This window comes from Massilia sp. GCM10023247 (assembly GCF_042653325.1).
Classification (GTDB): domain Bacteria; phylum Pseudomonadota; class Gammaproteobacteria; order Burkholderiales; family Burkholderiaceae_D; genus Telluria.
This window is the reverse complement of record NZ_JBHSIB010000011.1, coordinates 168353-397880: the sequence shown is the minus strand read 5'-3', so window position 1 is coordinate 397880 and position 229528 is coordinate 168353. Positions and strand designations below refer to the sequence as shown.

Annotated in this window: 185 protein-coding genes and 5 tRNA genes (2 of these 190 cut by a window edge); 92 read left to right on the top strand and 98 right to left on the bottom strand. The window is 68.4% G+C overall.

The window, feature by feature from the left end; translation table 11 throughout:
- The 8 genes from ACFPAH_RS12120 to ACFPAH_RS12085 all read right to left on the bottom strand — a co-directional run.
- Positions 1-392, bottom strand: the 5' portion of a protein-coding gene (locus ACFPAH_RS12120; protein WP_379745286.1) for a DNA internalization-related competence protein ComEC/Rec2. 1954 nt of this gene lie to the left of the window's left edge; the window shows 392 of its 2346 coding nt (coding positions 1-392); it begins with the start codon at positions 390-392; its stop codon lies off the left edge, out of view.
- 170 nt (positions 393-562) lie between these two features.
- On the bottom strand, positions 563-2296 hold the full coding sequence (locus tag ACFPAH_RS12115; RefSeq protein WP_379745283.1) for a T6SS immunity protein Tli4 family protein: 1734 nt from the start codon (positions 2294-2296) through the stop codon (positions 563-565).
- Positions 2293-4032, bottom strand: a complete 1740-nt coding sequence (locus ACFPAH_RS12110; protein ID WP_379745280.1) for an esterase/lipase family protein — start codon at positions 4030-4032, stop codon at positions 2293-2295. The genes ACFPAH_RS12115 and ACFPAH_RS12110 overlap by 4 nt, the downstream gene beginning before the upstream one ends.
- Positions 4033-4057: 25 nt before the next feature.
- Positions 4058-6844, bottom strand: coding sequence for a type VI secretion system Vgr family protein (locus tag ACFPAH_RS12105; RefSeq protein ID WP_379745277.1), 2787 nt, complete (start codon positions 6842-6844; stop codon positions 4058-4060).
- A 209-nt stretch (positions 6845-7053) separates the two neighbouring features.
- Positions 7054-7854 carry a TatD family hydrolase gene (locus ACFPAH_RS12100; protein WP_379745274.1) on the bottom strand — a complete coding sequence of 267 codons (801 nt, stop codon included), beginning with the start codon at positions 7852-7854 and terminating at the stop codon, positions 7054-7056.
- 4 nt (positions 7855-7858) lie between these two features.
- Positions 7859-8581: a lipoprotein-releasing ABC transporter ATP-binding protein LolD gene (lolD, locus tag ACFPAH_RS12095; protein ID WP_379745271.1), complete on the bottom strand. Its 723-nt coding sequence runs from the start codon at positions 8579-8581 to the stop codon at positions 7859-7861.
- Entirely contained in the window at positions 8574-9848 is a 1275-nt protein-coding gene (locus ACFPAH_RS12090) for a lipoprotein-releasing ABC transporter permease subunit (protein ID WP_379745268.1), read from the bottom strand. The genes lolD and ACFPAH_RS12090 overlap by 8 nt, the downstream gene beginning before the upstream one ends.
- A 7-nt stretch (positions 9849-9855) precedes the next feature.
- Positions 9856-11148, bottom strand: coding sequence for a lipoprotein-releasing ABC transporter permease subunit (locus ACFPAH_RS12085; protein WP_379745265.1), 1293 nt, complete (start codon positions 11146-11148; stop codon positions 9856-9858).
- Between the two features lie 228 nt (positions 11149-11376).
- Between ACFPAH_RS12085 and ACFPAH_RS12080 the strand changes: the two genes are divergently transcribed.
- Entirely contained in the window at positions 11377-12405 is a 1029-nt protein-coding gene (locus ACFPAH_RS12080) for a hypothetical protein (protein WP_379745262.1), read from the top strand.
- A gap of 16 nt (positions 12406-12421) precedes the next feature.
- Complete coding sequence (recJ, locus tag ACFPAH_RS12075) at positions 12422-14116, top strand: single-stranded-DNA-specific exonuclease RecJ (protein ID WP_379745997.1); 1695 nt, start codon at positions 12422-12424, stop codon at positions 14114-14116.
- Positions 14117-14160: 44 nt separating this feature from the next.
- Here the strand turns inward: recJ and ACFPAH_RS12070 are convergent, their stop codons facing one another.
- Positions 14161-14619 carry a YybH family protein gene (locus tag ACFPAH_RS12070; RefSeq protein ID WP_379745259.1) on the bottom strand — a complete coding sequence of 153 codons (459 nt, stop codon included), beginning with the start codon at positions 14617-14619 and terminating at the stop codon, positions 14161-14163.
- Positions 14620-14740: 121 nt separating this feature from the next.
- Between ACFPAH_RS12070 and ACFPAH_RS12065 the strand changes: the two genes are divergently transcribed.
- The 4 genes from ACFPAH_RS12065 (at position 14741) to ACFPAH_RS12050 (ending at position 18058) form a co-directional block, all read left to right on the top strand.
- Positions 14741-15187: an antitoxin Xre/MbcA/ParS toxin-binding domain-containing protein gene (locus ACFPAH_RS12065; RefSeq protein ID WP_379745256.1), complete on the top strand. Its 447-nt coding sequence runs from the start codon at positions 14741-14743 to the stop codon at positions 15185-15187.
- A 2-nt stretch (positions 15188-15189) separates the two neighbouring features.
- The gene (locus ACFPAH_RS12060) at positions 15190-15873 is read left to right on the top strand and encodes an RES family NAD+ phosphorylase (RefSeq protein ID WP_379745253.1); all 684 of its coding nucleotides are present in this window, start codon (positions 15190-15192) and stop codon (positions 15871-15873) included.
- 42 nt (positions 15874-15915) lie between these two features.
- Complete coding sequence (locus tag ACFPAH_RS12055) at positions 15916-16236, top strand: DUF2288 domain-containing protein (RefSeq protein WP_379745250.1); 321 nt, start codon at positions 15916-15918, stop codon at positions 16234-16236.
- A gap of 205 nt (positions 16237-16441) precedes the next feature.
- Positions 16442-18058 carry a methyl-accepting chemotaxis protein gene (locus ACFPAH_RS12050; RefSeq protein WP_379745247.1) on the top strand — a complete coding sequence of 539 codons (1617 nt, stop codon included), beginning with the start codon at positions 16442-16444 and terminating at the stop codon, positions 18056-18058.
- 3 nt (positions 18059-18061) lie between these two features.
- Here the strand turns inward: ACFPAH_RS12050 and ACFPAH_RS12045 are convergent, their stop codons facing one another.
- Positions 18062-19654, bottom strand: a complete 1593-nt coding sequence (locus ACFPAH_RS12045) for a methyl-accepting chemotaxis protein (RefSeq protein WP_379745244.1) — start codon at positions 19652-19654, stop codon at positions 18062-18064.
- A gap of 233 nt (positions 19655-19887) precedes the next feature.
- Here ACFPAH_RS12045 and ACFPAH_RS12040 point away from each other — a divergent pair, with 233 nt between their 5' ends.
- Positions 19888-20607 carry a GAF domain-containing protein gene (locus tag ACFPAH_RS12040; protein ID WP_379745241.1) on the top strand — a complete coding sequence of 240 codons (720 nt, stop codon included), beginning with the start codon at positions 19888-19890 and terminating at the stop codon, positions 20605-20607.
- A gap of 227 nt (positions 20608-20834) precedes the next feature.
- Here the strand turns inward: ACFPAH_RS12040 and ACFPAH_RS12035 are convergent, their stop codons facing one another.
- A complete protein-coding gene (locus tag ACFPAH_RS12035) occupies positions 20835-21212 on the bottom strand; it encodes a tetratricopeptide repeat protein (protein ID WP_379745238.1) in 378 nt (125 codons plus the stop codon).
- Between the two features lie 53 nt (positions 21213-21265).
- Complete coding sequence (locus ACFPAH_RS12030) at positions 21266-23278, bottom strand: bifunctional 2',3'-cyclic-nucleotide 2'-phosphodiesterase/3'-nucleotidase (protein WP_379745235.1); 2013 nt, start codon at positions 23276-23278, stop codon at positions 21266-21268.
- 138 nt (positions 23279-23416) lie between these two features.
- On the opposite strand from ACFPAH_RS12030, the gene prfB reads away from it, so the two are divergent.
- From prfB to lysS, 3 genes are all read left to right on the top strand, one after another.
- Positions 23417-24521 (top strand): peptide chain release factor 2 gene (prfB, locus tag ACFPAH_RS12025; protein WP_379745232.1). Its coding sequence is split into 2 segments (ribosomal slippage): positions 23417-23497 and positions 23499-24521, totalling 1104 coding nucleotides; the frame shifts between segments, so codons are not numbered across the junction.
- A gap of 1 nt (position 24522) precedes the next feature.
- Positions 24523-25185 (top strand): HAD family hydrolase, encoded by a 663-nt coding sequence (locus ACFPAH_RS12020; RefSeq protein WP_379745229.1) that lies wholly within the window; start codon positions 24523-24525, stop codon positions 25183-25185.
- A gap of 25 nt (positions 25186-25210) precedes the next feature.
- Positions 25211-26761 carry a lysine--tRNA ligase gene (lysS, locus tag ACFPAH_RS12015; protein ID WP_379745226.1) on the top strand — a complete coding sequence of 517 codons (1551 nt, stop codon included), beginning with the start codon at positions 25211-25213 and terminating at the stop codon, positions 26759-26761.
- Between the two features lie 171 nt (positions 26762-26932).
- Here lysS and ppnN read toward each other — a convergent pair whose 3' ends face one another.
- Positions 26933-28303, bottom strand: coding sequence for a nucleotide 5'-monophosphate nucleosidase PpnN (gene ppnN / locus ACFPAH_RS12010; RefSeq protein WP_379745223.1), 1371 nt, complete (start codon positions 28301-28303; stop codon positions 26933-26935).
- Between the two features lie 360 nt (positions 28304-28663).
- On the opposite strand from ppnN, the gene ACFPAH_RS12005 reads away from it, so the two are divergent.
- From ACFPAH_RS12005 to ACFPAH_RS11995, 3 genes are all read left to right on the top strand, one after another.
- Complete coding sequence (locus tag ACFPAH_RS12005; RefSeq protein WP_379745220.1) at positions 28664-30166, top strand: peptide MFS transporter; 1503 nt, start codon at positions 28664-28666, stop codon at positions 30164-30166.
- Between the two features lie 102 nt (positions 30167-30268).
- A complete protein-coding gene (gene udk / locus ACFPAH_RS12000; protein WP_379745217.1) occupies positions 30269-30922 on the top strand; it encodes a uridine kinase in 654 nt (217 codons plus the stop codon).
- A 436-nt stretch (positions 30923-31358) separates the two neighbouring features.
- The gene (locus ACFPAH_RS11995; RefSeq protein ID WP_379745214.1) at positions 31359-31799 is read left to right on the top strand and encodes a hypothetical protein; all 441 of its coding nucleotides are present in this window, start codon (positions 31359-31361) and stop codon (positions 31797-31799) included.
- Between the two features lie 148 nt (positions 31800-31947).
- Here the strand turns inward: ACFPAH_RS11995 and ACFPAH_RS11990 are convergent, their stop codons facing one another.
- Complete coding sequence (locus ACFPAH_RS11990; RefSeq protein WP_379745212.1) at positions 31948-34218, bottom strand: OPT family oligopeptide transporter; 2271 nt, start codon at positions 34216-34218, stop codon at positions 31948-31950.
- 185 nt (positions 34219-34403) lie between these two features.
- On the opposite strand from ACFPAH_RS11990, the gene ACFPAH_RS11985 reads away from it, so the two are divergent.
- Positions 34404-36815 carry a penicillin-binding protein 1A gene (locus ACFPAH_RS11985; protein ID WP_379745209.1) on the top strand — a complete coding sequence of 804 codons (2412 nt, stop codon included), beginning with the start codon at positions 34404-34406 and terminating at the stop codon, positions 36813-36815.
- Between the two features lie 18 nt (positions 36816-36833).
- On the opposite strand, the gene ACFPAH_RS11980 is transcribed toward ACFPAH_RS11985, so the two are convergent.
- Complete coding sequence (locus tag ACFPAH_RS11980; RefSeq protein WP_379745207.1) at positions 36834-37484, bottom strand: glutathione S-transferase family protein; 651 nt, start codon at positions 37482-37484, stop codon at positions 36834-36836.
- 67 nt (positions 37485-37551) lie between these two features.
- Positions 37552-38778: an AMP-binding protein gene (locus ACFPAH_RS11975; protein ID WP_379745204.1), complete on the bottom strand. Its 1227-nt coding sequence runs from the start codon at positions 38776-38778 to the stop codon at positions 37552-37554.
- A gap of 176 nt (positions 38779-38954) precedes the next feature.
- Between ACFPAH_RS11975 and ACFPAH_RS11970 the strand changes: the two genes are divergently transcribed.
- The 7 genes from ACFPAH_RS11970 (at position 38955) to ACFPAH_RS11940 (ending at position 44914) form a co-directional block, all read left to right on the top strand.
- Positions 38955-39341: a PAS domain-containing protein gene (locus ACFPAH_RS11970; protein ID WP_379745201.1), complete on the top strand. Its 387-nt coding sequence runs from the start codon at positions 38955-38957 to the stop codon at positions 39339-39341.
- Positions 39338-40759 (top strand): sensor domain-containing diguanylate cyclase, encoded by a 1422-nt coding sequence (locus ACFPAH_RS11965; protein ID WP_379745198.1) that lies wholly within the window; start codon positions 39338-39340, stop codon positions 40757-40759. Before ACFPAH_RS11970 ends, ACFPAH_RS11965 begins: the two co-directional genes overlap by 4 nt.
- Entirely contained in the window at positions 40722-42530 is a 1809-nt protein-coding gene (locus ACFPAH_RS11960; RefSeq protein ID WP_379745195.1) for a putative bifunctional diguanylate cyclase/phosphodiesterase, read from the top strand. Before ACFPAH_RS11965 ends, ACFPAH_RS11960 begins: the two co-directional genes overlap by 38 nt.
- A 109-nt stretch (positions 42531-42639) precedes the next feature.
- Positions 42640-42879: a hypothetical protein gene (locus ACFPAH_RS11955; protein WP_379745192.1), complete on the top strand. Its 240-nt coding sequence runs from the start codon at positions 42640-42642 to the stop codon at positions 42877-42879.
- A gap of 125 nt (positions 42880-43004) precedes the next feature.
- On the top strand, positions 43005-43340 hold the full coding sequence (locus ACFPAH_RS11950) for a hypothetical protein (RefSeq protein ID WP_379745189.1): 336 nt from the start codon (positions 43005-43007) through the stop codon (positions 43338-43340).
- A gap of 230 nt (positions 43341-43570) precedes the next feature.
- Entirely contained in the window at positions 43571-44323 is a 753-nt protein-coding gene (locus ACFPAH_RS11945; protein WP_379745186.1) for a DNA-binding protein, read from the top strand.
- A 132-nt stretch (positions 44324-44455) separates the two neighbouring features.
- A complete protein-coding gene (locus tag ACFPAH_RS11940; protein WP_379745183.1) occupies positions 44456-44914 on the top strand; it encodes a hypothetical protein in 459 nt (152 codons plus the stop codon).
- 4 nt (positions 44915-44918) lie between these two features.
- On the opposite strand, the gene ACFPAH_RS11935 is transcribed toward ACFPAH_RS11940, so the two are convergent.
- Positions 44919-45386, bottom strand: coding sequence for an Lrp/AsnC family transcriptional regulator (locus tag ACFPAH_RS11935; RefSeq protein ID WP_379745180.1), 468 nt, complete (start codon positions 45384-45386; stop codon positions 44919-44921).
- A 294-nt stretch (positions 45387-45680) separates the two neighbouring features.
- Here ACFPAH_RS11935 and ACFPAH_RS11930 point away from each other — a divergent pair, with 294 nt between their 5' ends.
- The 7 genes from ACFPAH_RS11930 to ACFPAH_RS11900 all read left to right on the top strand — a co-directional run bounded on the left by ACFPAH_RS11930 (position 45681) and on the right by ACFPAH_RS11900 (position 54589).
- Positions 45681-46547, top strand: a complete 867-nt coding sequence (locus tag ACFPAH_RS11930) for a DMT family transporter (protein ID WP_379745177.1) — start codon at positions 45681-45683, stop codon at positions 46545-46547.
- 102 nt (positions 46548-46649) lie between these two features.
- Positions 46650-50096 (top strand): transcription-repair coupling factor, encoded by a 3447-nt coding sequence (mfd, locus tag ACFPAH_RS11925; protein ID WP_379745174.1) that lies wholly within the window; start codon positions 46650-46652, stop codon positions 50094-50096.
- Between the two features lie 17 nt (positions 50097-50113).
- The gene (gene serB, locus ACFPAH_RS11920; RefSeq protein WP_379745171.1) at positions 50114-50965 is read left to right on the top strand and encodes a phosphoserine phosphatase SerB; all 852 of its coding nucleotides are present in this window, start codon (positions 50114-50116) and stop codon (positions 50963-50965) included.
- Between the two features lie 211 nt (positions 50966-51176).
- The gene (locus ACFPAH_RS11915; protein ID WP_379745168.1) at positions 51177-52475 is read left to right on the top strand and encodes an SGNH/GDSL hydrolase family protein; all 1299 of its coding nucleotides are present in this window, start codon (positions 51177-51179) and stop codon (positions 52473-52475) included.
- A 75-nt stretch (positions 52476-52550) separates the two neighbouring features.
- Positions 52551-52967 carry a hypothetical protein gene (locus ACFPAH_RS11910; RefSeq protein WP_379745165.1) on the top strand — a complete coding sequence of 139 codons (417 nt, stop codon included), beginning with the start codon at positions 52551-52553 and terminating at the stop codon, positions 52965-52967.
- A 360-nt stretch (positions 52968-53327) separates the two neighbouring features.
- Positions 53328-54242 carry an EamA family transporter gene (locus ACFPAH_RS11905; protein ID WP_379745162.1) on the top strand — a complete coding sequence of 305 codons (915 nt, stop codon included), beginning with the start codon at positions 53328-53330 and terminating at the stop codon, positions 54240-54242.
- A gap of 26 nt (positions 54243-54268) precedes the next feature.
- Entirely contained in the window at positions 54269-54589 is a 321-nt protein-coding gene (locus ACFPAH_RS11900; protein ID WP_379745159.1) for a hypothetical protein, read from the top strand.
- 127 nt (positions 54590-54716) lie between these two features.
- On the opposite strand, the gene ACFPAH_RS11895 is transcribed toward ACFPAH_RS11900, so the two are convergent.
- Genes ACFPAH_RS11895 through ACFPAH_RS11885 form a run of 3 tightly spaced genes read right to left on the bottom strand, consistent with a single transcriptional unit; the run spans position 54717 to position 56683 of the window.
- Positions 54717-55097 (bottom strand): hypothetical protein, encoded by a 381-nt coding sequence (locus tag ACFPAH_RS11895; protein WP_379745994.1) that lies wholly within the window; start codon positions 55095-55097, stop codon positions 54717-54719.
- Between the two features lie 34 nt (positions 55098-55131).
- Positions 55132-55911, bottom strand: coding sequence for a Mut7-C RNAse domain-containing protein (locus ACFPAH_RS11890; RefSeq protein WP_379745156.1), 780 nt, complete (start codon positions 55909-55911; stop codon positions 55132-55134).
- Positions 55912-55921: 10 nt separating this feature from the next.
- Positions 55922-56683 (bottom strand): DUF72 domain-containing protein, encoded by a 762-nt coding sequence (locus ACFPAH_RS11885; RefSeq protein ID WP_379745153.1) that lies wholly within the window; start codon positions 56681-56683, stop codon positions 55922-55924.
- A gap of 135 nt (positions 56684-56818) precedes the next feature.
- Between ACFPAH_RS11885 and trxC the strand changes: the two genes are divergently transcribed.
- The 3 genes from trxC (at position 56819) to ACFPAH_RS11870 (ending at position 58745) form a co-directional block, all read left to right on the top strand.
- Positions 56819-57253 (top strand): thioredoxin TrxC, encoded by a 435-nt coding sequence (gene trxC, locus ACFPAH_RS11880; protein ID WP_379745150.1) that lies wholly within the window; start codon positions 56819-56821, stop codon positions 57251-57253.
- An 89-nt stretch (positions 57254-57342) separates the two neighbouring features.
- Positions 57343-57705 (top strand): DUF4870 family protein, encoded by a 363-nt coding sequence (locus ACFPAH_RS11875; protein ID WP_379745147.1) that lies wholly within the window; start codon positions 57343-57345, stop codon positions 57703-57705.
- A gap of 80 nt (positions 57706-57785) precedes the next feature.
- On the top strand, positions 57786-58745 hold the full coding sequence (locus ACFPAH_RS11870; RefSeq protein WP_379745144.1) for a chemotaxis protein: 960 nt from the start codon (positions 57786-57788) through the stop codon (positions 58743-58745).
- Positions 58746-58820: 75 nt separating this feature from the next.
- Here ACFPAH_RS11870 and ACFPAH_RS11865 read toward each other — a convergent pair whose 3' ends face one another.
- From ACFPAH_RS11865 to phaC, 7 genes are all read right to left on the bottom strand, one after another.
- The gene (locus tag ACFPAH_RS11865; protein WP_379745141.1) at positions 58821-60176 is read right to left on the bottom strand and encodes an HlyD family type I secretion periplasmic adaptor subunit; all 1356 of its coding nucleotides are present in this window, start codon (positions 60174-60176) and stop codon (positions 58821-58823) included.
- A gap of 114 nt (positions 60177-60290) precedes the next feature.
- On the bottom strand, positions 60291-67709 hold the full coding sequence (locus ACFPAH_RS11860) for a VCBS domain-containing protein (protein ID WP_379745138.1): 7419 nt from the start codon (positions 67707-67709) through the stop codon (positions 60291-60293).
- Positions 67710-67773: 64 nt separating this feature from the next.
- The gene (locus tag ACFPAH_RS11855; RefSeq protein WP_379745135.1) at positions 67774-69957 is read right to left on the bottom strand and encodes a peptidase domain-containing ABC transporter; all 2184 of its coding nucleotides are present in this window, start codon (positions 69955-69957) and stop codon (positions 67774-67776) included.
- A gap of 242 nt (positions 69958-70199) precedes the next feature.
- On the bottom strand, positions 70200-71366 hold the full coding sequence (locus ACFPAH_RS11850) for a cystathionine beta-lyase (RefSeq protein WP_379745131.1): 1167 nt from the start codon (positions 71364-71366) through the stop codon (positions 70200-70202).
- Positions 71367-71373: 7 nt separating this feature from the next.
- Positions 71374-72804 carry a 30S ribosomal protein S12 methylthiotransferase RimO gene (gene rimO / locus ACFPAH_RS11845; protein WP_379745128.1) on the bottom strand — a complete coding sequence of 477 codons (1431 nt, stop codon included), beginning with the start codon at positions 72802-72804 and terminating at the stop codon, positions 71374-71376.
- 261 nt (positions 72805-73065) lie between these two features.
- On the bottom strand, positions 73066-73629 hold the full coding sequence (gene phaR / locus ACFPAH_RS11840; RefSeq protein WP_379745125.1) for a polyhydroxyalkanoate synthesis repressor PhaR: 564 nt from the start codon (positions 73627-73629) through the stop codon (positions 73066-73068).
- A gap of 204 nt (positions 73630-73833) precedes the next feature.
- Positions 73834-75576, bottom strand: a complete 1743-nt coding sequence (gene phaC, locus ACFPAH_RS11835) for a class I poly(R)-hydroxyalkanoic acid synthase (RefSeq protein ID WP_379745122.1) — start codon at positions 75574-75576, stop codon at positions 73834-73836.
- A 44-nt stretch (positions 75577-75620) separates the two neighbouring features.
- Between phaC and ACFPAH_RS11830 the strand changes: the two genes are divergently transcribed.
- Positions 75621-75884 carry a hypothetical protein gene (locus tag ACFPAH_RS11830; RefSeq protein WP_379745119.1) on the top strand — a complete coding sequence of 88 codons (264 nt, stop codon included), beginning with the start codon at positions 75621-75623 and terminating at the stop codon, positions 75882-75884.
- 24 nt (positions 75885-75908) lie between these two features.
- On the opposite strand, the gene pgeF is transcribed toward ACFPAH_RS11830, so the two are convergent.
- Complete coding sequence (gene pgeF, locus ACFPAH_RS11825) at positions 75909-76685, bottom strand: peptidoglycan editing factor PgeF (protein WP_379745116.1); 777 nt, start codon at positions 76683-76685, stop codon at positions 75909-75911.
- Entirely contained in the window at positions 76685-77731 is a 1047-nt protein-coding gene (locus ACFPAH_RS11820; protein ID WP_379745113.1) for an RluA family pseudouridine synthase, read from the bottom strand. The genes pgeF and ACFPAH_RS11820 overlap by 1 nt, the downstream gene beginning before the upstream one ends.
- Before the next feature lie 64 nt (positions 77732-77795).
- Between ACFPAH_RS11820 and ACFPAH_RS11815 the strand changes: the two genes are divergently transcribed.
- Entirely contained in the window at positions 77796-78623 is an 828-nt protein-coding gene (locus ACFPAH_RS11815; protein ID WP_379745110.1) for an outer membrane protein assembly factor BamD, read from the top strand.
- A gap of 70 nt (positions 78624-78693) precedes the next feature.
- Here the strand turns inward: ACFPAH_RS11815 and yaaA are convergent, their stop codons facing one another.
- The gene (gene yaaA / locus ACFPAH_RS11810; RefSeq protein ID WP_379745107.1) at positions 78694-79464 is read right to left on the bottom strand and encodes a peroxide stress protein YaaA; all 771 of its coding nucleotides are present in this window, start codon (positions 79462-79464) and stop codon (positions 78694-78696) included.
- 43 nt (positions 79465-79507) lie between these two features.
- On the opposite strand from yaaA, the gene ACFPAH_RS11805 reads away from it, so the two are divergent.
- Both ACFPAH_RS11805 and ACFPAH_RS11800 read left to right on the top strand, forming a co-directional pair.
- A complete protein-coding gene (locus tag ACFPAH_RS11805; protein WP_379745104.1) occupies positions 79508-79975 on the top strand; it encodes a putative toxin-antitoxin system toxin component, PIN family in 468 nt (155 codons plus the stop codon).
- Between the two features lie 26 nt (positions 79976-80001).
- The gene (locus ACFPAH_RS11800; RefSeq protein WP_379745101.1) at positions 80002-81159 is read left to right on the top strand and encodes a pyridoxal phosphate-dependent aminotransferase; all 1158 of its coding nucleotides are present in this window, start codon (positions 80002-80004) and stop codon (positions 81157-81159) included.
- Between the two features lie 3 nt (positions 81160-81162).
- Here the strand turns inward: ACFPAH_RS11800 and ACFPAH_RS11795 are convergent, their stop codons facing one another.
- The 16 genes from ACFPAH_RS11795 to ACFPAH_RS11720 all read right to left on the bottom strand — a co-directional run bounded on the left by ACFPAH_RS11795 (position 81163) and on the right by ACFPAH_RS11720 (position 97794).
- Positions 81163-82482 (bottom strand): tetratricopeptide repeat protein, encoded by a 1320-nt coding sequence (locus tag ACFPAH_RS11795; protein WP_379745098.1) that lies wholly within the window; start codon positions 82480-82482, stop codon positions 81163-81165.
- Complete coding sequence (locus ACFPAH_RS11790) at positions 82479-83387, bottom strand: ExeA family protein (protein WP_379745095.1); 909 nt, start codon at positions 83385-83387, stop codon at positions 82479-82481. Before ACFPAH_RS11790 ends, ACFPAH_RS11795 begins: the two co-directional genes overlap by 4 nt.
- Positions 83387-85168, bottom strand: a complete 1782-nt coding sequence (gene mshL / locus ACFPAH_RS11785) for a pilus (MSHA type) biogenesis protein MshL (RefSeq protein WP_379745093.1) — start codon at positions 85166-85168, stop codon at positions 83387-83389. Before mshL ends, ACFPAH_RS11790 begins: the two co-directional genes overlap by 1 nt.
- A gap of 42 nt (positions 85169-85210) precedes the next feature.
- Positions 85211-85594, bottom strand: a complete 384-nt coding sequence (locus tag ACFPAH_RS11780) for a hypothetical protein (RefSeq protein WP_379745090.1) — start codon at positions 85592-85594, stop codon at positions 85211-85213.
- Positions 85579-86250: a hypothetical protein gene (locus tag ACFPAH_RS11775; protein ID WP_379745088.1), complete on the bottom strand. Its 672-nt coding sequence runs from the start codon at positions 86248-86250 to the stop codon at positions 85579-85581. Before ACFPAH_RS11775 ends, ACFPAH_RS11780 begins: the two co-directional genes overlap by 16 nt.
- Positions 86247-86909, bottom strand: a complete 663-nt coding sequence (locus ACFPAH_RS11770) for a PilN domain-containing protein (RefSeq protein WP_379745085.1) — start codon at positions 86907-86909, stop codon at positions 86247-86249. Before ACFPAH_RS11770 ends, ACFPAH_RS11775 begins: the two co-directional genes overlap by 4 nt.
- Positions 86906-87847: an agglutinin biogenesis protein MshI gene (locus ACFPAH_RS11765; protein ID WP_379745082.1), complete on the bottom strand. Its 942-nt coding sequence runs from the start codon at positions 87845-87847 to the stop codon at positions 86906-86908. The genes ACFPAH_RS11770 and ACFPAH_RS11765 overlap by 4 nt, the downstream gene beginning before the upstream one ends.
- A gap of 138 nt (positions 87848-87985) precedes the next feature.
- Complete coding sequence (locus ACFPAH_RS11760; RefSeq protein ID WP_379745079.1) at positions 87986-91162, bottom strand: DUF6701 domain-containing protein; 3177 nt, start codon at positions 91160-91162, stop codon at positions 87986-87988.
- A gap of 5 nt (positions 91163-91167) precedes the next feature.
- On the bottom strand, positions 91168-91632 hold the full coding sequence (locus ACFPAH_RS11755; protein ID WP_379745076.1) for an agglutinin biogenesis protein MshP: 465 nt from the start codon (positions 91630-91632) through the stop codon (positions 91168-91170).
- Positions 91629-92516: a prepilin-type N-terminal cleavage/methylation domain-containing protein gene (locus ACFPAH_RS11750; RefSeq protein WP_379745073.1), complete on the bottom strand. Its 888-nt coding sequence runs from the start codon at positions 92514-92516 to the stop codon at positions 91629-91631. Before ACFPAH_RS11750 ends, ACFPAH_RS11755 begins: the two co-directional genes overlap by 4 nt.
- The gene (locus ACFPAH_RS11745) at positions 92513-93142 is read right to left on the bottom strand and encodes a type IV pilus modification PilV family protein (protein ID WP_379745070.1); all 630 of its coding nucleotides are present in this window, start codon (positions 93140-93142) and stop codon (positions 92513-92515) included. Before ACFPAH_RS11745 ends, ACFPAH_RS11750 begins: the two co-directional genes overlap by 4 nt.
- Positions 93132-93638: a prepilin-type N-terminal cleavage/methylation domain-containing protein gene (locus tag ACFPAH_RS11740; RefSeq protein WP_379745991.1), complete on the bottom strand. Its 507-nt coding sequence runs from the start codon at positions 93636-93638 to the stop codon at positions 93132-93134. The genes ACFPAH_RS11745 and ACFPAH_RS11740 overlap by 11 nt, the downstream gene beginning before the upstream one ends.
- A 67-nt stretch (positions 93639-93705) precedes the next feature.
- Positions 93706-94248: a type II secretion system protein gene (locus ACFPAH_RS11735; protein WP_379745067.1), complete on the bottom strand. Its 543-nt coding sequence runs from the start codon at positions 94246-94248 to the stop codon at positions 93706-93708.
- The gene (locus tag ACFPAH_RS11730; RefSeq protein WP_379745064.1) at positions 94245-94820 is read right to left on the bottom strand and encodes a hypothetical protein; all 576 of its coding nucleotides are present in this window, start codon (positions 94818-94820) and stop codon (positions 94245-94247) included. The genes ACFPAH_RS11735 and ACFPAH_RS11730 overlap by 4 nt, the downstream gene beginning before the upstream one ends.
- Positions 94817-96055 (bottom strand): type II secretion system F family protein, encoded by a 1239-nt coding sequence (locus ACFPAH_RS11725; RefSeq protein ID WP_379745061.1) that lies wholly within the window; start codon positions 96053-96055, stop codon positions 94817-94819. The genes ACFPAH_RS11730 and ACFPAH_RS11725 overlap by 4 nt, the downstream gene beginning before the upstream one ends.
- Positions 96056-96090: 35 nt before the next feature.
- A complete protein-coding gene (locus tag ACFPAH_RS11720; protein ID WP_379745058.1) occupies positions 96091-97794 on the bottom strand; it encodes a GspE/PulE family protein in 1704 nt (567 codons plus the stop codon).
- 297 nt (positions 97795-98091) lie between these two features.
- Between ACFPAH_RS11720 and ACFPAH_RS11715 the strand changes: the two genes are divergently transcribed.
- The 3 genes from ACFPAH_RS11715 to ACFPAH_RS11705 all read left to right on the top strand — a co-directional run bounded on the left by ACFPAH_RS11715 (position 98092) and on the right by ACFPAH_RS11705 (position 101171).
- Positions 98092-98796, top strand: coding sequence for a histidine phosphatase family protein (locus ACFPAH_RS11715; protein ID WP_379745055.1), 705 nt, complete (start codon positions 98092-98094; stop codon positions 98794-98796).
- A gap of 90 nt (positions 98797-98886) precedes the next feature.
- Positions 98887-99936, top strand: coding sequence for a phosphotransferase (locus ACFPAH_RS11710; protein WP_379745988.1), 1050 nt, complete (start codon positions 98887-98889; stop codon positions 99934-99936).
- 8 nt (positions 99937-99944) lie between these two features.
- On the top strand, positions 99945-101171 hold the full coding sequence (locus tag ACFPAH_RS11705) for an acyl-CoA dehydrogenase family protein (protein WP_379745052.1): 1227 nt from the start codon (positions 99945-99947) through the stop codon (positions 101169-101171).
- A gap of 187 nt (positions 101172-101358) precedes the next feature.
- Here ACFPAH_RS11705 and ACFPAH_RS11700 read toward each other — a convergent pair whose 3' ends face one another.
- The 15 genes from ACFPAH_RS11700 to ACFPAH_RS11630 form a co-directional block, all read right to left on the bottom strand.
- Positions 101359-101826 carry a MaoC family dehydratase gene (locus ACFPAH_RS11700; RefSeq protein ID WP_379745049.1) on the bottom strand — a complete coding sequence of 156 codons (468 nt, stop codon included), beginning with the start codon at positions 101824-101826 and terminating at the stop codon, positions 101359-101361.
- Positions 101823-102962, bottom strand: coding sequence for an acyl-CoA dehydrogenase family protein (locus ACFPAH_RS11695; RefSeq protein WP_379745046.1), 1140 nt, complete (start codon positions 102960-102962; stop codon positions 101823-101825). Before ACFPAH_RS11695 ends, ACFPAH_RS11700 begins: the two co-directional genes overlap by 4 nt.
- Before the next feature lie 9 nt (positions 102963-102971).
- A complete protein-coding gene (locus ACFPAH_RS11690) occupies positions 102972-104207 on the bottom strand; it encodes an acyl-CoA dehydrogenase family protein (RefSeq protein ID WP_379745043.1) in 1236 nt (411 codons plus the stop codon).
- A 152-nt stretch (positions 104208-104359) separates the two neighbouring features.
- Entirely contained in the window at positions 104360-104743 is a 384-nt protein-coding gene (locus ACFPAH_RS11685; protein ID WP_379745040.1) for a PEP-CTERM sorting domain-containing protein, read from the bottom strand.
- 333 nt (positions 104744-105076) lie between these two features.
- Entirely contained in the window at positions 105077-107341 is a 2265-nt protein-coding gene (locus tag ACFPAH_RS11680; protein WP_379745037.1) for a carboxy terminal-processing peptidase, read from the bottom strand.
- Positions 107342-107500: 159 nt separating this feature from the next.
- Positions 107501-108049 (bottom strand): hypothetical protein, encoded by a 549-nt coding sequence (locus tag ACFPAH_RS11675; RefSeq protein ID WP_379745034.1) that lies wholly within the window; start codon positions 108047-108049, stop codon positions 107501-107503.
- A 5-nt stretch (positions 108050-108054) separates the two neighbouring features.
- Positions 108055-108606, bottom strand: coding sequence for a thymidine kinase (locus tag ACFPAH_RS11670; RefSeq protein ID WP_379745031.1), 552 nt, complete (start codon positions 108604-108606; stop codon positions 108055-108057).
- Positions 108607-108711: 105 nt separating this feature from the next.
- A complete protein-coding gene (locus ACFPAH_RS11665) occupies positions 108712-109263 on the bottom strand; it encodes a sugar O-acetyltransferase (protein WP_379745028.1) in 552 nt (183 codons plus the stop codon).
- 8 nt (positions 109264-109271) lie between these two features.
- Positions 109272-111503 carry a penicillin acylase family protein gene (locus tag ACFPAH_RS11660; protein WP_379745025.1) on the bottom strand — a complete coding sequence of 744 codons (2232 nt, stop codon included), beginning with the start codon at positions 111501-111503 and terminating at the stop codon, positions 109272-109274.
- A 45-nt stretch (positions 111504-111548) separates the two neighbouring features.
- On the bottom strand, positions 111549-112337 hold the full coding sequence (locus ACFPAH_RS11655) for a hypothetical protein (RefSeq protein WP_379745022.1): 789 nt from the start codon (positions 112335-112337) through the stop codon (positions 111549-111551).
- A 343-nt stretch (positions 112338-112680) separates the two neighbouring features.
- Positions 112681-112765 (bottom strand) — tRNA-Leu (locus tag ACFPAH_RS11650).
- A gap of 94 nt (positions 112766-112859) precedes the next feature.
- Positions 112860-114887 (bottom strand): methyl-accepting chemotaxis protein, encoded by a 2028-nt coding sequence (locus ACFPAH_RS11645; RefSeq protein WP_379745019.1) that lies wholly within the window; start codon positions 114885-114887, stop codon positions 112860-112862.
- A 15-nt stretch (positions 114888-114902) separates the two neighbouring features.
- Positions 114903-115691: a TorF family putative porin gene (locus ACFPAH_RS11640; protein WP_379745016.1), complete on the bottom strand. Its 789-nt coding sequence runs from the start codon at positions 115689-115691 to the stop codon at positions 114903-114905.
- 241 nt (positions 115692-115932) lie between these two features.
- Positions 115933-116130 (bottom strand): hypothetical protein, encoded by a 198-nt coding sequence (locus ACFPAH_RS11635; protein ID WP_379745013.1) that lies wholly within the window; start codon positions 116128-116130, stop codon positions 115933-115935.
- Between the two features lie 34 nt (positions 116131-116164).
- Positions 116165-116569, bottom strand: a complete 405-nt coding sequence (locus ACFPAH_RS11630) for a hypothetical protein (RefSeq protein ID WP_379745010.1) — start codon at positions 116567-116569, stop codon at positions 116165-116167.
- A gap of 99 nt (positions 116570-116668) precedes the next feature.
- Here ACFPAH_RS11630 and ACFPAH_RS11625 point away from each other — a divergent pair, with 99 nt between their 5' ends.
- Positions 116669-117349: an SOS response-associated peptidase gene (locus ACFPAH_RS11625; RefSeq protein ID WP_379745007.1), complete on the top strand. Its 681-nt coding sequence runs from the start codon at positions 116669-116671 to the stop codon at positions 117347-117349.
- Between the two features lie 45 nt (positions 117350-117394).
- On the opposite strand, the gene ACFPAH_RS11620 is transcribed toward ACFPAH_RS11625, so the two are convergent.
- The 3 genes from ACFPAH_RS11620 to ACFPAH_RS11610 form a co-directional block, all read right to left on the bottom strand.
- Positions 117395-117577: a hypothetical protein gene (locus ACFPAH_RS11620; protein ID WP_379745004.1), complete on the bottom strand. Its 183-nt coding sequence runs from the start codon at positions 117575-117577 to the stop codon at positions 117395-117397.
- 550 nt (positions 117578-118127) lie between these two features.
- Positions 118128-119525 carry a DUF4214 domain-containing protein gene (locus ACFPAH_RS11615; protein ID WP_379745001.1) on the bottom strand — a complete coding sequence of 466 codons (1398 nt, stop codon included), beginning with the start codon at positions 119523-119525 and terminating at the stop codon, positions 118128-118130.
- Positions 119526-119864: 339 nt separating this feature from the next.
- A complete protein-coding gene (locus ACFPAH_RS11610) occupies positions 119865-121055 on the bottom strand; it encodes a right-handed parallel beta-helix repeat-containing protein (RefSeq protein WP_379744998.1) in 1191 nt (396 codons plus the stop codon).
- A 232-nt stretch (positions 121056-121287) separates the two neighbouring features.
- On the opposite strand from ACFPAH_RS11610, the gene ACFPAH_RS11605 reads away from it, so the two are divergent.
- Positions 121288-121659 carry a DUF1566 domain-containing protein gene (locus tag ACFPAH_RS11605; protein WP_379744995.1) on the top strand — a complete coding sequence of 124 codons (372 nt, stop codon included), beginning with the start codon at positions 121288-121290 and terminating at the stop codon, positions 121657-121659.
- Between the two features lie 88 nt (positions 121660-121747).
- Here ACFPAH_RS11605 and ACFPAH_RS11600 read toward each other — a convergent pair whose 3' ends face one another.
- The 3 genes from ACFPAH_RS11600 to ACFPAH_RS11590 all read right to left on the bottom strand — a co-directional run bounded on the left by ACFPAH_RS11600 (position 121748) and on the right by ACFPAH_RS11590 (position 125382).
- Entirely contained in the window at positions 121748-122485 is a 738-nt protein-coding gene (locus ACFPAH_RS11600) for a type 1 glutamine amidotransferase domain-containing protein (RefSeq protein ID WP_379744992.1), read from the bottom strand.
- 198 nt (positions 122486-122683) lie between these two features.
- Positions 122684-124114: a M20/M25/M40 family metallo-hydrolase gene (locus ACFPAH_RS11595; protein ID WP_379744989.1), complete on the bottom strand. Its 1431-nt coding sequence runs from the start codon at positions 124112-124114 to the stop codon at positions 122684-122686.
- Between the two features lie 119 nt (positions 124115-124233).
- Positions 124234-125382 carry a metallophosphoesterase gene (locus ACFPAH_RS11590; protein ID WP_379744987.1) on the bottom strand — a complete coding sequence of 383 codons (1149 nt, stop codon included), beginning with the start codon at positions 125380-125382 and terminating at the stop codon, positions 124234-124236.
- 208 nt (positions 125383-125590) lie between these two features.
- Between ACFPAH_RS11590 and ACFPAH_RS11585 the strand changes: the two genes are divergently transcribed.
- From ACFPAH_RS11585 to ACFPAH_RS11565, 5 genes are all read left to right on the top strand, one after another.
- Positions 125591-126085 carry a glycine zipper domain-containing protein gene (locus ACFPAH_RS11585; protein ID WP_379744984.1) on the top strand — a complete coding sequence of 165 codons (495 nt, stop codon included), beginning with the start codon at positions 125591-125593 and terminating at the stop codon, positions 126083-126085.
- 149 nt (positions 126086-126234) lie between these two features.
- Complete coding sequence (locus ACFPAH_RS11580; protein WP_379744981.1) at positions 126235-127206, top strand: protein kinase domain-containing protein; 972 nt, start codon at positions 126235-126237, stop codon at positions 127204-127206.
- Positions 127206-129554 (top strand): FtsW/RodA/SpoVE family cell cycle protein, encoded by a 2349-nt coding sequence (locus tag ACFPAH_RS11575; RefSeq protein ID WP_379744978.1) that lies wholly within the window; start codon positions 127206-127208, stop codon positions 129552-129554. The genes ACFPAH_RS11580 and ACFPAH_RS11575 overlap by 1 nt, the downstream gene beginning before the upstream one ends.
- A 3-nt stretch (positions 129555-129557) precedes the next feature.
- Complete coding sequence (locus tag ACFPAH_RS11570; RefSeq protein ID WP_379744975.1) at positions 129558-131135, top strand: hypothetical protein; 1578 nt, start codon at positions 129558-129560, stop codon at positions 131133-131135.
- 5 nt (positions 131136-131140) lie between these two features.
- Positions 131141-131590, top strand: coding sequence for an SH3 domain-containing protein (locus ACFPAH_RS11565; protein ID WP_379744972.1), 450 nt, complete (start codon positions 131141-131143; stop codon positions 131588-131590).
- 11 nt (positions 131591-131601) lie between these two features.
- Here the strand turns inward: ACFPAH_RS11565 and ACFPAH_RS11560 are convergent, their stop codons facing one another.
- Entirely contained in the window at positions 131602-132060 is a 459-nt protein-coding gene (locus tag ACFPAH_RS11560; protein ID WP_379744969.1) for a GNAT family N-acetyltransferase, read from the bottom strand.
- Between the two features lie 71 nt (positions 132061-132131).
- Here ACFPAH_RS11560 and ACFPAH_RS11555 point away from each other — a divergent pair, with 71 nt between their 5' ends.
- Both ACFPAH_RS11555 and ACFPAH_RS11550 read left to right on the top strand, forming a co-directional pair.
- Positions 132132-133088: a PP2C family protein-serine/threonine phosphatase gene (locus ACFPAH_RS11555; protein ID WP_379744966.1), complete on the top strand. Its 957-nt coding sequence runs from the start codon at positions 132132-132134 to the stop codon at positions 133086-133088.
- A gap of 95 nt (positions 133089-133183) precedes the next feature.
- Positions 133184-134833: an FHA domain-containing protein gene (locus ACFPAH_RS11550; protein WP_379744963.1), complete on the top strand. Its 1650-nt coding sequence runs from the start codon at positions 133184-133186 to the stop codon at positions 134831-134833.
- Positions 134834-135028: 195 nt separating this feature from the next.
- Here ACFPAH_RS11550 and ACFPAH_RS11545 read toward each other — a convergent pair whose 3' ends face one another.
- The 7 genes from ACFPAH_RS11545 to ACFPAH_RS11515 form a co-directional block, all read right to left on the bottom strand.
- Positions 135029-137332: an SUMF1/EgtB/PvdO family nonheme iron enzyme gene (locus tag ACFPAH_RS11545; RefSeq protein WP_379744960.1), complete on the bottom strand. Its 2304-nt coding sequence runs from the start codon at positions 137330-137332 to the stop codon at positions 135029-135031.
- 10 nt (positions 137333-137342) lie between these two features.
- Positions 137343-139430 (bottom strand): hypothetical protein, encoded by a 2088-nt coding sequence (locus ACFPAH_RS11540; protein WP_379744957.1) that lies wholly within the window; start codon positions 139428-139430, stop codon positions 137343-137345.
- 155 nt (positions 139431-139585) lie between these two features.
- The gene (locus ACFPAH_RS11535) at positions 139586-140602 is read right to left on the bottom strand and encodes a hypothetical protein (RefSeq protein ID WP_379744954.1); all 1017 of its coding nucleotides are present in this window, start codon (positions 140600-140602) and stop codon (positions 139586-139588) included.
- Positions 140599-141660 carry a hypothetical protein gene (locus ACFPAH_RS11530; protein ID WP_379744951.1) on the bottom strand — a complete coding sequence of 354 codons (1062 nt, stop codon included), beginning with the start codon at positions 141658-141660 and terminating at the stop codon, positions 140599-140601. The genes ACFPAH_RS11535 and ACFPAH_RS11530 overlap by 4 nt, the downstream gene beginning before the upstream one ends.
- Positions 141657-142214 carry a hypothetical protein gene (locus tag ACFPAH_RS11525; RefSeq protein WP_379744948.1) on the bottom strand — a complete coding sequence of 186 codons (558 nt, stop codon included), beginning with the start codon at positions 142212-142214 and terminating at the stop codon, positions 141657-141659. Before ACFPAH_RS11525 ends, ACFPAH_RS11530 begins: the two co-directional genes overlap by 4 nt.
- Positions 142215-143528: a hypothetical protein gene (locus tag ACFPAH_RS11520; protein WP_379744945.1), complete on the bottom strand. Its 1314-nt coding sequence runs from the start codon at positions 143526-143528 to the stop codon at positions 142215-142217.
- Positions 143529-143643: 115 nt separating this feature from the next.
- A complete protein-coding gene (locus ACFPAH_RS11515; RefSeq protein ID WP_379744942.1) occupies positions 143644-146832 on the bottom strand; it encodes a penicillin-binding transpeptidase domain-containing protein in 3189 nt (1062 codons plus the stop codon).
- A gap of 216 nt (positions 146833-147048) precedes the next feature.
- On the opposite strand from ACFPAH_RS11515, the gene ACFPAH_RS11510 reads away from it, so the two are divergent.
- Entirely contained in the window at positions 147049-147288 is a 240-nt protein-coding gene (locus ACFPAH_RS11510; protein ID WP_379744939.1) for a hypothetical protein, read from the top strand.
- Between the two features lie 211 nt (positions 147289-147499).
- Entirely contained in the window at positions 147500-148108 is a 609-nt protein-coding gene (locus ACFPAH_RS11505; RefSeq protein ID WP_379744936.1) for a YXWGXW repeat-containing protein, read from the top strand.
- Between the two features lie 62 nt (positions 148109-148170).
- On the opposite strand, the gene ACFPAH_RS11500 is transcribed toward ACFPAH_RS11505, so the two are convergent.
- Positions 148171-150105: a prolyl oligopeptidase family serine peptidase gene (locus ACFPAH_RS11500; protein WP_379744934.1), complete on the bottom strand. Its 1935-nt coding sequence runs from the start codon at positions 150103-150105 to the stop codon at positions 148171-148173.
- A gap of 122 nt (positions 150106-150227) precedes the next feature.
- On the opposite strand from ACFPAH_RS11500, the gene ACFPAH_RS11495 reads away from it, so the two are divergent.
- Positions 150228-150896, top strand: coding sequence for a ribonuclease HI family protein (locus ACFPAH_RS11495; protein WP_379744931.1), 669 nt, complete (start codon positions 150228-150230; stop codon positions 150894-150896).
- 172 nt (positions 150897-151068) lie between these two features.
- Positions 151069-151938 (top strand): flocculation-associated PEP-CTERM protein PepA, encoded by an 870-nt coding sequence (pepA, locus tag ACFPAH_RS11490; protein ID WP_379744928.1) that lies wholly within the window; start codon positions 151069-151071, stop codon positions 151936-151938.
- 75 nt (positions 151939-152013) lie between these two features.
- On the opposite strand, the gene ACFPAH_RS11485 is transcribed toward pepA, so the two are convergent.
- The gene (locus ACFPAH_RS11485; protein WP_379744925.1) at positions 152014-154227 is read right to left on the bottom strand and encodes a TonB-dependent receptor plug domain-containing protein; all 2214 of its coding nucleotides are present in this window, start codon (positions 154225-154227) and stop codon (positions 152014-152016) included.
- A 229-nt stretch (positions 154228-154456) separates the two neighbouring features.
- Between ACFPAH_RS11485 and asd the strand changes: the two genes are divergently transcribed.
- A complete protein-coding gene (asd, locus tag ACFPAH_RS11480) occupies positions 154457-155308 on the top strand; it encodes an archaetidylserine decarboxylase (RefSeq protein ID WP_379744922.1) in 852 nt (283 codons plus the stop codon).
- A gap of 75 nt (positions 155309-155383) precedes the next feature.
- Here asd and ACFPAH_RS11475 read toward each other — a convergent pair whose 3' ends face one another.
- The gene (locus tag ACFPAH_RS11475; RefSeq protein ID WP_379744919.1) at positions 155384-156283 is read right to left on the bottom strand and encodes a LysR family transcriptional regulator; all 900 of its coding nucleotides are present in this window, start codon (positions 156281-156283) and stop codon (positions 155384-155386) included.
- Positions 156284-156393: 110 nt separating this feature from the next.
- Between ACFPAH_RS11475 and ACFPAH_RS11470 the strand changes: the two genes are divergently transcribed.
- The 3 genes from ACFPAH_RS11470 (at position 156394) to ACFPAH_RS11460 (ending at position 158495) form a co-directional block, all read left to right on the top strand.
- Complete coding sequence (locus tag ACFPAH_RS11470) at positions 156394-156987, top strand: FMN-dependent NADH-azoreductase (RefSeq protein WP_379744916.1); 594 nt, start codon at positions 156394-156396, stop codon at positions 156985-156987.
- A 52-nt stretch (positions 156988-157039) separates the two neighbouring features.
- Complete coding sequence (locus ACFPAH_RS11465) at positions 157040-157912, top strand: pirin family protein (protein WP_379744913.1); 873 nt, start codon at positions 157040-157042, stop codon at positions 157910-157912.
- Positions 157913-158021: 109 nt separating this feature from the next.
- Complete coding sequence (locus ACFPAH_RS11460) at positions 158022-158495, top strand: hypothetical protein (protein ID WP_379744910.1); 474 nt, start codon at positions 158022-158024, stop codon at positions 158493-158495.
- Here the strand turns inward: ACFPAH_RS11460 and ACFPAH_RS11455 are convergent.
- Positions 158476-159612, bottom strand: coding sequence for an acyltransferase family protein (locus ACFPAH_RS11455; RefSeq protein ID WP_379744907.1), 1137 nt, complete (start codon positions 159610-159612; stop codon positions 158476-158478). The genes ACFPAH_RS11460 and ACFPAH_RS11455 overlap by 20 nt on opposite strands.
- A 105-nt stretch (positions 159613-159717) precedes the next feature.
- Here ACFPAH_RS11455 and ACFPAH_RS11450 point away from each other — a divergent pair, with 105 nt between their 5' ends.
- From ACFPAH_RS11450 to ACFPAH_RS11440, 3 genes are all read left to right on the top strand, one after another.
- Entirely contained in the window at positions 159718-160692 is a 975-nt protein-coding gene (locus ACFPAH_RS11450; protein ID WP_379744904.1) for a succinylglutamate desuccinylase/aspartoacylase domain-containing protein, read from the top strand.
- Positions 160693-160732: 40 nt separating this feature from the next.
- Positions 160733-163615 carry a PAS domain S-box protein gene (locus tag ACFPAH_RS11445; RefSeq protein ID WP_379744901.1) on the top strand — a complete coding sequence of 961 codons (2883 nt, stop codon included), beginning with the start codon at positions 160733-160735 and terminating at the stop codon, positions 163613-163615.
- 150 nt (positions 163616-163765) lie between these two features.
- Positions 163766-164014 (top strand): DUF3297 family protein, encoded by a 249-nt coding sequence (locus ACFPAH_RS11440; protein WP_379744899.1) that lies wholly within the window; start codon positions 163766-163768, stop codon positions 164012-164014.
- Between the two features lie 127 nt (positions 164015-164141).
- Here the strand turns inward: ACFPAH_RS11440 and sugE are convergent, their stop codons facing one another.
- Positions 164142-164462 carry a quaternary ammonium compound efflux SMR transporter SugE gene (gene sugE / locus ACFPAH_RS11435; RefSeq protein WP_379744896.1) on the bottom strand — a complete coding sequence of 107 codons (321 nt, stop codon included), beginning with the start codon at positions 164460-164462 and terminating at the stop codon, positions 164142-164144.
- 263 nt (positions 164463-164725) lie between these two features.
- On the opposite strand from sugE, the gene pepN reads away from it, so the two are divergent.
- Together pepN and ACFPAH_RS11425 are read left to right on the top strand one after the other, a co-directional pair.
- The gene (pepN, locus tag ACFPAH_RS11430; RefSeq protein WP_379744893.1) at positions 164726-167368 is read left to right on the top strand and encodes an aminopeptidase N; all 2643 of its coding nucleotides are present in this window, start codon (positions 164726-164728) and stop codon (positions 167366-167368) included.
- Positions 167369-167375: 7 nt separating this feature from the next.
- The gene (locus tag ACFPAH_RS11425) at positions 167376-168152 is read left to right on the top strand and encodes a hypothetical protein (protein ID WP_379744890.1); all 777 of its coding nucleotides are present in this window, start codon (positions 167376-167378) and stop codon (positions 168150-168152) included.
- Positions 168153-168230: 78 nt separating this feature from the next.
- Here the strand turns inward: ACFPAH_RS11425 and ACFPAH_RS11420 are convergent, their stop codons facing one another.
- Positions 168231-168560, bottom strand: a complete 330-nt coding sequence (locus ACFPAH_RS11420) for a hypothetical protein (RefSeq protein ID WP_379744887.1) — start codon at positions 168558-168560, stop codon at positions 168231-168233.
- 110 nt (positions 168561-168670) lie between these two features.
- On the opposite strand from ACFPAH_RS11420, the gene ACFPAH_RS11415 reads away from it, so the two are divergent.
- The 3 genes from ACFPAH_RS11415 (at position 168671) to ACFPAH_RS11405 (ending at position 171388) form a co-directional block, all read left to right on the top strand.
- Entirely contained in the window at positions 168671-169525 is an 855-nt protein-coding gene (locus tag ACFPAH_RS11415; RefSeq protein ID WP_379744884.1) for an endonuclease/exonuclease/phosphatase family protein, read from the top strand.
- Between the two features lie 94 nt (positions 169526-169619).
- Entirely contained in the window at positions 169620-170099 is a 480-nt protein-coding gene (locus ACFPAH_RS11410) for an acyl-CoA thioesterase (RefSeq protein ID WP_379744881.1), read from the top strand.
- A gap of 122 nt (positions 170100-170221) precedes the next feature.
- The gene (locus ACFPAH_RS11405) at positions 170222-171388 is read left to right on the top strand and encodes a right-handed parallel beta-helix repeat-containing protein (RefSeq protein WP_379744878.1); all 1167 of its coding nucleotides are present in this window, start codon (positions 170222-170224) and stop codon (positions 171386-171388) included.
- A gap of 147 nt (positions 171389-171535) precedes the next feature.
- Here the strand turns inward: ACFPAH_RS11405 and arsC are convergent, their stop codons facing one another.
- Positions 171536-171883, bottom strand: a complete 348-nt coding sequence (arsC, locus tag ACFPAH_RS11400; RefSeq protein ID WP_379744875.1) for an arsenate reductase (glutaredoxin) — start codon at positions 171881-171883, stop codon at positions 171536-171538.
- Positions 171884-172076: 193 nt separating this feature from the next.
- On the opposite strand from arsC, the gene ACFPAH_RS11395 reads away from it, so the two are divergent.
- Positions 172077-172706 carry a 1-acyl-sn-glycerol-3-phosphate acyltransferase gene (locus tag ACFPAH_RS11395; protein WP_379744872.1) on the top strand — a complete coding sequence of 210 codons (630 nt, stop codon included), beginning with the start codon at positions 172077-172079 and terminating at the stop codon, positions 172704-172706.
- Positions 172707-172791: 85 nt separating this feature from the next.
- Here ACFPAH_RS11395 and ACFPAH_RS11390 read toward each other — a convergent pair whose 3' ends face one another.
- The 3 genes from ACFPAH_RS11390 to ACFPAH_RS11380 all read right to left on the bottom strand — a co-directional run bounded on the left by ACFPAH_RS11390 (position 172792) and on the right by ACFPAH_RS11380 (position 176843).
- Positions 172792-173322, bottom strand: coding sequence for a GNAT family N-acetyltransferase (locus ACFPAH_RS11390; RefSeq protein ID WP_379744869.1), 531 nt, complete (start codon positions 173320-173322; stop codon positions 172792-172794).
- Positions 173323-173477: 155 nt separating this feature from the next.
- Positions 173478-175112, bottom strand: a complete 1635-nt coding sequence (locus ACFPAH_RS11385) for a SulP family inorganic anion transporter (protein WP_379744866.1) — start codon at positions 175110-175112, stop codon at positions 173478-173480.
- A gap of 252 nt (positions 175113-175364) precedes the next feature.
- Positions 175365-176843 (bottom strand): sensor domain-containing diguanylate cyclase, encoded by a 1479-nt coding sequence (locus tag ACFPAH_RS11380; protein ID WP_379744863.1) that lies wholly within the window; start codon positions 176841-176843, stop codon positions 175365-175367.
- 166 nt (positions 176844-177009) lie between these two features.
- On the opposite strand from ACFPAH_RS11380, the gene ACFPAH_RS11375 reads away from it, so the two are divergent.
- The 5 genes from ACFPAH_RS11375 to ACFPAH_RS11355 all read left to right on the top strand — a co-directional run bounded on the left by ACFPAH_RS11375 (position 177010) and on the right by ACFPAH_RS11355 (position 181866).
- Positions 177010-177975: an SDR family oxidoreductase gene (locus ACFPAH_RS11375; RefSeq protein WP_379744860.1), complete on the top strand. Its 966-nt coding sequence runs from the start codon at positions 177010-177012 to the stop codon at positions 177973-177975.
- A gap of 11 nt (positions 177976-177986) precedes the next feature.
- Positions 177987-179048 carry a Ku protein gene (locus ACFPAH_RS11370; RefSeq protein WP_379744857.1) on the top strand — a complete coding sequence of 354 codons (1062 nt, stop codon included), beginning with the start codon at positions 177987-177989 and terminating at the stop codon, positions 179046-179048.
- Positions 179049-179051: 3 nt separating this feature from the next.
- A complete protein-coding gene (locus tag ACFPAH_RS11365; protein ID WP_379744854.1) occupies positions 179052-179285 on the top strand; it encodes a hypothetical protein in 234 nt (77 codons plus the stop codon).
- 332 nt (positions 179286-179617) lie between these two features.
- Entirely contained in the window at positions 179618-180247 is a 630-nt protein-coding gene (locus ACFPAH_RS11360) for a hypothetical protein (RefSeq protein ID WP_379744851.1), read from the top strand.
- Between the two features lie 155 nt (positions 180248-180402).
- A complete protein-coding gene (locus ACFPAH_RS11355; protein WP_379744848.1) occupies positions 180403-181866 on the top strand; it encodes a catalase in 1464 nt (487 codons plus the stop codon).
- A 60-nt stretch (positions 181867-181926) separates the two neighbouring features.
- On the opposite strand, the gene ACFPAH_RS11350 is transcribed toward ACFPAH_RS11355, so the two are convergent.
- Together ACFPAH_RS11350 and ligD are read right to left on the bottom strand one after the other, a co-directional pair.
- On the bottom strand, positions 181927-182532 hold the full coding sequence (locus ACFPAH_RS11350) for an RBBP9/YdeN family alpha/beta hydrolase (protein ID WP_379744845.1): 606 nt from the start codon (positions 182530-182532) through the stop codon (positions 181927-181929).
- A gap of 69 nt (positions 182533-182601) precedes the next feature.
- On the bottom strand, positions 182602-185301 hold the full coding sequence (gene ligD / locus ACFPAH_RS11345; protein WP_379744842.1) for a DNA ligase D: 2700 nt from the start codon (positions 185299-185301) through the stop codon (positions 182602-182604).
- Between the two features lie 221 nt (positions 185302-185522).
- Here ligD and ACFPAH_RS11340 point away from each other — a divergent pair, with 221 nt between their 5' ends.
- Complete coding sequence (locus ACFPAH_RS11340; RefSeq protein ID WP_379744839.1) at positions 185523-185870, top strand: hypothetical protein; 348 nt, start codon at positions 185523-185525, stop codon at positions 185868-185870.
- A 112-nt stretch (positions 185871-185982) separates the two neighbouring features.
- Positions 185983-186930 (top strand): D-2-hydroxyacid dehydrogenase, encoded by a 948-nt coding sequence (locus tag ACFPAH_RS11335; RefSeq protein ID WP_379744836.1) that lies wholly within the window; start codon positions 185983-185985, stop codon positions 186928-186930.
- A 20-nt stretch (positions 186931-186950) separates the two neighbouring features.
- On the opposite strand, the gene ACFPAH_RS11330 is transcribed toward ACFPAH_RS11335, so the two are convergent.
- A complete protein-coding gene (locus tag ACFPAH_RS11330) occupies positions 186951-190952 on the bottom strand; it encodes a two-component regulator propeller domain-containing protein (protein WP_379744833.1) in 4002 nt (1333 codons plus the stop codon).
- 110 nt (positions 190953-191062) lie between these two features.
- On the opposite strand from ACFPAH_RS11330, the gene ACFPAH_RS11325 reads away from it, so the two are divergent.
- The 5 genes from ACFPAH_RS11325 (at position 191063) to ACFPAH_RS11305 (ending at position 192837) form a co-directional block, all read left to right on the top strand.
- Positions 191063-191139: transfer RNA gene (locus tag ACFPAH_RS11325), tRNA-Arg, on the top strand.
- Between the two features lie 134 nt (positions 191140-191273).
- Positions 191274-191350: transfer RNA gene (locus tag ACFPAH_RS11320), tRNA-Arg, on the top strand.
- A gap of 173 nt (positions 191351-191523) precedes the next feature.
- A tRNA-Arg gene (locus ACFPAH_RS11315) sits at positions 191524-191600 on the top strand.
- Between the two features lie 137 nt (positions 191601-191737).
- Positions 191738-191814: transfer RNA gene (locus tag ACFPAH_RS11310), tRNA-Arg, on the top strand.
- Positions 191815-192249: 435 nt separating this feature from the next.
- Positions 192250-192837 (top strand): FxDxF family PEP-CTERM protein, encoded by a 588-nt coding sequence (locus tag ACFPAH_RS11305; protein ID WP_379744830.1) that lies wholly within the window; start codon positions 192250-192252, stop codon positions 192835-192837.
- Between the two features lie 97 nt (positions 192838-192934).
- On the opposite strand, the gene ACFPAH_RS11300 is transcribed toward ACFPAH_RS11305, so the two are convergent.
- Positions 192935-194827, bottom strand: a complete 1893-nt coding sequence (locus ACFPAH_RS11300) for an ATP-binding protein (RefSeq protein ID WP_379744827.1) — start codon at positions 194825-194827, stop codon at positions 192935-192937.
- On the bottom strand, positions 194827-195450 hold the full coding sequence (locus ACFPAH_RS11295) for a YfiR family protein (protein ID WP_379744824.1): 624 nt from the start codon (positions 195448-195450) through the stop codon (positions 194827-194829). Before ACFPAH_RS11295 ends, ACFPAH_RS11300 begins: the two co-directional genes overlap by 1 nt.
- 708 nt (positions 195451-196158) lie before the next feature.
- On the opposite strand from ACFPAH_RS11295, the gene ACFPAH_RS11290 reads away from it, so the two are divergent.
- The 4 genes from ACFPAH_RS11290 to ACFPAH_RS11275 all read left to right on the top strand — a co-directional run bounded on the left by ACFPAH_RS11290 (position 196159) and on the right by ACFPAH_RS11275 (position 202057).
- Complete coding sequence (locus tag ACFPAH_RS11290) at positions 196159-196779, top strand: 2-hydroxychromene-2-carboxylate isomerase (RefSeq protein WP_379744821.1); 621 nt, start codon at positions 196159-196161, stop codon at positions 196777-196779.
- A gap of 152 nt (positions 196780-196931) precedes the next feature.
- Positions 196932-197741 carry a response regulator gene (locus tag ACFPAH_RS11285; RefSeq protein ID WP_379744818.1) on the top strand — a complete coding sequence of 270 codons (810 nt, stop codon included), beginning with the start codon at positions 196932-196934 and terminating at the stop codon, positions 197739-197741.
- A 161-nt stretch (positions 197742-197902) separates the two neighbouring features.
- Positions 197903-200938 carry an ATP-binding protein gene (locus tag ACFPAH_RS11280; protein WP_379744815.1) on the top strand — a complete coding sequence of 1012 codons (3036 nt, stop codon included), beginning with the start codon at positions 197903-197905 and terminating at the stop codon, positions 200936-200938.
- Between the two features lie 132 nt (positions 200939-201070).
- The gene (locus ACFPAH_RS11275) at positions 201071-202057 is read left to right on the top strand and encodes a diguanylate cyclase domain-containing protein (RefSeq protein WP_379744811.1); all 987 of its coding nucleotides are present in this window, start codon (positions 201071-201073) and stop codon (positions 202055-202057) included.
- Positions 202058-202205: 148 nt separating this feature from the next.
- Here ACFPAH_RS11275 and ACFPAH_RS11270 read toward each other — a convergent pair whose 3' ends face one another.
- Positions 202206-202655: a hypothetical protein gene (locus ACFPAH_RS11270; protein WP_379744808.1), complete on the bottom strand. Its 450-nt coding sequence runs from the start codon at positions 202653-202655 to the stop codon at positions 202206-202208.
- 259 nt (positions 202656-202914) lie between these two features.
- On the opposite strand from ACFPAH_RS11270, the gene ACFPAH_RS11265 reads away from it, so the two are divergent.
- Positions 202915-204537, top strand: coding sequence for a response regulator (locus ACFPAH_RS11265; protein ID WP_379744805.1), 1623 nt, complete (start codon positions 202915-202917; stop codon positions 204535-204537).
- 115 nt (positions 204538-204652) lie between these two features.
- Here ACFPAH_RS11265 and ACFPAH_RS11260 read toward each other — a convergent pair whose 3' ends face one another.
- The gene (locus tag ACFPAH_RS11260) at positions 204653-205120 is read right to left on the bottom strand and encodes a hemerythrin domain-containing protein (protein ID WP_379744802.1); all 468 of its coding nucleotides are present in this window, start codon (positions 205118-205120) and stop codon (positions 204653-204655) included.
- Positions 205121-205290: 170 nt separating this feature from the next.
- On the opposite strand from ACFPAH_RS11260, the gene ACFPAH_RS11255 reads away from it, so the two are divergent.
- Positions 205291-206007 (top strand): sensor histidine kinase, encoded by a 717-nt coding sequence (locus ACFPAH_RS11255; protein WP_379744799.1) that lies wholly within the window; start codon positions 205291-205293, stop codon positions 206005-206007.
- 16 nt (positions 206008-206023) lie between these two features.
- On the opposite strand, the gene ACFPAH_RS11250 is transcribed toward ACFPAH_RS11255, so the two are convergent.
- Both ACFPAH_RS11250 and ACFPAH_RS11245 read right to left on the bottom strand, forming a co-directional pair.
- A complete protein-coding gene (locus ACFPAH_RS11250) occupies positions 206024-207328 on the bottom strand; it encodes an NAD(P)/FAD-dependent oxidoreductase (RefSeq protein ID WP_379744796.1) in 1305 nt (434 codons plus the stop codon).
- Positions 207329-207438: 110 nt separating this feature from the next.
- A complete protein-coding gene (locus ACFPAH_RS11245) occupies positions 207439-207921 on the bottom strand; it encodes a hypothetical protein (protein ID WP_379744794.1) in 483 nt (160 codons plus the stop codon).
- A 196-nt stretch (positions 207922-208117) separates the two neighbouring features.
- Here ACFPAH_RS11245 and ACFPAH_RS11240 point away from each other — a divergent pair, with 196 nt between their 5' ends.
- Positions 208118-208243 carry a hypothetical protein gene (locus ACFPAH_RS11240; RefSeq protein WP_379744791.1) on the top strand — a complete coding sequence of 42 codons (126 nt, stop codon included), beginning with the start codon at positions 208118-208120 and terminating at the stop codon, positions 208241-208243.
- 145 nt (positions 208244-208388) lie between these two features.
- Entirely contained in the window at positions 208389-209636 is a 1248-nt protein-coding gene (locus ACFPAH_RS11235) for a DEAD/DEAH box helicase (protein ID WP_379744788.1), read from the top strand.
- A 193-nt stretch (positions 209637-209829) separates the two neighbouring features.
- Here the strand turns inward: ACFPAH_RS11235 and ACFPAH_RS11230 are convergent, their stop codons facing one another.
- From ACFPAH_RS11230 to tssF, 4 genes are all read right to left on the bottom strand, one after another.
- The gene (locus ACFPAH_RS11230; protein WP_379744785.1) at positions 209830-212511 is read right to left on the bottom strand and encodes a GNAT family N-acetyltransferase; all 2682 of its coding nucleotides are present in this window, start codon (positions 212509-212511) and stop codon (positions 209830-209832) included.
- Between the two features lie 186 nt (positions 212512-212697).
- Positions 212698-212904: a heavy-metal-associated domain-containing protein gene (locus ACFPAH_RS11225; RefSeq protein ID WP_379744782.1), complete on the bottom strand. Its 207-nt coding sequence runs from the start codon at positions 212902-212904 to the stop codon at positions 212698-212700.
- Between the two features lie 137 nt (positions 212905-213041).
- A complete protein-coding gene (gene tssG / locus ACFPAH_RS11220; RefSeq protein ID WP_379744779.1) occupies positions 213042-214145 on the bottom strand; it encodes a type VI secretion system baseplate subunit TssG in 1104 nt (367 codons plus the stop codon).
- On the bottom strand, positions 214109-215941 hold the full coding sequence (gene tssF / locus ACFPAH_RS11215) for a type VI secretion system baseplate subunit TssF (RefSeq protein ID WP_379744776.1): 1833 nt from the start codon (positions 215939-215941) through the stop codon (positions 214109-214111). Before tssF ends, tssG begins: the two co-directional genes overlap by 37 nt.
- A gap of 406 nt (positions 215942-216347) precedes the next feature.
- On the opposite strand from tssF, the gene ACFPAH_RS11210 reads away from it, so the two are divergent.
- From ACFPAH_RS11210 to ACFPAH_RS11175, 8 genes are all read left to right on the top strand, one after another.
- Positions 216348-218804 carry a putative bifunctional diguanylate cyclase/phosphodiesterase gene (locus ACFPAH_RS11210; RefSeq protein WP_379744773.1) on the top strand — a complete coding sequence of 819 codons (2457 nt, stop codon included), beginning with the start codon at positions 216348-216350 and terminating at the stop codon, positions 218802-218804.
- 31 nt (positions 218805-218835) lie between these two features.
- A complete protein-coding gene (locus ACFPAH_RS11205) occupies positions 218836-220395 on the top strand; it encodes a sensor domain-containing diguanylate cyclase (RefSeq protein ID WP_379744770.1) in 1560 nt (519 codons plus the stop codon).
- A gap of 241 nt (positions 220396-220636) precedes the next feature.
- Positions 220637-221587 carry a LysR family transcriptional regulator gene (locus ACFPAH_RS11200; RefSeq protein ID WP_379744767.1) on the top strand — a complete coding sequence of 317 codons (951 nt, stop codon included), beginning with the start codon at positions 220637-220639 and terminating at the stop codon, positions 221585-221587.
- Between the two features lie 51 nt (positions 221588-221638).
- Complete coding sequence (locus ACFPAH_RS11195) at positions 221639-223894, top strand: GNVR domain-containing protein (protein WP_379744764.1); 2256 nt, start codon at positions 221639-221641, stop codon at positions 223892-223894.
- Between the two features lie 8 nt (positions 223895-223902).
- Positions 223903-225159 carry a hypothetical protein gene (locus ACFPAH_RS11190; protein WP_379744761.1) on the top strand — a complete coding sequence of 419 codons (1257 nt, stop codon included), beginning with the start codon at positions 223903-223905 and terminating at the stop codon, positions 225157-225159.
- A 329-nt stretch (positions 225160-225488) separates the two neighbouring features.
- Positions 225489-226664 (top strand): MraY family glycosyltransferase, encoded by a 1176-nt coding sequence (locus tag ACFPAH_RS11185; protein ID WP_379744758.1) that lies wholly within the window; start codon positions 225489-225491, stop codon positions 226662-226664.
- 23 nt (positions 226665-226687) lie between these two features.
- Entirely contained in the window at positions 226688-228958 is a 2271-nt protein-coding gene (locus ACFPAH_RS11180; protein WP_379744755.1) for a DUF535 family protein, read from the top strand.
- A gap of 27 nt (positions 228959-228985) precedes the next feature.
- Positions 228986-229528, top strand: the 5' portion of a protein-coding gene (locus ACFPAH_RS11175) for a glycosyltransferase (protein WP_379744752.1). The gene runs 3 nt beyond the window's last position; only the first 543 of its 546 coding nucleotides appear in the window; its start codon is at positions 228986-228988; the stop codon falls past the right edge of the window.

The following is a 229528-nucleotide window of genomic DNA, read 5'->3' as shown; positions in this document are numbered from 1 at the left end:
AGCGACCGGCCCTGGCCGTCGCCGCGGTACCAGGACAGTGCCAGCTTGGGCGGGACCTTGACCTCCCGCGTCAGCACGGTCTCGACTTGCAGGTGGAAACGCACACCCTGGCCGAAGTCGTGCGGCAGGTTGTCGACCCTGCCGACCAGGTCGATGTCGCGCCCCTCGTCGGCCTTGTCGAGCTGCGTCGAGAGCGCGGCGTGGGCAAGACAGGCGGCCCAGCAGAAGCCGAGCAAGGCGCCGGCCAGCGCGGCGGATGGGGGCTTGCGCGAGACCAGCAGCAGGACGAAGGCGGCCAGCGCGCAGGCGAGCAGGCGCCAGGCATCGGGCAAGGTCGCGCTGGTTTGCAGCAGCGATGCGCCGGCGACGAAGCCGAGGATGGCGGAGCGCATCGTGCGCTGGCGGTGGCGGTGACTTCAGGCTGCGCGCGCTGGCGGCGTCGGCGGGGGATGCCGGACTCCGTTTGAGGCGGCGCCGCGAGAGAGGACTTCGCCGATAGCCCCGGCGGCAACCAAGTCCCCGATCAGCATCCCAACCAGCGCTTTCGCCATTTCCGGACGCGTCATGCCGGGTCTCCGTCGCTGTCGCTGCCGGACTGCTGCGGTGCACTTGCCAGCCGCACGAGGCGCCACGCGCCACGACGCTCGATCGACTTGGCCGAGTTCGCCGAGCGGCTGAAGCCACCGGGCGGGAGGGCAAACGTTGCCGGCGGCAACAGGCTGCCCTGGGCGAACCAGCGCGTCCCGTCGAGCGCGCGCGGGTCTTCGCACAGCCACCAGCCGCTGGCCGGGCATGGAACCCCGGTAGCTGCGAAGCTGCCGACCGCTACGCCTTGTTGTTCCATCGTGGATGGGCCGGAACCGGCGGAAGTGACGGTGGCTGCTGCTACCGGCGTTGCCTGCGCTAGCGGCACGGGCGACGGCACCCGTTCGCGGCTGCGCTTGTCGACCAGTTTCCACGAGGTTTGGGTCTTGGATTCGTAGCTCGGCTGCACGCCCCTCAGCTTTTCCCACAAGCTTTGCGGGGGCAGCAGCAAGGCCTGCGGCATGCGCTCGCCCTTCCTGATGTACTGGCGCTGGCCGCCCAGGACGCCAATACCCTTGCCGCCGTCACTGCATTGCCACCAGCCGCTTTCGGGGCAGCGGTCGCCGGCCCAGGCGTAGCTGCCCAGGAGCGTGTTGGGCGGTTCAGCAACGGCATGTTTAGGTGGCTCTGTAGGACGCACGCGGATACTGGACGAAATCCTGTCCCAAAGCGCCATGGCAGCGTCTTGCGATAATGACGAAGGCACTGGTCCATGGTCACCCTCTCCGGTATCCATCTGAAAAACGAGATGCGGTACAAAAACGTTGTCGGTTGTTCCAGCCACCTCCCACCAGAAGCTGTAGACGACTGAGTCGTTCTCCTCGTTAACCCGTCTGATCAGCTCCTCTCCAGGGAGGCCGCCAATCGTGCGAGGCGCTGCACGCAGCCTGGAGAGGCGCGTCCTCTCAGGCAGCGACAGCCGTTCTTCGGACGCAGCGCCGCGCTCAAGAAGACCTTCCTTATCGGGCTTAATGCCGGCGGCCAGAATGAGTACGAAGCGGATGTCAGGGTGACTTGGCAGACGGGCGAACATCGTGATCTGTTCGCCTTGTTCAGCGGTGAGCGGGTCACGAAAATACGCGTTGTCGAAACAAAAACCAGGACTGGCAGGGACTTTATTGCCCGGATTGGGCACGAGCTTAACGGCAAGCTTTAGAAGGTTCTCGACCCGATCCGGGAAGTAGAAGTCTGACGCCAGATCGATGCTGACACCATTACCATTTACTAAGGCCTCGACAGCAACGCCCTCGTAGCGGTAGCGCTCCACCTCCAACCCGTTCGCTGCAGTACCTTCAGTCACTTTCCGGCTGTGCACGAAAAGCTTGCCGGCGATGCCACTTTGAGCCTTGACATCCTTGGTCAGTTCGAGGTTCCGATTTCCGCCCAGCCGATCCGGCTTGGCTTTGATTTGCGCTTCACGCTCCGCAAGACGTGCTTGAAACTCAGCTGGGGTTTCGGGGAACGCCGAAACTTCGAATCCATCAATACGGGGATCGGTGAGCTCAATGCGGGTTTCCTCCGGCAGATCGACAAGGAACCTCCCGACGCACACTGTTTTCATTTTTTCTGTCATCCGCGCCACCTCGTGTTTATCCACACGCGTCATTTCGTGTTTATTCAGGACCTTGCCCACGGCCCAAGCGGTCGCCAAACCTGCGATAACGATCGCGACCAGCACTTTTGCCGGCCTATTCTGGGTCCAGCGCTTCACGACATCTCCTGGACGATCTTCACGACCAAGTGAAGCGTCAGCTTCAGCATGTCTTCATTCTTATACGATCCCTGATGGTCATAGCCCCGCGTCGCGAACACCTGCTTCACGTGGCTAGCCACCCCGGCGCCCGACAGACGGGGAACGGTCCCGTCTCCACCGACATCCTGTCCCTCCGGATCGAAATGCAGCTCAGCTTTGCCTTCGACAAGAACTCGCCGCTGACCACTGGCCGTATGGCTAAGAAAGGTTGCAGCCGCGAGGTTGGCGGTGGTCAACGCGCAAGCTGAGCCCGGGCCTTGCCGTGCGACCCACCGGACTTGTCCGTATGACAGTTCATTTGGATCGTCACCATAAAATGCGTAAGTGTTGGGGTGATAATAATTTCCCAACGTGCGGTGAAATGTTTCGGCAGTCGCAATTGCTGATCTGATTTCGAGCTCTACACCACCGGGCTTTTTCGCAAACCTTCCAGCAGGGTCGGCAAGTAATGGATTGATAAGCCGGTACCAAGACTTGAGGTCTCGATATAGCTCGTATGGATTTGGCGAGCGCGCGTTGGGTAGGTGCAGATAGTCGGCAGAGGTTTCCTTGAACCGAACCACATCATCCCTTGCGGCATAGCCTGCCGCTCGAGGCGGGCCAGACGACTTGATTACCCGGACATGTAGCCAGGGCTGGGGGTAAAGGTGGTTTGGCAGCAGCTCCAGCGCCCCAGGCGACGTCGCTAGCACAGGAGTTGTTTTGTCGGTTGTTTGTCCCAGGATCATTGCGACTCTGGACGCTTCAAAATTCGCAATAGCGCCGTTCCCGGGACTCGACGCTTCAGTTCCACAGGCGATTCGACGGTAAGCAGCAGGTGCTCCCAGGGCGGGCATTACGGCGTGAATTACTCCTGCAATTTGGTCGGGAATACGCTTGGCGCAGGCTCTCGCCACCAACCCTCCCATGGAGTGCGTAACAAGAATAACTTTGTCGCAGCGCCGTTTCGTCTTCCTCCACGATTCGAGAATTGCCTGGATGCGCTTTTCCAACACCTCCGACGACCTTTCACAGTCGTGGAGCCAGCAATATCCCACCGCATACACGGGAAAGTAGTAATTAGCGTGTTTTCTAAGCTCATTTTCCGTTAGCGGCGCACAGTCGCGGAGCCCCCACTTTTTTGGGTCACAGGCGATCACATCCTGCCAATGCTTTTTAACGAAAGGCTTTTTTTTCTGATAATCAAATCCAAACGTCTGGTTCAGACACGTTTGCAGCGCGTAAAGGAGAGGTCCGTAGGATTCAGCGTGAACTTCGCCCCAACCGCGCCGGCGCACATCGTCTTCTTTCAGAACATATTCGTTATCCGAATTCGGCAGCACGACAGGACCACTACCGTCAACCTCCAAAGTCGGAGCGTCCAAGAGCAATTGCCGATCCGTTGACGTATAGCCGTCCCATTTCGTGGCTGCTCGCAGCCCTTCGACCTTGCCGTTCGGCGGGCGCCAGACTGGCTCGCCGGGCTGGGCCCGCTTATTCGTTTCCTCGCCTTGCCCGTCCCGCCGTTGTTTTCTTTTCGCCCTGAGATTCGTTCCCATGATTCCAGGGACAACGATAACCGGAACAATATTATTGGGCGGCAGGAGAGCCAAGCCACGCAGGGTGTACTCCGTCGAAGACATGAGCGAATCAACCTCCCACCCGCCGTTCGGCAACGGCTTGGGAGGCGCCAGCGGCCTGGTCTTCTCGCTCATGACGTCGCTGCCCGTCTACCGGCAATCAAGGAAGCAGCTCGAAGCGCACCGGCCCCAGCGTGGCGCTGTGCAGGAGCGAGGTGCGCCCGTCCGTATCGCTGACCCCGTCGACGGTGCTGCCATCCTCCAGATGCGCGATGTAGCGCTGGTTGGGAATCGGTTCGCGCGTCTGCAGGTGGCGCAGCACCAGGCGTTCGTCGGTGCGGATCCTGGAGCTGGCGAAATCGAGGGGGGCCGGGGTGCCGCCGCCGGCGCCGGAGTGCACCACCTTGCTGGCCTTGACGAATTGCTTGTCGGCGCTCTGCTGGGTGATGGTGCCGTCGGCCCATTCGGTCTGCGCGCCCTTCGAGACGATGCGCACCAGCGGCGCCTCGATGTGGATCGCTTCCGACGAGATCAGGCTGATCCGGCCGGATGACTTGAGCGCGATCCGCCCCTGGTGGGCCTCGACCGCCACGTCGCCGCGCCCGGCCACGAGCTTGATGCCCAGGGCCTGCGCGAAGACGCTGATCGCGCGCGCCGCGCGCACGAAGACGTTGCGCCCGGCGGCGACTTCGGCGTCGCCGCCGCTGACCACGTCCACCTTTTTTTCGGAGCCGAGCGCCACGTTGTCCTGGCTGGCCAGCACGATGCCGGCCGGCGCGGTGACGGCGACCATCGGCGCGCCGCCGCCGCCGCTGCTTGCGGCCACGTTGCTGCCCGCATCCCAGGCCTTGAGCTTGTCGACCAGTTCGGCCAGGCGCCCGTTGCTCGCCTCGTCGCCGGCATGCTCCGCCGCCAGCCTGGCCATCTCGTCGGCAACGCTCTGCATCAGCGCGGCCAGGCCGCTCAAGCCCTCGCGCGCCAGTTGCGTGCCCTCGGCTGCCGGCGAAGCTTCCGCGGAGACCAGCACGCCTTCGCGGCCGCGGATGGCGACGGCGCGCTCGCTGCGCAGTTCCGCGCCCTCGCCGCGCGGCGCGGCGGCGCCGTTGGCGCGCGGGCGGGTCAGCCAGCCCAGGTTCAGTTGCGAGGCGCCGTGGTCGCTCGCCAGTTGCGCGCTGATCTCGCCGCGGGTGTCGTCGAAGCGCAGCTGGCTGCCGCGCTGGCCGCCGATCTCGCGGCTGCGCAGGCCCGACAGGTAGCGGTTGCCCGGCAATTCGCCGTCCGCGCTCAGCGCCGGCGGCACGGCGCGGCTGTTGAACAGCTGCGACAGCACGATCGGACGGTCCGGGTCGCCGCCGAGGAAGGCGACCAGCACCTCGGTGCCCACGCGCGGCAGGCCGAGGGCGCCGCACTGGCGCTGGCTGCCCGGGCCGTTGCCGGCCCAGTTCGAGGCGACGCGCACCCAGGCCGAATCGGCCGGCGCGCCCGAGACCCCGGCGCCGTTGGCGTGGCCGTGGTCGCTCGGGCGCATGCCGGGAAAACGGATCTTCACGCGGCCCAGGGCGTCGCAGTGCACTTCCTCGTTTTCGGGCCCGACCACGAGCGCGCTTTGCAGTTGCGGATGCGGCAGGTCGACGCGCGGGTCGTAAGCCGGCACGAAGGTAACGCCGCGCCGCACCGCCGTGAAACGGACGTGGACGCGGGCGGCGCCGAGTCCGGCGGCGCCCTGCTGCCCGCCGTGGTCCCAGCGGCTGCGCGCGAGCAGGCGTTCGATGCGCGCCGACAGGTCGCCCGGCAGGTTGTTGGTCACGCTCGCATGCAGCTCGGTGATGACGAACTGGCGCTCGGCCGGCGGATGGGCGTCGATTTCCGGGTGGCCGGCCAGGGTGAAATACTGCCCGGCGCAAAAGTCGCGCACGCTGCCTTCGCCGTGGAAGCACTTCGCTTCCAGTTCGTGGCGCTGCATGCGCAACTGGCCAAGGCGCCAGTGGTCCTCGAAGTCGTTGCCGGCGTGCGGCGCCTCGACCAGGTAGTCGTCCAGGCTGGCGGCAAAGCCGCTGCCCCAGCCGCCCTGGTCGCTCCCGGTGCGCGCGCTGGCGGCCATGAAGTGGGCGCCGCCCGGATTCTTGTAGTCCCAGCTGTGGCGCGTGGTGCTGCCCGGCTGCAGGCTGCGCGCGCCGCCCCAGGAGGTGATGGTGTCGCGCTGCTCGGTGGCGTCGTCGCGGTGGTAGCGCACGGTGCCGGCCGTGTTTTCGGGCAGGTTGGCGGCGTCGGCGAACAGCACCAGCGTGTGCGCCGGGACGCGGTCGTGCGCGGCGTCGACGCTGCTGGTGCGGCTGCGGCCGGCGCGGACGGTCCACGAAATGCCGCGCCGGCGCAGCAGGCGGCGTACGAAGGCGGCGTCCGACTCGTTGTACTGCATGGTCTGCTCGCGGCGCGGGTAGCGCTCGGCGTCGAGCAGCGGATCGAGTTCGTATTCGAAGGCGCCGGCCAGCACCGTGTTCGCATGGCGCCACTCGTCGAACAGGACCTGCACGATATCGAGTTCGTTCAGCTGGCGGAAGATGCGGCTGTTGACGCGCTTTTCCATGATCGACAGCGCGTCACGCAGCACCAGCTGGTAGGTCGCGAGGCCGCCGTCGCTGTCGCCGGAGCGCGCTTCGGTGACGATGCCGCAGATGCTGCGCAAGCCGCCGCGGTCGAGCACGACCTGCACTTCGGCCGGCAGCGCGATGAGTTCCTTGAGCGGCAGGGCCGGGTCGCTGGCCACGCAGGAGACGCGGTATTCGATCCCGCCGCAGACCGACTCGCTGCCGCTCAGGCGCTGCGGCAGCAGCAGGTCGTCGAACATGCCCTCGGCATGGTGCAAACGCAGGCGCAGGACCCGGTGCGCGGTGCTCAGTGACTGCTCGTGCCGCAGCACGCGGAGGAACTCGCTCGCGCTATCCACTTACCGTCTCCCAGGCCGAAAAAGCCATGGTCGCATGAACCCGACAATTCCAGATTGCGCTGACTCACAGTGTCCAGGGCGAAACGAGCTGAACTTAAAACGGCATCGCCCACTCGCCTGTACGCATGCACAGGTGAAGCGCGCACACGTGGCGCGACCGCGACACCGGCAAACCCGGGCGCTCCTGCCTCACCAAACGGAACGGGGAATCAGGCCAGCAGCGCAGCCAGCCGCGGTATCGCCGCGATCGAACTGCGCCAGGCAGCCTCGCGCACCTGCCCGGCATCGAGGCCGCGCAGTCCGGCCAGCGCCGCGCCGATCGCCGGCAGCTGTTCCGGGCTGTTGCGGCCCGGGTGGACCCAGGCAGGGGCAATATCCGGCGCGTCGGTCTCGAGCACGATCCGGTCCAGCGGCAGCCCTGTCGCCAGGCGCCGGATCTGGAGCGCGCGGGTAAAGGTCATGGCGCCGCCGAAGCCGAGGTGCATGCCGAGCTTGATGAAGGCAGTTGCCTGCTGCTCGCTGCCGTTGAAGGCATGCGCGATGCCGCCCGGCGGGGTCACCTGGCGCAGGTGCTTCAGCACCTGGTCCTGCGAGCGGCGCACGTGGGTCAGCACCGGCAGCCCGAAGTCGCGCGCGATGCGCAGCTGCTCCCGGAAGAAGCGCTCCTGCTTCTCGCGCATGGCCGGCTCGCACAGCATCGGGATGAAGAAGTCGAGGCCGATCTCGCCGATGGCCACGAACCGCGGGTCGCCCATCGCGGCTTCCGCCTGGGCGCGCAGCGCGGCCAGGTCGTCGTCGCTGGCCTGCGGCACGCAGATCGGATGGATGCCCAGCGCATAGCAGGCGTTGGGCGCGGCGTGGGCGAGGTCGGCGACCGCCCCGAAGTTGCCGCGCTCGACGGCCGGGATCACGATCATCGACACCCCGGCCTGCCCGGCGCGCGCCGCGACCTCGCGCGCTTGCGCGCCGAACTCGTGGGCGTCCAGGTGGCAGTGGGTGTCGATCCACATGGCGCTAGGCTTCCATCGGTTGCAGGCCGTGCTCGGTCAGGCGCAGCGCGCGGTCGCAGCGCCGGGCCAGTTCCATGTCGTGGGTGACGATCACAAAAGCGGTGCCGAGGGTGCGCGACAGTTCCAGCATCAGGTCGAAAATGACGAGCGCGGTCGTGTGGTCGAGGTTACCGGTCGGCTCGTCGGCCAGCACGCAGGCCGGCTCCGTCACCAGGGCGCGCGCCAGCGCCACCCGCTGGCGTTCGCCGCCCGACAGCTCGCCCGGGCGGTGGATCACGCGCTTGCCCAGGCCCACCCGTTCGAGGATGGCCTGGGCCTTGCGCACCGCCTCCGCATGCTTTTCGCGGCGGATCTTCAAGGGCATCGCCACGTTGTCGAGTGCCGAGAATTCGGGCAGCAGGTGGTGGAACTGGTAGACGAAGCCGAGCGAGGAATTGCGCAGGTCGCCGCGGCGGGTCTCGGACAGGGCCGCGAAGTCCTCCCCGAGCAGGGTCACCGAACCGGTGCTCGGCGTATCCAGGCCGCCGAGCAGGTGCAGCAGCGTCGATTTGCCGGAGCCGGAGGCGCCGACGATGGCCACGCGCTCGCCGCGCCGGATCGCGAAGTCGACCTGTTCCAGCACCTGCACCTGGTAATCGCCCTGCTTGAAGGTCTTGCCCAGGCCGCGGCAGGCCAGCACCGGGGTGTCGGTTGCCGCCGCCGCGACAGTTTTCAATGCTTCACTCATAGCGCAGCGCCTCCGCAGATTTCACGCGCGAGGCGGACCAGCTTGGATAGAGCGTGGCGACGAAGGCCAGCACGACCGCCACGCCGCCGATTTTGAAGACGTCCGGCCAGCGCAAATCCGAGGGCACGGCGCTGAATTGGTAAATATCCTTGGACAAGAACTGCACTCCCAACAAATGTTCAATGAATGGAACGATGACATCGATGTTCAGCGCGACCAGCACGCCGCCGCCCACCCCCAGCGCCGTGCCGAGCAGGCCGGCCACCGCGCCCTGGACCATGAAGATCTTCATGATCGAGCTTGGGGAGGCGCCGAGCGTGCGCAGGATGGCGATGTCGGGCTGCTTGTCGGTCACCGTCATCACCAGCGTCGAGACGAGGTTGAAGGCGGCCACCGTGACGATCAGGGTCAGGATGATGAACATCATCTTCTTTTCGGTCTGTACGGCGCCGAACCAGACGGCGTTCAGTTTCGACCAGTCGCGCATCACCAATTGGCCCGGCGCGCCCGACATCGATTTTTCCAGCTCGGCCGCCACCTGGGGCGCGGCATGCATGTCGGCCACCTTCAGGCGCAGGCCGGCCGGCGCCGACAGGCGCTCCATCTTCTGCGCATCCTCGATGCCGATGAAGGCCATGCCGCTGTCGAACTCCATGTGGCCGGATTCGAAGATGCCCGACACGGTGAACGAGCGCATGCGCGGCAGCATGCCGGCCGGGGTGGTCTGGGCCTGGGCCAGCAGCATGGTGACCTTGTCGCCGACCTGCACGTTCAGGCCGGCCGCCAGCGCGTAGCCGAGCACGATGTTGAAGCTGCCGGGCGTGAGCGAATCGAGACTGCCCTGGCGCATGGTGTTGGCGATTTCCGAGACCTTGCGCTCGGCGCTCGGGAGCACGCCGCGGATGGTCACCGGGCGCATGGCGCCGTTCTTTTGCAGCAGCCCCTGCGACTCCACGAACGGCGCGGCGGCCAGCACCTTCGGGTTGCGCAGCGCTTCCCGCTCGGCCTCGCGCCACTGCGGCATGTCGCCGCGCGCGTCGAACACCTCGATATGGGCCAGCACCGACAGCATGCGGTCGGTGACCTGCTTCTGGAAGCCGTTCATCACCGACAGCACGATGATCAGCGCGGCCACGCCAAGGCCGATCCCGGCCACCGAGATGAGCGAAATGAAGGAGATGAAGCCGCTGCGGCCCGTGCCCTTGCCGGCGCGGGTGTAGCGCAGGCCGACCAGCCATTCGAAGGGCAAATTGTGGATGATGCTCATGGTGTCTTCATTCGTAACGGAGGGCTTCGGCCGGCTTCACGCGCGCGGCCGCCCAGCTCGGGTAGATGGTGGCCACGAAAGCCAGCAGCACGGCGACGCCGCCGATGGTGCCGACGTCGGGCCAGCGCAGCTCGGACGGCATCTCGCTGATCAGGTAGACCTCCTTCGACAGGAACTGCACGCCGAGCACGCGCTCGATGAAGGGGACGATCACGTCGACGTTGAGCGCGACCGTCACGCCCAGCGCCACGCCGAGGGCCGCGCCCAGCACGCCGACCAGCGTCCCCTGCACCATGAAGATCTTCATGATCGAGCGCGGCGACGCGCCCAGCGTGCGCAGGATCGCGATGTCGGCCTGCTTGTCCTTGACCGTCATCACCAGGGTCGAGACCAGGTTGAAGGCGGCCACCGCGATGATCAGGGTCAGGATGATGAACATCATGCGCTTTTGCGACTGCACGGCGGCGAACCAGATGGTGTTCACCTGCGACCAGTCGCGCAGCACCAGCTCCTCGGGCATGCTGCGGCGCAGCTCGGAGGCGACGCGGGGCGCCTGGTGCAGGTCGCGCAGGCGCAGGCGCACGCCGATCGGGCCGGCCACCCGGGCCGCCTGGGCGGCGTCGTCGATGTTGGCAAACACGAGGGCGGAATCGAATTCGTAATGGCCGGCCTCGAAGATGCCCGACACCACGAAGGACAGGGTGCGCGGCATCGCGTTGGCCGAAGCTTCGCCAGAAGCCCCCGGGGTGGCCTGCGGATCGCTGGCCGCCATCAGCATCGCCAGGCGGTCGCCGACCTTGACGTCGAGCGCGGCGGCCAGGGCGCTGCCCAGCACCACGTTCATCGAACCGGGCGTGAGCGAATCGAGGCTGCCCTGTTTCATCTGGCCCGCCACGTCCGACACCTTCGCCTCGGCGCCCGGCAGCACGCCGCGCATCAGCACCGGCTTCATGACGCCGTCGCGCAGCAGCATGCCCTGGGCCTCGACGAAGGGCGCGGCGGCAACCACCTCGGGGTTGCGCGCAGCCTCGCGCTCGACGGCGCGCCAGTCGGGCATGGCGCCGCGCACGTCGAAGATCTCGACGTGGGCCAGCACCGACAGCATGCGGTCGGTGACTTCCTTCTGGAAGCCGTTCATTACCGACAGCACGACGATCAGGGCCGCCACGCCGAGCGCGATGCCGGCCACGGAAATGAGCGAGATGAAGGAAATAAAACGGTTGCGTCCGCTACGCTTGCCGGCGCGCGTATAGCGCAGGCCGACCAGCCATTCGAACGGCAAATTGTGGACGATACTCATGAAACTCCGGTTGCAAACGATGACGCCGCGGCCAGGCGAGCGAGGGCCACGATGCGGATTTCCAAAATTCTAACACCTCGGCCGCACGCGCGACGCCAACTCGACGGTAAGCTTGCACGGGCGTCCCACGGGCATGCTGTGGCGCGCGCGGCACGCCTGCGCGGCGCGGGAGGTCGCGCGCCGGACGCCGGCCCATCGCTTGCGGCCCGGATGGACTAAAATTACGGTATGGCCCACATCACGCTCGTCCTGCCCTTCGCCCTTCCCGTCCCCGAATTTGCCCCCGACCTCGTGCGCGCGCTCGAGGCGCCGGCGCTGGCCGCCCTGCTCTCGCGCACCAGCAGCTATGAGCGGATCGCCGTCAACGACGCCGTGCGCGCGCTGCCGCACGAGCAGTGGCTGGCCGGGGCGCTCGGGCTGGCGGACGGCGGCCGCCCCGCGCTGGCGGCCGCTGCCATGCGCGGGCGCGGCATCGCGCCGGCCGAGGGCATCTGGTTCATCGTCAACCCGGCCCACGTCGAAATCGCGCGCACCCACCTGTTGATGGCCGACCTGCGCCACCTGCAGTTGAGCGAGGCCGACAGCCGCGCCCTGTTCGACGCGGCCCAGCCGTATTTCGAGGAAGCCGGCCACGCCCTGGCGTGGGGCGACGCCCAGACCTGGTACATGCGGGCCGACGACTGGGCCGGCCTGGACACGGCCACCCCGGACGCCGCAGTCGGCATGGACCTGACCGACTGGATGCCGGCAGGCAGCAAGGCCGCCGCGTTCCGGCGCCTCCAGAACGAGGTGCAGATCCTGTGGCATACGCACCCGGTGAACGCGGCGCGCGAGGCGCGCCGGCTGCCGCCGGTGAATGCCTTCTGGCTGTGGGGAGCGGCGGACGCGATCCGCGTGCGCGAGCGCGAGCCCCGGCTGGCCGCCTTCGACGCGGCGCCCTGGGTCGAGGCCCTGGCCGACGAGCATCCGCGCGACTTGCCGGCGTTTGTCGAAGGCCTGGCGCAGGACACGATCCTGGTCTGCGGCAGCGCCGCCGCGCCCGCCATCAGCGCCGACTGGGGCGGCTGGATCGCGCAGATGGCACAGCTTGAAGCTGCGCTGTTCGCACCCATCTTGCATGCACTGACGAAAAACAGCGGCCGCGTGCGCAGCGTCAGCCTGGTGCTGAGCCACCGCGACGCCCATGCCGCCTGCACCACCAACGCCATGGCGCAACGCAAGTTCTGGCGCCGCCCGACCCTGGACCGACTGCTTTGAAGAGACCCGTGCTTTGATTACGCGCATCACCACCCGCCCCTGCCCGTTCCGCCAGTCCGAAATGCTGCGCCAGGGCGGCGTGCACCCCGTCCTCGCCCGCATCTATGCCGCGCGCGGCCTGTCCGACCCGCGCGAACTGTCGAGCGAGCTGGCCGCCCTGGTGCCGCCGTCCGGCCTGCGCCACATCGACGCCGCCGCCGTGTTCCTGGCCGACGCGATCGCGGCCGGCAAGAACATGACGATCGTCGCCGACTACGATTGCGACGGCGCGACCGCCTGCGCCGTCGCCTTGCGCGGCCTGCGCGCGATGGGCGCGAAGGTCGACTACATCGTGCCCAACCGTTTCGAATACGGCTATGGCCTGACGCCCGAAATCGTCGAGCTGACCGCGCGCGAAAAGTCGCCCGACGTCATCATCACGGTCGACAACGGCATCGCCAGCATCGAGGGCGTGCTGGAAGCGAACCGGCGCGGCATCGAAGTCGTCGTCACCGACCACCACCTGCCGGGCGACGCGCTGCCGCCGGCGCGCGTGATCGTCAACCCGAACCAGCCCGAATGCGGCTTCCCGAGCAAGCACCTGGCCGGTGTCGGCGTCGTGTTCTATGTGTTGCTGGCCCTGCGCGCCGAACTGCGCCGGCGCGGCGTGTTCGACGCCGCGACGCAACCCAAGCTCGACAACCTGCTCGACCTGGTTGCCCTGGGCACGGTGGCCGACGTCGTGAAACTCGACGCCAACAACCGGATCCTGGTCGCGCAAGGCATCAAGCGCATGCGCGCCGGACGCATGCACGCGGGCGTGGCCGCGCTGTTCCGGGTCGCCGGGCGCGAAGCGCGCTGCGCCTCGCCCTTCGACCTCGGCTTTGCCGTCGGCCCGCGCCTGAACGCGGCCGGCCGGCTGGAAGACATGTCGCTCGGGATCGAGTGCCTGACCACCGACGACGAAGGCCGCGCCTGGGCGATCGCCCAGCAGCTCAACGAGATCAACCTCAAGCGCCGCGAGATCGAGGCCGAGATGCAGGACACGGCGCTGCTGCACCTCGATGCTTTTCAACCTACCAACAGCAGCACCATCGCCGTCTTCGACGAAGGCTGGCACCAGGGCGTGATCGGCATCGTCGCCTCGCGCCTGAAGGAAAAATTCTTCCGGCCGACGATCACCTTCGCGCCGGGCGGCCCAGGCCTGATCAAGGGCTCGGGGCGCTCAATTCCCGGCTTTCACATGCGCGACGCGCTCGACCTGGTCTCGAAGCGGGTGCCGGGCCTGATCGACAAGTTCGGCGGCCACGCGATGGCGGCCGGCCTGACCATCAGGCTCGACGCTTTCGAGTCCTTCCAGCAGGCCTTCGAGGCCGTCGGCCGCGCCTGGCTGACCCAGGCACAGCTGGAACGCGTGGTCGAAACCGACGGGCCGCTCGAGGACGAGTTCTACTGCACCAGCTTCATCGAACTGATGGACGGCCAGGTCTGGGGCCAGGGTTTCGCGCCACCCGTGTTCTGCGACGAATTCCGCGTGCTGAGCCAGCGCATCCTGAAGGAAAAACACCTCAAGCTGCTGCTCGAGAAGAACGGGCGCCGCTACGACGCCATCTGGTTCGGCCGCACCGACGGCCTCGGCGACCGGGCACGGGTCGCGTTCCGGCTCGATGCGAACGAGTACAACGGGGTGACCAAGGTGCAGTTACTGGTGGAGCACGCGGAACCGGCGTAGGGTGGAGTCATGGATGCCGGGGGCATCCATGACACGTCCACGCGTTACGGACCGCAGTCGCAGCCCTTGTCGAACACCACCCGCCAGGTCCCCGGCCCTTCCAGCCGCCACACGGAATGGAAACGTCCGACCTGCTTGCCGGCCGCGTCCTTCACCGGCCCGCTGCTGAAGGCCAGCGTGCCCGAGGCCAGCACTTCGACCTCGTCCGGCTCCCACGCAAACGGCGCCTGCGGCTTGTCGAAGTACGGCCGCCAGGCCTGCGCCACGGCGTCCTTGCCGCGCTGCGCGCCGCCGGCGCCCATGAACACGGCCTCGCGCGACAGGAAAGCGGTGAAGGCGTCGAAGTCGCGCCGCGCCATCGTTGCGGCAAAAGCGCGCTCGGCGTCGACCACCTGCTGGCGCAATTCGCCGGGTTCCACGCGCGAGCCGCGCGCGAGCACGAGCGCCGCCGCACCGGCGACCATCGCCACTACCAGAAGAAGACCTGCCGAGCGCCAACGCATGGAATAACCTTTTCTTTTTAGCAATTCGGCAGCGATTCTGGCACGCGTGCGCCCGATTGACAACTATCCGTTGCATCAGGTCCTAAAACGGAGTATAAATCCTCCAGAATCGGAGGAAACAATGAGCCCTGCCCACTTTGCCTATTCCTATCCGAGCAGCCGTTACGAACCGGCCGTGCTGGTCGACCTGCATTCGCGGGCCGAGCGCGAGCGCCTCTCGAAATCGGCCCTGACCGGCTTCTTCAAGCTGGCTGCCGCCTGGCAGCTGCGCGACGACGATGCGCGCGAGCTGCTCGGCGGGCTGTCGGCCTCCAGCTACTACGACTGGAAAAAGAACCCGGACCGGCTGCTCGAGGTCGACCGCATCACCCGCATTTCCTACCTGATCGGCATCTACAAGGCCCTGCACATCCTGTACGGCGACAAGCTGGCCGACGAGTGGGTGTCGCTGCCCAACAGCAACGTGATTTTCGGCGGGCGCACCCCGCTCGCCGTGATGCTGGGCGGCGGCCTGCTGGCCATGCAGACGGTGCGCAAGCTGCTCGACGCGCGCCGCGGAGGCCTGTGATCTTGCCGGTCGTTCCCAAACTCACCAGCCTGCGCCAGTTCGACACCTGGCGCCTGATCCCTTCGCGCTTTGCCGACCTCGCCGATTCGGTGCTGGCCCCCCTGGCGGACGACGACGCCACCCTGAACGACCTGTTCGAACTCGACAACGCGACCAACGAGCGCCTGCGCCGCGAAGCCGACCTGCTGCCCGGCATCGGCGTCCACGAACTCGTCTTCGGCGTCCCGCAATTTCGCGTCATTAATGCCGCATTCACTTATGCGCGCCCGGAAGGCAGCCGTTTCAACGACGGCGAGCGCGGCGCCTGGTATTGCGCCTTCGAGGCCGAGACGGCGCTGGCCGAGGTCTGCTTCCACAAGGCGGTCGAGTACCAGGAAATCAATCGCTTCGACGATAGCGTCACTTACCAGGCCCTGCTGGCCGACTTCAACGCCCCGTTCCACGACATCCGCGGCGTGCGCAGCTTCGCCAAATGCCTCGATCCGCGCAGCTACGTCGCCTCGCAGGAGCTGGCGGCCACCTTGCTCGAGGCCGGCTCGACCGGCATCATCTACCCCAGCGTACGGCGTCCCGAGGGCACCAACCTGGCCTGCTTCCGCCCCGCCCTGGTGGGTAACGTGCGCAAGGGAGCGGCCTATCGGTTAACATGGGCGGGTACGCCGATCCCGACGGTCGAGCCCATTTGACGTATCACGACCACGAATCCCGACCACGCATCACGAGCACGCATGAAAACCAATCCCGAAAACGATACCGAGCTGCACGACAAGATCAACCGCGAAACCGGCCGCATCCGCTGGGACGAGCTGGAGCGCCACTTCGCACAGGGCAACGTGATTTATGTCAGCGAAGAGCTCGACCTGATCGACGTCGCGATGCGCGTCTCCCACGACGACAAGGAGAGCATCACGCGCTGGATGCGTGACGGTAAGGTCGCCAAGGTGTCGGACCTGCAGGCCCAGACCTGGGCCGCCGGCGACATCGCGCTGTGGGCCTCGGTGGTGCATCCCTTCATCCTGGTGCAGCCGGAGAAAAAACAGCTCCACTGAAGCAACCCGGCCGCGGCGCCGCCCGCGGCCGGCCCCCGCATCCTTGCGCGACGGGCAAGCGCACATGTTGCAGATTTGCCTCAAAGCATCTTTTAGCAAGGCACCGGCTGGTATACTCCTGCCATCGTTCCCTGCGACATACATCCCCAGGCATACCACCCAGTCACCGGCGTGCACCAGCCGCGCCTCCCCGAAGGAAACCCACGTGAAGAACCTCAAGATCGGTGCCCGGCTCGGCATCGGATTCGCCGTCGTGCTCGCCCTGCTGCTGGCCGTGACCCTGGTTGCGCTGGCGCGCATGCAGGCCGCCGGCGACTTGACCGCTCGCCTAGTCGACACCAGCATCCAGAACCAGCGTAACGTTGCCGAATGGGGGAAGTTCATTGAACTCAACAGCGCCATGCTCCAGACCGTTTACGTCTCGAACGACCCCGCGATCACCCAGGCCGTCGAAGCGCACATGAAATCGGTGTCGGCCCGTTCGACCGAACTCCAGAACACCATCGAAGCGTCGCTGCGCGACCCGGCAGTGCTGGAGCAGTTCCGGATCGTCAAGGCGAGCCGCGTGCCCTATCTCGACGCCAGGACCGCCCTGTTCAAGGCCAAGGCCGACGGCGACGCCGTCCTGGCCGCCAAGGTGTACAAGGAGCAACTGGTCCCGGCCAGCACCGTGTTCCTGCGCGAAATGAACAAGCTGGCCGCGCTTCAGATCCAATCCGCCGATAGCGTCGCCGCCGGCATCCTCGCCTCCTACGAAAACACCCGCGCCTTGCTGGCCGGCCTCGGCCTGGCCGCCCTGCTGCTGGGCGCCGCCTGCGCCTGGGCCATCACGCGTTCGATCACGGTGCCGCTGCGCCATGCCGTCGGCTTCGCCCAGCGCGTGGCGCGCGGCGACCTGACCAGCCGCGCCCGCAACGAGCCGCGCGACGAAACGGGCGACCTGCTGCGCGCGCTGGCCGGCATGACGGCGGCGCTGGCCGGGATCGTCGGCCACGTGCGCAGCAGCACCGGCGCGATCGGCCTTGCCGCCAACGAGATCGCCAGCGGCAACGCCGACCTGTCGAGCCGCACCGAGCAGCAGGCCGGCTCGCTCGAGGAAACCGCCTCCTCGATGGAAGAACTGACCTCGACCGTGCGCCAGAACGCCGACAATGCGCGCCAGGCCAACACGCTGGCGCGCCAGGCCGCGGCCATCGCGGGCGAAGGCGGCGCGGTGGTGGCCGAAGTCGTCGCCACGATGGGCTCGATCAACGATTCTTCGCGCAAGATCGTCGACATCATCGGCGTCATCGACGGCATCGCCTTCCAGACCAATATCCTGGCCCTGAACGCCGCGGTGGAAGCGGCGCGTGCCGGCGAGCAGGGCCGTGGCTTCGCGGTCGTTGCCGGCGAGGTGCGCAACCTGGCCCAGCGTTCGGCGGCCGCGGCCAAGGAAATCAAGGCGCTGATCGACGATTCGGTGAACACGGTGGCCGCCGGCGCCAGGCAGGTCGACCGCGCCGGCACCACCATGGGCGAGATCGTGCGCAGCATCGAGCACGTCACCGCGATCATGGCCGACATCGCCGACGCCAGCGAGGAACAGAGCGCCGGCATCGAGCAGGTCAACGCCGCCATCGTCGACATGGACCGCGTCACCCAGCAGAACGCGGCGCTGGTCGAGGAAGCGGCGGCGGCGGCCGAATCGATGCAGGAACAGGCGGCGCGCCTGGCCGACGTGGTCAGCACGTTCAAACTCGACGACGCGCCCGGCACGCAGCGTGCCCCGCAGGCGGCACACGCCCAGGCAGCCGGCGCGCGCCTGGCGCTGGCCGGAAACTAAGGATCAGGCTGGGAGCCGGGCCGGAGCCGCGCGCCGGCCGCGGCCCGGCATTTCCTCGAGCTGGAAGGTATTCACGACCCCCGCCAGCTCGTCGGCCTGCTCGCGCAGCGACTGGGCGGCCGCCGACGCTTCCTCGACCAGCGCCGCGTTTTGCAGCGTCATCTCGTCCAGGCGCACGATGGCGCCGTCGACCTGCTCGATGTCCGCGCGCTGGACCCGGGTGGCGCTCGAGATCTGGCCCATGATGCTGCTGACCCGCTGCACGCCCTCGACCACCTTGCGCATGGTGTCGCCGGCCTCGCCGACCATCGCCGTGCCGGTGCCGACCTTGGCCACGGAATCCTCGATCAGCGCCTTGATCTCCCTGGCCGCCGCCGCCGAGCGGTGCGCCAGGCTGCGCACCTCGCCGGCCACCACGGCGAAACCGCGGCCCTGCTCGCCGGCCCGCGCCGCCTCGACCGCGGCATTCAGGGCCAGGATATTGGTCTGGAAGGCGATGCCGTCAATGACGGCGATGATCTCCTCGATCTTGCGCGACGAATCCTGGATCAGGTTCATGGTCGCGACCACGCCCTCGACCGCCGCGCCGCCCTGCAGCGACACCCGGGACGCCTCGTCGGCCAGCAGGCTGGCCTGGGCCGCGTACTCGGCATTCTGGCGCACCGAGCCGATCAGCTGCTTCATGGAGCCGGCGATCTGCGCCAGCGCGGCCGCCTGGGTTTCGGTGCGGTTCGACAGGTCGAGGTTGCCCGAGGCGATCTGGGCCGAGGCCGAGGCGATCGCCTCGGTGCCGCCGCGCACGCGCGCCACGATGCTTGATAAGCTGTCGCGCATGGCGCTCATCGCATACAGCAGGCTGGCCGGACGGGCGCGGCCGGTGTCGACCGGGTGCTGCAACTGGCCCTGGGCGATGGCGCGCGCCACGTCGGTGGCGTAGGCAGGCTCGCCGCCGAGCTGGCCCACCAGGCTGCGCGACATCGCCAGTCCGATCGCGGCGCACAGCACGGCAGCCAGCAGGCTCAGGGCCATGATCCAGTAGCGCGCCCCGGATGCCTCGGCGGCGGCGTCGGCGGCCGCGCGCGTGGTGCGGGCCTGCAGCTCGGTGAGCAGGACGTCGATGTCGGCCACGATCTGGCGCCGCAGCGGGCTGCACTCGTCGACCAGGAAGGCCGCGAACGCCGCCTTGTCCTGGGCGGCGTGGAAGCGGCGCGGACGCTCCAGCTCGGTGGCCATGCGCAGCATCGACGCGCGCACCTTGTCGTAGCCGGGGTTGCCCTTCAGGAGCGGGTCGAGCCGGGCCAGCGCGGCGAGATAGGCGGCCTTGTTAGCGTCGACGAGGTCGAGCTCACGGGCAGCCGCTTGCGCATCGTCGAAGATATACGCGTTGCGGGCGGCGATGCCGGTCTGGGCCAGCGCCTCGCGCGCCTGGTAGAGCGGCTCGAGTTGCGTGCTGCGGAACGATTCGGCATTGTCCAGCGTGGCCTCGATGCTGTTGACGCGCGTGACCGCGAACACGGCCAGGGTCAGTGTGACAAGCAGGACAAGCGCAAACGCGGTGGCGAGCCGGGCCGCGAGGCTGGACTGGGTTAACTTCATTGTTTCTCCTGATGGGGATCGCGGCGACAAGACTCTGCGACCACATTGACGAAATGGCTCGCATTCTGCCCCACTTATTGCTTAGATGCAACATTTCTTTGAGTCTTTTATCGCTTTCGTCATCATTTCTGGCCGATTCGCAACGAAGCTTAGTTACATTCATCAAATCGGCTATACTTCCATAAACAGTGGGAATATTGATGAACAGCAATTTCACAGAAGAAGACCCAATTTTGACCACGAGCGAGGCCGCGCGCATGCTTGGCGTGGCGACCAGCACGGTCCAGCTCTGGATGGAAAGCGGCGCGATCGAATCGTGGAAAACGCCGGGCGGCCACCGCCGCACGCGCCAGAGCCACATCCGCGCCCTCATGAACAAGGTCAGCGGCCAGTCGGCCGGCGAAGAGCGGCGCGTGCTGCCGACGCCGACCGATCCAGAATTCCTGCCGCTGCCGGACGCCTCGTTCCCGCAGATCGCCGACGAGGCCCAGCGCCTGGCGGCCCTGGCGGCCTCGAACCTGGTCGACACCCCTGCGGAAGAACGCTTCGACCGCATCGTGCGCCTGGCCTCGATGGTGACCGATTCGCCGATCGCCCTCATTTCGCTGCTGACCTCGAAGCGCCAGTGGTTCAAGGCGCGCATCGGCCTGGCGCCCCAGCAGACGCCGCGCGAATGGGCATTCTGCTCGCACGCGATCCTGAAAGACGCGCCCTTCGTGGTCGAAGACGCGATGGCCGACGCCCGCTTTTCCGGCAACCCGCTGGTGCTGGCCGACCCGCACATCCGTTTCTATGCCGGCGTGCCGCTGCGCGACCGCTCCGGCATGGCGATGGGCACCCTGTGCGTGATCGACCGCGAGCCGCGCAAGCTGCGCGCGGCCGAGCTGCAAGCGCTGGTCGACCTGGCGGCGATTGCCGCCGACGAGATCGGGACGCCGCCGGAACGCAATTAATCCCGGGCAGCGGCGACAAGCTTGCCGGGAACGGCGCACAGACCCGTAGGGTGGACGGCTCCGCCCAAGCGAATGTGCAGCCTGCGACAGTGGCGCCGCCCACGCGTTCGAGCGACAGGTGATCTGTCGCGAAATTTCGCGCGATTGTTGAACGCGTGGGCGGCGCGGAGGGCGAGTATGCGCGCACTCCCGAGTGGAGCCGTCCACCCTACGTGCCTGATCTCGCCTTATTGCCCGGGCCCCCTATGCTGCAAGGCATGCGCCGCCTGCCGCATCAGCAGCTCCGCCTTGCGCGGATCGGGCTCAGTCAATGCCAGTTGCTGCAAAGCGGCCGGATGGCCGAGCGCCGCGGCATCCGCCAGCCAGCGGCGCGCGGCGGCGGCGTCCGCCGTCATCCCCTCGCCCGCGGCCAGCATGTTCGACAACGTAAACATCGCCGCCGGCACCTGGCCCTGCGCGGCCAGCGTCATCAGTTGCCCGGCGCGCACCGCATCCTGTTCCACGCCCGTCCCGTTCCGATACTTCAGTGCGAGGCGCCAGGCCGCTTCGGCGCCGCCTGCCTGCGCCTGCGCCGCCGGCACGTCCGGGGCTTCGGACCAGGCCACGGCACGTCCTGCGCACAGCGCCGCCAGCAAGGCCCCCAAAGACGCCGCGCGCCTCATTTCGACAGGTCGACCGCGTACAGCGCAAAACCCTTGCCGCGGCCGTCGTCGGCGCGCAGCAGGCTCACGTTGTCCAGCCCCGCCTCGCGGGCCAGGCCGAGCATGCCGGGCGCCGAATGGAAGACCACCGGGCCGCTCGTCGCCACGCGCTTGAAACGCCAGCTGCGCGCCGCGCCGTGCTCGGCGCGGGTCAGCTTCTTCACGTCGCGGATGTACCCGATCAGCACGTCGCGGCTGGTGTCGGGCGAGGCAAGCACGGTCTTGCTGCCGTCCAGTCCCGGGAAGTTGCCGCCGCCGCTGGCACGGTAGTTATTCGTGGCGACGATGAATTCCTGCTCGGGCGTCACCGGCACGCCGCGCAGCGCCAGCTTGTCGATGCGCTGCCCCGGCGGACGGGTGAGGTCGATCTCGTAGCTGATCTCGCTCGAGGTGAGCGTGTCGAAGTTATAGCTCGGGAAGGTCGGGTCGACCAGTTCCTGCGGCTGCGGGTTCGACGGGTCGATCGTGTTGAAGCGCCGCGCCGCCGTCTCCAGCCAGTCCTTGAGGCCGGCGCCGTCGACCTTCACCGCATACAGCGCATTCGGATACAGGTAGAGGTCGGCCGCATTGTTCAGTGCCAGGTTCCCGGCGCGCACGTCGGTGAAATCGAAGGCGCCGGCCGAGCCGCTCTTGAACGGCGCCGACACCGACAGCACCGGCAGCTTCGCGTACTGCGGCAGGTTCGCCTGCACATACTTTTTCACGTAGGCTTCCTGCGCCGCGTTGACGACCGCGATGGCCGAGGTGTCGCCGACGTCGGCAAAATAGGTCGTCATGCGGAAGTCGGTGCTGCCGACCGGCGTCTTGACATAATCGATGGTCGCTTCGTGCTCCTGCCTGACCAGTTCCAGCACCTTCGGGTCGGCGGCGACGAAACGCTTGTCGGCGCGTTGCGCGCTGCGCGCCTCGACCAGCGTCTTGTCCTTCTCGATAACCCAGCCGCGCCCGTCGGCGCGCAGGTGCAGCGCGATCACGCCCAGGTGCTTGCCCCACAGGTTGGCCATCACGGTCGGCACGCCATGCACCAGGCCCCTGGCCTTGTCGACCCCGGGCAGCTGGAACTGGGGCGCGCTGCTGGCCGCGTTCGGGAACAGCTGGTGCGAATGCCCGAGCAGCATCGCATCGACGCCCGGCACCTGCGCCAGGTACCAGTTCGCGTTTTCCATCTGCGCCGTGTAGGGGCTGGCGTCCAGGCCGCCGTGCGAGATCGCCACCACGATGTCGGCGCCCTTGCGCCGCATCTCGGGCACGTACTTGCGCGCCGCTTCGACCACGCCCGTCGTGTAGACCTTGCCTTCGAGGTGACGCTTGTCCCAGGACATGATGGCCGGCGGCGTGAAACCGATGATCCCGACTTTCACCAATGCGCTGATCGGACGCCCCTTTGCATCGTGCGCCTTTACGCGCTTCTCGATGATCCGGTACGGCTCGAACAGGGGCTGTTTCGTCTTGACGCTGTAGACATTCGCCAGCACCTGCGGGAAGGCGGGGCCGGCGCAGGCCTTCGGCTGGTCGACGCCGGCCACCTGCAGGCGCTTGCCGGTCACCTGGCTCAGGTAGGCCAGGCCGTAGTTGAACTCGTGGTTGCCGATCGAGGAGCCGTCGTATTTCAGCGCGTTCATCACTTTATAGATGCCCAGCGTCTGGTCGCAGCGCAGCGGTTTCACCAGCGCCTGGTAGTCGGCCAGCGCATTGCCCTGGATGGTGTCGCCGTTATCGAAGAGCACCGTGTTGGCGTACTCGGCGCGCGCCTGGGCGATCAGGCTGGCGGTGCGGTCGAGGCCGATCGAAGGCTCGGCGGCCAGCTTGAAATAATCGTAGCCGACCACGTTCGAATGCAGGTCGGTGGTTTCCAGCACGGCCAGCACGGCGGTCGCGCCCTTGGGCGCGGGCTGGGCGGCAAGGACGGGGGCGGCAAGGACGGCCGGCAGCAGGACGATGCCGATCTGGTAAGAGAAAAAGGGGCGCATGGGGACGGAGGCAATGGGAACCGGGCGATGATACGGCAGGCGCCCGGCCGGCAGCAAGGCGCATGCAGGCCTCGCCACGGGCCGATATCGGCTAAGGTATAATCGAAGGTTCGATTCAACTCACTCAAAACCACCATCATGGAAGCTGAACGCATCAACGCCATCTCCGCCCTGCTGAACGACCTGACCGGTCGCGAAGCCGAACTTCGGAGGTATCTTTGACTTCGATCGGAAGTCGGAGAAACTAGAGCAGGTCAACGAAGAACTCGAGGATCCGACCGTCTGGAACGACCAGAAACGGGCGCTGGACCTCGGTAAAGAGAAAAAGGCGCTGGAAGGCGTGGTGCTGACGCTCGAGAAGGCGAAAGCCGACCTCGCGGATGCCGCCGACCTGTTCGAGATGGGCCGCGAGGAAGGCGACGACGACACCATGGAAGCCGTCGCCGCGGACCTGGAAGGCGTGAAGGCGACCATCGAGCAGATGGAGTTCCGCCGCATGTTCAGCAACCCGATGGACCATGCGAACTGCTTCATCGACATCCAGGCCGGCGCCGGCGGCACCGAAGCCCAGGACTGGGCCTCGATGCTGCTGCGCCAGTACCTGCGCTATTGCGAACGCAAGGGTTTCAAGGCCGAGATCCTGGAACAGTCCGACGGTGAAGTTGCCGGCATCAAGACCGCGACCATCAAGGTCGAGGGCGAGTACGCCTACGGCCACCTGCGCACCGAAACCGGCGTGCACCGCCTGGTGCGCAAGTCGCCGTTCGACTCGGCCAACGGCCGCCATACCTCATTCACCTCGCTGTTCGTGTATCCGGAAGTCGACGAGTCCTTCGAGATCGAGATCAACCCGGCCGACGTGCGCATCGATACCTATCGCGCATCGGGCGCGGGCGGCCAGCACATCAACAAGACCGACTCCGCGGTGCGCCTGACGCACGCGCCTTCGGGCATCGTGGTGCAGTGCCAGAACGACCGCTCGCAGCACCGCAACAAGGCCGAAGCCTTCGACATGCTGCGCGCCAAGCTGTTCGAACTGGAGATGCGCAAGCGCATGGCCGAGCAGCAGAAGCTGGAAGACTCGAAGACCGACGTCGGCTGGGGCCACCAGATCCGCTCCTACGTGCTCGACCAGTCGCGCATCAAGGACTTGCGTACCGGTTTCGAGACCGGCAATACCAAGAACGTGCTCGACGGCGACCTCGACGACTTCATTTCCGCTTCCCTGAAGCAGGGCGTCTGAGATGGCTGGAGCACAACGCGCGCTGATCTTCGACATGGACGGCACCATCGTCGACAACATGGGCTTTCACACCCGGTCCTGGATCACCTTCTTCGAACGGCGCGGCCGCGCCATCGATGCGGACGAATTCTTCCGCACCACGGCCGGCCGCCAGGGCAAGGAGATCATCCGTTCGCACCTGGGCGAGCACCTGCTCGACGACGAAGTCGCGACCCTGAACCACGAGAAGGAAGCGGTCTACCGCGAGCTGTACGCGCCGCACCTGAAAAGCGTGGCCGGCTTCGAGGACCTGATCGCCGATGCGCGCTCGCAAGGGATCGCGCTGGCGGTCGGCACCGCCGCGCCGCCGGCCAACGTCGAGTTCACGCTCGACGGGCTGGACCTGCGCCGCCATTTCGACGCCATCGTCGGCGCCACCGACGTCCCGCGCGGCAAGCCCCATCCCGACGTGTTCCTGGAAGCGGCGCGCCGCTGCGGCGCCGCCCCAAGCGACTGCATCGTCTTCGAGGACGCGCCGCTGGGCGTGGAAGCGGCGCGCCGCGCCGGCATGCGCTGCGTGGTGATCACCACCACCCTGCCCCGCGAAGCCTTCGCCGAATTCGACAACGTGATCGCCATCGTTTCCGATTTCTCGGCCCTGTCGCTCGACGCCCTGTTCGCCTGATCAAACCAAATAAACAACACTCATCATGACTACGGAAAACCAAGAGAACGCGCCAGCCGCGGCGCCAGTGACGGCGGCCGCCGACGAAAACAAGATCATGGCCGAGCGCCGCGTCAAGCTGGCCTCGATCCGCGAGCAAGGCGTCGCCTTCCCGAACGACTTCAAGCCGCAGCACAAGGCGGCCGAACTGCACGAGCAGTACGGCGGCTTGACCCGCGAAGAGCTGGAACAGAAAGCCATCCCGGTCGTGCTGGCCGGCCGCATGATGCTCAAACGCGAAGCCGGCAAGAAGGCAGCGTTTGCCACCCTGCAGGACGCCTCGGGCGCGCGCGCCGACGGCCGCATCCAGATCTACGTGACCCTGGACGCGACCGGCGAAGCCGCCATGGAAGCCTTCCGCAGCTACGACCTGGGCGACATCCTGGGCGTGGAAGGCACGCTGTTCAAGACCAAGGTCGACGAACTGACCATCAAGGTCACGAAACTGCGCCTGGTGACGAAAGCCCTGCGCCCGCTGCCGGACAAGTTCCACGGCCTGGCGGACCAGGAAACGAAATACCGCCAGCGCTACGTCGACCTGATCATGAACGAAGAGACGCGCCGCACCTTCAAGGCGCGCACCGCCGCGCTGTCGTCGATGCGCCGCTTCATGGAAAAGAACGGCTTCATGGAAGTCGAAACCCCGATGCTGCACCCGATCCCGGGCGGCGCCGCGGCCAAGCCTTTCATTACCCACCACAATGCGCTCGACATGCAGATGTTCCTGCGCATTGCGCCCGAGCTGTATTTGAAGCGTCTCGTCGTCGGCGGCTTCGACCGCGTGTTCGAGGTCAACCGCAACTTCCGCAACGAGGGCGTGTCAATCCGTCACAACCCGGAATTCACGATGATGGAATTCTATGCGGCCTACACCGACTACACCTGGCTGATGGACTTCACGGAAGCCGTGATCCGCCAGGCCGCGGTCGACGCCCAGGGCACGGCCGTGCTGTCGTATGGCGGGCGCGAGCTGGACCTGTCCAAGCCCTTCCAGCGCCTGACCATCGTCCAGGCGATCAACAAGTATGCGCCCGGCTACACGGCCGAGCAGCTGAACGATGCCGAATTCATCAAGGCGGAACTCAAGAAGTTCGGCGTCAAGCCCTTCGCCACCGCGGGCCTGGGCGCGCTGCAGCTGGCCCTGTTCGAAGAGACGGCCGAGTCCCAGCTGTGGGAACCGACCTATATCATCGACTACCCGGTCGAAGTGTCGCCGCTGGCGCGCGCCTCGGACACCCGTCCGGGCATCACCGAGCGCTTCGAGCTGTTCATGGTGGGCCGCGAGATCGCAAACGGCTTCTCGGAGCTGAACGATCCGGAAGACCAGGCGGCGCGTTTCCTGTCCCAGGTCGAAGCCAAGGATGCCGGCGACGAGGAGGCGATGTACTACGACGCCGACTACATCCGCGCCCTCGAATACGGCATGCCGCCGGCCGGCGGCTGCGGCATCGGCATCGACCGCCTGATCATGATCCTGACCGATTCGCCGAACATCCGCGACGTGCTGCTGTTCCCGCACCTGCGCAAGGAAGACTGAGCGCTTGTGATTGGATGAAGAACGGGGCGCACGATGCGCCCCGTTTTTTATTGTTGGCCTCGAATCGCCGTAGGGTGGGCGGCTTCGCCGCGCACGCGTTCAGGCAGCCCCCGAACAGCCGCGCGATCGATCCGGCGCCAGTTGGACGCGTGGGCAGGGAACCTGCCCACGCTACTTGACGATGGTATAGCAAGGCACATACGCCTTGCCCGGCAGCTTCATCCGGCTCTGCTCGACGAAGGAGGCCAGCAGCGCGTCCATCGGCCCCATGATCTCGCTTTCGCCGTGGATCTCGTACTTGCCGAACTCCTCGATCGCGCGGATGCCCTCTTCCTTGACGTTGCCGGCCACCACGCCCGAGAAGGCGCGGCGCAGGTTGGCCGCCAGCAGGTGCGTCTCCTGGTTCTTGTGCAGCTTCAGGTTGCGCATGTTCTCGTGGGTCGGCTTGAAGGGCTTCTGGAATTCGCGGTCGATTCTCAAGAGCCAGTTGAAGTAATAGGCATCGCCGCGCGCCTTGCGGAATTCGCGCACCTGGCGGATCCCGGCCTGCATCTCCTTCGCGACCGCATCGGGGTCGTCGACGATGATCTTGTAGCGCGCCTGCGCCTGGGCGCCCAGGGTCTGCTTGATGAAGCCGTCGATCTGCTCGAAGTACTCGTGCGATGTGGCCGGGCCGGTGAAGACCAGCGGGAACGGCATCTCGGCATTGTCCGGATGGAGCAGGATGCCGAGGATGTACAGGATCTCCTCGGCGGTGCCGGCACCGCCCGGGAACACGCAGATCCCGTGGCCGGTGCGGACAAAGGCCTCGAGGCGCTTTTCGATGTCCGGCATGATGACCAGGTCGTTGACGATCGGATTCGGCGACTCGGCGGCGATGATGCCCGGCTCCGAAATGCCGAGGTAACGCCCGCCGCCCAGCCGCTGCTTCGAGTGGCCGATGGTCGCGCCCTTCATCGGGCCCTTCATCGCGCCCGGACCGCAGCCGGTGCAGATATCGAGCTCGCGCAGGCCAAGCGCATAGCCGACCTCCTTCGAATAGTTGTATTCGACGCGGTTGATCGAGTGCCCGCCCCAGCAGACGACCAGGTTCGGGTTGCGCTGCGGCTCCAGCACGCCAGCGTTGCGCAGGATGTGGAACACCGCGTCGGTGATGCCTTCCGGCTTGCTCAGGTCGAATTTCGGATTGCCCGTCACTTCGAAGTCGACGTAGACGATGTCGCGGAGTACCGCGAACAGGTGTTCGTGGATGCCTTTGATCATCTTGCCGTCGACGAAAGCCATCGCCGGCGCGCCGCGGATGTCGAGCTTGATGCCGCGCTCGCGCTGGATCACCTTGATGTCGAAGCTGCTGTAACGTTCGAGCAGTTCCTTGCCATCGTCGATCGAGCTGCCGCTGTTGAGCACGGCGAGCGCGCATTTGCGGAAGATGTTGTACAGGCCGCCCTGGCTGGTGTCGAGCAGTTTGGCCACCTCGGCCTTGGAGAGGACTTCCAGTTGGCCTTCCGGCGAAATCAGTGTGTCGACGACTTCGTAGTTCATGCGGGTCTTCCCTTTCTTCTGGTAGGCCAGGCATTCGGGAAACCGTCGCGCCGAGGGCGTGCCGCCGGCGGCGCCGGGAAAGCCCGGCGCGTACTGCGGCAACCGACGCGCGGCGGGTTTACGGATGTGCCCGGCAACGGATCTGGCTGTTTCACCAATATACGACAACTAAGGTCGGGACGCCTGCCCGGATGCGCAAGAACTGCCAGGCAAAGTTTGTGCGCAGGTATTTACCACAATGGCAAAAAGTTTTCTTGCGGTCAGCAATTTCCACTAAAATGCGTCCCAATTGGAAATTCGGGCAAGACCTGCGTTCCATCAAAACAGACTTTCTTAAAACACTATTTCGGGAGGAACCGCATGAGCGGTGCAGCTATTTCCGCCGACAAGGGGACCATTCCAGAATTCAAACAGTTCATGGGACATCCAGCTCCGCTGTGGATGTTGTTCATGACCGAATTCTGGGAGCGTTTCGCTTTCTACGGCATCCGTTGGGCCCTGGTGCTCTACATCGTCGCCCAGTTCTACGACGGTGCTGCCGTGGGCCAGGCTGACGCCAACCTGACCTACGGTTCCTACCTCGCGCTGGTGTATGCCGGCGCCGTCTTCGGCGGCTTGATCGCCGACCGCGTCATCGGCTACCAGCGCTCGATCCTGATCGGCGCCGTCTTCATGGCGGCCGGCCTGTTCATGATCACGGTCCCGAACCAGGACGTGTTCAAGCTCGGCCTGGCCACCATCATCGTCGGTAACGGCATGTTCAAGCCGAACATCTCGACCATGGTCGGCAAGCTGTACGCGATCAACGACACCCGCCGCGATTCCGGCTTCACCATCTTCTACATGGGCATCAATGCCGGCGCGCTGATCGCTCCGGTCCTGACCCAGATCCTGGCACAGGAATACGGCGACGGCACGACCCCGGCCTACAAGGTGGTGTTCTTCGTCTCGGGCATCGGCATGCTGATCAGCCTGGTGTGGTTCTACATCGGCCGCCGCACCCTGGCCGGCATCGGCGCACCGGAACCGCAGGCGCAAGGCCGCGGCCGCGCGCTCGCCGTCATCGTCGGCAGCGTGATCGTGATTCCAGGCGTGTACTTCCTGCTGAAACTCGGCGCCGGCACCCTGCAGGTCATCCTGACCGTGCTGTTCATCGGCCTGGCACTGATGCTGATGATCGAAGGCTTCCGCAACGGTAAAGTGGCGCGCGACAAGACCATCGCCATGATGATCATCTTCTTCTTCAACATTCTGTTCTGGATGTTCTTCGAGCAGGCGGGCAGCTCCTTCACCTTCCTGGCCGACCAGATCGTCGACCGCGACTTCTCCGGCTGGATCTTCCCGGTCGCCTGGTTCCAGAGCGTGAACTCGGTCGCCATCATCGTCTTCGCGCCGATCATCGCCGCGATCTGGGTGATGCTGGGCCGCCGCAACGCGAACCCGTCGATCCCGCGCAAGTTCGGCCTCGGTCTGATCTTCAACGGCCTGGCCTTCGGCCTGCTGATGTACGCGCTGTCGACCCTGGTCGACGACATGGGCAAGATCCCGTTCTGGACCCTGTTCACCGTCTACTTCATCCAGTCGGTCGGTGAGCTGTGCCTGTCGCCGATCGGCCTGTCGATGGTCACCAAGCTCGCTCCGGTGCGCCTGGTCGGCCTGGGCATGGGCGGCTGGTTCCTGTCGACCGGCATCGGCAACAACCTGTCGGGCATCTTCGCTTCGCACGTCTCGGGCGACACCGGCATGTCGATCGGCTCGGCCCTCTCCGGCTACACCTTCGGCTTCTGGTCGCTGGTGGGCGGCGGCGTGCTGCTGTTCCTGATCGCACCGCTGATCCAGAAACTGATGCACGGCGTGAAGTAATCCGCTGTTTCAGCGTCGATCCAGACGGCAGCTTCGGCTGCCGTTTTTCATATCCGGACGCTGCCCCTGTCGGTTCGGCGGCCGCTCCGGTATCATGCGGGGATGAATCAGAATTCTTCCCAACCGTCTTTCCAGCCATTCGTCATTGGTGTCGCCGGCGGCAGCGGCAGCGGCAAGTCAACCGTATCCCAGCAGGTGCTCGCGTCCTTCGGCGCCGACATGGTCTCGATCGTCATGCAGGACGATTACTACCGCGACCAGTCCGACCTCGCCCCCGACGTGCGCCGCAAGCAGAACTACGACCATCCGCAGGCCTTCGACTGGCCGCTGCTGGTGCAGCACGTCCAGGCCTTGCGCAACGGCGAAACCATCGCCATGCCGGAGTACGATTTCACGATCGACAACCGTTCAAGCAAGACCATTCCCGTCAAGCCGGCCCCGGTGATCGTCATCGAAGGCCTGTTTGCGCTGTACGACGCGGACCTGCGCGACATGATGTCGCTAAAGATCTTCGTCGACACCGCCCCCGACGTGCGCTTCATCCGCCGCATGCAGCGCGACATCGCCGAACGCGGCCGCTCGCTCGAGAGCATCGTCGGCCAGTACATGGACACGGTGCGCCCGATGCACAAGCAATTCATCGAGCCGACCAAGCGCCACGCCGACGTCATTCTGCCGCACGGCGCGAATGGGCCGGCGGTCGACGTAATTACCACCAAGGTGGCGAGCGTCATCGGGCAGCTCAAGCGGCCCTGATCGAAATCCCTTGTTTTTGCTTCGACATCACGGCAGCTTCGGCTGCCATTTTTTATGCTCGGTCATGTCGAAGATGTGACAAAGTGCGCTTATCCTGACTGTTTCGTTTGGTAACCTAATGCACACCTACGTCAACCGCGCGAGACCAGCAAAAATGAAAACGACGACGATCAGCATCCTGCGTGGGAGTGGAGTCGGGGCCGGCGTCGGTACCGCACTCGGAATCGCACTGAACAGCCCGGTGTTGGGGATGGCAGTTGGTGTCGGGGTAGGCGTCGCGCTTGCCTGGGGCGGAGTAAGGCGTACGCGAAAAGCGTAGCAGAACGGTTTAGCCAGTCCGCTCCATCGTTTGCTTCCGCTGGCTGGAAGCAAACGCTACCGAACGACAGCGAGCGGCCAGAACCGGATGTTCAGCGAATAGCCTCGATGGAGCGTCATGCCAAAACACGTCAACCTATTCCTCGTCGCCGGCGCGCTGCTCAGCGCGAGCGCGGCGATTCTTCACCTCTTGATGATCGCTGGCGGGCCGGATTGGTACCGCTTCTTCGGCGCCGGCGAGCGCTTTGCGTCGGCGGCGGCGCGGGGACGTTACTACCCCGCCCTGGTCACGGCCTGTATCGCAGCCGTACTGGGCGTGTGGTCGGTGTACGCATTGGCAGGAGCGGGCGCGATCCACGGATTGCCGCTCCTCCGGCCTGTGCTGCTCGGCGTCACGGCCATTTACCTGGTGCGCGGGATTGCGTTCGCGCCCGCAGTGCTCGCCGGGGGTGGCCGGATGACGCCGTTCGTGCTCTGGAGTTCCGCCATTTGCCTCGGACTCGGCGTGATCCACCTGGTGGGATTGGTCCAGCGTTGGCCGGCACTGCGGCCGGCCTGATCGCGTTACTGCTCCAGGGCGCGCGGCAGGTGGACATTGTTTTCGGTACGCGTGTGCCGCGTGCACGCGTGGACTCGGGAGTCCACCCTACGAGGCCAAGCGCTGAACGCGCGGGCAGCGGGTCGCCCCGGTGCCCGGAAGAACCGCCCTATTTCGGCGCGGCCGCCTTCTCGCGCGCGACCCAGTACAGCAGCAGGACGATCGCCGCATACGGAATCAGGGACAGCAGGTCCGCATTCGGCCCCGACACGAAGGGATTCGAGCCGGCCGCCCATTTCGCCATCATGCTGTCGAAATTGGTCATCACGCCGGCCGTGATGGCGATCACGATGCCGGCCAGCGCGCCGCCGGCGATGTAGCCGGAAGCGAGCAGCGTGCCCGAGCTGCGGTCGCCGGCGGCGGTGCGCTCCTCGGCGTCGAGCTTGGCGTACTGCGGCAGCTTGTTGTTGCGGCGGTCGGCCAGCCAGCGCACGGCGCCGCCGACGGCGATCGGCAGGGTCGACACCAGCGGCAGGTAGACCCCGACCGAGAACGCCAGCGCCTGGATGCCGGCCATTTCCAGCACCACCGAGATCATCACGCCGAACAGCACCAGGGTCCAGGGCAGCTCGCGGTCGAGGATGCCCTTGATGATGTAGGACATCAGCACGGCCTTGGGCGCATCGTATTTCTTGACCTCGGTGCCGTCCGGGCGCTTGTCGTAGTGGCCGTTGATGCCGGGGTCGACCAGGTAGGCCAGGCGGCCGTCCTCGCTCACCAGGTACTTGCCGGCCGGGCCGCCGACGGCGTCCGGCTTGCGCCACACTTTATAGGTGTTCGCATCAAGCTCGGCCTGCGGACCCTGGAGCTTAGCCGTTTCCGTCAGCTTCGAGGCGTCCACCACCACGCCGGGCGCGACCTGGGCGGCCGGCACGTACACGGTGCCGGCGTCGTTCAGCTTCAACAGGATCGGCCCCAGGATCAGGGCCGAGGCAAAGGCCCCGCACAGGATCGCGTACTGCTGCAGGCGCGGGGTCGAGCCGACCAGGAAGCCGGTTTTCAGGTCTTGCGAGGTGGTGCCGGCGTTGCTGGCGGCGATGCAGACGATGGCGCCGACCGACAAGGCGGTGACGTAATACTGGCCGCCGGTCCAGCCCATCACGAGGAAGATCAGGCAGGTAAACAAGAGCGTGGCCACGGCCATGCCGGAGATCGGGTTCGAGGACGAGCCGACTTCGCCGGTCAGGCGCGAGGACACGGTGGCGAACAGGAAGCCGAACACGAGGATCAACAAGGCGCCCAGCAGGTTCATGTGCAGCGGCGTGGCGAAGGTGATGATGGCGATGATCGCCAGGCAGCCGATCGCCACCCACTTGAAGGGGATGTCCTGGTCGGTGCGCAGGCTGGTCCCGGCGGCGGCCTTGCCCTTGTCCTTGCCCATGCCGGCCAGGCCGCCCTTCAGGCCATTCCAGATCGAGGGCAGCGAGCGCACCAGCGAAATCAGGCCGCCGGCCGCGACCGCGCCGGCGCCGATGTAGAGCACATAGGCGTCGCGGATGTCGTCCGGCGACATGTCCTTGATGAGCATGGTCCCGGGCGACAGCGGCACGGTGAGCAGCTCGCCGAAGAACTTGATCATCGGGATCAGCAGCAGATAGGACAGCACGCCGCCGGCCGCCATCGTGAAGGCGATGCGCGGACCGATGATGTAGCCGACGCCGACCAGTTCCGGCGACACTTCGGCCCCGGCCGAACCGGCCTTCAGGGGCGCGCCGAACTCGAAGTTGGCGACGTCCTTCCAGCCCTTGAGCGACACATTGAAGACCTTGTACAGCAGGCCGACGCCGAAGCCGGCGAAGATGATGGCGGCGCGGCGCTTGGCATCAAGCGCGGCGCTGGAGCCGGCCTCGCGCACTTCGCCGGCGGCGGCGCGCGAGGTCTCGGTGGCGGCGGCCTTGAGCACTTCGGCGCAGGCCGTGCCTTCCGGGTATTTCAGTTCGCGGTGCTGCTCGACGATCATGGTGCGGCGCATCGGGATCATCATCAGGATGCCGAGCAGGCCGCCCAGGATGCCGACCAGCATGACGCGCGAGATTTCCAGGTCGAAGCCGAGGATCATGATCGCCGGCATGGTCACGCCCAGGCCGAAGGCGAGCGACTCGCCGGCCGAGCCCGCGGTCTGGGTGATGCTGTTTTCCAGGATGGTCGATTCGCGCCCGCCCATCTTCTTGAACATGCCGAACAGGGTGATCGCGATCACGGCCACCGGGATCGAGGCGCTGACCGTCAGGCCGACTTTTAATACCAGGTACAGCGAGGAGGCGCCGAACACCATGCCGAGCACGACACCCATCACCAGGGCGCGGATAGTGAACTCGGGCAATTGCGCATCCGCCGGGATGTAGGGCTTGACGCTGGCGGGATTCGGATCGTAAGGCATCGGCTGGTGTCCTTGTGTGTCTTGTAATGGCGGCTTAGTGCGTGCTTAACTGCGCCGAGGCGAGACTATGGCACAGGCTTGACAGGAAGAAAAGCGGATTATAATGCCCCGCCCGGCTCGCCTTTTTGCGCGGGCCCCAGCAGGAGAACACTGTCTTGACCAAGCCCTTCCAGCCCGGAGCGTCCATGCCGCGCGCCCTCCCCAGCCGTGCGCGACCGCAGGGCGGTTTCATCTTCTTCATCCTCGCCGCCATCGTGCTCGCCATTGCCGGCGTCGCCGTCTGGTTCATGTTCGCGATCGTGCCGAACGTGCCCTCGATCGGCGCCGTCACCGACTACAAGCCGAAGATCCCGCTGCGCGTCTACACGGCCGACAATGTCCTGATCGGCGAATTCGGCGAGGAGCACCGCGACTTCGTGCCGATCGCGCAGATCCCGCCGATGATGAAGAACGCCGTCCTGGCGATCGAGGACGCCCGCTTCTACGAGCACAAGGGCATCGACTGGATGGGCGCGGCGCGCGCCGTGGTCTCGAACGTGCGCGGCGGCTTCGGCGCGGGCGGCGCCTCGACCATCACCATGCAGGTGGCGCGCAACTTCTTCCTGTCGCGCGAAAAGGTCTTGTCGAGGAAACTCAACGAAGTGCTGCTGGCCTGGAAGATCGAGGATGCGCTGACCAAGGACCAGATCCTCGAGCTGTACATGAACCAGATCTACCTCGGCCAGCGCTCCTACGGCTTTTCGAGCGCGGCGCGCAGCTATTTCGGCAAGAAGCTCGACCAGCTGACGATCGCCGAGACGGCGATGCTGGCCGGCCTGCCGCAGAACCCCTCGCGCAGCAACCCGGCGGTCAACATGAAGCGCGCCAAGGCGCGCCAGGAGCAGGTGCTGCGCCGCCTGCGCGAACTCGGCCACATCGACCAGGCGCAGTACGCGCAGGCCGTCGCCGAGACCATGCGCGTGCACGCCAAGCCTAAGGAATTCGGTACCCACGCCCAGTACGTGGCCGAACTGGCGCGCCAGGCGGTGTTCGCCCAGTACGCCGAAGAATCCTATACGCGCGGGATCAAGGTCACCACCACCATCATCTCGCGCGACCAGGAGACGGCCTACGATTCGGTGCGCCGCAACGTGCTGGCCTATGACGCCCGCCACGGCTACCGCGGCCCGGAAGCGCGCATCGAGCTCCCGCCCGGCGAGCCGGAACGCGAGGAAGCCATCGTCGAGGCCTTGCAGAAGCGCCCGTCGAGCGACGGCCTGGTCCCGGCGCTGGTGCTGGAAAGCTCGGCCACCCGGGTCAAGGTGACGACCCTGGACGAGGACGAGATCACGATCAGCGGCGCCGGCCTGAAGTTTGCCGCGGCCGGCCTCTCGGGCAAGGGCAAGGCGGCGCAGCGCATCGCGCCGGGCGCGGTCATTCGCATCACGCGCTCCGGGAAAGGCGCCGGCAAGGACGGCGCCAGGGCCGAATGGGCCATCACCCAGGTGCCGCAGGTGGCGGCCGCCTTCGTCGCGCTCGACGCCGACACCGGTGCCTACCAGGCGCTGGTCGGCGGCTTCGACTACAACCTCCAGAAGTTCAACCACGTCACCCAGGCCTGGCGCCAGCCCGGTTCGGCCATCAAGCCCTTCGTGTACTCGGCGGCGCTGGCCAAGGGCTATTCTCCGGGCGCCCTGATCCTCGACGGGCCGCTCGACATGCCGGGCGAGAACGCCGGCGCGACCTGGTCGCCGCAGAACGACGACGGCCAATACATGGGACCGATCACGATCCGCCAGGCCCTGACCCGGTCCAGGAACGTGGCCAGCGTGCGCCTGCTGCGCGCGGTCGAAGTGCCGTATGCCCACGATCACCTGGGCAGGTTCGGTTTCGACATGGCGCGCCATCCGAAGAACTACACCATGGCGCTCGGCACCGGCGCCGTCACGCCGGAACAGATGGCGAGCGCCTACGCGGTGTTCGCCAACGGCGGCTACGCCGTGAAACCCTACCTGATCGCGAAGATCGAGGATGGCGACGGCACCGTCCTGTTCCGCGCCGAGCCGCCTGCCCCGCGCCAGGACAGCGCGCGCGTGCTCGATGCCCGCAACGCCTGGCTGACCGACAGCATGCTGCGCGACGTCGCCCACCTCGGCACCGGCGCGGCCGCCGGCAAGCGCCTCGGGCGGGCCGACGTCGCCGGCAAGACCGGCACCACCAGCGACGCCGTCGACGGCTGGTTCGCCGGCTATGGCGCGAACGTGGTGGCGGTGGCCTGGATGGGCTACGACGAGCCGCGCTCGCTCGGCGGACGCGAGTTCGGTTCCACCCTGGCCCTGCCGATCTGGCTCGACTACATGGACGTGGCGCTGGCCAAGCGCCCCGAGACCGAGCGCCCCGCACCGGAAGGCCTGCTGCAGGAGAACGGCGACTGGGTCTACGCCGAGTTCGCCGGGATGCCGGAGCTGCGCGCGATCGACATCGACCCCGAACTGCTGCCGACGGAGCCGGAACCCGACGATGCGGAGCCGGAACCGGAAGAAGAGGAACATCCGCGCACCGACAGCATCTTCACGCCCGCGCCAGCGCGCCCCGACCCGGTCTGGATCTCGCGCTGAGCCGGCGCCGTGCGATCGTCAGGCCGCGGCGCCGGCCTGCCAGGCCGCCAGCTGGTCCGCGAACGCGCGCCCGTACGCAGGGCGCGCCTCGCCGCGGGCGACATAGGCGGCCAGGTTCGGGTAGCCGTCCAGCAGGCCGGACGGCTTGAGCCTGAGCAGCACCGACACCATCATCAGGTCGCCCGCGCTGAACGCCCCGTCGAGCCAGTCGGCCTCGCCCAGGCGGCGCGACAGCTGCGCGAGCCGGGCGCGCACGCGCTCCTCGACCAGCGGCAGGCGCGCCTGGTACCAGGGCTCGCCGCGCTCGAGGATGCGGGCGTTGGCCAGCTCGAGGATAGGCGGCTCCACCGTATTGACCGCCGCAAACATCCAGCCGACCGCACGTGCCCGCGCGTTTGCATCAAGCGGCAGCAAGCCGGGGTGGCGCCCGGCGATATGCAGCACGATCGCCCCCGACTCGAACAGGGCCAGCCCGTCCTCCTCGTAGGTCGGAATCTGGCCGAAGGGATGCAGCGCCAGGTGCGCGGGTTCCTTCATGGCGGCGAACGACAGCGGGCGCACCGTATAGGCCTGGCCCGTTTCTTCCAGCGCCCAGCGCACGCGGGTGTCGCGCGCCAGTCCCTTGCCGCCGTCGGGCGAGTGTGCAAAAGCGGTAATCGTGATGCTCATCGTGACTCCTTTTCGTGGCTGCGCCGAACCGGCCTGCCCGGTGTGCGGCGCGGGTGAATGCGCTGCGCTAGTCCCAGGCATCGATGATCCAGTCGGCCGGCTTGCCGTTCGGCTGGCGCGGCAGCGCCGGGCCGAAGGACCAGGCGGCCGGGCGCTCGGCGCTCCCCAGGCGCTCGGCGATCCAGGCGGCGAGCGCCTGGCGCAGGGCCGCCGGGTCGCTTCCTGCCTCGGCCGGCACCACGAAGGCCTTCAGCCGGGCGCCCTCGTCCGGCCGCATCGGGCGCACCGCGCATGCGGCGACCGCCGGGTGCATGTGCACCACTTCGGCGACGTAGGCCGGGAACACATTCGTGCCGCCGACCTGCACCGCGTTGTCGATGCGCCCATCGGGGACGAAGCGGTCCGGCCCGCTCCACGCCAGCCGGTCCTGTGGGCAGTGGCGCTCCGGTCCTGCCGCGCCGTCGCGCCCGATGATGCCGTCGGCTTCGGTACGGCGCCAATACGGCAGCAAACGATACGGCTGGTCCGGCGCATCGCGCCAGCCGACGCCGGCCGTCTCCGAGCTGCCGTAAACCTGCAGCAGGCGCAGGCCCTGGGCTTGCAGCGCCCGGGCGACGGCGGGCGGGCACGGCGCGGTCGACGTCACGCCGGTCACGTCCGCCGCGAAGCCGGCCTCCAGCGCCGCCACCTGGGCCCAGAAGTCCGGATGGCCCACCACCAGGTCCCCCGGCGCCAGCCGTGCCGCCAGGCTTGCCGGCGACTGGCCGCGCACATCGACGACCGGCACCGGCGCGGCGCCGGCCTGGGGCAGCAGCACGGTGAACAGGAAACCGTAGATATGGTGCGCCGGCACCGCGCTCAGGATGCGGCGCCTGCCCGGCAACAGGCGCGCCAGCTCGTCGACCTCGCGCCACAGGTTCGCCAGCGAATGATGGCAGCGCTTGGGCGAGCCCGAGCTGCCCGAGGTGCGAAACACCAGATCGGCGTCATGGCGCGCCAGGCTGGCGCGGGCTGCCTCGACCCAGCCGGCGAACAGGGTCCGGGCCAGCAGCGCATCGTCCATCCCGGCGCGGCCGAAACCGAGTAGGTCGCCCAGCGCCGTGCCGGCACCCATCAGGTCGAGCGAATCGGCGCCGAGGTCGGCCACCAGGTCGAGCCCGGCGGGCCACGGGGGCGGCAGCGGCAGCGCGCGTCCGGGGCGCGCCTGCGCCAGCTCGAAGGCGACCAGGTCGCCCACCACGCGCTCCAGCGCGCGGTCGTCGCGCCACCATTGGACATGTCCCGCAGCTGCCATCGTTTCCATTTGAGCAAATAAATGTGGCCGATGGTGACAGCGGCGAGACGTTCCTGTCAACCGCGGGCTAAAATCGCCGATTCCGTCCCGCGCGCGATTGACACCTGTGCGGGGCCATGCCAACATTTACTTTCCGCAAATCAATTATTTTCGGTTTGCTCACGCCGAGGCCTCCCATGACCAGTATTTCACCCATCTTCGACGCGCGCGGCCTGGCCGACCTGCTCGACGCCTGCAGCCAGGACCAGCTCGACACGCTCGGCTTCGGCGTGATCGGCTTCGATGCCGACACCGTCGTGCGCCGCTATAACACCGTCGAGTCGCAGGCGGCCGGCCTGTCGCCGCAACGCGTGATCGGCGAGCCGCTGTTCACGAATGTCGCGCCCTGCCTGAACAATTTCATGGTCGCCCAGCGTTTCGAGGACGCCGCCGCCGACGCGAGCGAGCTCGACGACACGATCGACTACGTGCTGACCCTGCGCATGCGTCCGATCAAGGTCAAGCTGCGCCTGCTGGCCAGCGCCGGCGGTACCATGCGCTACGTCCTGGTGCAGCGCCGATGAACGCCGTCGACGGCGCATCCGCGCTGCGGATCGACCACCAGGCGCTGCTGGCCGAACACACTGCGCTGCGCGCGGAGCACGAAGCGCTGATGCAATTCCTCTACCTGTCCCCGGTCGGGCTGGTGCAGTCCGGGATGGACGGCGAGATCCTGATGATCAACCCGATCTCGGCCCAGCTCCTCATGCCGCTCTCGCCCGATGGCAACCTGACCAACCTGTTTACGGCCCTGGAAGAGGTGGCGCCCGACCTGCGCCTGCAGTGCGCGCAATACGGCGCCAGCCACGGCATGGTGTTCGAGGGCCTGCACATCCACCTGCGCGCCGGCAGCCAGGTGCGCGGCATGCCCCAGATCCTGTCCTTCACCCTGCTCAAGCTCGACCAGACCCGGCTGATGGCGGTGATCCAGGACGTGACGGCCGAGGTGCGGCGCGAGCGCCAGCTGCGCCAGAGCGACGCCTGGCTGAACGCGATCCTGACCCGCATCAGCGACTATGCGCTGGCCGCGCTCGACCGCCAGGGCCGGCTGTGCGACTGGAACGACAGCATCGCGCGCGTGACCGGGCACGGCGAGCACGTGATCGGCGCGCCCTACTCGGTCTTCTATCCGGACGACGCGATGACCGGCGAGCACCTGTTCGACCGCCTGCGCGAGGCCGACCACAACGGCTGGAGCATGGACGAGGGCCTGCGCCTGCGCGCCGACGGCAGCCAGTTCTGGGGCAGCGCCCTGATCGCGCCCCTGCCCGACCGCGAGGCCTTCGCGCTCGCCGGTTCCGCCGACGAGGCGCAGGCGCCGGCCTACTGCCTGATCCTGCGCGACATCAGCGACAAGCGCGCCGCCAGCGAAAAACGGCGCCAGGCGGCCTATTGCGACTACCTGACGGGCCTGGCCAACCGGCGCGCCTTCTTCGAGGCGGCCGAACTGGAATTCGAGCGCGCCGGTCACACCCCGCGCCCGCTGGCGCTGGTGCTGTTCGACGCCGACCATTTCAAGCGCATCAACGACGGCTACGGCCACCCGGCGGGCGACCGCGTGCTGTGCGACCTGGCCGCCAGCCTGGGCGACACCTTTCGCGCGGTCGACACCGTCGCGCGCATCGGCGGCGAGGAGTTCGCCGTGCTGCTGCCCTCGACCGGCCTGGCCGAGGCGCTCGCGATCGCCGAGCGCCTGCGCGCCAGGGTCGCGGCGCGGCCGGTGGCCGCGGACGGCGCCGAGATCGCCTACACCGTCAGCGCCGGCGTGGCCGTGCTCGAGGCCGGGGCCGATGCGCAAGCGGCCGGCATCGACCTCCTCCTCAAGCGCGCCGACGAGGCGCTGTACCTTGCCAAGACCAGTGGGCGCAACCGCGTCACCGCCTGGTCCCCCGACTTGTCCAGCCATGAAAACACTCCACAGCGAAGCCGACATCCAGGTTGAGCAGATCGACGCCTACGAGGCGCTGATCCAGTTCCTGTACCGCGCCCCGATCGGGCTGGTGCAGACCGACCTCGCGGGCACCGTCGACATGCTCAACCCGATGGCCTCGAACCTGCTGATGCCGCTCGCGCGCGACGGCGGCCTGGACAACCTGTTCGCCGTGCTCGAGCCGGTCGCGCCCCAGGTGCGGCAGCTGGCCGAGGCCTTCGGCGAACCCTCGGGCGTGGTCTGCGACGCCCTGCGCGTGCCGCTCGATGCGGCCAGGGCGGCCGGCGCCCCGCAGGTGTTGTCGATCAGCCTGATGAAACTCGACCCCGAGCGCCTGATGGCGGCGATTTCCGACGCCACGCTGGAGATGCAGCGCGAGCAGGAAACCCTGCGCCGCCGCCTGCGCAGCGCTGCCCGCACGGACGCCCTGACGCGGCTGCCGAACCGCGCCGCCGCGCGCGACCAGGTGCAGGACCTGCTCGACCATGGGAAGCCGCAGGACGGGCCTGCCGACTCGTTCGCCCTGCTGTTCCTGAACTGCGACCGCTTCCGCCAGATCAACGACACGCTCGGCCAGGCGCTCGGCGACCGGCTGCTGAACGCGATCGGCGACCGCCTGTTGACGGCGCTGGCCGACCGCATGCGCGCCGGCGGGCTGCCGGCCAATGGCCTGGTCGACCCGTCGGCCGGCGGCGCCGGCCTCGTGGCCCGGGTCGGCGGCGACGAATTCGTGGTGCTGCTGTCGCACCTGCGCCATCCGGACGAAGCCGAGCGGCTCGCCCTGCGCCTGCTCGACGCCCTCGCGCGGCCGCACGAACTGGACGGCCAGGAGGTGCCCTGCCGCGCCAGCATCGGCGTGCTGTGGGGCGCTGCCGCCGAAGGCGATGCCGACGCGGCGCTGCGCGACGCCAGCATCGCCATGATCGAAGCCAAGCGTGCCGGCGGCGCGCGCCATGTCGTGTTCGAGCGCGCCATGCGCGAGCGCGCCGCGCGCCGCGCCGACATCGAAGCCCAGCTGCGCCTGGCGCTGGCCGAGGAACAGCTGTTTGTCGTCTACCAGCCGGTGGTGGGGCTGTGCGCGGACGGCGGGGTCGACCACGCGGCCGGGGTCGAGGCGCTGGTGCGCTGGCAGCATCCGCAGCGCGGCCTGGTGCCGCCCTTCGACTTCATCGGCGTGGCCGAGGAATGCGGCCTGATCGACCAGATCGGCGACTTCGTGCTCGAGCGCGCCTGCGCCGACTTCATGCGCTGGCAGGACCAGCTGGGCGCCGATGCGCCGCGCCTGATGGCGGTCAACCTGTCGCGCGCCCAGCTGGCCCAGCCCGACTGGACCGCGAAGGTGGCGGCGACGCTGGCGCGCACCGGCATGCCGGCCGCCTGCCTGCAACTGGAGGTGACCGAGAGCCTGGCGGCCCAGGACGAGCAGACCCAGCTGCGCCTGCATGAGCTGAAGGCGCTCGGCATCCAGCTTGCGCTCGACGATTTCGGGACCGGCTACTCGTCCCTGTCGAGCCTGCACCTGTTGCCGGTCGACACCGTCAAGATCGACCGTTCCTTCGTGAGCCGCGCCGACACCAGCCAGCACCACCGGGTGCTGATCGAGGCGACCGTCAAGGTCGCGATGAGCCTGGGCATGAACACGGTCGCCGAAGGCATCGAAACCGCCGCCCAGCTCGACGCCGTGCGCGCCCAGCAATGCGCCAAGGGCCAGGGCTACCTGTTCAGCCGGCCGCTGGTGGCGGACCTGCTGGTCGAGTGGATCCGGGAGCAACGGGGCGCCTGACGCCGCTGCCTGTCCGGGCTATCCTACACAGGCACCGGGCCCGATCCTATGGCGCGCCCGCGCGCGCCGCCGCATCATGAAAACCTGTCATCACCCTGAGAGGATAACCATGAAGCAATTCACGACAGCCGTCCTGCTGGCCGCTTGCGGCGCCCTGGCCGCCTGCAATACCACCCCGAAAGGCGATGCGATGGACACCAGCGTGTCGGGCAGCGCAAGCGGCTCGATGACGAGCGGCAGCACCGGCGCCGCGGGCGCCAACCCGACCTCCGGCACCACGGGCGGCACCGATGCCAAGGCCGGCAGCGTCGAAGGCGCCAACGCGGCGACGAGCGGCGAACGCCGCTGAGTTCTACCCACCGCAGATATAAACTGTCCGGTTTCTCCTACACAAACGCCCTCTTCCTTCCTATAGTGAACGGAACAGAGCGCTCCCATGATGAAGACCTCAATCAACCTAGGAGGGAAAACAAGATGAAACGCACCACTCTGAGCGTCATGCTGGCTGCCTTGATGGGCCTGGGCCTGGCCGCCTGCAAGTCCACGACGAACGATATGGACAGCAGCTCGGGTTCGATGGGCACCGGCACCTCGGGTTCGATGGGCACGGGTACCTCGTCGGGTACCACCGGTACCAGCGGCAGCTGGGGCACGGGCACCGGCACCTCCGGCAGCGGCACGACCGGTACTACCGGCACCACCGGCACCACCGGCACGACGGGCACCATGGATGGCACCACCGGCACCACCGGCACCGCCACCCCGCCGGCCACCACCACTCCGCCTAGCACGACCGGCACCGGCCGCTAAGCCTTGCGTCAAGCGCGGCATGCCATCCGGGCGTGCCGCCGGGCCGGGCCTGCGGGCCCCGCTCCTGCTTTCTCCATCAACCGTCTTCCTGTCCTGCCGGGCGCCCTGCCCAGGCAAGCCAACACGGTGCCGCCTGGTGTCGCAAATCCGCCCCATCCGGACCGGCAGCGCTGGCGCCCGCTTTGTGTCGTCGCGTATCATGTTGCCTCACATCAACGACGCATCCCTCCATGAGCACCACTTCGCAGCAAGTCCCCCCCGATTTCGACGCCGTCGCCGCCGCAGCCGCTTCCCTGCAGGCCGAGGGCAAGCCCGTGGCCATCGACACCCTGAGCACGGTGCTTGGTAACGCTTCGGCGAACGCCATCGCCCGTCACCTGGCAAGCTGGCGCCTCGAACACGGCGCGCCGCCGGCGCCGCCTGCGCCGGAAATTCCGGCCGCCATCCTGGCTGACCTGAACAGTTGGGCCCAGCGCTACGCGGAGGAAGCCGGCGCCGGGACGCGCGCCGCGCTGGCCCAGGCCGAGCGCGACATGGCCCTGCTTGCCGCCGGAGGCGAAGAGCTGGAAGCCGAGCGCGACGGCCTGCGCGACGAGGTCGAGGACGCCGCCAGCGCGCGCGACGCCGCGCTGGCCGCCGCCGCCGAACGCGACGAGGAGATCGAACGCCTGAACGCCGAGCTGCGCAACGCGCGCCAGATCGCGATGGATGCGCTGGTCGGCAAGGCCAAGGACCAGCTCGCCATTGACGGCAAGGATGCGCAACTGGCCGACCTGCGCTCCCAGCTCGAGAAGAATGTGGCGGCCTCGGCCGCGCAATCGGATGCGCGCCTGGCCGCCGAGATGGAACTGGTCGGGGCCGTGACCGCGCGCGACAGCATCGCCGCCGAGATGGAAGCGCTGCGCAGCCAGCTGGCGGCCAGCCTGTCCGAACGCACCCGGCTGCGCGCCGAAGTCGAAACGCTGCGCGGCCGCGCCAAATAGCCTGCGCCGAGGCTGGCACGCTACACTCCGACCACGGCCGGGTTGACGCAGGCGGGGCCCGCTGCGAAATCCCGCGCGGCCGGGCTGGCGCCGCCCTAAGCTTGGAACACATCCATGGCTGACGGAGCAAACATGCGGACACTGGCGGGACTGCTGATCTTGCTTGCCACGGGCACGGCCTGCGCCCAGTCGCCCCCACACGCCGAGGCGGTCGCCTTCTGGACCTCCGGTTACGCCGGGGCGGACATCGCCGGCGGCGACAACCATTGCCCGGCGCCCGCCCTTCCCGCCATTTCGACCGCGTACCCGCCGCCGCGCGGCGTGCGCAAGGCCATCCTCGACTGGGAAACATGCCACGCCGGCTACCTGGCCGGCCTGCGCGCGACGCCGGCCGCGTCACGCATTCCCGCCGCCGTGCTGGCCGCGATGACGCCGCACCAGCGCGCCCGCGCACTCGCCCATGTGGGCGCCGTCCAGGCCAGGGTCATGGCGGCGGCGCAGGCGGACGGGGCGGCGCTGGCGGCGCGCCATGCGAGCTGGCTGGGCGCCCGCGTCGAACGCCTCGGCCCTGCGCGCCCCATTCCCAAGTAAGCACCTAGAGCGTGACCGAGGGCGTGCGCTTCAGGCAGCGCAGCGTAAACGTCGAGCGCGTGTGGGTGACGCCCGGCAGCTTGTAGAGCTTCTGGCGCAGGAAGCGCTCATAGCCTTCGGTGCCGGAGACCGCCACCTTGATCAGGTAATCGTATTCCCCCGACAGCAGGTAGGCTTCCATCACCTCCGGCAGTTCGGCCAGCGCGTCGGAAAAGCGCTGGAAGATCTCGTCGTCGTGGCGGTCGACCGTGACTTCGATGATCACGGTGTCGGGCAAACCCAGCGTGCGCTGGTCGAGCACGGCGGCGTAGCCGCTGATGTGACCCGACTCTTCCAGTGCGCGCACGCGGTGCCAGCAGGGCGTGGGCGACAGGCTGACGGTGTCCGCCAGTTTCTGGTTGCTGATGCGGCCGTCCTGGCTGAGCGTACGCAGGATCTTGCGGTCGATCTCGTCGAGTACACCGTCTTTCATTCTTGACATTCCTTTCGCATCGCGCCACCCCGCTAGATAATCCTTACCTATTTTAGCCGAAGCATAGGAGATTCTTTACAGATCGTGGCAAAACGCCCCGGGGAACGAAAGAACATTCTTTGTGCGCTGCAGTAAAATATTGCTTTGTCATTAGCAGCGAACCGATCATCGCCCCGCAACGGGGACCACGGCGGTTTGTGCGCTTGCAGCATTCGTTTCGGAGTCATTTTGTCAGAAGCAGTTTCACGGGCGGGATTAGGCTACGGGGATGACCTGTCCGCCGAGTTGCCGCTCATGCTGGTCACCCCCGCCATGTTCGCCGCCAACCTGCTCGTCGCACGCTGGGCCGAGAGTGCGGCCATCCCGCCGCTGTTCCTCGCCTTCGGGCGCTGGGCGCTCGCGTTCGCGATCCTGCTGCCCGCGGTCGGCCCGCGCCTGTGGGCGCTGCGCCATGTGCTGCGCGCCAACTGGCCGCGCCTGATGCTGCTGGCGGGGCTGGGCATGGGCCTGGCGGTCGGCCCCCAATACATCGGCGCGCGCCATACCAGCGCGGCCAACATCGCCATCATCTTTGCCGCCTGCCCGGCCCTGGTGACGCTGCTGGAAACCGTGGTCTGGAAAGCGCCGCTGTCGCGCAAGCAGGCCGGCGGCATGCTGCTGGCCATCCTCGGCATCCTGATCGTGCTCGCCCGCGGCGACGTCGCGGCGCTGGGCGGCCTGGCCTTCGGGACCGGCGACCTGTGGGTGGTGCTGGCCGCCTGCGGCTGGGTGTTCTACACGGTGCTCGGCCGGCGCATGCCGCTGCCGCCGATGCCGGCCACGGTGAAACTGGCGGCGCTGATCGGCGGCGGCGCCCTGGTGCTGGCGCCCTTCGCCGCGCTCGAGGCGGTGGGCGGCGCCCGGCCCGACCTGCTCGATGCGCGCCTGTATCTGGCGCTCGCCTTCCTGGCCGTGGTGCCGAGCCTGGGCGCCTACTTCTGCTTCGACCGCCTGGTGGCCGTCGCCGGCCCGGCGCGCGCCAGCATGTCGGTCTACCTGATTCCGCTGTTTGCGACGCTGGCGGCCTGGCCGCTGCTGGGCGAGGCGCCGCACCTCTACCATGTCGCCGGCTTCGGCGTGATCCTGGCCGGCGTCGCCTTGTCGAGCATGCGTCGGCGCTAGGCGCCGGCAGGCGAGGTGCGCCCGGTGCAGCACGCCGGCGTGACGCGGTCGGTTCGTCTATAATCAACAACCCATCGGCCCGACTGCACACTGCCCGCCTGCATGCCTTTCGACCTCAACAAGCACCTCCCCAAGCCCGGTAACCGTTTCGTCCTGCCTGCCCTGTCCGGCTCGTCCGACGCCTATGCCTTGTCGGTCGCCGGCCTCGCCTTCAAGCAGCACAAGCAGATGCTCACCGTCATCGTGGCCAACGCCAGCGACGGCCAGCGCCTGCTCGACGAAATCGCCTGGTTCGCCGACGGCAAGCTGGCCTGCCACCTGCTGCCGGACTGGGAAACCCTGCCCTACGACGCCTTTTCGCCGCACCAGGACCTGGTCTCCGAGCGTCTGGCGACCCTGCACGAAATCCAGAACGGCCAGTGCGACGTGCTCGTCGTGCCGGCCACCACGGCCCTGGTGCGCCTGGCCCCGCCTTCCTTCCTGGCCGCCTACACCTTCTTCTTCCGCCAGGGCGAAAGCCTCGACGAAGCCAGGCTCAAGGCGCAGCTGACGCTGGCCGGCTACAGCCACGTGTCGCAGGTGATGTCGCCGGGCGAATACTCGGTGCGCGGCGGCCTGATCGACCTGTTCCCGATGGGCTCCGTCCTGCCCTACCGGCTCGACCTGTTCGGCGACGAGATCGAAACCATCCGCACCTTCGATGCCGACACCCAGCGCTCGCTCTACCCGGTCAAGGAAGTGCGCCTGCTGCCGGGCCGCGAATTTCCGATGGACGAAGCGGCGCGCACGCGTTTTCGCAGCCGCTGGCGCGAGCGTTTCGAGGGCGATCCCTCGCGCTCGCCGGTCTACAAGGACATCGGCAGCGGCATCGCCTCGGCCGGCATCGAATACTACCTGCCGCTCTTCTTCGAAGAGACGGCCACCCTGTTCGACTACCTGCCCGCGGACGGCCCGCTGGCCCTGGTGGGCGACATCGACGCCGCCATTGCGCGCTTCTGGACGGATACCGAATCGCGTTACCGCTTCCTGAAAAGCGACCGCGAACGCCCCTTGCTCGAGCCGCGCGAGCTGTTCCTCTCGAGCGAGCAGTTCTTCACCTGCGCCAAGCCGCACGGGCGCTGGAACATCGCGCGCGACGCGCAGGCGCCGGCCTCGGAGCTCTCGAGCCCGATCCCCGACATTGCCGTGAACCGCCGCCTGGAAGACCCGCTGGCGAACCTGCGCGCCTACCTGGCGCGTACCGGCTGCCGGGTGATGATCTGCGCCGAGTCGAACGGGCGCCGCGAAACCCTGCAGCAGTATTTCAACGAATACAAGCTGGAACTGGCTCCGGTCGAGGGCTTCGAGGGCATGCTGGCCAGCGACGCCAGGGTGGCGCTCGGGGTGGCCCCGCTGCAGGCCGGGTTCGAGCTGATGGAAGCGTCCAGCGGCTGCATCGCCTTCATCACCGAGACCGAGCTGTATGCCGGCTCCGGGCGCCGCGCCGGCAAGAAGAAGCAGGAAGCGACCAGCCAGGTCGAATCGATGGTGCGCGACCTGTCCGAACTCAAGATCGGCGACCCGGTGGTGCACATCAACCACGGCATCGGCCGCTACATGGGCCTGGCCAGCATGGACCTGGGCGAAGGCGAGACCGAATTCCTGCACCTGGAATACGCGAAGGACACCAAGCTGTATGTGCCGGTGTCGCAGCTGCACGTAATCTCGCGCTATTCCGGCACCTCGCCAGAGGACGCGCCCCTGCACTCGCTCGGTTCCGGCCAGTGGGACAAGGCCAAGAGAAAGGCCGCCGAGCAGGTGCGCGACACCGCCGCCGAGCTGTTGAATCTGTACGCGCGGCGCGCCGCGCGCACCGGACACTCCTTCGAGTACTCGCACATCGACTACGAGAACTTCGCCCAGAGTTTCGGCTTCGACGAGACGCCGGACCAGGCCGAGGCAATCGCCAACGTGATCAAGGACATGACCTCGGGCCGGCCGATGGATCGCCTGGTGTGCGGCGACGTTGGCTTCGGCAAGACCGAAGTGGCCCTGCGCGCCGCCTTCATTGCCGTCATGGGCGGCAAGCAGGTGGCGATCCTGGCGCCGACGACCCTGCTGGCCGAGCAGCATGCGCAAACCTTTGCCGACCGCTTCGCCGACTGGCCGGTGAAAATCGCCGAGCTGTCGCGCTTCCGCACCGGCAAGGAGATCAACAACGCGATCAAGGGCATGGCCGACGGCACCCTCGACATCGTGATCGGCACCCATAAACTGCTCTCGCCGGACGTGAAATTCACGCGCCTGGGCCTGGTCATCATCGACGAGGAGCACCGCTTCGGGGTGCGCCAGAAGGAGGCCCTGAAAGCCTTGCGCGCCGAGGTCGACGTGCTGACGCTGACCGCGACCCCGATCCCGCGCACGCTCGGCATGGCTTTGGAGGGCCTGCGCGACTTTTCGATCATCGCCACCGCCCCGCAGAAGCGGCTGGCGATCAAGACTTTTGTCCGCAGCGAAGACGGCTCCGTGATCCGCGAGGCCTGCCTGCGCGAACTGAAACGCGGCGGCCAGATCTACTTCCTGCACAACGAAGTCGAGACCATCGAGAACCGCCTGGCGATGCTGCGCGAGCTGCTGCCGGAAGCACGCATCGGCGTCGCCCACGGCCAGATGCACGAACGCGACCTGGAAAAGGTGATGCGCGACTTCGTGGCCCAGCGCTTCAACATCCTGCTGTGCACGACCATCATCGAGACCGGCATCGACGTGCCGACCGCGAACACGATCATCATGCACCGCGCCGACAAGTTTGGCCTGGCCCAGCTGCACCAGCTGCGCGGGCGCGTCGGCCGCTCGCACCACCAGGCCTATGCGTATTTGCTGGTGAACGACGTATCGAACCTCACCAAGCAGGCGCAGCGCCGCCTCGACGCGATCCAGGCGATGGAAGAACTGGGCAGCGGCTTCTATCTGGCCATGCACGACCTGGAGATCCGCGGCGCCGGCGAGGTGCTGGGCGAGAACCAGTCCGGCGAGATGCTCGAAATCGGGTTCCAGTTATATTCGGATATGCTCAACGAGGCGGTGCGCTCGCTGAAGGCCGGCAAGGAGCCGGACCTGGCGGCGCCGCTGTCGACCACGACCGAGATCAACCTGCACGTGCCGGCCCTGCTGCCGGCCGACTTCTGCGGCGACGTGCACGAGCGCCTGTCGATCTACAAGCGGCTGGCCAACTGCGAAAGCCAGGGCAAGGTCGACGATATGCAGGAAGAGCTGATCGACCGCTTCGGCAAGCTGCCGGAACAGGTCAAGGCCCTGATCGAGACGCACCGCCTCCGCATCGCCGCCAAGACGGTCGGCATCGTCAAGATCGACGCCCACGGCGAGGCGGCCAGCCTGCAGTTCATGGAGCAGCCGCCGATCGACCCGATCAGGATCATCACCCTGATCCAGAAGAACCGCCACATCAAGCTGGCCGGCCAGGACAAGCTGCGCATCACCGCCAGCATGCCGGACCTGGCCGCGCGCGTGCTGCAGGTGAAGCAGACGATCAAACAACTGCTGGCTTGAGACTTTACAAAAATACGATGACGATGAACCTGGTAGTACAAAGCCCGACCGCCGCGCCGGCGGCACTCGAAGCCGTGGCCGCCCTGGCCCGCCCCGCCCGCATGGTCTTCCTGGGCGACCAGGCCTTGCGCGCCGAGGACGTGATGCATACGCTTGAAGTGATCGAGGCGGTGCAGGCGGCGGCGCTGGCCGCCCAGGCCGATGCGACCTTCGTCGCGCCCGGCCGCAGCCTGTCGGACTTCGCCCTGGTGGCGATGGACATGGACTCGACCCTGATCACCATCGAATGTATCGACGAGATCGCCGACATGCAGGGCCTGAAGGCCGAGGTGTCCGAGATCACCGAGGCGGCGATGCGCGGCGAACTCGATTTCGCGGCCAGCCTGACGCGCCGCGTCGCCCTGCTGGCCGGACTGGAAGCGGCGGCCCTGGAGCGCGTCTACGAGGAGCGCCTGCGGCTGTCGCCGGGCGCGGTGGAGATGCTCGCCGCGGTGCAGGCGGCCGGCCTCAAGACGCTGCTGGTGTCGGGCGGCTTCACCTTCTTCACCGACCGCCTCAAGCGCCGCCTGGCGCTCGACTACACGCACGCCAACCTGCTCGAGGTCGAGGACGGGCGGCTCACCGGGCGCGTGATCGGCGGCATCGTCGACGCCGAGGAAAAGATGCGCACCGTGCAGCGCGTGTGCGCCGAACTGGGGGTCGGCACCGAGCGGGCGATCGTCATGGGTGACGGCGCCAACGACCTCAAAATGATGGGCGTGGCCGGCCTGTCGGTGGCGTTTCGCGCCAAGCCGGTGGTGCGGGCGCAGGCGGACGTGGCGCTCAATTTCAGCGGGCTGGACGGGGTGCTGGCGGTGCTGGCCTCCTGAATTACGTAGGGTGGCGCGGGCGGCGAACCGCTCCCGACTCCACGCGTGCTTTTTTCAAGCAATAAATTGCTCAACCGCAGTACAAATCTCATCCATTCCTGCGCTGGCGCAAAGCTCCTGTCGCGCGTCCCTTGAGTCGCCCCTGCCGCCGTTTTAGATTGGACTGGACGCGCACGCATGTGCGACCAGTCCAACCTGCCAGGAGCCCTTCATGAAACAGGTCACTGCCCAGTTTGCCGAGCGGCGCCTTGCCGGCGCGACCCGGCGCCAGTTCCTCGTGGCCGGCCCGGCCATCGGCGCGGCCCTGGCCCTGCCCTCGCTGCCCGCGCGCGCCCAGGCCAGCCCGTCCGAACGCTGGTGCGCCACCTGGGGCACGGCGCCGGCCGGGCCGCCGCCCTCGAACAACGTGCAGAGCTTTTCCGGACAGACCCTGCGCCTGGTGGCACGCGCCAGCATCGGCGGCAGCCGGGTGCGGGTGCGCATCTCCAACGAAATGGGCAGCACGCCGCTGCGCATCGGCCGCGCCAGCATCGGCCTGCGCACCAGCGGGGCCTCGATCGCCACGCCGCGGCCGCTGACCTTCGGCGGGCTGGAGGCGATGACGGTTCCGGCCGGCGCCCCGCTGCTGTCGGACCCGGTCGACCTGGCGGTGCCGGCGCAGGCCGACCTGGCCGTCAGCCTCTACCTTCCCGGCTCGGTGCAGGCCACCACCATCCACGACGCCGCCTTCCAGACCAACTATCTCTCCAGCGCCGGCGACTACACCTCGACGCTCTCGCTGCCGGTGGCGCGCACCATATCCTCCTGGCCCTTTCTTACCGAGATCGACATCGCCGCGCCCGTCCCCGCCATCGTCGCGCTCGGCGACTCGATCACCGACGGCGCCCGCAGCACCACCAATGCCAACCGCCGCTGGCCCGACTACCTGGCGCGGCGCCTGCAATCGGCGCTGGGCGCGGCCGGGCGCATCGGCGTCGTCAACCGCGGCATCAGCGCCAACTTGCTCCTCAACGATTATCCGACCGCCCTGCTCGCCGGCCGCGACACACTCGAGCGCTTCGACCGCGACGTGCTGGCCACGGCCGGCGTGCGCTACCTGATCGCCCTGATCGGCATCAACGACATCTGCTACAGCTCCGGATCGAACCCGATCCCGGTGGCCGAGCTGATCGCAGGCTGGCGCCAGCTCATCGCGCGGGCGCGCGCGCGCGACATCGGCGTGATCGGGGCCACGCTGCCGCCCTTCGAAGGCTTTGTCTACTACACGGCCGCGCGCGAGGCGGTGCGGCGCTCGGCCAACAACTGGCTGCGCGCCAGCAGCGAATTCGATGGCCTGGTCGACGTCGAAACCACGCTGCGCGACCCGGCCAATCCGGGCCGCATCCTGCCGGCATATGACAGCGGCGACCACCTGCATCCGAACGATGCCGGCTACCAGGCGATCGCCAACGCGGTCCCGCTGGCGCCCTTCGTCGCCAACAGCACGACCGGGGAAACGCTGTCCGGCTGAGCGTGTGTAACAAGCTGTAATTCCACGCCAAAATGGATACAAGAACACTATCATGGCGACATCAGGAGGACCGTCATGAAAAAACTCGTATTCGCCATCGCCGGCGTGGCCGTGCTCGCGGGCTGCGCTGCTCCCGGGCCCGGCCCCGCCAATTACGGCACCCGCGGCTACGCCCAGTCGGGCGACCCGGGCGAGTGGCAGGTGGTGTCGGTAACGCCGGTGCCGCTCGGCACCGGCGCGCGTGCCGGCGACGCCGGCGTCATCACCAGCTCGAACGTCGTTCTCAATCCGGCGCCGCCGGGCGCGCCCGTGTATGGCTCGCAGCCCGTGTATGGCGCGCAACCCGTTTATGCGCCGCAGCCCGTGTACGGCTATCCGCCGGTGATCGTCCAGGATCCCTACTGGTATCCGCCGGTATCGATCGGGCTCGGCTTCAGCTTCGGCCGCAGCTGGGGCGGCCACCACCACCGGGGCCATTACCGCCGCCGTTGAGCGCGGGTACGGCAGGCGCTGCCGGCAAGAACGTTCTGGAAGGAGGGCCGCACGCTTGTGCGGCCCTTTTTTTCGCGCCTGCGTCCGGCTGCGGGCGCTGCCCGGCGCAGCCGGCGCGGGGCAAGGCGGCGCAACGAGCGGTTGCCCTTATCCAACTACCAACATAGAATGACTTGTCGATGGGCACAGGCGCCGAAACCGGCCTGTTCCAGCGGCGCCAGCACCTGGACCACCTTGATGAGGGCGCCGCGCCCTCGCGAACATGAGCCCATTCGACGACCCGCCGCCACTGCCCTGTACTACGCTGCCCTGCTGCACGCTGCCCTGCGCTCGTCCTTCGGCCGCGCAGGCCGCGCACGCATGAGCGACTCCGCCTCCTTCTCGGGACGCGACTACGCGGCGGCCCTGTGCGTGATCCTGGTCTGGGGCACCAATTTCGTCGCCATGAAACTGGCCCTGCGCGAGCTGACGCCCTTCCAGTTGGGCGCCGGCCGCTACCTGTTCGCGCTGCTGCCGCTGCTGCTGTTCGTGCGCCCGCCCGCCATTGCGGCGCGCTGGGTGCTGCTCTACGGCCTGTTCCAGGGCGTCGGCCAGTTCGGCCTGCTGTTCCTGGCCTTGCGCGCGGGGATGTCGGCTTCGCTGGCGCCGGTGGTGCTGCAGATGCAGGTATTTTTCACCGCCTGGTTCGGCAGCCTGGTGCTCGGCGAAAAGGTCGGGCGCAGCCTGCTGGCGGCGATGGCGATCGCGGCACTCGGCCTGGCCTGCTTCTGCACCGACATCTTCCAGGCCGGGGCGTCCGGGGTGACGCTGGCCGGCTTCCTGCTCAACGTGGCCTCGGCAGCGATGTGGGCGACCTCCAACATCGTGGTGCGCATCGCGCGGCGCGAAGCGCCGCAGTTCGACGTGCTGCCCTTCATGGTCTGGAGCAGCATGGTGCCGATCCTGCCCTTCGCCCTGTTGTCGCTGGCCTTCGACGGCCCCGCCGCGCGCCTCGACTGGCAGGCCGTATCAAGCACCGCCTGGGCCTCGACGGCCTATCTCGGCTGGTTCGCCACGATCCTCGGCTACGCGCTGTGGACCAGCCTGCTCAAACGCCATCCGGCCAACCGCGTGTCGCCGTTCGGCCTGGCGGTGCCCACGGTCGGCATCGCCGCCGGCATGCTCGGCCTGGGCGAAGTCGTCACGCCCTGGCAATGGGCCGGCACCTTCCTCGTCGTGCTGTCGCTCGCGCTGGTGCTGTTCGGACCGCGGCTGCGCCGGGCCGCGCCGCTATAATGCCCAGTTTTACGCTTGCTTACGCCATGGACACGACAAAATTTTCGCGGTATCCCGGTTCCCGGGCTTTCTGGTTCCTGTTCGGCGTCGGCCTCGGCGGCCTGGGCCTGTGGAGCGGCATGCAGCGCGGCCTGATCGGCGAAACCCTGTGCGGCATCGGGCTGATCCTGCTGGGCGTCCAGGGCCTGCTGCGCCCGGTGGTGCTGACCCGGGTCGCCAAGATCAGCAAGGACGAAATGACGCGCGAGGTGTCGGTCGGCTCGGACGTGCTGCACGGCGCGCTGTCGCTGGCCATGGCCGCGGCGCTGCTGGTCGGCATCATCCTGAAGTACATCGTCAAGATCTGAGCGCCAATCCATGGAGCGCCTACGCTCTAGCGCCTGACAACACCTCCAGGGCAAGGCGCGGCGTCGAAGACAGTACGCCTGTACGGCGAGACGCTGCAACGCAGCCATGGAGGTTTTGTCAGGCGCTCTACGCGCCGAACAGGTCGTGCGCGTCCAGGATGGCCCAGGCAATCTCGGGCCGTTCCTGCAGGCGCCTGCGCACGGCCGCCGGCACCGACTGGCGCAGCTTCTTGCACAGGCCCGGCTTTTCCTCGAGCACGATGAGGATGCCGCGCATGCTGCGCACCTCGTTCGGCCCGGGCTCGATGCGCAGCTCGGCGCCGATGTTTTTGCGGATCAGGGCCTGCACGTGGCGCAGGTCCTCGTAGCTGTCGACGCGCTCGATGCGCGCGATCAGGTTCTGCTCCTGCTTGCGGTCGATGGCGAGCGGGCGCAAGTCGCCCCCAAGCGTGGCCAGCAGGCGCTCGCGCTCGCAGACGCAGGCGCCGGGCGGGCACTCGGCGCGCATCGGAAACGGCAGGTTCGGGACGGTCTCGCTCACGCTAGCAGCCATCAGGTTGGGGAGGCGCCGTCGATTCTACCGCAGCCGGCGCCCCTGCCGGCGCCACGCCTTCCAGCATCGCCGCCATGCGCCGGTGGTGCGTGCCTTTCCAGTAGACGCGGCCGCAGCGGTCGCAGGTGGTGAACTCGTCGTGCTGGAGGCGCACCGATTCGGGCAGGCGCGCGAGCACCTCCGACTTCGGGCTTGGGCGCAGCGGCAGGTTGCAGTGCAGGCACAGGCTGAAGGGCCGGGCCAGCGGCGCCAGGCCGAGCCGCCGGTACAGTTCGCGCAACTGGGCCTCCGGCCGGATCGCATGCAGGTAGCAGCCGTGTTCGACCGTGCGCCGCTTGAGCAGTTCGCGGTCGCGCGTGAGCAGCACGCGCGCGTCGGCGGCGGCGATCGCGGCGATCGCCTCGTCGGCATAGGCATTGTCGTAGAGGGTGTCGAAACCGGCCATGCGCAGCAGCCGCGCCAGGCCGCCGAGGTGGGCGTCGGCGACGAAGCGCGGGGCCTGCGGCGCTTGTGCCGATGGAGACGGCTCGAAGGGGTCGCATGTCGGGTAGACGGCGACCCGGTCGCCGTCCGCCAGCATCCGGTCCAGCCCGGCCGGCTCGCCGTTCACCAGCACCCGCGCGACCTCGGTGTGCGGCACGCCCAGCGCCTCGATCATGTGCTTGGTGGTCGCGGCGCGCGCGCAAGGCAGCGCGAACTCGCCCGCTCGCCGCGCGCGCGGCAGGAAGGCGTTCAGTTCACCATGAAAGCGGAAGGTCGCCGTGACCATGGCTTGTGTATCACTCCCGGATCGGCGCTTCGCCGCGGCATGCGCGCAGCACCTCGAGGGCGTTCGGCACGGCCTCGCCCGCAGCCGTATTATCGAAGATGCACCAGACCTTGCGGCCGGCGGCCCGGTGTTCCTCCAGCTCGCGTACCAGCGCCGCGAGGAAAGCGGGCGAATAGGACGAGTAATAGATGCGCGGCGCCCCGTGCAGGCGCATGTAGACGTCGTCCGTGGTCGGCACGTGCGGCCCGGCCTGGCCGGCGGCCGGGTCGGCGATCACGCGGGTGACGCCGCGCTCGCGCAGCAGTTCGGTAGCGGTGTCGCTGAACCAGCTGGGGTGACGCCCCTCGCAGGCGATCATGCAGCCGAAGCGGTCCTGCAGGCGCAGGAAGAAGTCGCGCGCCGTCTCGTCGTGGAAGCCGAACTTCGGCGGCAGCTGCACCAGCAGGCAGCCGAGCTTGTCGCGCAGCTCGCCGACCTCGCCGGCAAAGCGCGCCAGCAAGTCGTCGATGTCGCGCAGTTGGGCATCGTGCGTGATGGCGCGCGGCACCTTGACGGCGAAACGGAAGTCGCGCGGCACGCTTTCGGCCCAGCGCGCATAGGTTTGCGGGCGGTGCGGCTTGTAGAACGAGGAGTTGATTTCCACCATGGGGAACACCGCGGCATAGCGCTCGAGATGGCTGCCTGCCTCCGGGAAGGCTGCGGCTGCTTCCTTCGGGATGTTCCAGCCGGCACAACCGATCAGATGCGGGCAATGGTCGATCGTTTTTTTCATCGGGATCCGGGTAGGTTATTCGACAAGATTGTACGCTCGCCGCCCCCCTTGCGTCGCATGCTTGAGCCGTGCGGGATGGCGGCTATCCGGCCCGGCGCTTAAAATAGACTTGTGCCAACAGAGGAGGAGCCCGCCGTGAGCGACCCGATCCACATCGTTTGTCCCGCCTGCGACGCCGTCAACCGGCTCGACCAGGCGCGCCTCGCCGACAACCCGGTCTGCGGCAAGTGCGCGCAGCCCTTGTTCGCCGGCCGCCCGCTCGACGTCTCGTCCGAGCGCTTCGCGCGCCATATCGCGCGCAACGATATTCCCGTGCTGGTCGATTTCTGGGCCGAGTGGTGCGGCCCATGCAAGATGATGGCGCCCGCCTATGCCCAGGCCGCGGGCCGGCTCGAGCCGCGGGTGCGCCTGCTGAAGGTGGACACGGAACGCGCCCAGGACCTGGCGGCGCGCTTTGCCATCCGCAGCATCCCGACCCTGGCCCTGTTCAAGGGCGGGCGCGAAATCGCGCGCCAGCCGGGCGCCATGGACGCGGGCAACATCGTCGCCTGGGTGCAGTCCAAGCTCTAGGAGTCTGCGCGCGTTTGGCAAAGTTGGCGAAATCGCCACGGATGGCTGTTACAATCCGGGCAAGCGGGGTCGTCCCGCAAGGAGCCACTATGTCGCAGCAACTCGTTCTTGACCGCGGAACCGAAGACGCCAAGCAGCTGGCGCGGATCCTTTACCTGGTCCACGCTTGCACCTTCTTCTTCTCGCTGGGGATGCTGTCCTTCCTGCCGCTGATCGTCAACTACATCAAGCGCCCGGATACCGCCGGCACCCTGGTCTACAGCCACCACAGCTGGATGATCCGTTCGTTCTGGTTTTACTTCCTGTGGATGGTGGTCGGCGGTGTCGTCTTCGCCACGATTATCGGCATCCCCTTCGCCTGGCTGATCTGGGCCGTCGCGTGGGTGTGGAAGGCCTATCGTCTAATTCGTGGTTTTTTGGACCTGAACAGCAACAAACCCATGCCAGTTTGATGTCCAGTTGACGTATTTCCGCTTTTTCGCAGCTAGAATACTTTCCTGACGGCACTAGCCTCCACTCATCAGGGCGAAAAATGAAATCGGTTCAACAGGAAGTCGACGAGCGCAGCTCACTGGCGGGCACCAACAAATTCGAATTGCTGCTGTTTCGCCTCGGCGGCGACGACAACGGCAATCATAGCGAGCTGTTCGGCATCAACGTGTTCAAGATCCGCGAGATCGTGGCAATGCCGGCGATCACCGCGGTGGCCGGCTCGCCTGCGCACGTGCTCGGCGTGGTGAACCTGCGCGGCCAGATCATCCAGGTGCTGGACCTGCCGGCGATCGCCGGCGTCAAGCCCAAGACCGGGCTCAACATCATGCTGGTCACCGAATTCGCGCGCACTACCCAGGCCTTCGCGGTCGAGAGCGTCGAAGAAATCGTGCGCCTCGACTGGAGCCAGGTGATGTCGGCCGAGAGCAGCGCCGGCAGCGGCATGGTCACCAGCATCGCCCGCCTCGACGGCGAGAACGGCGAGCCGGGCCGCCTGGCCCAGGTGCTCGACGTCGAAACCATCCTGCGCAACATGCACCCCGAACCCGCGCCCGGCATCAACCCGCAGAGCGTGGGCGCGAAGATCCAGATCAAGCCGGGGTCCATCGTCCTGGCGGCGGACGACTCGGTGGTGGCGCGCGCCCTTATCGAGCAGGGCCTGGAAGCGATGGGCCTGCCCTTCGTCATGACCAAGAGCGGCAAGGAAGCCTGGGAGCAGCTGGGCACGATCGCGAACGCCGCCGAAAGCGAAGGCAAGACCGTCTACGACAAGGTCGCCCTGGTGCTGACCGACCTCGAGATGCCGGAAATGGACGGCTTTACGCTGACCCGCAACATCAAGAAGAGTGCGCGCCTGGCCAAGCTGCCGGTGGTGATCCACTCCTCGCTGTCGGGCACGACCAACGAGGAACACGTCAAGAACATCGGCGCCGATGCGTATGTCGCCAAGTTTTCGGTGGAAGACCTGTCGGGCGCGCTGCGCCGGGTATTGAACCAGTAAGCGCACGGTACCCGGGGCATGCGACAAAACGGGAGCGTCGAACGCTCCCGTTTTTCGTTGCCGCGCCCTGCCGGATCAGCGTTCGCGCGCCGCCTCGTGCCAGGCCTTCTGCACCGGCGAAAGCAGGTATTCGAGCACGGTGCGGGTGCCGAGCAGGATCTCGGCATTGGCCTGCATGCCTGCACTCAGCGGAAAGCGGGTGCCGTCCGCTTCGAGCGAAGCGCCCTTGAGCGCCACCAGGGCTTTAAAAGTGGCGGCCGGCGCCGCGCCCGGCTGGTCCTGGCTGCCCTGCTGTTCCTTCTCCACCGAATCGGCGCCGATGTGTTCGACCGTGCCCTCGAGCATGCCGTATTTCTGGAACGGGAAGGCCGCGAACTTCAGGCGCACGCGCTGGCCCTGCTTCACGAAGCCGATGTCGTCGTTGGTGAGCCAGACCTCGGCGCGCAGCGTCTCGTCGAGCGGCACCAGGGTGAGCAGCACCGTCCCCGGCTGCACCACGGTGCCGCTCGAGTGGGTGGCCAGCTCCTTGACCACGCTGTCCTGGGTCGCCTTCAGTTCGAGCAGCTCCTTGCGGTGGGTCTGCTTCGCCAGTTCCTGCGACAGCTGGTCGAATGCGCGCTGGGCCTCGCCGCGCTCGACGTGCAGCTGGCGGCGGTAGTCGGAATCGATCTGGACCAGCTTCATTTCCGACTGCTGCACGCCGGCCCTGGCCGACTCGATCATGTGGCCCTGGGTCGCCAGCTCCTGCTCCTTCTCGATGCGCTCGCGCCGCTTGTCGCTGACCAGCACGCCGCCGGCGAAACCATCCTTGCCGAGCTTCTCGAAAGCCTTTTCCTGTTCGCGGTAGTGCGGCAGGACGGCGCGGAACTTGCGCTGGATTTCGAGGGCGGCCGCCAGGTCCTGGCGCGCCTTGGCCAGGCGGCTGCGTTCTTCGGCGAGGGCAGCCTGGAAGGCGGCGCGGTTGGCCCGGTACTGCGACTGGGCGGCGGCCGCCAGGTGCGGCGGGTCGCCCGCCTGCAGCCGGAACGGGGCGTCGGCCAGCTCGGCGTCGACCCGGCGCAGCGCCAGGCGCTTGCCCTGCAGGTCGGCCTGGATCGAATTCGCATCGGCGTCGGTGATCAGCGTGTCCATGCGCATCAGCACCTGCCCGGCGCGCACGGTGTCGCCCTCCTTGACCAGGATCTCCTTGACGATGCCCGATTCCGCCGGCTGCACGATCTTCACATAGCTCTGCGGAACCAGCTTGCCCTGCGCGACCGCGACGATGTCGAGCTTGCCGACGACCGCCCAGGCCGCGAACAGCACCAGCAGCACCAGCAGGAACCACACGACCTTGCGGCCGAGCGGGTTCGGGGCCGACTGCTGCAGGCGCAGCAGGGGCGGCGAAAAGTCGAGTGCGCCCGAGGCCGCTTTGGTCGTGGTTTTTTTCACGATGGATGGTCGATGAGTTGATCGGAAGACGGTCATCGCGGCGGCCTGGAACGGATATTCCCGGTTCCAGGCCCGCCACCCGTCATTAACGGCTGGACCGCCAGCCCACTTGAATTACTTGAGCGCCTTGGTACCCTTGCCCAGGCCTTCGAAGCCCTTCAGCTCGACGCCCGCGCTGCCCGCCAGCGACAGGCCGGCGCCGCCGAAGGCGGTGGTCGAACCGAGGAAGCCGGCGGTGGCCTTGGCCAGCACGCCGGTATCGGCGCCGCTGCGCTCGTCGAGCCAGGTCAGCGACTTCTTCTCGGCCAGCGCTTGCGATACCGCCAGGTCCACCTTCAGCCAGGCGCCGAAGCTCTGCGCCGAGGTCGTGTTGCCGATGCTGCTGGCCGGCAGGCTGAACTCGACCATCTTGCTGGCGCTCAGCAGGGTCGGCAAGCCCAGCGACGCGGGCAGGCGGCTCGATTCGGCTGTCGCGGTCACGGCAATGGCGGCCGTCCCGTTCGAGGCGCTGATGCCGACCTCCAGGCCGAATCGCTTGCCGCCCTTCGCGCCCGGGTTGCCCGGCGCGGTGCCCGGTCCGTCGTTCTGGTTACCGTCGTGGCCGCCCGGAGCGGCATCCTCGCCGTTGCCGACGCCTTCGTTGCCGTGGCTGACCGACAGCGTGAACACGTCCGAGACCGACAGGCTGCCGGCGGTGCTCCCCGTGGCACCGACCTGGTCCGTCGCCGTGACACGCACCTCGATCGCGCCGACCTGCTTCGGCGTGGTGCCGGAGAAGGTGCCGCTGGCCGCGTCGAACTTCAGCCAGGACGGCAGTTCGGTGCCGTCGGCCAGGGTCGCCGCATAGGTCAGCGTGTCGCCCTGGTCGATGTCCTTGAAACTGTCGGCCGGCAGCGCGAACGAGAAGGCCTTGTTGAAGGTGAGCTGGCGGTCGGCCAGCGGCGCCACCACGATCGGCGCGTCGTTGGTGCCGGCCACATCGATCTCGAGCGTCGAACTGGCGGAGGCGATGCCGTCGGTGACGCCGTAGGTAAAGCGCTCCACGGCGCGCGCATCGCGGCCCATCGACTGCACGGCGGCCGAATCGAGTTCATACACATAGCTGCCGTCGGCCTCCAGCGCCAGGCTGCCGTAGCGGCCCTGGCTGGTGCCGGCGGAGACGCTCAAGCTGGTGCCGGCATCGAGGTCGCTGTCGTTATCCAGCAGGTTGCCGCTCGCCACAGGCGCCGCGTCTTCCTCCACCTGCGCCGTGTCGGCCGCCAGGACCGGGACGTCGTTGCTGCCGGTGATCGTGATGTCCAGGGTCGACTGCACCGCTGCCCGGCCGTCGGTTGCCGCATAGCTGAAGCTGTCGACCACCGACTGGCCCGCCGCCAGCGCCTGCACGCCGGCCGCGCCGTTGTCCAGGCGATAGGTGTAGCTGCCGTCGGCGGCCAGGGTCAGGCTGCCGTAGGTGCCGGCGTATACGCCCGGCGCGGCGACTGCCAGTTCGGTGCCGGTATCGAGGTCGCGGTCGTTCGCCACCACGTTGCCGCTGGCGGCGAGCAGGCCGTCTTCGCTCACCTGCGCCGTGTCGGCGCTGACGACCGGGGCGTCGTTGCTGCCGGTGATCGTGACCTCCAGGGTCGAGGCGACGCCTTCGATGCCGTCGGTGGCGACGTAGACGAAGCTGTCGGTCACGACTTCGCCGGCGTTCAGTCCCTGCACCTGCGCCGCGGCGTTGTCCAGGCTGTAGGTATAGCTGCCGTCCGCGGCGATGACGAGGGTGCCGTAGGCGCCGGCATAGCTGCCCGGCGCCGCTACCTGCAGCACGGTGCCGCGATCGATGTCGCTGTCGTTGGCGAGCACGTTGCCGCTCACCGCGGTGAGGCCGTCCTCGGCGACTTCGGCCGTATCGGCGAGCGCCACGGCCGCGTCGTTGGTGCCGATGATCTGCACGTTCACGACCGCGGTCGAGGTCTCGCCCATCTCGTCGGTGATGGTATAGGTGAAGCTGTCGTTGACGACCTCGCCCTGCGCCAGTTCCTGGAAGCGGTCGCCGATGTCGTAGCTGAGCTGGCCGTTGCCGTCGAGGCCGACGCTGGCGCCGATGCCGGACTCGCCGACGGCGATCACGGTCAGCACGTCGCCCGCGTCCGGATCGGTGTCGTTGGCCAGCAGCCGGGTGACCGGCACGGTTACTACGCCGCCGTCCTCGAAGACCGCGAACCCGTCGTCGGCCGCGACCGGCGCGGCATTGAGCAAGGCCGCCATGCCGCCGCGGTCGAGCGTGCTGCCGTCCCCGAAGACGATTTCGGTCACCCCTTCGCTGTGCGCGAGCCAGTCGACCAGCACCACGCTGTCGCCGGTGGCGGCGATCGTCAGCACCAGGTCGCTGTCCGACTGCTCGGCGAGCAGGTCGGCCTGGGTCAGGCCGTCGCGCAGCTTGAGGGTGCCCTTGCCTTGCGCGTCGACGATGCGGTCGGCGCCGTCGCCGATGCCGAACAGGTAGGTGTCGTCGCCCGCGCCGCCCAGCAGCAGGTCGTTGCCGGCGCCGCCAATGAGCACGTCGTTGCCGTCCATGCCGGACAGCTGGTTGTCGCCGTCGTTGCCCGTGAGGACGTTGTCGAGCGCATTGCCGGTGCCCGCCAGGTTGGCGCTGCCGGTCAGGACCAGGTGCTCCACGTTCGCCGCCAGCACGTGGCTGACGCCGGCCAGCACGGTATCGGTGCCGCCGCCGGCTGCTTCGACGACGGTGTCGCCGGCGTGGTCGACCAGATAGGTATCGTCGCCGCCGCCGCCCTGCATCAGGTCGGCATCGAGGCCGCCGTCGAGCAGGTCGTTGCCGTCGCCGCCGAGCAGCGTGTCGTTGCCGGCCCCGCCAAGCAGGACGTCGTCGCCGGCGCCGCCGTCGAGGGTGTTGGCGCCGCCGTTGCCGGTGATGCTGTTGGCGCCGGCATTGCCGGTGCCGTTCAGGTTGGCGCTGCCGGTCAGGACCAGGTGCTCGACGTTCGCCGCCAGCACATGGTGCGCGCTCGAGAGCACCGTATCGACGCCCTCGCCCGCTGCCTCGACCACCAGGTCGCCGGCGTTGTCGACGATATAGGTGTCGTCGCCCGCGCCGCCCAGCAGCGTATCGGCGCCGAGGCCGCCGTCGAGCAGGTTGGCGCCGGCGTTGCCGCGGATCGTGTTGTTCAGCGCGTTGCCGCTGCCGGCCAGGTCGGCGTCGCCGAGCAGGACCAGGTTTTCCAGGTTGGCGCCGAGCGTATAGCTGTGCGCTGCGTGCACGGTATCGTTGCCGCCGGCGGCGGCCTCGACGATCGTATCGCCCGCATCGACCAGGTAGGTATCGTCGCCGGCGCCGCCGATCAGGGTATCGTTGCCGCCCGCGCCGCTCAGGAGGTTGTTGCCGCCGTTGCCGGTGATGATGTTGTCGAGTTCGTTGCCGGTGCCGGTGACGGCATTGCCGGCCAGGGTCAGGTTCTCGAGGTGGGCGCCGAGCGTGTAGTCGATGCTGGAGACGACGGTGTCGTTGCCCTCGCCGCTGTGCTCGACGACGACGTCGCCGGCCTCGTCGACCCGGTAGCTGTCGTTGCCGGTGCCGCCCAACATGGTGTCGGCCCCGCTGCCGCCGTCGAGGGTGTCGTTGCCGGCGCCGCCGATCAGCAAGTCGTTGCCCGCCATGCCGGAGAGCAGGTTGTCGCCGCCGTTGCCGGTGATGGTGTTGTCCTGGGCGTTGCCGGTGCCGCTGATAGCGGCGGCGCCGGTCAGCACCAGGTCCTCGACGTTTGCCGCCAGCGTGTAGCTGGCGCTGGCCCAGGCGGTATCGTGGCCGGCGCCGGCCGCTTCCACGATGGCGTCGCCGCTGGCGTCGACGATATAGGTGTCGTCGCCGGCGCCGCCGATCATCGTATCGACGCCCGCGCCGCCGTCGATCAGGTTGTTGCCGGCATTGCCGGTAATCGTGTTGTTGAGCGCGTTGCCGGTGCCGGCCAGGTGCGCGCTGCCGGTCAGGACCAGGTTCTCGACGTTGGCGCCCAGGGTGTAGTCGAGCGAGGCGCGCACGGTGTCGGTGCCGGCGCCCGCGGCCTCGACCACGACGTCCCGCGCATGGTCGACCACATAGGTATCGTTGCCGATGCCGCCCAGCATGGTGTCGGCGCCGCTGCCGCCGTCGAGGACGTCGTCGCCGCCATTGCCGACCAGGGTGTCGTCGCCGTCCTCGCCGCTGAGCACGTTGTTGGCATTGTTGCCGGTGATGACGTTGTCGAGTTCGTTGCCGCTGCCGTTCGTGGCGGCGCTGCCCGTCAGCACCAGGTTCTCGACGTTGGCGGCGAGCGTGGTGGTGATCGAGGACTGGACGGTGTCGAGGCCTTCGCCGGCCGCTTCCAGCACCTGGTCGCCCGCGTTGTCGACGACATAGGTGTCGTCGCCGCTGCCTCCGAGCATGCTGTCGGCGCCCGTGCCGCCGTTGAGCAGGTCGTTGCCGGCGTCGCCCTGCAGGCGGTCGTCGCCGCCATCGCCGTTGAGGATGTCGTCGCCGTCGCCGCCGATCAGCAGGTCTGCGCCGAGGTTGCCGTTGATCGTGTCGTTGCCGCCGCGTCCGTCGAGGACGTTGGCGCCCGTGTTGCCGTTGATGATGTTGGCCAGCTCGTTACCGGTGCCGTCGATGTCGGCGCTGCCGGTCAGCGTCAGGTTCTCGACATGGTCGGTCAGGGTGTAGGTGATGCTCGAGTTGACCAGGTCGGTGCCTTCGCCGGCCAGCTCGATGACCAGGTCGCCTTCGTCGTCGACGACGAAGTTGTCGTCGCCCGCGCCGCCCGCCATCGTGTCCGCGCCCAGGCCGCCGTTGATGGTGTCGTTGCCGGCATCGCCGAACAGCGTATCGTCGCCCGCTTCGCCATTGAGCACGTCGTTGCCGTTGCCGCCATACACGAGGTCCTTGCCTGCGCCCGCATGGACGGTGTCGGCGCCGTCGCCGGCATACGTGGTGTTGTCGCCGCTGTTGCCGATGATGATGTTGTTGAGCGCGTTGCCGTGGCCGACCAGGTTGTCGCTGCCGAGCAGGGTCAGGTTCTCGACGTTGGCGGTCAAGGCATAGTCGATTTCCGAGCGCACCGTGTCGATGCCTTGGCCGGCCAGCTCCTCGACGCGGTCGCCCGCGTTGTCGACGATATAGGTATCGTCGCCGGTGCCGCCCTGCATCAGGTCGGCGCCGAGGCCACCGTCGAGGGTATCGTTGCCGCCCAGGCCCGCCAGGGTGTCGTCGCCCGCCATGCCGTACAGGACATTGGCCGCGTAGTTGCCGGTGATGAGGTTATCGAGTTCGTTGCCGGTGCCGCGCGCGGTCGCGCCGACCAGGGTCAGGTTCTCGACATCGCTGGTCAGCGTGTAGTCGACGCCCGCTTGCACCAGGTCGATGCCCTCGCCCGCGTTTTCGATGACCAGGTCGCCCGCATTGTCGACGACATAGGTATCGTTGCCGGTACCGCCCAGCATGACGTCGAGTCCGATGCCGCCGTTGAGCAGGTCATTGCCGCTGTCGCCCTGCAGGTAGTCGTTGCCGGCATCGCCGTTGAGGGTATCGTCGCCCTCGCCGCCGATCAGCCGGTCGGCGCCGAGGTTGCCGTTGATCGTGTCGTTGCCGCCCCGGCCGTCGAGCACGTTGGCGCCGAGGTTGCCGTTGATGACGTTGGCCAGCTCGTTCCCGGTGCCGTCGATATCGGCGCTGCCCGTCAGGGTCAGGTTCTCGACATGGTCGGTCAGGGTATAACTGATGCTCGCATTGACCAGGTCGGTGCCGGCATTCGCGGCCTCGACCACCAGGTCGCCCTCATTGTCGAGGAAGTAGACGTCGTCGCCGGCGCCGCCTTCCATGCGGTCGGCGCCGAGCCCGCCGTTGAGGACGTCGTTGCCGGCCTCGCCGAACAGGATGTCGTCGCCGGCGTCGCCGCCCAGCGTATCGTTGCCGTCGCCGCCGAAGACGAGGTCATTGCCGTCGCCCGCATTGACCGTATCGTTGCCGCCCCCGGCGCTGAACGTATTGTTGCCGGCGTTGCCGGTCATGAGATTGTTGAGCGCGTTGCCGGTGCCCTTCAGGTCGTCCGTCCCGGTCAGCACCAGGTTCTCGACGTTGTCGACCAGCGTGTAGTCGATGCTCGAGCGTACCGTGTCGTTGCCGGCACCGACCGCCTCCACCACCACGTCGCCATCCTGCTCGACCACATAGGTGTCGTCGCCGACGCCGCCCTGCATCAGGTCGGCGCCGCTGCCGCCGTCCAGCGTATCGTTGCCGCCGTTGCCGATCAACACGTCGTCGCCGTCCAGGCCGCTCAACAGGTTGTGGCCATTGTTGCCGGTAATAACGTTGTCGAGTTCGTTGCCCGCGCCGCCGATGCTCGAGCCGCCGCTCAGGGTCAGGTTTTCCACGTTGGCGGCCAAGGTGTAATTGACGCCCGCGATCACCTTGTCGGTGCCCTCGCCTTCGCGTTCGACCACGGTATCGAGGACGTTGTCGACGATATAGGTGTCGTCGCCACTGTCGCCCTGGAGGACATCGGCGCCGGCGCCGCCGTCGAGGGTGTCGTTGCCGGCGCCGCCGAACAACCGGTTGGCGCCGGCGTTGCCCTGGATCACGTTGTCGAGTGCATTGCCGGTGCCGTCGATGGCGGCCACCCCGGCCAGGGTGAGGTTTTCGACGTGCTCGCTGAGGGTGGTCGTGATGCTGGACTGGACGGTGTCGGTGCCCTCGCCTGCCGCTTCGATCACGCGGTCGCCCAGGTCGTCGACGACATAGATGTCGTCGCCCAGGCCGCCTTCCATGCGGTCCGCGCCAAGTCCGCCATTGAGGGTGTCGTTGCCGGCGCCGCCGGCGAGCGTGTTGGCGCCGGCATTGCCGGTGATGACGTTGTCGAGCTGGTTGCCGTTCCCGTTCAGGTCGGCCGTCCCGACCAGCACCAGGTTCTCCAGGTTGTCGCCGAGCGTGTAGTCGATGCTCGAGCGCACCGTGTCGTTCCCGGCGCCGGCTGCCTCGGTCACGCGGTCGCCGCTGGAGTCGACCACGTAGGTGTCGTCGCCCGCGCCGCCCTGCATGTCGTCGTCGCCGGCACCGCCGTCGAGGGTGTCGGCGCCGTTGCCGCCGATCAGGGTGTCGTTACCGTCGAGGCCGCTCAAGACGTTGAAGCCGCTGTTGCCGACGATGACATTGTCGAGCGCATTGCCGGTGCCGCTGATGTGGCCGCTTCCGGTCAGCGTCAAGTTCTCGACGTTGTCGGCCAGGGTGTAGCTGACGCTCGCCTGGACGGTATCGGTGCCCTCGCCCGCCATTTCGACCACCCGGTCTCCCGCATTGTCGACCACATAGGTGTCGTTGCCGGCCCCGCCGATCAGCGTATCGGCGCCCGTGCGGCCGTCCAGTATGTTCGCACCCGCGTTGCCCGTGATCGTATTGTTCAGCGCATTGCCGGTGCCGTTGATGTCGGCGCTGCCGGTCAGGACCAGGTCGTCGACGTTCGATGGCAGGGTGGTGGTCACGGACGAGTTTACAGTTGTCATTATTTTTCCTCTTGTTAGCGGGGTAGCGGCTGGGGAACTGCGATCAGATGGCGTTCAGGATGGTTCAGGCGGCCGGGGCCGGGTTGGAAGGGGGCACCACCTGCATCATCGGTGCGGCCTGGGTACGTGCCCGCGCCGCTGCATGCGTCGATGCCTGCGCGGACTTGTCGAAGCTGAAGACCTCGTCGACCTGCAGGCCGCGCGGGATCTGGTGGGTGATGAAGACCATCGTGACCTTGCCCTTGAGCCCGTTCACGGTGCGGGCGAATTGTTCGGCCGTCTGCTGGTCGAGGTTCGAGACGGCTTCGTCGAAGACCAGGATGGCCGGTTTGCGCAGCAAGGCGCGGGCGATCGCCAGGCGCTGGCGCTGGCCGCCGGACAGGCCGGTACCGCGCTCGCCGATCTCGGTCTGGTAGCCCTGCGGCAGCTTGTCGATGGTTTCGTGGATTTCGGCAGCCTTGCAGGCGGCGATCACCTCCTCGAAGCTGGCGTGCGGGTAAGCCATGACCAGGTTGTCGTAGATGGTGCCGGAAAACAGCACGGTTTCCTGGGGCACGACGCCGAAGGCCTGGCGCAATTCGTTGGCGGCCATGAAACGGATGTCGCGGCCGTCGAGCTGGACCTGGCCATCGCCGGGCTGGTAGAAGCCGAGCAGCAGCTTGGCGAGCGTGCTCTTGCCGCAGCCGGACGGGCCCATCAGGACGCTCAGGCGGCCCGGCTTGAAGGCCAGGTTCAGGTTGCGGTACAGCCAGGGATGGTGCTCGGAATAGCGGAAAGAGACGTTGACCAGGTCGAGCGCGCCTTGCCCCTTGGCTTCGCGGCTGGGCGTCAGCGCATACGGTTCGGCCGGCATGTCCATCATGTCGCCCAGGCGCTTGACGGCGATGTTCGCCTGCTGGAATTCCTGCCACAGGCCGGTCAGGCGTAGCATCGGCTGGCTCATGCGCGAGGCAAACATCTGGAAGGCGACCAGCATGCCGACCGTGAAGCCGTCGTTGCCCATCACCAGCATGGCGCCGACCAGCAGGATCGCCAGCGTCATCACCTGCTCGACCGCGTTGGCGGCCACGTTGTAGGTGTTGCCCACCTGTTTGGTCGAAAAGCCCGCGGCCAGGTACTGGGCCAGCAGGTCGCCGTACTTGCGGTCGACGTCCGGCTCCATCTGCAGCGATTTCACCGTGCCCATGCCTGCCAGGTATTCGGTCAGGAAAGCCTGGTTGCGCGCGCCCAGCATGAACTGCTTGTTGAGGCGCTCGCGGAACAGCGGCGTCACCGCCAGGCTCATCAGCGCGATGACGCCCAGCAGGCCCACCGCGATCAGCGACAGCTGCCAGCTGTAGCTGAACATCACGGCCAGGAAGATCAGCAGGAAAGGCAGGTCCAGGATCAGGGTGACGGCGGCGCCGGAAATGAATTCGCGGATGGTCTCGACGCCCTGCAGGCGCGCCACCAGGGTACCGGTCGGGCGCTGCTCGAAATACGGCAGCGGCAGGCGCAGCATGTGGCGGAACACTTCGCTCCCCAGCACCGCGTCGATGCGGTTACCGGTATGCAGCACCAGGTATTGGCGCAGCCAGGTCATGCATGAGGTAAACACCATGAACATCAGCAGGCCGACGCCGAGCACGAGCAGCGTGTTCCGGGTCTGGTGGACGATCACCTTGTCGATGATGGCCTGGGTGAACAGGGGCGTGGCCAGGCCGACCAGCTGGATCGCCAGCGAAGCGAGCAGCACGTCGCGCCAGATGCTCTTGTGCTTGAGGAGCTCGGGCACGAACCAGCGGAAGCCGAAGGCCTTTTTCTCCTGCGTGAAGCCGGCGATGTCCTCGTCCTCGCCGCCGGCGCCGACCGTGGCTTCCTTGGCAAACAGGAGGATGCTCGGGGCAAAGCGCAGGGCCGCGTCGTCGACTGCGATGGTCTCGGGCTCGCTGGAGCCGGCGCGGAAGAAACTCAGGAGCGTGCCGTCGGTCTTGAGCACCAGCACGGCGGCCGCCTGCCCAGCTTCGTCGGTGGGAGCGAGGAAGGCGACGGCCGGCAGCGGCAGCTGCTGCCAGTCGACGCCGTCGAGCGCGCAACTGCCGCTCTTGATGCCGAGCGCGCGTGCCATCTCGTGGAAGCTGCCGAGGGTGTACGGGGGTGGAAACTGCTGGGCGACCAGGGCGCCGTCGAAGGGAATACGATACAGGCCGCACAGGCTCCCAAGAGCCCATAAGACGTCTTCACGCCGAACAGTGTCGGTAAGCGACATAAACCGTTTTTCCCGTAGTGTTGGAGCTGCGCCGGTGTTAGTTATTCGTCACCAGTCTTGCCATAGGGAAAGAGTTTATCACGTCAGTTGCCGTGTGGAAATAGTTAAACGCAAATCGCTTTCGGGTTAACGTAGCCTCAGCCGTGATCTGTTGTGAAGGATCAACAGGCGCAAAAAGGACAAAAAAAACCACCGCAACGCGGTGGCTCGTCAGCTGGCAACAAGGCCGGTTGGCGTCGGGTTTAGCCCTGCAACTGTTCGAATGCCCGTGCGATGTCGGCGATCAAGTCGCTCGGATCTTCCAGCCCGATGTTGAAGCGCACGAGAATGCCCTTGCCGTGCCAGTCGCGGCGGATTGCGCTCATCCGGTAAGGCATCACCAGGCTGTTCGCGCCGCCCCAGCTATAGCCCAGGCCGAACAAGGCCAGGGAATCGACGAAACGGTCCGTCTGTGCTTCCGTGTAGCGCTCGTCGAAGATCACCGAGAACAGGCCGCCGGCGCCGGTAAAGTCGCGCCGCCAGGTGGCGTGGCCCGGGCAGTCCTCGAAGGCCGGGTGCAGCACGGCCGCGATTTCGGGCCGCGCCTTGAGCCAGGCGGCGACCTTGCGCGCCGAGGCGTCGTGGGCCTCGAAGCGCAGCTTCATGCTCGGCAGGCCGCGCATCACCAGATAGGCGTCGTCGGCGCTCACGCCCAGGCCGAGGCGCATGTGCGCCAGCGCCAGCCGGTCGTGCAGGGCCTGGTCGCGGGTGATCACGGCGCCCATCAGCACGTCCGAGCCGCCGGACTGGTACTTGGTCAGCGCATGCATGACGATGTCGACGCCGAGGTCGAAACCCCTGAGCGCGAGGCCGGCCGACCAGGTATTGTCGAGCGCGACCAGCACGCCGCGCGCCTTGGCCGCCGCGCAGATGGCGGGCAGGTCCGGCACTTCCATCGACACGGAGCCCGGCGCCTCGGTCCAGATCAGCCGGGTGTTCGGCTGGATCAGGTCGGCGATGCCGGCGCCGATCATCGGATCGTAATAGCGCGCCGTGATGCCGAAATCGGCGCTGAGCCAGCGTCCCAGCTCGCGGTTCGGGTTGTAGACGTTCTCCGGCAGCAGCACGTCGTCGCCGGTCTTTAACAGGGCAAAGTCGACCATCGCGATCGCCGCCAGGCCCGAGGGCGCCAGCAGGCACCGGTTGCCGCCCTCGATTTCGGCCAGGCGCGCTTCCAGCGTGAAGGTGGTCGGGGTGCCGTGCAGGCCGTAGGTATAGGCGCTCTTGTCCTTCCACTGGCCCGAGCGCATCGCCGCCACGCTGTCGAACAGCACCGTGGAGGCGTGGTGGATCGCCGGCGGGTAGGCGGCAAAGCCGCCCGGGGCCGTGTAATCGGTGTGGACCAGGGTGGTCTGGATCGACTTCTTCATGGCTGGATTACGCCAGGGTGGCCCACAGGTCGTGGGCGTCGGCCTTGGTGACGAGCACGTCGGCGAACTGGCCCACGGCCAGCTTGTTCTTGCCCGGCACCAGCGGCCGCTTGATGTGGACCACGCCGTCGATTTCCGGCGCGTCGGCGCTCGAGCGGCCGATCGCTTCGCGCGGGCCGACTTCGTCGACCAGCACGCGGATCGTCTTGCCGACTTTCGCCTGCAGGCGCTTGAGCGAAATCTCTTCCTGCAGCAGCATGACGCGCGCACGGCGTTCCTCGCGCACCTCTTCCGGCACCGGATTGTCCAGCAGGTTGGCGGTCGCGCCCTCGACCGGCGAATAGGCGAAGCAGCCCAGGCGGTCGATCTGCGCTTCGCGCAGGAAGTCGAGCAGGTATTCGAACTCGGCCTCGGTCTCGCCCGGGAAGCCGGCGATGAAGGTCGAGCGGATCGTCAGGTCCGGGTTCATCTTGCGCCAGGCCAGGATGCGGTCGAGGTTCTTTTCGCCGCTGGCCGGGCGCTTCATGCGTTTCAATACGTCCGGATGGGCGTGCTGCATCGGGATGTCGAGGTAAGGCAGCACATGGCCGTCGCCCATCAGCGGGATCACCTGGTCGACGTGCGGGTACGGGTACACATAGTGCAGGCGTACCCAGGCGTCGTACTGGCGCGCCAGCTGGCCCAGCGCCTCGGTGAGCTGGGTCATGTGGGTCTTGATCGGGCGGCCGTTCCAGAAGCCGGTGCGGAATTTCACGTCCACGCCGTAGGCGCTGGTGTCCTGCGAAATGACGAGCAATTCCTTGACGCCCGCCTTGAACAGGTTTTCCGCTTCCTTGAGCACCTCGTGGATCGGGCGCGAGACCAGGTCGCCGCGCATCGACGGGATGATGCAGAAGCTGCAGCGGTGGTTGCAGCCTTCGGAAATCTTCAGGTAGGCGTAGTGCTTGGGGGTAAGCTTGACGCCGTGGTCCGGCATCAGGTCGATGAACGGATTGTGGGTCATGGGCAGGTGCTGGTGCACCGAGTCCATCACCTCGGCCATCGCATGCGGACCGGTCACGGCCAGCACCTTCGGGTGCACCTTGGTGATGATGTCCTCGCCCGCCGCATCCTTCTTCGCGCCCAGGCAGCCGGTGACGATGACTTTACCGTTTTCGGCCAGCGCCTCGCCGATCGCGTCGAGCGACTCCTGCACCGCGGCATCGATGAAGCCGCAGGTGTTGACGATCACGAGGTCGGCGCCGTCGTAGGACTTGGCGGTCTGGTAGCCTTCGGCGCGCAGCTGGGTCAGGATCTGCTCCGAGTCGACCAGCGCCTTCGGGCAGCCGAGCGAGACGAAACCGACCTTGGGCGCGGGGCCGGCGGCTGCGGCGGAGCTCGCTGCGGCGGCGTCAGTGGTGGCGGTGGCAGGTGCGGGATTACGGCGGAGTTCGAGCATGGAGGATGGGGTCAGAATGTTCTGGGCAATCCGCGATTGTACCCGAAGCGGACATTCCGGGACATGCCCGGGCCCGGTTTTGGCGCCCCGGAGCGGCGCGCATGCAACGCCGCCCTTGCCTCCCCTGCACCTGGCGTAGGGTAGGCGGGTCCCCCGCCTACGCGTCCAACCAGCGTGTGCATGGCGGAAGAACACAGCCGAAAAACACGATACCCGGCACATGGCCGGGTATCGACAACGCACAGCGCCCGGCGCTTGCCCTTACTTCTTGTCCGTCGGCGGCGTCGCCGGCGGGAACGGGAAGGCGGAAAACAGCGCCTTGCTCTGGTTCTGCATCTGCTCCTGCATCTGCACGAACAGGTTCTTGCTCTGGTCGATGTAGTTGTTCATCATGCCCTGCATCATCGGGCCCTGGACGTTCATGAACTGGGTCCACATCTCCGGGCTGAAGGGCTTGCCTTCGATGGCGCCGGCGGCGTTGGCCGTGAACTTGTTCTGGATGTCGGTGAATGCCTGGACGTTCTTTTCCAGGTAGGAACCCATCATCCCCTGCATGGCGTGACCGTAGTAGCGGATGATCTGGGCCAGCACCGCGCTCGAGAACATCGGCGCACCGTTCGCCTCCTCTTCCAGGATGATCTGGAGCAGGATGCTGCGAGTCAGGTCCTCGCTCGTCTTGGCGTCGACGACCGTGAACTCGTCGGCATCCAGGACCAGTTGCTTTACGTCCGTCAAGGTGATGTAGGAACTGGTCTGGGTGTCGTAGAGGCGACGGTTCGGGTATTTCTTGATCAGGCGTTCAGTACTGTTTTTTGCACTACTCATCTCAAGTTCCATAAATTGCGTCACAACCATGCATGGGCGGAACGCTTTTAATAATCACCAAAAAGCGGGCATCGCTCGTGCCGGTTGGGCGAGCCGCCCTCAACCGGACAAACCGACTAAAAATACCACGTTCATTACGCAGGTGCAGCAATTATTATGATCCATGCGGCAAGAATGCACCAAATTGGTGCATTCTTGCCAAGCTTACTCCGCCCTCGCCTTCACGTAGCGTCCTGGCGCCGGTTCCGACGGCAGGTGGCGCTCGTTGCCGGGCTGGGCCGGGGCCGGCACCTCGGCGCCGCCATTTTCCTGCAGGAAGCGCGCCCACTCCGGCCACCAGCTGCCCTTGCGCTCTTCGGCGCCCGCGAACCAGTCGTCGGGCGTGCGCGCACGGGTCTTGCCGTTCTTGTCGTTCACCCAGTAGCTGCGCTTGTTCTTCGAGGCCGGATTGATCACCCCGGCAATGTGGCCCGAGGCGCCCAGCACGAAGCGGTTGGCCTTGGCCTTCTTCGGGTTGAGCAGGTTCATGGAGGCGAACGCGGCCTGCCACGGCACGATATGGTCTTCCTTCGAGCCGTAGAGGAAGACCGGGCAGTCGATGCGGCCGAGGTCGACCGGCACGCCGCACACGTTCAGCTTGCCCGGCTGCTTGAGCTTGTCCTCGAGGTACATATTGCGCAGGTAGGAGCAGAACATCGGGCCCGGCAGGTTGGTGCTGTCGGCGTTCCAGTACAGCAGGTCGAAGGCCGGCGGCGCCTTGCCCCTCAAGTAGTTCTGCTGGACATAGTTCCAGATCAGGTCGTTCGGACGCAGGGCCGAGAACGTGGTCGCCAGGTCGCCGCCCGGCATGATGCCGCCCTTGCCCAGCTTTTGTTCGCGCAGCGCCACCTGGGTCTCGTCGATGAACACCTCGAGCACGCCGGGGTCGGAAAAATCGAGCAGGGTCGTAAGCAGGCTCAGGCTGGCAGCCGGCTGGCGGCCGCGCGCGGCCAGCACCGACAACGCGTTGGCGGCGATCGTGCCGCCGACGCAGAAGCCGAACACGTGCACCTTGTCCTGGCCGGTGATGTCGCGCGCGACGTCGATCGCCTCGATGGCGCCGCGCTCGACGTAATCGTCCCAGGTCAGCGAGCCCATGGATTTATCGGGATTGCGCCACGAGACCATGAACACCGTATTGCCCTGTTCGACGACATAGCGCACCAGGGAATTCTCCGGCTGCAGGTCGAGGATGTAGAATTTGTTGATGCACGGTGGAATCATCAACAGGGGCACGGCGCGCACCGTCGGGGTCGCCGGGCTGTACTGGATCAGCTGGAACAGCGCGTTCTCGTAGACGACGTGGCCGGGCGCGGTGCCGACGTTGACGCCGACCTCGAAGGCGGACTCGTCGGACTGGGAAATGCGGCCTTTCTGCAGGTCGGCCAGCATGTTCTGCAAGCCCTTGGCCAGGCTTTCGCCCTTGGTCTCGATGAGCTTGGCCTGGACTTCCGGGTTCGTCGCCAGGAAGTTGGCCGGCGACATCGCATCGACCATCTGCTGGACCGTGAAGCGGATCTTCTGGCGCTCGCGCGGGCCGGTCTCGACCGCATCGGCCAGGGCCAGCATGAATTCGCCGTTGAGCAGGTAGGAGGCGGCGGTGAAGGCCGAGAACGGGCTGGCCGTCCACTCCGAGCTCGAGAAACGCTTGTCGTGCAGCTCCGGGGTCTTGCCGGACATGAAGTCCTGCCACAGCTTGCCGGCCTTGTGCAGGTAGTCCTGGCGCAGCGCGTCCAGCCGCGCCGGCGAGACGGTCACGCCGAAGTCCTTGAACACGCCGGCCAGCGGGTTGGCAGCGCCAGGCTGGGGGGCGCCCGCGCCCTGCGGCAGCCAGCCCTGCCAGGCGGACGGATCGGTAAGCTGGTTCATCCAGGTGGCGGCAAAAGCTTGGGGGTCGGGCATGTTCATGTCGGCGTCCGTTGTTAGAATCGGGTTGTCAACTGGAGAAAAGCATGTGGATTGTTGCGATTGGCTGGATCTATGTCGTCATTTTGATGGCGGCGACGGAAACCTCGGTCACTGCCGGAATCATGACATTTTTAATTTACTGCATGATACCCCTGTCTTTGCTTTTTTACCTCACCGGTTCGAAGCGGCGCCGGGCACGGCGTGCTATGGCAGAGGCTCAAACCCGGGCCCAGGCCCAAGCGGGCACGCGCCCGGACGGCGCGACCGACGCCGCGGCGCCGGCGGCACCCGGGAATGGCGGGGACTAGAAGTATTGATGACGCCGGAGCGCGTCACTTGAGCCAGATCAAACTCGCCTGACGGCCGGTCACGCCATCGCGGCGATACGAATAAAAGCGGTCGCGCTCGATGGCCGTACAGTGCAGGCCGCCGGAGACGCTGGTGATGCCGTCTTGTTCCAGCATCCGGCGCGCCAGCGAGAACATGTCGGCCGTGTACTTGCCGCGCAGTTCGGGATGGCGCACGAAGGCAAAGCCGACGTCGATCCCGGGCAGGGCCGCGGCAAACGCATCGTACACGTCCTGCCCGACCTCGAAGGCGGTCGGGCCGATGGCCGGTCCCATCCAGGCCGTGATCTCGCCCGCGCCGCGCGCGCGCATGGCGGCCACCGTCTGTCCCAGCACGCCGCCGGCCAGCCCGCGCCAGCCGGCATGGGCGGCACCCACCACCTTGCCGTCCAGGTCGGCGAACAGCACCGGCAGGCAATCGGCCGTCAGGATGGCGCACACCAGGCCGGGGCCGGTGGCGATGCTGGCGTCGCCGGTGCGCACCGGCTGGTCGGCGCCGACCGTGGCGGCATCGACCACGGCCGCGCCATGGACCTGGGCGATCCAGGATGGACGGGCCGGCAGCAGCGCCTGCAGGCGCGCCCGGTTTTCCTGCACGGCCTGCGGGTCGTCGCCCACGTGCAGGCCGAGGTTGAGCCCGCCCGCGCCGCGCCCGTCGCCGTAGGGACCGAGCGAGACGCCGCCCTGGCGGGTCGTTGCCAGCGCCTGGACATTGGCCGGCGCATCCGGCCACTCGGGGATCACGAGGCAGGCCCTGTCCATTACACCGCTTCCGGTTCCGCGATGCCGGCGCGCGCGATCAGCTCGGCAAAGTCCTGCGCCAGCGGCACGACCCATTCGCATTGCTGGCCGCTGTCCGGATGCACCAGGCCGAGGCGCCGCGCCTGCAGCGCCTGGCGGTGGAACACCGGGCTCAGGTGCGTCTTGCCGTACACCGAGTCGCCGACCAGGCCGAAGCCGATCGACAGCATGTGCACGCGGATCTGGTGGGTGCGTCCCGTCTCCAGGCGGCACTGCACCAGGCTGACCGGACGGCGGTCGAGCATGCCTTCGGCCACCCGCGTGTAGTGGGTGATGGCCGGCTTCGCGCCCAGGCTGGTCGAGACCGCCATCTTGACGCGGTCCTTCGGGTGGCGCCCCATCGGCGCATCGATCGTGCCCGACAGTTGCGGCGTGCCCCAGACCAGCGCGAAGTATTCGCGCTTGACGGTGCGCGCCTGCAACTGGCGCACGAGGTCGGTCTGCGCCGCCAGCGTCTTGCCGACGACCATCAGGCCGCTCGTGTCCTTGTCGAGGCGGTGCACGATGCCGGCGCGCGGCACCGAGGCCAGCTGCGGCGCGTGGTGCAGCAGGCCGTTGAGCAGCGTGCCGGTCCAGTTGCCGGCGCCCGGGTGCACGACCAGGCCGGCCGGCTTGTTGATGACGAGGATGTGCTCGTCCTCGTAAACAATATTGAGGTCAATAGCCTCGGGTGCGAAAGCCGTATCCTCGGGTGCCGGCTGGGGCGCGACGACGACCGTCTCGTCGCCGTAGGCGGTGTCCTTGCCGCGCGCCGGCTTGCCGTCGACCAGCACGTTGCCCTGTTCGAACCACAGCTGCAGGCGGCTGCGCGAAAACTGCGGCACCAGGCCGGCCACGACCTTGTCGAGGCGCTGGCCGCAGGCCTCTTCGCCCAGATGCAGGGTGATCGGGGAAAGGTCGATGCCGCTGGCGCCCAGGGGCAGCGCGGGAAACTCGGCGTCGATTTCATCGTCGAAATCGGGGTCCAGGGGCAAATCCGCCGAATTCGGCGCGGTTGTTAATATCACGTCAGTCCCATCGGCTATAATCAGCCGTTCGTTGAATCTCGGTAAAACTTTTCTGCAAAAAGCTATGCAAAAAAAACTGTTGGTGGTGGTTGCTACAAGTGTCCTGCTGGGCCTGTCCGGTTGCGGCCTTCTGCCGGAGCGTGCTGACGAGACCCAGAAGTGGTCAGCGGAGAAATTATACGCTGAGGCACGCGGGGAGATGAGCAGCGGCCAATACGAAGCGGCCATCAGGCTGTTCCAGCGCCTCGAATCGAACTACCCGTTCGGCACCTACGCCACCCAGGCGCAGATGGAGATCGCCTACGCCCATTATAAGGCGCAGGACCAGGCCGAAGCGATGGCGGCGGTCGAGCGCTTCATCAAGCTGCACCCGAACCACCCGCAAGTCGACTACATGTACTACCTGCGCGGCCTGATCAACTTCAACGACCAGGTCGGCTTCCTGAGCGTGATCTATTCCCAGGACCCGACCGAGCGCGACCCGAAAGCGACGCGCGAAGCCTTCGCCGCCTTCAAGGCGCTGGTCGACAAATTCCCGAACAGCAAATACGCGCCGGACGCGATCGCGCGCATGAACTACCTGGTCAACGCGATGGCCGCCTATGAAGTGCACGTGGCGAACTACTACTACCGCCGCGGCGCCTACCTGGCCGCCGTCAACCGCGCGCAAAATGCCGTGGCCGACTACCCGGACGCGCCGGCACGCGAGGAAGCCCTGTTCATCATGCTGCGCGCCTACGACAAGATGGGCATGACGACCCTGCGCGACGACACCCGCCGCGTGTTCCTGCTCAACTACCCGCACAGCCGCTTCATGAATCCGAACACGGGCGGCGACGCGCCATGGTGGCGGTTCTGGGGCAAGCCGGCGCCGAAAGACGCGATCAAATAACTGCGAGCGGTGATCCCGCGTGGGCACTTGTGCCCACGCGGACGCACCGCCTCCCGACCGGCGCCCGGGTTCAGGCCCCTTCCTTGCGCCGGAACACCCAGCTGCGCTCGCTCGACTCCGCCGGCACGAACGCATACCCATCGACGTCGAACGCCTTCAGGTCTTGCGGGTCCGTGATGCCGTTCTCGATCGCAAAGCGCGCCATCATGCCGCGCGCGCGCTTGGCGAAGAACGAGATGATCTTGTATTTCCCGTTCTTCCAGTCCTCGAACACCGGCGTGATCACGGGCACGGCGAGCAGCTTCGGCTTGACCGATTTGAAGTATTCTTCCGAGGCCAGGTTCACCAGCGCCGTCGATCCCGTCTCGGCCAGTTCGGCGTTCAGGGCAGCGGTAATCGACTCGCCCCAGAAGGTATATAAATCCTTGCCGCCCGGATTGGCCAGCCTGGTGCCCATCTCCAGCCGGTAGGGGTGGATCAGGTCGAGCGGGCGCAGCAGCCCGTAGAGGCCCGACAGGATGCGCAGGCGGCGCTGGGCGAAGGCGAGCCCGCCGGCATCGAGGCTGCGCGCATCCAGGCCGGCATACACGTCGCCATTGAAGGCCATCACCGCCTGGTGGCCCTCGCTGTGATCAAGCGTCCAGCTGGCGTAGCGCGCCACGTTGAGCGCGGACAGCTGGTCGGAAATGTGCATCAGGTCGCCGACCTGGCCGGGCGACAGGTCGCGCAGCACGCCGATCAACTGGGCGGCGCGGTCGGCAAAGCGCGGCAGGGACTTTTCGGGGGTCGGGCTTGGGGTATCGAGGTCGAGGGATTTGGCGGGCGATAAGACAATCAGCATAGAGACTCAAACAAGTAAAACACGTAATCAAAAAATTTCCCACATGATACCCGCTTCCCTCCCCGACCGCGCCCAGCCCCTCGTCATCGACACCAATGTCTGCCTCGACCTGTTCGTCTTCCACGACCCGCGCTGGGCCAGCCTGCTGGCGGCGCTCGAAGCCGGCGCGGTACGCGCCGTGACCCGCGCCGACTGCCGCGACGAATACCTGGCCGTGCTGCACTACCCGCACCTGCCGCTCGACGACGACAAGCGCACGCAGGCGGTCCGGCGCTTCGACGCCCTGATCGCCGTGGTGGCGCCGGACAGCAAACCGGTGCGCCTGCCCGTCTGCAGCGACCGCGACGACCAGAAATTCCTGGAGATCGCGCGCGATGCCGGCGCCGCCATCCTCGTCACCAAGGACAAGGCCTTGCTCAAGCTCGGCCGCAAGACGGTCCAGGGCGGCCTGTTCCGGATCATGCTGCCCGAGGCCTGGGTGAAGACACAGGCCGAGGCCACGCTAAAATAAGCGCGTCCCAGCAAATCCTCCGCGCCATGACCACCCCTGCCCTGCGCTCGCGCCTGCCCGCCGTCGGCACCACCATCTTCTCCACCATGTCGGCGCTCGCCAGCGAGCACGGCGCCGTCAACCTCGGCCAGGGTTTCCCCGACTTCGGCTGCGACCCGCGCCTGCTCGACCATGTGAACGAGGCCATGCGCGCCGGCCACAACCAGTATCCCCTGATGACCGGTGTGCCGGCGCTGCGCGAAGCGATCGCCGCCAAGATCGCCCGGCTCTACGGGCACGGCTACGACCCGGCGCGCGAGATCACCGTCACCGCCGGCGCCACCCAGGCGCTCACCACCGCGATCCTGTGCTGCATCCATCCGGGCGACGAGGCGATCGTCATCGAACCGGCCTACGACAGCTACGCGCCGACGGTGACGCTGGCGGGCGGCGTGGTGGTGCCGGTGACGATGGAGCTGGGCGAAGCCGGCTACCGGCTGCCCTGGGACAAGGTGGCGGCCGCGGTGACGCCGCGCACGCGCCTGATCGTCATCAACTCGCCGCACAACCCGACCGGCTCGATCCTGCGCCGCGCCGACCTCGACCGGCTGGCCGCGATCGTCGAGGGCAGCGACATCCTGGTGCTGTCCGACGAGGTCTACGAGCACATGGTCTACGACGGCCAGCAGCATGCCTCGGTGGCGAGCCACCCGCGGCTGGCCGAGCGGGCCTTCGTCGTCTCGAGCTTCGGCAAGACCTTCCACGTCACCGGCTGGAAGGTCGGCTATGTCGCGGCGCCGGCGGCGCTCATCGCCGAGTTCCGGAAAGTGCACCAGTACAATGTCTTCACGGTGAATACGCCGATGCAGCATGGCCTCGCGCGCTACCTGGAGGACCCGCGTCCCTATCTCGACCTGCCGGCCTTCTACCAGCGCAAGCGCGACCTGTTCCGCGCCGGCCTGGCGCGCACCCGCCTGCGCCTGTTGCCGGCCGACGGGACGTATTTCCAGTGCGTGGAGTATGCGGGCGTCTCGAACATTCCCGAGGCCGAATTCGCCCAATGGCTGACGGTCGAATGCAAGGTCGCCGCGATTCCCGTGTCGGCCTTCTACAGCCAGGCCAGGGAGTCGGGCATCGTGCGCTTCTGCTTCGCCAAGGAGGACGCGACGCTGCGCCTCGCCCTCGAGCGCCTGGGCAGGCTGTAGGAACTAGCGCGCCAGCTGCTGCAGCTTGCGCTCGACGAAGCCCTGCAGCTCGCCGGGCAAGCTGCCGAGCGCCTTGGCCTGGCGGAAGGCGTCGAGCGCCTCGGCGTGGCGCTTGTCGGCCTGCAAGGCGATCCCCAGGCCCATCCACCAGACCGCATTGCCCGGCGCGCTGCGCAGGGCCGTCTGGTATTGCTCGGCCGCCTCACCGTAACGCGCCTCGCGCTGCAGGGCGCCGGCCAGGAAGGCGTGGTAATCGCCCTTGCCGGCCGCATACGGCAAGCTGCGCAGCAGCGTCTCGATGCCGCTCTTGCCGCGTTCGATCTGCAGCCGTGCCAGCAGCATCGCCAGGGCCGGCTGGCGCGGGTCGAGCGCCAGCGCCTGTTCCAGCTGGCCCATCGCCTCGTCGCCGCGCTTGCTTTCGATCAGCAGACTGACCAGGGTCTGGCGCGCCGCCTCGTGTTTCGGATGCGCGCGCAGCGTGGCCTGCAGCCCGGCGATCGCCTCGGCCACGCGGCCCTCTTCCAGGTGCGCCAGCGCGCGGCGATAACTGTTCTCGGCCTGCTGGGCGCCGCTGTCGAGCCGGCCCTGGGCTGCCGGCGGTGCTTCTTGCGGCGCGGGGCCGGTCCCCGCTTCCCTGCGCTTGAGGGCGGCCAGCCAGGCGGCATCAAGCCTGGCCCGCTCCGCCGCGCGCGCCTGCTCTTCGCGCAGGCGGCGGGTCGGCGCGGCCCGCTCGGCCTGCGGCAAGGCCGCGATGCGCGCCTGCTCGGCGTGCCAGCGTTTCGCCAGCCGCGCCTGCTCGGCGAGGGCGCGCTCGTTGGCGACCGCCCAGGAAGTTGTCTCGTGCGGCGCCGCCTCGGTGCGCGGCGCAGCTGGCGCCGGGGCGGGCTGTCGCGTTTCGGATCGCGCTTTCGCGGCGGGCGCAGCCGGAGCGACGGGAGGCGTCGCCGGCGCCTGGGCCGCCGCCAAGGGCGCCTCGGCCTGCACGCTGGCCGGCGCGGCGGGCGCAACCTCGGCCACGCTGACGGGGGGCGCTTCGGGGGGCGCTGCGGGGAGCGCTTCTGGGGGCGCTTCGGGAACCGCTGCGGGCACGGCCGCAACCGGGGCCGCCGGCTGTACCTCGAAGGTCTTGCCCTTGAGCGGAAGCATCACCCAGGCGGTCGCGCCGAGGGCCAGCGCGAGCAGGGCCGCGGTGACGGCCGCGATGCGCCGCGGCGGCAGGCGGCGCGCCGCGGGCGCCACCGGCTTGATCTCGGGCGGCACCTCGCCGGCGCGCGCATTGCCGCGCGCATCGAGGTCCTGCAGCATTTTATTAATCAGGCTCATCGTGCGAAGGTCCAGGCAAGTCCGGCCGCGCTTGCGCCCAGCGCGGCCAGCGCACCGAGGCCGGCCAGCCAGGACCAGGCGCGCCGCTTCGAGGCCAGCGTGTCGCGCGCGGCGGCGGCCACGTGGGCGGCCGTCACCTGCTGGCGGCCTTCGCCGTAGCACAGCATCATGGCCTTGTGCGCCAGGATGTTGACCAGGCGCGGAATGCCGCCGCTGGCGCGGTACAGGCGCGCCAGCGCGCCCTTGGAGAACAGCCGCGCGCCGCCGAAACCGGCCACCCGCAGGCGATGCGCCACGTAAAAGTCGAGGTCGTCGCGGCTGAGCGGCCCCAGGTGGTAATGGAAGGTGATGCGCTGGGCCAGTTGGCGGATCGCGTCCAGTTCCAGCTTGCGGTTCAGTTCGGGCTGGCCGAACAGGACGATCTGCAGCAGCTTGCGCTTTTCGGTCTCGAGGTTGGTCAACAGGCGCAGCGCTTCCAGGCTCTCGATCGGCATCGCCTGGGCTTCGTCCAGGCACAGCAGGACCTGTTTACCGGCGCCGGCCAGCTCCAGCAGGCGCTGCGTGAGCGACTTGAGCAGCTGGTGCTGGTCGAGCGGCTGGCCCTGCGGATCGAGCGCCACCTCGAGTTCGTCGGCCAGCGCCAGCATCAGCGTGCGCGGCTCGAGGAAGGGATTCGGGATGTAGGCGGTGACGAAGCCTTCGCCCAGCGTCGCCATGAACTTGCGGCACAGCAGGGTCTTGCCGGTGCCGACTTCACCCGTGATCTTGATGAAGCCTTCGCCGCTCCTGGCGGCCACCAGCAAGGTGTTGAGCGCTTCCTGCGAACCCGGACTGCCGAAAAAGAAACTCGTGTCCGGCGTGATGCCGAACGGCAGTTCGCGCAAGCCAAAGTGCTCTGCGTACATTACTTGCGCCCCTGGGTGCGCGGGTCGAGGCCCTCGATGCGGCGCGTCGTGTCGAGCAGGTCCTGGCTCCAGTTGGTGGCGCTGTCGACGATGGTCGGCTTGATCAGCACCACCAGTTCGCGCTTCTGGCTGACCTTGTTCTTGTTGCCGAACAGCGCGCCCAGCACCGGCACCCGGCTGGCGCCCGGCAGCCCGCTGCTGTCGTTGGTCGCGGCCTGGCGCATCAGGCCGCCGATGGCCACCACCTGGCCGTCGCGCCCGCGCACGATGCTGTCGAGTTCGGAAGTCGACGAGGCCGCCAGCGGCAGCGTCAGCGAGCCGGCCGAACCGAGGTCGATGCCCTTGGTGATGGTCGTCACCTGGCTCACCGAGGGGTGCACGTGCAGCAGGATGTTGCCCTTGTCGTCGATTTGCGGGGTCACGTCCAGCACCACGCCGGAAAAGAAGGGCTGCAGCGTGACGCTCGGCGTGACGGTGTTGCCGGCGGCGTTCGAGTTGGTGGTGGTGGTCACGCCGGTGACGAAGAATTCGTCGGTGCCGATCTTCAGCACGGCCTTCTGGTTGTTGACGGCGGCGATGCGCGGGCTCGACAGCACATGCACGCTGCCCTGCTGCTCCAGCAGCGAAATCAGGGCCGCGAAATTATTCGTCTGGAAGGCGAAGCCGAACAGCGCCCCGGCCGCGTTGGCCGCGTTCGACAGCGAAAAGCCGGTGCTGGCGGCCAGGCCCTGGCCGTTGGCGATCAGGGGCGGCTGGCCGCCGGTATAGGGCAGCGGCGCCAGCGCGGCGCCAGGGCCGATCAGGCCGCTCGAAACCCGGTTGCCGTGCGAACTGTTGATCGAAGCGAAACTGGCCCAGTTGATGCCGCTCTGGAACTGGTCGTTCAGCTCGACTTCCAGGATCTTCGCTTCCAGGATCACCTGGCGGTCCACCGAGAGCTGGGTCGCCTTCAGGTACATGTCGACGTTGCGCAGCTCGTCCGGCATGGCGCGGATCACCAGCACCCCCGATTGCGGGCTGATCACGACGCTGCGCCCGCCCTCTTTCGAGCCGACGATGGCCTCGATGGCGGCCTTCAGGTCGACCCAGAAGTCGTTGCTCGACAGGGTGTTGACGTCGGTGCTGTCGCCCTGGGTGGCGCCGTTTCCGTCCGGGCCGTTGCTGCCATTGTTTCCGCTGTTGCGGTTCTGCGGCAGGTTCTGGTTCTGCCCGCCCTCCTGGCCGCCGCTGCCGCTGGTGCCGGCATTCGCGACCGAGGTCGAGCTCACGCGCAGGTTCGAGGAGCCGCGCCGGCTGCCGATCAGGTAGTTCACGTGGAACATGCGCGTCTGCATCGTCAACGGACGGATCGTGATCCGGGTGCCGTCGATCTTGTACTCGTAGCCATACATCTCGCGCACGGCTTCCAGCGTTTCGGGCAGCGTCACGTCCTTCAGGTTGGCGCTGATGTTGCCGGCGACCTCGGGATGGACCAGCATGTTGTAGCGGGTGCCGGCAACGATCGAGCGGAAGAACTGCTGGGCCGGCACATTGTTGAAGGACACGTTGAAACGCTCCTCGAGCGCCGGCCGCGCCTTCGGCAATTCGCGCGCCAGGCTGGCCGCGGGCGGCAGCAGCGCATTCGCGACGGCGTCGTCGACCGGCGGCGCGGCACGGCTGGCGGCGCTTGCCGCGGCCACCTCGCGCTTGATGGCATCGTAGGTGGCGTGCGGCGGCGCCGAGCGGCAGCCGGCCAGCAGCGCGGCGGCCACGGCCAGCGCCAGGAGGGAGGTGTGTCGCATGGTGGTCGTATCCGTCATGGCGTAGTCGTCATTGGTAGGGCCTCATTCGGTGCCGGCGCGCCCGGCGCTGCGCATCCCGCTGGCGAGCGGAGGGTGCAGCATCAGGACCTGGCGCGATCGTCCGCGCACGAGCTCGACTTCGTCTTGCTCGATGCGCGCCACCCGCGCGCCCTTGTACAGTTCGCCCAGGCGCAGCGTCTCGCCGTCGATGACGGCAATGTGGCGTCCGCCCGGCTGGCGCGCGATCAGCACCGACTGCAGCTGGGGCGCGCGCGCTTGCGTCACGGCGGCCGCGCCGGCGCCGTCCTCGCGCGCGATCAGCCCGGCCGGCGGGCGGGTCGGGTCCTGCAGCGGCTGGGCGCCCGCGTGTGCGCCGGCGAGCAGCAGGGCCGCGCAGAGGGCGCGGGCGATCAGAGTGTCATCCATTTCGGGTCCAGGCTCAGGGTGTACAGGTTCAGCGTCAGGCGCGAGGACGGCCAGGTTTCCGCCTCGAGCTGGGCGCGTCCCCAGAACAGGCGGGTCGGCATCGCTTCCAGCGCCGCCATGTAGGCGACCATGTCCAGGTAATTGCCGCGCACCGTCACTTCGACGCCATGCCGGTACAGCAGGGCCGCGGGTGCCGGCGCCGTCTCGCCGGTCCCCGCCGGCTGCGCGCCCGTGACCGGCTCGGCCGCCAGGGTGCGCATCGACACCAGCTGCAGCCTGCCGTTGGCGCGCAGGATCGCGTCGACCAGCGGCGCCATCCGCCCCGGCGGCACCAGGCCATGCTGCATCGCGCGCAGCTCGCCGGCGAGCGCCTCGGTATCGGCCCGGACCGCGGCGATGCGCGCGCGCGCGGGCGCGTCCGGATCGACCTGGGCCGCCTCCACCTTGGCGCGCAGCTCGGCGTCGAGCCCTTCGATGTGGTTCTGTTGCTGGACGATCTGGGCGCGCAGCGCGTCCTGGCGCGCGAACATCGGTTTCAGCCCGAGGTAAAACGCGACGAACACGATCCCCGCCGCGGCTGCCGCGAAGACCAGCGCCCGTTCGCGCAGGGTCAGCGCGTCGAGGCGCGCGGCCATCCGGATCAGGGCGTTCTTCATGGCTTGGCGCCCTCCATGGCCGACGACAGGCTGAACTCGACGTAAGCCGGCGCGGCGGCCGGCGCCTTGGCCCCCGGGCTGCCCCCCTCGACCGGCGCCGCGCCCTGGATCTGCATGCTGGCGAACGCCTTGCCCTGCAGTACCGGCTCGCGCGTCAGGCGGTTCAGGTAGCCGGGCACCCGGTTCGGATCGAGCGCGCGCCCGTGCACGGCGATCGCGCCGGGCTCGCCGGTCTTGCCGTCGCCGCCGACGCTGACCCCGGTCAGCCAGAGGCCGTCCACATGCTGGCGCGCCAGCGCGCGGAAGGTCTCGGCGTGGCCCCGGGTGTTGCCCAGTTCGCCACGCTCGAGCACGCCGGAGACCTGGCGCAGCGCGGCCAGCTGGCGCTCGGCCTCGGCCAGTTCGTTTTCCAGCGCCGGGTTCTTCTGGCGCGGCGCAAACTCGGCCGTGACGGCCGCCAGGCGCGCCTCGGCTTTTTTCAACTGGTCGGCGCCGGTGTCGGCCTGGGCCTGGAGCGCGTTCACCCGGGCGTTGCCATACAGGTGGAGCGCGGCCACCCCGAGCACGAGCACGCCGAGCGCCAGCGCCATGGTGCGCGCCGAAAACATCTTCTTTTGTTGCAGGAAGACGGGGTTGAACAGGTTGATCTGCTGGCTCACAGCGCCGTCCCCTCGTGGCGCAGGGCCGCGCCCAGCGGCACCAGGAAGCGCTGCTGCTGCAGCGGGTCGGCCAGGTGGGGGGCGCGCGCGAAGTCGAACAGGGCTGCCAGGTCGAGCGTCTCCACCGGCGTGTACAGGTTGCTCGACAGGTAGTCCTCGAGTCCCGCTATCGCGGACGGCGCCAGCACCAGCTTGGCCACGCTGATGAAGGAATACTGGCGTTCGAAGTTGTCGAGCGAGCGCTGCAGCTCGAGCGTGACGCGGTCGAAGCTCGCGTGGCGCCGCTCCAGCTCGGCATCGAGCAAATGGTCGAGCCCGATGTCGATGCGGCGCGCCAGGTACAGTTCGCCCCGGTAGGAAATCGTCAGCAGCCCGCCCTCCTCGCCGAACGAGAGCATGGCCACGCCACGCCCCGGCGGCTCGACCAGGGCCGAGATATTGCGCTGCGCCGTCTCGGGGATGTCGATCACCGCCAGCTCGACCTTGGCCGCCGTGAACAGCTTCTGGCGCGCCTCGATGACGCTGTTGCGCGCCGCGATGGCGAACATCGAATGCTGGGCACGCACGGCGGCGTTCGGATCGACCGGCAGGTCGAGCACGTCGATGGTGGCGTCGTCCACGTGGAAGTCGAGCATGTCCTTCAGGCGCCAGCGCACCGCCGTGCGCAGTTCGTCGGGCGCGACATTCGGCGCGTCGACCGACACCACCTGGTATTCGCCGCCGGCGAGCACCGTGATCGTGCGGTAGGCATGGGTGTGCAGGTCGCGGCCCGCCTTGTCGAGCAGGTCGGCGAAATCGCTGCCGGGATAGAACCCGGCCTGGCGCACCTGGGGACGCATCCCGGCAGCGGTCTGCATGCTGACGGCGGCAAGGCCGTCGCGCTGCAGCGCGATGGCGAGCCAGCCTTCTCTTTTCTTTGCTTTTCTAAAAAAACGCATGCAGACCGTGGGGAATGGGACGAATCGCGGACGTATTGACCGTAAAAGCTTGATTATATTCAAGATCGACGGAAAGATAGGAAAAAATCGCCGGATAGCAACATTGTGTTGCCTCCGGCACGCACTCTGGCGCCGCGGCTAAAAATACAGCTCGCGCATATAGATCACGGGGCTGCGGTGGCTGCCATAGCTGACCCTGCCGATGGTGCTCGGCAGCCAGGGCCAGCCGGCAAATTCGAGCGTGACGCTGCCGCTGCGCGCAACGCCACCCGGCCGCTTGCCGGGCGCGAGCAGCCACAGGACGGCGCGCCCCTTTTTCATCTCCACCGGCGCCCTGGTGGAGGCAGCCAGGATGCCCGTGTCGCAGCTGCCGTCGCTACGGGCAAACTGCTTCGAGCAGACCAGGAAGCGGGTCGCCCCGGCCCCGACACCGGGCGCATCGGCAAACTCGGGATTGAACAGCCAGCCGCTCGCGCCGCCCCAGTATTCGGCGCGCAGGCCGAGCGCCGTGCGCAGGATGTCGGTGCCGAGGGCGTTCGGCACCTTCAGGCGCCCGTTCAGGACCAGCACCCCGCCCTCGTCGGACACCTCGTTGCTGCGCAGCGAGCTGACCACGATCTCCGGTTTGCCGTCCTCGGTCAGGGCGGTCTCGGCGGCCGTGGCGCGCACGAACACCGCGGTCGGCGCGCTCAGGTTGGTCGCGCGCGGCTCGGCCTGCTTATAGCCGGCCGCCAGGCGGTACGGCGCCTTCGCCTGCATGAGGGGCGCGTTCGCGTCGGTGATGGCGACGCTCTGCTTGCCCGGCTCCGGCACCAGGTCGGGCGCGAGCGGCTGGCCGCCGGGCTTGTTCACGGCGCTCAGCGTCACCGGCCTGAACCAGGCGCCGGTAAAGTTCTGCAGGCGCTCGTTGTTGTCGTTGAAGGCTTCCACCGTGATCGTGAACGGCTGCCCGGAATACACGGCGCCGCGGTCGTCGCGCGGGCAGGCATAGCCTGCCGGCAGGCTGGCCGGGCACTCGAAGGGTCCGGTGACGATGGTCTTGAAATAGGCCGGATAGAAGCGCCCGACCGCTACCGTGCTGCCCCCGACCGGCACGCCGAGATACAGGTTGCTCCGGCTCGCGTCGTCGGGATGGCTGGCGTCGACCAGGCCGGTGACGAAGGCGATCGCGCCGACTTCGCTCCACGAGGCCGTGGCCGACATGATGCCGTCCTTCCAGCCGCGGCTGCCGGTCTCGAACAGTTCGCCCACGCTGGCGAGCGCGATGCCGTCGATCGCGGCGCGGCCGAGGGAGATGCCGGGCCGGACCTTCTCGTTGCCGAAGTTGGGCGCGAACCCGGCCTCGTCCGCCAGCCACGCGCCGATCTCGACCGTCAAGGGCGCGCCGGCCGCCGCGAAGCCGAGACTGGCCGGCGCCGTATTCCCGGGGTTGGAGATGCTGCCGTTGCGGATGTCCCTGAACGCGATCCGCAGCGGGGCGCTGACGAAGTCCCCGGTGGCGGCCGTGTTACCGCTCTCCTTCAGGCTGAGTCGGATCTGGCCGACGTCCTTGTAGATGAAGTCCAGCTTGCGCGATACGGTGCCGGCGGCAAACGCGATGGCGACCGGGGCCGACCAGGCCAGGGGCTGGCCGGCTGCGGCGCAGGCCGGGATCGCGGCGCCCGCATAGCTGGCGCCGACCGTGCCGGCGACCGGGTTCAGGCATTCGATGGCGAACTGGATCGAGGCGGTGGTCGCGCTGGCGGGGGCGCCCGGTATCCCGTCGTTGGTTGCGGTGATGAAGATCGGCGCCTTGCTGCCGCCGACGATGGGCGCCGCGTAGCGCTTGCATGGCTGGCCGGGCGCGCCGATGGCGATGCCCGGGGCGCACAGGCTGTCGGTGAAGACATAGGGATTGAGCGTACCCGGCGTCGGATTGGTGGAGACGTCGCGGTCGATGGCGGTGTCGGTCAGGGACGCCGCATTGTTGGCCGGGTTGTCGTCGCCGGTGCCGGTCACCGTCACCGTCACGGTTTTCTGGCCGGTGGTATCGACCGCGGCCGTGAGCAGCAGCGGCGGCGCGCTGGCGCCGGGCGCGAGCGCGCCCTGCCAGCTGCAGCTGCCGTTCGAACCGTTCGCGGCGCAGGTCCAGCCGGTGCCGCTGCCCGCGAGGTAACGCATGCCGTTCGGCAGCGCGATGGCGACGCTGATCCGGCCGGTCTCGGTGTACGGCCCGTGGTTGGTCACGGTCGCCGTGTACTCGGCAGGCAGGCCGACCTGGAAGCTGCCGGAGCGGGCGAGCGCGATCGACAGGTCCGACACCGGGGCCGTCGGCACCACCAGCACCTCGACGTTGAGCAGCACCAGGTCCTGCCCGGTGCGATACCGGGTGGTGACGGTGGCGTCGTCCATGGTCCAGTCGCGCACCTCGGTGTCGTAGGCATCGAAGTCGATCCCGTAGGAGGCGCTGTCGTTGTTGATGTTGCTGCGCGAATTGAACTGGTTGCCCGGCGGGTTGAGCGCATCGGACAATTCCTTGCCCTCGAACAGCAGGCTTTCGCCGCCCTGCTCCAGCGTCGGGTCGCCTTCCCAGGTGATGTGGCCGACGCGGGCGCGCTCCCTGACCGCGATCAGCGGGCTCTTCCAACGGAAATTGTTGGCGTTCACGACGACTTCGCTGTTCTGCACGTGCTGGAAGCCTTCGTAGATGTTCAGCACGCGCTCCGGCTCGGCAGCATGGGAATAGACGACGAGCAGCGAGAAGCCGCCGAGCACGGCCTGCGACGCGCACCAGGGGTCGCCCGTTTCGACCGTCAGTCCGGAGAAGTCATAGGTGCCGCTGCCCTTGGCCCGGACCACGCTCGTCACGTCGGCGGCGCCGCCGAAGTAGTTCAAGCCGCCGCCGACGGTGCGCGAGACGTACTTGCGGGCGGCCGTCACGTTGCGGCCCTCGAAGCTCACCGTGCTGTCGCTGGGACCGGAGCCGGCCCAGTACAGCTGGGCCGACAGGACGGTCGCGCCGGAAGGCAGCACCAGGGCCGCCGTGCGGTTCGTGCTCGGCGCCGTGACCGTGCAGGCGTTGACCTTCTTGTTGCCGTTGTTACCGTTCTCCAGGCAATTGCCGTTGTTGCCGTTGCCGTCGCCATTGCAGTTCTTGCCCTTGTCCGTGTTGCTGCCGGTGCGCAGGGTGACCTGGGTGCCGGCGAAGTTGACGCGGCCGTCGAAGGCCTTCCACAGCGTGATCGGCGTATTCGCCTGCGCGGGGAGCGCGAAGGACAGGAGCAGCAGGCAGCAGGCCAGCAGTGCTCCCTGCGCCAGCCACTTGAGGCCGCTCATGCGCCTCATATCTGCACCTCGATCACGCGCCGCACATAGTCGGGATCGGCCGAACCCGGCGGGCAGGCATTGCCCACCGCCGGGGCACAGGCGACCGAGCGGATGATCCAGCGGTCGAGCGTGACCGCCGGGTCTTCCGACTTCGGCCCTTCGACCAGGGTACAGGTGACGCTCACCGTGAAACCGCCCAGCACCTCCCCGGACAGCGCCACCGGATGGGCCGCGCCCGGCGCGCAGGCGCCGCCGTCCGGCCTTCGCAGCCGCTGGAACAGGCCCCATTCGATGCCGGCGCGCGCGGCCTGGTAAGCGCGCACGCCCTGCTCGTCGAGCAGGATGCCCTGGCGCTGGCTGCCGAAGATGGCGACCAGCGCCACCGCGAGGCCGGCGAGGACCACCAGCAGGAAGATCGCCGTGACGAGGCCGGCGCCGGCGCTGCGGCCGCGGACCGGGGCGGGAGGGACAGGCTTCATGGCGTGTTGTCGACGTGGACTTGATGGACGAGGCGCACGCTGCCGCCGGCCGCGTCGCCGTGATTGCGGGTGTGCAGGGCCAGCGACAGCAGCACCAGGGCGCTGCGGCGCAGTTCGACGTCGGTTTCGTCGTAGCGGAAGACGTTGCGGCAATCGGCGACGCGCCGCGCCAGCACGGCGCTGGCCGTGCCCGCCGGAGGATCGGCCATCTCGCGCGCGATCGGGTAGCCGGCATAGCGCCGCAGCACCAGGTGCTCGCCCTCGGCCTCGCAGCGCAGCATCACCGGGCCGTCGACGACCTGGAAGCGCCGGCCCGGCGAGGGCATCGGCTCGTCGCGGTTGCCGAAGGGGTTGTCGGCCAGCGTGATCTCGGTGCCGCCCGCCGGCGCGCGCTCGCGCACGCGGGCGATGTTGCGCGCGGGCTGGCCGAACCCATAGGCATCAGCCGGCGCCATGCCGGGACCGAGGTTGTAGACGACCACGTACTGGTTCGGCAGCACCTCGGCCTGCAGGCCGCCGACGACGGTGAAGGTCGGATTGGTGCCGACGAAGTCGAGCGGGGTGCCGGAGGTGGCGGCGTCGTCGACGTCGAGGTAGCGTCCGCCGGTGGTGGTGAGCAGGAATTCGATGGCGTCGCCGCTGCTCGACACGCGCACGCTGTTGGGCAGCGCCAGGCGGATCTCGCGCGCCATGCGGCGCAGTGCCAGGTCGGCTTCGTCGCCGGCCTGGGCGCGCGCGACCGTGTCGGTGTAGCCCAGCATCGGCACCCGGATGAAGACGGCGACGATGGCGCCGATGATGCCGATGACGACGATCACGACGACCGCCTCGACCAGGGTGAAGCCGCGCGCGCGGCGGCGCACTGCCTGCGGGCGCGCCATCATTCGCCCCTCGCGATCGGCGCGTAGCGCGCGCGGTAGCCGTCCAGCAGCACCGGCTCGCCGCCATCAAAGCTCACCGCGATGCGGATGCGCAGCGCCTCGCTGTCGGCGGCCGTGCTGCCGGCGGCGATGTCGCCCAGCCGCTCCGGCACGATGGTGACGGTGGCCCGGTAGCCGTCGACGCCGAGCGGGCGGCCGAGGGCGTCGGCCAGGACCCCGGCGGCGTTGTCGAAGGGCGCCGCCGGGGTGCCGGCCGCAGCGACGTAATCGTTGACGTTGTCGAAGGGACGCACGAAGCTGGATGCGCCTTCGTTGCCGAAACCCTCGGCCAGCGTGCACTCGGCGCTCTGCTGCGCGCTGTCGGCGTTCTCGTCGCGCGGGTCGCAGAAGGTGAAGCCGGCCAGCTGCACTTCTTCGAGCAGCCCCTCTGCGATCATCAGTGCCTGCTTGCGCCGCAGCGGGTCGGCGCTGTTGGCCGTGGTAAAGCTCATGACCCCGATGATGCCGGCCAGGGCCAGGCCGATGACCATGATGAACATGACCAGTTCGATCAGGGTCACGCCGGCCTGGCGGCGGAAGGTCACGAGCGCGCCGGCCTGGCGGCGCGGGCGGGCCGCCTCAATCGACATAGCCGGTCTCCGCTTCGATGCCGATCGTGCGCGTCACGCCATCGCCCTCGACGGCGATGGCATACCTGGCGCCGGCGGGATTGCCGGCGCTGGCGCGGCCCAGGCCGTCGAAGCGGATGGCGGCGGCCGGCACCGTCACGGCCAGTCCGGCAGGTGCCGCTTCGCACATCCAGCTGTCGGAACCGCAGGCCTCGCGGGTGGCGTCGGAGCCGCTGTTGGCGCCGCCCGGCGCCCGCACCTGCAGCGCCGGCGGACAGTCGGCCTGGGCGGCGAAGCACAGGGCGGCCCGTTCGGGCGCGAGCAGGACGAACACGGGACGGTTCTGGGCCACGGCGATCTTCTGGCCGTGGCGCAGCATGGATGTGAGCTGGTCGGCCCAGGCGGCGGCATCGAAGGCGCCACGCTCGAAAAAGCGGGAAACGGCGACCGTGGACACGATGCCGATGAGGACGATCACGACGATCAGTTCCACCATGGTGAAGCCACGGTGGCGCACGCCGCGGCCGGGTGCGCGACGGGTTCGTCGCAAACGCAGGCCGGCCACGGGTGTCAGGGGAGGGAAATTACTCGCAGGCGGCCGCGCGCTGGGCGTTGGTCGCGCCGACGGCGCCGACGCGGTAGGCCGGCGGCGTGTTCACGGCACGCGACGGGGTGTAGATCAGCGCGCAATTGATTGCGCTCGGGGTGCCGACGACGCTGGCCGGCACGATCGCCATTTCGCCGACGGTCGCGTTGATGGTCGGGCGGTTGGTGCCGTTGGCGGTGTAGACGGTGTAGTCGGCGGTGGTCAGGCCCGAGGCGTCGGCCAGGGCGCGTGCCTGGGTGGCGCTGGCAACCGATGGGTAGCCCGAAGTCGCGTTCATGGTCACGGTGAAGCCTTCGACGGAGACCGACGGGGCTTTCGTCACGAGCCACTTGCCGTGCGTCAGTGCCGAGGTCGCCGACAGCGCGCCCTTGGCGGCGTTCAGGCTGGCCAGGCGGGCTTCGCCGCTGAGGCTGGCGAAACGCGGCAGCGCGGTCGCGGCCAGGATGCCGAGGATGACGATCACGACGATCAGTTCGATGAGGGTGAAGCCGCCTTGCTGCCCTTTGATGCTTTTATTCATTGTGTTTTCTCCGAGTAGTGTCGACGCGGCACCATCACCGCAATATTATTCAAGGCAAGAGACTGATCGTCGAGCTGATCAAGCAACAGGCCGGTGGTAACCTCCCGCCGTCCACTTGTCATGACCGGATCAGTTACACCCAACAATTTTACCTTGAACAATAGTATTTTTTGTATCCCTGAAGAAAAACTTTTGTGACCGGAAGGCAGATAAACCAGCGCATGCACGCTGCGGTCGAAGTACCAGTTCCCTGCCGGCAGCGCGTCCTCGCGCACCGCATAAAACTCCCCGAGATAGTTTTCTGGCGCCTTCTGCAGCCAACGGATGGGATTTTGCCGTGCAAGTGCCGCCAACTCGGCCTCGCCGCCGCCTGCGATGGCTGCCGCGGAGCGCACCGACAAGGCCGTCCGCAAGGAACTGACCAGTTGTTTAACCGCAACGCGCTCTGCCTCGGCCTGGTAAGCAATGAGGCGATCCAGCAACACCCCGGCCAGCAGCGCGGTCACGATGGCGGCGATGGCCAGCTCCAGCCGTGTCGCCCCGCCCTGCCCGCGCCCGCCCGCCGTCCTCATCCGCGTTGCAGGGCGGTCTTGCCCAGGTCCCAGATCGGCAGGAAGATACCGAGCGCCATGACCAGCACCAGGACCCCGAGGAAGGTGATCAGGATCGGTTCGATCTGGCTTGATAGCGTCTTGAGTTCGTAGTCGACTTCGCGCTCGTACATGAGGGCGATCTCGTCCATGAGGTCGTCGAGCGAACCGGTCTCCTCGCCCACCGCGATCATCTGCAGCACGATGGGCGTGAACACGTTGGCGGCGGTCGAGGTGCGCAGGATGCTCTCGCCGCGCTCGACGCCGTCGCGCATCTGCTCGATGCGCGCGGCCAGGTAGGCATTGTCGGCCGTCTGCGCCACCACACTGAGGGCCTGCACCACCGGCACGCCGCTGCGCATCGACAGGGCGAAGCTGCGCGCAAAGCGTGCCATCGTCGCCTTGAGCATGATCTTGCCGGCGATCGGGAAGCCCAGCTTGCGCCTGTCCCATTTGTAGCGCCCGGCGGCCGTCGCGACCCAGGCCCGGAAAGCGACGAAGCCGCCCACGGCGAGCGCGCCGAGCAGCGGCCAGTAGTCGACCGTGAAGCGCGAGGTCGCCATCAGGATGCGGGTCATCAGCGGCAGCGTCGCGTGCATGCTGGCGAACACCTTGGCGAACTGCGGGATCACGAACAAGTTGACGATCACCATCGCGATCACCATCGCGGTGACCACGAAGCCCGGGTAGCGCAGCGCCGATTTGACGCGGTCGCGCATGTCGCGGTCGAATTCGAGGTGGTCGAACAGGCGCAGGAACACCTCTTCCAGGCGGCCAGTCATCTCGCCCACGCGCACCATCGACAGGTAGAAATTGCTGAAGCACTCAGGGTGGCGCCGCATCGCGCTCGATAACTCGCGCCCCGCATCGAGCGACTCGCGCAGGTCCTTGATGACGCGCGCAAAGGCCGGGCTGGTGGCCGACTCCTGCAGGCCGCCCAGGCCGCGCATGATCGGCACCCCGGACTTGAGCAGCGTGTGCATCTGGCGGCTGAACAGCTGCACGTCCATCGACGTGACCTTCTTTTCGCGCAGCCGGCGCCAGGTATCGGACACGCCGGCGCCGGACGCGCTCTTGCGCCTGGTCGCGACGATCTCGACCGGCGTGACGCCGGTGCCGAACAGCTGGTCGGCCACCGCGCCGGCGTCGAGCCCCTCCAGCACGCCCTGCATCAGTTCGCCGCGCGCATTGCGGCCCTTGTAGGCAAAATATGGCATCGCTCAGTCGTCCATCCGCTCAGTCATCCATCTGCTCAGTCATCCATCTGATTACTGATGCGCATCGCCTCGGCGATCGTGGTACGCCCCTGCACCGCCAGCTGCACGGCATGGCGGCGCAAGGTCTCGCCCTGCATCTCCGTGTGCGCGACCTTCAGGAAGTGGCCAGGGTCGGGATGGTTGGCGGCGTCGAGCACGGCGCGCGTCATCTCCAGCAGCTCATACACGCCGGTGCGTCCGCGGTAGCCGGTGCCGTTGCAATGCGAGCAGCCCTTGCCGTGGAAGAACTGAGCCTGCTCCACGAAATCGCCCAGCTCGGCGCGCAGCCAGGTCCGTTCCGGCGGCGTCGGCGGGTAGACGGTGCTGCAGCTTTCGCAGATCACCCGCACCAGGCGCTGGGCCAGCACGGCCTGCAGCGAGCCGCCGACCATGTAGCGCGGCACGCCCATGTCCATCAGGCGCAGCGGCGTCGAGGCGGCATCGTTGGTATGCAGGGTGGATAAGACCAGGTGGCCGGTCATCGCCGCGCGCAGGCCGATCTGGGCCGTTTCCTGGTCGCGCATCTCGCCGACCAGCACGATGTCCGGGTCCTGGCGCAGCGCCGAGCGCAGCACGCGGGCGAAGGTCAGCTCGATCTTGTCGTTCACCTGCACCTGGTTGATGCCCTGCAGGCGGTATTCGACCGGGTCCTCGACGGTGATCAGCTTCTTTTCGACCGAGTTCAGTTCGGCCAGGGCGCTGTAGAGCGTGGTGGTCTTGCCGCTGCCGGTGGGCCCGGTCACCAGCACCAGGCCGTTCGGGCGCTGGACGATGGCGCGAAAGCGCTCCAGCAGCTTTCTCGGCATGCCGATCGCTTCCAGGCGCAGCGTGTTGCCGGCCTGGTTCAGCAGGCGCATGACGACCGACTCGCCGAACTGGGTCGGCATGGTCGAGATACGCACGTCGATGCGCTGGCCCTTGACCTTCATCGCGAAGCGCCCGTCCTGCGGCAGGCGCTTTTCCGAGATGTCGAGGTCGGCCATCAGTTTCAGGCGCAGCGCCAGCGGCGTGGCGATCTTGATGTCGGCCTCGGTCTGCAGGTGCAGTACGCCGTCGATGCGAAAACGGATCTGCAGGCGCCCTTCCTGCGGCTCGATGTGGATGTCGGAGGCGCGCACCTGGGTCGCGTCATCGAACACCGACTGCAGCAGCTTCACGACCGGCGCTTCTTCCAGCCCCGGATTGGCCGCCATGGCGCCGAAGTCGACGAAGGCGTCGCCAATGTCGGCCTCGACTTCTTTTGCGAAATCGGTGATCTCGCCGGTGCGGCGGTAGATGCGGTCGATCGTGTGCAGCACCTCGGTCTCGTTGACCACGGCCAGTTCGACGGTCTTTTTCAGCAGGCGCGCGATCTCGTCGTAGGCGAACAGGTCGGTCGGGTCGGACACGCCCACCAGCAGGCTCTCGACGCGGTCTTCCAGCACCAGCGCCCGAAAGCGCCGCGCGGCCGTCTCGGGCAGCAGGCGCACCAGGGCGTCGCTGATGTTGTAGAACTTGAGGTTGATGTAGGGGATGTTCAGCTGACGCGCCAGCGCGCCCGAAATCTGCTCTTCGGTGACGAAGCCGTTCTCGACGAAGACCCGCCCCAGCTTGCGCCCGGTACGCTTCTGGTCGGCCAGGGCCTGGTTCAGCTGCTCCTCGGACAGGAGCTTCTGCTGCACCAGGATTTCGCCGAGTCGGACTTTTTCTGGCCTGGCCATGACACCCTCTGCAATGAATCGTGTGAATAAGAAATCATTTTAAAGGAGAACGGGCCAATATTTACTGGTGGAATTGCTTTTGTGGCGCTTTGGCCGCGCCCGGCGGTGGGAGGCGTGTAAGATAAACAAGACGCGGCAGGCGTACGGTGCCTGAACGGATACCGTAGGGTGGACGGGTTCCCCGTCCACCCGTCCAAACCACATTCGAATGCCTGCGCGGCTGATCAACGCCCGGTTGAACGCGTGGACGGCAAGGCCGTCCACCCTACGTTCCGCCGGTCAAATTTGGAGCGATGCATGCACGACCAAGCCAGTGCGCGCCGGCGCATCTACCTGATACGCCATGGCAGCGTCACCTATTTCGATGCCGCCGGCAAGCCGGTCCTGCCCGAGCAGGTGGCGCTCAACGCAGACGGCCGGACCCAGGCCGACGCCGCCGGCGCCGCCTTTGCCGCGGCCGGGGTGCGCTTCGACCGCGTGCTGGTTTCCGGCCTGCCGCGCACGGTCGAAACCGCAACGCGCGTGCTGGCCGTTACCGGGCAGCAGATCGGCCTGGAAACCCGGCCCGAGCTGGCCGAAATCCGCGGCGGGCGCCTGTCGAGCATTCCGACCAGCGAACTGAAACGCGCCTTCACCGGCGCCTTCGACGGCCTGGTCGACCCCGGCCAGCGCTTCCTCGGCGGCGAATCGGTCGGCGAGCTGATGGACCGGGTGCATCCGGCCGTCGAACGGCTGCGCGCCGACCAGGACTGGGACACGGCCCTGCTGGTGCTGCACGGCGGCGTCAACTGCGCCATCCTCTCGCTCGCCCTGACCGGCCAGCGCCTGTTCCTGGGCGGCCTGGCGCAAGGCGCGGGCTGCATCAACGCGCTCGACGTCGGCAGCGCAGCGGGCGACTGGGTCGTGCGTTTCGTGAACCACCTGCCGCCCTCCCCCCTGCAGCCGGAGGCGCACAGCACGACCATGGAACAGCTGTTCGAGCAATACCGGCGCGCGCGCTGATGCCGCCGAAAATAAGTACGATCGTGCGTTTCATCGGCTACAATCGTCCGACAACCTGCACAGGAGGAGACGCCAGTGTTTGAAGAAATGATGGGCACCAAGCCGGTGTCCGAGCGCCAGCGCTTCGATGTCGACGCCCTCGACGGCTGGCTGCGCGCCAACGTGCCGGAGTATCCCGGCGGCCCGCTCGAGGTCGAGCAGTTCAAGGGCGGCCAGTCGAACCCGACTTTCAAACTGCGTGCCGGCGCCAGCCAGTACGTGTTGCGCACCAAGCCCGGCCCGGCCGCCAAACTGCTGCCCTCGGCCCATGCGATCGACCGCGAGTTCCGCGTGATGCAGGCCCTGCATGGCGCCGGCTTTCCGGTACCGCGCCAGATCGCGCTGTGCCTGGACGAAGCCGTCATCGGCCGCGCTTTTTTTCTCATGGAATTCGTCGAGGGCCGGGTGCTGTGGGAGCAGTCGCTGCCCGGCATGACGCCGGCCGGGCGCGGCGCCATCTACGACGAGTTGAACCGCGTGATCGCCCAGCTGCACACGACCGACTACGCCGCCATCGGCCTGGCCGACTACGGCAAGCCCGGCAATTATTTCGCGCGCCAGATCGAACGCTGGACGAAGCAGTACCAAGCCTCGCAGACCGAGCAGATCGACGCGATGGACCGCCTCATCGAATGGCTGCCGCGCAATATTCCGCCGGGCGAGGACACGTCCATCGTGCACGGCGACTTCCGGCTGGACAACATCATCTTCCACCCGCATGAACCCCGCATCCTCGCCGTGCTCGACTGGGAACTGTCGACCCTCGGCCATCCGCTGGCGGACTTCTCCTACCATTGCATGAGCTGGCACATCCCGCCCGGCAAGTTCCGCGGCATCGCCGGGCTCGACCTGGCCAGCCTCGGCATCCCGGACCAGGCCTCGTATGTCGCCCGCTACTGCGAACGCACGGGCAAGACGATCCGGCCGGAGGACTTCAATTTCTACCTGGCCTACAACATGTTCCGCCTGGCCGGCATCATGCAGGGCATCATGAAACGCTATGTCGACGGCACCGCGTCCAGCGCCCAGGCGCTGGAAAACGGCAAGGCGGCCCGCCCGATGGCCGAGATGGCCTGGCAATTCGCGAACCAGACGAGCTAAGGAGCGACATGGACTTCGACTATTCCGACCGTTGCAAGGCATTACGCGAGCGCCTGCTCGCCTTCATGGACGAGCATATCTATCCGAACGAAAAGGCGTTTACGGAAGAGGTGGAGCGCAACGGCGCCGCCGGCAACCGCTGGGTACCCCTGGAACTGATCGAGCGCCTGAAACCGCTGGCGCGCGAACGGGGCCTGTGGAATCTGTTCCTGCCGAAGTCGGCGCGCGCGCCGGAGGGACTGTCCAACCTCGACTACGCCCCGCTGTGCGAGATCATGGGCCGCGTGCCCTGGGCGCCCGAGGTCTTCAACTGCTCGGCGCCCGACACCGGCAACATGGAAACCCTGGAGCGCTATGCGAGCGAAGAGCACAAGCAGGAATGGCTCGAGCCCCTGCTGCGCGGCGAGATCCGTTCCGCCTTCGCCATGACCGAGCCCGAGGTCGCCTCGTCGGATGCGACCAATATCGCGACGCGCATAGAACGCACAGGCGGCGACGGCGGCGAGTACCTGATCAACGGCCACAAATGGTGGATCTCCGGCGCGGGCGACCCGCGCTGCCGGATCTTCATCGTCATGGGCAAGACCGATCCGAACGCCGCGCGCCACCAGCAGCAGTCGATGATCCTGGTCCCGGCCGACACGCCGGGCATCACCATCAAGCGCCCGCTGCCCGTGTTCGGCTACGACGACGCCCCGCACGGCCACTGCGAGATCCTGTTCGAGAACGTGCGCGTCCCGGCCGCCAACATGCTGCTGGGCGAAGGCCGCGGCTTCGAGATCGCCCAGGGACGGCTGGGGCCGGGCCGCATCCACCACTGCATGCGCGCCATCGGCGTCGCCGAGCGCGCGCTGGAACTGATGTGCCGCCGGCTCGAGGGGCGGGTCGCGTTCGGGCGCAAGATCTCGGAACAAGGGGTCTGGCGCGAGCGCATCGCCGAGGCGCGCATCCGCATCGACACCGCGCGCCTGCTGACCCTGAAAGCGGCCTGGATGATGGACACGGTCGGCAACAAGGTGGCCCAGGCCGAGATCGCGATGATCAAGGTGCTGGCGCCGACGGTGGCCCAGGACGTGCTCGACTGGGCGATCCAGGCCCATGGCGCGGCCGGCGTGTCGAGCGACTTCCCGCTTGCCTACCAGTGGGCCGGCAACCGCACCCTGCGCCTGGCCGACGGGCCGGACGAGGTGCACCGGAATGCGATTGCCAAGCTGGAGCTGGCCAAGTACGCGTAGAGCACCGACGGCGTGTCCGTAGGGTGGGCGGCTTCACCCGGAGGGGTGCACAGCCTTGACCTCCATGCCGCCCACGCGTTCAGATGACGGCAAAATGCCTGCCCCGCTATTCCAGCCGAAGTCGAACGCGTGGGCGGCGTCCGTGCCACGTTTGTCCGAACGCCCGGGTCGAGCCGACCACCCTACGTCAAGCCGCCGGCCTGCGCCGGAACATGGCCATCCCGTCGACCGTGCAGACCGTCTCGCCGCGCTGGTTGGTCGCGATCCAGGTCGACCAGACGATGCCGCGGTCCGGCTTCGAGTGCGAGGCCTTGACCTTCGTCGTCAGGTAGCGCACCGACAGCGTGTCGCCGGCGCGCACCGGCTGCAGCCAGCGCACCCCGTCCAGGCCCGGCGATCCCATGCTCGCCTCCTCGCAGCGCATGCCGTCGACCACCATGCGCATCATCATCGCGCAGGTATGCCAGCCGCTGGCGATCACGCCGCCGTAGATCGAGGTCGCCGCCGCTTCGCGGTCGATGTGGAAGGGCTGGGGGTCGAACTGCGCGGCAAAGGCGATGATCTCCTCTTGCGTGACGCCGCGCTCGCCGAGATCGATCTCCTGGCCGGGCGCGAAGTCCTCGAAATACCACTGCTGCAGTTTCCCGCCCTTCATGCGGCTTCCCGGAAGCCCGGCTGGGCGATGAAGCGCGCCAGGTGGTGGTCGCCGTCGCCCAGCGTCAGTTCGATCGCCGCCAGGCGCTTGAAGTAATGGGAGGCCGGCAGCTCGTCGGTCACGCCCATGCCGCCGTGCAGCTGGATCGCCTGCTGGCCGATGAAGCGCGCCGCCTGGCCGACGCGGTACTTGGCGGCGGAGACGGCGCTGCGGCGCTCGGCCACGTCGCCCGAGGCCAGCTTCACCGCCGCCAGCAAGGCCATCGAATGCGCCTGCTCGAGGTGGATGTACATGTCGGCCATCCGGTGCTGCAGCGCCTGGAACTTGCCGATCGGTACGCCGAACTGCTGGCGCGTCTTGAGGTACTCGAGCGTCGCCTCGAACAGGGCCTGCATGGCGCCCAGCGCTTCGAAGCACAGCAGGCCGGCTCCATAGTCGAGGGCGGCGTCGAGGATATCGGCGCCCAGGCCGGGCGCCCCGAGCAGGCTGGCCCGTGGCGCCTGGACGTTCTCGAACCGGATGTCGGCCGCGCGCAGGCCGTCGAGGGTGCGGTAGTCGACGATGGCGATGCCCGGCGCGTCCGCGGGCAGGACGAACAGCGACACGCCTTGCTGATCGCGCTGGCTGCCGCCGCTGCGGGCCGAGACGACCAGCATCCCGGCCTGGGCGCCGTGGATCACGACCTTCTTTTCGCCGTTCAACACCCAGCCATCCTGCCCCGGTTCGGCCCGGGTCGCGATGTCGAACAGGTCGTGGCGCGACTGGCGTTCGCCGAGCGCGCAGGCCAGCTTCAGCTCGCCGGCAGCGACGCGTTCGAGCAACGCGCCGTGGCTGCCCGCCAGGCGCAGGAATTCGGCGCCCAGCATGGTGGCGAAATAGGGCTCGACCACGAGGGCCCGCCCCAGCTCCTGCATGACGACGAACATGTCGATCGCCGTGCCGGCGAAGCCGCCCTGCTCTTCGGGCACCGGCAGCGCCGTCATGCCCAGCTCGGCCAGCGTGGCCCAGGCCGCGTCGAGGGTGCCGCTGTCGGAACGGACGATCGCGCGCCGCGCCTCGAAGCCGTAGTCGCGCGCGGCCCAGCGCTTGAGGGCGTCGGCGAACTGGAGCTGCTCGGGGTTGAAATGGAAGTCCATGCGCTCTCCTTACAGGCCCAGGATCATCTGGGTGATGATGTTACGTTGGATCTCGTTCGACCCGCCGTAGATCGAGGTCTTGCGATAATTGAAGTAATGGGCCAGCAGCGGCGCAATCTCGTCTTCCCCCGCATCTTCCCCTGAGTCTTCCCCATCACCGCCGGCCACGCTGTGCGCGCGCTTGCCGTCCAGGTAATCGGGATCGAAGGGCAGCGCCAGCGGACCGGCCGCCTCCACCATCAGCTCGGTGAGCGCCTGCTGGATGTCGGTGCCGCGCACCTTCAGCACCGACGCTTCCGGGCCCGGCGCCGCATCAGGACGGGCCAGTACGCGCAGCACCGTCATCTCGAGCGCCATCAGTTCGATCTCGAGGCTGGCGAGCTTGCTGGCGAACAGCGGGTCCTCGATCAGCGGCTTGCCGTTCCTGGTTTCGCGCGCCGCCAGGCCCTTCAGGAACGCCAGCTCGCGCTTGGAGCGGCCGACGGCGGCGATCCCGGTGCGCTCGTGGCCGAGCAGGTATTTGGCATAGGTCCAGCCGCGGTTTTCCTGGCCGACGAGGTTCTCGGCCGGCACCCGCACGTTGTCGAAGAAGACTTCGTTCACTTCATGGTCTTCGTCGAGCATGATGATCGGGCGCACCGTGATGCCGGGCGTATGCATATCAATTAAGAGGAACGAAATGCCTTCCTGCTTGCGCCCGCCGCTGTCGGTGCGCACCAGGCAGAAGATCATGTCGGCGTGCTGGGCCAGCGTGGTCCAGGTCTTCTGGCCGTTGACGATGTAGTGCTCGCCCGCCTCGTCCGTGCGGCGCACGGCCGTGGTCTTGAGCGAGGCCAGGTCGGAACCGGCGCCCGGCTCGGAATACCCCTGGCACCACCAGTCCTCGCAGGACAGGATGCGTGGCAGGAAATAGTCTTTCTGGGCCTGGTTGCCGAAGGCCATGATGACGGGCGCGACCATGTTGATACCGAAGGGCATCACGCGCGGCGTGCCGGCGCGCGCGCACTCGTCTTCGAAGATGTGCTGCTGCACCGGCGTCCAGCCGGGGCCGCCATACTCGACCGGCCAGCCGGGCGCCACCCAGCCTTTGGCTGCGAGAATCTTGTGCCAGCGGACAAAGTCGTCCTTGCTCAGGCGCAGGTGCTGGCGGACCTTGTGCTGCAGGTCGGCGGGCAGGCTGGTAGCGAGGAAGGCGCGCACCTCGGTGCGAAACGCCTCGTCCCCGGCTGAATAGTTCAGGTCCAATTCGGTCTCCTCGTTAGCGTCGGGCCGTAGAAAAAGCACGATCGTTCACAAGGATTGTACCCGAAAAAAGCGCCTTGTTATCAAATCAAAAAGGGCGGCCAGGCCTCGCCTCGCCGCCCTTCGCTACACAGGGCAAAGCCCTGCGCCAGGCCTTATTTGGACCGGCGGCGGCGCAGCGCGCCGGCACCGAGCACGCCCGCCAGCAGCAGCGCGATGCTCGACGGCTCCGGCACCTCGGCCGGCACCTCGGCCGCAGGCGGCAGGTCGACGGCGATCGGCGACGGAGGAATCGCCGGGATCGCCGGGGTGGCCGGCGTGGCCGGGACCGCCGGCGACACGCCCGGCACGGCCGGGGTTGCCGGGGTTGCCGGCTTGGCAGGCACGGCAGGCACCGCCCTGTCTAGCGTCAGCTGCGCTGGCATCGGGGTGTTCACGCCGTCCGGCCTGGCCGCGCCCTGCGACGTGACGACGTCTGCATGGGCGGCACCGGCGCCGGCGAGCAGGCCGGCAATGACGAGGGGGGCAATTTTTTTCATGGTGGCTCCTTCTTCTATAGTTACTGTATCAAGAACCTATCCCAGTAGGGAATGAGTCGCATTCGGCGCGCCTGACAAGCGGGGGCGGCGTTGCTCGTCGTTGCATGGCTCGCCATGCGGCCTCCTCGCGCCTTGCCCGCGCTTGCCAGGCATCGCCGCCAGCTTCCTCCTCCCTACCGGGATAGGTTCTAATGTCGCAGTTGCAAGTTCATGCTAACACGACCGTCAATACCGTGTTTTCCTATCGAATTGTATGCCGCAAAGAAAGAAAGCTTCCAAAAGGAAGCTTTCTTGTGGGATTTATTGCCCTTTGCTACTTCGCGTTTCTACGCCTCAATTTCCGCGTGCGCTAGGCATATACGGCATGACGCGCGAGGCCATGCGGGTGTCGGTCTTGAGCATGGCTGCCTCGTCGGCCAGGATGTGGGCAGCCTCCTGCAGCAACACGTCCTTGGCGTCCTTGGCCGCCTTCTCGGCCGCCAGTTCCGCCGACAGCGCGCGCTCGTCCGCCTGCAGGCCGTCGTCGCGCAGCGGCGTGTTGCGTGCCGCGACCACCGCTTTTTCCGGACGGGTCGGCGTCGGCACCTTGCTGCGTGCTTCCTTGCCGCCCGGCGCGGCGGCCGGTTCGTCGGGGGTGGTGGCCTTGGCGCCGGCCAGGCGCGCTTCGCGCATCTTGGCCCGCGCATCCTGGGCGTCGCGTTCCTTGCGGCGCACCGCTTCGTTCAGGGAGATCGCATTTTCCTTGCGCAGTTTCATCACCTCGGCGATGTCCTCGCGCAGGTCCTGGAAATCCTTGTCCTTGGCGATGCGCGCTTCGTGGCGCTGCTGCAGCGGCGCGATCAGTTCCTTCAGGTCGCCGGAGGGCAGGAAGGTCGCCGGCTTGATCGATACCCATGGCAGCGCATTGTCGAACGAGGACTCGCCGAAGCTCTCGATGTCCGAGGTCACCGGCAGCTTGATGTCCGGCACCACGCCGCGCAACTGCGTCGTGCCGCCATTGACGCGGAAGAACTGGGCAATCGTCATCTTGAGTTCGCCGTAACGCACTTTCTCGGACTGCGAGAAGCGGTCGAGGTCGATCAGGGTCTGGACCGTGCCCTTGCCGAAGCTCGGTTCGCCGATCACCAGGCCGCGTCCGTAATCCTGGATCGCGGCGGCAAAGATTTCCGATGCCGAGGCCGAGCCGCGGTTGATCAGGACGCCCATCGGGCCGTCCCAGGCCAGGCCGGGGTTGGTGTCGCTCTCGACCTCGACGCGGCCTTCCGCGGTGCGCTGCTGCACCACCGGGCCCTTGTCGATGAACAGGCCGGTCAGTTCGACCGCCTCGATCAGCGAACCGCCGCCGTTGTTGCGCAGGTCGATCAGGACATTGTCGACCTTGTCCTTCTTGAGTTCGCCCAGGATGCGGGCAACGTCGCGGGTGGCGCTCTTGAAGTCCTTGTCACCCTTGCGGCGCGCCTCGAAGTCCTGGTAGAAGGTCGGCAGCGAGATGACGCCGATGCGGCGCGTGACGCCGCCGTCCTTGACGGAGATGATCGACTTCTTCGCGGCCTGCTCTTCCATGCTGATCTTCTTGCGCACCATCGACACGCTCACGTGCTTGGCGTCGACGCCGGCGTCGCCCGGGATCACGTCGAGACGCACGGTGCTGCCCTTCTCGCCGCGCACCAGCTGGACGACGTCGTCGATCCGCCAGCCGAGCACGTCGGTGAAGGGGCCGTTACCCTGGGCCACGCCGACGATCCGGTCGCCGACCTTCAGCTTGCCGGACTTGTCGGCCGGGCTGCCCGGCACTATTTCGCGAATCACCGTGTATTCGTCGCGCGACTGCAGCACCGCGCCGATGCCCTCCAGCGACAGGCGCATCGCGATGTCGAAGTTGTCGGCCGAACGCGGGCCGAGGTAGTTCGTGTGCGGCTCGATGGCCGTGGCGTACGCGTTCATGAACATCTGGAACACGTCTTCGTTGTTCAGTTTCTGCAGGCGCGTGATGTAGCCGGCGTAGCGCTTGTCGAGCGTTTCGCGGATCGCCTTTTCGTCCTTGCCGGCCAGCTTCAGGCGCAGCCAGTCGTTCTTGACGCGCTTGCGCCACAGGTCGCGGATTTCGTCCTCGTTCTTGGCCCACGGGGCCTTTTCGCGGTCGAGCTGCAGGGTTTCGTCGACCGTGAAGTCGAGCTTGGTCTTGAGCAGGCTGCGCGCGTAGTTCATGCGCTCGCCGAAGCGCTGCTGGTAGAGGTTGAAGACCGCGAACGGCATCGCCAGGTCTTCGTTGTTGATGGCGTCGTCGAGCTTGGTGCGCATCGGGCCGAAGCGGTCGATGTCGGCCTGGGTGAAGTAGAGCTTCTCGCCGTCGAGCGTTTGGAAGTAGTTGTCGAAGATCTTGACCGACATCGCGTCGTCGAGCGGTACCGCCTTGTAGTGGTAGCGGCCGAGCACGCGCGACGCCCACAGCGCGGCCTGCGTCTGCGCGGCGACCGGTTTCATGGGCACCGATACCTGCGTGGAGACTTGCGTGGAGGCGTTTTTTTCTGGCTGTGCGGTTACTGCGGGGGCGGACATGGCGAACGCCAGGGCAACCATCAACATCTGCTTCTTCATGTAGTCGTTCTCCGAACGTGAACTTATTGTCTGCCGGCATGTAGCGGATACTAGCGGTACCGACGGCGTGCGAACCCATTCTACAGGATAGCGCGGCGGCGCAGAGGCGGCGTCAACGGGGCGTGCGTACCGGATTAAGGCTGGCTTAAGCGCATGCTGTCAGCTTCTTACAAACTGAAACAGGAGTGCATGCCACTCCCAGGCCGCCCAGGCCGCCCCGCCGATGGGGAGCCAGGGCCAGGAGCGGGCCGCCAGGCGCCAGTCCACCGGCGAGGGCCAGAACGACAGGAACTGCGGCGCCAGCAAGGGGGCGAGCGCCAGGTCGAGCGGACCGAACTGCCAGCCTGGCCCGGTGCGCCAGGCAGCCGCGCCGAGCGGCACCAGCAGCACCAGCAGCGGCGCGAGCGCGGCCGGCGCCGCGTTATACCAGCGCAGGTTGGCAAAGGTGACCGAGCCGAGTTCCCAGACCCGGCCGCGGCGGCGCGGCAGCATGTTGATCCCGACCGGCTCGGCATTGCTGAGCAGGCCGACGCCGAAGTGGGCGAGTTCATGGCACAGGGTGCCCGGCGCGGTCAGCAGGAAAAAGGCCGGATGGGCACCGGACAGCATCCAGAACAGGAAGGCCAGCGCCAGCGACGGCAGCAGGTAGAGCAGGATGTCGGCATGCGCGCACAGGAAGGCCGGCGCGACACTTGCGCAGGCGGGCAAGACGCTCAGCCGGCGTAGAAGCAGCGGCCGCAGGCCTGGCGGTAGCTTTCGTTGCCGCCGATGCTCACCTGCTCGCCCTCGCGGATGCGTCGCCCCTCGCTGTCGACGCGCACGTTCATCGTCGCCTTCTTGCCGCAGGTGCAGATGTTCTTGATTTCCTCGATGTCGTCGGCCAGCGCCAGCAGGTAGGCCGAGCCCGGGAAGGGATCGCCGCGGAAGTCGCTGCGCAGGCCGTAGCAGATGACGGGCACGCCGCGCACCTGGGCCAGCTGGTGCAGCTGCTGGACTTGTTCCTTCGACAGGAACTGGGCTTCGTCGACCAGCACGCAGGAAACGCTGGGCGCGGCGGCCAGGAAATCGGTGCCGCTATCAAACGTGGCGACTTCGCGCTGGGGGCCGAGGCGCGAGGTGATCAGGCCGACGCCGTAGCGGTTGTCGATCGCGGCGGTGTACAGCTTGACCTGCTGGCCCTGCTCTTCGTAGTTGTGGGCGACCTGCAGCAGGGCGGTCGATTTGCCGGCGTTCATCGCCGAATACCTGAAATAGAGTTTAGCCACTGCCCTGCCCTGTGCGCCGGTTGTAAATCGCGAAATTATAGCAAGCAGGAAAGCAGGAACGCCAGCGGCCGATGCGCGCTTTCAGCCGCGCTGTCGACCGCGCCGTCAGTTGATCACGCGCGCCGGATTGCCGGCCACCGTGGCGCCCGCCGGCACGTCGCGCGTCACGACAGCGCCCGCGCCGACGATCGCGTCGTCGCCGATCGTCACGCCCGGCAGCACGATCGCGCCACCGCCGATCCAGACATTGCTGCCGATCGTCACCGGCTTGCCCGACTCGAGGCCGCTGCGGCGCACCAGCGGATCGCGCGGATGGTCGGCCGTGTAGATCTGCACGGCCGGCCCGATGCGGGTGTCGGCGCCGATCGTCACCCGGCCGCCGTCGAGGATCACGCAGTTATAGTTGAGAAAGACATTGCTGCCGAGGTGGATGTTGTAGCCGTAGTCGCAATAGAAGGGCGGACGCACGATCGCGCCCTCCCCGGCCGTCCCCAGCCGTTCCGACAGGATGGCGTGCCAGGCTTGCGCGTCCTCGCCCATGGCCGCGTTGTAGCGCGCCAGCCAGGCCGCGCAGGCGACCAGGTCGGCCTGGATCTCGGGGCTGCTGGGGTGAAACAGCTCACCGGCCAGCATTTTCTCCTTTTCGCCGCGCTCCATGTCTTCCTTTATTGTCCAGGATGGTATTTGCGCTCGAGCGCCTTCTCGATGTCTTCCTTGTAGAACAGCACGTCCTTGAACTCGCCGCGGGCATACATCGCCGCCTGGTCGGCAAAGTGCTTCGATTGTGGATTGCTGCTCTGGCCGCCGGCAAGGATGCTCTTCGCGCGCACTTTCGGACCGAACTCGACGGCAGCGACGAAACTGTTGCCGCGGTCGCCGTAGATGCGCTTGGTCTTTTGCTTGGCAACCATGCCGAACGAGGCCAGCGAGCCCCAGTGGGCCGAGGTGAAGGCGACCGGCCAGCTCGGCTTGCTGTCATCGTACTGCTGGTCGATGTCGCCGCTGATGCGCTGGAAGCGGTTGATCTCGCCCCAGGGGGTCTGCCAGGTGCCGAAGTCGGCCGTCAATTTGGCGCTGGCGCGCGCCAGGGCATCGAGGCGCTCGCCGGATCCGATGCGCGTCGTGATGTAGTCGACCGTCGGCAGGCCGGCGGCCCGTGCTTTCGGCGCCGCGGCGGAAACCATTTCCTGGCCCCAGTAGACGGCCAGCGCGGTCGGCACCGAGTCGGCCCCGAAGCGCAGGTTCCAGCCGCGCAAGGCCGCCACTTGCGGCCCCAGGCTGGCGCGGCGCGCATCGTTCGCCGGCAGCGCGTCGAAGTCGCGGGCCAGTTGCGGCACCAGCGGCTCGAAGGCGGTGAGATAGCTGTCGTAGGCGGCGGCGATCAGGCTGTCGAGGGTCAGGCCCCTGGCGTCCTTCAGCACCCGCTCGGCGTGCACGCCGCGCGCGTTCTCCGGCAGCGACCACATGTAGTCCGGATAGTCGGCGCGCTTCGGGCTGTTCGCGCCGGAAGCGCTGAACGGCCAGTTGTTCGTGTTCGAGATGTAGCCGCTGGCCGGATTCAACAGCGTGATGGTTTCCTTGATCTCGTGCAGGCCCTGCCATTCGGTGGCCGGATTGCTGCCGTCGACCGGTTTGCTCCAGTCGAAACGCGGGTCGCGCTTCGGAATGAAGTTGCCGTGGAAGTAGGCGATGTTGCCGTCGGCATCCGCATACACGGTGTTGTTCGAGGAGTTGGTGCGCAGCTCCATCGCCTTGTAGAAGGCGCCGTAGTTTTTCGCCTTGGTGCGCGTGTAGGACTGGGTCAGCGCTTTTACGGGCTCGTCCATCATCCTGACGGCGACCCATTTGCCATTCTCGGCGCGCACGATCGGGCCGTGGTGGCTGAAGTAGGCCGTTACCGAGCGGCTGCCCATGCTGCCGTCCGGCTTCTTGTAGGGCAGCGTGACCGGCACCGCGCGCAGCGCGCGCTCCTCCTTGCCGTATTTGTAGAAGAACTTGCCGTCGCGCTCGACGACCGTTTCCAGGTACTCGTCGATGACGTCGCCGCCGCCCGAGGTGTGCATCCAGCCGGCCTTGTCGTTGAAGCCCTGGTAGATGAAGAACTGGCCCCAGGTCACGGCGCCATAGGCGTTCAGGCCCTCTTCGCTGACCATGTGGATCTCGGGGCGGAAATAGAAGGAGGTATGCGGATTGATCAGCAACAGCGGACGGCCGGAGGCCGACAATGCCGGCGCGATGGCGAAACCGTTCGAACCGCGCGGCTCGGCGTCAAGCACATTGAGATTGTCCGCAAGCCGGGGCTTCGGCGCCTTGCCGTAGAAGGCTTCCAGCTCCTTCAGATCGATCGATTCGATGTCGCCGCCGATGCTGCCCTCGCTGAACGAGAGCGCCATCCAGGGCTCGAAACGCGTGATCAGCTTCGGCTTGACCTCTGGATGGGTGTGCAGGTAGTAGTTCAGGCCGTCGGCGAAGGCGTTCATCAACTCCTTCAGCCAGGCCGGGCTGGCCGCATACTTGGCCTGCATGTCGGCCGGCTGGATGTACATCTTCATGCGCAGGTCGCGCCAGATTTCCTTTTCGCCCTCGACTTCCGCCAGCCGTCCCATCGCGTTGATGTAATTGAGCTCGATGCGGTTGAAGTCGTCCTCGGCCTGGGCATACAGCATGCCGAAGACGGCGTCGGCGTCGCTCTTGCCGAACACGTGCGGGATGCCCCATTTGTCGCGCATGATCGTCACCCGCGCCGCGCTCTTTTTCCAGCGCGCCAGGTCGGCGCCTGCCGGCGTGCTGGCGCTCGCCTTGCTGGCCTTGGGCGCGGCGTCGGCCAGCGCCGGGAAAGCGGCGGTCGCGAGCAGCGTGCCGACGAGGGTCGAAGCGAGGGTGCGTGACAGGAACATACGGGGTCTCCGGTGTTGTTATTGATGTGTTCGGTGGCGGCCTTGCTACAGGCCGGCGTTGGCCAGCTTCTGCCTGAGGATCTCGTTCTCGGTCAGCAGCGTCGCCATGCGGTCCTTGAGGGCCGCGATCTCGGCGCGCAATGCCGCTTTTTCGTCGACCGGCTCGCCGTCCGGCCCCAGCTTCTTCGGCTTGGCGGCGGCCTTTTGCTCGCGCACCTGGCGCGCTGCCTGCTGGAGTTCCTTGCGGCCACCGGCCACGGCGGCGATCTGCTCGGACTCGGGCAGCTGCGCCACGTTGGCCGCGGCATTGATCGAGATCGTGCCCGAGCGCACCGCTTCGACCAGCTGCGGCGTCGCCGCTTTCTGGATCCGTTCGATCTGGCTGATCGTATTCGAGGACACCCGCGCGGCCTTGGCCACCTCTTCGCGCGTATTCCACGGCGGCGGCGGGCGCGAATCCATGTCGTCCGGGTTCGGCGCCGGCGGTTCCTCGGCCATCTTCTGCGCCATGCGCGCCGTGACGATTTCCTTCTTGCGCAGCGCCAGCAGGCCGCGCTGGAAGTCCGACACGCTGCGCCGCGCCAGGTGGTTGTCGATCATCCACAGCATCACGTCCTCGATCGATTCGAAGTTATTGTTATGGACGGTGCGGAATGGAATGCCGTGCTTGCGGCAGATGTCGTAGCGGTTGTGGCCGTCGATCAGGGTATCGCGCCACAGCACGAGGGCGTCGCGGCAACCCTCGGCCAGCAGGCTGCGTTCGAGCGCCGCGTATTCGATCTCGGTCAGCGGGTCGACGAACGCGCGCAATTGGTCGTTGATGGTGATGTTCAATGTGGGTCCTTGTACTTCTCTTCTACTTCGCCTTGTGCGCCCTCATGGCGCCGGCAAGCATGCTACACCATTCGATGGCTGGGCTGAAGGGCGACTGGCGGGATGCCCGCCATGCATGGTCGTGCGCCGGGCTGCACGGACGGCTGGCTGCCGAAGGATGGGGAGAATAACGAAGAGCGCCTGACAAAACCGTCAGGGCAAGGCGCGGCGCCGAAGACAGTACGAGGGTACGAGGGTACGACGAGGCGCTGCAACGCGGCCATGGCGGTTTTGTCAGGCGCTCCAAAGCGAGGCTGGGCGCCTCGCCGGGGGCTCGCTGCAGCGATGCAGGAGCAAGCAATCGTGGTGCGGGCAGCCGGAATCGAACCGGCACGCCTCACGGCGGCAGATTTTAAGTCTGATGCGTCTACCAATTTCGCCATGCCCGCGCCGGCCCGGATTGTACTACGTGCGCGCGCTGCCGTGTTGCCAGTTGAGCTTTCGGCAAGCGCGCCGGGCAGCAGCCGGCGCCCTTCCCCGGGTTCAGTGCGGCGCGGCCAGTGCCGGACGGCGCGCCTGCGCCAGCGCGGGACGGGTGGCGCCTTCGGCCTCGAGCCTGAACTGCCCGACCAGCCCGACCAGCGTCGTCGCCTGCTGCTGCAGGCTCTCGGTGGCGGCGGCCGCCTCTTCGACCAGGGCGGCGTTTTGCTGGGTGGTCGCATCCATCTGGACGATGGCCTGGTTGACCTGGCCTATGCCCGTGCTCTGCTCGGCGCTGGCGGCGCTGATCTCGCTGACGATGTCGGTCACGCGGCGCACGCTGTCGACCACCTGCTGCATGGTCTGGCCCGCTTCGGCGACGAGCATCGAACCCATGCCGACCTTGTCGACCGAGTCGCCGATCAGGGCCTTGATTTCCTTGGCCGCCGCCGCGCTGCGCTGCGCCAGGTTGCGCACCTCGGTCGCCACCACGGCGAAGCCGCGGCCCTGCTCGCCGGCGCGCGCTGCCTCCACCGCCGCGTTCAGGGCGAGGATATTGGTCTGGAAGGCGATGCCGTCGATGACGCCGATGATCTCGACCACCTGGCGCGAGGAGGCCTCGATCGAGGCCATGGTGTCGACCACCTGGGACACCACCTCGCCGCCGCGCTGCGCGACGCTGGACGCCGAGACGGCCATCTGGTTGGCCTGGCGGGCGTTGTCGGCATTCTGGCGCACGGTCGTGGTCAGTTCTTCCATCGACGCCGCGGTTTCCTCGAGCGCGCTGGCCTGCTGCTCGGTGCGCTCGGACAGGTTGGCATTGCCCTGGCGGATTTCGAGGCTGGCCTCGGCAACGCTGTCGGAACTGGCGCGCACGCGCGCCAGCACGTCCTGGATCTTGCCGACGAAACTGTTGAAACCGATGGCAATGGTCGCCAGTTCGTCCTTGCCGCGCACTTCCAGGCGCGCGCTGAGGTCGGCGTTGCCGCCGGCCAGGCCGGTCATCGCCGCGGCCAGCGTGCGCACCGGGCGCATCAGGCGGTACAGCACCAGCACCATGACCAGCGCGGCCAGCAGCGCGCAGATGCCTGAGGCCAGCGCCGAATACACCATCAGCTCGCGCGCTGGAGCGGTCGCGACCTCGCGCGGGAAGCTCAGCTGCACGGCCCAGGGCGCGATGTCCGGGTGCAGTTGCAGCGGCTGCAGCAGGCGCACATTGCCCTGCCCGTCGACGAACTCGTACTCCTTGCCCGCGCGGATTCTTTCCAGGCCGGCGGCCGGGATATCGTCGGCCTTCTTGCCGGCGCGCGCGGCATCCGGATGGGTGGCATAGATGCCGCCGTTCGACACCAGCGCCAGCGTCCCGCCTTCGATCGGCTTCATGCCGGCAAGGATGGTCGCCATCTCGGACAGCCTGAAGTCGCCGGTGGAGACGCCCTTGAACTGGCCGCCGATCATGATCGGCACCACCAGCGACGCGATCATGGTTTCCTTGCCGTTGATCGGGTAGGGATACGGTTCGCTGAAGAAGCGCTTGCCGGTCGACTTCGGGACGTCATACCAGCTGTCGGTCGCGGCCACGCCCGTCATCTGGATCGGCTCGACGCGCACCCCGCCCTGCGCCGTGCGGGTCCAGTACGGCATGTAGCGCCCGGTGTCGTCGAATTCGGGTTTCTGGCCCGCGTACTCGGCATCCTTGCCGTCGAGCGCATTCGGCTCCATCGCCACCATCGAACCGACCAGGTCGGCGTTGCCGAGCAGGGTCGCGCGCGTGATCTCGCCCAGCTGCGCGCGTTCCAGGACGGTGCCGTTGCCGGTCGTGGCTTCCACGCCGCCGGCCAGGACCTCGACCGTCTTGAGGCTCACGCCCATGCGCCCCTGCAGCACGTTGGCCGATTCGCGCGCCGCGGTATGGGCCAGCTGCATGGCCGCCTCTTCCGACGCGGCGCTGCCCTTGTAGCCGATCACCACCGAGGTAATCCCAAGGCTGAGCAGCACCAGGGCGGTGGCGGTCAGGCTGATGCGGGTATTGAGGGAAAGCCCGAAACGCCGCGTGGAACTGCCGGCTGGCGCTGCATGGGGTTGGTTCATCGATGGTCTCCGTCGTTAAAAACTGCGGGTCAGGGACAGCACGGCGCTGCCCTTTGCCGGATTCGAATAGGCCACGCGGCCCGCCGCGTCGGGCACGCCGGTGGTGTAATGATCGTAGGCGCCGGTCGCGCCCCAGGCGCGCGTCCAGGCGGCGGCCAGGCTCCAGCCCTCGGCCACCGGATAGCTGAGGCCGAGCTTGAGGTCGTGCCAGTCCCACGCCGCGTTGCCGGCCCCCGCCACCCGGCCCTCGCCCGCGTGCAGGTTGAGCGTGGCCTTGCCGACCGGGATGTTGGCGCCCGCGTCGAGATAGGTGGTCCCGCGCGCGCCGGCGATGCCGAAGAAGTCGCGCGTCATGGTCCGGTTGAGCTTCACGTAAGCCCAGCGATAGCTCAGGCCGGCCGAGAGCTCGGCGTAGTCGTAACGGGTGCCGGTGGCGCCGATGCGCGCCCCGGGATAGCGGTAGAACAAATAGACCAGGCTGTAGCCGACCGGGCCGGCCGTGCCGCCATAGCCGCCGTAGAGGTCCCACTCGATCGAGCCGTTTTCGACGTAGCGGTCGCTCACGTTCGACACCCAGGTGCCGGCCGACCAGCCGCTCGGGTGGACCAGGTCGAGGCCGGCCTGCAGCGCAGGTTTGCCCCAGGTCTGGCGAAAGCCGCGCGACACGTACTGGGTCGCGACGGTGGCGTTGGCGCTCCAGGCCGGTGCGGTGGATGGGTCGGGGGCTTGCTGGGCATGTGCATGTGGCCATGCAAGCAGCATGAGACAGGCCAGCGGCAGGCGCCGCGCGAGGGTAATGGACATGTTGGATCGGACGCTGTGAAGGGCTGCCGGACGGCAGGCGCAAGGAAATCATTCCGCTGAGGTTTCTCTACGGAATTTTAGCTTGCCGGTAGGATATATCCTACTTTTTGTAATGGAACACGCGCTGTTTTTAACAAATGCGTCTTTGGCGCAACGGTTTACATGGTTGCGCCCGAGCAGGCGGGGAGCGTCGGGGGTAGGCAGGAAAGGCGCGCGGGGTGCGGGGCGTGCCGCCCCGGCTTCAGCTGCCCTGGTAGATCAGCACCGCGCAGACGGCCGCGCCGATCGCGAGCAAGCCGTACAGGAAATAGCGCATTGCCGTGGCCAGGCCGGTCACGGCCTTGTTGGCGTCCTCGTTGAGCATGCCGCGCTTGCGGCTGTTATTCATCAGCATCGCGATGAAGACGAAGGTGCCGAACAGGACCAGGACAAATTTCATTGATAAGCGACCAAATAAGCGACCAAACAAGCGATCAGGTACGTGCCAGCACCAGCGCCAGCGAAATCACGGAGAGCAGGGCCGAACCGGCTGCGACCAGCCCGATCGTCGTCATGCGTTCGCGCGCGGCCTCGATGCGCGCGATCAGCTGGGCGTTCTGGTCGGCCAGCTCGGTGATCAGTTTCGACGCTTCGCGCACCTGCCCGTGCAACTGGACGATGGTGGCATCCTGCTGCTCGATGCGGGCGGCGAGGATCGCCAGGTCTTCGTCGATGGGGGCGTGCGCCATCGCTTCGCCCAGGTCGAAGCCCGGTTCCGGCACGCCGCGGCGTCCTACCGTTTCCCACAACCTGCGCGCGCTGCCCGCCACCTGCGGCGCAGCCGCGATGACTTCGCTCCAGGGAACCGCCTTTAACATCTTGAGCCAGCCTGCCGCCATGTCGCATCCTCCAAGTTTTCCAGTGTGCAGGATAACATTCTGGCTACTCCGCCGCCCTGCCCGCCCAGCCAATCGTGCGGCTGGCTGTTTTGCAGTACCATGCCTTTCATGTGTGGACGATTTGACCAAAGCCAAACGGCACGCTATTACGCGAGCGTCTTCGGCTGGGCCGATGCCCAGTACGACAGCGAATCCGTGCCTGCATTTAACGTGTCGCCAGGCACCTATCGTCCCGTCATGCACATCCAGGACGGCGAGCGGCGCATCGACGACGTGTTCTGGAGCTACCGCGCAAAATGGGCGGAAGGCAAAGTGCCGATCACCATCAATGCCCGCCTCGACAAACTGACCAACCGTTACTGGAGCCGGCTGCTGAAGAACGGACGCGCGGTGGTCCCGGCCGAAGGCTGGTACGAATGGACCGGCGAAAAGGGCAAGAAGCAGCCCTGGCACATCCATCGCAAGGACCGCGCGCCGCTGTTCATGCTGGCGCTGGCGAACTTCGGCAGCTTCACGGAAAACCGTGCCGAGGCCGGCTTCGTGCTGGTCACCGACGACGCCGGCGAAGGCATGCTCGACATCCATGACCGGCGCCCGGTCGTGCTCGATGCCGCCGATGCCGCCCTCTGGCTCGACCCCGCGCTGCCGCCCGAAGGCGCGCTCGAACTGGCGCGCCGCGCCGCCCTGCCGCCCGAGGCCTTTGAGTGGTTCAAGGTGACGCCCGAGGTCAACCGTGCCGGCGCCAACAGTCCGCAAATGGCCCTGCCGATGCCGGAATGATCCCGCCTCTGCCGGGTCGCGCGCGGCCCGCCGGGCCGGCCGTCATCAGTCCATGACCGTCAGCAGCGCAACGAGTCCCATCGACACGCCGATGAACACCCCCACGCGGCTGCGCAGGCGGCGTCCGCGTTCCAGGATCTGCTTGGCGATACGGCGGCGCGGCCGCCGTGGCCCCTCGGCGGAAGGCTGTTCCGGCGCCTGTTTGCGCTTGGTTTCTACACTGTCCATCGTAGGTTTTCTTTCACACTGACGAAGTTAAAAATGGCTGGCGCGCCGCTGCGCGGCAACCGGTCGTTCGGGAGAGGGCCGCGTTCGTGCGGCTCAACAGGGATGGGAGCGGCAAGCGGCGCGGTCAGCGCTGCGGCAACCGGCGCCTGGGGCGGCCCTTCCTTGCCGAGTGTAAACGCAATTGTCCGTGCGTACACAAAAGAAAACGGCGCCAACCGGGGTCGCGCCGTGAAAGGACGTGAAACTGAACGACTTCTGTTGCTCGATGCGCGACATGCCAGGTACCGTATTCGATCGGATGCGGGTGCCGGCAATGCCTGGCCGCCGGGACACCGGTCCCGGTTCGCATCCTGAAAGAATTGATTCTACACGAAGCCGTTGACAGATCAACACGCATTTGAACAGCGCATTTGCGGCGTGTCAAAACCACGAAATCCCATCTGTCGACACCGTCGGGGCGAGCAGGCGTAAAGAAGCCCGCGCGCCTTGCGGCTGCGCGGGCTCGACCGGCCGGGGCCGGTCATGACAGGCGCACTGCCTGGCCTGCTGTTTAGTGCTGGTAGGCGCCCAGGTCGTAACCGGTGCTGGCGTTACGCGGACGGCCGTCGATGTCGGTCGGGTGCGCGTAGGTCGCGATGCCGCGGCCGATCACGGGCGAGCTGGTGCTCGGCTTGAAGTTGGGGAAGGCGGCGGTACGCGAGTAGCCGGCCAGCAGCGGATCGGAGGTGATCGTGCCGCTGTGCTGCAGGCCATTGCGCAGCTGCCAGTTATAGGTCGTGTTCTTGAACACCAGGTTGTTCTTGTAGGTGTTGCCGGTGCCGGTCTTGCCCTGCTCCGAAATGCCGTACTTGTTGTCGTACACGATGTTGTTGTGGACGTGGACGTTGTTGGCGCCGCCGCTGGTGAAGTAGTAGTCGCCACCGCCGACGATGATGCCGAAGACCGACGAGCTCACCGTGTTGTTGATGATCTTGACGTTGGTCGCATCGTGCCACAGGTGGATGGCGGCCGAGCCGACGCGGTAGACGACGTTGTTCTTGATCGTGCCCGAGGTGCTGACATAGATGCCCTGGACGTAGGTGCAGCCGGCCGGGCCGATGTCGTGCACGACGTTGCCGATGACGTCGCCCATGACGCCCTTGTAATAGCTGTCGACGCCGATGGCCGAACCGCCGGCGCTGCTGCAGGCGATCGTGTTGGCCAGGTGGTGCACGCGGTTGCCTTCGATGACGTTGTAGGAGCCGCCGGTGTAGATGCCGAGCGTCCACTTGGTGCCCGAACCGAGCTTGGAACCGTCGACCTCGAAGCCGATGATGCTGACGTAGTTGCCGCGGTTGTCCCAGGCCGTCTTGTTGGTCGAGCTCGCTGGCGGCACGATCTTCGCGCCCCACTTCGTGGTCGAGACCCAGTAGATGCGGCTGCTTGCCGTGCCGCTGGCGGTGGTCTTGAAGCCACCGGCGTAGGTGCCGGGCGCAACGAAGACGGTGGTGCCCGGACGGGTAGCGGCCTTCGCGGCGCGCGCCAGGGTCTTGAACGGTGCTGCCTTGGTGCCGGCGGCGGTGTCGGAACCGTTCGGCGACACATAATAGTTATACGGGGTGGTTGGGGTGGCGGCGAGGCCGCCGGCATTCAGCGCGCGGTATTCGTTGCTCTCGCGGAAACCTTTTTCAACCTGCTCGATCGTGACACCGTTGGCCATCGCATTCGTCCAGAATGCCAAGCCGCCGGCGTCCGGCTCACGCTTCAACAACTCACGGTACAGCTCGGTAACCTGTTGGGTCGCCGAAGCGCCCGCAGTGACTGCCGCAGCGGTGTAGCCACTCATGGCAAAGCTGTCGGCTGCCTGGGCAGCGTTCGCTGCGGAAACGGCGCACAGGGCGAACAAGGCGGCTGCGGTAGCGCGGCTCACTGGGTTGAGGCGGAGGACGGTCGTAGCGTGCTTTTTCATGCAGATATTTCCTAATGTAAAAGTTGAATTACGTAACCTTTGAGCGCAGGAAACTTCTTAAGTTCAATGTTTTTCGGAAAAAATTTCTTTGTAGTATCAAGTGCTTAAGCCATTTTTCCGCGTGGATATGGAACATCGACATTGTTAAATCGGCGCCCACCCCACGGCGCACTCGCCGGGCCGGCCTTTGCCCCACGGGCGCCCTCCGCGATCACATCGGCGCGCCGGTACGGCACGCGCAGCCGATCCCGGCAGGCGTAAAAAAACCCGCGCGCCTTGCGGCTGCGCGGGTGTTCCTCAAGCCGGCCCGGGTACTGCGGCCGTGCCTGGTACTGCTGCTTAGTGCTGGTATGCACCCATGTCGTAGCCGGTGCTGGCGTTACGCGGACGGCCGTCGATGTCGGTCGGGTGCGCGTAGGTCGCGATGCCGCGGCCGATCACGGGCGAGCTGGTGCTCGGCTTGAAGTTGGGGAAGGCGGCGGTACGCGAGTAGCCGGCCAGCAGCGGATCGGAGGTGATCGTGCCGCTGTGCTGCAGGCCATTGCGCAGCTGCCAGTTATAGGTCGTGTTCTTGAACACCAGGTTGTTCTTGTAGGTGTTGCCGGTGCCGGTCTTGCCCTGCTCCGAAATGCCGTACTTGTTGTCGTACACGATGTTGTTGTGCACGTGGACGTTGTTGGCGCCCGCGGTGGTGAAGTAGAAGTCGCCGCCGCCGACGATGATGCCGAAGACCGACGAGCTCACCGTGTTGTTGATGATCTTGACGTTGGTCGCATCGTGCCACAGGTGGATGGCGGCCGAGCCGACGCGGTAGACGACGTTGTTCTTGATCGTGCCCGAGGTGCTGACATAGATGCCCTGGACATAGGTGCAGCCGGCCGGGCCGATGTCGTGCACGACGTTGCCGATGACGTCGGTCATGACGCCCCTGTAATAGCTGTCCACGCCGATGGCCGAACCGCCGGCGCTGCTGCAGGCGATCGTGTTGGCCAGGTGGTGCACGCGGTTGCCTTCGATGACGTTGTAGGAGCCGCCGGTGTAGATGCCGAGCGTCCACTTGGTGCCCGAACCGAGCTTGGAACCGTCGACCTCGAAGCCGATGATGCTGACGTAGTTGCCGCGGTTGTCCCAGGCCGTCTTGTTGGTCGAGCTCGCTGGCGGCACGATCTTCGCGCCCCACTTCGTGGTCGAGACCCAGTAGATGCGGCTGCTTGCCGTGCCGCTGGCGGTGGTCTTGAAGCCGCCGGCGTAGGTGCCGGGCGCAACGAAGACGGTGGTGCCCGGACGGGTAGCGGCCTTCGCGGCGCGCGCCAGGGTCTTGAACGGTGCTGCCTTGGTGCCGGCGGCGGTGTCGGAACCGGTCGGCGACACATAATAGTTATAAGGGGTCGCGGGGACGGTGGCGCTGCTCATCACGCCAGGGGTGGCGGACGTCTGGGCGCTGGCGCCGGCGGCAACGGTAGCCAGCGCAAGAACGGCGACGGCACGGAAGATGGCGTTGGTACGGACTGCGAAGGCTTGTTTGATCATGCGGAAATTTCCTGAGGTAAAAAGTGAATACGTTACCTTTGAGGGTAGGAAACTTCCTTAGTTCAATCTTTTTGCGTGTAAATTTTCCCCGAGTAATAAAGAAGCAAGATCGTTTCTTTCGTAGAAATCGAACAGCGTTCTGATCTATATCGTGTTTGAAGCGGCAACTAAGGAGCCGAGGCCGGTGTCTTACCGTATGACCAAATAACGCAATCTCTGCGCGGAGACCCCGATGGGCATTTATATGCAACTACGAGAAACGCTGAAAGAAGGCGAGCACTACGCCGGCATCATCCTCGGCAAGGACGGTGCGCCCGACCACCACCTGATCCTGCTGCCCGGCGATGCGGCCGACGTCAGCTGGCCCGGGGCGCTCGACTGGGCTATTGCGCAGGGCGGCGAACTGCCGAACCGGCGCGAGCTCTCCCTGCTGTTCGCCAACCTGCGCGAGCAGTTCGCGCGCGAATGGTATTGGTCGTCCGAGCCGCACGAGACGCGGGCCCAGCTGGTGTGGGGTGCGAATTTTGCCAGCGGCATCCAGACGGTGTACGGGCGTCCGTTCCGCGGCCATGCGCGCGCCGTCCGGCGGGTCGCCATCGAGTGAGTCGGCGGGGCATGGGGCGGCGCCGGCGGACACCGGCGCGCGACAGGATCATGCAAGCGGCCCCGGATTGCCCGGGGCCGCCGTTCTCTTACATCGATGCCGAACGCGCTTGCGTCGCCGACAACTGCTCGCCACTCCGGTTGCGCTGTGCCGCCATCACGCCGACGCCCAGCAAGGCCAGGCTGAGCACCGTGCCGAGCGATGGGCGCGGCATCCAGCGCATCGCCGCCTCGGTAGCGGCGGCCGGGCGCTCGCGCTGCGGGTCCGAATGGCGGCGTCGCTGCGCACGGCGGCTGCCCGCCTCGCCCGCATACAGGGCGACCATCTCACGCACGAAAGGCAGCATGTCCTGTGGACCGCGGCTCGTCACGAGATTGCCGTCGCGCACTACCTCCTGGTCGAGCCAGCTTGCGCCGGCATGCACCATGTCGTCGCGCACGCCGGGCCAGGAAGTGAGCGTGCGGCCGGAGAGCAAGCCGCAGGACGCCAGCACCCAGGGTCCGTGGCACAGGGTGGCGATCGGCTTGCCGGCCAGGTCGAAGGCGCGCACGAAGTCGCGCGCCTCCGAGGACTGGCGCAGCAGGTCGGGATTCATGTAGCCGCCCGGGATCAGCAAGCCGTCGTAGTCGCGCGCGCTGACCTCGTCCACGGTGAAGTCGACCGGGATCAGCTCGGCCGGCATGTGCAGGTTCATCCCGCGAATCTTTCCTGAGCGCAGGGAGATGGTGTCCACTTGCGCGCCCGCCGTGCGCAGCGCCGCCACCGGCGCCGTCAGTTCCACTTTCTCGAAGCCGTCCGCCGCCAGCACGGCAATGCGTTGTCCCATCAGTTTCCGTCGTCCTGCCATGGTGTCCTCCGTTGAGCGATGTGAGCGGGAAGTCTACCGAAACGGCCAGCGAGGCCGCGTACGGTTCGCAGCTGCAGCGCGCAGCATGGATGGCGCAGCGAAAACGTCGCGAAAACGCCGCCGCCATGGCGGCGGCGCCTGGGGCGGAGCGGCAGCGCCGCTCCCCTCCCCCGGGGATTACCGTGGCGGCACGCTGGCGCGCCCGATCGGCTCCTCGACATTGGCCAGGAACCAGGCGGTGGCCGTCATCACGGCGACATGGCGGCGCAGGTTGTCAGGATCGACCTTGTCGAGCGTGTCGGCGGCCGTATGGTGGTAGTCGAAATAGGTGGCGGTATCGAGCAGCGGCGCGAAGCTTGGCACGCCCGCGCGCTCGAGGCCGGACAGGTCGCCGGTCGAGAGCGCATCCTCGCGCCGGAACAGCCCGGCGCCGATCGGGTGCAGCGCTGCCTGCAGCGGCGCAAACAGGCGGCTCGAGCTCGCCGGCACGCTGGCGCGCAGGCCGAACGGGCGTCCGGCGCCGTTGTCGCTCTCGATCGCGCCGATATGCTTGTCGGCATTCGCCGTATTCGCCTCCAGGTAGGTGCGTGCCCCGCGGGTGCCGTTTTCCTCGTTCATCCAGGCGATCATGCGGATCGTGCGGCGCGGCCGGTAATCGAGCTTCTTTAGGGTATCGAACACGGCCATGGCGCTGGCCACGCCCGAGGCGTCGTCGTGCGCGCCGGTGGCCAGGTCCCAGGAATCGAGGTGGCCGGAGACGATCACGACCTCGCCCGCCTTGTCGGTGCCGGGCCAGTCGGCGATCACGTTGTAGCTGTCGGCATCCGGCAGGTTTTGCGGCGTCAGCACCAGGCGCATGGTCAGCGGGCCGCGTTGCGACAGGCGCCGCATCAGCAGCGCGTCCTCGACCGAGACGGCCGCGGCCGGAATGCGCGCGCCGTCCTGCAGGCCGGTGTTGCCGGTATGCGGCAGGCGGTAGTTGGCGCCGCCGACCGAGCGCACCAGCGCCGCCGCCGCGCCCATCTCGGCCGCCATGCGCGGGCCGTTGGAACGGTAGTTCGATCCCTGGCCGTAGGCCTGGCCGGCCAGCCCGCGCTCGGCCATGCCCTGGTCGAAAGGCACGTCGAACAGCACGATGCGCCCCTTCACTTCCTGCGCCCGGGCCTTGAGTTCGTCGAAACTGGAGACCACGATCACCTGGGCGCTCAGGCCTTCGGCCGGGGTGGCGCCGGAGCCGCCGAGGGCGGTCAGCACGACGCGCTGGGTGATGCCGGCCGGCCGGCCGCGGTACTCGACCAGTTCGCCCGTTTCGATGCCGCGCACCCAGTGCGGCACCTTGACCGGCTGCAGCGTCACTTTCGCGCCGAGCTTGCGCATGGCCTCGGCCACCTGGGTCACGGCCGCGGCCGCGCCAGGCGAGCCGGACAGGCGCGGGCCGATCAGGTCGGTCATGTCCGCCATCCGCTCCCAGGCGTAATCGCTCGCCATGGCGGTGTCGCGGATCTTGGCGAGCGCGGCCGGGTCGTTGCCGGGGCTGGCGGCCCCGGCGGTGCCGATGAAGAGCGTGGCGGCAGCCAGGCCGAGCGCGTGTTGACGGAAGCGGATCATGCGTTCTGTTCCTTCGATGGTTTGTGGAAATAGAACGATAGCGCAATCGGCAAGATTTGGCTGTCTTTACAACACCGGGGCGGCAGGCCGGGGCGTCCCCGCCCGCCATGCGCGCGCAGCTAGGCGCGCGGGGCCTGCACCAGGCGCAGCAGGGTGATTTCCGACGGTGCCCCGAAACGCTTCGGCGGCCCCCAGTAGCCGGTGCCGCGGCTGGTGTACACCCACAGGCGCTGGACCCGGTGCAGCCCGGACACGAAAGGTTGCTGCAAGGGCACGAACAGGTTCCAGGGGAAGAACTGGCCGCCGTGGGTGTGGCCCGACAGCTGCAGGTCGAAGCCGGCATCGAGGGCGGCCGGGGCGCTGCGCGGCTGGTGCGCGAGCAGGATCCTGACCGCCGCGTCCGCGGGCGCACCGGCGAGCGCGGCGCGCGGGTCGCTGCGGTGGGCCGGGTTGAAGTGGTGGGCCGAATAGTCGGCGACGCCGGCGATCACCAGCGAGGCCGCGCCGCGCCGGCGCAGCACGTGCCCGTTGAGCAGCACCGTCAAGCCGAGGCGGCGCACTTCGGCGATCCACTCTTCGGCACCGGAATAGTATTCGTGGTTGCCGGTCACGAAGAAGGCGCCGTCCGGGGCCGACAGGCGCCCCAGCGGCTCGGTATGCACGGCCAGGCGCTGCACGCTGCCGTCGACCAGGTCGCCGGTGACGGCGATCGCATCGGCCTGCAAGGCGTTGACGCGGTTGACGATGGCGTTCAGGTAGGGCCGCTTGATGGTCGGGCCGACGTGGATGTCGGATATCTGGGCGATCGCATAGCCATGCAGCGCCTCGGGCAGGCCGGCGATCGGCACGTCGACCCGCACCACGCGCGCCACGCGGCGCGCGTTGACGAAGCCGATCACGGTCACGGCCAGCGCCAGCAGCGGCACCGCAACGGCGCTCCAGTGGGCCAGCCCCGCACCGGCGACACCGCCCAGCCAGGCCAGCAGCAGGACGAGGTCGCGCAGGACGGCGAGCACGAAGAAGGAGGAAAACAGGCCCATCGCCACCAGGCCCAGCCAGCCGAGCTGCTCGGACCAGCGGCGCCGGCGCAACGAGGACGACATCAGCCCGACCGGCACCAGCAGCAGGGTCGACACCAGCATGAGCGCCGTCAGGACCAGCAGGCCGGGGCGCTGCATGCCGATGTCGGGCAGCAGGCGCAGGCCGAGATAAACGTGCAGCAGGAGGTGCAGGGAAAAGACGACGAACAGCTTGCGGCGGGCTGGCATATAAAAGGGACCTGGAGGAACCTGGGATGGGTAGCCGAAACAAGATGGGGCGGGCCCGGCGGACTGCAAGGGCATTGTTACAGGCCCGGTACCACTTGTAATAATCTGTATTAGCAGATGAGTCGATGCGCGGGCTTGGATATAGTTCATCCATGCCCTGGCGTCACAGTGATCATCCCGATCCTCGTTGAGGCAAAAAGGAAGAGCCATGTTGAACAAAAAATGCTTTGGTGCGGTGATCCTGGCCGCCGTTGCCGTCTCGCCCTCGGCATTCGCTGGCGACCGTGGCGTCAATACGGCGGTCGGCGCGGTGCTCGGCGCAGCAATCGGCCACAGTGCAGGCGGTAGCGGCGGCGCGGTCGTCGGTGGCGTCCTCGGCGCGGCCGTCGGCAATTCGATCGGCGGCCACAACGACCGTCGCCATTACGACAACCGCGGCTACGGGTATAACCAGGTGTACGTCCAGCCACGTCCGGTCTACGTCCAGCCGCGTCCGGTGTATGTCCAGCCACGCCCGGTGTATGTCCAGCCGCGTCCGGTCTACGTCGAGGCGCCGCGCTACTACCGCCAGCCGGAGGTCGTGTATGTTGCCCCTCGTCACCGCGGTCACGGCCGTGACTACGACCGCGGCTATCGCGACTACGATCGCGGCTACGGCGACCGTGGCCACCCGGGCTACTATCACGACGGCTATCGCCGCTGATCCGGGCGCACACCCCTCCACCTGAAAGCCGCGTCCCCGACGCGGCTTTTTATTTGTGGCCGCGACAGCGCCTTCCCTTTGCGCCGGTTTTCCCGTCTCCCTCCGCTAGACCCGGGCAGCGGCGCCTGTGCCGCATCGACGGGGGAAGCATGGAGCACAGCGGCGACATCGTGACACTGGCGGGCGGCCACTACCGGCTGCGCGAGCAACTGGCCGCGTCCGCCTACGGCGTGGTCTGGCGCGCCGAGCGCGACGGTCTCGGCGCGGTCGCGCTCAAGCTGGTCAACCGCGACCAGATGGCGCGCGCCGAGCCGGCCCTGCGCGGGCACTGGCGCGCCTGCGCCGAACGCGAGATCGCCTTCCTGTCCCGGCTCGCCCCCTGGGACGCGCGCCATATCGTGCGCCTGCTCGACCACGGCCTGCACCAGGGCCTGCCGGCCATCGCCCTCGAATTGCTCGACGGCGACCTGGCCGCGCACATGGCGGCGCAGGCGGCCAGCGGCCGGCGCATCGGCCTGGGCCAGTGCCTGCTCTGGCTGGCCCAGGTCAATGGCGCCCTCGCGAAAGTCCACCAGCACGGCTGGCGCTACCTCGACCTCAAGCCCGCCAACCTCTTGCTCGACAAGGCCAGCGGCAGCCTCAAGCTCGCCGACTTCGGCACCAACCGCAGCCTGCTCGACGCCGCCGCGCACTCGTATGCGGGCACCGCGAGCTGGCAGGCGCCCGAACAGTTCTTCCCGGCCCCGTCCGGCGGCTTCCTGACCGATGCGCGCACCGATTATTTCGCGCTCGGCGCCATCTTCTTCTATCTCGTCACCAACGGCGCTACCCTGCGCTACGCCAGCGCCTGCCGCGAGGCCTGGCGCGCGCACGGCGCCGGCGCGGCCACCCGGCTCCGCAGTGCCGGCGCCGGCGCCCTGCCCGCGGTGCTGGCGCCGGACGAGGAGGCGCACTTCCTGGCCTGCGCCGCCGGCGCCGAGGGCGATCCGCGCGCCGCCCTGGCGCTGCTGCGCGCCCTGCTCGCCGGCCGCCGCGAAGAGCGCCCGCGCCATGCGCTCGAGATCAGCCGCCTGATCGGCGCAGCAGCGCAAGGCGGCGCGCACTGCCGGAGGGCTGCCTGATGCGCGCCGCCGGCCGCCTCGCCGCCTGCGCCCTGCTGCTGGCGCTGTGCGCCCTGCAGGCCCTGGCCGTCTGGCGCAGCCCGCCGGCCTGGCTGCCGCAGCGCATCGAGATCCGGCTCGCGCCCGGCGCCGCCATCGCACTGGGCGGCGCCGAGCTGGGCGTGGCCGCGCAGGCCGCCGAGCTGCGCATGCGCCGCGACGCCGCCGGACGCTGGTGGGCAGCCGGCGGCGCCGCTCCCCTGCGCTTCGAGCGCGCCGGCGGCCTGCTGCGCAGCGGCACGCTCGCGCTGCAGGCGGGCGGCCGCTTCCAGCTCGGCGCCGCGCGCTATACAGTCGAAGCGATCGACGGCCAGGCCCTGCGTTTCGGTGACGGCGCCCAGCGCTGGCGCTACGACGGCGCGACGCTGTGGCGCGACGGCGCCCCGCTCGCCGCCTGCCCCGGCGACGGTCCGGGCGCGCGCCTGGCCGGCGCCTGGAACCGCTGGCTGCCGCGGGCGCTTGCCCTCGAGCGCCCGCTGCTGTTCGGCGGCAGCCTCGATTGCGGCACCCGGATCGGCAACCCGCATGCCGCGCCCGGCAGCGCATCCCTGCGGTTCGCCGACGGCGCGCCTGTGCTATCCGTGGCGGCGGCTGCGCGCACGCCGCTGCTCGTCGAGCAGGGCGGCATGCCCTTCGAACTCGCGCTGGCCGAGCAGCCGCTCGAGGGCGTGCGCGCCCTCACCGTCGCCCGCACCCGGATGGACCTCGGTCTCGACGCCGGCGGCGGCGTGCTGCGGCTGCAGCCGCGCAGCCGGGTCGCGCTGGCGCCGGCGCCGCTCGCATTCCCAGCGCTGCCGGACGGCGTGCGCTGGACCTGGGAACGGCGCGCGGCCTGGGCCTGGCCGCTTGCAGCCTGGCCGTTTGTCCTTGCCGCGCTGGCCGCCGCCGTGCTGGGCTGTGCGCTGGCATGGCGCAGCCTGGCCGCGCGCGGCCGGGCCGCTGCCGCGCACTGCGGCGCCGGCCTAGCGCTGGCCAGCGCCGGCCTGCTCCTGCTGCTGGCCCAGCGCGCCGGCATGGCGCCCGGCGTCGCCTGGTCGCTGCTGCTGTGCTGGGCGGCGCTGTGGTACGGGCTGGCCTGGCGCGCCGGCGCCGTGCTGCAGGCCGGCGTGCTGCTGCTCGCGGCAGGCCTGCTGCTGCAACTGGAACTGGGCCTGGGCGCGCCCGACAGTTCCTGGCTGCGCCACTTCCAGAAAACCGCCTGCGCCACCGCGCTCGGCATGGGATGCGCCGGCGCCTTCGCTAATGCGGCGCTGCGCCGCGCCGCACGCCTCGCCCCGCTGGCCCAGGCCCGGACCGAAGCGCTGCTCCTGCTACTGGCCGGATGCGCGCTGGCGGCCTTGCTGGCGCAGGTCGCCTGGGGCGACGAGACCGGCGTGTTCGACCTGCAGCCGGTCGAGTTCGCCAAGCTGGCCCTGTGCATGCTGGCGGCCCACTGCATCGCGCTCGGGCTGGGCATCGGCCGCGGGCGCGCCGGCCCCGGCAGCGGCAGCGGCGCCGGCACGCTGCTGGGCTGGCTGGGGTGGCTACGCGTCGCCGCACCGGCCCTGCTGTTCGTCGTCCTGCTCGGCGTAGCCCTGGTCCAGGTCGACGATTATTCGCCGCTGATCCTGCTGCTGGCCTGGGGCGCAGCCATGCTGCTGGCCTGGGCCTTCGCCGCGCGCCGCGCCGGTCCGGCGCTGGCGGTCGCCGCGCTCGGCTGCGCCTGCCTGGCGGGACTGGCCGTGCTGCGCGGCGCCGGGATCGAGACGGCCAACGAGTGGCAGTTCTATGGCGAGCGCTTCGGCATCTGGCTCGATCCGGCGGCCCACCCGCACACCGGGCAGCAACTGCTGCTGGGCGCGGCCGCGATCGCGGGCGGCGGCTGGTTCGGGGCCGACGGCCTGCTGGGACTGGCGGCGCTGGGTCAGGGCGCGCGGGAGGCGCTCGCGATTCCCGCGGTGCAGGACGATTTCGCGCCCTCCTTCCTGCTACAGCGGCACGGGCTGGCCGCGGGACTCGGGCTCTGGACGCTGCAGGCGCTGCTGCTGTGGGCGCTGCTGCATGCCGCGCTGCGCGCCTGGCAGCAAGGCGTGCTGGCGCGCGACTTCCGCCACGCCTGTAGCGGGCGCTTTCGCTGCTTTGCGCTGTGCGGCGGCGCTGCCTTCCTGTTCGGCCACTTCCTGCTGTCCTGGGGAACCAACCTCGCGTTTTTCCCGATCATGGGCCAGCCGATGAGCTTCCTGTCCGCGGGCGGCTCGCACCTCCTGTTTTTCATCTTCCCCCTGCTAGCGTTTGCTGCCGCGGGCGCCAACACCATCGAGGAGAACTGAATCATGCCGGTCTACGTCCAACACCAAACCTTGAGTCGCGTCAGCGACGTGTTCAACGCCGAAGCCATCTGGCAGGCGCCGGGCCTGGCGCTGTTCAACCGCCGCCCGCTGCTGCGCGACCTGCTCGAGCGCGCGCCGCGCGAGCAGCGCGGCCGCGCCGCGACCCGCTGCTTCTCCCACGTGACGCTGGTGCTGCCCCAGGACGAGGTGGACGACGACCGCCACCTGACCCGCGGCGCCCGCGTGCGCGACCTGGCGCAGACGCTGCAGGCGCTGCACCAGAAGGATTTCGGCGACCTGCTGGGCAGCGACGAGGTGCGCTATCACGTGCTCGGTTCCGAGCACCTCGATCCCGGCCACGTGGAGGTCAAGTTCGGCCACGCGGTCTACCTGCCTGCGCCGGGCGAACAGGTGCAGTACACGGTCAGCGTCTCGCGCGACAGTGCGATCTGGCAGCCGGTCTGCCCGGTCTACCCGAACCAGCGCCTGACCGTGCTCGGCCGGGACGGCGCGCTGGCCACCCATGCCGTCCCCGGATGGCCGTTCGCGCCGGATGCCGTGGTCGTCCTCATCAACGACGGCCCAGGCGCGCCGCTCGACGTGCAGGTGCGTCCCAAGGAAGCCCTCGACTGCAGCTTCGACGCCGCCAGCGGCTATTACACGATCCGCGCCAGGCAGCCTGCCGCTGCCGAGGCCGCGTCGGCTACCTCGGCGCGCCTGCTGTTGCGGGTCGCACCGGCGCCGGCAAGCGCGCCGGCCAGGGCAGCCGCTCCCGCACCCGCAGCCGCTGCCGCGCCGCGTGCCGCGGCCGTGTGGAAAACCCGCGCGCGCACGCCGGCCGAAGCCGAGCTGACCGCCGTGCCGGCCATGCAGCGCCCGCGCGCCCAGCCGCCGGCGCAGGGCGCGCCCGACGCCACCTATGCCCCGGTGGCGCGCCAGCGGGTCGCGCTGGCCGCGATCGCCCTGCCGCGCCTCTCGCGCTATCGCGAGACCGGCGCGGCGGCCGTCGAATTCGGGATCGGCCGCGACCTGGCTGCCGGGGCGCTGGACGAGGATTGCCTGATCGGCTTTGCCGCCGACGAAGCCGACGAGGTGGTCGCGATCACCAAGGACGGCCGCCAGCGCATCGCGGTGCCGAACCGCTTCGCCCCGCTCGACGGCGTCGACCTGCGGGTGCTGGCCCCGGCGCCGGCGATGGCCGAGCGCTACTGCGCCCTGGTCTGCCTGCCGCAAGCCCCGAGCCTGCCGGTGCTGGCCGGCACCCGCCATGCTTTCGGGCGCGCGGCGCCCATGCTGGCCGGGCTGCGCGTGCTCGATGCCGCGACCTGCCTGCGCGGGCCCGACGGGGTCGACCTGGGCGGGGCCGACCGCCTCGGGCTCTCGCGCAACGCCTTCGCCTTCGAGGCCACGCCCGAGGGCTGGCGCGTCGCCCGCGCCTCGCCCACCCAGGCCCTGTACCACCTCGACGGGCAGCTCGGCTTCGTGGCGGCGATCGAGGCGGCCGGGCCCGATGCGCCCTACCTGGTGCCGAACGGTCACCACCTCGTGGCCGGGCATTACGTGCTGCGCGTCGAGGCGTAGGCGGCATGCCGGCCCCATTCGTGGCGATGGCCTGCCTCGGCGCCGCGCTGCTGGCGACGCTGGCGCTGGCCGCGCGCCTGACGCCGCCCGCCTGGTGGCGCCGCCCGAACGCGCGCGCGCTCGCGGTGCTGTTACTCGGCACCGGCATCATCGGCGGCGCGCTGTGGTGGATCGCCGGGCCGGCGGGCGGCCCGCGGCCGCTGCAGGCATCGGCGGCGGCAGGAATCGAGAAGCCCCTGCCCGGGCGCAGCTACCGGGTCGCCGACGCCCTCAACCTGCGCGCCCAGCACGGGGTCGGCGCGCGCCGCGTGACGGTGCTGGCGCCCGGTTCGGTGGTCACGGCGACCGGCGCGCGCGAGGGCGACTGGTGGCAGGTGCGCGCGCAGCTGGACGGACAGTCCGTCGAAGGCTGGGCCAGCAGCCTGTGGCTGCGCCGCGCGGACGAAGGCCGCTGATGTTGACAGACCTAGCGCGCAGTAAAGCGCATCGGGTTGACCGTCAGCCCCTTCACGCACTGCAGCGGCCCGGTGCGCTCGAAGCCGAAGGCCTCGTAGACCGGCACCGCGTAGCTCGACGCATTGACGGTGAAGCTGCCGCTGCCGCCGCGCTCGATCGCAGCGCTGCGCGCGACCTCCCACAGCCTGCGCGCCAGCCCCTGGCGGTGCCAGCGGCGGTCGACGAACAGGTGGAACAGGTGGTCGTTGTTGCGGATGGCGATGAAGCCGGCGAGCTCGTCTTCTTCGAGCGCCACATGGTAGGCGTGGCCGCTGCGCACGTAAGCACGCAGGCCGGCCTCGTCGTTCTCGCGCAGGAAAGTACAGGCCCCCTCGCGCGGCGACTCGTGCACGATGAACTCGAGGGCGCTGGCGCGAAACAGGCGCGCCATGGCGGGCAGGTCGGGGTCTTCGCAGGGGCGGATGATCATCGTTCGCGCGCGCTTTGCCAAAACGCCAAGCTACCATATGATGGAAGCTCCGATCAAGATTTGCCGAGCTCATGTTCGAACACCTGAACTTCGGTCCCTGGCTGGACGTCGCGGCGCGCAGCGCGCTCGGCGCCGGGCCCATGATGCGCGCCGAGAACCAGGACAACTGCGTCCTCATCGACGCCGGCGGCAATGCGGCCTGCCTGGTCGACGGCCTGCCGCAGACGCGCGCCATCCCCGGCTGGCCGCCGGGACACGTACGTCTTGCCGTGCTCGACGGCATGGGCGGGCACGGACACGGCCGCGAAGCGGCGGAAGCGGCGGCGGCCGGCCTGCTGGCGATTCCGGCCTGCCACGACGTCGACACGCTCTCACGCCACCTCGAGCGCCTGCACGGCGAACTCCAGCGGCACTTCGACCTCCTCGACGACCCGGCGCGCCCCGGCACCACGCTGACCCTGCTCGAACTCCCCGCGCCCGGCAGCGCGGGCGCCCTGCTCTGGCATGCCGGCGACTCGCGCCTGTACGAAATCACGCCCGGCGGCGCGCTGGCGCTGAGCGTGGACCACGTGCCCGCCACCGTCCTCGCCACCGCCGGGCTGATCGGGGAAGACGACTGGCGGCGCCAGGTGCACGGGCGCCACGGTTCGCAGATCGCCCAGGCCTTCATTCTCGGCAACACCTTTACCGATCCGGCGCACCTGGACGACGGCCTGTTCGCGCTGACCCCGGAGATCCTGCCGCCCTGGCTGCGCGCCCTGCCCGACCGCCGCGCGCTCGCGCTGCGTGACGACGCCCTCTACCTGCTGGCCACCGACGGCTTCTGGTCCTGCGCCGACCCGGCCCGCTTCGTCGGCCGCTGGCCGCAGTTGCTGGCGCAGCAGGGCGCGGCCGGCGCCATCGAAGCCCTGTTCGGCGCGATGGAAACGCAGCCGCCGTCCGGCTTGCAGCCAGACAACCTGACTGCGATCGCCCTGCGCCTGCGCCACCCCGGACGCGACGAAACGGCACTGCCGCAGAGTCCGTAATTTACAGTCGGAAATATCGTGCCTGAAAGACAATGGCGCGCGCCACGGCTGGGCGAATCCGCGTAAGCTTGGGGGGTCCACGAGGCCTGCCATTGATGAACCGTTGCCGCCATCCCGAGCATCCGCACTGCACCGTCTGGGTGGTGCCAGGGGAATCGTCTTGCGCGCACGGCCACGCCCAGCCGGCGGCGGCGCTTCCGCCTGAGCTTGCGCCTGAGCTTCTACCTGAGCTTCGACCTGAGCTTGCGCTCGACCATGCGCCCGCCCCCGGCGCCGCGCCGCTCGCCCCCGCGGCCCTGCCCGTCGAGCGTGCCCACCTGCATGTCAGCGGTTTCGACCCGCGCGCCGCCGGCGGGCGCCAGCTGCTCAAGCTGGAGCTGCGCGGCATGCCGGCCGATTGCCCGGCCGAGCTGACCCTGCTCGCCGCTTCGCGCCTGCGGCTCGACGGCGGCGGCCAGCATAGCTTCGCGAGTACCGCGCGCGGCGAATGGCTGCCGGTCTTCCTCGAATTTTCCTCGCGCGGCCTGGAGCACGGCCAGTACCGCATCGAACTCGAACTCTACAGCCGGCCGGCCGGGCGTACCTGGGGCGCGACCTTGCTGGTGCTCGCGCCCCGGCCGGATGCCGGCCTGCACGAGATCCACCAGACCTTCCTGGCCACCCACAAGAACGTGCGCGTGAGTGCCACCGACGCCTCGATCGCGCGGGTCCGGGCGCGCGTGGGCGGCGGCAGCGTCGATGTCGACGTCCAGGCCGACAATGCCGGCATCGCCCACCTCGACCTGGACGCCGGCGCGGGCAAGATCGATCTCGGCCTGGCCAGCATCGCCTGGGACGAAGAACTCCTTGAACTGGACCAGCCGCAAGCGTTACTGCAGGGTTTACCGCGGGCCGCGCCGGCGCCGGCCGAGCCCCACCCTTGCCCGGCCAGCAGCGCCTGCCTCGTGTTCGAGACGGCGGCATATGCGCCGGGTTCCGCGCGGCCGGTACGCCACCTGCGCCTGTTCGCGCTCGACGAATGCGTCCTCGGGCGCTTCGAGCCCGGCGCCCGCGGGGCCGACCTGCTGTTGATGCACTGGCGCGCAGGGGAGCCGGAACGCGATGGCCTGACGCGGCGCATTTCGGCGCGCCACGCGCTGATCCGGCGCGGGCGCGAGGGCTACGAGATCGAGGACGTGTCGCGCTACGGCCTGCTGGCCGACGGCGCCTGGCCCGGCAAGCATGCGCCGCTGCTGCTGCGCACAGGCATGCGCATCGAACTGACGGCCAGTATCCCCGGCGTGGTGCTGCTCGAAGTCGGCGAGTTGCTACCGAACGGCATCATCCTGCGCCGGCTCGACGCAGGCATGGACGACGAAGCCTTCTGCCTGCTCGACCCCGAGTGCGACCCGGGAGATACCGGCCGCCTGCATGCGCCCGCCCTGCCGCTGCTGTTCCACCGCAACGGCGGCTTCTGGCAGCGCCAGCATGCCGACGCCGCCGCCACGCCGCTGTCGCCGGCGCGCCTGCCCGCTGCGCCGCCGGGCTGGCCGCGGCTGCTGCACTTTGTCGCGCAAGCGTATCCGGATCACCGCGCCGATCACCGCGCGCACCACCCCGCGAACCGCCTCGAAGACCAGTGCCTCGAGCAGCGCACGGACAAGCGCGCCGATCGCCGCGTGGCCATGCGCGCGCCCGCCGCCGCGGCCGCGAGCACGCAGCGCTTGAATGCCGGCCAGAGCCGGCTACCGCCACCGGCCCGCTAGTGGCGCATCAGCAGGAAAATCAGCGAGATTCCCGCAATCAGCGCCGCTTGCAGCCCGAACACGATGGCGGGAATGCGCAGCTCTTCAGGGAGTTTCATGGCGAGTCCTTTCGAGCGCAGGCGACAGCCCGCTCGAAGACTCCAGCCTACTCCTGGCGCGCGCCGATCTGCGCACGCTAGCCTTGGGAAATGACCCTCACGAAACGTCGCCTGCCTCCACCGGCAGGTCGCGTGCGACCCGGAAGCCCACGATATCGTTCGACATCGCGGCCGAGAACGCGTTGCGCAGGGCCGAGCGCAGGTAGTGCGGACTGTACAGCCAGCAGCCGCCGCGCAGCACGCGGCGAACGCGGTCGCCGCCCTCTTCCCAGGCGCTGCCGTCGCAGGGCGCGCCTGCGTAGTCGTCGTGCATCCGGTCCTGCACCCATTCCCAGACGTTGCCGTGCATGTCGTGCAGGCCCCAGGGATTCGGCGGGAACCTGGTGACCGGCGTGGTGCCGCCCCGGCAGGCGCCGCGCGGGCCGCCGTTCCATGCGAAGTTGCCGTCGTAGTTGGCCAGGCTGGTGTCGATGGCGTCGCCGAAACTGAAGGCCGTCCGGGTGCCGGCGCGGCAGGCGTACTCCCACTCGGCCTCGCTCGGCAGGCGGTAGCGCGCGCCGGTGCGCCCGGAGAGCCAGGCCAGGTAGGCCTGGGCGTCGTCCCAGGACACGCCGACCACCGGATGGCTGTCGTCCTGCGCGAAACCGGGCGCGGCCCAGTCGACCGCGCCGCCCGGCCGCCAGCCGCTGGCGTCGGCAAAGGCGCGCCATTCGCCGACCGTGACCGGATAGCGCCCGAGCGCGAAAGGCCGTTCGATGCCGACCCAGCGCTGCGGGGTTTCGCGCGCCAGCCAGTTCGGGCGGGCGCCGGCGGCCAGCGCGACCTTGCGCTCGTGCTCGGGCGAGCCCATCTGGAAACGGCCGGCCTTGACCAGCACCAGCTCCGGCCCGGCGCCGGCGCCGTCGCGGAAACGGTCGCGCAGCAAATGCGGCGCCGCCTCCTGTGCAGCAGGCAGCGCGGGCAAGGCAGGCGGCGTGGGCTGCTCACGCGCGCGTTCCTGCTCGGCGAGATAGGCTGCGGCCGCCCTGGCCAGCTGCGCCTTGCGTTGCGCTTCCTCCTGCGCCGCCTGCGCCTTTGCCACCTCTTCGGCACGGCGCGCCGCCAGTTGTTCGCGCAGCGCTTCGCGCCGCTGGCGCCGCGCCGGCTCGCCGGCCAGGCGCGCGCGCCTTTCCTGCTCGCGCAGCAGGCGCACGGCGGCGGCACGGGCGGCCGCCGCCGCGGCCTGGACCGGCAACGGCGCGTCCGCTTCCCCTGCATCCGGTTCCTGTGCGCCCGCGGCGGCTGGTGCCGTGTCGGTTGCGGCCGGTGCCGTATCGGTTGCGGGCGGCCCCGTATCGGTTGCAGCCGGTGCCGTGTCGCTTGCGGGCGGCGCCGGGTCCGGCATATTGCCGTCGCCCGCCGGTTCGGCGGCGGGCCGGGCCAGCCTGCCCAGCAACTCGCCGACGCTCTCCGGGCGCAGCGCAGGGTCCTCGGCCAGGCCCGCGCGCAGCGCCTGCCACTGGTCGTCGCCCAGCCCGGCCGGGCGCGCGACGCCGTCCCCGGCGCCGGGCGCCTGCCCGCTCAGCATCTGGTGGACCATTGCCGCCACCGCGTACACGTCCAGGCTGCGCGCCGGCATGCTGCCGGGCGTGCCGGCTTCCGGCGCCCGGTAGCCCGGCGTGCCCGCGCGCGCGGGCGCTTCCGGCACATCGGCTACACGCGGCGGCGGCCGGGTGCCGGCGCGCGCCCGCGCGGCGATGCCGAAGTCGAGCAGCTTGACCTCGCCGCGCGCAGTCAGGAAGACGTTGGCCGGCTTGAGGTCGCGGTGCACCAGCCCGTGCCTGTCCCAGGCATAATCGAGCGCGGCGCCGACCGGCGCCAGCAGCGCCAGCACCCGCGCCAGGGGCAGCGTCCCCTCGCGCGCCAGCAGGCTGTCGAGGTCTTCGCCCTCCAGGCATTCCATGATGACGAAATAGCTTGCCGTCGCCGGGTCCTGCGCCCAATCGTAGACCCGCACGATGTGCTCGTGCGCCAGGCGCCGCGCGCGCGTCGCTTCCTGCACCAGCAGCCTGGCGTGGCTGCTGCTTGCGGTCAGCTCGGGGAACAGGATCTTGAGCGCCACCTGGGCGCTGTGGCCCAGTTCGGCGTGGGTAGCGAGGTCGGTCGCCTGCCAGACCTGGCCCATGGCGCCGGACGCGATCAGGCGCTCGAGCCGGTAGCGGCGATGCGCCGGGCCGACCTGCTGTCCCTGCATCAGCCCGAGCTCGGTGCCGCGCGCGGCCGCCGTGGCGGTGCGCGCCGCCGGCGGGACGTGGGCCGCATCCAGGATCGCGTTCTTGCGGCGCTCGAATTCCTCCCCGCTCAGCAGGCCGTCCTGGTGCAGCGCGCGCAGTTCGCGGATCTGGTCGATGGCGGTCGGCATCGGTCCCGGCTCAGGCGTGCAGCGCGGCGCCGCAGGCGCCGCAAAAGCGGTCGTGCGCGCCCACCGGGTGGCCGTGGCCGCAGGCACGCGCCGTCGCTGCCGACTGCGCCTGCGCCTGGGCGCCCAGCGCCGCCTTGTTCACGTCGTTCTGCAAGCCCAGCAGGTCGAGCTGGTGGCGCCGGTCCTTGTCGACCTCGAGGTCGCGGCGCTGGCGTTCGCGCTCGGCCGCGTCCTGGGCCAGGCGCGCGGCTTCCTGGCCCGTGATGTTGCCGCCGGCCGCCACCACGCCGGCCAATGCGCCCAGCTGGTCCGCGCCCATCGTTGCGTGGACCCGGGTCTTCAGGTAGTCGGACAGGATCGCGGCATTCGGCGCGGCCGCCACCGCCAGCTTGGTCGTGTCCTCCAGGCCGTCGAGCACTTCGGCGCGTTGCAGCTCGTGGCGCGCCAGCTCCAGCTGGTGCTGGCGCTGCGCCTGCTGTTCCATCAGCTCGACCTCCCTGGCCTGGCGCGCCTGGCGGTGCTCGGCGTCGAGGGTGCGCAGCAGCTTTTCGTGCTGGGCGATGGCGTCCTCGCGGCCGCCCTCGCGCCGCAGCGCCTCGATCTGCTGCTTCACCCCTTCGAGTTCCAGGTCGGCGGCGTGCTGCGACGCGCGCAGGCGCGACTGCGCCTGCTGCTCCTCCCACTGCGCCTCGTGCTCGAGCGCGCGCCGGCGCGCCGCATTGGCCAGCACCACCAGCTCGAATTGCGCCTTGTGTTCTTCCTCGTCGAGCGCATCGGCGCGCGCGGCAGCCGCCGCCTGCGCGGCGCGCAGGCGTGCCAGTTCCTCGCGCCGGCGCGCAGCGTCTGCGATCTCCTGGGCCTGCTCGACCTTGTTGCGGATCTGCTGCACCAGCAGCTGCTGGGAGAAGCGCTGCTGGGCGAGCCGGCGCGCCTGCAGGGCTTCCTGCTGCGCCACTTCGAGCGCGCCGCGCATGCGCACCCGGGCCATGGCCTGCAGGTGCGCCCACTCGTCCTGTTCGCCGGCGCGCTGCACGCGTTTTTGCGCCAGTTCGTGTTCGAGCTCGGCCAGGATCTCGCCGGCGCCGCGCGCCAGCGCCTCGCGCCGCGAGCGCGACTCGACCACGCGCCCGTACAGCTCGATCTCGCGCGCCCGCACGGCCTGGGCGCGCTCGCCGTTGGCCAGGCTCAGCTCGGCGCGGTCGAGGGTTTCGGCCTGGCGCAGTTCGAGACGGCGCAGGCGCTGGCGCGCGGCCTGCCCCTCGCGCTCGATGCGGCGCCATTCGTTTTCGTCGTACAGCTCCTCGATCTGGCGCGCGTGCTCCATCTGCACCCGGCGCGCGTCGGCGGCCAGCCACAGGCTGCCGATGCGGGCGCGGTTGGCGTCGAATTTATCGTGGCGCAGCGCCAGCGTCTCGACCTGGACCACGCCCAGGCCATAGGAGGCCAGCAGCAGGCGCAGCCCGCCCTGCAGGCGCTCGTCGAACTCGGCGCGCAGTGCACGGTTGCCCGCCATCTCGCGCAGCGAGCGGGCGCCGACGAATTCGGCGGCCAGCTGGCGCAGCGCGGGCGCCAGCAGTTCGCGCAGCTGGGCGCTGCCGATCACGCCGGGCATGGTCATGAAATGGCGGGCAAAAGCGGGAACGTTCTCGATGCGCAGGCTGACCGTGAAACGCCCGGACACGGCCAGGTGCTCGCTGGTCTCGAGCTCGTCGAAGTCGAACGCCACCGGCAGCGCGGCCGTGCGCGTGACCAGGATCTCGGCGTGCCCATCGCGCAGCAGGTGGTTCAGGCGCCCGAAAAAGCCCTCGATCTCGTATTCGCCCTGCGGCACCTCGGTCGCCTGCTCCCCTTGCAGGATGTAGGCGCGCGAGGTAGCCGGCACCCGCAGTGTCTTCACGAACAGGCCCGACAGCGCGCGCACGCCGAAGCAGACGGCCAGTTCGTCCGGCCCGGCGACCCAGCGGTTATCGACCAGCACCGGGGAATGGCGCGGCGCGCCCAGCGTGATGCCGCAGGCGGCGCAATAGCCCGCCTCGCCCGTATTCTTGTGCTCACAGCGCGGGCACCGGGTGCCGCCAAAACCGAACATCTGGAACATGATCCGACTCCTGTGCTAATCCTGCTGCCGGCCGATGCCGGCAGTCCCATTTTTTCAAGCGCCCGGCACAGCCTCCAGGGCAAGGCGCACCGTCGAAGACAGTACGCTAGTACGGCGAGACGGATGCAACGCCGCCATGGAGGCTGTGCCGGGCGCTAAATGATGCCGATGCGGTCGATGCATGCGAGGCTCGCGCCCTTGCGCCGCAATGCCTCGGCAAACCCCGGCGGCAAATCGGCTTCCCAGGCGCGCGGCAGCAGCACCCGGTCGCCGGCCTGGGCCTCGCGTTCGATCAGCGCGCATTTCGGGCCCAGGCCGGCGACCGCTTCCACCAGGCCCGCATGCCAGGCCGTCGAACAGGCGCTGGCAATGATGCGCCCGCGCGGGATGAATTCGCGTCCGCGCGCGATGCGGTCGGCCAGCACCAGCGCCAGCTCCCAGGAATTGCCGTGGAAGGCGTCGACGCCGAAGCGCACCGTGGTGCGCCACTTGTCCACGGCCTGGCCGTCGAAATGGCGCGCGCCGGCCAGCACCTGGCGTAAGGCGGCCAGGCGCGCGCTGTCGAGGCCGGGCGCGGCGACGGCGTCCTCGTCCCCGCCGCCGCCCTCCTCCAGCGGATACACGCTGACCTCTACCCAGCCGAGTGCGTCGTGGATGCCGCCACTGTGCAGCGGGAACCAGGCACGCGCGCCCGAGACCGACGCGGCCACGTCGGGCTGGCCCGACAATGCACCAATATGGTGCAGGTTGCCGGCGCCGCCGAGCAAGGCGCCGGCCGGGGCCGCGCGGGTGTCGTGTCCCGCGATCCGGCCGCGTTCCCAGGCGTCGGACCAGCCGTTGGCGACCAGGCCCGGGCGCGCCGGCAGCAGGCCGCGCACCATGCGGTCGGCCAGCACCACGGCCAGTTCCCAGTCGCGCTCGTTCGAGCCCGGTGCGCGGTCCATGCCGATGACGACCTGGTCGCGGCTGTCGTAGCGCGCCTCGGTGTGGCGCGCCAGGCGCGCCACCTGCCCCATGCGCGCCGCCAGCGCGGGCGCGCCGGGTGCGCTGCATTTGAGCTCGGCACGCCCGCCGCGCGGGCGGCGGCTGGCGGTCACCGTCACCAGGCTGCCGTCGGCGAGCAGGCTGCGCACGGCGACGGTATCCGCTTGCCTCGTCCCTGGCGCGTTCATGCCTCTTCTCCTGGCGCCGCCACCTGCCTGCGCCCGTCCATGTCGAGTTCGAGGTTGGCGACGATCCGCTCGGCCTCGTCGAACAGGGCTGCCAGCGCGCCGCTGTCGGCTTCGTCGGCACGCTCGACGCGCGCCAGCAGCGCCCAGGCTTCGTCCAGCGCCGCCTGGGCGCGCAGGCTGTGGCGCGCGCGCCGCACTTGCTGCCCCACATCGAGCGGCTGTCCGGGCGCCGCCAGCGCCAGGGCCGGCATCGTGCCGGCTGCGAGGCTGAGCAGGTCTAGCCGCCCAAGCAAGTCCTGCTGGCGGCGAAACAGCCCCTGTCCCTGCGGCAGCGTGGCGAGACGCACCCGGCACATCAGGCAAGGCAGCTCGAGGAAGAGGCGGCGCAGCGCGCGCGCGTCCTGCGCAGCAGGATCGAAGGCCGCCGGCGCCGCCGGCTGCACGGCCGGCAGCGCGGCACCGGCGCGCTCCGCTTGCGCCCTCTCGCGCAGCTCCTGCGCGTAGTCGCGGCTGCCGGCCAGGTCGACCGGCACGCAATCGTCGACGCTGACGCCGAAGCGGGTGTACATCAGCTGGTTGAAGCCGCCGCGGAAAGCGTTCCACTCGTCCAGGCTGGTGCAGGGCGGCAGTTCCAGGTTGCCCTGCGCCAGCTCGCGCTGTAGCGCTTCCTGCGCCTGGGCGGCGAACGCGGCCAGCGTGAGCTCGCCGTCCGCCTCGCTGGCGAGGTAGAGGTCGAAACGCTGCTGGGCCGCGCGCGGGTCGGGGCTGTCGACGGCAAACGCGACCCGCAGGCCGATCTCGGGCGCGGCGGCGAAGGGCTGCAGGTCGCAGCCATAGGGGCCGGGATGGAAGCACCAGCCGCTGTCGCCGGCGCCGAGCGCCATCCGGCCGCCGGCGCTGATGCGGCGCGTGCGGCCGCCGGCGTCCACCACCACCCCGACGCAGGGCGCGGGGAGCTGGCAGCCGGATGCGACGGGTCGCGCGACGACCCGGGCCCCGAGCCCGGCGGCGTCGAATGGCGGGGCGCCGGCGATGCGCCTGAACAGTTCGAGCATCATGGCGCCGGCTGCACCGTGAAGCGCGCGCCGTGGCGCTGGAAGTGCGCCGGCGGCGCCTCGGCGCAGGGCCAGGCCGCTTCGCATTCGCCGTCGGCGTCGAGCCGTCCTGCCAGCAGCACGCGGTCCGCGCCGTCGAGCACGCGCACGGACGCCTCCTGGTCCAGCAGGCGCGCCGCGAACGGCGCTTCCGGCAGCAGTTGCAGGATCACGCGCAGGCCCTCGGCGGCGCCGACGAAATGCAGGCGCCACCAGCCGTCGTCGGTCGCCAGCGCCTCGAGCGCCGCGCCGCTGTCGGCCGCGCGCAGCATGCCGGCGCTGCCCTGCCAGGCATCGTTGGCGGCGGCGCGCCGCTCCAGCGCCAGCGTGCGCAGGCGGCGCGTGGTCAGCGGCGAAGCCTGCAGGGCCGCGCGCTCGCCGGCCGTCAGGGGACGGTTGCCGTCCAGCGCCGCCAGCAGCACGGCGTCGGCCAGCAGCAGGCGGTCGCCTTCCACCCGCGGCGCCAGCAGCAGGCGTTCGCGCAGTTGACGATCGCGTAATTCAGTCTCGCTTGTCATTCATCTTCCCCTCAATGGTGCTGCCTGCAGCCGGGCGATGGCCCCGTCGCGCCGCTTGCGCAGGGTCGGCAGCGACAGCCCGTCAAGGGCTGCCAGCTGCGCCATGGTCGGCAAGGCGCCGGTGGCCGGGTCGCGCCAGGCGTCCGGATAGCTGTCGTCGGTGCTCCCCAGCAGCTTCAGGTAGACGGCCAGGCGCACCGCCATCGATTCGCCGCCCAGCAGGCGCGCGCTCCAGCTGCCCGCATCCTCGGCGGCCCGCGCCGCAAGCACAAAGCCGGGGGGCAGTGAAACCGACTCGGCACGGACCTCGGCCAGCGGATCGTCCTCCCCGCCCGCGGTTGCGGGCACCTCGGACACCTCGGGCACCGCGGGCCCGAAGCCGTCCAGCGCCTCCGCCGCCGCTTCCAGGATCAGGTCAGGCCCGGGCGTGCTTCCCTGTTCGGACTCGTCCAGCACGCGCCAGTAATCGTCCAGCCAGGCGCCTGCCGCCTCCCGGTCGTGCAGCCAGTCGCCGTCGCGGTTGCCGGACAGGACCTCGTACTCGCCGATCTCGGCCAGCATCTCGCCGATCTTGCCGGGATTGTTCTTCAGGCTGTCGAAGCGTTTCGAGCGGGTGTGCAAGGGGCCCGGCGCGCCGCCGAAGCGCTCGCGCGTTTCGCTCCAGCGCATGATCCATTCGGGGCGGCAGCCGGCGATCGAGCGCATCTGGCGCACCTCGATCGGCAAGGCCGATTCGAGCGGGCGCCCGAGGATCGCCGCGACCTGCTCGCCGTGCTCGCGCCAGCCCGCGAACAGGCGCGCGATCTCGCCATAGGCGGTGTCGAGCATGCGGTAGGCATAGATGCGGTTCGGGCTGCACGGACGGCCGCAGGCCGCCTGGTAGTTGTCGGCGTCGACCTTGTCGCGCAGGACGGCGAACATGTCGTTGACCTTCTTGCGCAGCAGCGCTTCGCCGCCCGGCTCGCGCCAGAAGGCGGGCGCACGGGCGTGCTCGCGGGCCAGCGCGCTGCGGAAGGCTTCCCAGTCGGCCGGGCGCGCCGCCAGTTCGTAGGCCAGCATCAGGGCCAGCTCGCCGGTCGAGTCGCCGTAGCTGTTGCCCGCCGCCTGGGCGCGGGCGCTGCGGGCGCACCGCTGCAACTGCTCGGCCAGCAAGTCGACATACAGCGCCGCGCCGTCCGCTGCCGGGTCGAGCAATGCCGGGTTGACTCCATGCGCCGGATCGCAACGGGCGAAGACGGCCAGCGAGCAGCTGCCCAGCAGCTTGCGCACCCCTTCCCATCCAGGTTCCTGGTACCGGGTTCCCGGCAGACGCATACCTTCCTCTTCGCTTCCTGTTTCGACGGCATATCCGCTGGAACACGGATTTTGTCAATCATGCCACACAAACAGCAGAGGACGGCGCGCTGGAGAAGCCCCGCCGGCGGCGCCTTCAGGCCCGCGGTTTTGCCTGCGCCAGCATCGAACGCAGCAGCCCCGCGACCACCGGCGCCGCGTGCGCCCCGCCGGTCGCTTCCGAGCGGCTGACGAAGGCGGCAAAGGCCAGGCGCCGGGTCTGGCCGGGGATGCTGCCGGGTTCCAGCCAGCCGGTGAACCAGACCGTGCCCTGGTCGCCCGCGCCGCTGGGCGCGGTCCCCGTCTTGCCGTACAGGCCGCCGCGCAGGCCGTCGAACTCGGGCGCGCGGAAGGCGCCCGCCGCCGTGCCGCGGGTCACCACGCCCTGCAGGCCGGCCTTGATGCGGTCCAGGCGCACGCCCAGCGGCGCGCCCGGCCGCGCCTGGGCCTCCCTGCCGTCGAGCGCAAGCAGCAGGCGCGGCGCGATCGCGCGGCCCTCGCCGACGGCGCCCGCCACCATCGCCATGTGCAGCGGCGTCACCTGCATGCGCAGCCCGATCGCCATCTGGCGCAGCTCGTGGCGCGAGCCGACCGGGTCGATCGCGGCGCGGCTGGCCTGCAAGGCATCCCAGTTGCGCCAGTCGTAGCCGAACGGCAACAGGCCACCGTCGAGCCGCAGGGCCTGCCCGAAGCCCAGGCGGCGCGCCATGTCGGCGATCGGGCGGATGCCGTCGAGCGCTTCCGGGTCGAGCGCGCGCAGGCTGGGCGCCCCGCCCTGCGGCTTGCCGAACAGGCTGGCGTCGCCCAGTTCCGCGGTCCAGGCGAACCAGGTATTGAGGCTATAGGCCAGCGCCTGCGCCAGCCCCAGCCTGCCGTCCTGGGCGCGCCGTTCGAGGGTGCCGTCGCGGTAGTTGGTGATGTGCGCCAGCCGGCCACTGGCCGGATAGGTGGCGGCGCTGCTGCGAAACGCGAAGCCGCGCTCGCGCGCCAGCGCATCGATGGCGGCCAGCGGCATGCCCTCCAGCAGCGCGTCCAGGGACGGGTCGCGCCGGGCCGCCAGTTCCAGGCCGAGCGCGCTGACGATCTTGAAGGTCGAGCCGGGGCTGCGTTCGGCGCCGCCGTCGTGCTGCAATGCCGCCTGGCGCAGCGGGCTGCGCGCCGGGTCGACGCGGTCGAAGTCGCGCACTTCCTCCCAGGGGGTGCCGGGCGCGACGGCGCCGCCCGCGCTGGCCGCGGCCAGGATGTCGCCGTTGCCGGTGTCGAGCAGCACCAGCCCCGCCTGGCGCCCCGCGGGCGGCGCCGCGCCACCATGGCAGCGCGCGCCGTCCCAGTTGCCGCGGCGCAGGCCGACGCACTCCAGCGCGCCCTGGGCGGCGGCCTGCAGCGGCAGGTCGAGGGTCAGCGCGGCAGCGTGCGCGCCGGCGGAAGCGGAAGCGGGAGCGCGGAGCCGCGCCAGCATGCCGGCGATGCTGTGGCCATCCTGGGCGTGCAGGCCCAGCAGCGAGGCCAGGCCCGCTCCTTGCGCGCCCGGCGTGGCGCCGCCGGACTGCCAGAGCGGCGTCCCGTTGCGGTCGGCGAGCAGGACGGGCGCGGCGCCAACCGGGCGCGCGCCGCGCGGCTGCGCCAGCGGCTGCCAGGCCAGGCGCCCGTCGCGCACCCGCAGGTGGCGCCAGGCGGCGTCGCCCGGGTTGCCCATGGCGGCCAGGTCGAGCGGCGCAGCCTCGATCACGATGCGGCGGCTCCCCGCGCCCGCCGCCAGCAGCAGTTCGCTGACATCGTCAGGGGCGGTGCAAGCGCGTCCGCCGCAGGCCGCGCGCGCCTGCAGCAGTTGCGCGCCCTCGACCGCGCGCACGCGGCCGGCGAGCAGCAGCGCAATCCTTTCGCTGCCGCGCGCCGGCTGCGGCAGCACCAGCGTCAGGCGCACGGAAGCGAGACCTGCGGCACCTGCGGGCCAATCGGCCACGCGGCGCCAGGCCTCCCAGCCTTCGGGCAGGCGCTCGAACAGGCGCGAGGCCGCCAGCGGCAGCGGCGCGTCGTGGGCCAGCGCCACCCCGCCCGCCTGCGCCTGCCAGCTTCCAGGCGTGCCGGGGCGCACCCGCCAGGCCAGCAGGCGCCGTTCGCTGTTGAAGATCCGGACCTGCTCGCGCACATAGGCGCCGTCGGCCCGCCAGTACAGCCGCTCGAGCAGGCGGCGCGCACTGTCGTCGAGCCGCACGCCGTCCCAGGCGGCCAGGTCGGCCGTGCGCTGGCCGGGGCCGGCGGCGCGCCAGGCGGCCAGGTCGCGCGGGGCCAGCGCGATCGCCCCGTCCGGGCCGAGCCGCACCAGGCCGCGCGCCAGCAGGCGCTCGAACAGGGCGCCGTCCTCCAGCGGCGCGCGCGCCTGCGCCGGCACCCGGTATTCGCCGGGCGCGAGCGTGGCGCTGCGCGCGGGGCCCTGCTGCGGGAAGGCGGCCACCAGCGCGGCCGCGGCCGGGCCCGGCGCGGGATGGTAGCGGGTCAGCACCAGTTCGCCCGCATCGGGGCAGGCCGCGCTGGCCCGGCGCGTGACGCGCAGCGCCCCTTCGCCGCCCCACACCAGCCAGCCGTCGCGCCCGAGGGCCGCCTGGCCGCGCTCGCCGCGCAGGATGGCGCCGGCGCCGGCATCGCCCACCCAGCGCGCCTGGCCCTGCCATGCCAGCCGCAGCGTCCCGCCGGCCCGCGCCACGCCGCCGATGTCGACCTGCGGCATGCCGGGCGCCGCCAGCACCACGTTCCTCAGGGTCACGGAACTGGCCGCGCCCTCGTTGCGCGCCGCCCAGCGCGCCACGTCGGCGAAGGGGTAGCCGATCCGTATCGGCGCCAGCCGCCCGTCCGCGCCCTCGAGCGCCTGGCTGCACAGGTCGATGACGACGCCCTGCTGCGCGCGCATCCCCGACAGGATCAGCAAGGCGCCGCCGGGTTTGGCGTCGAGCGCAACACCGGGCTGGCCGGACACGCCGAAGGCCAGGCCCGGCAGGGCGGGCTGGAAGGCGTCGAGCGTACGCACGGTGCCGGACGGCGCGCTGCCGGCAACGGCAGCGCCGAGCGAACGCGCGTGGTTGGCGATCAGGACGGCGCCGCCCGCGAGCAGGACGACGGCTGCCGCGCCCAGCCAGGCCGCGGGCCCGGGGCACGAGACGTGCGCGGCCGGCGCCGGCTTGCCCGGCTTGCCCGGCTTGCCCGGCAAGCGCCGCGCCGCGCGCAGGTTGCGCGCGCGCCGCCACGCCTTGTGCTGCGCGCCCAATCCATCGAACAAGCTGGCGATCATGTCTTCCACCCTTCTCCTGCCGGCCCCGGCCGTCCCGGGCTTCCTAGCGGAGGGGATGGGAAAAGCACGCAGATACGGCCGGGTTAGGATCACTTAAGCGCCGTTTTGTGCAGGCCATCCCGCTTTTCGTGCGGCTTGTCGCAATCCGATGGCTCGCCGCGGGGGCCGCGGCTACAGTGCACACATCGACCACCACCACCCGCAAGGAGAACCACCGTGAACATCGCCAAGCACATGGAAGCCGTTTTCGTCGTTGCCCTCGCAGCAGCCGGCTCGGCCAGTTTCTTCACCGACGCCGTGCCGCAAGCCCACGCCAGCCCGGCGGTCATCCAGGATTCGAGCATCGCCACCGAAACCAAAATGGCTGTCGTCGTGGTGAAAGCCAAGCGCCTGAGCCCCGCCGACCAAGGGCTGACCGTGCTGGCCGATCGCCGCGCCGCCGGGAGCCGCATTTGATTCCCGGCGCAGGCCGGACCGCGCCTTGACGGGCCCGGTCCGGTACTGCTCCCGTCGTTCCCGCTTTCCCCCTTCCCCGCCTTTCCCCATCCCGGCTGTTGCAACACGGTTCGCGGATTCTGTTTCAGATGTAAGCACTTGCGTCAAACGTCCCATTGCCATCGAGCGATTGATAATATGAATCATCCGCTTTGGATTATGGAGAACGAACATGAAACGCAGCCTCCCCCTTGCTAGCCTGATCGCCCTCGGCGCCGTCGCTTTCGCACCGCTGCCGTCGATGGCGCAAACCGATGTGCAGGTGTATATCGGCTCGGCGCCGCCGGCCCCGCTGTACGAACGCGCGCCGGCCGTCCGCCGCGGCTATGTGTGGTCGCCCGGCTACTGGGAGTGGGGCGGGCGCCGCCACCACTGGATCCCCGGCAGCTACATCGTCGAGCGTCCGGGCTATGTGTATGCGCCCCCGGCATGGCAGCAGCGCGGTGGCCGCTGGTACATGCAGCAAGGCGGCTGGGCTCCGTACCGCGGCGACGGCTACTATGTGCGCAATGACGGCTACCAGCGCGTCTATTACGACCGCTACGACCGCTACGATCGCCACGACCGGCGCCAGGAATACCGTGGCCGCGACCGCGACCGCGACGGCATCCCGGACCGCTTCGAGCGCCGCGGCCGCGATTACGACCGCGACGGCATCCCGAACGCCCGCGACCGCGACCGCGACAACGACGGCATCCCCAACCGCTACGACCACGATCGCGACGGCGACGGCCGCCGCAACAGCCGCGACAGCAGCCCGGACAATCCCTACCGCCGCTGATTGTTTGGGACAAAAAGAAAAGCGCCTCGACAGAGGCGCTTTTTTCGTTCGCGGTCAGGCGCTTACGGTGCCGCCTTCCCCTTCAGGTGCTTGTCGAGGAAGGCCAGGATCTTCGCGCTGGCCTCGGCCTGGTTCTTCTTCTTCGAAAAACCGTGGCCCTCGTCGCCGAACACGATGTACTCGACTTCCACCCCATTCTTCTTCACCGCCTCGACCACCTCGTCGCTCTCCGGCTTGATGACGCGCGGGTCGTTCGCGCCCTGGATCACCATCAGCGGCTTGCGGATGTTCGAGGCATGGAACAGCGGCGAGGTGGCGATCAGGAATTCCTTGTCCTTGACCGGGTCGCCGATCTCGTCGTACAGGGCCTTGCGCTGCGACTCCCAGTAAGGCGGGATGCTTTCCAGCGTGCGCACCCAGTTGCTGACGCCGAAGATGTCGATGCCGACCTTGAACGCCTCCGGCCGGAAGGCCATCGCCGCCAGCGTCATGTAGCCGCCGTAGCTGCCGCCCATGATGCCGATGCGCTCGGGATCGACCCAGCCGAGGCTGGCGAGCCAGGTCTTGGCCTCGATGCAGTCCCACAGCGGCTCGCGGCCGTGCTTGCGGTCGTCCGCCGTGAAGAAGGTCTTGCCGTAGCCCGAACTGCCGCGGTTGTTGATGCCCAATACCGCATAGCCGTGGTTGACCAGGTATTGCACCTGGGCGCTGTAGCCGCGCATGGTCTGCCCGCCCGGACCGCCATGGACCAGCACCACGGCCGGCACCTTGTTCGTGTTCGACGCGCCCTTGGGCTTGTAGAAGATCGAGGGGATCACGGTGCCGTCGAACGACTTGAAGCGCACGACTTCGGCCTCGACCAGGTCGTCGGGGTCGATATCGCGGCTCAGGCTGCGCGTGAGCTGGACCGTCTTCTTGCTGCGCAGGTCGTGCACGTACAGGTTGTTCGGCGAGCGGTCGCCGTTGACGTAGAAGGCGACCAGGTTGCCGCTCGGGGAAAAGGTGGTCTGGCGGATCTCGCCGGCCAGTTTCGGCATCGGCACCGGCTTTTCGGCGCCGTTCCCCGCTGTCTCCATCACGCGCACCCGGATGCTGCCGTCCTCGTTGACGTAGCTGACGCGATGGCGGCCGTTGCGCGAATACCCGGTGCCGACCAGGTCCCAGTCGGCCTTTTCGACGTCGGTCACGGCGCCGGTCGCCAGGTCGTAGGCGCGCACGCGCATGAATTCGGCGCCGTCGTTGGTGGTAAACAGCAGGCGCTTCGATTCCGGGTCGAAGGCCTCGGCGCTGTAGCTGGCGGTCTCCTTGTGCGGCGACAGGTGTTTCGTCTGGCCGGTGGCGATCTCGTACAGGTAGATGTCGCTGTCGGCCGTGGTGTTCGGTTTGCCGAGCGCCAGCCAGCGGCCGTCGCGGCTGATGCTCTGCACGGTGCGGCCGGTGTCGTTCTGGTAGACCAGCGTGCGCGCATAGGTCTTCGCGTCGTAGCGGTACAGGTCGAAATAGCGCGGGTCGCGTTCGTTGGTCGCCACATAAAAGGCGTTGCCGTCCGGCTGCCAGCCGGCGAACGAGGCCTTGTGCTTGTCGCCCGGGGTCAGGTCGCGCTCGCTGCCGTCGAGTTCGCGCACGAACAGGTGGTTGCGCTCGTCGCCGCCCTTGTCGCGGGTGAACAGGATGCGGTCGTCGTTGTAGAAGAAGCCGACGGCATAGGTGCTGTCCGTGCTCGAACTGGTCAGCGCGCGCGGCGTGCCGCCCGTAACCGGCAGCACATAGGCATTGAAGATCCCCGACGCGTTGCTGCTGAACAGGATCTGCTGCTCGTCGCGGCTGAACGAGGCGCCCGTCACCGAGGTGGTCGCCATGAATTGTTCGATGGTGTAGCGCTTGGGCATTTTCTGCGCCGCCTTGGCGCTCGGCGCCTTGGCGGCGGCGTGGGACGGCAGCGCGGCGGCCAGGCAAACGGCCAGCGCGGAAAGACGAACGACGTGCTTGAAACGCATGGATTCTCCAGTTCTCGGGACGATGGACGTATTGACGCATTAACACAGCGCAAGTGTTGCAAGATTCACATGCGGTGTCAACGCGCATGGTGATCCGCGCTCAAATCCCCTATGCTGGCGGAATGACCGAACCCGACCACCTGCAAAACGCCGCCAACCGCGGCGAAATGGCTGCCGCCCGCAAGCTCGCCCTGCGCGCCGGGATCCCGCTGGAGCGCGCGCTGGCGGCGGTGCTGGAAGCGCGCGCCGGCGCCGCCGGCCTGCCGGCGCTGCTGGCCGAACGCCAGGCCCTGCGCCGGGCCGAAGCGGCGCGCCTGGCGCACAAGGCAGCCGTCCGCGCCGCCGCGGCCACCGCGCGCACGGCCCTGCACGCGGGCGCCCCCACTGCCTGGCGCGCCTGGTTCGACGGCTCGGCGCGGCCCAATCCGGGACGTTGCGGCATCGGCGGCCTGCTGCGCGGCCCAAGCGGCGAACTGGTCGAACTGTCGCGCGACGCCGGCCATGGCAACAGCAGCGAAGCCGAATACCTGGCGTTGATCGCGGTGCTGGAAGCGGCGCTCGCGCACGCGGCCTGGCCCCTGACCGTGTATGGCGACAGCCAGGTCGTCATCGGCGACGTCAACGGGCCGCCCGGCCAGGGCGCGGCGGCGCTGCAGCCCTACCGCGCGCGGGTCCATGCACTCCTTGCCCGGCTGCCGGACGTTACCCTGCGCTGGGTGCCGCGCCACCGCAACCTCGAGGCGGATGCGTTGTCGCAACGGGCCAGTGCAGCGGGCTGCCTGGACGCATAGGGCTGGCACAGGCCCATGCTAGACGGGTGAGAAAATGACTGTCGGAAATCTTTACAGCCGGCATTAACGCGAGCTTTGGATTCTTTTCAAGTGCTTGATTAATAAGATTTCTTTCCTGCTGGCACGCGTCTTGCTTGTATGTACGCATACTAACAACACCCGACTGTCCAACATGAAAACTCTGAACAAACTCGGCTGCGCCCTCGCCCTCGCCTTCGCCGCCATGGGTAGCGCCCAGGCTTCGGTATTGATGACCGACTGGGTGTTTAACCCGAATGGCGGCGGCTTCGAGAAAGGCCAGGTCATCGGTGAATATCTGGACATTAACGGCCAGGGTTTCATCCAGCTGACTCCTGCTGGTCCAGGTTCGTTCACCTTTACCGAACACGCGGTCTTCAACCTGACGCAGGCGGACAGCACCGGCAAGCTTTTCCCGACGACCTTCCCCGGCGGTAATATCTCGGCGATTTTCGAGGCGACCGGCAGCGGCAAATTGAACGGCTCTTTCCAGTTCACGAGCGGCACCATCCGCATGTACCAGAACCCGACGAATGGCCAGTACGGATCGACCGCCGGCATCTACGGCGCGAATCTGGGCAAGCAGATCGCCTACTTCGATGTCCTCGCCGGCGGCGGCGGCAATGTCGATGCCAACGGTAGCCCGATCAGCAACGGCCGCGTCACCGTGCACGCGGAAGCGGCTGCCGGTCAGCTGGCCCCAGGCTATTTCTTCAACAAGGACGGCGTCGACCTGTCGACCCAGCCGATGTTCGCGTTTGCCTTCACCAACGCCAACACGCTGAGCAACCCGAACTCGAAGGCAACCCCGAATCTGGTCAAGGAACTCGCTTGCCAGTTCGCGAACTTTACGGGTCCGGGCTGCCAGGGCAAGAGCGCCTACAAAGCCAAGATCGGCGAGCACTTCTTCATCGGCGGCAATGGCCAATTCAAGCTGGCGGAAGTGCCCGAGCCGGGTTCGGTCGCGCTGTTCGGCATCGCCCTGGCCGGCATCGGCGCCCTGCGCCGCCGCAAGGCAGCGTAACACCGCGTCAAGCATCGAAAAAGCCCGGCCGGATGCAGATCCGGCCGGGCTTTTTGTCGTCTCGCGCTCAGGCGCTCAGAACTTCAGTTCCAGCGTCGCCCGCACCGAGGGGCCGGCAGGGAAAGTCAGGTTGCGCACCACCAGGCTGCCGTTGTTCTCGAGGAAGCTGTGGCGGTTGCCGTAGTCCTGGCCCAGGATGTTCGACATCGCCACGCGCAGCTGCTGCTTCGGCGTGAACTTGTAGAGCGCATAGGCTTCGAGGTCGCGCCGGCCTTTCAGGAATGCGGTCTGGCGTTCGGACACCTGGATGGTCGCGTCCTGGCGCCAGGCCAGGCTGGCGCCGGTCGTCAGGTCGCCCTTCTTGTAGTCGATGCCGAGGTTGCCCGTCAGCGGCGCCTGGCCGTCGAGGCGGTTGTCCGGACCCGGCACCCCGTCCACCTTCGAGCGGTTGGCGCTGACGCTGGCGCGCAGGTCGATCGCCGGCGCATCCTGCATGATCGCCTTGAGCGGGAACTTGGTTTCCAGCTCCAGGCCACGCGTGACCGCCTGGCCGGCGTTGGTCGGCATCGCGACCCAGCGCGCGCCGTCGAAGCTGACCAGGTGGCGCGTATAGCCGTCGATGCGGCGCATCGAAGCGCTGATCGACACCAGCGCGCCCTGCGCCCAGTAATGCTCGTAGGAGGCGTCGAAGCCCAGCGCCAGCTCCGGTTTCAGGTTCGGGTTGCCGGAGAAATCGGGATCGGTCGAGCGGTTGTCGATCGAGGTCTGGCGGCGCGGCATCAGCTGCGGCAGCCCGGGCGCCTTGTAGGTGCGGGTGACGGCGAAGCGCACCTGGTCGCCCTTGGTTTCCGGGATCTTCCACAGGGTCTGCATCACCGGGCTCCACACGTTCGAGCTCGAACGCGAGGTGGCGAAGGTGTTGCCCGTGGCGCGGGTGCGGATGCCTTCCCAGCGCGCGCCGAGGTAGACCGACCAGCGCGGGGTCAGGTTCCATTCGTCCTGCGCATAGGCGGCAAAGCGCGTGACCTCGGCCTTGAACTGCTCGCCGTCCGGCAGGGACGGAAACACCGCGCGCCCGGCCTCGGTCTCGGTGCGCACGTCCTCGCGCACGCCCCAGCCGCCGTCCCAGCCCATGGCCAGCGAATGGCCCTCGAAGATCGTCTTGCTGAACTTGCCCACCGTGGTGGCGCCGACTTCATCGGCCTCGGTCAGGATATGGGTATCGAGCGCGCGCGCCGCGCCGGGCGGGGTCGAGCGCCGCTGGGTGGTCGTGTTCTGGCCGCCCACCACGCCCGCCTTGACGTCGAGCTTGGCGCCGCCGGCCATCTTGTGCACCCAGTTCAATTCGGTTCGCACGACATCGTTATCCGAGCGCATGCCGGAATCGGTGACCGGGAACGGGACGCCAGCGCCCTGGATGGTCTCGGTGGTTTCGTGGTTCTGGTTGCGAAAGCGCGCGACGTTGACGAAGGTCTGCGAGGTCAGGGTGTCGCCGTTCTCGAGGGTCCAGTTCAGGCGCGGCGCCAGGTTGAACAGGTTCATGCGCCCTTTTTCGTCGGCCTCGGTGGCGCGCGCCTGGGTGCGCGTGCCGGCGGCGTCGAAGCGCTCCTCGCCGGTCGGCACGGTACGCTCGTAGGACTCGTACATGACGCTGCCGGCGATCGCGTACGACATCTTGCCGAGCTTGTCGGAGAGCTGGAAATTCGCCGTCGGCCCCTGGAAACCGCCGCCTTCGCGCGCGCCGATCTTGAATTCGCGCTGGCCGCTGCGGATCGTCTTCTTGAGCACGATGTTGATGGTGCCGGCCACCGACTGGGTCGAGAACTCGGCGCTGGCCGCGCGCAGCACCTCGATGCGCTCGATGACGTCGGGCGAGAGCGAGTCGATCGAGAAGCCGGCAGGCGCGCGTTCGCCATTGATCAGGACCTGGGTATAGCCGGCGCCGAGACCGCGCATGCGGATTTCGCCGCCACGCCCGTTCGGGCTGCTGACCGTAATCCCCGGCACGCGCTTGAGCACGTCGGCGACGCTGGTGTCGCCGTATTTCGCGATTTCTTCCTGGCTGACGACGATCTTGGTGGCGGTGTCGTCGCGCCGCGGGTCATAGTTGTCCGCCGTGCCGCGCACCTCGACCTTCTGCATGCTTGCGGCGGGCGCGGCCTTGTCCTGGGCCGCGCTGGTGGCCGTGCTGCTCGTCTTGTTCGGGGGCGTTTCCTGGGCGTGCAAGGGGAAGGCGGCGGCAAGCAAGGCGCTGAGCACGGTCAGGCGCACTGGAGAAGAAATATACATATCTGGGAGACAAGTTTATGAGAACGTATTGTCCGTGAGTTTTTCCTGTTGTGGTTGCTTAGAGGCATATATTTTCGATATGCATGTTGGACGGGCGCGACCGCCCCGGGCCTGCGGGAAGCGATACGCTACACTCCCCCTTGATAGCGCCCGGCATAAACAATGATATGCACGGGCACAGCTGTTATTTATAATTCGCCATCGTCACAAGTAATAAAGGGCTGCCATCGTGTCCGACCGTTTCAAAGTACTGCCGCAATACGTCCTGCCCAAGCAGGCGCTGACTTCGTTCGCCGGCCGCGTCGCCGGCCACCGCGGCGGCGCAATGACAACCCGGCTGATCCGCTGGTTCGTGGCCAAGTACGGGGTCAACATGGACGAGGCGGCCAACTCCGACATCGCCAGCTACCCGAGCTTCAACGAATTCTTCACCCGCCCCTTGAAGGACGGGGTGCGTCCGCTGGCGCAGGCGGACTTCGTCTGCCCGGTCGACGGCGCGATCAGCCAGTTCGGCGCGATCGACGACCACCACATCCTGCAGGCCAAGGGCCACAAGTTCACCACCACCGAGCTGGTCGGCGGCGATGCCTCGCTGGCCGCGCACTTCCAGCACGGCAGCTTCGCCAACCTCTACCTGAGCCCGAAGGATTACCACCGCCTGCACATGCCCTGCGACGGCCGCCTGACGCGCATGATCTACGTGCCGGGCGCCCTGTTCTCGGTGAACCCGACCACGGCGCGCGGCGTGCCGGGCCTGTTCGCGCGCAACGAGCGCGTGGTGTGCGTGTTCGAGTCCGAGGAGTTCGGCACCTTCGTGATGGTGCTGGTCGGCGCCACCATCGTCGGCAGCATGGCCACCGCCTGGCATGGCGTGGTCAATCCGCAGCGCCTGGGACGCATCGCCGAATGGACCTACGAATCGCAGCCGGTCGTGCTGAAAAAGGGAGAAGAGATGGGCCGCTTCCTGCTGGGCTCGACCGTGGTGATGCTGTTCAAGGAAAACACGATCGCGTTCAATCCGGAATGGGCGCCCGAGCGCAAGGTGCGCCTGGGCGAGATGATGGGCAAGCGCCCGGCCTGAATCGGCCTTGTACGGGCTGCGGCGCGTTGACGCGTGGGGTCATTGAGGCCGGGCGCCTCAATGACAAAGCCCACCCTACGCTTCCTCGCAGAACACTTCTTCCATCATGTCGAGGAAGGCGCGGGTCTTGGCCGGCATCAGGCGCCGTCCCGGGAACACGGCCCAGCCGGTGGCGGGCGGCAAGTCCCATTCGGGCAGCACCCGCACCAATTCCCCCTTCTTCACCAGCGGCAGCGCGAACAGTTCGGAGCTGGCCGCAATCCCTGCCCCGCTGCAGGCGATGCGCGCCAGCAGGTCGGGCGAGTTCGCCGTCAGGCGCGCCGGCAGCGCGCGTTCCCAGCGCGTCTTGCCGCGCGTGAGTACCCAGGGAGAGGCGCCGCCGCTGCGGCTGAGCAGGCAGAGCACGTCGTGCGCGAGCAGGTCGTCGGGATGCTCGGGCAGTCCGCGCAGCGCCGTATAGCAGGGCGAGGCGTACAGGCCGAAGCGCTGCAGGGTAACGCGGCGCGCGTGGAGCGAGCTGTCGTCCGGCAGGTCGCCCATGCGGATCGCGATGTCGAAGCTCTCCGCCACCAGGTCGACCCGGCGCGGCGACAGGTCCAGTTCCACGCTGACCGCCGGATAGCGCTCGAGGAAACGGGCGATCATCGCGCTCATGCCGAGGTTGGCGAAATCGGCCGGCAGCGAGATGCGCAGGCGCCCGCTGGGCGCGCCCTGGCGGTGCTGGGCCAGCGCGCCGGCCGCTTCCGATTCTTCCAGTACGCGCCGCGCGTGTTCCAGCAGGCTGGCGCCGAATTCGGTCAGCACCAGCTTGCGCGTGGTGCGCTGCAGGAGCCGCTCGCCGAGCCGGCTTTCCAGCAGCGAGATGCGCCGCGAGACGGTCGACTTCGGCAGCTGCACCCGTTCCGCGGCGCGGCTGAAGCTGCCCGCCTCGACGATGCGGGCGAAGAGCAGCAGGTCATTCGGTTCGACTTCCATAATTGTTCCACTGGCTGAATAATGTTATCCATTCTAGCGGCTTCCTAGTTGTTTTTGGAATTGATAAACTGGCTTCCATTGACTCACCAACCAATCAAGAAGGAAGCGACATGAACATCCTGCAAATCACCTCCAGCCTGCGCGGCGCCGAATCCGAGTCGACCCGCGTCGCCAACAGCATCGTCGCCAAACTGGTGGCGGCCAACCCGGGTGCCACGGTCGTGACCCGCGACCTGGCGCGCGATCCGCACCCGCAGCTCGACGAAGCGGCGCTCGGCGCCCTGTTCACCCCGGCCGACCAGCGCACTGCCGAGCAGGCGGCCCGCGTCGCCCTCGACGACGCCCTGATCGCCCAGGTGCAGGCAGCCGATGCCGTGGTGATCGGCGCGCCGATGTACAACTTCGGCATTCCGGTGCAGCTGAAAAGCTGGTTCGACGCCATCGCCCGTGCCGGCGTGACCTTCCGTTATACCGAGAGCGGTCCGGAAGGCCTGCTGAAGAACAAGAAGGTATTCGTGGCCACCGCGCGCGGCGGCGTCTACCCGCTCGACGCCGACCCGCAGGTGCCGTTCGTGCGCATGCTGCTGAACTTCCTGGGCATGACCGACCACAGCTTCGTGTACTCGCCGGCCCAGTCGATGGGACCGGAAGCCTCGGCCCAGGGCCGTTCGGAGGCCGACGCCGCCGTCGCCGCCCTGGCCTGAGGCGGCAGGCACCTACGCTGACACCGACATCGACATCGACAAGGAGCACATCATGAGCGCATCGCCCAAGCCGGACGCCGTCACCCGCAGCCGCGGCGTCGAACGCCTGATCGCCGGCCAGTTCGTCATGGACGGCGCCGGCGTGAAGATCAACCGTGTCCTGACCGCGCCGCTGCAGCAGCGCCTCGATCCCTTCCTGATGCTCGATGCCTTCGGCAGCGACAAGGCCGGCGACTACATCGCCGGCTTCCCCGAGCACCCGCACCGCGGCTTCGAAACCGTCACCTACATGCTGGCCGGGAGCATGCGCCACCGCGACAGCGCCGGCAACGAAGGCCTCGTCACCGATGGCGGCGTGCAGTGGATGACGGCCGGGCGCGGCGTGATCCATTCCGAGATGCCGGAGCAGACCGAGGGGCTGATGGAGGGCTTCCAGCTGTGGCTGAACCTGCCCGCCAGGGACAAGATGCGCGCGCCCTGGTACCGCGACATCCCGAATGCGGAAGTGCCGCGCTTCACCCTGGACAACGGCGTCACCGTGCAGGTGATCGCCGGCGCCAGCCACGGCGTGGCGGGCGCGGTCCAGCGCGAGGTCACCGAGCCGCTCTACCTCGACGTCGCGCTGCCGGCCGGCGCCAGCTTCGAGCAGGCCCTGCCAGAGGGGCATAACGCCTTCGTCTACGTGTTCCGCGGCGAAGCCGTGGTGGCCGGGCGCGGGGTGGCGCAGTCGAAGATGGCGATCCTCGACAATGCGCCCGGCGCGGACGGCGTGGCGATCAAGGCCACGACGGACACCCGCCTGCTGCTGCTGGCGGGACGCCCCTTGAAGGAGCCGGTCGCCCAGTACGGCCCGTTCGTCATGAACACCCAGCGCGAACTGCAGCAGGCGGTGGAAGACTTCCGCGCCGGGCGCTTCGGCGCCTGATTCCCGGCAGCGCGAACGCTTTACGCGCGGCTGGGCGGTCGATGGACCGCCCGCCGCGTTTCTGCTTGCGTTACACTTCCGGCATGCGCCCTTCCCGCCTCCATCCGCCATGCCCCTGATGCCCGTCCTGCTCGACCTGCTCTCGCGCGCGAGCCATGCGCTGGGCTTCGAGACCATCGACCGCTTCCCGGCCGGCCACCCGTACGCGCGCACGCGCTGGGACCGCGCCTGGTTCGACATCGCCTCCGACCTCAAGCCCGATGCCATCGAACGCCGGCTGTGCGAGTCGATCGCGAACACGCCCTCGGTGTTTGCCTATATCCAGAACCCGACGCCGGCCATGCAGCGCACCCTGCTCGGCCTGATCGACACGCGCCTGCGCCGCTCCTGCGGCGCGCCGACCGACCTGGTGGCGCTGCTGGTCGACGCCTACCGCAGCCCGCACACCCTCGAAGCGCGGCCCGGCCTGCGCGCCGCCATCGAGGCGACCGCCGGCCAGGACATGCGCGCGCGCGTGCATGCGACGCTGGCCTTCCTGGGCGCGATGCCGGCCGCCTTCGACGTCATCGAGGCGCAAGACTAAGGGAAACCAGGTTGCTCGGCACGTAGCGCTCGCGCAGCGCCATGAAGGGCGTCTCGACCAGGCGGTACAGGAGCCAGCCCGACACCACGGAGAGCGCCAGCAGCGCTGCGATCGCGACCGGGGTCTGCGGGCCGTAGCCGAGCCGTTCGAGGAGCGGCGCGCCGATCGCGCAGGCGCCGCGGTGGGTCAGGTAGATTGCATACGACCAGATCGCCAGCCGGCCCGCGCCAGGCACCCGCAGGCCGCGCAGGAGCGAATTGTTCGACAAGGCCGCCAGGATCGCCAGGCCGAAGCCGAGCGCCAGCAGCGGGTAGCCGAACACGGTCGCGGCAAAGCCATAGCGGTCGCCGAGCAGCAGCCAGAAGGCAGGCGCGAGCACGGCCAGCGCCGCCAGCAGCCAGCGGTTGCCGTGGCTGGTCAGGCGCGACCAGGCCAGCGGGTGCCGGTTCTTCAGCAGCGCGAGCGCGACCCCGGCCACCAGCTCGTCGAGCCTGCATAAGCTCGAGTAATAAATAAGCTTGTAATAGAAGTAAGTCCCATACTCCTGCCCGTCCACGTGCGCCGACCACAGCTGCGCGCGCAAGAGCATGCCTGCCGCGACCACGAAGGCGATTGCGCCCCAGGCCGCGCCCATGCGCAGGCGCAGCCCCGCGCCGAGGATGGCCAGCGCCGGCAGCAGCAGGTAAAACTGTTCTTCGATGGCGAGCGACCAGCTGTGCGAGAAGGCCGTGCCCGGCGCCAGCCCGAGGTTCTGGGTGAAGCTCAGGTAGCGCCACAGGGGCGCCAGCGGGCCGTCCTCGCGAAACGCCGGCCACATGAAATAGATGGCGAGGATGACCAGGTAGTTCGGCAGCGTGCGCAGCAGCCGGCGCGCATAGAAATTTTTCAGCGAAAGCCCGCCGTCGGCCGTCAAGGCGGCAAAGATCTGGTTGCCGATCAGGTAACCCGACAGGGCAAAGAACAGGTCGACCCCGACCCAGCCGATACGGCCGACCCAGCCGAAGGTATGGTCGTCGTTCGAGACGAACAGCGTGTAATGGTGCAGCACCACGAGCGTGACGGCGAGCGCACGCAAGGTATCGAGGCCGTGCAGGCGCGGGCTGCGGGTTGTCGTCATGGTATGGCTGGGAAAAAGGAGTGGCGGATGATGCCATGCCCGCTCCACATCGGCCAGGGTTTCCCGATAAAATGGCGGCACTGAAATTTCCTTGGGTCACTTAGCATGAGCGCCGCACCGAACCTGCAATTCAAATTCGTCAACTATACCGGGATGCAGGAAGGTCCGAGCGTGATCATCATGGGCGCGACCCATGGCAACGAAATCTGCGGCACGGAAGCGATCAAGCGCGTCATGGCCGAGCTCGACAGCGGCGCGCTGCGCATCAAGGCCGGCAGCGTCACCTTCGTGCCGATCGTCAATCCGCTCGCTTACGCCAAGAACGAGCGCAACGGCGACCGCAACCTGAACCGCAACCTGTTCCCGAAAGACGACCCGCAAGACTTCGAGGACCGCATCGCCAACTGGCTGTGCCCGCTGCTGGCCCAGCACGACGTGCTGCTCGACCTGCACTCCTTCAATGCCGCCCACGGCGAGCCCTTCGTGATGGTTGGCCCGGTCGACAACGAGGGTCCGCTCGAGCCCTTCCGCCATGCGGAGAAGGAACGCGCGCTGGCGCGCCGCCTCGGCGTGCGCCGCTTCGTGACCGGCTGGATGGCGGCCTATGGCGGCGGCGTGCAGCGCCGTACCCGCGGCAACGCGGCCGAACTGGAAACCGTGCTGCGCTACGGCGTCGGCACCACCGAATACATGCGCACCACCGGCGGCTACGCGCTGACCCTGGAATGCGGCCAGCATACCGACCCGCAGGCACCGGAGGTGGCCTACCGCGCCATCATGAATACCCTGGCGCACCTGAAGCTGATCGACGCGCCGGAACCGGAGCCGGTCCCCTTCGAGGAAATGGAAGCGCTGCAGATGGTGGTGGTGCACGACAAGCAGGACGCCGCCGATGCCTTCGTCAAACCCTGGGCCAGCTTCGACCCGGTCAGCGAGGGCGAGCAGATCGGCACCCGCGCCGACGGCACCCCGGTCGTGGCGGAGTTTTCGGGCCGCATCCTGTTCCCGGACGCGAAAGCCGGCGCCAACTCGGAATGGTATTACCTGACCCGCCCGAATCCGCAGTTCGGGCGCGACTGAACCGCCAGCACAGCCATCGCCGACAAAACAGGGCCCACACGTGCATCACCGCTTTCCCGACGTTTCGCCCTTCCATGCGCTGATCAACGGCATCGACTGGAGCGCCTCGCCGCTCGGCCCCGTGGCGCGCTGGCCGCTCGCGCTGCGCGCCAATACCAACCTGATGCTGGAGGCCCTGGTGCCGATGTCGATCGTCTGGGGCCCGCAGCGTATCCTGCTCTACAACGAGGCCTATACCCGCTTCCTGGGCGACAAGCATCCGTGGGCGCTGGGCCGTCCGCTGGACCAGGTCTGGCCCGAGATCTGGGACCGGATCGGGCCCCTGGTCGACCGCGCGCGCGGCGGCGAAGCCTTCCACCTGGAAGACCTCTCGCTCCCCATCGAGCGCGACGGCAAGCTGCAGCCGGCCTGGTTCACCTTCTTCTATTCGCCGGTGCGCGACGATGCCGGCCAGCTGGCCGGGATGTGCAGCACCGTGGTCGAGACCACCAGTCGCATGCTCGCCGAACAGCACGCACTGCAGCTCAACCGCACGCTGGAGGAGCGCGTCGCCAGCGGCACCGCCGACCTGCGGCGCAGCCAGGCCCACCTCGAGTCGCTGTTCGAGCAGACCGCGGCCGGCATCGCCGAGACAGCCCTCGACGGACGCGTGCTGCGCGCCAACCAGACCTTCTGCCGGATCGTCGGCCGCACCCACGACGAGGTCGCGGGCATGCCGCTCGAAGCCCTGGTGCACCCCGAGGACCTGGAGGAAAACCTGGCGCTGTTCCGGGGCATGGTCGCCAAGGCCGAGCCGTTCGAGATCGAAAACCGCTATCTCCGCCCGGACGGCACGACGGTCTGGGTCGCCAAGACGGTGACCCCGATCGTCGAATCGGGTGGGGAATCGCGGGTCGGATCGAACCTCGGCGCGCCCACCAGCATCCTGGCCAACGTGGTCGACATCACCCCGCGCAAGGAAGCGGAGCTGCTGCTGCGCGCGAATGCCGAGCGCCTGCGCCTGGCGCTCGATGCGGCCAGCCTCGGCATCTGGAGCTGGGACGTGGCCGACGAACAGCCGCGCTGGGAAAACGACCGCCTCTACGAGATGGTGGGGATTGCGCGCAGCGCCGAGCCGGTCGACACCGTACGCCTGCTGGCCGAGCTGATCCACCCGGACGACATCGCGCCCTACCAGGCGGCGATGGCGCGCGCACTCGAGACCGGCGAAGCCTTCCGCTTCGAGGGACGGTTCTACCGCGCCTCGGACCGCGCGCTGCGCTGGTTCGAGTTCACCGGCGCCCTGCACCGCGACGAGGCCGGGCGCGTGCTGCGCATGGTCGGGACCACGGCCGACGTCACCGAGCGCCGCCTGGTGCAGGACCGGCTGCAGACGCGCGAGGAGCGCTACCGCACGCTGCTGACGTCGATCGACGAAGCCTTCTGCGTCATCGAACTGCTCGTCGACGCCAGCGGCGCCATCGCCGACCACCGTTTCGTCGAGGTGAACCCGGCGTTCGAGCGCCACACGGGATTGAAGGACGTGGTCGGCAAGACCATCCGCGAGCTCGCCCCCGGCGTGCAATCGATCTGGAGCGAACACTACGCGCGGGTGTCCGCCAGCGGCGAACCGCTGCGCGTGGTCCAGTACGAAGCGGCGCTGGGGCGCTGGTTCGACGTCTTCATCGCCAAGGCCGACGCCAGGGTCGGCAACCGGGTCGCGGTCGTCTTCCGCGACATCAGCGAGCAGCGCCGCGCCGACGAGGACCTGCGCGCGCTGGCGGCCGACCTTGCCCAGGCCAACCGCCGCCAGAGCGAATTCCTGGCCACCCTCGCCCACGAGCTGCGCAACCCGCTGGCGCCGATCAAGACCGGCCTCGACCTGATGCGGCTCAGCCCCGGTGACCCGGCCGCCGCCGCGCGCGTGCGCGCCATGATGGAGCGCCAGACCAACCACCTGATCCACCTGGTCAACGACCTGCTCGACCTGGCCCGGGTCCAGAGCGGCAAGATCGAACTCCAGAAGGCGCGGGTGGCGCTGCAGGACATCGTCCGCAGCGCGGTCGAGACGGCGCTGCCGCTCATCGACAGCAAGCGCCATGCGTTCCGGGCGCAGCTGCCCGAGGCCCCGCTGCTGCTCGACGCCGATGCCAACCGGCTGGCGCAGGTGATCGGCAACCTGCTGGCGAATGCGGCCAAGTACACGCCGCCGGGCGGCAGCATCGTGCTGTCGGCCCGGCAGGAGGGCGACGCGGTGCGGATCGACGTCAGCGACAACGGCATCGGCCTGCCGGCCGACGCCCTGCCGACCCTGTTCGAGATGTTCAACCAGGGCCGCCACGGCATGGACTATGCGCAGGGCGGCCTGGGCATCGGACTGAACCTGGTGCGGCGCCTGACCGAGAAGCATGGCGGCAGCGTCAGCGCCGCCAGCGAGGGCGCGAACCGCGGCAGTACCTTCACGCTGCGCCTGCCGCTGGCGCCCGCCGGGCCGGCGCCCGGAGCGAGCCCGGCCCTGCCCGCGGCGCCGGCACAGACAGAGGCACCGGCACCTGGGCGCTGCCTGCGCATCCTGGTCGCCGACGACAACCAGGACGCCGCCGACCTGCTGGCCCAGCTGCTGCAATCGCAGGGTCATGCGGTGCGCACGGTCCACGACGGCAGCGCGGCGCTCGCGGCGGCGCAGGCCGAGGTGCCGGACCTGGCCCTGCTCGACATCGGCATGCCGGGCCTGACCGGCTACGAAGTGGCGAGCGCCTTGCGCAAGCTGCCGGCCCTGCGCCACACGGTGCTGGCCGCGGTCACGGGCTGGGGCGCCCAGCACGACCGGGCGCGCGCGCGCGAAGCCGGCTTCGACCATCACATGACCAAGCCGGTCGACTTCCAGAACCTGGACAGGCTGCTGGCGCGCATCCTGGACGGGCGCCGGGCCAAGCGCGCCTGACAAAACGCCGATGGCTGCGTTGCATCGTCTCGCCGTACACGCGTACTGTCTTCGACGATACGCCTTGCCCTCGGCTTTTTGTCAGACGCTCGAGGGTGGGAAGGGCGCGCCGGTTGTACGCGGCGCGCCTTTTGGTGGATAATTCGCAGCATGAACGATACCGCAACCCTCCCCCCGCTCCCAGACCGGCTCTCGATCGACCCGAGCAGCCCTTTCCATAACCGCGACGTGTTCCAGCACGAAGTCGGCATCCGCTTCAACGACAAGGACCGCCACGACGTCGAAGAGTACTGCCTCAGCGAAGGCTGGATCAAGGTTGCCGCCGGCAAGACGCTCGACCGCAAGGGCAAGCCGATGCTCATCAAGCTCAAGGGCAAGGTCGAAGCCTTCTACCGCTAAGCCGCCACGGCACCCGGTAAATGACAACAAGGGCGCTCCGGATCCTCCCGGAGCGGCCTTTTTCATGCCCGAACGTAGGGTGGACACCCGTGTCCACCACATCGGCGCCGCCCCGGCCCGACCTGCCTCAGGCCGGCGTCAACAGCTTCAGCCCCGCAATCCCGAGCGCGATCAGGCCGATCGAGCCGATGCGCAGGGCGCCGGCGGGCTCGCCCAGCATCACCATCCCGAACGCGGCCGTGCCGATGGTGCCGATGCCGGTCCAGACTGCGTAGGCCGTGCCCAGCGGCAGGTGGCGCAGGGCCAGCCCGAGCATGCCTACGCTGGCGAGCATCGCCAGCAGCGTGAACGCCGTCGGGATCGGCCGCGTGAAGCCTGCCGTGTATTTCAATCCGACTGCCCACGCCACTTCCAGCAGTCCCGCCACTACCAAATAAATCCAGCTCATCTCGGCCTTTCGGGCATTGCCCTTTTTAAAATGGGCGCGAGTATAGCACCGCGCGGCGGGCGCTACGGCGTACTGAACGGATGGCTGGCCGGCAGGGTAGGCGTGAGCCGCCAGCGCGCGCCGTAAATACAATTCTGTCATGCATTGTTTCTACTGGAGCAAGCATTCCACTCATGCTATTCTTGCGCGACTTTCAAGACATCAACGCATTCCCCGCTCGCGGCTCCCGTTGGCGGCCCCCGCTCACAAGGAACGAATCGACTATGTTTGCACCTCGCATCATGGCGCTGGCCATTGCCTCCGCCCTCGCCTTCGGCGCCACCGCCCATGCCGCGCCCGCGCCCGCGCGGGCCGAGAACGCCTACCTGTCGCAGCAGGACGCCGCCGCCCGTGCCGCGCGCGTGTCGAACGTCGATTACGCGCTCGAATTCACGCTGACCGGCCAGCCGGGCTTCAGCGGCGTCACCACCGCCAGCTTCGACCTGGCCGACAACGCATCGCCGCTGACGATCGACCTCGACAAGGCCACCGTGAAATCGGTCACCGTCAACGGCAAGCAGGTGCAAGCGAAGTACAACAACTGGTTCGTGACGATTGCCGCCGCCGACCTGGTCCAGGGCCGCAACACCGTCGTCATCGCCTACGAGCGCCTGCACAGCACCAACGGCGAAGGCCTGCACCGCATGGTCGACCCGGTGGACGGCCGCGTCTACACCTATTCGCACTTCGAACCGGCCGCCGCGCACCAGATGTTCGCCGTGTTCGACCAGCCCGACCTGAAGGCGACCTACCAGGTCACGGCGACCGCCCCGGCCGACTGGCAGGTGGTCACGACCACGCGCGAGAGCGCGATCGAGAACGCCGGGGCCATGCGCCGCTGGATCTTCCCGAAGACCAAGAAGCTGAGCCCGTACAATTTCTCGTTGCACGCCGGCCCGTACAAGGTGTGGGAAGACAAGAGCGGCAAGTATCCGATGCGCCTGTTCGCGCGCCAGTCGGTGGCTGCCCAGGTGACGCCGGAAGACTGGTTCCGCTACACCAAACAGGGGCTGGCCTTCTTCGACGACTATTTCGGCATCGCTTATCCGTTCGAGAAATACGACCAGCTGCTGGTGCCGGACTTCCTCTACGGTGCCATGGAAAACGCCGGCGCGATCACGTTTGCCGAAGCACGCTTCCTGCACAAGGCCAAGATGACGGACGCCCAGCGCCAGTCGCTGGCCTCGGTCATCATGCACGAGATGGCCCACCAGTGGTTCGGCGACCTGGTCACCATGCAATGGTGGAACGGATTGTGGCTGAACGAAAGCTTCGCCTCCTTCATGGGCACGCTCGCCACGGCTGAAGCGACCGAGTTCAAGGACGCCTGGCAGAGCTTCTACTCGGGCGGCAAGCAGGCCGCCTATGTCCAGGACCAGAAGGTCACCACCCACCCGATCGAAGTGCCGGTGCCTTCGACCCTGAACGCCTTCGACAACATCGACGCGATCACCTATTCGAAAGGCGCGTCGACCCTGGTCCAGCTGCGCCACCTGCTCGGGCCGGACACCTTCCGCAAGGGGGTGCACAATTACCTGACCAGGTATTCGTACAAGAACGCGAAACTGGAAGACTTCATCGGCAGCCTGGGCCAGGCGGCCGGGCGCGACCTGTCCGGCTGGACGCGCGACTGGCTGTACCAGGCGGGCGTGAACACGATCGCCGCCAACTTTACCTGCGCCAATGGCAAGGTCGGCGCGTTCACGCTCAAGCAGACGGCGCCGAGCCGCGCCCTGCCGACGCTGCGCGAGCAGCGCGTGCAGGTGGCGACATTCAAGCTCGACGGCGGCAAGCTGACGCCGCTGCAGGTGGTGCCGGTGACCTACAAGGGCGCCAGCACCAAGGTGTCCGGCCTGGGCGGCAGCGCCTGCCCGGACCTGGTCTACCCGAACTACCAGGACTGGGGCTTCGTGAAGGTGCAGCTCGACAAGCGCTCGTTCGAGACCGCGCGCGCCAACCTGTCCGGTGTCGACGACGCCCTGCTGCGCAGCATGCTGTGGCAGAGCCTGTGGGACGGCGTGCGCGACGCCACGCTGCCGCTCGACGAATTCATCAAGACCGCGCTCGTCAACGCGCCGCTGGAAAAGGATTACACGCTGCTCGGCGACGTGCTCGGCAAGGTGACCATGGCGCGCGAGTACATCGACCTGATGGGCGTGCAATCGGCCTGGGCCACGCAAACCCGCGCCGCGCTCGAGCAGATGGCGTGGAATGGCGTGCTGGCCTCGAAGGGCAACGACAACTTCCAGCGCCGCTGGTTCGGCAGCTACGTGAGCCTGTCCAGCACCCCGGCCGCGCTCGACCGCCTGGCCGGCATCGTCGACGGCACCGTGCCGGTGGAAGGCATGGCCATCAACCAGGACTTGCGCTGGGCCATCATCCGCCAGCTGAACCGCTACGGCCATGCAGGCAGCGCTGCGCGCATCGATGCCGAACTCAAGCGCGACAATTCGGACGCCGGCCAGGCTGCCGCGCTGGCCGCCACGGTCAGCCGGCCTGACCCGGCCGTCAAGACGCAATGGCTGGGCACGGTCGAAGACCTGCAGACCAAGTTGCCGTTCTCGAAAGTGCGCACGGCCATCAACAACCTGTATCCGGCCGACCAGAAGCAGCTGGGCGAACAGACAGCGGCCAAGCGCCTGGCGCAGCTGCCTGCCCTCGACAAGGCGGCCGGCCCGGTCTACATGCGCGCCTATGCCGGCAACCTGATCCCGACCGGCTGTACCCCGGCCAGCGTCAAGCGCCTGGACGCGGCCGTCGCGCGCATGAAGGACCTGTCGGCCGGCACCCGCCGCTCCTTGCTGGACGCCCAGCAGGAAGACCAGCGCTGCGTGCGCATCAAGCAGGCCATGACGGCGCCGAAGTAAGCGGCGCATGAGCCGGGCAGCACGGGGCGGCGTTCCGGGCCGGGTTCCGGGTGGCGCTTCGGACGTGTTTCCGGCCGTGTTTCCGAAGCGGCCGTGGACGCCGCTCGCGCTGAGCCTGGGCCTGCACCTGCTGCTGGTGCTGGCCTGGCGCGGCGCCACACAACCAAAGCCCATCGCCACGAGGCCACCGCACGCGCCGGCCTTCGTCCTCGTGCAGCCGCTTGCCAGCCCCGAACTGTCGCACGAGGCGCGCCGGGCCGCCTCCGAGCGGCCGCGTCCGCACAAGCCCGCGGCGGCAGCCACGGTTGCGCCGCCGCCGCCCGTCACCCCCAGACTCCGCTCCGAACCGGAACCGGTCGGCCAGGCGCCGGCGGACGAGGATGCATCCGCACATGCATCTGCATCCGCATCTGCGTCCGAACCCGCACCCGGCCCCGCCTCCGCACCCGGCGACCTGCTTGCCACCTCGAAGGCCATGGCCGGCAGTGTGGACCGCGCGCTGCGCAACGGTTCCAGCCCGATCACGGCCGAGCCCGACCGGAAATGGGAACGTTTCGCCCAAGCCTTTGCGGCAGCGCGCAAGGACGGCGGCAACACCGTCACGCTCGACAGTTATACGGCGCCCGATGGCGTCATCACCTACCGCAAGACCGTGGGCGGCCGGGTGTCCTGCTACCGCAGCGGCAGCGCCGGGGGCCCTGCGACCGTTTTCGGCCGCCCGCTCGACAACCAGGGGGCCGGTAACGTGCCCTGCCCGACAGGCGTGCGCTGGACCCGCCAGTGACGCTGTTTGCTCTGTTTGCTCTGTTTGCTCTGTTTGCTCTGTTTGCTCACTCCCGATTCCTTTCGCCTGAAGTTGCCCTCAGTGTCCGCCACGCTCCCGTGCCGCGCATGACTCGGCCATGCGGCGCCACGCGCCGCTCGCGCCGCATTCTGTTGCCGGATACTCCCCGAGTACACGGCCGATATCGCGTGCTGCCAGTTCGTTCACGGTGACGCCGCGGTTGATCGGCAGGCAGAGCGCGTCGTGCCAGGCCGCCGCATAACCGCGCGGGGTGGGCAGCGGCCCGCGCAGCCTGACGGCCGTTTCCTCGCATTCGGCCCGGCTGCGATAGACGCCGCGCAGGCTGCTGCCTTCGAGCGTGACGTCGAGATGCACTTGCAGGTAGAGCAGCAGGACGATCGTAAACATGCATGTTGGACGCGCGGGCAGCGGTCCGGTTCGGCGCGCACGCCTGAGGTGGATCAGGCCGGGCGCCGCGGCGGCGGCGCTTAGTGTGAGCCAACCATGAAAGGACAGCCATGCCCAAACTGATTACCTGGAACATCCAGTCGGCCCGCAGCGCAGGCGGCGGAGCCGACCCTGGCCACGTCGTCGCCACGCTCGACCGTTTTTCCGAGTTCGACGTCCTCTGCCTGCAGGAAGTGGCATGCGGGCTCAACGCCCGCGACGGTTCGCGCCTCGAGGACCAGTTCGCCGAGCTGGGCGCGCGCCTGCCGGGCTACAGCGCCAGCTGGAGCGCGCCGCTCGATACGCTCGGGCCCGACGGCAGCCGCGGCCAGCTCGGGACGGCGGTGTTTTCGCGCTATCCCGTGCTGCAGGTGCTGCGCCATTCGCTGCCCTGGCCGGCCGACCCGCAGGTGATGAGCATTCCCCGCGCCGCCGTCGAAGTCACGCTCGCCACCCCGAACGGGCTGCTGCGCGTGGTCGCGGTCCACCTCGAGTATTTCTCGAGCCTCCAGCGCGGCGCCCAGGTCGACCGCCTGCGCGAGCTGCACCGCGAGGCGGTGACGCACGCGCGCCGGCCGCGCCCGGGAGCGCCGGACGGCGGCGCCTTCGCCTACGTGCCGCGCGCGGCGCCGGCAGTGCTGATGGGCGACTTCAACATGCTGCCCGACTCGCCCGAGTACGCCCGGCTGCTGGCGCCCTTCACGGACGGCACGCCGGCCCTGCGCGACGCCTGGCGCCTGGCGCAGCCGGGGCGGCCACATGCGCCTACCGTCGCCGTGCACGCCGCCGGGCCCGATGCCGGCCAGCCGTTCACCTTCGATTTCGCCTTCGTCAGCACCGATCTCGCCGGCCGCGTGCGGCGCGTCCAGGTCAATGGCGCCAGGACCGGGTCCGACCACCAGCCGCTGCTGCTCGAACTCGGCTAGCCCTGAGCCCGCAAGCGCGGCAGGCGCCGGGCCAAGCGGCTAGAATGGCGGTTTTGCCGGCAGCCGGGCTGCCGCCAGTTTCGAAGGAAGCGATTTGACCTGGGATTTTCCGCAACCGTTCACGCTGCCGCTGGCGCCCGGCGCCGACGACATCGATGGACTGAACCATACCAACAACGCCGTCTATGTACGCTGGTGCGAACAGGTCGGCTGGGCCCACTCGGAAGCGCTGGGCCTGGGCATCGACGACTACCGGCGCCTGGACCGCGCGATGGCGATCCGGCGCAGCGAATACGATTACATCCTGCCCACGCTGCTGGGCGAAGCGCTGCTGCTGGCGACCTGGCTGGTCGGCGGCGACGGCAAGCTGTCGATGGAGCGCCGCTTCCAGCTGGTGCGCGAAAGCGACGGCGCGACGGTGCTGCGCGGACGCTGGGAGCTGGTCTGCATCGACATCAGCGGCGGCCGGCCGCGGCGCATGCCGCCGGAATTCCTCGCCGCGTATATGCCACAGATCGTGCCACAGATCGTGCCACAGACCGGGCCGGTCGCGCCCCGCGCTGGGCCGGTCTGAGCCATACATGGGCTCCTGCATGGCACCTTGAGCCTGCTCAAAGGCAAACTTGAGCGAACGGGGCCGGGCGACGTTCGCGCCGAGGGACACTTGACTGGTGTCCGCCGTCCACGAGGAACGCCATGTCCTGCCCAGCCGTTCGACCCGCCAACCCCGTTTTCGCAGTGCTGCTCTGCGCTCTCCTGCTGCTGCCGGGCGGCTGCCGCCTGCGCGACGGCTCCTCCGAGCAGCTGGTGATTCCCGAGCTCGTGCGCACCAACCTGTACGTCGCGCCCGGCGGCTCGGACGCCAACCCGGGCACCCAGGCCGAGCCCTTCCGCACCATCAAGCGGGCGGCCCAGGTCGTCACCCCCGGCACCACGGTCTACGTCGCGCCGGGCCAGTACACGGGCGGCTTCCGGACCACCGTCAGCGGCACCCAGGAGGCGCGCATCATCTTCCAGTCGATGGAGCGCTGGGCCGCGAAGATCGTCCCGCCGCTCGATTCGAACACCACCAGCGCCTGGGACAACCGCGGCAGCTTCGTCGACATCGTCGGCTTCGAGGTCGACGGCACCCACTACCAGAGCGGCAACAAATGGCTCAGCGGCATCTATAACGGCGGCTCGCACAACAGCATCCGCCAGAACCACGTGCACCACGTCGGCCTGGATGTTCCCTGCGAAAGCGCGGGCGGTTCCGGCATCGGCGTCGACAGCTATTACAAGGGCAAGCACGCCGAGGTGATCGGCAACAACGTGCACGACATCGGCCCCGGCGACTGCCGCTACCACCACGGCATCTACGTCAGCACCCAGGCCCGGGTGCGCAACAACCTGGTCTACCGGGTGTCGGGCGCCGGCATCCACCTGTGGCACGACGCGCACCGGGTCGACATCACCGGCAACACGGTCTCGACTTCCGGCTCGGGCATCGTCGTCGGCGGCGGCGACTTCTACTATTCGAAGGGGCCGAACGACTACACGGTAGTGGCGAACAACATCGTGTTCGACAACAAGCACGGCATCCTGGAGCAAGGGGCAACCGGCGACAACAACCGCTACGAACACAACCTCGTGTTCCAGAACGCCGTCGCCGACTGGCGCCTGTCTCCCGGGCGCCAGCATGTCGGCACGATCGCCGAGGCGCCCGCCTTCGTCGAGTACAGCCGCACCGGCACTCCGGACTTTCGCCTGAGCGCAAAATCGCCCGCCATCGGCAAGGGCGCGGCGCTCGATCCCGAACAGGATTTCCAGGGCAAGCCACGCACCAAGTCCACCGGCTACGACATCGGCGCCTTCCAGCACTGAGTTGCGCACCGGCCCGTTCCGTACGGGCCGGCCAGGCATGGGCCGGCCGACGTGGTCCGGCCAACGTGGCCCGGCCAACGTGGCGCGGCCAATTCTCATCCGCCAATCGTCGTCCGGCTGGTGGCTTGTTCCTGGATAAAAGGCGTTTTACAGGACCTCGTCCAGCTTCTCCAGCGGCCGGCACAGGCGCGTGCCTTTCGGGGTCGCCACGAACGGGCGGTTCAGCAGCATAGGATGGGCCAGCATGGCCTCGACCAGCTGCGCATCGCCCGTCTCCGGCGCGTCCAGCCCGAGTTCGCCAAACAGGGTTTCCTTGCTGCGGATGGCCTCGCGCGGCGACAGCCCGGATGCGGCAAGCAGGTCCAGCAATTGCTCGCGCGAAAGGGGCGTGACGAGATACTCGACGATGCGCGGCTCGTGGCCGGCGGCGCGGATGGCGGCCAGGGCGTTGCGCGAGGTGCTGCAGCGTGGGTTGTGGTAGATCGTGATGTTCATGATGTCATGTCGCTCAAGAGGCTTGCATGATACGGTTCCGCCTTACAACAGGCCAAGGTTTTTTTCCTTGTGGCTGTTGCCGTGGCGCTATAAAATCCTCCGCTTTGTTTTGCGTGCGCCAGGTCGGTTTTCTTGTGCGAACGACAAACGGCAAACGAGACCGCGGCATGCGGCAAGCAAAACGGAGAAAAACATGAGTGACCACCTGCTGCGCCCCGCGGCTTTGCCCACCTGGGGCCAACGCGCTGCCCTGCGACTGCTGAACCTGGCCGGCTGGAAGCTGCGCTACAAGCCCCTGCCCGGCCCGCACGGCATTGCCGTCGTCTATCCGCATACCTCGAACTGGGACTTCCCCATCGGCCTGTTCGCCAAATGGGCGCTCGGATTGCCCTTCCGCTGGCTGGCCAAGGACTCGCTGTTCCGCGGCCCGCTCGGACGGGTGATGCGCTACTGGGGCGGTGTCGCGGTCGACCGCCGCGCGCCGATGGGCGCTACCCGGATGCTGGCCCAGCGCATGCTGAGCGAACCCTGGTGCTGGGTGGCGATCACACCGGAAGGCACGCGCGGCTACAAGCCGCACTGGAAGAGCGGCTTCTACCACCTGGCAACGGCGGCCAAGGTGCCCCTGGTGCTGGTCTACCTCGACTATGGCGCCAAGGTCGTGAGTGTGGTCGACGTCGTCCATCCGAGCGGCGACCAGGAGGCCGACATGGCCGCGATTGCCGCCGTCTACGAGGGCAAGCAGGCGCTCTACCCCGAGCACGCCGCACCGATCAAGCTGGCCCCGCCCCACACCGGCCCCGAGCGCCGCACCCAGGCATAACCCGGTTCGCCGGACGGTTCGTCGGGCGGTTCGTCGGGCGGTTCGTAGGGTGGACTCCCGAGTCCACCATGCACACCCGCCCCCCTCAGCCCCCTCCCCGCCTGAACAGCGTCTTGTAATAAATCGCCGTCGCGCGCCACGCCCCGTCCGGCGTGGCGCAGTACTCCGGCAGCTCGCCGACCCGGGTATAGCCCAGCCGCTGGTACAAGCCTTCCGCGCCCGATCCGGCCTCGGTGTCGAGGAACAGCAGGCCGCGCCGCAGCGCCAGCGCCTGCACTTCCGCGGCCGCCATCAGGGCCGTGCCCGCTCCCGCGCGCCTGGCGCCGCTGTGCACCAGGAGTTTCTGGACCTCGGCCCGGTTGCTGCCGTTGGGCTTCATGCACAGGTCGAGCTGGACCGTGCCGACCATGAGCTGCTCGCGCCAGGCCACCAGCAGCACGCGGGTGCCGGCCGCCACCGCCTCGCGCACCTCGCCCCAGTAGGCGTCGGCCGCCGCTGCGCCGAACGGGGCCACGAAACCGACCGATGCGCCGTGCGCGACGGCGTCCAGCAACAGCGCGCGCAATGGCGCCGCGTGGGCCGCCGCCGCGGCGGCATCGAGCATCCGTATCTGCATCCGCACTCCTCCTCTATATCGACTACCGCAAGCTTGCAGGAACCGTGCCCGCTTTCCAGGGCCCGCCACCGGCCAGGCTGCACCGAACTGGTGCAGTTCAGGCGCCGCGCACGAAAACGGAGCCCAAGGATGGGCCCCGCCGCTGGCCGCCGAACTCAGGCGGGCGCCAGCGCGTCCCAGGCCATCGCGGTACTCAGGAACACCTCGCCGCCCAGCGTGCCGAGCAGCTCGCTATGCTTGAGCCGGTCCATCACCGGCCCCTTGACTTCGGCCAGGTGCAGGCGGATGCCGCGCGCAGCCAGCATGGCATTGAGTTCACCCATGGCGAACAGCGCCGAGGTGTCGATCGCATTCACGGCCGACAGCACCAGCACCAGGTGGCGGGTATCCGGCCTGGCCGCCAGCTCGTCCTCGATGCGCTCGTTGACGGCTTCCACGTTACCGAAGAACAGGCCGGCATCGACGCGCAGCAGCAACAGGCCGGGCGCGGTATCGGCCGAATGGCGTTCGACGTTGCGGAAGTGCTCGGTGCCGGGTATGCGTCCCAGCACCGCGATGTGGGGCCGGCTGGCGCGCCAGATCAGGGCGCCCATCGAGAGCGCCACCCCGATCACGACGCCCGCCTCGACGCCCAGCGCCAGGACGCCCCCCGCGGTCGCGGCCAGGGCCGCGGCATCGGCGCGGTCGTAGCGCCAGCTGGTCTTGAAGGTGGTGGTGTCGAGCATCCCCATGACGGCGACGATGATGGTGGCCGCCAGCGCCGGCAGCGGCAGCAGGGCCAGCCACCCGGTCGGGGCCAGCAATGCCAGGGCCAGCAGCGCGGCCGCGATCAGGCTGGCGAGCTGGGAATTGGCGCCGGCCGCGAAGTTCACGGCCGAGCGCGACAGGCTGCCGGTGACGGGAAAGCCGCCCGACAGCGCGCTGCCGATATTGGCGGCGCCCAGGCCGATCAGCTCGTAGTTGCTCTTGAGCTTTTCGGCGCGCTTGAGCGCCAGCGCCTGCGCGCCCGACATGCTGATCAGGAACACCATGAAGCCGATCAGCAGGGCCGGCTGCAGCAGCGCCTGCCAGTGGCCGGTCGACGTGGCCAGGCTCAGCCCCGGCAGCCCGGCCGGCACCGCGCCGACCGTCTTCACGCCCAGCGCGTCCAGCCCGAGCAGCGGCACCAGCGCCGTGGCGCCCAGCACCACCAGCATCGGCGCCAGCTTGCCGCCGATGTCGGCCGCGTTCGGCGCCAGCCCGGCCCAGCGCAGCAGGCGCCCCAGCCAGGTCCGCGCCAGCAGCAGCAAGACCAGGGAAGCGAGTCCGAGGATGGCGCTCGGCCAGTGCAGGCCGAACCACGGCGCGCCCAGCAAGGCCGGCACCTGGCCGAGCGCGATCACGACCGCCGATCCGATGGTAAAGCCGCTCATCACCGGACGCGAAAAGAAGTTGGCGATGAAACCGATGCGCAGCAGCCCGCAAGCGAGCAGCACCAGGCCCGACAGCAGGGCCAGCTGGGCGGCGAGCACCGTGTAGAGCGCGCTGCCGGCGGCGGCCAGCGGCGCCAGGCTGGACGCCGTCATCAGCGAGATGATCGCCATCGGCCCGACCGATTGCGTGCTGCTGGTGCCGAACAGGGCGTACAGCACGGGCGGCAGGATGCTGGCATACAGGCCGACCACCGGCGGCAGCCCTGCCACCAGCGCGTAGGCCATGCCTTGCGGGATCATCATCATCGCCACCACCATCCCGGCGCTGATATCGCCGGGCAGCATGGCGCGCCGGTAGTGCCTCAACCAGTGCAGCATTGCTCGTCCGTTTCAAAAGCGCAAGATTAGCATGGCCCGCGTAGGGGTGGTCGAGGCCAGTGGCCTCGACTACGTGTTCACCGGTCGGCTCCACCCGTCGGGTAGCGCCGACGTAGCGCGAGCGCCGCCCACGCGTTCAGGCAGCGGATGAGGCTCCGCGACAGATCACCCTGCGGTTGAACGCGTGGGCGGCGTCCACGCAGCCGTCATGCATACCGACGGGTGGAGCCGACCACCCTACGCCCCCACCGGTTACAGCATGGCCAGTTCGACGCAGTTGCGCCCTGCCCGCTTGGCCCGCGCCAGCGCGGCGTTGGCGCGCACGACCAGCGAATCGGCGCTTTCCTGCTCGCCCAGCTGGGCCACGCCGAGGCTGACGGTGACCTGGTCGACGCCGGGCATCGCGGTGGCCTCGATCGCGGCGCGCAGCTTCTCGGCGATCTTGAGGCCGTCGATCGCGCTCGTGTGCGGGGCGATCACCTGGAATTCCTCGCCGCCCGAGCGCACCAGCACGTCGCTGGCGCGCACCAGCTGCCCCGCGGTCTCGGCCACGGTGCGCAGCACCACGTCGCCGACCGGATGGCCATAGCGGTCGTTGACCATCTTGAAGCGGTCGATGTCGAAGGCGATCAGCGCCAGCGGGTGGCGGTAGCGGCGCGCGCGCTTGATTTCGGTTTCCAGCAGCGCCTCGCCGTGGCGGCGGTTCGCGACCGCGGTGAGCGCGTCGATCGTCGCCAGGTGGGTCACGCGCACCAGCATTTCCTCGCTTTCGCGGTTCAGCTCGGCCATGCGCAGGCCGCCCGCCACCATGTCGGCCACTTCGGCCAGTGCGTCGAGCTCGCTGTGCGAAAACAGGCGCTCCTCGCGGAACGACAGGCAGAGCGCGCCGCGTGGGCTGCCCGGCCCCTCGGACGGGATCGGCAAGCCCAGCACCATGCGGATGCCATGTGCGCGCAAGGCCTCGGCCAGCAGCGGTTCGCCCGCCTTGTCCGGATCGTCGAGCAGCGCGACCGTGTTGGCGCTGGCGGCGAGCAGGCCGGGAAAGGCGTGGCGCAGCGGCGACTGCAGCAGGCGCTCGCCGCGCCCCAGCACCTGGGCCAGGTTCAGACCGCGCCCACCGTGCTGGGCCTGCAGGCGCAGGTCGCCGCCCGGCTGCACGTGGAACAGCGCGGCATGCGCCACACCCGGCCAGGCGCACAGGGCGCCGCACAGGCGGGCGGCCATGGCGCCCTGCTCCTCGCCGTCGCCGATGGCCGCGCGCACCTGGGCGCGCAGCGCCTGCCATTGCTGCTGCTCGCGTTCGCGCGGGCTCAAGGCCGCAAGCGCGGTCGGCCCGGCCCGCAGGCGCGCCGCGACCGCTTCCTGCAGCACGGGCTCGGCGGCCGGCGTGATCAGGTACTCGACCGGGCCGCGGGCCATCAGCGCCGCCAGCCAGCGGGCGTTCGCGAAGGGACACAGCACCAGGGTCGGCGCGCCGGCGCGCGCCGCGACCAGCGCGCCCAGGCCTGCATGGTCGAGCTCGGGGTCGAAGCGGTCGAGGTCGATCACGAGCAGCTCGGCCGGCCCTTGTTCCAGCATCCCGAGCGCGGCCTCGGCGCCGTCGGCCAGCCGCAGCCGCCCGAACAGCGCGCCGCAAGCAGCCTCGAATTCGCCGCGCCGGCCGGCGGCCGGGTTGACGAACAAGCCGGTGCGGGTGGGCTGCGGCCGGGCCTGGTGGGCCTGCTCGGACATGGTGATCTCCTTGACATCCAGAATCATTAAAAAACGATGCCGATTTTGACACATATACCCTCGCCCGAACAGGCGAAATGAGCCGCTGTGTGTGGAAGCGCACCGTCGCCACGCCGCCCGCGGCCGATACTGGGCCGGTCTCGAACTCAGTTGAGAAGGAAGCGTGATGGCCAACCAGGACGACGTAGCGAACCACCAGAAGGCAATTCAGAACCGCCAGGACCAGATCGATGCGAGCGGCGCGGCGCAAGAAGGCGAAAAGCCGGTCCAGATCGGCGCCGAGCAGCCGGTGCCCCCGATGCCGGAACAGCACCTCGCCAAGCCGGGCCTGGAGGCGCAGATGGACGTCAAGCCGCGCTTCATGGCCGAGGCCTACAGGGGCAGCGGCAAGCTCGAAGGCCTGGTGGCCATCGTCACCGGCGGCGATTCCGGCATCGGCCGCGCCGTCGCCGTGCTGTTCGCGCGCGAAGGCGCCGACGTCGCCGTCCTCTACCTGAACGAACACGAAGACGCCGCCGAGACCCAGCGCGCGATCGAAGCCGAGGGCCGCCGCTGCGTGACCATCGCGGGCGACGTCAAGGACATGGACTTCTGCCAGCAGGCCGTCGACCGGGTCGTGGCCGAGTGGGGACGCCTGGACGTGCTGGTGAATAACGCCGCCTTCCAGGAACACGCCAATTCGCTGCTCGAGATCACCGAGGAGCGTTTCGACGAGACGATGCGCACGAATATCTACGGCTACTTCCACATGGCGAAGGCCGCCCTGCCCCACATGCAGCGCGGCGCCGCCATCGTCAACACCGGTTCCGTGACCGGCCTGAAGGGCTCGAAGATGCTGCTCGACTATTCGTCGACCAAGGGCGCGATCCACGCCTTCACGATGTCGCTGGCCGCCAACCTGCTCGACAAGGGCATCCGCGTCAACTGCGTGGCGCCGGGCCCGGTCTGGACCCCGCTCAATCCGGCCGACCAGTCGCCGGACAAGATCGTCCATTTCGGCGAGAGCACCACCTACGGGCGCGCGGCGCAGCCGGAAGAACTGTCGCCCGCCTACGTGTTCCTGGCCTCGAACGCCTGTTCGAGCTACATCACGGGCATCGTGCTGCCGGTTACCGGCAGCGTCGGCGAATAAGGAGACCTGTCATGGCGCGCAGCATGTGGAAGGGTGCGATCAGCTTCGGGCTGGTGCACATCCCGGTCGAGATGTACCCTGCGGTGAGCGACAAGGGGCTCGACCTGCACATGCTCGACCGCCGCGACTTCTCCCCGATCGGCTTCAGGCGCTACAACAAGAACACCCAGAAGGAAGTGTCCTGGGACGACATCATCAAGGGATACGAGTACAGCGACGGCGAATACGTCGTGCTGTCGGACGAGGACCTGCGCCGCGCCAACCCGGAAGCGACCCAGACGATCGACATCCTCGCCTTCGTCGACGCCCAGGACGTTCCGCTGATCTATTACGACCAGCCCTATTACCTCGCGCCGGGCAAGGGCGGCGACAAGGTCTATGCGCTGCTGCGCGACGTGCTCAAGCGGGTCGGCAAGATCGGCATCGCGCATGTGGTCATCCGGGTCAAGCAGCACCTGGCCGCGCTGGTCTGCGTGGGCGACACCATCGTCATGAACACCCTGCGCTACGCCGACGAGATCCGCGACCCGGGCGAACTCAAGATCCCCGCCAAGGACGCGAAGAATGCATCGATCACCGACAAGGAACTCAAAATGGCCATGGCCCTGGTCCAGGGCATGAGCGAGGACTGGGAGCCCGAGCAGTACCACGACAGCTACCGGGAAGACGTGATGGCCCTGATCGAAAAGAAGATCAAGGCCAAACAGACCAAGACCATCACCATGCCCGACCCGGAGGAAAAGCCTGCCAAGGCCACGAATGTGATCGACCTGGTCTCGCTGCTGCAGGCCAGCCTGGGCAAGAAGCCGGGCAAGGCGGCACTCGAGGAAGAGGACGACGACGAACCGCCGCCGCCCAAGCGCGCGCCGAAGCCGGCCGCGGAGAATGCGGACGAGGACGCGCCGGCACCGCGCACTCGCAAGGCGCCAGCGCGCGAGAGCGAGGAAGTCGCCGCCAGCGCCCGGCCAAAACGGGCCGCCAAGCCTGCGGCGAAGGCCGCCGCAAAGAAGACCACGAAGGCTGCAGCACCGGCCGCGAAGGCCGCGCCCGTGCGCCGCAAGAAGGCGGCGTGACGGATGGATGCATTCCTCGACTTCCTGCAATGGCCTGCGATGGCCGTCAGCCTGTACGCGGCCTTCATGATCGGCTCGAAAAAAGCCGGCAAACGGATTTTCGGTTTCTGGATGTTCATCCTCAGCAATGTCCTGTGGATCATCTGGGGCGTGCACGACGAGGCCTGGGCCCTCATTTCTCTCCAGGTCGCGCTGATGGCAATGAACGTGCGCGGTATCTTCAAGAACGAATCGTAGAAGCGCGATCCCGCGCCGGCACGCCAGGACGGTGGGCACGGCGCGGGTCATTTGAAATGGCAGCAAGCGGCTGCCCAACAACGGAGGTAAGTATGCGTAAGATGATCATGATGGCAATTGCCGGCTTTATCTGGAAGAAAATCCAGTCGCGTATGTTCACCAGCGGGCATGTGGAGAAATCGACGCGCCGCTATTGATGCAACTGCACGCGGTGCGGGCCGGGCGTGCTGCGGCACGGGGCACCCGCACCGCGTCCTTGCGCTTGTGACTATTGGATAGAAACAAACGCCCGATCGCGGGTTAGCATGCGCTGCCACCTACCGGACAACGCGATGCTTCGACCCCTGCTCCTTGCCGCCGCATGCGCGGCCTTTATTCCCCCTGCCGCCGCTTCCACTCCTTGCGATGACGCCTGCCGCGAACTCATCCGGGAGGGGCATGCCTTCGCGGCGAAGGGGCAATACCAGGAGGCGCTCGGCAGTTTCGAGGCTGCCCACCTGGCAAAGCCGCTGGCCTCGCCTCCGCTGGCGGCAGCCGCCTTGCTCTTGCAGGACCTGTCGAAACGGGTCGCACCGGATCAGGTCGCCGAACTGCGCGGCAGGGCGCGCGCAGCCGCCCGTCGCGCCCTCGAACTCGATGCCGACGATCCGCTGGCGCAGGAAGCGCTGCGCCAGCTCGACGAGGACGCCCCTTCGCCGCTGCGCCGCGCGCCCTTCGACATCGAACTGGCTGCCTGGCGCTACGCCCTGCGCGTGATCGAGAAGGCCAATGCGGCTTCCGGCGAAAGCCTGCGCGACCCGGCGCTGCGCCAGATGCAGGCGTTCGCGAAAGACGGACAGCTCGAGCCCGCACTGCTGTTGCTGACCTACCGGCAATCCTACCGCCCGGCCCTCGAAGCATGGCTGGCCCGCGAGCCCCGCGGCCCGAAGGAATTCATCGACCGCTACGGCGTGCGGCCATGAGCGTGGCCGGCTGCGGGAGCGCCACGCCAGCCGCTGCACTTCTAGTTGCATTTAGTCAAATCCTATCGAGCTCATCATTTTAATCAAATAGGATTATTGATCAGCCATAAGTAGAATCTCTTCGTCAAATTCATCATTTAGAACGAGGAGAACCCATGACCCAGCCCCGCCTGACCACCGCTTCCGGCATACCCGTCTTCGACAACCAGAATTCGCTTAGTGCCGGCCCGCGCGGCCCGCTGCTGCTGCAGGACTTCCACCTGATCGAAAAACTGCAGCACTTCAACCGCGAGCGCATTCCCGAGCGCGTGGTCCATGCCAAGGGCTCGGGCGCCTACGGCAGCTTCACCGTCACCCACGACATCAGCCGCTTTACCAAGGCCAGACTGTTCGGCGCCATCGGCAAGCAGACCGAGACCTTCCTGCGCTTTTCGACCGTCGGCGGCGAAAAAGGCAGCGCCGATACCGAACGCGATCCGCGCGGCTTCGCCCTGCGCTTCTACACCGAGGACGGCAACTGGGACCTGGTCGGCAACAACACGCCGGTGTTCTTCATCAAGGATCCGATCAAGTTCCCGGACTTCATCCACACTCAGAAGCGCCTGCCCGACAGCAACCTCAAGTCCGCCAACATGATGTTCGATTTCTGGAGCCGCGCCCCGGAAAGCCTGCACCAGGTGACGATCCTGTTCTCCGATCGCGGTACGCCCGACGGCTACCGCCACATGGACGGCTTCGGCAGCCATACCTACAGCCTGATCAACGAAGGCGGCGAGCGCTTCTACGTGAAATGGCATTTCAAGACGCGCCAGGGCATCAAGAACCTGAGCGCCGCGGAAGCGGTCGGCATTGCCGGCACCGACCCCGACCACGCCCAGCGCGACCTGTTCGAGGCGATTGCCGCCGGCGACTATCCGCAGTGGGACGTCAAGGTGCAGGTCGCCACGCCGGGCCAGCTGGCCGACTGGGAAGCGCGCACCGGCTGGAATCCGTTCGACCTGACCAAGGTCTGGCCGCACGGCGACTTCCCGCTGCTGCAGGTCGGCGTGCTGGAACTGAACCGCAATCCGGTCAACTACCACGCCGAAGTCGAGCAGGCCGCCTTCTCGCCCGCCAACGTGGTGCCGGGCATGGGCTATTCGCCGGACAAGATGCTGCAGGGCCGCCTGTTCGCCTACCACGACGCCCAGCTCTACCGGGTTGGCACGAATCACCAGCACCTGCCGGTGAACGCCCCGCGCTGCCCCTTCCACAACCAGCAGCGCGACGGCGCGATGGCACTGGCGAATGGTGGCGCGGCACCGAACTACGCGACGGTCGATGCCGCCGGCCGCGGCGCGAGCGGCATGGGCCATGGCGAACCCGAGCTGCCCCTGAGCGGCGGCGCCGGCCGTTTCGACGAGCGCGGCCAGGATGACGATTACACCCAGCCGGGCAACCTGTTCCGCCTGATGACGGCCGAAGAAAAGCAGAACCTGTGCGACAACCTGGCCGGCCCGCTGAGCCAGGTGGACGAGGACATCCTGCAGCGCCAGCTGCGCCAGTTCGACCAGGCCGATCCGGACTACGGCCGCGGTGTGCGGGCAGCGCTCGAGGCGCGCGGACGCAAGCCGGACTGATTCGCGCGCGGACGCAAGCCGGGCTGATTCGCGCGCGGACGCAAGGCGGGCTGAGGCTGCTTATACGGCAGCGCGCAGCATCGCCGCCAGCTGCTCGTAGACCAGCGGGAAGGACGTAAACCCTTCGCGGCCGAGAAAATGCCCGCCCTTCTCGACGGTGAGGAAATCGGCATCGAGACGCGCGGCGAGGCGTTCGGTCGCCGCGTGCGGCACGATCTCGTCGTCGCGCGCCGCGATCACGCTACGCCGGCCCACTGTCGCGCGCACTCCTTCGATCGCGCCCACGCGCGCCACGAACCCGTCGAGCTCTTCCAGTCCAGCCAGGGATTCGGCAAAACCCGCAACCAGCACCATGCCGCCGTAGCGCGCCGCCCTGTCCCGCAGCAGGTGGCGCACGATGGCGATGCAGCCGAGGCTGTGCCCGACCAGGAACGTGTCCGCGTCGCGGCGCGCGATGGCCGCATCCAGGAAGGCATCCCAGGCCGCGGCGTCCGGCGCGCTGGAATCGGGCATCGGCAACACCTCGACGGCCACGCCATCGCGCGCCAGGCGCCCGGCGAGCCAGGCGAACCAGTGGTCGCCCGGGCTGGCCGTGTAGCCGTGCACGATATACACCTTCTGGCGCGGCGCCGGGTAGCCCGGTGCCGCGCTCTGCGCTTGCTGCATGCTTGTCCTCGATGATGAGTTGCTGGTAGGCGCCGATTCTAACCGAGGCGCCACGCCGGCCTGCCGGCCTCAGGTGCCCGGCTTGTAGCCCAGCTGCTTCATGGCCGCCGTCAGGGTCTTGGCGGCCTTGGCATAACCGGCCCAGGGATCATTGCCGGTGGCCAGCCGTTCGCCGATGTTCTGCACGTTCCAGCCGTCGCTCGCCTCGAGCGTGGGCAATTCGTCCCAGGCGAGCGGCACCGACACGCCCAGGCCCGGCCGCGCCCGCACCGACCAGGCGCAGACGGTGGTTGCGCCCTGGCCGTTGCGCAGGTAGTCGATGAAGATCTTGCCGACCCGGTTCTTCGGCCCGCTCTTGAAGGCGAAGCGATCCGGCAGGGTGCCGGCCAGGTGCTTGACGATGGCCTGGGAAAATCCCTTGACCGTATCCCAGTCGAGGCCGCCCTTGACGGGCACCACCACGTGCAGGCCCTTGCCGCCGCTGGTCTTGAGGAAAGCCGGCAAGCCCAGCTCGTCCAGGAAGGCGTGCATCAGCTGGCCTGCTTCCTGCATTGCCGGCCATTCGACGCCTTCGCCGGGGTCGAGGTCGAATACCATGCGGTCGGGCTTGTCGTAGGCCTTGGCGGTCGCATTTTGCGTGTGGAACTCGAGCGCATTCCATTGCGCCGCCGACAGGATGCCGGCGATGTTGCCGACCTCGAGCATCGGCGGATGTTCCGGGTCGAGGCTGGCATCCATGTGCTTCATGCCGGGCAGTTTCTTGATGTCGGCGTGCTTCTGGAACACCAGGTCGCCCTTGAGCCCGCTTGGTGCGCGCACCAGCGATACCGGGCGCCCCTTGAGGTGCTCCATCATCAGTTCGCCCACCGAGGCGTAATAGCGGATCAGGTCCATCTTGGTGGCGCCGCTTTTCGGATCGACGACGCGGTCGCCGTTGCTGATCTTGAGCGTGGCCGGCAGCTCGGCGCCGGACGCGTCTGCCGGAACAGTGGCCGAAACCGCGGCCGGCTTGCCTGCTGCTTTCCTGGCGGCCGGTTTTTTCGCCGGCTTGGCCGCTTGCGCGTCTGCTTGCATGTCGACTTCCTCCATTGGCTTGGCGATTTCGCGCGTGATGCCTTGCGCCGGCTTGTCGGTGCGCAGGCCCTGGAACACCGGATGGCGCACCGAACCGGTATTCGTCCATTCCGAAAAACTCACCTCGGCGATCAGCTCGGGCTTGACCCAGTGGTGCTTGCGCCCGGGCACCAAGCGCGGCGGGAAGGGGCTGACATCGGTGTCGAGCGCCTTGAGTTTCGCCGTCACCTCGCGCAGGCTCTCGGCATTGAAACCGCTGCCGACATTGCCCGCATAGCGCAGCACGCCGTCCTTGTCGTAGGTGCCCAGCAGCAGCGAGCCGACGCCGGTACGCGAACCCTTGGGGTCGGTATAGCCGGCGACGACGAACTCCTGGCGCTGCCCGCATTTGAGTTTGATCCATTCGGGCGAGCGGCGCGACACGTAACGCGAATCGCGCCGCTTGCCGATCACCCCTTCCAGGCCGATCTTGCAGGCCGCCGCGACCAGCCCTTCCGGGTCGGTGCCGAACTCGCTCGAGAACCGCACCAGCTCCGACGCCTTGGCCCGGCCCAGCGCCGCTTCCAGCAGCGCGCGGCGCTCGACCAGCGCCACATTGCGCAGGTCGTAGCCGCCCAGGTAAGGCGCGTCGAAGATGAAATACATGATGCTGGCCTGGTTGCTGCCGTCGAAAGCGAGCTGGAGCATGCCGAAATTCGGGCGGCCGTTGGCGTCGTGGACGACGATCTCGCCGTCGTACCAGCCGTCGGGCAAGCCCATCCTTTCGAGCTCCTGCTGGAGCGGACGCAGCTTGCCGGTCCAGTCGTTGTTGTTGCGGGTGATCAGGCGCACCGCGCCGTTCTCGATGCGGGCCAGCATGCGGTAGCCGTCGAACTTGACTTCGAACACCCACTCCTCGGGATTCGGCGGCGGGCCGTCGACCAGGGTCGCCAGTTCGGGCGCGAATTCCGCGGGCAGCGCGGCTTCGGCCGCGCCCTCTGGCATGCCGCCGCCGGCAGCCTTGTCCGCCTTGCGCGCCTTGCCGGCCGCGCCGACGGCGGCGGCATCGGCCTTCGCCTTGGTGCTGCGCGCCTTGGCCTTTGCGGCGGGTTTTGCCGCAGCCTCGCCTTTGACCTTGGCCGGCACCTGCTCGGCCGTACCGGGCATCGGCAGCGCCTTGACGCTGTCGGGCAGCTCGTCGACCACCGAGAATTCCTCGGCCGGGCGCGCGTAATCGTCCTTCTCCTTGATCAGGAGCCAGGCCTCCTGCTTCTCGTCGCCGCGTCCCTTCATGCGCACCAGCACCCAATTGCCGTGCATCTTGTGGCCATGCAGCCGGAATTTCAGGTTGCCCTTGCGGTAGCCCTCGTGCGGATCGCCTTCCGGCTCCCAGGTGCCCTTGTCCCAGATGATGACCTTGCCGGCGCCGTACTGCTTTTCGGGAATCGTGCCTTCGAAGTCCGAATACGAGATCGGATGGTCTTCCACGTGCACGGCCATGCGCTTGTCGTGGGTGTCGTAGCTGGGGCCTTTGGGAACGGCCCAGCTCTTCATGGTGCCGTCGAGTTCGAGCCGGAAATCGTAGTGCAGGCGGCTGGCCCAGTGCTTCTGGATCACGAAGGTGAGCGCGTCCGCGCCGGGCCGGCCGCCCTCCGCGGGCTCGGAGGTAATCGAAAAATCGCGCTTGGCTTTATAGACTGCGAGTGCGTCGGGCATGGCGGGCTCCTGCGGTTTGCCGATGCAGCCAGTCTAGGCCGTGCAAGCCAGCGCGACTGTACGGCAGCTAACCCTGTGCGCGCCGGGCACGGCGGCGTTGATTGTAACTGGATGTAAATACCGTCAACGACGGCGAAGCAGGTCGCGTTATCGGCGTGGCGGCACGCGAGAAGGCCGCCACCCCATGTCTCATTTTTCCCTACCAAAAAGGAAAGTCCATCATGAGCAAGATTGTCGCTACCCTGATCGCCGGATTGTTCGCTACCTCGGCGTTTGCCCAGAGCACCGCCACCGGTTCGACCACGCCCGCCACCAAGGCCGAAGCGAAGGAAGCCAAGGAAGTTGCGAAAGCCGATGCCAAGGTAGAAAAGGCCAAGGCCGAAGCGAAGGCCGACGTGGCCGGTGCCAAGGCCGATGCCGCCAAGACCAAGGCCAAGGCGCACAAGAAGGCAGCCGAGGACAAGGCCGAAGCCAAGGCCGACGCCGCCGGCAACAAGGCCGAGAAGAAGGCAGATACTGCCGCGCACGGCACCCACGCGGCCGCCTCGACCACGACCCACACCAAATAAAACACACACGCCGCCAAGCCCCGCCATATCCCAAAAAAGACAGGGTGCGCCCTGTCTTTTTTTCGCCCCGGCACATGCTCTACAATGTGTCCTCCCCTTCCCGGAGCGCGCCATGCAAAGAATCGTCTTCCTCGACCGCGACAGCCTGATCGCCACGGTGCGTCGTCCCGCCTTTGCCCACGAATGGATCGATCACCCGGCCACGGCGGCCGACCAGGTGGTCGAGCGCCTGCGCGGCGCGACGGTGGCCGTGACCAACAAGGTGGCGCTGCGCGCCGAAGCGCTGGCCCAGTTGCCCGACCTGCGCATGGTGGCGGTGGCGGCGACCGGCCTCGATAACGTCGACCTGGCGGCCTGCCGCGCGCGCGGCATCCTGGTCGCCAACATCCGCAACTACTCGCACGTGTCGGTGCCCGAACACTGCTTTACCCTGATCCTCGCGCTGCGCCGCAACCTGCGCGCCTACGTCACCGACGTCGAGGCCGGCCGATGGGAGCATTCGACCCGCTTCTGCCTGCTCGACCACCCGATCGGCGACCTGGCCGCCACCCGCCTGGGCATCGTCGGCTTCGGTGCGCTGGGGCGGCGCGTGGCGCAGATCGGGCAGGCTTTCGGGATGCAGGTGTGCACGGCTACGCGCTCGCCTGTCGCCGAGCCCGGCGTGACCCAGCTGGGGCTCGACGAATTGCTGGCCACCAGCGACGTCGTCAGCCTGCACCTGCCCTTGAGCGAGCAGACGCGCCACCTGATCGGCGCGCGCGAACTGGGCCTGATGAAACCCACCGCCATCCTGATCAATACCGCGCGCGGCGGGCTGGTCGACGAAGCGGCGCTGGCCGAGGCGCTGATGCGGCGCACGATCGGCGGCGCCGGCTTCGACGTGCTCAGCAAGGAACCGCCGGCCCAGGACAATCCCCTGCTGGGCCTGCGCCTGCCGAATTTCATCCTCACGCCGCACGTGGCCTGGGCCAGCGCGGGTGCGATGCAGACCCTGGCCGACATGCTGGTCGATAATATCGAGGCCTGGGAAGCGGGACGGCCGATCAACGTGGTCGGCTAGCAGGCACCCGGGCGCGCCGCTCAGTACGCAGGCAGCGGCGCGCGCGGCGCGCCCGCCGGCGGCGGCGCCGCGGTGGCTGCGGCCAGCGGCAACTCGAGCACGAACAGGGTGCCGCGGCCGGCCTCGCTCTCGACGCGGATCGATCCGCCCAGCAAAGTGGTGGTGATCGTGTGCGCGATGTTCAGTCCGAGGCCGGTGCCGCCCTGGCCCATCCGCGTGGTGAAGAAGGGATCGAATACCCGCGCCAGGTGCTGCGCGGGAATACCGCGGCCGTCGTCCTGGAAGGCGATGCGCACCCAGTCCTCGCCCAGCAACGCGGCCGACAGGCGCATTGTCCCTCCGGGCCCCTCGAAGGCGTGCACCAGCGCGTTGTTGACGAAGTTGATCAGGACCTGGCCCAGCGGCCCCGGATAGCTGTCCATCACGATCCCGCCGGGCACGGCGATCTCGAGGGCATGGCCGGCCAGGCGCACCTGGTTCATCATGGTCGCCATGATCTCGCCGCAGGCGCGCGCCAGTTCGAAGCGCCGGCGCTGGACGCTGGACTGGTCGACCGAGACCTGGCGGAAGCTGCTCACCAGCTCGGCCGCGCCATGCAGGCTGCGCATGATCAGTTGCGACGACTCGCGCGCCGCTTCCAGGTAGCCGGACAGTGCCGAGCGGCGCAACGCGCCCTCTTCCAGCCCGCCCGCCAGCTCCAGCGTCTTGTCGTGCAGGGTGCTGGCCATCAGCAGGCTGTTGCCGATCGGCGTGTTCAGTTCATGGGCGACGCCGGCCACGAGCGAGCCGAGCGACACCAGTTTTTCCTGGGCCGCCAGCAGGACTTGCGCATCCTTGAGCTGGCGGTAGGCCTGGGCATTGTCGAAGGCCACGCCGACATAGGCGGCGAGCGTGCGCAGCATGTCCAGGTGCACGCGCTGGTAGGCGTGGGCCGCGAAACTCTGCACGCACAGCGCGCCCAGGACCCGCTGGCCGGCCACGATCGGGACATACAGCAGCGACTTCGGCAGCAACTGCGGCAACGACGGCGGCAGCGCCTGCGCGGCCCCATCGCAGGGCAGCGCGGCGGCCGCGACCTGCGCCGGTTCGACGTCCGGCAGGTAGGCTTCGGACTCGGCCTCCAGGTCGTTGATGAACACTTCGCGCGCATGGTCGATGCACCAGGCCGCCAGCTGGCGCGGGTCGCGCCGCTCGCGCGCCGGCGGCCGGCAGCGGCGCCCGGCGACCACGGCGTAGGGCAGCTCGAGCTGCGAGCCGTCGCCGCGCGCCAGGCACACGAAGAACACCGGCGCATCCATCAGGACCTGCACGTGTTCGCACAGGGTCGCCATGATCGCTTCGGTATCGAGGTTGGCGGTCAGGCGGCGGCCGATATCGGACAGCAGCGCGATGTTGCGGCGCGCCTCGTCGGCCGCTTCGCGCTGCCGTTCGGCCTCGCGCTTGCGCCGCTCGGCGGCATCCTTTTCCAGCACCAGTTCGGCCGTGCGCGTGCCGACCTCGCGTTCGAGCACGCCTTTCTGCTGGAGCAGCGCGCGCACCCGCAGCCGGTAGGCCAGCACCGCCGCCGTCGCCGCCAGGACCAGGGCCAGCAGCCGGAACCAGGCGGTCTTCCACCAGGGCGGCGTGACGGTCACGGCCAGCGCGGCGGCGCCTTCGCTCCAGACGCCGTCCTTGTTGCTGGCGCGCACACGAAACACATAGCGGCCCGCGTCCAGGTTCATATAGCTGGCAAAGCGCTTGCCGGCCCCGGTTTCGACCCAGTCCTCGTCGAAACCCTCGAGCCGGTAGGCATACCGGTTGGCGGCCGGGGCCGCATAGTGCAGGGCCGCGAATTCGAAGCCGAAGACCGATTCCCGGTGACTCAGCGTGATGCCCTCGCTGCCTGCGCCGGGCTGGGGCAGCGGGCGCGGCTTGTTGAAGACGACGAATTCGGTGATGCGCACCTGGGGCGGATACGGATTGTCGCGGATCGCGTCGGGCTCGAAGGAGCTGACGCCGTCGACGCCGCCGAAATGCAGGCGGCCGTCCGGTCCGCGCGCGCTCGATCCCACGAAATAGGTGCCGCCCTGGAGGCCGTCCGTGCCCGTGTAGTGCTTGAATTCGCCGCTGTCCGGATCGAGCCGGCTGATGCCGTTGGTCATGCTGGCCCACAGCCTGCCGTGCGCGTCCTCCAGCACCGCGCCGATCGGCAGCGCGCCGCGCCCGTCGGTCAGGGGGAAATGGCGGAAGCCGGCCTTGCCGGCGGCGTCGCGCTCCAGCCGGTGCAGGCCGCCCGCGGTGCCTACCCACAGTTCCCCGCGCGAGGACAGCATCAGGTCGTGGATGCGGTTGTGGCGCAGGCTCGCGGGGTCGCGCGGGTCGTGGCGCAGGTGGGTGAACACGCCGCTGCGGCGCTCGAACCGGTCCAGGCCGTTATCGGTGCCGATCCAGAGCACGCCCTCGCGATCCTCGGCCATCGAGAACAGCGTGTTGTCGCCGAGGCTGGACGGGTCGGCCGGGTCGTGGCGCCAGGTCCGGCGCACTTGCAGGCCGGCATCGAGTTCGTAGAGCCCGGCGCGCGTCACGACCCAGAGCGTGCCGTCGCGGGTGCGCAGCACGTCGCGCACCGAGGCAGTCCCGATGCCCGGCAGCGCGACCGGGCGGCAGCCGGCGCCGTCCAGGCCGCACCAGGACAGCGTCCCGGCGCCGCCCACCCACAGCCGGCCGCCGTCGATGCGCAGGCTGTGGATCACGTCGCCCGGCACGCTGTCCGGCCGGCCCGGCCGGTGCCGCAACTGGGTGGTGCGGCCGCTGGCCGGGTCGAGCAGCACCAGGCCGCCGCCGATGGTCCCGAGCCAGATCTTGCCGTCCGGGCGCACGGCGATATCGCGCGTCTTTTCGAAGCCGATGCGGTAGCCGCTGTCGGGACGGAAACTGAATTGCGAGAAGCCGCCGCTGGCCAGGTCGGTGCGGCTCACGCCGCCGAAGCGGCTGCCGACCCAGAGCGTGCCGGTGCGGTCGATACGCACCGAGGCGACCTGGTTGTCGGGCAGGCTGTGCGGGTCGGAGGGGAGGCTGCGGTAGGCCAGGAAGCGCCCGCTGGCGGGATCGCGCCATTTCAGGCCGTCGAGGTCGGTACCGGCCCAGAGCGTGCCGCCGCTGTCGTGGTAGAGCGCCGGCACCCGCACCTCGCCCACGCCTTCCTCGGCGCCGACCAGGCGCCGCCGCGGCACGGCAGGCGCGATGTCCCAGGCTTCCAGGCCGCCCTCGGTGCCGATCCAGAGTGTATCGTGCGGGTCCATCGACAGCGCCAGGATGCGCGCCCTGCGCGGGTCCGGCCCGGACGGCGCGAGGTGTTCGAGGCGCTCGGCGCCGGGCGCCAGGCGCGCCACGCCGTGCCCGGTGCCGGCCCACAACACCCCATGCCGGTCGAAGGCGAGCGCGGTGACGGCTGCGCCGGCCGGCGTGGCATGGGGGTCCGCGATCGGGCGCACGGCACCGGTCGCAGGGTCGAGCCGTTTCAGGCCTTCGCTGGTGCCGAGCCAGAGCATGCCCTGGCGGTCGGCCAGGATCGCGTTGACGCTGCCGTTGCCGGCGCCGCCGGCAGCGGGCGCGGCCTGGGGCCCGTGCAGCGGATGGCGCACGAACTTGCCGCTGGCCGCATCGAAACGGGCCAGTCCGCCCTTGGTGCCGAACCACAGGCGTCCTTCGGCGTCCTCGAAGGAGGCATTCACGAAACTGTCGGGCAGCGAGCCGGGGTCGAGCGGATCGGCACGGTAGACGGTGATCCGGTAGCCGTCGTAGCGGTTCAGGCCGGCCTGGGTGCCGAACCACATGAAGCCCTGGCGGTCCTGGAGGATGGTCAGCACCGATTCCTGCGACAGCCCCTGCTCGATCGAGACGTGTTCGAAACGCAGCTTGCCCGGCGCGGCGGCCTGGGCCGCGGCGCACAGGAACAGCGTTCCCGGCAGTGCCGCCGCCATCAGCCAGCGCGGCACGCCGCGCATCGCGCCAGCCAGCACGCGCAAGGTAGAGCCCAGCATAGTGTTTTTCGAGTCGATACAGACCAGCTAATCTACCAGAGAAGGCAAAGCGTTGAAATAAATTAAGACTTCCGCAATCAAGATGGCACTGCTATAATTCGCTTCACGGGGCGGCTGTAGCTCAGCTGGATAGAGTACTTGGCTACGAACCAAGGGGTCGTGGGTTCGATTCCTGCCAGCCGCACCAACTCATTCAAGAAAATGGCTCAGAAGCGATTCTGGGCCATTTTTCTTTGTATGCACCGGATCACCCTGCCCTGGCACCAGGCGAACACAGGTGCTTCCCAATTCGCCGGCATGCCGCTATAATGCGTGCCTCGGGCGGCTGTAGCTCAGCTGGATAGAGTACTTGGCTACGAACCAAGGGGTCGTGGGTTCGATTCCTGCCAGCCGCACCATCAGTTTCAAGAAAATGGCTCAGAAGCGATTCTGGGCCATTTTTCTTTTCCGGCCCGGTTTCCGACGTGTAACGCGGCATTCCCTCGCGTGGACCCGGGCGGCAGCGCTCCATGACGATGCCGCAATTGCTGCTTTTCAATTTAACCTGGCTCCGCTATAATGCGTGCCTCGGGCGGCTGTAGCTCAGCTGGATAGAGTACTTGGCTACGAACCAAGGGGTCGTGGGTTCGATTCCTGCCAGCCGCACCATCAGTTTCAAGAAAATGGCTCAGAAGCGATTCTGGGCCATTTTTCTTTAACGCTTCACTCGTGGCGGCAAGCACCTGCCAGGATGGCAATTGAACACTTCCCAATTCGCCCCGCTGCCGCTATAATGCGTGCCTCGGGCGGCTGTAGCTCAGCTGGATAGAGTACTTGGCTACGAACCAAGGGGTCGTGGGTTCGATTCCTGCCAGCCGCACCATCAGTTTCAAGAAAATGGCTCAGAAGCGATTCTGGGCCATTTTTCTTTTCCGCTGCACCTTTTCCAGATCATGCGCGTGAGCGCGGCCGCTCTTGCCCTTGCTGGCGCTGCCGACACACGCCAGTCTTAAACGGGGCTTAGAAACGGGGCTTTACTCAGCAGAGGAATACTACTTCTCTTGATGTAGGAGCATGCCGACGCCAGGCGGGCAATACCCAACAGTTTGCCGCTCTACAATTGCTTTTGCCTTGCTCTCCTATGAAGCCGCCATCCGCGCGCCGCCGAGGCCACGTTATTGGCATCCGGAACCGGGTGTGGCCCCAGGGTCACACCTCTTGCACATCCTGCGCGGCCGCCCTCCCCTTTGCTAGCATGAAGTCCCCGATTGCCATAACCCGGCCGCAGGACGCGGCTGATTTCTTGCGAGAGGTAGCTATGAAAAAATCATTAATCGCTGCAATGGTGCTGGCAAGCGCAAGCTTTGGCTCCACGGCGCTGGCGCAAACGAACGGCGGCGACAACGGCCTCGGGTCGACCCAGGCGCTCGACCTGGTCGACAACACCGGCTTCTTTGGGGACACCCTGAGCGGAGGCAATGCCGGCGGCGGCAACGGCGGCAACGGAGGTAACAACGGCAACAGCTTTTCCGACCGTTTCACCTTCACGCTGAACAATGCCATCCCGGTGAACATGGACGCAATCGTGGCCTCCGTGAGCCGCACCGCCGATGTCGGACTCGACATCACCGGCCTGTCGGTATTCGACAGTACGGACACCATGGTCGCCGAGGGCAGCTCGCTGCGCACCGGCGCCACCGACGTCTGGACCATCAGGGGCAACAGCCTGGAGAACGGCTCCTATTACATCCGGGTGAACGGCAACCTGCTGGGCGACCAAAGCGCCTCCTTCGGCGGGGCCGTGATGCTCATGCCGGTACCGGAACCGGAGACCTACGGCATGATGCTGGGCGGCCTCGGCATCCTCGGCTTCATGGCGCGCCGCCGCAAGGCCAAGCGCGACTGAGGATCGCAACTGACGCAACTGACGCAACTGAGGTTCGCAGCACGGACAACGGAGGCGCCCGGCGCCTCCGTTGTCGTCGCCGGGGGCCGGCGGCCGCTCAGGTGCGCAGCTTCTTGATGATGCTGCGGTTGCCGAGGATTTCCTCGATCTGCTCGAAGCGCACCGGCTTGACCATGTGGTGGTCGAAGCCGGCCTCGAAGGCCAGCTGGCGGTCCTTTTCCTGGCCCCAGCCGGTGACGGCGATCAGGGTCGTCATCGCCCCGCAAGAGAGCTTGCGGATACCGCGCGCCAGGTCGTAGCCCGACATCTGCGGCAGGCCGATGTCGAGGAAGGCGTAATCCGGGCAGAAGCGCGCGGCGGCGGCCAGCGCGTCCGGGCCGTTGTGGGTGATGACCACGCTGTGGCCCATGGCGGTGAGCAGCGCGCCGATGCTGTTGACGAAGTCGACGTTGTCGTCGGCCAGCAGGATGCGGTAGGTTTCGGTGCTGATGAAGGCGGCCGGGGTCGGCTTGGCCGGCAATTCCGGCTCGACCACGATCGGCAGGCGCACGGTGAAGCGGCTGCCGCGTCCCAGGCCCTCGCTCGCGGCGGCGATCGTGCCGCCATGCAGCTCGACCAGCTTGCGCGCCAGCGACAGGCCCACGCCCAGGCCGGCATTCGTGCGCTCCAGGGTCGAGTCGACCTGGACGAACATCTCGAACACGTTGTCGAGCATCTCGGGCGCCAGGCCGATGCCGGTGTCCATCACTTCCAGCACCAGGGTCTTGTCCTCGACCCGGGCCGAGAGCGTCACGCGCCCGCCGCGGTTGGTGTACTTGGCGGCGTTGTTGAGCAGGTTCGACAGGATCTGCGCCAGGCGCGTGGCGTCGCCGTGCAGGAACACGGGGCGGTCCGGCAGGTCGATCGCCAGTTCGTGGCCGTGCAGCTCGATGTAGGAGCGCACCACTTCCAGCGCGTCGTTGACGACCGCCTTCAACTCCACCCGCCCCATCTTGATGGCGAACTTGCCGGTATTGATGCGCGAAACGTCCAGCAAGTCGTCGACCAGGCGCACCATCTGGCGCAACTGGCGCTCCATGATGTCGGTCGCGCGCTGGGTGGCCTGGGCGTCGCCGCTGCGGATGCGCAGGATGTCGAGGCCGGTGCGGATCGGCGCCAGCGGATTGCGCAATTCGTGGGCCAGGGTCGCGAGGAACTCGTCTTTCCTGCGGTCGGCCACGATCAGCGCCTCCTCGGCCTTCTGGCGCACGTCCATTTCGTGCTCGAGCGTGCGGTTGGCGGCTTGCAGGGCGTCGGCGCGGCGCCCGATTTCGGCCAGCATGTCGTTGAAGGCCTCGACCAGCACGCCGATCTCGCCGCTGTCGTGGCCCGGCACGCGCAGCGTGAAATCGCGCCGCTGCATCACCTGGCGCGCCACGTTGGTCACCGATTCGAGCGGCCGGGTGATGGCCGCCTGCAGGCGCGAGGCAACCAGCGCCGCGATCACCAGCGCGCCCAGCATCACGCCGCCGAGGATCAGGCCATAGTTGAGCAGGCGGTCGAGCACGCCGTAGCGCGATTTCAGGTAGACCGTGCCGACGTGCTCGCCGTTCTCGACGATCTTGTGCCAGACCTCGAGCTCGCCCGCGCCGATGCGGTAGCCGGGCGCGCTCGGCTCGGCCGGGAACACCGGGTCGAGGCCGCTGCGGGCATAGGTGGCGAAGCGCGCGCCGCTGCTCGTGTAGACGGCGCCGGCCAGGATCTGTGGACGGGCGCGCAGCACGGCCAATTGCTGCTGGGCGGTGGCGACATCGTTGAACGACAGCGCCGGCGCCGTGACGCTGGCCATGATGTCGGCCTGGGTGGTGAGGTCGTCGACCCAGTAGCGCTGGAAAGTGCGCAAGTCGAGCAGGAGCATGGCGACCGAGGCCGACACCAGCGCTGCCAGCGTCGTGAAGACCGCCATCTTGATCAGTTTGCTACGGACGGAGCCGGCGTCGCGGGCACTCATCAGCTTGTTCCTTTTACTACATGGTTAGCGACCGTCAACAGCCGCGAACTGAGTTTCACGTTATTCTTTTCCGCCGAGTCGACCGAGACGTCGAAACGCACGCGGTCCTCGATGATCCTGAAATTGATGACGCTGCCGTACTGGAGCCCGAACTCGCATTCCGTCACCGACATCAGGGCGCTTGGGGCGGCGCGCAGGATGCGGGCGGCACGGGCATTGTCGCTGCCGGCCACGAACAGCAGGTGCACGGGAGGGCCGGACTCGCCTTCGCGCAGGCTGCGCACCTGGATCGGGCGCCCCAGCGCCTGGCGGCCGGCGACCACGCGCGCCAGCTCGGCGGCCATCTCGTCCGAGCCGATCACGCCGATCGTCACCGGCGCGGTGCTGTCGCTGAAGGCGCCCGCCGGGAACTCGGCATAGGAAAGGAATTTATACAGGAAGGCCGCCTTGACCCGGCGCTCGAGCAGCTGGGTGGCGCTCGACTGCGCCAGCGCCGGCGGCGGCAGCACGGCGCCCGCCGCGCACAGCGCCGCGGCGCACGCCAGCGCCCAGCCGGCGACGCGGCCCTGGACGGGCCGGCGGGCAAACTGGGGCAGCAAACGGGAAAAGCGGTGTCGAATCATTGGCCGGGCTTAAATTGGGAGGTCGCGTACACCGCGATGCGCGCTCGAACGCCGGGCGCACACCCGGTCCGCCCGACTTGCTCTGGCTGCCGCCTTGCGGCCTGCACCGCCCGCAATCATCCGGAGGCGGCGCCGGCCGCGGCGAACGCTCGAGCATGATAGCCCGGCAATGGCCGATCCCGACCGCTTTGCATCCGCCCGGGGAAACCAGGCGTGGCAAGCATGTCGTTCCGGACCCGGTACCGCTCGGGCGTCTCATGATTTGTTTGCCATAGTAAAACATTTTGATGCGCACACCAAGCGCCGCGCGTGCGCACGCCCGAACCGGTGTTTTGCACGTGCATGCCTGCAACAGCTATTCGCCAAACCTATGACTGTCATTACAAATGGAAATTGGGAAGTTTTATTTCCTTGCAGCATAATTCTTCCCGTCTCCTCTATTGTCCTCCTCGGAACATAGATTCAGCCCGCTCCCTGAGCGGGCTTTTTTTTTGGGCGCTGTTCGCGTTAAGTGTGGAAACTGCTGGGCGCCGCGCGCAGCAAGGCTTCGGGCGTGGCGATCCGTTGGCCGTCGAGCGCCCAGCGTTGGGCCTCAGGCGTATCCGAAGATTCCACACTTAACGCGAACAGCGCTTTTTTTTGGCCCGCCGCCCCTGGCCGCGGAAGCTTGTTATCATGCCGTCAATTCCCCGACCTGAAGGAGAACGCATGGCCGAGCCCGCCCGACAGCAAGCGCGCAGCCTCGAATTCTGGTTCGAATTCGGCAGCACCTACAGTTACCTCAGCGCGATGCGCATCGAAGACTGCGCCCGCGCCGCCGGGGTGGCGCTCGCCTGGCGCCCCTTCCTGCTCGGACCGGTCTTCCGGAGCCTGGGCTGGGAAACCTCGCCTTTCGTCCTGCAGCAGGCCAAGGGCCGCTACATGTGGCGCGACATGGAGCGCGAGGCGGCCCGGCTCGGGCTGCCGTTTCGCCGGCCCTCGGCCTTTCCCCGCACCGCCCTGCTGCCGATGCGGGTCGCCACCCTCGGCGTGGCCGAACCCTGGATCGGCGCCTACTGCCGCCGGGTCATGCTGAGCAACTGGGCACTGGACCGCGAGATCGACAACCAGGAAACGGTGCTCGAGGCCCTCGACGGCCTGGTGCCGGATCCGGCCCAGGTGATGGCGGCCGCCCTGTCGCCCGCCAACAAGCTGCGCCTGCGCGAGTCCACCGAGGAAGCCGCGGCGCGCGGGATCTTCGGCGCGCCCAGCTTTTTCGTGGGAGACGAATTGTTCTGGGGCAACGACCGGCTGGAGGCCGCGCTCGCGCTGGCGCGCGCCGGTGCCTGAAGCAGGCCTGGCGGCGGGCGCGCGCATCTTCCCGGTCGCGCCCCCCCCCCCGCTCCAGCGGGCCGCCAATCGTGCGTCATTTAGTGTACGATTCGGCCATGTTTTTGAATACACAACAGGCCGCCTACATGCACCCTTCCGGTAAGTCCGCTTTGACCACATCCGCCTACGACTGGAGCGCCAGCACGCTGGGGCTTCCGGCCGGATGGCCGCAACCGCTGCGCCTGGCGGCCGACCTGATGTTCAACCTGCCGGTCCCGATGCTGCTGCTGTGGGGTCCGCAGCCGGCGCAATCGGCCTTGCTGTGCAACGAGGCCTACGGCCTGCTGGCCGGACCCGTGTTTGGGCGCGTTCCGGGCGGCGCGGTGCCGGCGGTGCTGCCGCCGCCGGTCGCGGCGGCCGGCGACGCGCTGGCCCAGGCCTGGCGCGGCGAAGCGGCTCGCGTGACGGGCGCCGCCGTCCACTTCGGTCCGGCCAGCGAGGACCGCTACGACCTCTACCTGACCCCGATCCCGTTCGAGGGCGCGGTCGGCGGCGTGCTGTGCGCCCTGGCGCCGGCCGCGCAGGCGGCGCCCCAGGCCGCGCCGGACGCGGGCACGCTGAGCATCCTGGTGGTCGAGGACAACCTCGACTCCCAATACCTGGTCTGCGAAATGCTCAAGGCCTTCGGCTACGAGGCCGACGGCGTGGCCCATCCGGAAGATGCGCTGGCGCGCCTGGCCGCCAACCGCTACCACGTGCTGTTCACCGACGTCAGCCTGCCGGGCATGTCCGGCGTCGACCTGGCGCGCGAGGCGCGCGTGCGCTACCCGCACCTGAAAGTGATCTTCGCGTCGGGCTATGGCGACACGCTGCTGCGCCACCTCGACTTCCCTTACCAATCGCTGCAAAAGCCGTATGAACTCGACCAGCTGCAACATGCGCTGGGCCAGGTCGCGGACCAGTTGCGGGTGCAAGCCTGAGTGCGGCCCATGCGTGTGCGACCAAGCCGATGGGCTGGGCCGGAACGGCCGCACGCCTCCCCGCCCGGCCGGCACGCCGGGCTGCCGGCCGTCATGGTGACTGACGCCATGCCGGCCATCTCCAGCCCGCCGGCCGCCGGCGCCGTCCAGGGAGGCGCGCCGTGAGCCAGGAGCACGACGATCTCGAGCTGATGCGTTCGGCCGCGCTGCGCAATGCCACCAGCGTAATGGCGGCGCGCCAGCGTACCGAGGCCGAGCTGGTGGCCACGCGGGAAGCGCTGCGCCAGGCCCACGAGCGCATGGAAAACATGCTCGAGAGCCTGACCGACGCCTTCTGCGCGGTCGACTTCGACTGGCGCATCACCTATGTCAACGGGCGCGCGCTCGAACTGCTCGCTCCGCTCGGCAAGACCCGCGAAGGCCTGCTCGGCCACATCCTGTGGGACGAATTCGAGGAACTCGACGGCAGCAACCTGGCCGTCGAGATGCGCCGCGCAATGGACTCGCGCGAGACCGGCAGCCGCGAATTCTTCTATCCAAGGCTGGCGGTCTGGATCGAAGCGCGCATGTATCCGTCGCCCGACGGGCTGACCCTGTATTTCCACGACGTCACGCAGCGCCGCATCGACCAGCAAGCCCTGATCGACGGCAATAACCGCCTGCAAGTGGCGCTGGCCGCCGGCCGCCTCGGCGACTGGACCTGGGACGCGGCCAGCGACCGCGTCAACCTGGGCGAGCGCGCCGCCGCGATCCTCGGGCTGGAACCGGAAACCCCGCATGCCTGGTCGGCGCTGCGCGCCCGCCTCGACGAGCGGGCGCGCGAGGCCGTGCGGCGCGCGGTGCTGCACGCGTTCGCCACCCAGACCGACCTGTCGATCGAATGCCGGCTGCTGCCCGACGGCGGCGCGGCGCGCTGGATCGCCCTGGTCGGGCGCGCCGATTACGCCAACCCGGCCGAGCGCGACAGCGTGGTCGGGATGACCGGCGTGGTCCAGGACATCTCGAACCGCAAGAACGTCGAGGACTCCCTGCGCCAGAGCGAGGAAACCCTGCGCGCGCTGGCCAACACCATCCCGCAGCTGGCCTGGATGGCCCAGGCCGACGGCGCCATCGTCTGGTTCAACGAGCGCTGGTACGAGTACACCGGCACCGCGCTCGAGTCCGCCATGGGCTGGGGTTGGCAAAATACGGTCGAGCCGGATGCGCTGCCGGCCATGCTCGCGCACTGGCGCCATTCGATCCGCACCGGCGCGCCCTTCGAGATGGAATTCCCGATCCGCGGCGCCGACGGCCAGTACCGCTGGTTCCTGACCCGCGTCAATGCCGTGCGCGACCGCCATGGCGTCGTCGTGCGCTGGTTCGGCACGAATACCGACGTCGACCAGGTCAAGCGCGCCGAGCAGGCGCTGCGCGAAGAATCGAAGGTGCTCGAACTGCTCAACAGCACCGGCAGCGCCCTCGCCTCCACGCGCGACCTGCGCTCGCTGCTGCAGGTGGCCACCGACGCCGCCAGCGGTATCGCCGCCGCCCGCTTCGGCGCCTTCTTCTACCATGGCAAGGAAAGCGACGGGCCGACGCAGGCTCCGTATTTCTCGCTGTATACGATCTCCGGCGGCACGTCGAACGAATTCCAGAGCTTCGGCGAGCCGCACGCGACCGCCCTGTTCGGGGCCGGCTTCCGCGGCGCCGGGCTGATCAGGTCAAGCGACATCACGGCCGACCCGCGCCATGGCCAGTCGCCCGTCCGGTTCAACCTGATGTCGGGCCAGCCGGCCGTGCGCAGCTACCTGTCGGTGCCGGTCACGGCCGGCTCCGGCGAAGTGCTGGGCACGATGTTCTTTGGCCATCCGGAACCGAACATCTTCACCGAGCGCACCGAGCGCATCGTGCGCGGCATCGCCGCCCAGGCCGCGGTCGCGCTCGACAACATCCGCCTCTACGAAGCGGCGCAGCAGGCCGCCGAAGAACGCAAGGTGCTGCTGGAGAGCGAGCGCGAGGCGCGCGCCGAAGCCGAGCGCTCGAGCCAGATGAAGGACGAGTTCCTCGCCACGCTGTCGCATGAACTGCGCACGCCGCTCTCGGCCATCCTCGGCTGGGCCCAGGTGCTGCGCCGCGGCGGCAAGGACGAGGCCGACCTGCAGCGCGGCCTGCAGACGATCGAGCGCAATGCGCGCGCCCAGGCCCAGCTGATCGAGGACCTGCTCGACATGAGCCGCATCACCTCGGGCAAGGTCTTGCTCGACATGCAGACCCTCAATCCCCAGGGCTTCGTCGATGCAGCCATCGACACCGTGCGCCCGGCGGCCGACGCCAAGAACATCCGTATCGACAAACGCTACGCCGCCGCCCCCGGCCTGGTCGCGGGCGACCCCGCGCGCCTGCAGCAGGTGGTCTGGAACCTGCTCTCGAACGCGATCAAGTTCACCCCGCGCGGCGGCTGCGTCACGGTCGAACTCACCAAAGGCAACGGCTCGGTCGCGGTGACCGTGCACGACACGGGCGCCGGCATCGGCCCGGAATTCATCACCCACGTGTTCGAGCGCTTCCGCCAGGCCGACGCCTCGATGACGCGCCGCCACGGCGGCCTGGGCCTGGGCCTGGCGATCGTCAAGCACCTGGTCGAGCAGCATGGCGGCACGGTGCGCGCCGAGAGCCCCGGCGAAGGCCTGGGCTCGAGCTTCACGATCGAGTTGCCGCTGGCAAAAGAAGCGCCGCGGTCGACCGCGCGCAGCCGCATGATCATCAGTACCCCGCCGCCGGCCGCGCCCGAGCTCACCCTGCGCGACCTGTCCGGGGTGTCGGTGCTGGTGGTCGACGACGACCGCGATGCGCGCGAACTGATCCTGCGCATCCTGACCGACTGCCATGCCCGGGTACGGATCGCGGCCAGCGCGCGCGAGGCCTTCGCGGCCCTGCAGGCCGAGATGCCGGACCTCCTGATCAGCGACCTCGGCATGCCGGAAGTGGACGGCTTCGAGCTGCTGTCCTGGGTGCGCGCCCTGCCGCGCGACCGCGGCGGCCTGCTGCCGGCCGTCGCGCTGACCGCCTTTGCACGCTCCGAAGACCGCCTGCGCGCCCTGGAAGCGGGCTTCAGCTCGCATATTTCCAAGCCGGTCGAGCCGAGCGAACTGATTGCGACAGTCGGCTCGCTGGTGCGTCCTCCAGCCAATCGTCCGGGTAGCGCGAAACGATTGTGATGTTCCTACTCCCCGACGCGGCGCTGTCCTACAAGAAATTTTGTGCCCTTTGCTAGACTACTTGAAGTGGGAAAGTTGGATTACTTAGGTGAAATTTGTTTCCATCCAGTACCTATTTCGACGAGAAGAAGCATGCCGAGCAGACAAGAAATTTTGAACGCCAAGATCCTGGTCGTAGACGATTCGCCAGACAATATCGAGTTGATGGAAGAGATATTGCGCGAAGAAGGCTACAGTAACGTCAGCTCGACCATGGAGCCGGAACAAGTCTGTCCGCTGCATCGCGAGCACAACTACGACCTGATCCTGCTCGACCTGCAGATGCCGGGCCTGAACGGCTTCCAGGTCATGAAGAGCCTGAAGGAAATCGAAAAAGGCGGCTACCTGCCCGTGCTGGCGCTGACCGCCCAGCCGAGTTTCAAGATCGCCGCGCTCGAAGCCGGCGCGCGCGACTTCATCAGCAAGCCATTCGACCTGCTGGAAGTCCACAAGCGCATCCACAACATGCTGGAAGTACGCCTGCTCTATAAGGAGCTCGCGCAGTACAGCCGCGCCCAGCAGGAGCTGGCCCTGCACGACGCCCTCACCGGCCTGCCGAACCGGCGCCTGCTGGAAGACCGCATCGAAACGGCCCTGCAGCACGCCAACCGCGGCCATGCCAAGGCGGCGATCATGTACCTCGACCTGGACGGTTTCAAGGCCATCAACGACACCTATGGCCACGCCTATGGCGACGAGATCCTGAAGATGGTGTCGCAGCGCCTGCTCGCCTCCTCGCGCAAGGAAGACACGGTCGCACGCCTGGGCGGCGATGAATTCATGGTCGTACTGGGCGACATCCACAGCCTGGCCGATGCCCAGGGCCCGGCCGCGAAGCTGGTCGAGTCCCTGTCCGAGCCCTTCTTCATCAACGACCTGACCCTGCGCCTGTCGACCTCGATCGGTATCAGCATCTATCCGGACGACGCCGAATCGGTCGAAGCCCTGATCAGCATTGCCGACTACGCGCTGTACGAAGCCAAGCGCGCCGGCAAGAACCGCTTCTGCTCGACGGCCGGCTCGCGCCAGGTGGCGGTCAAGCCGGTGGCGAAGGCGGCGGAGCTGGCGCCGCATCGTTGATCGCATTACGCTGTTGAATTGTCGGGCCGGCGCTTGCCGGTACCGGCCCGGCGGCGCAAAAAACGCGTGGAGCCGGGAGCGGTTCGCTGCCCGCTCCTGACTCCACGCGTTGGCCTTGGGCAGCCACCGGCCGCCCAGCGCATCCTCCTCAGGCCGACCCGATGTCCTTCGCCTGGGTCTCCTTGGTGCCGACGTTGGTCTGGCCGCAGGCTTCCTGGTTGTGGGCGGCGATCGCGGCGGCGCCCTGGTGATCGCGGCTGGCCTCGACCTTGTCCGGCGCCACTTCGATGCGGGTGATGCCGGAATCGACCGAAATCGGATCGCTGGCCGGGAAGGTCATTTCGACCGCATCGTCGAGCAGGGCTTCCTTGGGGCCGATGTTCGATGGGTGTTCGACGCTGGCCATCATTTCGATTGCCACGGCGTGGGTGATGAATTTGAGCTGGGACAGCTCGCGGATCGTGCGCACGCCGAAGCCGTCCTGCAATGCCTTCGCCTCTTTCTCCCCGATGCCCTTGAGCGCGGTCAGCGGGCTATCGACCAGCTCGCGCAGCGTCTTGCCATGGAACTCTTCATTCACGATTTCATTGATGTTCATTTTTGTCCTTTCAAGTAGGCGGCTGGTTCTTTATTGACAAGGTTGAACCGGGCACGGTTCCACTATCGCATAGGGCCCAGGTCACGTATGTGCGCTGTCGAACACGCGCAGGCTACGCACGATTGCCTTAATTCAGCGTAAATTGCCGTGCTATCATTTGTGTCACCAAAGTACGTCTTTACTTTGGAAAACAGGGCCTCTCTGCTATCCTTTTGTTCCGGCAGATTCAGGCCTTACCGACGAACGCAGCAGGAACGACGTGTCCACAACCGACAAACCTAAGATTCTGGTCGTCAACGACGATGCCGCCAGCCTGCTGGCGCTGACCAGCCTGCTCGATCAATGGGCGCTGGAAACCGGCTATGAAGTCCTGGCTGCGCGTTCCGGCCAGGAAGCCTTGCGCCAGGTGCTGCTGCACGATTTCGCCGTGATCATCCTCGACGTCAACATGCCCGGCATGGACGGCTTCGAGACGGCCGAGGCGATCCACCAGCGCGCGCGCTCGGCCGACATCCCGATCATCTTCGTCACGGCCTTCCTGGCCGACGAGATCGACCGCCTCAAGGCCTACCAGCGCGGCGCCGCCGACTTCCTGTTCACGCCGGTGATCCCGCAGATCCTGCACGCCAAGGTATCGGTCTTCGTCGCCCTGGCCAACAAGAACGAGCAGCTGCGCCGCCAGGCCGACAAGCTGTCGCAGCGCACGCTGGAGCTGACCGCGACCAACGAGCGCCTGATGAGCGAAATCGAGGAGCGCCAGGCGGCCGAGCGCAAGAGCCACCAGAAAGACGAATTCCTGGCCATGCTCGGCCACGAACTGCGCAATCCGCTGTCGGCGATCGCCAGCGCCGCCGCCCTGATCGACATGCCGGGCGCGCCCGCCGAGATGGGCAGCCGCGCGCGCCAGATCATCCAGCGCCAGAGCCAGCACCTGTCGCGCATCGTCGACGACCTGCTCGACCTGTCGCGCGCGATGTCGGGCAAGATCCTGCTGGCGCGCAGGCCGGTCGACCTGGCCAGCCTGGTCGGCGCCTGCCTCGACACCTTCCGCGCCACCGGCCGTACCGGCGGCTACCGCATCAATGTCGACCTCGAGCCGAACTGGGTCGACGGCGACCCGACGCGCCTGGAACAGGTGGCGACCAACCTGTTCGACAATGCACTGAAATACACCCCGGCCGGCGGCACGATCGACATCACGATCGCGGACGACGGCGACGAAGTCCTGCTCACCGTGCGCGACACCGGGGTCGGCATCGCGCCCGACCTGTTGCCGCACGTGTTCGACGTGTTCGTCCAGGGCACGATCAGCCTCGACCGCGCGCAAGGCGGTCTCGGCATCGGCCTGTCGCTGGTGCGGCGCCTGGTGGAACTGCATGGCGGCAGCGTCAGCGCCACCAGCGACGGCGCCGGCACAGGCAGCGCCTTCACGATCCGCCTGCCGCGCGCCCAAGCGCCGCAGCTGCCGGTGCCGAGCTTCGACAAGCCGCAGGAAAGCAGCACCAGGCCGGCCGTCCTGCTGATCGAGGACAACGAGGATGGGCGCGAAATGATGGCGACCATGCTCGAGGTCTACGGTTACCCGGTGCTGCAGTCGGGCGACGGCCTGGACGGCGTGGCGCTCGCCACCGCCCACCTGCCGACCGTGGCCCTGGTCGATATCGGCCTGCCCGGCATCGACGGCTACGAAGTGGCGCGCCGCCTGCGCGCCAACGCCGCCACCAGCGCCATGCGCCTGATCGCCCTGACCGGCTACGGCCTGGCCGAGGACCAGCGCCGCGTGCTGGAAGCGGGCTTCGACATGCACCTGGTGAAACCGGTCGACATCACCCAGCTGCTGGGCGCGCTGGGCGAGCCGGAGCCCCTGCCGACGCCGGGCTGAGGCCTGGCTTCAGGAAAGCACTGCAGGGCCACACGGACATGACAAGGCCGCACGGCGCGATGGCGCGGTGCGGCCTGTTTAGTTCGTGCTGCGCATGCCGCCAGGCGGCGGCGCCTTATTGCGAGGCTTCGATTTCCTGCTGGCGCGCCTGCATTTCCTGGCCCAGCGCCATCATGTCGAGCTTGAGCTCGCGCGTTTTCGGGAACATTTCCTTCTCTTCTTCCTCGACGTGGTGCTCGATCATTTCGCTCAGCACCTTGACCTTGGCGTCGTACAGGTCGTCGCCCGGATCCATCTCCATGATCTGCGCGATCAGGTCCTTGGCCGAGGCATGCTCGACGACCGCTTCGTCGACCATGTCTTCGGTGTCCTCGCTCGCTTCACGGGTGGCCGGATAGAAAATCTCTTCCTCGATCGTGGTGTGCATGATCAAGGCGTTGCAGATCTCGTCGGCCAGCTTTTTCTTGCTGACCTTGGCACGGTCGGTCATGTTTTCGAATTTTTCGAACATCTCTTCGACTTCACGGTGTTGCTTTTTGAGCAACTCAACGGCGTCGATCGGGGCGCTGGCATTGTTTGGCATGGGAACTCCCTCAAGGTTGACAGTGTTAACAAGACGTCCAGGTCTCCAGCATCGTCCGAAACGCCTTGCGCTACCGTTCGGCAACGCACGCTGCGCCGCGCCCCCCCCTCTGTGCGCACTTCCACAGCGAAGCTGTTGTATGATTTGGGAAACATTTAACCGAGCCCACAATGACCGCACCGGCACCGCAACACCATGACCCGGAACTGGAACGGCTGGTTGCCGAACGCACCGCCGAGCTGACCGAGCTCGTCGCTCACCTGATGAGCTGCTGGGACGACGACCGGCGCCAGCTGGCGCGCAAGCTCCACGACAGCCTGGGCTCGTCGATGACGGCGCTGACGATGCACCTGGGCCTGCTGTCCAAGGGCCTGAGCGACGCCAAGGCGCTCGACCGCGCGGCGCAGATGAAGAGCTTGCTCAACGGGATCATCGAGACCAACCGCAAGGTGCAGTTAACCCTCTGGAACGACAAACTGGAGTTTCTCGGCATTAAGGCGGCGCTGGCCGAACTGGTGGCCGAGTTCGGCCAGGAGCACGGCCTCGAAGCCCGCGCCAGCCTGCCCGACGACGACGACGCCTATTCGCGCGCCCAGAATGTGGCCCTGCTGCGCTGCGCCGAGGAAGGCTTGCACAATGCGCGCCGCCATGCGCAGGCGAGCGAGGTCGACGTCATCCTGGACGACGACGGCGACCAGTTGATGCTGACCGTGCGCGACAACGGCGTCGGCCTGGCGCGTCCGCCCGCGCCCGGATCGCTGCACTGCCACGGCTTGCGCCTGCTGCGCGAGCGCGCCCGTGCGCTGGGCGGCAGCCTGAACCTGCTGCCGGCCGCCGGCGGCGGCGCCATGCTGACCATGACGCTGCCGCGCCACCCGCAACCCTAGCCCGCCGCCCGGCGTGTCAGTGCAGCTTGACCAGCGGCGTGGTGCGCCGGATCAGGAAGCGCGCCAGCGCCAGCACCCCGGTGCGCATCGAGCCGAGCACGGCCTGGTGGTGCATCAGGTGCAGGCTGGTGTACATCAGGCGCGCCATCATCCCCTCGACGAACCAGCTCGATCCGCGTAGCGAACCCATCAGGTTGCCGACGCTGGTCGACTTGCCCAGCGAAACGAGCGAGCCGTAATCCTTGTAGACATAGGGCTTGGCTGGCGGCTGCTGCCCCTTGGCGCGGCGCACGAAACCCTTGAGCAGGTAGTCGGCCTGCTGGTGCGCCGCCTGGGCGCGCGGCGGCACCGGCTTGCCGTTGCCGTCGATACACGCCGCGCAGTCGCCCAGCGCATACACGTCGGGCACGCCCGGCACCCGCAGGTGGGCGTCGACTTCGATCTGGCCGCCCTTGTTGGTCGGCAGCCCGAGGTGGGACAGGAATTCCGGCGCCCGGATGCCGGCCGCCCAGACGCACAGGTTGGCCGGGTAGACGTTGCCCTCGTTGTCGGTCACGGCGTCGGCGTCGATCCGGGTGACGCGGCAATCGGTAACGACGCTGATGCCGCGCTCGTTGAGGAGCTTGAGCGCGGCCTTCGACACCCGTTCCGGCAGCGGCGCCAGCACCCGCGGGGCGCCTTCGAGCAGCGTGATGCGCACGTCGCGCTCGACCTGCAGGCGCGAAAAGCCGTAGGTGGCGTAGACGCCCGAGGCTTCGCGCAGTTCGGCGGCCAGCTCGACGCCGGTGGCGCCGCCGCCGATGATCACCACGTCGAGCGCCGTGCTGGCGTCGTTGCGCTGCTGGCGCGCCTGCTCGGCCATCGCCATCAGGCGCAGCAGGCGCAGGCGGAAGCGTTCGGCGTCTTCGGTGACGTTCAGGGAAATGGTGTGTTCGCGCGCGCCCTCCACGCCGAAGTAATTCGCGGTGCTGCCGACCGCCATCACGAGCGAGCCGTACTGGATGCGCCGCTCGTCGAGGATGTCTTCGCCTTCGGCGGTGCGCACGGCGCCCACCGTCAGGCTGTGCGCGCCGGCGTCGAGCGCCGTCATGGGACCGTAGACGAAAGTAAAACCGTTATCGTGGGCCAGCATCTGGTACGACAGGCCCTCCTGGTGGATGTCGAGCGTGCCTGCCGCGACCTCGTGCAGCGAGGGCTTCCAGATGTGGTAAAGCCGGCAGTCGACCAGCATTACCTTCGAAGGACCGAGCTTGCGCCCGAGTTTGCAGGCCAGCTCCAGCCCGCCTGCCCCGCCACCGACGATCACGATTTCGCTCTGCAAGCCTTCCTCCGTCCGTTACGCCACCGGCCAGGGCCGGCTTTTGGCTACCCGGCAAGTGTACACCCGGGCCGAAATCCGCGTGCGCGGCTGCCCGGCGCGGCGGGTATGCCTCAGTGACCGCGGCCGTGACCGTTGCCGTGACCGCGGCCATGCTTGTCGTGCTTGTCGTGCTTGTCGTGTTTATCGTGCTTGTCGTGCCGGGCGTAGCGGTCGTGGCGGTCCACCTCGCGGTACACGACGTGATGACGCTCGCGGTAACGCGGCGCGTAGGTATTCGTGTACCAGTCGTCGCGCACGAACATGACCGGGCGCGCGCAGGCGTCGTAGCGGCCGCAGTAGCGCTTCCAGTTCTTGCGGTGGCCAGGCGGCACGCGCAGGTAGACCGGCTCGGCGCGGTAGCGCACCTCGCGCACTTCGCGCACGATGACGGGCTGGGTGTACACCACCGGCGGCGGGCCGAAGTCGCCGATGTCGAGGCGGCCGTAGAAGCCGGGCTGGCCGACGCTGATGCTGACGTTGGTCTGGGCCATGGCCGGGACGGCTGCGGCGAGCAGGACGAGGCCTGCGGCAAGGGAAGCGAGTGGGGATTTCATGGGAAGTCCTCTGATTGTGATGTTGTGAGAACTTTACCAGTGACTGAGTGAAAACTTTGTTCGCTGCAACACTCAATTACAACTTCAAATTGCCCAATTGCATCGATCGCGTTGGCTTCGACCGCATTCTTTGCCCTGCGAACGGTGCGCGCCGCGATCGGCCATGCGGCTATCATGCGGCCAAGGAGGTACCGCCATGAAGCGTTCCCTGCGCTGGAGCGCGTTTGCCCTCGCCTGCCTGCTGGCAAGCGGATGCAAGCAGCGCAACGAGCCTGTCAAACCGATCGCCGCCTCCCCGCTCGCCGTCTTCATCGACTATTGAGCGGGCAGCCAGCTTGAGCGGCCAAACTGCCTGAGCGGCTCCGTAGCCTGCGCACGGCAGGGGCCGCCCCTGCGCAGCAAATTCCTCCTTCCCGGCAGCGGGCAAGCTAAACTGTCGCCTGTTTCCATTTGCCCCAAGGTATGCCATGTCGTTCCACTCGCTCGGTCTCATCGACCAGCTTGCCCGCACCCTCGAGACGCTCGCCTATCAACACCCGACGCCGGTCCAGTCGCAGGCAATTCCCGCCGTGCTCGCCGGCCGCGACGTCATGGCCGCAGCCCAGACCGGCACCGGCAAGACCGCCGGTTTCGCCCTGCCCCTGCTGCAGCGCCTGACGATGGAGGGCAGCGGCCTGGTGCCGAATTCGGCGCGGGCGCTGGTGCTGGTGCCCACGCGCGAACTGGCCGAGCAGGTGCATACGAGTTTCCAGACCTACGGCGCCGGCCTGCCGCTGCGCACGATGGTGGCCTACGGCGGCGTCAGCATCAATCCGCAGATGATGCGCCTGCGTAAGGGCGTCGACCTGCTGGTGGCCACGCCCGGCCGCCTGCTCGACCTGCAGCGCCAGAACGCGCTCAAGCTCAAGGGCGTGCAGATGCTGGTGCTGGACGAAGCCGACCGCATGCTCGACCTCGGCTTTTCGCGCGAACTCGACCAGGTGTTCGCGGCCCTCCCCAAGCTGCGCCAGACCCTGCTGTTTTCGGCCACCTTTTCCGACCCGATCCGGGCGCTGGCCGCGAAACTGCTGGTCGACCCAGTCAGCATCGAGACGGCGCCGCGCAACACCACCGTCAAGGCCATCAGGCAGTGGGCAGTCCCGGTCGACAAGAAGCGCAAGCCCGAGCTGTTCCTGCACCTGCTGAAAAAACACGGCTGGGGCCAGGTGCTCGCTTTCGTGAAAACCCGCCGCGGCGTCGACGAACTGGTCGAACTGCTGCAAGCGAAGGGCATCGACGCCGATTCGATCCACGGCGACAAGCCGCAGCCGGCACGCCTGCGCGCCCTCGACCGCTTCAAGGCCGGCGAAGTCAGGATCCTGGTCGCCACCGACGTCGCCGCGCGCGGCCTCGACATCGACGACCTGCCGGTCGTGGTCAACGTCGACCTGCCGATCGTGGCCGAGGACTACGTGCACCGCACCGGCCGCACCGGACGCGCCGGCGCCGCCGGCGAAGCGCTGTCGCTGGTCTGCGCCGACGAAGTGCAGCAACTGGCGGCGATCGAACTGCTGACCGGGCAAGTGCTGAAACGCGTCGAGGAAGCCGGCTTCGCGCCGGACCACCGGGTGCCGGAAACCGGCACCGGCGGGCAGATCGTCAAGAAGCCGAAAAAGCCGAAGAAACCGAAGGGCGAAGCGAAGGTGGTGACGGAGGACGTGCGGTTCAGGCGCTGACGAATCAGCCGCCGGTTGAACGCGTGGGCGGCGCACGGGCCAACATGACGCACACGGCCGGCGTAGGATGGTCGGCTCCACCATGGTGTCCGATCAGACCAAACGGGTGCGCCGCCCACGCGTTCAACCAGCGTGTGAGCAGCCGGGTCCTTGAAATAATATTTCACCAAAATCAGGACAATGAAATATCCTTTCACTGCAACACCAGCCGGAACTTGCGCACCCCTTCCTCCCCCGCCGGCATCACCTCAAAGCCCAGCTTGCGCACCAGCCCGATGATCCGGTTGTTCTGCGGCAGCGCTTCGCCGACGATCTCGCGCGTGCCCCGCGAGCGGCAGTAATCGATCAGTTTCTGCATCAGGATCTTGCCCAGTCCCAGGCCCTTGAGGTCGGAGCGCACGGTGACCGCGAATTCGGCGCTGATATTGTCCGGATCGGCCACCACGCGTCCCACGCCCAGCGTCTCCGGCGTGCCGTCCGGCCCCGGCCGGGTGGCGATGAACGCCATTTCGCGGTCGTAGTCGATTTGCGTGAAGCGCGCCAGTTGCGAGGGCTGCAACTCGCGGATGCGCACGAACATCCGGTAGCGCACGTCGTCCGGCGTGAGCGCGTCGAACAGCTTGATGTGCGCCGGGCCGTCTTCCGGCCGTACCGGGCGCAGCACCAGCTGGCCGCCGTTCCAGGTGATGGTTTCTTCGAGTTCGCGCGGATAGGGCCGGATCGCCAGCCGGTCGAGCGTGCTGCCGGAGCGGTCGGCCATGGCCAGGCGCATGCGCGCGTCGAGCACCACGGCGCCGCTGGCGTCGGCCAGCAGCGGGTTGATGTCGAGCTCGACGATTTCGGGAATGTCGCACACCATGCGCGAGACCTGCACCAGGGCCGCCAGGATCGCATCCATGTCGGCAGGGGGCCTGTTGCGGTAGCCGGCCAGCAGCCGGGCGACGCGGGTGCGCCCGACCATGTCGCGCGCCAGTACCGCGTTCAGCGGCGGCAGCGCCACCGCATGGTCGTTGGCCACCTCCACCGCCACCCCGCCCTGGCCGAACAGGATCACCGGCCCGAACACGGGGTCGGTGGCGGCACCCAGGATCAGCTCGTGGCCCTCGGGACGGCGCGCCATCGCCTGCACCGAGAACCCCTCGAAGCGCGCATCCGGGCGCAGTTCGCCAAAGCGCTTGCGCACGCGCTGGGCCGCCGAGCGCACCGCCGCTTCCGAGTCGAGGTCGAGCGCCACGCCGCCCACGTCCGACTTGTGCATCACGTCCGGCGAGATGATTTTCACCGCCACCGGGAAGCCGATGCTGCGCGCGGCCAGCACCGCCTCCTCGACCGTGGCGGCGGCCCGGGTCTCGACGATCGCCATGCCATAGGCGCGCAGGATGGCCTTGGTTTCCGGGTCGCTCAGCAGGTGGCGCCCGTTCGCCAGCGCTTCGCGCACCAGCGCGCGCGCCGTGCCGCGTTCGCTGGCGGCGATGCGCGACACCGAGGGCGGCACCTGCATCAGGAGGTGCTGATTCTGGCGGTAGTGGACGATCTGGAGGAACCCCTCGACCGCATCTTCCGGCGTGTCGAAGGTCGGCATGCCGGCCTGCGAGGCGATCTCGCGCGCCGGCGCCAGCGAGTCGCCGCCCAGCCAGCACGAGAGCACGTTGCGCGAGGCGGCGCGCGCGAGCGGCGCGATCGCCTCGGCAATGTCGGTGCTGGCGACGGTCGCCGTCGGCGAGTGGATCACGAGGATGGCGTCGGCGCCGGGGTCCTGCAGCAGGATCTCGAGCGCCTGGCGGTAGCGTTCGGGCGCGGCGTCGCCGAACAGGTTGACCGGGTTGGCGGCCTGGCTGCCGGCCGGCAGCAGGCCGGCCAGCCGCTCGGCCGTCTGCGGCGCCAGGCCGGCCAGGGCGCCGCCGCCGCAGACCAGGGCGTCGGCGGCCAGCACGCCGGGGCCGGCGCCGTTGGCGACGATCGCCAGGCGCTCGCCGTGCAGCGGCCGGGCGTGCGCCAGCGTCTCGACCGCGGCGAACAGCTGCTCGGTGGTGTAGACCCGCAGCATGCCGGCGCGCCGGATCGCGGCCTCGAACACGTCGTCCATGCCGGCCAGCGCCCCGCTTTCGCTGGCCGCCGCGCGCGCCCCGCCGCCGGCGCGCCCGGCCTTCAGGACCAGGGTCGGCTTGCTGCGCGCCGCCGCCCGCGCCGCCGACATGAACTTGCGCGCATAGCGCAGGTGCTCGACATACAGCAGGATCGAGCCGGTGGCGCCGTCGCTGGCGAGGTAGTCGAGCACGTCGCCGAGGTCGACGTCGCTTGAATCGCCCAGCGCGACGAAATGAGAGAAGCCGATGCCGCGCGAATGGGCCCGGTCGAGCACGCCCGTCATCAGCGCGCCCGACTGCGACACGAAGGCGATCCGGCCCGGCAGCGCCCCGCTCTGCGCGATGCTGGCGTTCAGGCCCAGGTTCGGGGCCAGCAGCCCGGCGCTGTTCGGGCCGAGGATGCGCAGCAGGTAGGGGTTGGCGGCGTCGAGCATCGCCTGTTTCAGCGAGCGGCCGCGCTCGTCGCGCGCCTGCGCCAGGCCGGCGCTGAGCACGATGGCCGCGCGCGTGCCCTTCTCGCCGAGCTGGCGGATGATCGGCGGCACCGTCGCCGGCGGGGTGCAGATCACGGCCAGGTCGGGCGCCGCGGCGAGCTCGGTCACGCTGGCCACGACCGGCAGGCCGGCCAGCGCGCTGTACTTCGGATTGACGGGATGGACGGTTCCGCGAAAGCCGCCGGCGGTCAGGTTGCGCAGCAGCGTCGCGCCCAGGCTGCCGGGACGCTCGGAGGCGCCGATCAGGGCGACCGAGCGCGGCGCGAACAGGCGATTGAGGTTGCGGACGCTCACCCCTGCCTCCCGGACGGCTGCTGCCTACCCTTTCCGGATACCGCTGCTGGACTTGCCTTCAAGCGAACCTCCACGCTGGATGTCACCGCGAACGCGGCGGGCCTGTGGAAGGATACCGAAGGATCGGATCGCGGCGCGCACTGAAGAGATGCCGGATGCGGCGCGGCCGCGCCCGGCAGGACGGCGTCAGGCCGCCGAGCGGGCCGTCACCGGATAGCCGGCCTCGTCGATCGCCGCGGCGATCTTGTCCAGCTCGGCGCGGCTGTCGATGCGCACCTTCCTGGTCGGCAGGTCGACCTCGACCTTGGCGCCCTGGTCCAGTGCCTGTACGGTTTTCGTCACGCGGCCCACGCAGTGGCCGCAGCTCATGCCTTCAACAGTCAGTTCATACATCGGGGTTTCTCCTTGTGGTCGCGGCCGCTGCGCGCCTTCGGCATTATCGCCGGTCCGCAGGATCGGGGCCGCGCCCATCGCCTCCAGGCGTGCGGCGGCATCGATCGCCCCGTCCTTGATGCGGTCGCCGCAGGCGATCAGGCCGGGCAGTCCGGGCGCGCCGGCCTGGGCGGCAGCGGCGCCATCGGGCTGAGCAGGTAGCGCATGTCGGCGCGGTCCGGGCGGGCCGACCCGGCCTCGGCGCCGACCAGGAAGCTGTCGCGCCCGAGCCGGGCGGCAGGCGCCGATCCGCCGGCGAGCCGGCTCGGGCCCACCTCGCGGCCGCGCAGCACCAGCAGCACCTCGAAGCCGACGCCCGGCTCGGCCACCACCCGCAGGATCGCATGCAGGGCCGCCGCAGACGGCCCGCCCGGCAGGAAGCGGGCAAAGGCATCGCGCCCGAGCGGGCCGATGCGCAGCCGGGCGCGCAGGTCCGGCCGCCAGCTGCGCTCGCCCAGCAGGGTGTTCTCGCCAAGCCGGGCGTTCACGCCCAGCGCCGGCTGTTCGCAGGCGGCCAGCACGCTCCAGTGGCCGACGCCTTCCTCGATCCGGACCGCCTCGCCGAAATAGCTGGCCAACAGGCGTTCCAGCGCGGCGGCTGACAGCGGCCGCTGCTGCAGCATTCCGGCAAAGTGGGCAAACAAGGCAGGCGGCAGGCCCGGGCCGCCGCCGTTGCCGTCGCTGCCGCCCCGGACTGGCGGCGCCCCTGCCAGCGCCAGCAGCAGCGGCAGGAAGCCGTCGTCCTCCCCGGGCAGCGCCTGTTCGACCCGGTGCTTGTGCCAGGCCCGGTAGTACAGCGCCAGCATGCGTCCGGACAGCAGGTCGAGGAAGGCGCGCGGGGCGTGGTCGCCGCGCGCATGCTGCCAGGCCGCGATCCGCTCCGTGACGTGCAAGGGCAGCGCGCCATGCCCGCCGAGCAGGCCCATGAAGGCGGGCGTGAGCGCGAACCCGGCGCAGCCGTCGCCATCCCCGTCAGCGCCCGCCGGCAGGGGCGCCAGGGCTTCGATTTCCGCGGCAGGAAAGCCCAGGCGCAGGCTGTTTTCGAAGCGCAGGCAGCGCTCCAGCGCCTGCGCGGGCGCCACGCCCTGCCCGGCCAGCCAGGCCAGCAGGATGCGCACGGCCTGGACGAACTCGAAGGCCTGGGGCGCCGCAAGCAGCGCGTCGATCAGGGGCGCGGCAGCTCGGCGGTGCGTGGGGCGCATGCGAGGATCTCCTCTCCGGTCTGGCTGGACACGATCTCGAGCCGGGTGAAACAATTGAGCTGGCTGTTCAGGGCAAAGTAGCCGTCCATCACCTGGGCGAACGCGTACAGGCCGCTGCCGGCGAACGCCGCCTCGTCCACCGTCATGCGGATGCCGACGCCCGGCATCAGCGAAGGCACCGGGCGGGTCTTGATCCAGGCCCGCACCGCGCCGTGCTCGAGTCCCACGATCCCGCCGATCTGGCGCCGCGAGATGGGCGAGCCCGGCAAATCGTAGAGCGCAAGCATCTTCTGCAGGTCGTCCAGCCCCGCCGTGGTCAGCCCGGCATAGTTGAGGGCCAGGTGCGACACCAGGCGCCAATGGGCGCCGCGGCCGTGCTCGAAACGGCAGGCGGCGCTCGGACGCCGCAGCAGGCGAAACGGCGCCGTTCCCGCCGCCGATTCGGCCACCAGGTCGCCGTCCGGATGGCCGGTGCGCAGCCGGGTCGGCAGGTCGCGATTGGTGCAGGTCAGCTCGGTCGAGACGGTGGCGCCCGGCGCCTCGATCGGACTGAAGCCGGGGTCGAGCAGGGCCAGGCGCACTTCGTGCCCGGGGCTGGACTGGGCCAGCACCTCGTCGCGCCGCGCCACCCAGTAGTGGCCGCCGGCCCGCCCTGCGCCTGCGCCGACCGCGTACAACGGGGCGAACTCGGTCACGCTGCGGGCGCCGCGCGCCTCGCGCACCACGCACACCCGGTCGATGCTGTGGATCTCGAAGGCGGCCGCATGCGCCGAATCGGCGGCCAGCGGATACTCGGCACGGGTGTGCGACAGTGCAATCGGATCCCCACCCTTGCGAAACAGGTTCACCACCGGGGTACAGCCGGGCAGCAGGTTGCGTGCCGACAGCGGCGCCAGCAGGCGCGCGGCGTCCGAGTCGGGCGGCACCCGCACCAGTCCCAGGTGCAGCGTAAAGCGTTCGCAGCCCGGCGGCAGCACGCGCGCCACCGCTTCCAGGTCGAGGTCGATGAAACCGAATTTTTCCGGATAAGTGAAGTATTCGGTCAGCAGCCGGAATGCCGGATGCGAGCGGGCCGGCGCCGGCAGCACGGCCTCGTCCTCGCCGAAGCCGGCCAGGCTCAGTGGCGAGGCCGCCAGCGCCAGCCAGGACTTGCCGCCTTCGGCCTGGACGCAGGCCGCGGGCGCGCGCAGGAAGAGCGCGTCGATGAGCGCCGCGCGCAGTCCCGGCTCGCCGTCGACGAACAGGCGCACGCGCCCGGCGCCGCGCCGGCACAGCGCGGCCAGCGGTCCGCGCGCGTCGAAGCCGATCGCCACGCCCGCCGTGACGCCGCGCACGCCCTGCAGCGCGCGCGGCACGCCGCCCGCCGAGAAGGCCGCATGCACGACGCGCAGCGCCCCGGCGAGCACCGGGTACACGGTGCGGAACTGGCAGACCGTGCCCTCGACCTGCGCGCTGCGCAGCGGCGTGCCGCGCGGGATCAGGGCGCATTCTCCGGCGCCCTGCCCGGCGTCCGCCACCTGGGCGATGGAATAGGACGGCATCGGCCGCAGGTAATGCGGATACAGGCTTTCGAGGAGCGACTCGGTGAACTTCGGATAGTCGTCGTCGAGCCGCTTGTGGATGCGCGCGCTGAGCAGGGCCACCGACTGGATCAGGCGCGCAACACTAGGGTCCTCGTAGCTGTCGCCGGCGATGTGCAGGTCGCTTGCCGGCTTCGGGAAGCGGCTGCGGAACTCGCGCGCGTATTGCCCGAACAGGGCCAGCTCTTCCTCGAAATAGCGCAGCATCTCATCCATATCTCCTCCGAAAAATTGCTGAAGGCAAAGATGCATGCTCCCATGCCGTCTAGGCCGGGCATTGACAGGCGCTAAGAAAGCGCAAGGCGCTGTCCGCGACCTCATGCTTGAACAGGCACTTTCTGGCTTTCAAAGCTGGAAACAAGCGGCAAGCGCACCGGGTTTGCCGACGGCTAGGTCGATACCGTGCTCGGGTTGAGCGACACGCACCCGTGACACCCTGCGCAGACGCGCCAGGCGCATTCGGACGACAGCGTCCGAATGCGACAATTCTTGATTTACATCAACCTTTTTGTCATGGGCTCGTTGTATCGTGCCGCACTGATCAGCCCATGCCATCGGCTGGCAGCAAACCTGGAAACAATCGCTTGTCTCTTCCTTGCCGGCCGCCGGTGCAACACTTTCCATGTTTGTCGATTCGATTCCCGCACCTGCCCTTCCTGTACCTTGCCTTCCCCCCGCCGAGCGCCTGTCGCTGACACCGGCAACCGATACCTCATCCATCCTGAACGAGCTCAGGCAGGTGGTGTTCCGGACCGATTGCGGGGGTCGCTGGACCTTCCTGAACCGGGCCTGGGAAGCGCTGAGCAGCCGCAGCATCGAGACGACGCTGGGCAGCAGCTGCTTCGCGCACGTGCATCCCGACGACAGGGCCCGGGGCCAGTACCTGCTCGAGCAGCTGATGCTTGGCCGGCGCGAGTCCTGCCGCCACGAGATCCGCTGCCTGCGGCCCGACGGCGAAACTCGCTGGGTCGAAGTATTCGCGCGCCGGCACTACGACGGCACGGGTGCCGTGAGCGGCACCGTGGGCACCCTGTTCGACATCTCCGAGCGGAAACTGGCGAACGTGCGGCAACGGCTCGCTGCCGGCGTGTTCGCCAGCGCCGGGGAAGGCATCATCATCACCCTGGACGATGGCAGCATCGTCGATGTCAACCGCGCCTTCGAAGCGATTACCGGCTATGGGCGTGCAGAGGTCCTCGGGAGGAATCCGCGCCTGCTCAGCTCGGGCAGGCAGGGCAAGGAGTTCTACGCCGACATGTGGCGCAGCGTCGGGCAAACGGGCAGCTGGAGCGGAGAGGTATGGAACCGCCGCAAGTCCGGTGAGCTCTACCTGGAGCGCCTGACCATCACGGCGATCTGCGACGAGAACGGCGTGCTGTCCCATCATGTCGGGATATTCGCCGACATCACGCGCCAGAAAAGCCAGGCCGAGCATCTCGAGCACATTACCTACTACGATCCGCTCACCGGCCTGGCGAACCGCCGCCTGCTGGCCGACCGCCTGCAGCAGGCCATGGGGCGCTCGCGCCGCAACGGCGGCGGCGTCGCCGTCGCCTCCCTCGACCTGGACGACTTCAAGCACATCAACGACAGGCACGGGCCCGCATGCGGCGACGAGCTCCTGATCACGCTGGCGCGCCGGATCCGGGACGCGGTACGCGAAAGCGATACCATCTGCCGCCTCGGCGGCGACGAATTCGTGGTCGTGTTCGACGGCGTCGACTCGCTCTCTGCCTGCCAGCCGATGGTGGCGCGGCTGTTGCAGGCGATCGCCCAACCGGCCCGGGTCGGCGCGGCGCTGGCGCGCGTGAGCGCGAGCGCGGGCCTGGCCTTCTATCCGCCGGGCGAACAGATCGATGCCGACCAGCTGATCAGGCAGGCGGACCAGGCCATGTACGACGCCAAGCTGGGGGGCAAGAACCGCTTCTGTACCTTCGACAGCCTGGGTTACCGCGTGATGGTCGAGCGCGCCGAGGAAATCGATGCGCTCGAACGGGCCCTGGCCAGGCGCGAATTCACCCTGCACTACCAGCCGATCGTCCATCTCGGCAGCGGTCTGCTCAATTCGGTGGAGGCATTGATCCGCTGGAACCATCCCACCCGCGGCTGCCTTCCTCCGGGCAGTTTCCTCCCGGCCCTCGAGGGGCATCCGCTCATGCTCGCGCTCGAGAACTGGGTACTCGAAGAGGCGTTCCGCCAGCACGAACGTTGGCTCGATGCGGGGCTGGACATCGCCGTCAGCGTGAACATGAGCGCAGCCCAGCTGCGCCGCAAGGACTTCGTCGGGCATGTGCGTGAACTGCTCGCCGCCCACCCGCGCGTGAAACCGCGCCGGATCAAGCTCGAAGTGCTTGAAAGCAGCGCCCTGGAAGACGTGGGCCACGTATCGAGCCTGATCGGGCAATGCGCGGAGCTCGGGGTCGGATTTGCCCTGGACGATTTCGGCACGGGTTACTCTTCCCTGCGCTATCTGAAACAACTGCCGGCCGGGCGCATCAAGATCGACCAGGGTTTCGTGCGCGACATGCTGCAGGACCCCGACGATCTCGCCATTCTCGAAGGGGTGATCGGCATGGCTGCCGCATGCAGGCGCGAAGTGGTGGCGGAAGGGGTAGAGAGCGCCGACCATGCCGCCATGCTGGTCCAACTCGGCTGCATGCTGGCCCAGGGCTATGGTATCGCCCGCCCGATGCCCGGCGATGCGCTCGCGCCCTGGCTGGCCGGCTGGCGCCTGCCGGCCGCGGTCGCGGCGCGCACTCCGCTGGACCGCGACGACATCCTGCTCCTGAGGGCGCTGGTGGAACAGCGAGCCTGGCATGCGCGGCTGGGCGATGCGCCTTGCCCGCGCCCTCTTGCGGCAGGCGGCACCCCAGCCGGCGCGCAGGCTTTCGATGAGTGGCTCGGCCTGCGCAGCGGGCAAGGCCGGCGCGGCCCGCGGCTGGTCCGCGACGCCGTCGCCTGCCGCGATGCCTTGCTGGCACAGCTCGGCCGAACGGAATGCCCGGGCACGGGGGCGCCGTCGTGCCAGCTGGCCAGCCAGGACTTCGTCCATGCCCTGCAAGGGCTGCTCGATGCTTGAGGGGGCCGAGGCCAGCAGGAGCGACAGCGACATGAGCGGCTCCCAGCTGAGCGCCAGGCGCCGCAAGATCCAGGCAGGCGCCTTGGGTATCCTGCTCATCGCCGGCGCCGCCTTGCTGGCCGCATACGGCTGGAGCAGCTGGCAGTTGCGGCAGCTCCAGTTGTCGAATGCCGACATCTCGACGCTCAACCTCACGCACGCGCTGGCCGACCAGGCCGGCGCCGCGTTCAAGACGGCCGACACCGTCCTGGTCGGTATGGTCGAGCGTATCGAACACGAAGGGCTCGTGCGCTCGGACAAGGATGCCTTGCACCGGCTGATGCTTGCTCACCTGGCCGAACTCCCCGGACTGCAAGGTTTGTTCGTGTACGACGCGGCGGGGACCTGGATCGTCAACTCGGCCGGTCTGTCCTTCAACGGGCGCAACAACGCCGACCGGGAATACTTCGTCCACCACCGCGGCTCCCCGGACCGGGGTGTGCACATCGGTCCGCCGATTATCGGACGCACCAGCGGCGCCTGGGTGATTCCGGTCTCGCGCCGCCTGGAACATGCCGATGGCCGCTTTGCCGGGGTCGTCCTGGCGACCATCAAGATCGACTCCTTCCGCAAGACCTACGAACAAATCAGGCTGCGGCGCGATGGCAAGCTGATCCTCGCGCTCGAGAACGGCGTCCAGCTGCTGTCCGTCCCCTTCCGCCAGGCGGAGATCGGCGCGGATCTGCGATCGTCGTCCCCGTTTTCGGCCCTGGCCGGGACACTGCCGAACGGCGGCCTGGTCAAGGTTTCCGAGCGCGGCCACGCACTGGTCTATGGAATAAAACAGGTGGGCGATTACCCCGTCCTGCTCGCATTGGCCCGATCGAAGGAGGAGGTGCTGGCGCCATGGCGCGAGTCGGCCCTGGCGGCCGGCACGGTGCTGTTCGCGCTGGTGTGCTGCCTGGGAGCCCTGGGGACCTACCTGATGCGCCAGAACCGGCTATGCCACGGCCTCGAGCGCGACCTGGTCGAGACCAAGACGGCCCTGGAGCGGTCGAACGCCTCGCTGCTGGCGCAGTCGCAGGTGGATCCGCTCACCGGCCTGTTCAACAGGCGCTATGTCGAGTCCGCCCTCGAGCGGGAAATCGCGCGGGCGCGGGAGCAAGGCACGACGCTTGCGGCCCTGATGATCGACGTCGACCATTTCAAGCGCTATAACGACAGCCATGGTCACCTTGCCGGCGACGCCGCCCTGGTCGAAGTGGGCCAATGTGTCCGGCGCGGCGCGGTGCGGCCGCGCGCCGTCGCCGGGCGCTTCGGCGGCGAAGAGTTCATCGTCCTGCTGCCGGCGACCGGCATGGCCGAAGCCGCCGTGGTGGCCGAGAGCATCCGTGCGGAACTGCAGGCGCGCCGCCTGGCGCATGACACGGCGCCGGGCGGTCAGGTTTCGCTCAGCATCGGCGTGTCCTGCATCGCCCCCACGGGTGCGGCCGACGCGCGGGACACATTGCTCAATTGCGCCGATGGCGCGCTCTACGCGGCCAAGGCCGCCGGAAGAAACCGTGTCGCTTGCGCGATCGCGGCGCCGACCGGGGCGCACTCTCCAAATTGACCAACCGTAATTTTCCTGGCGGATACTGCTGAGGCGCAATCTTTCGCTTGAGATAGGTCAACCAGGCGCATAAGTCGTGCGGCGATCAAGGCGGCGTATGTATCCGTGCATTAGCTTGTCGATAACAAACCAGTTTATCGGAGCGCCGCCTGCCACGGTTCATCGCGTCAGTATTGATTACCTCCTTCCGGCGACAGCCGCTGCACCCTGTCGCCTGACAGCTCACGACCCGGGAAAACAGATGGAAACACCGCACCGCACCCTCGACGAAGGCAAGGCAGGCGCCGCACGGCGGCCGGAGGCGGCCAACCGCCTGCCGCACGGCCACATCAGCCTCAAGGAGTGGAATACCCTGCTGGCCGTCGTGCGCAACGACGGGTTCGCGCGGGCCGCCGAGGTCCTGCACATCAGCCAGCCTGCGATCAGCTACACGATCGCCAAGATCGAGGAGCGGCTCGGCATCTCGCTGCTGCGCACCGAGGGACGGCGCGCGCGCATCACCGCGATCGGCCAGCAGTTGCTGTCCCACGTCGAACCGCTGCTGCTGCAGGCGGCCCAGGTCGAGGCGATTGCCCGGGAGCTGCGCGCCAGCTGGCGTCCCGAGGTGCGGCTCGCCGTGGCCGACGATTTTCCGACCCGCTTGCTGATCGGCGCGATCCACAGCTACTCCGGTGGCACGCCCGGCGCCACCGTCCTGCTGACCGAGGGAAAGGACGAAGCCGTCCAGCAGCTGCTGCTCAAGCGCGAGGCGGCGCTCGGGATCGTGGGCCACCTCGCGCCCGGGCTGGAGGGCGACGTCCTGGTCGAATCCGAGTACCTGCCGGTGGCGCATCCGGCGCACCCCTTGTTCAAGCTTGGCCGGCCCTTGTCGGACGCCGATCTTCGGCACGCCGTCGAGATCGGCATCGAGGGCGACGGCGCGCAGCCGGCGCCGCAGCGCTGGCAGGTCGGCAGCCTCGAGACCGCCGAGAAGGCAGTGGCCGAAGGGATCGGGTATGGCTGGCTGCCGGGGCACCAGGTCAGGGAGGCGCTCGCGGCCGGCCGCCTCGCGCTGCTGCCGCTGGCCGGCTACCCGCCGCGCACCTGCCGCTTCTATCTCGCCTGCCTGGCGGCCAAGCCGCCCGCCGACGAGGTGGCCCGGCTCAAATCGGTCCTGCTCGCCGCCGTCGGCGCAGCCTCCACCCCGGGCTGACCTGCCGCCCTCCCTTGCAGGCCAGCTCCTTTTATCGAATCGGGCGACACCATGAACGAACCCATGCTTCGCGCGCCACGCTCGGCACCGCTGCCTTACGACGACGCCAGCCACGGCACTGCGCACCCCTATCCCTTCTGGAAATACGCCGCCGTCATGCGCAGCCACAAGGCGTTCATCGCCCTGGCCACCTGCCTGTGCGCCCTGCTCGGCTACCTGTACAGCCAGTTGGCCGCCCCCGAATACCAGGCCAGCATGCTGGTCCAGGTGGACGACGTGCCGGCGCCCACGGACCGGCTGCTGGGCGAGATGACGCCAGCCGGCGACCTGCTCGCGGCGACGGCGCGCGAGATCGAGGTGCTGCGCTCGCGTTTCGTGGTCGCGCGCGCGGTGGACAGCCTGCGCCTGTTCATCGACGCGCGCCCGCGCTACCTGCCGCTGGCCGGCCACTGGCTCGCCGCGCGCAACGCGGGCCTGTCCGAGCCGGTATTGCCCGAGCTGGCCGGTTACGTCTGGGGCGCCGAGCGGCTCGGCGTCAGCCGCTTCGAGGTCCCGCCCGGCCTGTTCGACAGCCCTTTCGAACTGGTCGCCGGCCGCGGCTCCGCTTACCTGCTGGTGAATTACGCAGCCGGGCTGCGCCTGGCGGGCCAAGCCGGCCAGCCGGCACGCTGGGTCACCGCCCGCGGCGAGATCGCACTGACCGTCGATAAGCTGGTCGCGCGGCCGGGCGCGCGCTTCGTGCTGCGCCGCATCGCGCGCCTCGACAGCATCGAGCAGCTCCAGCGCGACCTCGACATCGCGGAGCAAGGCAAGCAATCGGGCGTCATCGGCGTCCGGCTCAAGGGCAAGGACCCCGAGCGGCTGGCCCTGATCCTCAACGAAATCGGGCGCCAGTACATCCGCCAGAACGAGGAGCGCCGTTCGGCCGGCGCCGGCAAGGCACTGGCCTTCGTCGAACGCCAGCTGCCCGCGCTCGAGCAAGGCGTCGAGGCGGCGGAATCAGGCTACAACCGGATGCGCAAGCAGCTCGGCTCGATCGACCTGGGCGAGGAAGCGAGGACGCTGCTGCAGCAGGCCGGCACGGCGCAGGCACGGCTGCTGGACCTGACCCAGAAGCGCACCGAGCTGTCCGGGCGCTTCGCCGACGATCATCCGATGATGGTGACCGCCAACGAGCAGATCGCCGCCCTCGAGCGCGAGGCGGCCGCGCTGAACGCGCGCATCAAGCGCCTCCCGCAAGTCGAGCAGGAGATCGTGCGGCTGGGCCGCGACGTCAAGGTCAGCACCGAGGTCTATACCGCTGCCCTGGCCAGCGCGCAGCAGCTGCGCCTGTCGGCGGCCAACCGCGCCGGCAATGCGCGCCTGCTGGACCCGGCCGACATCCCGGCCAGCCCGCTCCCGCCGCGCGCCGCGCTGGCGGCCGGCGCCGCGGCCGGACTCGGTTTGCTGCTGTCCTCGCTTGTCGCCGGCATGCGCCGGCGCTGGGAATGGCGGGTCGACCAGCCGGGCGAACTCGAACGGCAGCTCGGGCTGGCGGTGGCGGCCGCGATCCCCCACAGCGCGGCCCAGCGCAAGCTCGGCGCGCCCTGCGCCGCCATCCTCGCCGCCGCGGCGCCGCCTTGCCCTCCGCGGCTGCTGCAGCTGGCCTTGCCGCAGGACGGCGCGGTCGAGGCACTGCGCCGCCTGCGCCCGCTGCTGCACAGGGCCCTCGCCGGGGCAGAGCATGTGGTCGCCATTACCGGGCCGGCGGCCGGTGTCGGCAAGTCGTTCGTGGCCGCCAACCTGGCGGCCGTGCTGGGGGCGGCCGGCAAGCGGGTGCTGCTGATCGACGCCGACCTGCGCACGGGCGGGCTGCGCCACGCCTTCCCGGACGCGCACGGGCCGGGCCTGGCCGAGTACCTGGCCGGCAGCGCCGCGTCGGCCGGCATCGTCCGCGCCCAGGTGGCGCCGGGCGTCGACCTGATCCCGGCGGGCGCGCTGCCGCGCGACCCCGCCGAGCTGCTCGCCCGCGATGCCATGCGCGAACTGCTGCGCTCGCTCGCGCCCGCCTACGACTATGTGCTGCTCGACACCGCGCCGGTGCTGGCGGCGGCGGACACCCTGGCCGTAGCCGCGCTGGCGGCGCTCACGCTGAACGTCGCGCGCAGCCGCGTCACCAGCGGCGCCGAGATCGAGGAGAGCACGCGCCAGCTGCGCATGGCCGGCGCCCATGTGGCCGGCGTGATCCTCAACGTCGCGCGCACGCCGGCCTGGCGCGCCGGCCCCGCGGCCGCCGGCCGCATCGGCGCCGGCACGGCCCGCGCCTGAGGCCCGCCGTGGAACGCGCGCAGCCGCTCCCCGATCCAGCGCAGGGCGCGGCGGCGGCCGCGGCATCGGACGCCACACCGAACGCGAGGCAGCCGGCGCGGGCGCGCACCTGGTTCTGGACGGCCCTGTACCTGCTGCAGGAACTCTCGATACCGATGTCGGGCACCGCCACCCACTCGCTGCGCACGCTCGCCCCCTTCCTGTTGTGGTCCAACCCGGCGCGCCTGCTGCCGGCGGCGGCCGCCGCCACCGCCGTGCTCGCGCTGCACGGCTTCAGCGCGCACACCAACCTGCTCATTTCGCTCATCGTGCTCCTGATGCCGTTCGCGCTGCTGAGCACCGAGCGCATCCGGCTCGATACCGAACTGTTCGCGCGCGCGGCGATCCGGGCCATCTTCGCCGCCTGCCTGGTGCAAGCCCTGCTGCCCGGGCTGTCGAACACCCTGTTCGCGCCCTTCATCGACGGCTACCTGACCTTCGGCGCGCCCTTCGCGCGCGCGACCGGGCTGTCGATGGAGCCCTCGTTCGCCGCCGAAATGCTGTTCGCCGCGGCGATGATCCATTTCTTTTTTGCCGCGCGCCTGTGGAGTGCGACGACACTGCTGTTGCTGGGCGCACTGCTCCTGATCCGGGCCGGCACCAGCCTCCAGCAGGCGCTGCTGTTCGGGCTGGTCTACCTGTTCCTGCGCTGCCTCAACCTGGCCAGCGGCAGGCCCGCGCGGCGCAACCGCGCCGATGCGGCCCTCGGGCTGGCGGCGGTGCTGTTCGCGCTTGCCGCGATGTTGTTCGGCTATTCGCTCCTTACTTACGGCACCCTCGACCTGTCGTTCATCCCGGACTCGGTGCAGCGCTTCCACTCGTGGCGCACCCTGTCGAACTATGCGGCCTTCGTCGATGCCCCGGCCTTCGCATTCTTTCCGCACGATTCGAATGCCGGCTGGGGCCAGTCCCTTGCCGCGGGCCTGCGCGCGCGCAGCCTGCCGGGCGAAGGATGGGTGACGCAGCCGTTCTCGGCGATCGGGGTGGCCTTTCTCGACCTCGGCACCGCGGGCGGCGCGCTCTGGGTCGTGCTCCTGTTCGCCCAGGCGGCGCGGCGCCTGCGCCGGTATGCGCTCGACACCGTCCAGGTCGCCATCGTCTACACGCTGCTGGCCAACGCGCTGTTCCTGGCGCCGAAGTGGCAACTCTCCGGCCTGCTCGCGGTCGGGCTGATCGCCACGGCCATCGACGCCAGGCAGGCCGGCCGCCGCCACCCCGCGTCCTGAGCCCCGCCCCGTCGCCGCGCCCGCCCCGGCCGGCGGGCCGTCCCGTTGTCGCGCGCCCGGATTGCCGTCTCCGTTTGCCGTCCCCGTTTGCCGTCCCCGTTTGCCGTCCCGCCTTGCCCGCTATCCATCAGCGCCATTGCGCCTTCGCCGGCGCCGGCGGCGGCCCATAAAGCGGCTCGATGAGACCGGCCCCAGCCGCCCGACCGATCAGAAACTGCGAATTTTTTTATCCGCGCCCGCCCGGTACATTGGATTGCAAGGCGCACGGCCCTGCACCCTGAGCGACCGCCCATCCGCGCCTCCGGTTTCCTTCCAAAGGGGATAGGCCAATGTTCAACTGGACCACGCTGGTGGCCGCCTTTGTCGTCGCGGCCCTGGTCAGCCTCGCCGTGTGCATCCTGATCGTCCTGACGCAGCGCTGGCACGGCGCGCTCAGTCTCGACGCCAACCTGACCGGCAAGCAGAAATTCCACAAGATCCCGGTCCCGCGCATCGGCGGCGCGGCGCTGGTGCTGGGCGTCGCCAGCGCGGCCGCCTGGGTGCACCTGGGGCCGGGCGGCGCCGCGGCGGCAGCAACGGGCGCCAGCGTCGCAGCCCTGATCGGCTCGTCGCTGCCGGTGTTTGCCATCGGCCTGGTCGAGGACCTGACCAGGCGGGTATCGGTGCGCATGCGGCTCGGCCTGACGCTGGCGAGCGCACTGCTGGCCTGGTGCTCGCTCGATGCGGTGCTGGCGCGGATCGGCCTGCCCTTCGTCGACGAGCTGCTTGCGTTCGCGCCGCTGGCGGTGCTCCTGACCGCGGTCGCGGTGGCCGGCATCACCAACGCCGTCAACATCATCGACGGCTTCCACGGGATCGCCGGCAGTACCGTGATCGTCATCCTCTCCGGGATCGCCTTCCTCAGCTGGCGCAGCGGCGACGCGCTGGTGCTCGAACTGGCGCTGCTGGGCATGGGCGCCACGCTCGGCTTCCTCCTCGTGAACTACCCGCTCGGCATGCTCTTCATGGGCGACGGCGGCGCCTATTTCCTCGGCTTCTGGTGCGCGGAGCTGGCCGTGCTGCTGGTCTGGCGGCAGCCGGACATCAGCCCGTGGCAGGTGCTGGCGATCTGCGCCTACCCGGTGATCGAGGTGTTGTACAGCATGTTCCGCAAGAAGGTGTTGCGCGGGATGAGCCCGACCATGCCCGACCGGCTGCACCTGCACATGCTCATCTACCGGCGCGGCATCTGCCGCCTGCTTGCGCGCGACGACCGGCGGCCCTGGCTGCGCAACGCCGCCGTCAACTGGGCGCTCGCGCCCTGGCAATCGGCGTGGGCCATCGCGGCCGTCGCGCTGGGCGCGGCGGGGCCGGCGGCCGGGCTGCTGCTGGGCCTGCACGCGCTGGCCTATGTGGCGGTGTATGTGCGCCTGCTGCGCGGCCGCTGGTACTACCCGGCGCTGGTCATGCGTCCGCTGCGCCGCAGGGTGCGCGCGGTGCGTACGGTACGCACGCGCATCGTCTGACCCCGGCCGCGCCGCCCGACGCCATGCAAACGATTGCGCGCCGACTGCTGCAGCGGGCACGGATCGACCGCGCCGTCGCCTACACGCTCGTCAACCGCGTCTGGATGCTCGGTTCGAACGTGTTGACGATGCTGTTGATCGTCCACTTTTTTTCTAGCGAACAACAAGGCCTGTACTTCACCTTCCTCACGCTGCTCGGCCTGCACGCGGTGTTCGACCTCGGCGTCTCGTTCAGCGTCACCCAATGGGCCGCGCGTACCCGCGCCGCCGTCGAAGCGGGGCCGCGCGGGCCGGCGCGCGTCGCCGACGGGCCGGCGAAACTGCGCCTGGCGCTGCTGGCCGCGCAGGCGGCGCGCCAGGTCGCCGTGCTGGCCGCGCTGTTCCTGGTGTTCTCCCTCTGTCTTGGAATCTGGTTGTTCGGCAACGATACCCGCGTGGCGCGCGAGGAATGGCTGCTGCCCTGGGCGCTGGTAACGCTGTTCACCTCGCTGCGCCTGGTGCTGCTGAGCGTGGAAGGCGTGCTCGAGGGGCTGGGCCAGGTCAGCGCGGTGGCCCAGGTGCGCCTGGCCGGCCTGGTCGCGGGCACGCTCGGACTGTGGGCCGTGGTCGCCGGCGGCGGAGCCCTGTACGGCATGGCCGCATCCTGCGCCCTTGCCTTGTGCGTGCCGGCGCTGCTCTACGCCCTGCGCTACGGGCCGCTGCTGGCCGACCTGGCCCGGCTGGGGGGCAGCGCACCCGCCGGCGCGCCGGCCTTGAACTGGCGGCGCGAGGTCTGGCCCTTCCAGCGAAAATACGCCGCGACCGTGCTGAGCAGCTTCGCCGTGGCCAGCCTGTTCAATCCGGCGGTCTATTACTACCAGGGCGCTGAAGCCGCGGGCCGCTTCGGGCTGGGCATGTCGATCGCGCAGGCGGTGGCCGGCTTCATGAGCGTGTGGCTCAACTGCAAAGTGCCGCAGATAGCGATGCTCACCGCCGAGCGGCGTTTCCCGGAGTTGCGCCGGCTGTTTCGCGCGACCAAGCAGAGCGCGGCGGCGGTCGCGCTGCTGGCCGGGGCCGCGGCGCTGGCGCTGGTCGGCCTGCTGGTGCTGGCCGAACCGAAGCTGGGCACGCGCATCCCGTCGACGGCCACGCTGCTGGTGCTGCTGGCGGCGGCGGTGCTGCAGCAGTATGCGCTGACGATCGCCGCCTTCGCCCGGGCCCAGGAGCGCGAGCCGCTGCTGGCGCCCGCGCTGCTGGCCGCCCTGGCGACGCCTGCCCTGCTGGCGATCCTGGTGCCGCGCCATGGCGCGCTCGGGGCCGCGGCCGGCTACCTGCTGCCGGTGCTGCTGGTGTCGCTGCCGTTCGCGCATGCCGCCAACCGCCGGCTCGCGGCGGACATGGGCGCGCAAGCCCGCGCCGGAACCGCGCCGCCTCCGCGTCCGCCTCTGCGGGCCCTTCTGCGCAAATTCCTGCACAGCCTGCGCGCCGCCTACGTCCTGCGCTACCTGCGCGGCCACACCCGGCTGGCGCGCGTGATGGCGCAGCCGGGCCTGGCCGGGCTGGTGCGGCGCCGGCCCAGGACCCTGTTCAAGTACCTGCACCACAACTACCTCGCCGTCGGGCTCGACACTCCGCGCCGGCTGGCGATCCTGACCTATCACTATGCCGCCCTGGCCGGCGCTTTCCCGCCGCCTCTCCTGCGCACGCTGCTCACCGAGGGCGTCGGCCTGTGGCAACTGCCGGACGCGGCGCCGGCAGTCGGGATCACGCTCGGCGCCCCGCGCCACGACTTCGAAGGGGAGCTGCTGCTGACGGTGCGGGTGGGCGGCCAGCCGATCTATACCGTCACTGCCACCCTGGCCCGCGGCGGCGACATCGGCGCCGGCGCAGGCACCCGCGCCCTGCTCCTCACCTGCGTGCAGGGCGGCGCCGGGCGGCTGGCGCTGATCCGGCAGGCCACCCGCGCCTGCGCCAACACGCCGCCGCCCTACCTTCTGCTCGCCGCGATCGAGGGGCTGGGGGCTGCCCTGCAGGCCGACTCCATCGTCGCCGTCGGCAACGCCCGCCAGTTGTCGAAAGTTGCCGGCCAGGTGCGCTTCGACTACGACCGCTTCTGGACCTGCCTGGGCGGGGCGGCCACCGGCGACGGCTTTTATCTATTTCCAGCGCAGCTGCCCGAGCGGCCGCTGTGCGCTTTCCCTTCCCGGCATCGCAGCCGCGAGGTCCGCAAACGCGACCTCAAGCGCAGCGTTGCCACCACGGTCGCCCGGCGCCTGCGCCAGGGCGATGCAGCGGCGCCACCGTCCATGTGCTGAGTACGCACTTTCCACAGAGAGGCCACCATGTTCAGCGTCTTGATGTCGGTTTACAACAAGGACAACCCGCTCTATTTCGACGAGGCCCTGGCCTCGCTCGCGCCGCAGTTGCCGCATGTGGACGAGGTGGTGCTGGTCAAGGACGGGCCGCTCGGGCCCGCGCTCGAGGGCGCGCTCGAGGCCCACCGGAGACGGCTGCCGCTGCGTGAACTCGCCCTGCCGCACAACGTCGGCCTGGCGCGCGCGCTCAACGCCGGGCTCGAACAGTGCCGCTCGGACTGGGTGCTGCGCTTCGACGCGGACGACCTCTGCCTGCCGGAGCGGGCCGCGCTGCAGAGGACACGCCTCCTGGAAGGCGAGCTCGACATCCTGGGCGGCCAGATCGAAGAGTGCGATCCGGCGACGCAAACCGTGACCGGCCGCCGCCTGGTCCCCTGCGGCGCGCACGAGATCCGCTCCTGGCTGCGGCGGCGCAACCCGTTCAATCACATGACGGTGTGCTACCGGCGCGCCTTGATCCGGGCGATCGGCGGCTATCCCGACATTCCGTTCAAGGAAGACTACGCGCTC

What these genes read in the sequence shown, in the direction of transcription:
- ACFPAH_RS11525 (WP_379744948.1), bottom strand. Translation starts at nt 142,214, where the DNA reads ATGACAAGCGAGACTGAATTACGCGATCGTCAACTGCGCGAACGCCTG.
- tssG (WP_379744779.1), bottom strand. Translation starts at nt 214,145, where the DNA reads ATGCGCCCCACGCACCGCCGAGCTGCCGCGCCCCTGATCGACGCGCTG.
- ACFPAH_RS11370 (WP_379744857.1), top strand. Translation starts at nt 177,987, where the DNA reads ATGGCGCGCAGCATGTGGAAGGGTGCGATCAGCTTCGGGCTGGTGCAC.
- ACFPAH_RS11895 (WP_379745994.1), bottom strand. Translation starts at nt 55,097, where the DNA reads ATGCGCGCCGAGTGCCCGCCCGGCGCCTGCGTCTGCGAGCGCGAGCGC.
- ACFPAH_RS11665 (WP_379745028.1), bottom strand. Translation starts at nt 109,263, where the DNA reads ATGGAGCGCGGCGAAAAGGAGAAAATGCTGGCCGGTGAGCTGTTTCAC.
- ACFPAH_RS11550 (WP_379744963.1), top strand. Translation starts at nt 133,184, where the DNA reads ATGAACCGTTGCCGCCATCCCGAGCATCCGCACTGCACCGTCTGGGTG.
- ACFPAH_RS11335 (WP_379744836.1), top strand. Translation starts at nt 185,983, where the DNA reads ATGCAAAGAATCGTCTTCCTCGACCGCGACAGCCTGATCGCCACGGTG.
- lolD (WP_379745271.1), bottom strand. Translation starts at nt 8,581, where the DNA reads ATGAGTGAAGCATTGAAAACTGTCGCGGCGGCGGCAACCGACACCCCG.
- ACFPAH_RS12100 (WP_379745274.1), bottom strand. Translation starts at nt 7,854, where the DNA reads ATGTGGATCGACACCCACTGCCACCTGGACGCCCACGAGTTCGGCGCG.
- ACFPAH_RS11380 (WP_379744863.1), bottom strand. Translation starts at nt 176,843, where the DNA reads ATGTCCGAGCAGGCCCACCAGGCCCGGCCGCAGCCCACCCGCACCGGC.
- ACFPAH_RS11805 (WP_379745104.1), top strand. Translation starts at nt 79,508, where the DNA reads ATGATACCCGCTTCCCTCCCCGACCGCGCCCAGCCCCTCGTCATCGAC.
- ACFPAH_RS11460 (WP_379744910.1), top strand. Translation starts at nt 158,022, where the DNA reads ATGCCCCTGATGCCCGTCCTGCTCGACCTGCTCTCGCGCGCGAGCCAT.
- ACFPAH_RS11575 (WP_379744978.1), top strand. Translation starts at nt 127,206, where the DNA reads ATGCGCGCCGCCGGCCGCCTCGCCGCCTGCGCCCTGCTGCTGGCGCTG.
- ACFPAH_RS11535 (WP_379744954.1), bottom strand. Translation starts at nt 140,602, where the DNA reads ATGAACGCGCCAGGGACGAGGCAAGCGGATACCGTCGCCGTGCGCAGC.
- ACFPAH_RS11875 (WP_379745147.1), top strand. Translation starts at nt 57,343, where the DNA reads ATGTCGCAGCAACTCGTTCTTGACCGCGGAACCGAAGACGCCAAGCAG.
- ACFPAH_RS11530 (WP_379744951.1), bottom strand. Translation starts at nt 141,660, where the DNA reads ATGATGCTCGAACTGTTCAGGCGCATCGCCGGCGCCCCGCCATTCGAC.
- serB (WP_379745171.1), top strand. Translation starts at nt 50,114, where the DNA reads ATGACGATGAACCTGGTAGTACAAAGCCCGACCGCCGCGCCGGCGGCA.
- ACFPAH_RS11225 (WP_379744782.1), bottom strand. Translation starts at nt 212,904, where the DNA reads ATGTATGAACTGACTGTTGAAGGCATGAGCTGCGGCCACTGCGTGGGC.
- ACFPAH_RS11745 (WP_379745070.1), bottom strand. Translation starts at nt 93,142, where the DNA reads ATGTCGATTGAGGCGGCCCGCCCGCGCCGCCAGGCCGGCGCGCTCGTG.
- ACFPAH_RS12045 (WP_379745244.1), bottom strand. Translation starts at nt 19,654, where the DNA reads ATGAAGTTAACCCAGTCCAGCCTCGCGGCCCGGCTCGCCACCGCGTTT.
- ACFPAH_RS11390 (WP_379744869.1), bottom strand. Translation starts at nt 173,322, where the DNA reads ATGCAGATACGGATGCTCGATGCCGCCGCGGCGGCGGCCCACGCGGCG.
- sugE (WP_379744896.1), bottom strand. Translation starts at nt 164,462, where the DNA reads ATGAGCTGGATTTATTTGGTAGTGGCGGGACTGCTGGAAGTGGCGTGG.
- ACFPAH_RS11780 (WP_379745090.1), bottom strand. Translation starts at nt 85,594, where the DNA reads ATGGATGACACTCTGATCGCCCGCGCCCTCTGCGCGGCCCTGCTGCTC.
- ACFPAH_RS11755 (WP_379745076.1), bottom strand. Translation starts at nt 91,632, where the DNA reads ATGAAGCCTGTCCCTCCCGCCCCGGTCCGCGGCCGCAGCGCCGGCGCC.
- ACFPAH_RS11850 (WP_379745131.1), bottom strand. Translation starts at nt 71,366, where the DNA reads ATGAAGAAGTCGATCCAGACCACCCTGGTCCACACCGATTACACGGCC.
- ACFPAH_RS11765 (WP_379745082.1), bottom strand. Translation starts at nt 87,847, where the DNA reads ATGCGTTTTTTTAGAAAAGCAAAGAAAAGAGAAGGCTGGCTCGCCATC.
- rimO (WP_379745128.1), bottom strand. Translation starts at nt 72,804, where the DNA reads ATGCTCGAACTCCGCCGTAATCCCGCACCTGCCACCGCCACCACTGAC.
- ACFPAH_RS11360 (WP_379744851.1), top strand. Translation starts at nt 179,618, where the DNA reads ATGCTTCGACCCCTGCTCCTTGCCGCCGCATGCGCGGCCTTTATTCCC.
- ACFPAH_RS11555 (WP_379744966.1), top strand. Translation starts at nt 132,132, where the DNA reads ATGTTCGAACACCTGAACTTCGGTCCCTGGCTGGACGTCGCGGCGCGC.
- ACFPAH_RS11730 (WP_379745064.1), bottom strand. Translation starts at nt 94,820, where the DNA reads ATGAGGACGGCGGGCGGGCGCGGGCAGGGCGGGGCGACACGGCTGGAG.
- pgeF (WP_379745116.1), bottom strand. Translation starts at nt 76,685, where the DNA reads ATGGACAGGGCCTGCCTCGTGATCCCCGAGTGGCCGGATGCGCCGGCC.
- ACFPAH_RS11245 (WP_379744794.1), bottom strand. Translation starts at nt 207,921, where the DNA reads ATGAAATCCCCACTCGCTTCCCTTGCCGCAGGCCTCGTCCTGCTCGCC.
- pepA (WP_379744928.1), top strand. Translation starts at nt 151,069, where the DNA reads ATGAAAACTCTGAACAAACTCGGCTGCGCCCTCGCCCTCGCCTTCGCC.
- ACFPAH_RS11985 (WP_379745209.1), top strand. Translation starts at nt 34,404, where the DNA reads ATGCCGCGCGCCCTCCCCAGCCGTGCGCGACCGCAGGGCGGTTTCATC.
- ACFPAH_RS11300 (WP_379744827.1), bottom strand. Translation starts at nt 194,827, where the DNA reads ATGAGTGCCCGCGACGCCGGCTCCGTCCGTAGCAAACTGATCAAGATG.
- ACFPAH_RS11615 (WP_379745001.1), bottom strand. Translation starts at nt 119,525, where the DNA reads ATGAAAAAGCACGCTACGACCGTCCTCCGCCTCAACCCAGTGAGCCGC.
- ACFPAH_RS11465 (WP_379744913.1), top strand. Translation starts at nt 157,040, where the DNA reads ATGAGCGCATCGCCCAAGCCGGACGCCGTCACCCGCAGCCGCGGCGTC.
- ACFPAH_RS11610 (WP_379744998.1), bottom strand. Translation starts at nt 121,055, where the DNA reads ATGATCAAACAAGCCTTCGCAGTCCGTACCAACGCCATCTTCCGTGCC.
- ACFPAH_RS11715 (WP_379745055.1), top strand. Translation starts at nt 98,092, where the DNA reads ATGCACGACCAAGCCAGTGCGCGCCGGCGCATCTACCTGATACGCCAT.
- ACFPAH_RS12090 (WP_379745268.1), bottom strand. Translation starts at nt 9,848, where the DNA reads ATGAGCATCATCCACAATTTGCCCTTCGAATGGCTGGTCGGCCTGCGC.
- ACFPAH_RS11685 (WP_379745040.1), bottom strand. Translation starts at nt 104,743, where the DNA reads ATGAAAAAAATTGCCCCCCTCGTCATTGCCGGCCTGCTCGCCGGCGCC.
- ACFPAH_RS11645 (WP_379745019.1), bottom strand. Translation starts at nt 114,887, where the DNA reads ATGAACCAACCCCATGCAGCGCCAGCCGGCAGTTCCACGCGGCGTTTC.
- ACFPAH_RS11915 (WP_379745168.1), top strand. Translation starts at nt 51,177, where the DNA reads ATGAAACAGGTCACTGCCCAGTTTGCCGAGCGGCGCCTTGCCGGCGCG.
- ACFPAH_RS11240 (WP_379744791.1), top strand. Translation starts at nt 208,118, where the DNA reads ATGAAGCGTTCCCTGCGCTGGAGCGCGTTTGCCCTCGCCTGCCTGCTG.
- ACFPAH_RS11930 (WP_379745177.1), top strand. Translation starts at nt 45,681, where the DNA reads ATGCTGGTCACCCCCGCCATGTTCGCCGCCAACCTGCTCGTCGCACGC.
- ACFPAH_RS11630 (WP_379745010.1), bottom strand. Translation starts at nt 116,569, where the DNA reads ATGGCGGCAGGCTGGCTCAAGATGTTAAAGGCGGTTCCCTGGAGCGAA.
- ACFPAH_RS11585 (WP_379744984.1), top strand. Translation starts at nt 125,591, where the DNA reads ATGTTGAACAAAAAATGCTTTGGTGCGGTGATCCTGGCCGCCGTTGCC.
- ACFPAH_RS11800 (WP_379745101.1), top strand. Translation starts at nt 80,002, where the DNA reads ATGACCACCCCTGCCCTGCGCTCGCGCCTGCCCGCCGTCGGCACCACC.
- ACFPAH_RS11965 (WP_379745198.1), top strand. Translation starts at nt 39,338, where the DNA reads ATGAACGCCGTCGACGGCGCATCCGCGCTGCGGATCGACCACCAGGCG.
- ACFPAH_RS11870 (WP_379745144.1), top strand. Translation starts at nt 57,786, where the DNA reads ATGAAATCGGTTCAACAGGAAGTCGACGAGCGCAGCTCACTGGCGGGC.
- ACFPAH_RS11210 (WP_379744773.1), top strand. Translation starts at nt 216,348, where the DNA reads ATGTTTGTCGATTCGATTCCCGCACCTGCCCTTCCTGTACCTTGCCTT.
- ACFPAH_RS11935 (WP_379745180.1), bottom strand. Translation starts at nt 45,386, where the DNA reads ATGAAAGACGGTGTACTCGACGAGATCGACCGCAAGATCCTGCGTACG.
- ACFPAH_RS11885 (WP_379745153.1), bottom strand. Translation starts at nt 56,683, where the DNA reads ATGAAAAAAACGATCGACCATTGCCCGCATCTGATCGGTTGTGCCGGC.
- ACFPAH_RS11505 (WP_379744936.1), top strand. Translation starts at nt 147,500, where the DNA reads ATGAAACGCAGCCTCCCCCTTGCTAGCCTGATCGCCCTCGGCGCCGTC.
- ACFPAH_RS11500 (WP_379744934.1), bottom strand. Translation starts at nt 150,105, where the DNA reads ATGCGTTTCAAGCACGTCGTTCGTCTTTCCGCGCTGGCCGTTTGCCTG.
- ACFPAH_RS11355 (WP_379744848.1), top strand. Translation starts at nt 180,403, where the DNA reads ATGACCCAGCCCCGCCTGACCACCGCTTCCGGCATACCCGTCTTCGAC.
- ACFPAH_RS11520 (WP_379744945.1), bottom strand. Translation starts at nt 143,528, where the DNA reads ATGCGTCTGCCGGGAACCCGGTACCAGGAACCTGGATGGGAAGGGGTG.
- ACFPAH_RS11890 (WP_379745156.1), bottom strand. Translation starts at nt 55,911, where the DNA reads ATGGTCACGGCGACCTTCCGCTTTCATGGTGAACTGAACGCCTTCCTG.
- ACFPAH_RS12065 (WP_379745256.1), top strand. Translation starts at nt 14,741, where the DNA reads ATGAGCCCTGCCCACTTTGCCTATTCCTATCCGAGCAGCCGTTACGAA.
- ACFPAH_RS11385 (WP_379744866.1), bottom strand. Translation starts at nt 175,112, where the DNA reads ATGCTGCACTGGTTGAGGCACTACCGGCGCGCCATGCTGCCCGGCGAT.
- ACFPAH_RS11260 (WP_379744802.1), bottom strand. Translation starts at nt 205,120, where the DNA reads ATGCCAAACAATGCCAGCGCCCCGATCGACGCCGTTGAGTTGCTCAAA.
- ACFPAH_RS11600 (WP_379744992.1), bottom strand. Translation starts at nt 122,485, where the DNA reads ATGGGACAACGCATTGCCGTGCTGGCGGCGGACGGCTTCGAGAAAGTG.
- ACFPAH_RS11635 (WP_379745013.1), bottom strand. Translation starts at nt 116,130, where the DNA reads ATGAAATTTGTCCTGGTCCTGTTCGGCACCTTCGTCTTCATCGCGATG.
- ligD (WP_379744842.1), bottom strand. Translation starts at nt 185,301, where the DNA reads ATGCCCGACGCACTCGCAGTCTATAAAGCCAAGCGCGATTTTTCGATT.
- ACFPAH_RS11475 (WP_379744919.1), bottom strand. Translation starts at nt 156,283, where the DNA reads ATGGAAGTCGAACCGAATGACCTGCTGCTCTTCGCCCGCATCGTCGAG.
- ACFPAH_RS11940 (WP_379745183.1), top strand. Translation starts at nt 44,456, where the DNA reads ATGCGGACACTGGCGGGACTGCTGATCTTGCTTGCCACGGGCACGGCC.
- phaR (WP_379745125.1), bottom strand. Translation starts at nt 73,629, where the DNA reads ATGAGTAGTGCAAAAAACAGTACTGAACGCCTGATCAAGAAATACCCG.
- ACFPAH_RS11775 (WP_379745088.1), bottom strand. Translation starts at nt 86,250, where the DNA reads ATGAAGAACGCCCTGATCCGGATGGCCGCGCGCCTCGACGCGCTGACC.
- ACFPAH_RS12005 (WP_379745220.1), top strand. Translation starts at nt 28,664, where the DNA reads ATGAGCGGTGCAGCTATTTCCGCCGACAAGGGGACCATTCCAGAATTC.
- ACFPAH_RS11625 (WP_379745007.1), top strand. Translation starts at nt 116,669, where the DNA reads ATGCCTTTCATGTGTGGACGATTTGACCAAAGCCAAACGGCACGCTAT.
- ACFPAH_RS11365 (WP_379744854.1), top strand. Translation starts at nt 179,052, where the DNA reads ATGGATGCATTCCTCGACTTCCTGCAATGGCCTGCGATGGCCGTCAGC.
- ACFPAH_RS11790 (WP_379745095.1), bottom strand. Translation starts at nt 83,387, where the DNA reads ATGTACGCAGAGCACTTTGGCTTGCGCGAACTGCCGTTCGGCATCACG.
- ACFPAH_RS11195 (WP_379744764.1), top strand. Translation starts at nt 221,639, where the DNA reads ATGAACGAACCCATGCTTCGCGCGCCACGCTCGGCACCGCTGCCTTAC.
- ACFPAH_RS11720 (WP_379745058.1), bottom strand. Translation starts at nt 97,794, where the DNA reads ATGGCCAGGCCAGAAAAAGTCCGACTCGGCGAAATCCTGGTGCAGCAG.
- ACFPAH_RS11440 (WP_379744899.1), top strand. Translation starts at nt 163,766, where the DNA reads ATGAACGATACCGCAACCCTCCCCCCGCTCCCAGACCGGCTCTCGATC.
- ACFPAH_RS11270 (WP_379744808.1), bottom strand. Translation starts at nt 202,655, where the DNA reads ATGAACATCAATGAAATCGTGAATGAAGAGTTCCATGGCAAGACGCTG.
- ACFPAH_RS11640 (WP_379745016.1), bottom strand. Translation starts at nt 115,691, where the DNA reads ATGTCCATTACCCTCGCGCGGCGCCTGCCGCTGGCCTGTCTCATGCTG.
- ACFPAH_RS11235 (WP_379744788.1), top strand. Translation starts at nt 208,389, where the DNA reads ATGTCGTTCCACTCGCTCGGTCTCATCGACCAGCTTGCCCGCACCCTC.
- ACFPAH_RS11395 (WP_379744872.1), top strand. Translation starts at nt 172,077, where the DNA reads ATGAGTGACCACCTGCTGCGCCCCGCGGCTTTGCCCACCTGGGGCCAA.
- ACFPAH_RS11185 (WP_379744758.1), top strand. Translation starts at nt 225,489, where the DNA reads ATGTTCAACTGGACCACGCTGGTGGCCGCCTTTGTCGTCGCGGCCCTG.
- ACFPAH_RS11860 (WP_379745138.1), bottom strand. Translation starts at nt 67,709, where the DNA reads ATGACAACTGTAAACTCGTCCGTGACCACCACCCTGCCATCGAACGTC.
- lysS (WP_379745226.1), top strand. Translation starts at nt 25,211, where the DNA reads ATGACTACGGAAAACCAAGAGAACGCGCCAGCCGCGGCGCCAGTGACG.
- ACFPAH_RS11705 (WP_379745052.1), top strand. Translation starts at nt 99,945, where the DNA reads ATGGACTTCGACTATTCCGACCGTTGCAAGGCATTACGCGAGCGCCTG.
- ACFPAH_RS11710 (WP_379745988.1), top strand. Translation starts at nt 98,887, where the DNA reads ATGGGCACCAAGCCGGTGTCCGAGCGCCAGCGCTTCGATGTCGACGCC.
- ACFPAH_RS11605 (WP_379744995.1), top strand. Translation starts at nt 121,288, where the DNA reads ATGGGCATTTATATGCAACTACGAGAAACGCTGAAAGAAGGCGAGCAC.
- ACFPAH_RS11830 (WP_379745119.1), top strand. Translation starts at nt 75,621, where the DNA reads ATGTGGATTGTTGCGATTGGCTGGATCTATGTCGTCATTTTGATGGCG.
- ACFPAH_RS11570 (WP_379744975.1), top strand. Translation starts at nt 129,558, where the DNA reads ATGCCGGTCTACGTCCAACACCAAACCTTGAGTCGCGTCAGCGACGTG.
- ACFPAH_RS11590 (WP_379744987.1), bottom strand. Translation starts at nt 125,382, where the DNA reads ATGCCAGCCCGCCGCAAGCTGTTCGTCGTCTTTTCCCTGCACCTCCTG.
- ACFPAH_RS11945 (WP_379745186.1), top strand. Translation starts at nt 43,571, where the DNA reads ATGAGCACCACTTCGCAGCAAGTCCCCCCCGATTTCGACGCCGTCGCC.
- ACFPAH_RS11485 (WP_379744925.1), bottom strand. Translation starts at nt 154,227, where the DNA reads ATGTATATTTCTTCTCCAGTGCGCCTGACCGTGCTCAGCGCCTTGCTT.
- ACFPAH_RS11660 (WP_379745025.1), bottom strand. Translation starts at nt 111,503, where the DNA reads ATGTTCCTGTCACGCACCCTCGCTTCGACCCTCGTCGGCACGCTGCTC.
- tssF (WP_379744776.1), bottom strand. Translation starts at nt 215,941, where the DNA reads ATGGATGAGATGCTGCGCTATTTCGAGGAAGAGCTGGCCCTGTTCGGG.
- ACFPAH_RS11290 (WP_379744821.1), top strand. Translation starts at nt 196,159, where the DNA reads ATGGCCGAGCCCGCCCGACAGCAAGCGCGCAGCCTCGAATTCTGGTTC.
- udk (WP_379745217.1), top strand. Translation starts at nt 30,269, where the DNA reads ATGAATCAGAATTCTTCCCAACCGTCTTTCCAGCCATTCGTCATTGGT.
- ACFPAH_RS11495 (WP_379744931.1), top strand. Translation starts at nt 150,228, where the DNA reads ATGACCGAACCCGACCACCTGCAAAACGCCGCCAACCGCGGCGAAATG.
- mfd (WP_379745174.1), top strand. Translation starts at nt 46,650, where the DNA reads ATGCCTTTCGACCTCAACAAGCACCTCCCCAAGCCCGGTAACCGTTTC.
- ACFPAH_RS11455 (WP_379744907.1), bottom strand. Translation starts at nt 159,612, where the DNA reads ATGACGACAACCCGCAGCCCGCGCCTGCACGGCCTCGATACCTTGCGT.
- ACFPAH_RS11340 (WP_379744839.1), top strand. Translation starts at nt 185,523, where the DNA reads ATGAGCAAGATTGTCGCTACCCTGATCGCCGGATTGTTCGCTACCTCG.
- ACFPAH_RS11415 (WP_379744884.1), top strand. Translation starts at nt 168,671, where the DNA reads ATGCCCAAACTGATTACCTGGAACATCCAGTCGGCCCGCAGCGCAGGC.
- ACFPAH_RS11970 (WP_379745201.1), top strand. Translation starts at nt 38,955, where the DNA reads ATGACCAGTATTTCACCCATCTTCGACGCGCGCGGCCTGGCCGACCTG.
- ACFPAH_RS11560 (WP_379744969.1), bottom strand. Translation starts at nt 132,060, where the DNA reads ATGATCATCCGCCCCTGCGAAGACCCCGACCTGCCCGCCATGGCGCGC.
- ACFPAH_RS11425 (WP_379744890.1), top strand. Translation starts at nt 167,376, where the DNA reads ATGAGCCGGGCAGCACGGGGCGGCGTTCCGGGCCGGGTTCCGGGTGGC.
- ACFPAH_RS11975 (WP_379745204.1), bottom strand. Translation starts at nt 38,778, where the DNA reads ATGGCAGCTGCGGGACATGTCCAATGGTGGCGCGACGACCGCGCGCTG.
- ppnN (WP_379745223.1), bottom strand. Translation starts at nt 28,303, where the DNA reads ATGAACTACGAAGTCGTCGACACACTGATTTCGCCGGAAGGCCAACTG.
- arsC (WP_379744875.1), bottom strand. Translation starts at nt 171,883, where the DNA reads ATGAACATCACGATCTACCACAACCCACGCTGCAGCACCTCGCGCAAC.
- ACFPAH_RS11180 (WP_379744755.1), top strand. Translation starts at nt 226,688, where the DNA reads ATGCAAACGATTGCGCGCCGACTGCTGCAGCGGGCACGGATCGACCGC.
- phaC (WP_379745122.1), bottom strand. Translation starts at nt 75,576, where the DNA reads ATGAACATGCCCGACCCCCAAGCTTTTGCCGCCACCTGGATGAACCAG.
- ACFPAH_RS11815 (WP_379745110.1), top strand. Translation starts at nt 77,796, where the DNA reads ATGCAAAAAAAACTGTTGGTGGTGGTTGCTACAAGTGTCCTGCTGGGC.
- ACFPAH_RS11515 (WP_379744942.1), bottom strand. Translation starts at nt 146,832, where the DNA reads ATGATCGCCAGCTTGTTCGATGGATTGGGCGCGCAGCACAAGGCGTGG.
- ACFPAH_RS11700 (WP_379745049.1), bottom strand. Translation starts at nt 101,826, where the DNA reads ATGAAGGGCGGGAAACTGCAGCAGTGGTATTTCGAGGACTTCGCGCCC.
- ACFPAH_RS11725 (WP_379745061.1), bottom strand. Translation starts at nt 96,055, where the DNA reads ATGCCATATTTTGCCTACAAGGGCCGCAATGCGCGCGGCGAACTGATG.
- ACFPAH_RS12080 (WP_379745262.1), top strand. Translation starts at nt 11,377, where the DNA reads ATGGCCCACATCACGCTCGTCCTGCCCTTCGCCCTTCCCGTCCCCGAA.
- ACFPAH_RS12070 (WP_379745259.1), bottom strand. Translation starts at nt 14,619, where the DNA reads ATGCGTTGGCGCTCGGCAGGTCTTCTTCTGGTAGTGGCGATGGTCGCC.
- ACFPAH_RS11565 (WP_379744972.1), top strand. Translation starts at nt 131,141, where the DNA reads ATGCCGGCCCCATTCGTGGCGATGGCCTGCCTCGGCGCCGCGCTGCTG.
- ACFPAH_RS11680 (WP_379745037.1), bottom strand. Translation starts at nt 107,341, where the DNA reads ATGAAGAAGCAGATGTTGATGGTTGCCCTGGCGTTCGCCATGTCCGCC.
- ACFPAH_RS11375 (WP_379744860.1), top strand. Translation starts at nt 177,010, where the DNA reads ATGGCCAACCAGGACGACGTAGCGAACCACCAGAAGGCAATTCAGAAC.
- ACFPAH_RS11795 (WP_379745098.1), bottom strand. Translation starts at nt 82,482, where the DNA reads ATGAGCCTGATTAATAAAATGCTGCAGGACCTCGATGCGCGCGGCAAT.
- ACFPAH_RS11900 (WP_379745159.1), top strand. Translation starts at nt 54,269, where the DNA reads ATGGACACGACAAAATTTTCGCGGTATCCCGGTTCCCGGGCTTTCTGG.
- ACFPAH_RS11350 (WP_379744845.1), bottom strand. Translation starts at nt 182,532, where the DNA reads ATGCAGCAAGCGCAGAGCGCGGCACCGGGCTACCCGGCGCCGCGCCAG.
- ACFPAH_RS11450 (WP_379744904.1), top strand. Translation starts at nt 159,718, where the DNA reads ATGAGCGCCGCACCGAACCTGCAATTCAAATTCGTCAACTATACCGGG.
- ACFPAH_RS11580 (WP_379744981.1), top strand. Translation starts at nt 126,235, where the DNA reads ATGGAGCACAGCGGCGACATCGTGACACTGGCGGGCGGCCACTACCGG.
- ACFPAH_RS11595 (WP_379744989.1), bottom strand. Translation starts at nt 124,114, where the DNA reads ATGATCCGCTTCCGTCAACACGCGCTCGGCCTGGCTGCCGCCACGCTC.
- ACFPAH_RS11735 (WP_379745067.1), bottom strand. Translation starts at nt 94,248, where the DNA reads ATGAATAAAAGCATCAAAGGGCAGCAAGGCGGCTTCACCCTCATCGAA.
- ACFPAH_RS11750 (WP_379745073.1), bottom strand. Translation starts at nt 92,516, where the DNA reads ATGATGGCGCGCCCGCAGGCAGTGCGCCGCCGCGCGCGCGGCTTCACC.
- ACFPAH_RS11995 (WP_379745214.1), top strand. Translation starts at nt 31,359, where the DNA reads ATGCCAAAACACGTCAACCTATTCCTCGTCGCCGGCGCGCTGCTCAGC.
- ACFPAH_RS11545 (WP_379744960.1), bottom strand. Translation starts at nt 137,332, where the DNA reads ATGCCGACCGCCATCGACCAGATCCGCGAACTGCGCGCGCTGCACCAG.
- yaaA (WP_379745107.1), bottom strand. Translation starts at nt 79,464, where the DNA reads ATGCTGATTGTCTTATCGCCCGCCAAATCCCTCGACCTCGATACCCCA.
- ACFPAH_RS11950 (WP_379745189.1), top strand. Translation starts at nt 43,005, where the DNA reads ATGAAACGCACCACTCTGAGCGTCATGCTGGCTGCCTTGATGGGCCTG.
- ACFPAH_RS11960 (WP_379745195.1), top strand. Translation starts at nt 40,722, where the DNA reads ATGAAAACACTCCACAGCGAAGCCGACATCCAGGTTGAGCAGATCGAC.
- ACFPAH_RS12110 (WP_379745280.1), bottom strand. Translation starts at nt 4,032, where the DNA reads ATGAGCGAGAAGACCAGGCCGCTGGCGCCTCCCAAGCCGTTGCCGAAC.
- ACFPAH_RS11200 (WP_379744767.1), top strand. Translation starts at nt 220,637, where the DNA reads ATGGAAACACCGCACCGCACCCTCGACGAAGGCAAGGCAGGCGCCGCA.
- ACFPAH_RS11330 (WP_379744833.1), bottom strand. Translation starts at nt 190,952, where the DNA reads ATGCTGGGCTCTACCTTGCGCGTGCTGGCTGGCGCGATGCGCGGCGTG.
- ACFPAH_RS11855 (WP_379745135.1), bottom strand. Translation starts at nt 69,957, where the DNA reads ATGTCGCTTACCGACACTGTTCGGCGTGAAGACGTCTTATGGGCTCTT.
- ACFPAH_RS11295 (WP_379744824.1), bottom strand. Translation starts at nt 195,450, where the DNA reads ATGATTCGACACCGCTTTTCCCGTTTGCTGCCCCAGTTTGCCCGCCGG.
- ACFPAH_RS11420 (WP_379744887.1), bottom strand. Translation starts at nt 168,560, where the DNA reads ATGTTTACGATCGTCCTGCTGCTCTACCTGCAAGTGCATCTCGACGTC.
- pepN (WP_379744893.1), top strand. Translation starts at nt 164,726, where the DNA reads ATGTTTGCACCTCGCATCATGGCGCTGGCCATTGCCTCCGCCCTCGCC.
- ACFPAH_RS11405 (WP_379744878.1), top strand. Translation starts at nt 170,222, where the DNA reads ATGTCCTGCCCAGCCGTTCGACCCGCCAACCCCGTTTTCGCAGTGCTG.
- ACFPAH_RS12055 (WP_379745250.1), top strand. Translation starts at nt 15,916, where the DNA reads ATGAAAACCAATCCCGAAAACGATACCGAGCTGCACGACAAGATCAAC.
- ACFPAH_RS11760 (WP_379745079.1), bottom strand. Translation starts at nt 91,162, where the DNA reads ATGAGCGGCCTCAAGTGGCTGGCGCAGGGAGCACTGCTGGCCTGCTGC.
- ACFPAH_RS11980 (WP_379745207.1), bottom strand. Translation starts at nt 37,484, where the DNA reads ATGAGCATCACGATTACCGCTTTTGCACACTCGCCCGACGGCGGCAAG.
- ACFPAH_RS12030 (WP_379745235.1), bottom strand. Translation starts at nt 23,278, where the DNA reads ATGCGCCCCTTTTTCTCTTACCAGATCGGCATCGTCCTGCTGCCGGCC.
- ACFPAH_RS11955 (WP_379745192.1), top strand. Translation starts at nt 42,640, where the DNA reads ATGAAGCAATTCACGACAGCCGTCCTGCTGGCCGCTTGCGGCGCCCTG.
- ACFPAH_RS11910 (WP_379745165.1), top strand. Translation starts at nt 52,551, where the DNA reads ATGAAAAAACTCGTATTCGCCATCGCCGGCGTGGCCGTGCTCGCGGGC.
- ACFPAH_RS11695 (WP_379745046.1), bottom strand. Translation starts at nt 102,962, where the DNA reads ATGGACTTCCATTTCAACCCCGAGCAGCTCCAGTTCGCCGACGCCCTC.
- mshL (WP_379745093.1), bottom strand. Translation starts at nt 85,168, where the DNA reads ATGCGACACACCTCCCTCCTGGCGCTGGCCGTGGCCGCCGCGCTGCTG.
- ACFPAH_RS11305 (WP_379744830.1), top strand. Translation starts at nt 192,250, where the DNA reads ATGAAAAAATCATTAATCGCTGCAATGGTGCTGGCAAGCGCAAGCTTT.
- ACFPAH_RS11205 (WP_379744770.1), top strand. Translation starts at nt 218,836, where the DNA reads ATGAGCGGCTCCCAGCTGAGCGCCAGGCGCCGCAAGATCCAGGCAGGC.
- ACFPAH_RS11620 (WP_379745004.1), bottom strand. Translation starts at nt 117,577, where the DNA reads ATGGACAGTGTAGAAACCAAGCGCAAACAGGCGCCGGAACAGCCTTCC.
- ACFPAH_RS11255 (WP_379744799.1), top strand. Translation starts at nt 205,291, where the DNA reads ATGACCGCACCGGCACCGCAACACCATGACCCGGAACTGGAACGGCTG.
- ACFPAH_RS11540 (WP_379744957.1), bottom strand. Translation starts at nt 139,430, where the DNA reads ATGTTCCAGATGTTCGGTTTTGGCGGCACCCGGTGCCCGCGCTGTGAG.
- ACFPAH_RS11990 (WP_379745212.1), bottom strand. Translation starts at nt 34,218, where the DNA reads ATGCCTTACGATCCGAATCCCGCCAGCGTCAAGCCCTACATCCCGGCG.
- ACFPAH_RS11905 (WP_379745162.1), top strand. Translation starts at nt 53,328, where the DNA reads ATGAGCGACTCCGCCTCCTTCTCGGGACGCGACTACGCGGCGGCCCTG.
- ACFPAH_RS11275 (WP_379744811.1), top strand. Translation starts at nt 201,071, where the DNA reads ATGCCGAGCAGACAAGAAATTTTGAACGCCAAGATCCTGGTCGTAGAC.
- ACFPAH_RS12020 (WP_379745229.1), top strand. Translation starts at nt 24,523, where the DNA reads ATGGCTGGAGCACAACGCGCGCTGATCTTCGACATGGACGGCACCATC.
- ACFPAH_RS12085 (WP_379745265.1), bottom strand. Translation starts at nt 11,148, where the DNA reads ATGAGTATCGTCCACAATTTGCCGTTCGAATGGCTGGTCGGCCTGCGC.
- ACFPAH_RS11470 (WP_379744916.1), top strand. Translation starts at nt 156,394, where the DNA reads ATGAACATCCTGCAAATCACCTCCAGCCTGCGCGGCGCCGAATCCGAG.